Source organism: Croceicoccus sp. (genome assembly GCF_983967925.1).
This window is the reverse complement of the sequence record NZ_CFETID010000001.1, coordinates 113,067-304,629: the sequence shown is the minus strand read 5'-3', so window position 1 is coordinate 304,629 and position 191,563 is coordinate 113,067. Positions and strand designations below refer to the sequence as shown.

Here is a 191,563-nt window from a genome sequence, read left to right as displayed (position 1 = left end):
TTATGCCACTCCCGCCAACCCTTCGTAGCCAACCCCGTGAATAAGACGGGCTAGAATGGCTCCCACCCCCATGAACGACAGCAACCCGCCATAGCCGGTCGGACCAAGCCCCAGCTCTTCGCGCGCGATCAGCGGAAGCAGGGCCCACAGGCTGCTGCTGAAGAGAAAGAAGGCAAAGGCTCGCAAGATGACGGAACGCAATTCCGGCGACCGCAGCGCGTAGCGGAGCCCGGCTCGCATCGCGCCAATGAAGTGCTCGGCAGGCAGGGCGCGGTCCGGCGCCTCCCGCTTCCAGCGATACAGCACGGCGATGACGCCGCAGGTGCTGGCTGCGTTGACCGCAAACACCGCACCCGGACCGGACGATGCGATCACCACACCCGCAAGGGCAGGCCCTATTGATCTGGCAATATTGATGCCCAGCCCGTTCAGCGTAACCGCCTGCTGCAATGCCTCGCGGTCGACAAGTTCGGGAACGATGGCCTGAAACGCGGGTGCCGCAAGCGCGTAGCCGACGGCCATCATCGCCGTCAGCGCCAGCAGCAGCCAAGGGCTTACGGCACCGGCAAGTGTCGCCAGCGCAAGCAGGGCCGCGCCTGTAACCGTCAGCGTCTGAGCGCCAAGCAGCAGCTTGCGCCGGTCCACGAGATCCGCGATCGCGCCCGCCGGAAGGGCGAGCAGGAACATCGGAACCGTCGTTGCCGCCTGCACCAGCGCCACCACCAGCGGATCCGACGAAAGCGATGTCATCAGCCAGCCGGCCGCGACGCCGTTCATCCAAGTCCCGATATTCGACACGATGGTCGCGATCCAGAGCGCGCGGAAAACCGTGCTGGACAGTGGCCCCGCCGGCTTTGGCGGCAGGCTGGCCACCTTTCCGCTCATGTCAGGGATGGCGGCGGTTGGGCAATCATGGACGCGTGCCCAGTCAAACCGCCCAACATCCGCAGCCGAGCGCGCCCCAGAAGCCCTGCTTGTCGGCCACGGGAACCGGGCTGGTGACGGCGGCCGCGTGATCGTGGCCATGCACGGCACATCCAGAGTTGCAGCCGCATGCCATTGCTGCGGGCCTGACGCCCTGAGGAGCCTGCCAGTAGCCGCCGAAGGTCGACACCGGGGACCAGTCGGGCATCGGCGGCGGGAGGGAAGGGGCCAGAGAGGTGAAATCGCCCTCGGCGCTGACGATCCGGCCGCCGAGCACCGTCAGGACGCTGCGGATCCGGGCGATCTCGTCTTCCGGGACGGTCAGGTAGTCGTCGGACAGCACCGCGAGGTCGGCCAGTTGACCTGCAATGATCTGCCCCTTCTTTCCTGCTTCGCCGGAAAACCATCCGTTTTTTTCGGTCCACAGGCGCAGTGCGGTTTCGCGGTCCATTCGGTTGCGGACCGGGTAAAGGCCCATCCCGCCCACCGTCTTGCCCGTGACAAGCCATGAAAGCGACACCCATGGGTTATAGCTGGCCACGCGCGTCGCATCGGTGCCCGCACCGACAGGCACGCCGGCCTTAAGCATGCGCCTGATCGGCGGCGTCGCTTCTGCCGCCTTCGCGCCATAGCGTTCGACGAAATATTCGCCTTGATAGGCCATGCGGTGCTGGACCGCGATCCCGCCGCCCAGAGCCGCGATGCGGTCGATGTTCCGCTCGCTGATCGTCTCGGCATGGTCGAAGAACCAGTTGAGACCGTCGAAGGGTATGTCCGCATTCACCTTCTCGAACACGTCGAGCGCCCGAGAAATGGATTCGTCGTATGTGGCGTGGAGGCGCCATGGCCAGCGTTTCTCGGCCAGAAGGCGGACCACGGGTTCGAGATCGCCTTCCATCCGCGGCGGCAGGTCGGGCCGTTCGACGCGAAAATCCTCGAAATCCGCGGCGGAATATACGAGCATCTCGCCCGCGCCATTATGGCGATAGCTGTCGTCGCCCATTCGCGGCGAAATCCGTGCGGACCAGCCGGCGAAATCCTGCAGTTCCTCGCCCGGTTTCTGGGTGAACAGATTATAGGCGATGCGCACGGTCAGCGCATTGTCGCGGTGCAGTGCCTCTATCACTTGATAGTCATCGGGATAGTTCTGCGATCCGCCACCCGCGTCGATCACGCTGGTCACCCCCAGCGAGTTCAGTTCGCGCATGAGATGCAATGTCGAACTAACCTGGTATTCGAAAGGCAGGGTCGGTCCGCGGGCCAGGGTGCTGTAGAGGATCGTCGCATTGGGCGATGCCAGCAGCAGGCCGGTTGGGTTGCCATTGGAGTCGCGTTCGATCCTGCCGCCCGGAGGTGCGGGTGTATCCCTGTCATAGCCCACCGCGCGCAAGGCCGCCCCGTTCAGCAAGGCCCGGTCGTAGAGATGAAGAATGAACACCGGCGTAGCGGGAGCGACCGCATTGATCTCTGCCAGCGTGGGCAGCCGCTTTTCGGCGAACTGGTGCTCGGTGAAGCCGCCGACGACCCGCACCCATTGCGGCGCGGGCGTGCGGTCCACCTGCCGTTTCAGCATGGCCATGGCGTCCGAAAGGCTGGGCACGCCATCCCAGCGCAGCTCCATGTTATAGTTCAGCCCGCCGCGGATCAGGTGGATGTGGCTGTCGATCAGTCCCGGGATCAGCCGCCTGCCGCCCGCATTGATCACCTGCGCATCGGGCGCGGCTGCGCGCACTTCGGCCTCGCTTCCGACGGACAGGAATACGCCATCGCGCATCGCGACCGCCTCTGCCGAAGGATTGGCGGGGTCGAGAGTCGCGATCCGCGCGTTGCGGATGACAAGATCGGTCGCTGTCACTGGTTCGGAAGCATTCATGGCGTCGAGCCTCGCGGTGCCAAAGGCGGCGCTTGCCATGGATCCGGCAAGCAGGGTGCGGCGGGAAAAGTCGATCACGGCCCGTCCTCTTCATTGGATAGTAGGCGGCCCAACACGTGGCGGGCACAATCCTGCTGGATGAAGCGCGTCGTCTCAACACCCGCGAACAGTCGCTGGGCAATGGGCACAAGCTGTTCGCCCAGCAGCATTCCCGCCAGATCGACAAGCGCGATGATCGGCGGGGCGGGAGAACGCACGCCGATCATTGCATAGATGACACCGACGAGAAGGCCCGCACCCAGCGAAACGGAATAGGGCTTCATGGTGCCTCTCCCGCGAAACGGCCCCGCCGTCAGGCGGCCTGCGCGTGGCCGCCTTCGTGCGCGCCGAACATCGATTTGGCGTAGACGATGCCGATGCCATAGCCCCCCGCGTATTTCTTCGCGATGCCGGTGGTCAGATCGTAGGTCTCGGTCCGCGCCCAGTCGCGCTGCAGTTCCAGCATGTATTGCAGCGAGGTCATGGGAACGGCTCCCGCCTGCACCATGCGCTGGACCGCGCGTTCATGCGCCTCGTCGGACACGTCGCCGCAGATGTCGGTGATGACATAGGCCTCATAGCCTTGGTCGAGCGCGGACAGGACCGGTCCGACGATACAGACGGAAGTCCACAGGCCGCCGAAGACGATCCGGTCCTTTTGCAGCGCGTTCACACGTTCTAGCACCTTTTCGTCCTCCCACGCATTCATCGTGGTGCGATCGATGATTTTGCAATCGGGTAGGGCGGCAAGGATCTCGTCGAATACCGGGCCGGAGAAACTCTCCGCCGCGACGGTGGTGAGGATCGTGCTGACCCCGAAACCGTGGGCGGCCTCTGCCACCATGGCCGAATTGAGCCGCAGGACGGCCACATCGATAGAGCGCACGGGGAAAGACATCTGCGACTGGTGATCGATCAGGATCAGGGTGTGGTTCTCGGAAGAGATCAGCCCCTTCCCGGGCGTGGGCGTGGCGACAAGCGGCATGGTCGTTCCTCAAGGCTTGATGAAGCGAGGATCATGCGCGCGAATGACGCGTGCTTCGATTACGCGTGGGTTTTACATGGCTAAACCTTGGTAGGGGGTGCGCGCGGCCCGCACGCCGCGACGAAGGCCGATGGTGCACGGCGGTTCGCTGCCCACTATCCCAAGGTATAGTCCGACAAGACAGGCGTCCGATTTCCCAAGGGCCCGGCTGCTGCGAAACTGGGCCTGCAAGGAGACAGGACCATGCAAGCCACCATCACCGAAACAAATGCCGCAAACGTGCCGACATCATTCGCCGAAATCGGCGGACGCCAGCTTGCCTATCGCGAGATCGGGCGCGGTCCGCCCCTGATCCTCTGCCTGCGGTTCCGCGGCGTCCTCGATAGCTGGGATCCTGCGTTTCTCGACGCTCTGGCCAGCTCTTTCAGGGTCCTTACTTTCGACTACTCCGGCCTTGGCCAGTCGAGCGGCACTGCGAGCTATCAGGCCGAGGAGATGGCCCGGGACGTGATCGACCTTGCCGATGCGCTGGGTCTTGATCGATTCGCAGTGGGGGGATGGTCGCTCGGGGGAATGGCCGCGCAGCTCGCGGCATTCATGGCCCCTAATCGGATCACGCACGCAGTGTTGATCGGAACGAAGCCGCCGGGAGCGGTGGAGTTCCCCCCCGAACCGGTATTCCTCGAACATGCGCTCAAACCCGATTACGACCTCGACGACGAGATCGTTCTCTTCTTCGAGCCGGTATCCTCGGCAAGTCGCGCCGCTGCCGCGGCTTCGCATGAGCGGATCGCAGGACGGCGCGGAGATCGCAGTCCGCCGATTTCACAGGAAACCTACCTGAACCTGTTGCAGGACCGGGTGGCCGACGACCGTTTCGCGGCGGACGAGGACTGCCGCTCCTTCCTGGCCCGCACCGACATCCCGATCCTTGTCATCTCCGGCGACCACGAGATCGTCTTTCCTGCCGGCAACTGGTTCGCGTGCAGCCGCGAATGGCAAAGCCTGCATCTGCTTGTCCTGCCCCGCATGGGACACGGCCCCCAGCACGAAGCGCCAGAGCTGGTCGCCGACATCATCGCCAGCTTTGTCCGCAACCGTTCGCGCTCGTTCGGCGCGCTCTGACTTTCCCCCCCCAAGGAGAACGACCATGCCCTTTTTCGAAACCAGCGACGGGACCGAGATCTTCTACAAGGACTGGGGTCCCAAGGACGCGCGGCCCATCGTCTTCCATCACGGCTGGCCTTTGTCCGCCGATGACTGGGACAACCAGATGATGTTCTTTCTGGGCAAGGGTTACCGCGTGATCGCGCACGACCGGCGCGGCCATGGCCGTTCGACCCAGACCGACAGCGGGAATGAGATGGATACCTATGCCGCCGACATGATCGCGCTGGCATCCGCGCTGAACCTGCAGGGTGCGGTCCATATCGGCCATTCGACCGGCGGCGGCGAAGTTGCGAGATATGTGGCGCGTTCCGAAGGCGGCCGCGTTTCCAAGGCGGTGCTGATCGGTGCGGTTCCCCCTATCATGCTGAAAACCGACGCCAACCCCGAAGGCCTCGCGCGCGAGGTGTTCGACGGCTTTCGCGAGCAGACCGCGTCCAATCGCGCGCAGTTCTTCCTCGATGTGCCAAGCGGGCCCTTCTACGGCTATAACCGCGATGGCGCGAAAGTGGATGAGGGCGTGATCCGCAACTGGTGGCGGCAAGGTATGATGGGCGGAATCAAGGCCCAGTACGATTGCATCAAGGCCTTCTCCGAAACCGATTTCACGGAAGATCTGAAGGCGATCAGACAGCCGGTGCTGGTGGTGCATGGCGACGACGACCAGATCGTCCCCTACGCCGATTCCGCGCCGAAATCGGTCGAATTACTGTCTGATGGAACCCTGAAGACATACAAGGGGCTGCCGCACGGGCTCTGCACCACCCATCCGGACGTGGTGAACCCGGATCTGCTGGCCTTCGTGGAGGGCTGAGCGGTGAAGGGCTCGATCGTTTTCGTCCACGGAGCGTGGGTCACGCCGGAAAGCTGGGATGCCTTCCGCAAGCCATTCGAGGGGGAGGGCTACGAGACACATGCTCCGGCCTGGCCCTATGTCGGCGAATATTCCGCCCGCGCCTTGAACGAGACACCGCCGAAGGGCTTCGGCTCGCTCACTCTCGGGAAAATAGCGGATTCCTACGAAGGCTTCATCCGGGCCCTGCCCGAGGAGCCGATCATCATCGGGCATTCGTTCGGGGGCCTGCTGGCGCAAATGTTGCTCGACCGCGGGTGCGGCCGGGCGGGCGTGGCGATCGATCCCGCCCCTATCGGAGGGGTGATCCCCGGCCCGAGCGCCTTTGCCGCGATTACGCCGATCATGCTGCGTCCTGCCGGGTGGAAGCGTCCATACAGGCTATCCCGCCGCCGTTTCGGGAAGCTGTTCGCCAATACCGCGCCGCCCGCATTGGTCGACGAGGCCTATGCCTCCTATGTCATACCGGCGCCGGGGATGATCTTCCATCAGGCGGCGCTCTGGCTTGGAAGCTGGGTCCATCCGGCGCAACGCCGACAGCCCCTGATGCTGACCGGGGCGACCGAAGACCGGCTCGTCTCGCCCTATCTTTCCAAGGCGGCATATCAAAAGCAGGCCGCATCCGCCGCCACTACAGCTTACAAGGAGTTCGAGCGCCGCTCGCACTTCCTGTGCGCGGAACCGGGATGGGAGGAGGTTGCTAGCAGTATCATCGGATGGCTGCGCGCCAATGTACAGGATGCCGGGCTCGCAGAGATTGCGACGGATTCCCTGACAGACGGGGAATTCCTTCACGGAGTTCTGGCATGACGGCGCCGCCCATCGACACCGGTCTGGACGAAAATGCCCGAGCGGAAATTGCGGGCGGACTGTCCCGCTTTCTGGCCGACAGCTATTCGCTTTACCTGATGAATCATAATTTTCACTGGAACGTCACGGGGCCCATGTTCAATTCCCTGCATCTCATGTTCATGGAGCAGTACATCGAACAGTGGAATGCCCTCGACCCGATTGCGGAGCGCATCAGGGCGCTGGGGCATCCGGCACCCGGTACCTATCAGCTGTTCGGCGCGTTGACTTCAATCGGCGAGGTCGAGGGCGTACCGTCTTCCACCAACATGATCGAATTGCTGCATTCCGGGCAGCAGTCTGCCGCGCGTACGGCGCGCGATGTGCTGGCCGCCGCGGATCAAATGGGCGACCAGCCTACTGCCGATCTTCTGATTCAGCGACTGAACCTGCACGAGAAGAATGCATGGATGTTGCGTAGCCTTCTGCAATAGGCTGAAGACGATATCATGAAAAAGCAGGCAGTCGCCATCCGGCATATCGAGTTTGAGGATCTCGGCTATCTTGCCACTCCGCTCGCAAGATCCGGCTTCGAAGTGCGCTATCTCGATGCGGGTTGTGACGATTTCCTTTCCATCGATCCCGTGGAGACACCCCTTGTCATCGTTCTTGGCGGACCGATGGGCGTCTATGAACAGGCGGAGAATCCCTTCATCCTTCAGGAACTGGAGTTTCTGCGTGCACGGCTGGCTGCCGATCGTCCGACGCTTGGGATCTGTTTGGGCGCGCAGATGATGGCCAGCGCACTTGGCGCAAGGGTCTATCACGGCAAGGCAAAGGAAATCGGTTTCGCACCCATCAGGCTGACTGCCGCGGGTGAAACTTCTCCGCTGGCGGCGATTGGGCAGGCGCAGCCCGTGCTGCATTGGCATGGCGACACGTTTGACCTTCCGGCAGGTTCGGACTTGCTGGCATCGACCGATCTCTACGAGAACCAGGCGTTCAGCAGGGGGCCGCATATACTGGCGCTGCAATTCCATCTGGAAGCAGGCGGCGACATCGGTCGCTGGCTGACCGGCCATGCGGATGAGCTGCTATTGGCAGGTGTCGATCCTGAACCGATCCGGGCGGATGCTGCACGATATTCGCACCAACTGGAAACTCTCACTGAACAGGTGCTCACCAGCTGGCTCGGGCTGCAACGTTAACGCATCAATCTTGCAGCCCGGCCAGGCCAAGGCTTCGCCGCTCAGTCGAATAGCCTGTTTGCGGTCCGAGCCACGATCTCACCCTGGTGCCGCGCACCGTCGAGGTCGACGTCCGAAGGCCTTCTCGAACCGTCGGTGCCCGCCACTGTCGTTGCGCCGTAGGGCGCGCCGCCGACGATCTCGTCCACGCTCATCTGACCCGCGTGGCTATAGGGCAAGCCAACAATCGTCATGCCGAAATGCAGCAGATTGGTGATAATGGAGAACAGCGTCGTTTCCTGCCCGCCGTGTTGCGTTGCGGTGGATGTGAATGCCGCACCGACCTTGCCGTTCAGCGCGCCCCGAGCCCACAAACCCCCGGCCTGATCGAGAAAGGACGCCATTTGTGAAGACATGCGACCAAATCGGGTGCCTGTGCCGATAATGATCGCATCATAGGCTTCCAACTCTTCCACGGTCGCGATCGGCGCCTCTTGATCGAGTTTGTAACCCGCTCCTTCAGCCATGGCGGCGGGTACCGTCTCGGGCACACGTTTCACGTCGACGTTGGCGGCCGACAGGCGGGCGCCTGCGGCCATCGCATAGGCCATTTCCTCGATATGGCCGTAACTTGAGTAATACAGGACGAGGATCTTGCTCATGATGTGCCTCCCGGCTTACCAGCCGCATAGGGGTTGGATGCGTAACTCTATTTCGGCATGCGGCCCGGCTGGCTAAGATCGCCCGAAGCGACATCGAAGACATCCGATATGCAGAGTAATGGCGCATGCAAATTGGCGTTCACCTTCAACGCGGAGGTCACGCCATCAAAATTGATCGAGTCCGTTGCACCGATCACCGCCGCCGGCACTCTTACTTCGACCATGTCCATTTCTAGGTCGGTCGGGTAGCCCGGGCTATCAATCAGTAGGGGAACCCTGGGCCAAGTGGCGGGGAGGCGGGGCGTCGATCCGGTGGGGATGTCCTTCACCTTCAGTGAGCCCGCACCACAGGCGTCGTCGGGCACGAGTACGACCCAGTGCGGATGCCAGACATGCCGGTTGGCGCTGCCATCGGCGGAATCGTCGAAATCGGGGTGAAAGGTGACGGCAAGCGCCAGTATTCCCTGGCTTGCCTCGAATCCCACGCTCGAGCTGTTCAGAGATGTTGGCCAGACATACGAATAAACAGCGCTCCCGGCGAATTCACCCGTCGCTTTAGGCCGCAGTACGCCAGCCTTTCCTCTGACCAGTACGCGAAAGACAATGTCCGGTCCGTCGCTGCTAACATCGGTTTGCACGATATCGAATGACGCGTCGATTTTTTCGTCGACGGGTGAGACGATCTGTCCAACTTGCCGAGAGGCGGGCTCTTGACCAGATGCGCCCGACGATATCGCGGCAAGCAGTGCGATGGCGGCTACGCCCATTCGTATCATGGCCTTTCCTCCGGTGCTGATCCGGTCGCGGGATCGTCTCCTTGGAATCACTGCGATCGAAGCAGGCCCAGCATGCCGTGGCGGCAGCGGGCGATCGATCCTACGTGTGTTTGGCGAAGCCGATCTCTTGGTATTGCGATGCCATACCGTGAGGTGACGACTAGGCATTGTGAGGATACAAAGCGATCAGTCGCGGACCAGATCCAGCAGCCGTCCAAAGCGTACGAGATCGGCCGCATTGGCCACGCCCATCTTGCGGGTCAGCGCGCCGCGATGGGCCTTGACCGTCGCCAAGCTGAGCGACAGGCGTTCCGCGATCTCCCTGTTCATCAGCCCGTCCATGATACCCTGAAAAACTTCTTGCTCGCGGAGCGTCAACGCCGCGAATTTGGCGTTCAGTTGCTCTTGCTCCACTCGAATACCGATCTGCTTCCGATCGCGGGCAAGGGCCCGCTCCACGGCATCGAGCAGGTCCTGGTCGCGGAACGGCTTGGGAAGAAAATCGACGGCACCCGCCTTCATCGCCCGAACCGACATGGGAATGTCGCCGTATCCCGTCATCATCACGACGGGCAGTGGCAACCCTCGGCGGACAAGGCTGTCCTGCAGGTCAAGACCGCTCATGTCCGGCAAACGCACATCGAGCAGGATGCAACTGGGCACGTTTTCGGGCGGGGCAGCCAGAAAGCCCTGCACCGAGTTATAGGCGCGTCCTTCGAGGCCTACCGAGCGGACCAGCCGGACCAGCGCTTCGCACAAGCCGGTATCGTCGTCGATGATATGGACGAGCGGTCTCGGCGTTTCCGCGTCCAACGCTCACTCTCCCGCCTGGTCCGGTGCAGCTTTCAATTCAATGTGAAATGTGGCGCCTTCGCCCAGGCTGCTCGTGGCCCAAAGCCGGCCGCCATGCGCCAGGATGCAGTTTCGGCAGATCGCGAGCCCCATTCCCATGCCGCCGTCCTTGGTCGAATAGAAGGGTTCGAACATGGATTTCATCGTGTCGGGATCGATCCCCGGGCCTCGGTCTGTTATCTCGATGCGTACACACCCGTCCCTCGCCAAGGCCGATATCAGTATGTCGCGGGGACCTTGCAGCTCGGTCATGGCCTGCGCCGCATTAAGCGCCAGATTGACGATGACTTGCTGCATGTTGACCGGATCTGCCAGAACCTTCGGCATCCCGTCACGAAGGTCGAAATGTACCGACGCGCCAAGCGCCCTCAATTCGCGCTCGATCAGTAAGATCGCCTCCTGGATCAGCGGAACGATGTCGTGCGGATGCGGAGCGACCGAGCTGTTGCTCAAAAAGGCCCGCGTTCGTTCAATCACCGCTTGCGCTCGCGCCGTCGCTGCGACGACGCTTCGAAGGCTCTCCGCAGCCTCGTCCAGTTCGGGTTGGTCCCGCTCAATCCAGCGCAAGCCGGCCGCCGCATGCGACCCGATTGCCGCGAGCGGCGAACTCACCTCATGTGCGATCGAGGCGGACAATGCGCCCATCGTGGTTACCCTTGCCGCCCGCGCGATGTCGAGCTCCGCCTGCGCCAGCCTGCTCTGCGTCGCCTTGTATTCGGTGATGTCGAGATCGCTGACCAATATGTCCTCGAACCCGCGCATGTCCTTCGGCAGTCCCGCCGTGAAGAGCGTATCGACCGGATTGCCGAGAGCGTCGGTCAGATGCGTTTCGGACCGGTAGAGGTCGTCCCCGCGCGCAAACGCCACCAGCCATTGCACGAAGGTCTGGTCGGTGTCCGGCAGGATACGGTCCAGCGACCCGATGAGCGCGTCCTTGCCTGTCGCCCCTGCGCGGGCCACGGCAGAGCTGTTCACGTCCTTGATAATCACCGACTTGCGGATTGCGCGCAGCTCGTGCGGATGGGCGGCAAAATGGGCTTGCATGTCCCGAACGCCTGACCGCAGCAGCCGCAGCACCTCGTCACGGGCGAATGACCAGTCCTCGCGCCACAGGGCTATGCCCGTTCTCTCGAAGATGGTGTCGTTCCAGCGAATGCTTTCGTCAAGCCTGCGTTGCAGGCCCGTTATGGTGCGCCGGTAATACACGATGAACGCCAGAACGGTGGCGACAATGGCCAGTCCAAGGGCGATGCCGAACGCGTCTGCCGGACTGCCGGCCAGCAGCATGGCGCCCGCCAGCAGCGCAATCAGGCAAACGAGTAGGACATCCGCTGCGTGCCAGCTCGCCCGGTCTTGCGAGGGCTCAGGATCGGTCGCCCAGACCGGCATGCCATGCTGGTCGACGCTTCCCCCTTGCTCGACATTCACCTCTGGCCATAGCGTGAAAACTTGTCGCATTTTCAGACCTTCGACAGAGCTTTCCATTGCCCATCCGGATAAGCCGGGTAGCAATCAACCTTCGTATAGTTGTTATTGTGATTACTCCAGATCAAAGTAACGATCTGGTCTGTTGTGTCCCGAACCTAGCTATGGCCTTCAAAGGGAAGGACCGGCCAAGAAAAGGCGGCGAGGCAGAAGAATGAGAATGCCGGCTTTCGTGTATCGACCTGAAGTTGGCGCCGCCTTCGCTTCGACATTGCGCGTGTCACGATGAACCGGCCTCATCGTCCGCTAGCCCTTAGCGCGCGAGCAGTGCTTCCCCATGCTTCAGGCTTGCCGGTCAGTATGCGAAAACGGATCAGGCCTTCAGCCCAGCTATTGCGCATCGGCGTCGCCCTCGCCGCCTTCGCGGCGGCGGTCGTCGTCGCCTTGGCTGACGATGGCAACCCGGAACATCGGGTGGAGATACTGCTCATCGTCGCAACCGCATTTATCGCGGCCGCCTTCTTCTATCAGTTCCTGCGATCGAACCTGGAACTGCAACGGGCCGTCAGCGAGGCGGAGGAGCGTTTCGCCGAATTATATGATCGCGCGGGCATTTCGATCTGGCGCGAGGACTGGTCGGCCGTCGGAGCGGCGATACAGGATCTCCGGGATGCCGGGGTCGCGGACATCCCGGGCTGGTTCGCCGCCCGACCGGAGGAAACCCGCGCGCTGCATGCCACGGTGCGGATCAACAGCGTCAACTGGAAATCCGTGGAACTCATGGGCGCGTCGAGCGAAGCGGAACTGGTCGGCAGCCTGGCCGACATATTGCCCGGCAGCGCGCCGGCCTTTCACCGCTGGATCGCGGCCCTGAGCGCGGGCGACAGCAGCTTTGTAGGCGAGAGCGCGATCCAGCGCCTTAATGGCGAAGTTTTCGACTGCCTCGTCACCGCCGCGCTTCCCCGCGAGGGAGAACCGCTGACCGACGTGATTATCTGCATTGTCGAGATCACAAAGTACAAACGGGACCGGGCGGAGCTGATGCACGTTCGGGACGAAATCGCCCGCACCCAGCGCATCGCAACGGTGGGAGCGCTGACGGCATCGATTGCGCACGAGGTAAACTCGCCGCTCGCCGCCATTGCCTCCAACGCTGCCGCTTGCGTCCGGTGGCTGGAACGCAGCGAGCCGGATCTGGAAGAGGTCAAGACCGCGGTGGCAGCGGTGATCGAGGATACGCACCGGGCGAAGGCTGTCATCGACCGGACCAGATCCTATCTGCAAAAGGCACCCCGCATCACCGAACAGCGCGATATCCGCGGCCTGATCCGGGCCGCCCTGCAAATCGTCGAGAACGAAGCGCATGCGCACGAGGTGAATCTCGGACTGGCGCTGAACGAGGAGCTGGGGTCCATAAATTGCGAACCCGTCCAGTTGCAACAGGCGCTCATCAATCTGATGCTGAACGGCATCCAGGCCATGAGCAAAAGCCGCGTCCGGCAACTGACTGTCCGGGCGACCCGCAAGCCGCCGCACATCCTGATTTCCATCGAGGACACCGGTCCGGGCATTGCACCCCAAGATCTCGGCCGGATCTTCGAACCGTTCTATTCCACGAAGGACGGGGGCATGGGGATGGGATTGTCGATATGCCGGACGATCGTGGAATCGCATTGCGGAACGCTTACCGCGCAGAGCAGCCATGACGCAGGAACACGCTTCCTGATTTCGCTGCCGGATACGTCCGGATGAGCAAGATGCCGGTAATCGCGATAGTCGACGATGACGGGGCGATCCGTACCGGCCTGTCGAGCCTGTTGCGATCGGAGGGATACCAGATCCGGCTATTCGAAAGCGCGGATGCCTTTCTGGATAGCTCTTGCCGGGCCGGGATCGATCTCGTCATTACCGATATCCAGATGGACGGAACGAATGGACTGGATTTGCAGGAGATACTGAAGGATCGCCAGCCCAACCTGCCGATGCTTGTCATGACGGCGTTCCCGCAGCCGGACCTGCGGAGCAGGGCGTTGGCGCAGGGCGCCCGCTGCTTCATGTGCAAGCCGTTCGAAGCCGAGGAATTGCTCGGATGTATCCGCAAGGCGCTGACCGGCTGACCCGATGACACGAAGATAGTCCTAGGCTGACGCGAAGGATGTTCGATAAGGATTGCCATGGTTGAACCAGCCATCGTTCACGTCATAGACGACGACGCGTCGGTCCGGCGTTCGGTGACGGCCTTGCTGCGTTCCGTGGGCAGGGATGCATGCGACTATCCCAGCTGCGTCGAGTTTCTCGATGCGCAACTGCCGGACGTCGCCTCCTGCCTCATCCTCGATGTGCGCTTGCCGGGTACCAGCGGCCTCGACTTTCAGCGCCAGATGTCGGTGAAGGGCCTCGAAATGCCGGTCATCATGATGACGGGGCACGGGGACATCACCATGTCGGTGCAGGCCATGAAGGCGGGAGCCATCGACTTTCTGACAAAACCGTTTCGCGATCAGGACATGCTCGACGCCGTGAATGCCGCATTGGAAAAGGATCACGAGCGACGCCTGAGCCGGTCGATGATGTCAGATCTAGTCAATCGGCACGCCTCGCTTTCGGCGCGGGAAAAAGAGGTGATGGAAATGGTGACGTCGGGCCTTCTCAACAAGCAAGCCGCGTTTGCCCTGGGATTGAGCGAAATCACGGTGAAGCTGTATCGTGCATCGGCAATGAAGAAGATGGGCGCGAGGACACTGGCCGATCTGGTGAAGATAGCCGAGCGGCTGAAAGGGTGAAGGCCGTGTATACCGCTTCGGCGTTCGGGCTGCCATGTCTCGCAATCAGCCGTTCGCGTCCTCTTCGAAGATCCTAGCCGCCTGTCCGCGGGTATAGGCAAAAGACACAAAGAAAGTGACGCGCATGGCAGGTTATCTGATTTTCTACGGTTCTTATCGCCGCGACCGGCTCGGCATTCGCCTTGCCGATTATCTGCTGCGCCGCTTTGCCGAGCGGGGTGAGAACGCCGAGCTCGTCGATGCACAGGAAGTGGGGCTGCCGATCCTCGACCGGATGTACAAGGAATATGCACAGGGCGAAGCGCCGTCCGCCATGGCCGAACTGGCAGAGCGCATCGGGGCTGCCGACGGGTTCGTCTTCGTGACGGGAGAATACAACTGGGGCATCCAGCCGGGTCTGAAGAACCTGACCGATCATTTTCTCGAGGAATGGTTCTGGCGCCCCGCGGCCATCGCCAGCTATTCCGCCGGACGAATGGCGGGCGTCAGGGCTGGCACCGCCTGGCACGGAACGCTATCCGAAATGGGCATGGTCGTCGTGTCGAGCACGATTGCGGTCGGCCAGATACAGAACACGCTCGACGAAAGGGCCATGCCGAAAGGCGACGGTGGACAGGCGCTTGACCGCGCGTTTCCCCGTTTCGCCGATGACCTTGCGTGGTGGAGTGAAGCGGCGCGCCGACAGCGCGCGGATAAAGCGCCGCCCTATTAGGCCAGACGCGCATTCGAAGCCGGGTCTGGCACCTGTTCGACCTCCCTTTCGGTTCGCCCGGCGGCCTCTACATATTCCCAGATGCGGCTGACGACCACCGAACCTTCGCCGACGGCACTCGCCACACGTTTCACGGAGCCTGCACGGACGTCTCCGACGGCATAGATACCCTCCGCGCTCGTCTCGAACAAATGGCTTCGGCCGACTGCCGGACCGGTTTTCACGAAACCGCACTGGTCGGTTTCGACCGTTTCGCCCAGCCAGTCCGTGTTGGGCACCGCGCCGATCATGATGAAAAGGGCGCGCGCAGGTATCTTGAGTTCGTCATCGGGCGACGACACCACGACTGCTTCGAGGTGCACTTCCCCTTCCAGCGCCGAAACCGCCGAACGGTAGTGAATGGTCACTGCCGGATCGGCTTCGAGCCTGCGCCTGAGATAGTCTGACATGGAGGAAGCAAGGCTTTCCCCGCGCACGATGACGTGGACGTGCTTCGCCGTTCGGCAAAGGTACATCGCGGCCTGTCCCGCGGAATTTCCACCACCCACGACAACCGCCTCGGTATTGCGGCAGAAACGCGATTCCATGTCGGTCGCCGCATAGAACACGCCCGCCCCTTCGAATTCGGCGAGCCTGTCCAGAGGCAGGCGGCGGTATCGCACCCCCGTAGCGATCAGCACGGCCAGCGCCGAAACCGTTTCCCCCCCATCCAGCCCGATCTGGTAGACGCCGTCCTCGCGCCTCGAAATCGACTGTGCACGCCGGGGCATCGCGAACCGGGTCCCGAACTTCATCGCCTGCACCTGCCCGCGATAGACCAGATCGGTTCCGGAAATGCCCGTCGGAAAGCCCAGATAGTTCTCGATCCGGCTGCTGGTGCCCGCCTGCCCGCCGATCGCGGTATCTTCGATGGCCAAGGCGCATAGCCCTTCGCTCCCGGCATAGACTGCCGCAGCGACGCCGGAGGGACCGGTGCCAACGATGACGAGATCGTAGATCGTGCGTTCGCAGACATCGAGATCGAGGTGCAGTTCGCGGGCAAGGCTGCGCGGACTGGGATCGTCGAGGCGGTGGTCCTTGCCCAGTATCACGCCGGGAGAATGGCCGGTCAGGCGGCACGATTCGACGGCCAGCTCGCCCTTGTCGTCGAGATCGAAACTCACGAACGGAATGCGATTGCGCGCGAGGAAGCTTTCGCATGCCTGGATACGCGGGTCGCGATCCGCTCCGATCACCTTGATCGCGCTGGCGCGGGCTTCGAACATGCGGCGCCGACGCGCGGCAAAAACGGTCAGTACGTGATCGGAAAGCTCGGGCACATTGGCCATAAGCTCGAGCATGTCCGGCCTCGATAACTCCAGCGTCCGAGTGGGCATGGTCGAACGAAGCGCGGTGGTCACTGCGGCCCCGCTCAGGAAACCGATATCGCCTATGAACTGCGTGGGCCCGAGAACCGCATTGAAGAGCCGTTGTCCCGAGAAGGAATCGACCGGCTCGATCTCACCTTCGATGATGTAGATGAACCGATCCAGCGGTTGCCCGACTTTCAGAACCGTTTCGCCTGCGGAATAGGCTCTTTCGCTGCCGATCGCGCGCATTCGTGCGACATGACCCTCGGCCAGCGGCACTCGCCGAAGAGTCTCTAGATCCTCGCCAAAAGATTCCATAACAGGGTCTTCGCAGGTTCAGTGGTGATCGTACCGGCATTTATCTCACCATGCCGAAACATGCCATATTCGTTTCGCCAGTCAGCCAAGCTTATGGCTTCAGATTTGTAATCTCGCTTCGACGTTTTCAAACCGACAATTTCAGCAATGTTAGATCTTCATTGCCAATCGCTGTCATAAAGTAACGGCCTGTCAGCTGTTGCTGGTGACCGTGTAATTTTCGGCGAGGAGGTTTAGGAACAACGTGTCTCACATATCAATTGTGCCGCGAAGAGGGACACACAGGACGAGACTGAGGCCAGCCCCGAACGTGCGATAGGCGATATCGCGACCATCAACTTCGACGATCTGATCCGGCGCGGTGAGGGCCGCACTTTGGTTAATACGCTGGACATTTTCATTCTCCTTCAGGCTGCAGTTTCCGAAGCCGGAACAAGCGCGGCTACGATTTCATCGGAGGTTGTGATGACGTGCGCGTAGGTCGGCCCATTGACCTCGTGCGCACAAGTCATGGCTGCGGGAGAAGCCGCGGCGGTCGCGTCGCGAACGAGCGTGACATGATACCCGAGCTCGACGGCGAACTTGGCCGTACTCTCGATGCAGGTGTTGGCGATCAGCCCGATCACGATAACATGTGTTATGCCCCTCTGCTTGAGGAGCATGTCGAGGTTGGTGCTAGCGAAGCCGCTGCTGCCCCAATGCTCCGTGCAGATCAGATCGCCGGACTGAGGAGCAAAATCGGGAAACCATTCGGCTCCCCAAGACCCTTCCTCGAGGACTTTCCGCTGATACCCGCTGATCATGTAGGGATTGGGATGGTCCCAGTCGTCGAGATCCCCGTCCTTCCAGCGATGGTGCGGCACGATCACGACTTGCGTTCCCGACTGGCGGACGGCGCCGACCACCTTCTTGAGGTTCGCGTGAAGGCCAACCTCTTCGGCCACGTCCTTGACCATCGGCCAGACCTTGCCGGCATCTGCAAGAAAATCGTTGTACGGGTCGACGAAGAGGAGCGCAGTGCGCCCCAGATCGTAGGTCGAGTTTTCAATGGTGCCTGAAGACATGGTGCACTCCGCGATAGAATGGTCCTAACGGACTGTCTGGGATGCGATGACGATGCGGCTGTTCGCGGGACTGGCCAATTGTCCGGTTGCGTGATCTCGCTACACCTTGGTATAGGCAACCAAGCAAACTAGCCGATTTTTAGGCCAGTCCCTCAAAGTACGGCTTGCACTCGCGATCGAAAAAATCCTCCGCCCTCTTATACAAAGCTCATTTCTCAAAACGAGCGCTGTGGTTGTGAACTTAATTTGATTATTTAAGAACACGGCAAATGTTAAAGTGATCTCGGAAATTCTGTATGAGTTTAGATACTTAAATTGGCTTCTGACACTTGCCGAGGTAGCTTGTTATTGCCGTTCTGACACTGGTTTAGGGCGCCGGAGCGCTCGCGCATTCAACAATCTGTCGCCGGGTTCAGCTAGATCTGCCCGTGAAACGGACGTTTGATCTTATTTCAGGAAAATGGTGCTGGCGGATAAAATTAAATTCCCAGCTTTCTACTGAGATGGATCAAGGCGCGCGGGAACGTCTCTCGGCTCACTTTGCGGGGGCGAAGGGGCGGTCGAACTTAGATGCTAGTATGGAGTGTGACCTTGTGACGGCTTTGTGCCCCGCTTTCGGTCATCAGAGATCAGCTTTCGATTACCCGAAAGCTGACAAGGCTGGCTATCGAAGTCGATTGCCGGATTTGGGAAATTGCTGCCGTTTGACACCAATCTGTCGAATGGCAGGTTTTGCCAAAAGCTGACAATTAGGCTGTGCTGAACCGGCTCAAGAAAGTGGCAAAAGCTGGCCGTTAGCGGACTGGCAGCTTTTGGGCTGCAAACTGTGAAAGCGGACATTGCAACGGGCCACCACGATGGTCACGAGCGGCCGACATAGCAGACATTCGACCGCTCGAAACGACACCCCAAACCCGCCCTTTTCCTCAGGCCGTCGAGACGTAGCGATGGGCTGGCGTTGGACCATTTCTGCCGCGCTCGTGGAAAACGTTGCTGCATCCGGTGTAGTATACGACAGAAAAGGCTTAATGAACGCCTGCGACATGTCAGCACGACTGTCGGACCCCGCCACGGACCAGATGTGTTTCACCAACATACCATAGGTAACGCGGCCGGACTGCTTCAGCACAACGGCCGTTGGACCCACGCCCCACTTCTTGCTGCCAAGCGCGCTGTCGGTGGCTGCGGGTAGCAGGAAGGCCGGACCTACGACCCAGATGATGCCCGACGAACCGACTTCCTTCGGCGAGAAAAACGCGCTCTGCACGACGTCGCCTAGGCCGAACTGATCTTGTCCTCGTCCGGTAACCCCATCCTGATAGATGACCGGTACGATGGTGCGCGAGATGAGGTTCCAATCCTCCGAGATCGAGATGGGAATTACCGGCTGGACATTGGTGGTGGATCGGTCAGCGCTCGAACCGCTCCGCGCACCAGAATCAACTGTCAATCCAGCATCGGTTGCAGGAACAGGCTCTTGTGCGGAAGCCGATACACCACACACACACCACACACACACGCTGCATAGCCCGGCCGCCCCGATAAATGTCCGAGCTGCAATCATTAGAATCCTTCCTCGGCAGGAACCGGAAGTCTTTGCGAAAAAATCTGGACCCGCACTTGCTGCCATGCCTCCTGAATCCGCATTGGACTGAGAAACAATAATCCGATCACTCGATATGCTGCGCGAAGGCGAGATAGCGTTCGTGGAGTTCGTCCTCCTCGCTCTGGCTGAGGTTGCGGGGCGCAAGCTTGATGTCCACGCGCTCGATCCTGCCGGTGAAGGCGAAGGGCGGATCGTAGTCCTTGGATACCGGAGACCCCGTGTCCATGCCCACGTCGAAGGTGTCGATGCCGAAGCGGCCCGCGACGGTCACGTCGATACGGCCCTTGCCGACTTCCTTGTCGTCGATCAGCAGCACGGCCTCGCCGCCCTTGCCAAGACCGTCGCCGTCGTAGGCGAAGGCCAGTTCGACGGTGGACTTGCCCTTCGGAAGCGGCTCGCTCGACACCACGGTCAGGCGCTTCTTGTCGAAGTAGTTATATTCATAGACGACTTTTCCGCCCTTCACATAGAGCGTGTAGCCTGCCGACTGGCCGCCTGCGGCGACCATGACGCCCTCGGACTTGCCGCTGGCGTTATCGACCGCGACCTTGATCGAATGCGACCGGTTCTTGGTGTTGGGCGCCGCCGTTTCGGGCAGGCGCACCGCGCCTTCGTAGAAGGTGAACTCGGTGCGGTTGGGGTCCGCGCCGCCGGGTGAAGGCTTGGGTTCGGCCAGCCGTCCCGCGCCGCGATCGTCCATCGGATAGACGCCGTATTTCTCGGCTTCCTCGTCGAAAATCTTTTTCAGATCTTCAAGCTTTTCTGGGTACTCGGCGGCAAGGTTCTTCGCTTCGGAATAATCCTCGTCGATATTGTAGAGCTCCCACTCGTCCTTTTCCCAATGGCCGGGCGCAAAGTCCTGCCGCCACGGGAAGGTGTGCTGGGCGCAGGCGATCCATCCCTTGTCATAGATCGCACGGTTCGAGAAAATCTCGAAATATTGCCGCTCGCGCACCGCCGGCGCGTTGGCATCGGCGAATGTGGCCGAGATGCTGACTCCGTCGAGAGGCTTCTGTTCGATCCCATCAACATGGGTGGGAGCCGGAATTCCCGCAGCCTCCAGCAATGTGGGGACCACATCGATCAAATGGGTGAACTGTGAACGGATGCCGCCCTTGTCCTCGATCCCCTTGGGCCAGCTGATGACCATGGGATTGCGCGATCCGCCAAAGTGCGAGGCAACCTGCTTCACCCACTGGAACGGCGCATTGCCTGCCCATGCCCAGCCCAGCGGATAATGCGGTTCGGTGTCCGAATCGCCGATCTTGTCGATCAGCGCTAAGTTTTCCTCCAGGCTTGAGGAGACGCCGTTCAGGTTCATCACCTCGTTCACCGTGCCGCTGAAGCCGCCTTCGGAACTGGCCCCATTGTCGCCGACGATATAGATCACGATGGTGTTGTCGCCGCCAGGCATCTCGCGCACCGCGTCAATCACCTTGCCGGTCTCGTGGTCCGCGAAGGAGAGGAAGCCCGCGAAATTCTCCATGAACTTGGCGTAGAGCTTCTTCTCGCCCTCGGAGAGACCGTCCCAGTCCTGCACCCATTCGGGCTTTTCGGTCAGTTCGGTGCCTTCGGGGATGATGCCCATCTCAAGCTGGCGCTTGTAGGTCTCCTCGCGCACCTTTTCCCAGCCGGCGTCGAACTTGCCCTTGAACTTCTCGCGCCATTCGGGCGGCGCGTGGTGAGGGGCATGCGCCGCACCGGGAGCGAAATAGCAGAAGAACGGCTTGTCGGGCGCGACCGACTTCGAATAGCGGATCCAGTTGATCGCACGCTCGGTGATGTCCTTCTGGAAGTGATAACCTTCTTCAGGAGACTTGTCCGGTTCCACCGCAACGGTGTTCTCGAACAGCACCGGATAATACTGGTGCGTTTCCCCGCAGATAAAGCCGTAGAAATAGTCGAAGCCCATTCCGGTCGGCCACCGGTCGAACGGTCCGGCGATGCTGCTTTCCCAGTCGGGCGTGTTGTGGTTTTTCCCGAACCAGCTGGTCGCATAGCCGTTCTCCTTCAGGATGCGGCCCAGCGATGCGGTCGTCTGCGGGATCATGTTGTTATAGCTGGGGAAACCCGTCGCCCATTCCGACAGGAAGCCAGTGCCGCAATTGTGATGATTGCGCCCGGTGATCAGCGCGGCGCGGCTGGGACCGCAGATCGCGGTCGTGTGAAAGCGCGTATAGCGCAGCCCGTCGGCAGCCAGTTTGTCGAGCGATTCCGTCGGCACCGGCCCGCCGAACGTGCTGGCCTGCCCAAAGCCCACGTCGTCCAGCAAAATCAGCAGGATGTTGGGCGCACCTTCGGGCGGCCTGGGCAATTCCGGCCATGCGCTTTCCGAATCCTGATAGGTCGTGCCGATCCTGCCCTTGAAGGGCGGGCGATGAAGCGGAAGTCTGCTGCGGTCGATCTCGGACATGTCGAACTCCGATTGAAGCGTTAGGGCTGGCTAGCTGGCGGCCCCGCCAGCAAAAGCAGGGCCGCCGGTTGCGGTCATTGGCTGTCAGGCAGGCGCGATATCGACCTCGACCTTCTCGACCTTGCCGGTGAACTTGAACGGCAGGGTGTAGGTGAAATCGATGGCAGAACCGGTATCCATGCCAATGTCGATGCCTTCGCCCAGCGAGAACTGGATCGGCACGCTGCGCTCCAGCCGTCCCTGCGCAACTTGCTTGCCGTTGGCGAACAGAGTGATGGTCGCGCCCTTGCCCATGCCGCCGCCGTCATAGGCGAAATCGACGGTCAGCCTCGTCTGTCCGGCAGGCAGCGCCTCCTCGGCGGCGATCGTCGTGCGCTCTACGCTGAGGAAGTTGTAGACGAAGACCGGCTTGCCTTCGCGCATGTAGAGGCCATAGCCGCCTTCCAGACCGCCATGGGTGATGATCATCCCTTCGGCCTTGCCGTCCAGCAGGATGACATCCGCGTCGATCTTCCAGCTTTTGTTCAGCATCGGCAGGCAGGCCTCGCTGGATAGCTGCTTCATGCCTTCGTAATAGGTCGCCTTGGTGCGCTTTCCGACAAGGCTGGGGCGGCCCATCTCCTCGGCATTCATGCGCTGCGTGCCGCGCCAGTCGAGCGGCAGGACATTGTATTTCGACGCTTCCACCCACCACATGTCCTGCAACTCGCGCAGCTTTTCGGGATGCTTGTCGGCAAGATCCTTCGCTTGCGAAAAGTCCTCGTCGATCTTGTAGAGCTCCCAGATCTGATTGTCGGGATCCCAGTCGGGATCGCGGATCGGCACCCACGGCACGAAGGACGGGGCCGAAGCCATCCAGCCGTCATGATAAAGCCCGCGATTGACCGCCAGTTCGAAATATTGCGTCTTGCGCTTTGGCGGTGCCTTGGCGTCCTCGAACGTATGGGCAAAGCTCTTGCCCTCGATCGGCTTCTGCTGGACCCCGTTCAACGTGCGCGGCGGCGTGATACCGCAGGCTTCGTAAAGCGTCGGCACGATGTCGATCACATGCAGGAACTGTTCGCGCAGGCCGCCTTTGTCCTTGATGTGATCGGGCCACGAGACGATCATCGGGTTGCGCGTGCCGCCGAAATGGCTCGCCACCTGTTTCGTCCATTGGAACGGCGTGTTCATCGCATGCGCCCAGGAGGACGGAAAATGGTTGAAGTGCTTCGGCCCGCCCAGCTCGTCCATGGCCTTGATGTTGTCTTCCCACTTTTCGGGGAAGCCGTTGAAGAACATGTTCTCGCACAGCGAACCTTCAAGCCCGCCTTCTGCACTGGAGCCATTGTCGCCGGCGATATAGATGATGATGGTGTTGTCCGCGTCGGGCAGCGCCTTCACCGCATCGATGACCCGCCCCATTGCCTCGTCCACCTGCGCGCCATAGGCGGCGAACACTTCCATCATGCGGGAATAAAGCCGCCTCTGGTCGTCGTTCAGCTCGTCCCATGAGGGTAAGCCCTTGGATCGGACTGTCAGTTCGGTGTCCTTTGGCACGACGCCGCACTTCTTCTGTCGTTCGAGCGTCATCTCGCGATAGGCGTCCCAGCCCATGTCGAACTTGCCCTTGAACTTGTCGATCCAGTGCTGGGGCGCGTGGTGCGGGGCATGGGTGGCGCCCGGCGCGACATAGAGGAAGAACGGCTTGTCGGGAGAGATGCTCTTGGCCTTGCGGACCCAGTTCACCGCCTTGTCGGCAAGGTCCTCGGTCAGGTGATAATCGGGATCTTCCGAAGGAGGAACGAGGTCGCGGTTCTCGTAAAGGATCGGATTCCAATGGTTCGCATCGCCCGCATTGAACCCGTAGAAATAGTCGAAGCCGAGACCATTTGCCCAGCGGTCGAACGGGCCGACAGGGCTGGTTTCCCAAGGCGGCGTGTTGTGGTTCTTGCCGATCCACGCGGTCATGTAGCCGTTCTGGCGGAGCACCTCGCCAATGGTGCCGCAGCTGCGGGGCAGCACGCAGCAATATCCGTCATAGCCCGTCGCAATCTCGGTAATGCCCGCAAAGGAGGCCGAGTGATGGTTGCGTCCCGTAATCAGGGCGGCGCGCGTGGGACTGCACAGCGCGGTAGTGTGGAAATGGTTGTAGCGCAGCCCCTCGGCAGCCAGTCGGTCCATGGTCGGGGAGGGGATGCCGCCGCCGAATGTCTCGAATTGTCCGAAACCCGCATCGTCCAGCAGGATCACCACGACATTGGGTGCGCCTTTGGGCGGCTGCACCGGTTGGGGAAAGGTCGGTGGGTCGGATTCCTGATAGGTACGTCCGACTTCGCCCTCAAAATGGAAATCGGGGCGGGGAAGAACGTCAGGGGTCTTACCTTTACTGTCGGTCATACTGGTCTCCATACGGGGGATCGGATCGCCTGAAATTCAAGTGTATCGACTGCATCTGCCATCGGGTTTTTCCCTGAGATTTGGCCGGTTGATGAGGGTGTTCTCCGATGCGGCCGAAGAATGGTCGGGGTCTTTCGGCCACAGTTCATCACGCCCGAAAGCAAGTGCTTCGGACGTTTACGAAAGTCTTGGTCGGAACCGACGAGATCGCTCGACTAGGTCGTATCACTCTCCGTAAACCTAGCCGCCTTGCTCATTTCCGCCACGCCTCCTGTTGGTGCTATTCGGACCGAAATTTGCGTCACTTCCTGTTTCCCAAGAAGAATATCGCGGATAGGGCGATTCCATTGTGCATAGGTGCGTAATTGGAGAGAAATTGGATGGAAAATTTCAGTCCGCTCGGTTGGCTCAAGTCGATGACGCCCGAATTTCAAGACGAGGTCATAACGCGCGCAAGGCTAGTCAGCTTCGACCGGGGCATGCCAATCTACCTGCAGGGAGAGGATGCCGGCGGTCTATTTGGGCTGATCGAGGGGATACTGGAAGTCAGCATTGTTCAGGCGTCCGGTCAGCCCGCACTGATCTACCTTGCGCGCCGAGGCTGGTGGTTCGGGGCGCTCGAAATTTTCACGCAGGGACCACGACGGTTTCAGATCGAAGCGAGGACGGATTGCAAGCTGATGTTCCTCTCAAGCGGACAGGTCCGACAAATATGCCGAGCAGGCCCAGACAATTGGGAAGCATTCGCGCAGCTGATGTGCGCGAACTACGAATCGATGGCTGCTGCCGTGGCGATGATGCGCCTGCCCTCGCCGGAAGCGCGCATCATCAGGGCGCTCCAGATACTCTATTTCAGGCAGAGTGAAACCGAAGAGACAGTCGAGGCCACCCAGTCGGACATAGCTTCGGTAGCAAACGTCTCCATCCGCGCGGCAGCATCTGCGCTCGCCCAAATCGAACGAGCAGGGCTCATAAGGCGCGGCTATCGTAACGTGACAATCCTTGATCCTGCGCTATTGTCGGAAGCGGCCGGCAGCGACATCAAGTAATTTCACAGAAGAAATGGTGATCTGCTGTCTCCGAAGATTGCAGCGCTGATGTATGCCGCTTTCGAGCCAAAAACTGCCGCCAGGCTCATCGCGTGGCCAATGTCTGCTTTTGGCGAACAGCAACCTGCGGCCTAGTGACCGCAACCGGGCGCAAAGCTGACATCATGAGCGTCTGCCTTTGCAACACCGGAAGGGCGATGCAAGCGCTGGGAACTCACAGGTCAACCAGAATTCTCCAATGACCTGAGTGCCCATCATTGTCCGGTCGGGCGCACCATTCTGCCTGCTTTCGCCTCTTCATCGGGAGTGTGAGATAGGCTCTCATAGGTCCAAGCGCTCCATGGGTGATGCACCGGACATCACCCCATGCGGGCGTGCTGGTTGAACAGGATCCATATCGATCCGCCCACCATCAACGCGATGACCAGCCCCGCGAAAAGCACGAGTTGCAAGTCGTCGCGGTGCGATTTCTTGAGATCGACGTGCAGGAAAAAGCGGAACTGCGCGGCAATCTGGACGAGTGCGAGACCGCCCAGCGCCGCCAGCAGCCAGCCGGTCGCCAGCGGTTTCGCAACCGCCAGAAAAAACGCCAGCGCCGTCAGGACAGAGGCGCTCGCCAGTCCCATCAGTATGTGACGGAATTCGCGGCGGGGATCTTCCCTCTCGCTCTGCGGCAGGTCTTCGTCGTTCATCCGGCGGCTCCGTACAGAAAGACGAAGGTCAGAATGGCGACCCATACGATGTCGAGCATGTGCCAGAACAGCGCCAGCCGCATGAAACGCAGCCGCAACGCGCGTTCGAGGCCTGTGGCCATCAGTTGCAATACCAGCACCGCCATCCACAGCAGGCCTGCCGCGACATGCAGCGCATGACACCCCAGCAAGGTGAAATGGGCAGAAAGGAAACCGCTGCGCTGCGGCACCGCGCCTTCGGCAATCAGACTGGCGAAATCGCGCGCCTCCATGGCCAGAAAGCCGATGCCGAGGACCGCGGTCAGCCCGAGCCATTGCAGCAACCGCCGCCCGTCGTCGTGATATTTATTGGCAAGCGATGCCATGCCGATCGTAAAGCTGGAAAGCAGGAGCAGCGCCGTCTCGATCCCGGCGCTGGCCAGATCGGTCACATCACGCGGTTCCGGGCCGCCCGCAACGCCGTGCACGCTCATCGCCGAATAGGTGGCGAGGAGGAGCGCGAACAGCACCAGATCGCTCATCAGAAAGATCCAGAAACCGAACATCACCGGCTCGGCCTGATGGTGGCCCGCCGGGTCGGAGTGGCCGAGATTAATGCCGGGGTGAAGGTTCTTGCCGGCGCTCATGTCGTTTCCATCGCCCTGCCGCGATTGATGCGCTCCACCTCGGCAAAGCGGGTGACGGGGGCCGTTTGCCGAGCGCAATCCAGCCATGCCTCGTTCTGCCTTTGAACTTCCGCAGCCGGGATCACGCGTTCCGTGTCTCCTTGCAGGCTTCGCAGCACCACGCCCGCCCACATGGCCGCAAGACCCAGTAGGGCGGCCCACCAGATATGCCAGCTGAGCGCGAAGGCGCAGACAAAGCCCGCCGCGCCTATCCCGGCGGGGATCAGCGTGTTTCGCGGAACCTCGATATCCTCATAAGACGGCGGCGCGTGATAGGCGCGGCCATCGCGTTTCGCATTGGTGAAGGCCTCGGTATCTTCGATCCTTGGCCTGCGCGCGAAATTGTATTCGGGCGGCGGAGCGGGGGTCCACCATTCCAGCGAATGCCCGTCCCACGGATCGCCGACCGGAACGGCCAGATCGGACCGGCGGCGCACGCTGACTACCAGCTGGATGCCCAGCGCGACGATCCCGCAAACGATCAGGGCCGCACCGGCCCAGGCGGCATTCAGCCATGGCTGATAGGCCGCTTCAAAGCTGATGGCGGTGCGGCGCATCATGCCCATCAGGCCAAGCCAGTACAACGGCATGAAGGCGGCCAGAAACCCGCCCGACCAGCACGCCCACGCAATCCGCCCCCATCGCTCATCCAGGCGGAATCCGAACGCCTTGGGAAACCAGAACATATAGCCCGCGATCATGCCGAACAGCGTGCCGGGGATCAGCATGTTGTGGAAATGCGCGACGAGAAACAGCGAGTTGTGGACCTGAAAATCGACCGGCGGATTGGCAAGGATGATGCCGGTCAGACCGCCGATGACGAAACACAGCAGGAATGTCATCGCGAACAGCATGGGCGCGGTAAGGCGGATACGCCCGCGATACATCGTCAGCAGCCAGTCATAGACCTTCACGCCCGTAGGAATGCCGATCAGCATGGTCGCGATGCCGAAAACCGCATTCACATTCGTGCTCTGCCCCATGGTGAAGAAATGGTGCAGCCAGACGGTGAAGGACAGGACCGCGATGCACATCACCGCAAAGACCATCGACGCATAGCCGTAGAGCCGCTTGCCTGAAAAGGTCGATATCACTTCGGACCAGACGCCAAAGGCGGGCAGGATCAGAATATAGACCTCGGGGTGGCCGAATAGCCAGAACAGGTTGGCATAATTCATCATATTGCCGCCCGCCCCGTTGGTGAAGAAATGAAAACCCGCATAACGGTCCAGCGCCAGCAGCGCCGTCGCCACGGTCAGGGGCGGCATGGCGAAGATCATCAGGATCGCGGTGCACAGCGACGTCCAGCAGAACAGCGGCATGCGAAACAGATGCATGCCTTCGCAGCGTTCCTTGTAGATGGTCGTCGCGAAATTGATCCCCGTCAGCGTCGTGCCGATGGACGACAGCGTCACCGCCCAGATCCAGTAATCCACGCCTTCACCCGGAGAATAGGCCAGTTCGGTGAAGGGGGGATAGCCGCTCCACCCTCCGGTCGAGAATTCGCCAATGACGAGGCTGGCCATCAGGATCGCTGCACCCGCCGCGCTGAGCCAGAGGCCGACCGCGTTCATGAACGGAAAGGTCAGGTCGCGCGCGCCGATCTGCAGCGGCATGACATAGTTGATCAGCCCCGATATGAAGGGCATCGCGACGAAGAAGATCATGATCGTGCCGTGCGTCGAGAACAGCTGCGCGAAATGATCGGCGCTGACCACGCCCTGCGCATTGACCGACAGCGCCTGCTGGATGCGCATGAGAACGGCCTCGATCACGGCCCGCAGCAGCATGACGAACGCCAGCACCATATACATGATGCCGATCTTCTTATGGTCGAGGCTGGAAAGCCAATTGTCGAACAGCCAGCGCCAGCGCCGCGCAATCGTGAGCGTGGCGACAACGCCGATCGCGCCGGCCACGACGATCAATGCGGCGATGGTCGCGATCATGTCGGCCTTGGGCGGAAAATCGGACCAGCGCAGATCACCGGCAAGCCAGTACAACAGTTCCTCGCTCATCGGTGCGTATCCCCCGCGGACGAAAGCCTGTCTCCGGGCTGACGGTCGGCGGTGTGATAGGCGGCGACGATGCTGCCGAACAGGCCGTCCTCGACCCTGCCGAACCGCAACGGTCGGTCGATCACCGAGGGTTTTGCCAGCGCGGCATAACGCGCCATGTCCAGCGCAGGCCCATTGCGCGACGAACGGACCCACTGGCGGTATTCGTCCGGGCCGACCGCTTTCAGCTCGAACTTTTGCCGCGCAAAATTCTGCCCGTTATATTGCGTGTTGAGGCCGCGATAGGAACCGGGTGCGTCGGCGATCAGGTGCAGTTTCGTGCGCATGCCCGCCATTGCGTAGATCTGGCCGCCAAGCCGCGGCACGATGAAGGACATCATCGGGCCATCGGCGGTGATGTCGAACGCGATCTGCCGCCCGGCAGGGACGACCAGCTCGTTCACGCTGGCGATCCCTTCGCCCGGATAGATGAACAGGAATTTCCAGTCGAGACCGACGACCTGAACATGAAGCGGCGGCTCTGTGCCTGTGCCAAGCGGGCGATAGGGATCGATCCTGTGCAGGGTATGCCACAGTGAAAATCCCAGAAAGCCGACGATAACGACCGGCACGCCCCAGATCACGAATTCGGGCGCCCATGCGAACCGCCATTCCGGTGAATATACGTTCTGCCGTGCCAGTCGATAGCGCCACAGCAGCAAGGGCAGGGCGATGAACACGGGCACGATGACGACCGAAACGATCAGCACGGTTTGTATCAGGTGATCCTGCTGGATCTGGGCGATCAGCCCGGCGGGGGACAGCAGGCCATGACCGGATCCGCTGCAATCGGCATTGGTGCAGGTTTCTATGCTCATCGGTCGGACGGCCACGCCCGGATCTCGTGCGCGGAAGCGTCGCGGTCCGCCGCGCTTCCTGTCCGACCCGTCACCATGCAACGCCCTCCGCACCCTCGATATAAAGCCACAACGATGCAGCGGCCCAAGCTTTCCCGTCGTGCCGGACCGCGTAGGGATCGGTGCTCATACCTGCCGTTAAGATGGGGCTGTCCCCCGCGAATGATGCAAGGACATATCTGCACGTGTCCTTTTTGGGTGTTCAAGTCGAAACCGGACGCCGCTAAATTCGCCTCTGAAGGATGGTTTCTCAAAAAGGCGAAAGTCGAGACGAATAGCCCGTGGCGTAGACCGCATCCCAATTTGTCCGGAACCGACTTTACAAATGGACCAAATGCCGGTGATGGCCATCATCGGTCAGCAGGCGCGCACCGCCACCGGATCGCATTGCCAGCACGATCTTGACATGGCCCGCCCGCCGGGAAAGCACGGCGCTGTCCTTTTCGGACGAAGGCCGGTCGCCGCTCCGTATCGTGCCGATGCGGTCCGATCTGGAGCGCGCCGCCGAATTTCCGAACTTTGGCAGGAAGGTCGCCATGACCGACTGGGCCTTATGCGCTCACCCTTTCGGGCCGCTGCTGCGCGGACGTTTTGCCATCCAGATATCGGGTGCGGGCGAGGTGCTGCCGGGCCGGTTGGACGAATAGAACAATTCCTCTCCATCCCATGAAATGGCCGGCCGCGCATCAAAGCCTGCCGAGTTCAGTTCGCCGAGATGTATGGCGGGCCCGAACGCGGCGTCGGTGCTGGGCCGGGTCGCGTACCACAGATCCGGTCCGCCCAATCCTCCGGGGCGCGTCGAATCGAAGAACAGCGTGCGTCCGTCGTGCGTAATGCTGGGCCGGCTGTTGGAACCTGCGGCATTGGGTCCGCCGGCAACTTCCTGCGGCATTCCGCCTGCCACGCTTTGCAGGATCTTGCCGCCGCTACCATCGACATTGCGCCGCGACCAGAGGACGACTTCGCGGCCTTGCTCATCTTCGAAAACCGTCACGGCCTCGTCCAGAAGCGAACTGTTGAGCGCGGACACGGGGTTGGCGGGCTGCCAGCCCTTGGACGAGCGCGTGGAGACATAGATGTCACCCTCGTCGGTTGCATTGCCGCGCAGGAAATAAAGCCGGTTTCGCCCTACGATCGTGGGACAGGCCTCGTCGGCGGGCGTGTTGAGCGTGGCGGGCAGGCGCTGCGGCGGCCCGAAGGCGCCCGCCACGCTGCTGCGACGGGTGACATAAAGATCGAAATTGCCGGTCCGGTTAGAGGTGAAATAGAGTTCGAGACCATTTCTCGAAAGGCTGACGCAGCCATCGACCGCGCCCGTCGCGATGGCGCCGACCGGACCCGCCGCCGATTGCACGCGCGAAGGCCCGCTCCATTCCCCGAAACCGGGCATGGCGCTGGCTGCGAGAGCCGTGGCGCCGATGGCGATCGCGACCAGCGCAGATCCCATGCGATACTGGATGTGCGGCATGACATTCTCCCTTGATGATCCCCGACAAGACGGGGGTGGCGGATTGCCCATGACCGGACCCTGCCTTCCGTCATCGCTGACGGCCATGAGGGCGCGGCATGGCGCCGCCCATGTTTTGCCGATGGTTTGCCGATGAACGCGCAAATCTCTTGAGACTCCGCGTCCTGAGATCCTATGAATGTTCATGGGGAATGTTTCGTCGATCATGGTGTCCCGGACGGGGCGGATCGCGGGCGAAGCGATGGGGGCCGCCATCCTGATGGCGATGCCTTGCCATGCCCAGGCGCAGCAGGCCGCCGATGAGCCAATAATTGTCACCGGCGAGCGCGCCGACCGTTCCATCGCGCAGACGTCATCGAGTGTTCTGGTCATCATTGATCAAGACCTCGAACGGCAGCCCGACACTGACCGGCTCGATCAGTTGCTGGGCCGGGCGGCGAACGTAACGCTGGGGTCCGGCGGACAGGGACCGACAATAAGGGGGCTCGATACGACGGGCGTTTTGAGGGACTTGCCCGCCTTTCTGGGCGGAACGCGGCCTCGTACGACCCTGATCGTCGATGGCAGGCCAGTGTCGTACAATGAATTCGTGTTCGGCGCCGAGCCTCTCTGGGATGTCGACAAGGTCGAGATCTTCCGCAGCCCGCAGACGACGACCCAGGGACGCAATTCGATTGCGGGCGCGATCTTCGTGGAGACCGCGGCACCCGAAATGGCGTGGCACGCGGGTGCACGGCTTATCGGCGGGAACCTGGGCACGCGTCAGATCTCGGCGATGGCGACCGGACCGGTGCTGTCCGACCAGCTCGCGTTCCGTGTTACGGGCGATTTGCGCCGCGGCAGGACGGCCAGCACGTTGATCAGCCCTATCGAAGCGGTCGACGCCAACAGTGACGATTTCGAGCAGCTGCGCTTCAAGCTGCTGGCGACGCCATCTGCCGTTCCGGACCTGAGGCTCGAGGCAAGCTATCAAGCCAGCCATTCGCGCGCTCCCCAGATCGAAGGGATCAGGCCGCCCTTCAAGGATCGCCGCGATCCGGCGGCGACTTACGGGATCTTCGACATATCAACCCATGCCCTCACACTTCGCGGCAAATGGACAATGGATCCGGCGACCGAGGCGGTCGCGACTATCACCGCCGGTCAGGTCGACGCCCGGCGATACGCACCGCCCGGCCTTGGCGAGGCGCTGAACGACGTAACGGACCGAAACGTCGAATTCGTTCTTCGTCACCAAGGCAAAGAGCTGGACCTGCTGGTCGGTGCGGCTGCAAATCGCGTACGCTTGCAGCAGGCCATCGACCTGTCGGCAATCGGACTTGGCACGGGGACGTTCCGCGATCTTCAGCAGAGCGAGGGAATCTTTGGTGAGCTGAAGTGGCAGGCTTTGGACCGCCTGTCGGTCACCATCGGTGGCCGTTATCAGCACGACAGGCAGCACAGGGCGGGCGGCCTGCTTGCCGCCGCTGGACAATTGCCCGTCAATTTCGAAGAACGCTTCTCGGCGTTTCTGCCAAGACTTTCTGTCGCGTTCGAAGCCGGTGCATTCGCGACCCTTGGTATCAGCGCGCAGCGCGCGGCAAATCCGGGCGGGGCCACGCTTTCGCCAGTCACCGGTATGATCGACGGTTTCGATGCCGAAAGCTTGTGGGCCTACGAGATCTTCGCGCGCGGCGAACTGGACGGGCCAGCGCTGACATATGCGGCGAACCTGTTCCTTTACGACTTGCGCAATGCGCAGCGGTCAGTCCTGCGTGCGATCGAGACGCCGGGGGGCACGTTCTATTTTCAGGAAGCCGGCAATGTTCCGCGGGCGTACAGCCAGGGGGCCGAACTGCAACTCGCGTGGGCGGTGCGCCCGGATCTGTCGCTGAGGTTGTCAGCCGGCCTTTTGGAGACAAGGATTACCCGCACGCCAATTGATCGCGATATCCTGGCGGGCAGCCAATTCCAACGCGCGCCGCATTTTACGGGTTCTGCCGAACTGTCGTGGCGTCCTGCCCCTTCCGTCGAACTCAATTTTTCATACTGGCGCAGGTCCGGCTACTTCAGCGACGACGCCAACACGCCATCGCTTCGCGTGGGATCCGCTGGGGCTCTGGACGCACGGGTGGGCTGGCAGACCGGCGATTTGCGCCTGTTCGCTTTTGCGCGGAACGTGTTCGACAGGTTCTACCTGACTGCGCTGTTCGATAACGGCAGCCTCGCCACCGCGGGAGACCCCCGCGAATATGGCGCAGGCGCCGAGTTTCGCTTTTGATCGCGCGTGCCCGCCGCCGATTGCGGGGTCCCTCGGTTTGGAATAGATTGAGGCAGGGCATGACGGACCTTCCGATCAGGCCCAAGGCGTGGGGAGAACGTCTGAAAATGAACGAGAACCGGGCCTTGTCTGCTTCCACCTTGGCGCGCAGGCCCGACCTCCTGTTCGAGAATTCCGTAATTCGGCCTTCGACTCGTTCGATACAGGGGCCGCTGGCTTCGGGTACGCTCGAACCCAAGGTCATGCTCGTGCTGCTGGCGCTCGTCGATGGGCAGGGGGCTGTCCTGGGACGCGATGAACTGATGAGCGAGTGCTGGCCCGGCGTGATCGTCGGCGATGATGCGATCAATCGCGCGATCGGCGAAATCAGACGGGTTATCCGCGAAACCGGGGCGAGTTTCGAGATCGAGACCATCCCGCGGATCGGCTATCGCTTTGTCGCCAACGAAACATCCGAACCTCCAGCGGGCGTGTCGCAGCAAGGCAATGTCTTGTCGCGGCGAGCTGCCATCGCATCGGGCGTTGTCGCCATTGCCGGTCTGGGCGCTGCTGCCCTGTGGTACAGGAACGACTCCCGCGAACGCCGTGTCAGCGAACTCATCGATGCAGGGCGCCGCGCCTATCTGCTGCATGACCCATCGTCGGGGCGCGAGGCGGAGGACATATTTGCCACCGTCACAAGGATCGCACCCGATCGGCCGGAGGGGTGGGGTTGGCTGGCGGCATCCATACTGGCCAGCAATGACGGCGGACCCGGCACGATGGAAGCCAAGGCTTACGATGCGGCAAGATATTCGGCGAGCCGCGCATTGGCTTTGGATGCGCAGGAGCCAAACGCACTTACGGTCATGAGCAATCTGCGCGAAAGCCTCGGCGACTGGCGCGCCTATCAATCAGAACTGGAGGGCATACTCGAACGTTCGCCCGGCGCGATACCGGCTTGCGAGTATCTGACCGGCTTTCTGCAGGGGCTGGGCTATTGCCGCGCATCGTGGCGCGTGAACGAGCAAGGCATCGCCCATGAACCTTTCGCGCCTGTCTTTCAGCAGAGGCGCGGACTGAAATGCTGGATCTTCGGCCGCATCGGCGAAGCCGACAGGGTTTTCGACCGCGCGCTGCGGTATTGGCCCGACCACCCGCTGGTGTGGCATTCCTACATGGCGACGCTTGCCTTTACCGGCCGGACAGAAGCGGCGCGGCGAATTGTAACCGAGGCGCTGGATCGCGGCGCCATGGCCCCGCAGCCGGCCCAGCTCTGGCGGGTAAGCCTCAACGCGCTGGAAAGCGGCGCTGCCGGCGATGTGGCGGCTGCGCGTGATGTCGCCATTCAGCTTGCGCCGAAAGCGCGCGGCCTTGCCACCAATGCCATCATGATCCTTTCGCATCTGGGCGAGGTCGATGCGGCCTATGCGATTGCCGAAGGCCAGCTTCAGAGCCGCGGCAGGCTGATCGCAACGAGCCCCGATACCGATGCGGCGGGCCGCTTCTATGCGGATGAAAACTGGCGCGAGACGCAGTGGATGTTCACGCCCGCTGCCAGCCGGTTTCGCGATGACGATCGCTTTACGGGATTTTGCGAGGCCATCGGATATCTCGACCACTGGCGCGGGCAGGGCGCATGGCCCGACGATTTCGTGCGCGGTTCGCTGCGCGTATCGTAAAGCCATTCAATAGCGGTTGAGCCAGTCGGACTTGTGCACTTGCGTCCACCAGTCCCATCCATCTTCCTTGACCACACCCTTGATCGCATAGCCGATCGCCTCTGCATTCGGTCCCAGAAAGATACCGGTGATCTCTCCGGTCTTTTCAAAGCCTTCGGGGGCATCGGGCACCTGGAATCTTGCCGAAAAGCTTGTGCCATCCGCCGAGAAGACTGCCTGCTCGATATCATATTGAACGGGCCGTGATCCGTTCATCGGCCCGGTGTAGAACAGGCTGACAACGCCCGAGATGATACCGCGGTCGAAGTCGAATCTCAGCCGGGTTTCCTCGGCGCCAGTGCCTTTCGAATAGGTGACGATGCCGGTCTTCGGCATGTCGTCGCGCGATGTACCGATGCCGAATACGCCATCCGCCATGGGCAGGAAATCGCCCTCGATTTCTCGCGACCAGTGTACCCACGCTGCATGGCGGCCGCGTCTCGTGTCGGAAATCGACATGTGAAGCCCGATGTCCTCGCCTTCGGCATCTGCGACGGTGAAGGCGCTCGGATTATTGCCCGGAAAGGTGAAATATAGCAGGCCGTCCTTGAATTCCCTGGCGCTGGTTACATAAGTCCCCGCCGCCTTGGACCATGACAGGCTGAACTCATCGCCTGATAGCGGCGTGATGATTGCAGGCGGGCGGAACCCGTCTGGCGACGCCGGACCAAATTCATAAGACCAGCCTATTATCCGGAACGCCTGATTTCGGTTAATGCCAAAAGGCGCGTCCGGATAAAGCGGCGGTTCAGGCGACGGGCCGGGTCCGGCAGATGGTGACGGTGTCGGCACCGGCGCCTGTATCGGATCCTTGCCGGACGAACCCCCGTCGCCTCCACCGCAACCTGTCAGTGAGACGACCGCGATCGCAGCCATGGCGCGGTGTGTGATCGTGCGGCGATGCGGCGCAGCGTGTTGCCTCAAGAGTGAAAGCAGCGACATGGCCTTATCCTCGGTTGGGTCCCCAACTGGTATGTCATTGCCAGCAACGCTGATCCTATCGGGCCCGATATGGAATGATGGAAAGCCGATGATTGAATGATGGTTTGCCGCAGGTGGCTGGCATGTCGCCACGTGCTGGTCTATTGATCGCGCATTCGCGCCAGCCATGGAGAGCGGGATGGTCACGCTGCCAGCGAACGCGCGCTTCCTCGGCATCATCGGTGTCTTTCTCGCGCTGACGACCGCTCCGACAGGCGCGGCGGCGCAGGACCAGCAGGATCTGGGCGTTGCCGACGAAGTCGATACGGTGACAGCGGCAGGTATCGATCCCGATCGTCAGGCAGGGCCGGATACCGACAGCATCGTGGTGCCGGTGCCTTTCGTCACGCCGCAGCTGGGGGCTGGCCTCGCGGTGGCGGGCGGCTGGTTCTACAAGCCCGACCCGGCCTCGCGCCCTTGGGCAAGCGGGATCGGCGCGGTCTATACCTCGAACGGCAGCAGGGGGCTGGCCGGCCTGCACAAGATGTCGCTCGACCGCGACCGCATCAGGGTGGACCTGCTCGGCGGCTATGGTGAGATCCACAAGCGATATTACCCGCAGGACGGATCGGCCGGCGGCGATGCCTGGGTGGAGACGAAGGAAAAGACGTTTCTCGCCTCGGCCACGGCCCGGCTGCGGATCGGGCCGGAGCTGTTCGTCGGCGGACGGGCGCGCTTCCTGTCCAAGAATTCGCAGCTTCGCGACGAGTCCGATCCCGCGCCGCTGTTCGATCCCGCCGAATATGAGGGCAGGGTCGATCTCGTGCAGATTGGACCGATCTTCACCTATGACACGACCAGCGATGCGTTTGCGCCGCGCGAGGGGACGATCCTGAACGGTCAGTGGATCTTCGCCATTCCGGCAGGCGGCGAGGCGAGGGCCTATGATAAGAAGCAGGCCTATGCCCGTCACTATATCCCCGGCCAGGGGCGCAGTTCGGCAGCGCTCCAGCTGCGCGGCTGTTCCGCAAGCGGTGACACGCCGTTCTTCGATTTGTGCATGATCGGGCTGCGCGGCTATCCGGGCGACCGGTTCCGCGACCTGTCCAGCTGGGCGGCAGAGGCGGAATGGCGCCAGCCCGTATCGCGCCGGTTCGGTGTCGTCGGTTTTGTCGGCATCGGAGCAACAGGCGGCAGTTTCGGCGATGCGCTGGGCGGCAGGCTGCTTCCCGCCGTCGGTGGCGGCGTTCGCTATCTTGCTGCGGAAAGCTATGGAATCAATCTGCGCATCGACGCGGCGATCGGGCGGGACAGCAGCGCGCTCTACGTCTCGATTGGCGAGGCATTCTAGGTGCGCGCGGCAGGCCTGCGCGGGCGGGCCTGCGGCGGGCGCGGGCGTTAATTTCACTTATTCACCGTATTTGGCGGCGCGCCGGGCGAATATCCGCCGCAAACCGCTTGATTCCACTCGCCGAGTGTGATTCTCCTGACTTATGACGAACAGGGGCGATCAGGCGCGGGGCGAACAGATGGGCGATAGCGGCCTAGTGCGTCGTGGGCGCAAGATCGCCGCCCAGCCGCGCGCCCGTCAGCGCAGCCTTGGCCAGATGGCAGCCGCAATCGGCGTGATCGCCTTTGCCGCCCTGGCGCTCGTCGGTCCAACCGGCGTCAGCGCCTGGGCCGATTCCCGCCAAAAGCTTGAGCATCGCGAGGCGGAGCTTGCCGAATTGCGGGCCGAGCGTGACCGGATTGCCAATCGCGTCGACCTGCTCGATCCCGACAATGCCGATCCCGACCTTGTCGGCGAATTGCTGCGCAACAATCTCAACGTCGCGCATCCCGACGAAATCGTCGTTCCGCGCGACTGATCTTTCCGGCATTCGGTCGCATTTGCGATTTCTGCAATCGGGCGCTCGCCAAGTTCATTTGGAATTGCCGGTCAATCGCTTGCGCCCATCGCCCAAGTGATAATATAGCGTGGCGGCGAAATCAGGGCATCCTCCCCATTAGCCCTGATCCGAAACGAGGATACCCGACTTGGCAGCCGATAGCGTAACGCCCCCGACTGACGATCCCGACTTCAAGCTCCGCAGCCTGCAGGAGGCCTATGACAAGGCCGGTGCCTACAAGGCGACGGACGAAGAGCTGATGGCATTGTACGAGCAGATGCTGCTGATCCGCCGCTTCGAGGAAAAGGCGGGCCAAATGTATGGCCTGGGCCTGATCGGCGGTTTCTGCCACCTGTATATCGGTCAGGAAGCGGTCGCGGTCGGCCTGCAATCGGCCCTTGCCGAGGGCAAGGACAGCGTCATCACCGGCTATCGCGACCATGGCCACATGCTGGCCTATGGCATCGATCCCAAGGTCATCATGGCCGAGCTGACCGGCCGCCAGGCCGGCATCTCGAAGGGCAAGGGCGGCTCGATGCACATGTTCAGCACCGAACATGCGTTCTATGGCGGTCACGGCATCGTCGGCGCGCAGGTTCCGCTGGGCGCGGGCCTGGCGTTCGCGCACAAGTACCGTGAGGATGGCGGCGTGTGCCTTGCCTATTTCGGCGACGGCGCGGCCAATCAAGGCCAGGTGTACGAGACCTTCAACATGGCCTCGCTGTGGCAGCTTCCGATCATCTTCGTGATCGAGAACAACCAGTATGCCATGGGCACCAGCACCGCGCGTTCCTCGGCCGAGACCGAGTTCCACCGCCGCGGCACCGCCTTCCGCATTCCCGGCATGGATGTCGACGGCATGGACGTGCTGGCCGTGCGCGGCGCGATCGAAATTGCGCTCGACCATGTGCGCGGCGGCGGCGGTCCGGTGCTGATGGAATTGAGCACCTATCGCTATCGCGGCCACTCCATGTCGGACCCGGCAAAGTATCGCACGCGCGAAGAAGTTCAGGAAATGCGCGAGAAGCGCGATCCGATCGAGGCTGCAAAGGCCGAATTGCTGAAGCGCGGCGTTGACGAGGAAAAGTTGAAAGAGCTTGAAAAGACCATTCGTTCGCAAGTGAACGAAGCCGCCGATTTCGCGGAAAGCTCGCCCGAGCCGGAGCCGTCCGAACTCTACACCGACGTTCTGGTGGAGAACTACTGATGGCGACCGCGATCAAGATGCCTGCGCTTTCCCCGACGATGGAGGAAGGCACGCTGGCCAAGTGGCTGGTCAAGGAAGGCGACAGCGTTTCGCCGGGCGACATCCTTGCCGAGATCGAGACCGACAAGGCGACGATGGAGTTCGAGTGCATCGATGAAGGCACCGTCGGCGCGATCACCGTTCCCGAGGGCACGGAGAACGTGAAGGTCGGCACGGTGATCGCCGTGCTCGACGGCGACGCCAGCGATGTCGCCGGCGAAGCAGCCGAGCCTGAGGTTAAGGACGTGCCGGGCGAAGGCAAGGATGTCGGCCGCGAGGCTGATACAGACGGTGCGCAGCCGCCCGAGACGAAGCCTGCCAAGAAGGAACGCGCCAACGATCCCGAGATCGCCGAGGGCACCTCGATGACTTCGGTTACCGTGCGCGAGGCTTTACGCGATGCCATGGCCGAGGAAATGCGCGCCGACGAGCGCGTGTTCGTGATGGGCGAGGAAGTCGCCGAGTATCAGGGCGCCTATAAGGTGACCCAGGGCCTGCTGGACGAGTTCGGTCCGAAGCGCGTGATCGACACGCCGATCACCGAATATGGCTTTGCCGGCATCGGTACGGGCGCGGCCATGGGCGGTCTTCGGCCGATTGTCGAGTTCATGACCTTCAACTTCGCCATGCAGGCGATCGACCACATCATCAACTCTGCGGCCAAGACCAACTACATGTCGGGCGGCCAGATGCGCTGTCCGGTCGTGTTCCGCGGCCCCAATGGCGCGGCCAGCCGCGTCGGTGCGCAGCACAGCCAGAATTATGGTCCGTGGTATGCCAGCGTGCCCGGCCTGGTCGTGATCGCGCCCTATGACAGCCGCGATGCGAAGGGACTGCTGAAGGCGGCGATCCGTTCGCCCGATCCGGTCGTGTTTCTTGAAAACGAGCTGATGTACGGCAAGAGCTTCGACGTACCCGAGGTCGACGACTGGGTCCTGCCCATCGGCAAGGCGCGGATCGTTCGCGAAGGTTCCGACGTCACGATCGTGTCCTATTCGATCGGCGTGGGCTTCGCGCTGGAAGCAGCCGAGAAGCTGGCGGGCGAGGGCATCGATGCAGAAGTCATCGACCTGCGCACGCTGCGTCCTCTCGACGCCGACACGGTGCTGGAAAGCCTGAAGAAGACGAACCGGCTGGTTGTCGCGGAAGAGGGCTATCCGATGTGCTCGATCGCCAGCGAAATCAGCGCCATCTGCATGGAGCAGGGCTTCGACTATCTCGACGCCCCGGTCCTGCGCGTCAGCGACGAAGACGTGCCGCTGCCCTATGCGGCCAATCTTGAAAAGCTGGCCTTGATCGATGCGGACCGTATCGTGAAGGCTGCGAAGAAAGTCTGCTACAAGGACTGACCGGTTCCACGGCGAAAACGAAGAGGGCCCGCCATCATGGCGGGCCCTTTTTGTATCAGGCAGATAAATTTGGCTTACGTTACCGTGACGTAGATGGATTTCTTGTAGGTGAGATTCATCGGCCCCATGTTTGCAAAGGCAATGACGCTGGGCACCTGATAGGTCATCGTCAGTTCGATCTCGCGCACATTGGTAATTGCCTGCGTCGCGGAATTCGTGGCGGTCGTCCCGACGCGGGCTCCGTCAAGCAGATAGGGCGCGGATACCGCACGCGTGTAGGCCAGCGCCTCAAGCTGCGTGTTCGTGATTTCATTGTCCTTCTGATATTCGACGGACATGTAGCGGCTCATATCGCCGGCCACCCCGCTCAGCGCGTTCTGCGCCTGCATATAGAGGCCGATCTGCATGACACCCAGCAGCATCATGATCAGGATCGGCGCAAGGATCACGAATTCGATGGCCGCCGCGCCGCGCTGATCACGCGACAGTCGTGCAACCAGACGGATGGATTGACACGTCATTGGATCACCCGATCTGGACCGATTTCTCGACCCGGTATTGCAGCGCCTCGCCCAGACCGAATTCGTTCCAGACCGGCGTGTATTTATCGCGCAGCAGGAAGACCACGAAACGTTCGGCATTGGGCGAATCGGTGCAGCCGGTATCCGCTTTCTTGAAATTCTTTGCATTGCCGCAGCGGAAGCGGGTCATCACATAGCCGACGTCGTTCTTCGTCTCGTCAGGTTCGACATTCGCGCCGATGGCGGTCGTCTTGAGCCCCGTGTCATCCTCGATGGCGGCGGCGAGCTGCTGCATGACAGTGGTCAGCGCCGCCTCGTTCTCGGGGTGGGCGGCCATCATGATCTCTGCCGCCTTGGACGCTGCGTTCTGCAGTTCGTGCTGGCGTTTGACCATATTGGCGACCTCGACGCCGCCCAGGCTCATCAGGATCAGAAACGGCGCGACGAAGGCCGTTTCGATCAATGCAGAGCCGGCGCTGTCGTCGCGCAACTGGCGGAGGAGGGCGCGTAACCTCATCATGCCACCAGCGACACGCTGCCATAGATGATGGTGGTCGGATGGTTCGGCGGATCCTTGCACCACTTGGTCATATTCAGCGTACCGGTCAGATTGACCTTGTTGGCCACCAGCAAGAGGCAGGCATTCGCCACGTCGGCCGTGCCCGAAAGGTCCAGGATATTGTTCTTGGTGTAGAGAGCGCCGTTAAGAAACGTGTTGCTGTTGCCGTTCAGCGTATTGTTCTGCTTCGCATCGTTTCCATCGGTTTCGAAGATCAGCATCGTGTTGATTTTATGCGCTTCCTCGGCGGTATAGCCAAGGTTTTGCAAGTCGGCCTCATCCATGCCAGACAGGTTGATGTCGGCGCCGCCATTGATCTTGAAGTTCGCCCCGTCTTCCAGCACGAACATGACGCCGCTTTCGCTTGTCACACCGTAATTGCCATTGATCGTCAGCGTACCGCCGCGGATGAAATAGACGCCGCCCTTGAAGACCGTGTTGCACCCAAGCGAAAGCCCGCCTTCGTAAACGCCGGGGTAGGCGGTGCCCAGGACCAGCTTGTCAGTGTCGGCCTTGCCTGCATTGAAAGCGTCGATTGTCGCCTGGGTTTTCTTGCCCGTGGCCTTGCAGATATAGGTGCCCGGTCCAACGCCTTCGCTGGACGGCGGTTCGATGCCCTCGAACGGATCGGCCAGATTGGTTGCGTGTTCGATCACCGTATCGCCGTTCGCTTCGGCCTTGGCCGCCAGCGTATCGCTGATGGTTCCCGCCGTGGCGATCGAGCCTGCCTTGATCTCATAGCTGTTGCCATTGTCGTCAATGGCATCCTGGCCGGTCCAGCCAAGGCAGGTCCCGCTGGAATCGTAGCCGCCGGTACAGGTCTTGGACGAGTCGGAGAGCGCCGCGATGCCGCACTGCGCGGTAAACACCGCGTTGCCGCCGATGGTCACGGCGCCGCCGCTGTGCTCGTCAACCGCGATCATGCAGCTTGAGATGGTTGCGCCGCCGGTAAAGGCCGCCTGGCTCGACACGCTGACCGTGGTCGCGCCCTTGGTAAAGAACGAGGTGAACGGCAGGCGCTTGGTCGCGCTGGAGGTCACGATGACCGAATTGCCGACGCCGCCCGCGTAATTGGCGAGCTGGACAACCGGATCGGTGTTGAAGCTGGCAGTGATCTGCTCGTTCACCGCGAACGCGTTCTTGGCGCGGTCAGTCATCTTTGCGCTGCTGCCGCTGTCCAGCACCTCCCACGCTGCCGCGATGGCCGCCTGGTCATTGGCGAACTGCAATTCGCGCTTCCACAGATAGAATTGCGCAAAGTCGATGGCCATGCCGCCGCCGCCGATGACCATCGGCATGGCGAAAGCGACCAGCATGGTGGCGTTGCCGGTCGAATCTCCGACAAGACGGCGGACACCCAGACCCAATGCATGGGGGGCCGAAGCACAGGATTTCAAAGCGCTGGCAAAGCGGCGGAGGCCTTTGCGCCCCGTATCAATGCTCGTCATAAGCGTGCGAACTCCCTGTTTAGATCCGAATCGCTGTGCGTTTCGGAGCGTGACCCCACTGATTTGACAGGAAGAAATACGGTAACTCTGGTAAGCGCGGTGCCAACGAATATGGTCAATGAAAAGTTAACCGCCAATTCCGTGCAATTTCAGGAACTTGCATCCGGAGAAGACGCGGCGCTGCCCCCGCCGGTGATGCTGGCGCTGGCCTATGCGCCGGGCCGTGCCAGACCGTATTGGACAGCGCTGTTGGAACTCGACCGGCGGCTGGCGCGAATCGTGTCGCAGGCCAGCGAACCGATGCTGGCGCAGATACGCCTAGCCTGGTGGCGCGAGATGTTCGGCAGGCCCGCCAGCGACTGGCCTGCCGGCGAGCCGCTGCTGGCTCAGCTCGCCGCCTGGGATGCCGAACGCGCGGGCCTTGCCGCACTCGCCGACGGCTGGGAAGCGATGGTGGGCGATGCGCCTCTGCCTGCGACGTCCTTCGCAGCGCTCTCGGACGGACGCGCGCGGGCGCTGACCGGTCTTGCGAAACTGGCTGGAAGCGCAGCGGACCAGAAGGACATCGAGCGCAGCGCCTATCGCTGGTCGCTGGCCGATATCGCGCTGCACCTGTCCGACGAGCGCGAATATGGTCAGGCGATGTCACTGCTGTCGTCCAGCGAACCGGCGAGGGGGCGACTGGACCGGACGATGCGGCCCCTGTCGGTGCTGAGATCGCTGGCGGAGCGTGCCGCGACGGATCGCCGAGCGAATGGAGGCGCGGGCGATTTTCTCGCCGCGGTTCGTGCAGGGCTGACGGGGCGATAGTTTTCCTTAACGGTGAACGGGTTATGGGCGGCCGCGGAAACGGTCGGAAAGGGTGCAGATGAATCGGATGCTGATTGGCGCTTTCGGCGCGCTGTTGCTGGTCGCCATCGGGGTTTTCTGGTGGCAGGGCAGGGCGGTGGAAAGCCCCGCCGCGCCTCTGCCCACCGCAGAAGAGGCCACCGCCGAGAATGCGGAGCCGGAAGCGCTGCCCGAGGCGGACGTGTCGGGCATGCAGGGACCGGCCTTGCCCAAGGCGCAGGAACTGACGCGCGAGCAGAAGCGCTTCTTCCGCTATGACCGCAATCGCGACCTTGAAATCACGCGGAACGAGATGCTGTCGACCCGGGTCGACGCGTTTCGCAGGCTCGACAAGGATGGCAATAATCTGCTCACGTTCGAGGAATGGGCCGTCACCACCGTCGACCGGTTCGAGAAGATGGACGCCGACGAGAACGACCGCCTGACCCCCACCGAATTCGCGACCAGCGCACCCAAGCGCAGCCCGCAGAAAGCCAAACCCAAATGCGCGTGCTGACGCGTCAGGCGGGTTCGGCGACCTTGGTGTTGCCAAGCCATTCGGCCATGTCGCGCTTTGCACGGTCGGTATAGGCTCGCTTGCGTTCCTTTTTCCTGACCGCTTCGTCGGGCATCGGGAACAGGCCGAAATTGACGTTCATCGGCTGATAGGTCTCTGCCTCTGCATCGCCGGTAATATGCGACAGCAAAGCGCCCATCGCGGTCGTGCGCGGCGGCGATTGCCAGTCGCGGCCCGACAATTCGTTTGCCGCCATCATGCCCGCCATCAGTCCGACTGCCGCGCTTTCGACATAGCCTTCGCAGCCGGTGATCTGCCCGGCAAAGCGGATATGCGGCGCTGATTTCAACCGCAACTGCCGGTCCAGCAGGATCGGCGAGTTCAGGAATGTGTTGCGGTGCAGCCCGCCCAGCCGCGCAAACTCGGCGTTCTCCAGCCCCGGTATGGTGCGAAACAAGGCCTTCTGCGCGCCATGCTTCAGCTTGGTCTGAAAACCGACCATGTTCCACAGCGTGCCCAGACGGTTGTCCTGCCGAAGCTGGACCACGGCATAGGGCCAGCGGCCCTTGGGAAACTCCGGCGTCGCGGCATGCGGATTGTCGAGGCCAACGGGCTTCATCGGCCCGAAGCGCAGCGTATCCTCGCCGCGCGCGGCCATGACCTCGATCGGCATGCAGCCTTCGAAATAGGGCGTGTTCGCTTCCCATTCCTTGAACTCGGTCTTTTCTCCGTCGAGCAGCCCTTGCCGGAAAGCCAGATATTGCTCCCGGTTCATCGGGCAGTTGATGTAATCCTTGGTATCTCCCTTATCCCAGCGGGACGCCATCCAGCAGATGTCCATGTCGACCGTGTCGCGGTGAACGATGGGCGCGATCGCATCGAAGAACGCCAGGCTGTCCGCTCCGGTGGCGGCGCCAATGCTTTGCGCCAGCGTGGCGGCGGTCAGCGGACCGGTCGCGACGATGGTCAGGCCCTCGGCTGGCAGCGTATCGATCCGCTCGCGCACGATGGTGACATTCGGCAGTTCCGCCAATGCCTTCTCGACATGGGCGGAGAAGATATCCCGGTCCACCGCCAGCGCCGAACCGGCAGGCACCTGCGCCTCGGCCGCGGCGCGCATGATCAGGGAATCGCATTGCCGCATCTCGTGATGCAGCAGGCCCACCGCGTTGGACGTGTCGTCGTCGGACCGGAACGAGTTCGAGCAGACCAGTTCGGCCAGCCCATCGGTGTGATGCGCGTCGGTGCTGTCTCCGCCCCCGCGCATTTCCGAAAGCCGGACGCTGAACCCGCGCCGCGCCAGCTGCCACGCCGCCTCGCTGCCTGCAAGCCCGCCGCCGATGATATGGATCTGTTGTGCATTTGTGCTCATGCCCGCCGGTTAGCGATTGCGCCCATGGGTTGGCAAATGCAATCAGGCGGCGCCGGTCCCTTAATTCGCCGAACGGAGCCCCGATGGTAAGACGCGCATTGATCGAACGCCGCCCCTGGCTGCTGCTGTCCATCGTGGCGGCGGTCATATGGTGGCTGGGGATCGAGGGGACGCAGACGCCCGGCATGTATCAATTGCTGCTGAAGGGCGTGCCCGTCGGCCTGCTGGCGATCTATGCGTGGCAGCGCCTGCTGGGCACCGACGGCAGGTTGATCGCCGCGGTCATGCTGATCGCCGCGATCGGGGACTGCCTGACGACGCTGGAATATGGCTGGGGCGGATTGGCCCATGCCCTGTCGCAGCTGATCGCGATCGCGCTGTACTGGCGCAACCATCGGCCGGGGGTAAAGCCCGCAGTGATGGCGGCGGGGCTGGCGGCGGTCGTGATCGCGCCGGTGCTGGCCTGGTTTCTGATGGTCGGCGAAACCGGGCAGGGCGCGGTGGCCGCTTCGGCGGCGCTGCTGGCGGTCACCGCCGCCATGGCATGGCTCAGCCGCTTTCCGCGTCAGCGCGTGGGTCTGGGCGCCTTGCTTTATCTGCTGTCGGAATTGCTGCTGATCACCGTGCGGGCGCGGCTGGTCGATAGCGGGGGCGCATTGGGCCAGTCGGTTCAGGAGCTTGTCTGGCCGCTCTATTACGTCGGCCAGCTGCTGGTCGCGACGGGCGTGGTGACCACGATCCGGCGCGAGAGGGGCGCCGGGCGGCTCTGATCCGCCCGGCTGCCGTCCGGTTTACTCCGCTTCCGGCTCCTGATCGTCGCGATCTTGCGTCGGTTCCGGCTGCGTTTCGGGGGCATCCCGTCCGATCATTTCCTCGACGATGGCTTCCTCGGCCTCGGTCTCGGGCGCTTCTTCCTCGTCGATGCGCGCGACCGAGACGACATGCTCGTTCTTGCCGACATCGAAAAGCCGCACGCCGGCCGTGTTCCGGCCCAGCACCCGCAGCGAGGCGAGGTTGATGCGGATCAGCTTTGCCTTGTCGGTCACCAGCATCAGCTGTTCCCCGACATTGGCGGCAAAGCTGTTCACCACCGGTCCGTTGCGCGCGATATTGTCGATATTGACGATACCCTGACCGCCCCGGCCCGTACGGCGATATTCATAGGCCGAGCTGATCTTGCCATAGCCATTGGCGCAGACCGTGAGGACGAACTCCTCGGCATCGGCCATCGCCTGCTGCTCCTCGGTCCGCTCTGCCGCCTCGTCCTTCCACGGGGCGACGCGCAGATAGGCGTCGCGGGTTTCGGCATCGGCCTCGATCGTCTTGAGGATGGAAAGCGAGACGACCTCGTCCCCGTCCTTCAGCGTCATGCCGCGCACGCCGGTCGAGGTGCGCGACTGGAACTCGCGCACGTCTTCGGCGGCAAAGCGGATCGCCTTGCCGTTGCGGCTGGCGAGCAGCACGTCGTCTGCTGAATCGAGCAGCGCCACGCCGATCAGCCGGTCGCCCGAAGCCTCGTCGAACCGCATCGCGAACTTGCCGTTCGACGGAATATTGGCGAACGAATCCATCGAGTTGCGGCGCACGCTTCCCATCGCGGTCGCAAAGACGACATGCAGCGCGCCCCAGCTGTCCTCATCCTCGGGCAAGGGCAGCACGGTCGCGATCGTCTCGCCCGGATCGAGTGCGGGGAGCAGATTGACGATGGGCCGCCCGCGCGTCGTCGGCCCGCCTTCGGGCAGTTTCCAGACCTTGAGGCGATAGACCTTGCCGCTGGTGGAGAAGAACAGCACCGGATTATGCGTGCTGGTCACGAAGAGCGAGGTAATCGCATCCTCGTCCTTGGTGCTCATACCAGAACGGCCCTTGCCGCCGCGATGCTGCGCGCGGAAGGTGGAAAGCGGGGTGCGCTTGATATAGCCGTCCATGGTGACCGTCACGACCATGTCGTCGCGTTCGATCAGATCCTCGTCGTCGACGCCGTCCCATGCGGGCGCGATCTCGCACAGGCGCGGGGTGGCGAAACGCTCGCGCACCTCCATCAGCTCGTCGCGCATGACGCCGTACAGCTTCACCCGGTCGCCCAGGATCGAGAGATATTCCTTGATGTCGATGGACAGCTTTTCCAGCTCGTCCCCGATCTCGTCGCGGCCCATCGCCGTCAGGCGGTGCAGCCTGAGGTCGAGGATCGCGCGAACCTGCCGCTCGGACAGGCGATAGGCGGATACGTCGCCTGTGTCCTCGTGCTCCTCGATGGCTTCGACAAGGCGGATATAAGGCGCGATGTCGCCCATCTCCCACTCGCGCGCCAACAGCGTCTCACGCGCCAGCTGCGGCGTGGCCGATCCGCGGATGATGCGCACCACCTCGTCCAGATTGGACACCGCGATGACCAGGCCCAGCAAGATATGCGCCCGCTCGCGCGCCTTGTTCAGCTCGAACTTGGTGCGGCGGGTGATGACGTCTTCGCGGAAATGGATGAACGACTGCAATATGTCGCGCAGGTTCAGCGTCTCGGGCCGTCCGCCGCGGATCGCCAGCATGTTCGCCGGAAAGCTCGACTGCGCGGGGGTATAGCGCCAGATCTGGTTGAGCACGACTTCGGGCGAGGCGTCGCGCTTGAGTTCGACCACGACGCGCATGCCGTTGCGGTTCGATTCGTCGCGGATGTCGGAAATGCCCTCGATCCGCTTGTCCTTGGCGGCATCGGCGATCTTTTCGACCAGACCCGCCTTGCCGACCTGATAGGGGATCGACGTCAGTACGATCGAACGGCGGTCGTTGCGCCCCACCTCGATCTCGTGGCGGCAGCGCTGCAGGATCGATCCGCGCCCTTCGCGATAGGCGGCCCGCGCGCCCAACTGGCCAAGGATGATGGGCGCAGTCGGGAAATCGGGACCGGGAATGATCTCGAACAACTCGTCGATGGTGATGGCGGGATTGTCCATCATCGCAAGACAGCCGTCGATCACTTCGCCCAGATTGTGCGGCGGGATATTGGTCGCCATGCCGACCGCGATGCCGCCCGCGCCATTGACCAGCAGGTTCGGGAAGCGCGCGGGAAGGACCGACGGTTCCTTGTCGGAGCCGTCGTAGTTCGGAACGAAGTCGATCGTATCCTTGTCGAGGTCGCTGAGCAGCATGTCCGCCGCCTTGGCCAGGCGGCTTTCGGTATAACGCATGGCCGCCGGGGGGTCCGGGTCCATCGATCCGAAGTTGCCCTGGCCGTCGATGAGCGGCAGCCGCATCGACCAGTCCTGCGTCATGCGGGCCAGCGCGTCATAGATCGCGCTATCACCGTGGGGGTGATAGTTACCCATCACGTCGCCGACGATCTTCGCCGATTTGCGGAACGGCCGGTTCGAATGATAGCCGCCGACCTGCGCGGCATAGAGGATCCGGCGGTGCACCGGCTTCAACCCGTCGCGCACGTCGGGCAGCGCGCGGGCCACGATCACGCTCATCGCGTAATCGAGGTAGCTGGTCTTCATCTCGTCGACGATGTCGATCGGTTCGATGTCGGGACCCGGCTGGGGGGGAAGCTCGGTAATATCGTTCACTGGGGGTTCTGCTCTGTCATGGGACTGTCTTGTCTGGCCCCGCAGCCTAGGCGAGGGCGGCCCGCAAGGCCAGCGAAGCCAGCCTTCGGGCAGGGCGCGACAGCCCGTTTTCCACAGTCGATACGGTTGAATCGCAATCCCCGGCACCAAGCGGGCGCACATGCGTTGCCATTCAAACCGCGTTCAGTCGCAATACGCTATACGATGTGTGTGTTTTAAAGAATTAGCGGCGCGAACCGGTTGCCATGCGGGGCTTTCCCCGCCATCTGGTTCGCGCCTTTTTGTGAGAGACCGGACCCTGACGTGCATCCCTCTGCCATGGGTCCAAAGCCTGTAAGTCAAAGGAGTTTTCGATGAAGCGTTCCGTTTCGCACGTGGCCATGGCGCTGGCACTGACCTTCGGTGTCGCCGGCACTGTTGGCGTCGCAGCCCCGGCCTATGCGCAAAAGCAGCCGAAAATGGAGATTTCCGAGGCGTTTCAGCCTCACGCCGTCGCCATTCAGGAGTCGGTCAATGGCGTTGCCGAAAATCCCGCGGTGAAGACCGCGTCGGATCAGGCGATGACCGCGACGAACGCCGTGCTGAACGCCCGCGACGATGCCGCCCGTGCATCGGCGCAGTCGCAGCTTGACGCCGCGCGCGCGCAGGTCGATCAGCAGATGGGCGGCATTCTGGCCAAGCTCGAAGCTGGCCGTCCGACCCTGACGACTCCGGATGACAAGCTGTTCTTCGGCCAGATGGAATTGAACGTCGGCCAGCAGATGGCCGATTTCGAGATGCAGAACGACGGCATCGACATGATGATCGCATCCGGCAAGATCCCCGCCGAGGAACTGCCGAAGTATCATTATTTCGCCGGTCAGACCGCCTATAACGCGCAGAATTACGGCGATGCTGCTGCATCGCTGCAGCAGGCGATCGACGGCGGATATACCCAGAACGATGCCGAGAAGCTGCTGGTCGATGCCTATCTGCGCAACGAACAGACGGCTGAGGGTCTGGCCAAGCTCAAGTCGATGATCGAGGCGCGGCAGGCTGCCGGTCAGCCCGTTCCCGAAGGCTGGGCATTCGACGGACTGGCCGCCTCGGTCAACCAGGGCCAGCGCGATCAGGCCTTCGACTGGGGCATGATGACCCTGCAGACGGATAGCCGCACGCAGGCACGCCAGCAGGCCTACAAGATCGTCGAGGCTTACTCGCCGACCTATTCCGACGAAGAGCAGCTTGACCTGCTGCGTCTGATGGCACGTGACGGCGGCATTACCGACGATCGTCAGGCACTGACCTATATCGAGCTGATGCAGCCGATGCGCCGTCCGGGCGAGGCAAAGACCTTCACCGACAGCGGCGCCAAGATGCCTGCCGGAAACACGATGGTGACCGAAGCGAAGCGGGTCGGGTCCGAGCGTTACGATTCGACCCTGCGCGAACTGAATGCCGACGCCTCGGGCGCAAGCGGCAATGCAGCGCTGGCGATCGCCGACACCTACCTCGGCTATGGCAAGGCGGCAGAGGCCGAAGCCATGTATCGCAAGGCGCTGGAAACCGGCGCTACGGACAAGGCGAAGGCCCAGATGGGTCTGGGCATTGCGCTCGCCGATCAGGACAAGATGGCGGAGGCCAAGCAGGCCTTCGGCCAGATCTCTGGCGGCAACCGCGCCTCGCTTGCCCAGGCCTGGATCGCCTATACCGACATGAAGTCCAGCTGATTTTCGGACCGGCTGAAAAAGAAAAGGGCGGCCTTGCGGGGCCGCCCTTTTTGTCTGGTTGACGCTTGCCGGATCAGCGCAGCCGCTTGACCACCAGATGGCCGTCCTTTTCCTTGACCTCGAAATGCTCCAGCGAGCGCAGCAGATCGCTGAGCCGCCTGTAGCCATAGTTGCGCACGTCGAAACTGGACCGGTTGCCGGCGATCTGGCCCACTTCGCTCAGCCGCGCGTACCCTTCGGCATCGCGCTTGGCATTGCGCCATGATTTGCCGAGCAGATCGATCATCTCGTCATCGATGCGCGGCTTGGTGTCGGGCTTGCTGCTGCTTGGCGTTTCGCTGCCCGAATCGTCGATTTCCTCGTCCCCAGCGATCAGCGCGTCGATGTCGATAAAGCGCGTGCAGGCGTTCTGGAAGGCATCGGGCGCCTTGGCGCTGCCGAAGCCGTAAACGGTCAGGCCATCCTGACGCAGACGCGTGACCAGCGGCGTAAAATCGCTGTCGCTGCTCATGATGCCGAAACCGTCGACCTTGCCTTGATAGAGCAGATCGATGGCGTCGATGGTCATGGCCATGTCGGTGGCGTTCTTGCCCTTTGTCAGGTCGAACTGCTGCTGGGGGCGAATGCCATAGCGATTGGTCAGGCCCGCCCATTTGGTCAGCGCAGGCTTGGCCCAGTTGCCATAGGCGCGGCGGATGTTCACCTGTCCCAGCTTGGCCAGAGCGGTCAGCACCGGATCGATACCGCGCGGCGTGGTGTTGTCGGCGTCGATCAGCAGGGCGATGTTCTTAAGCGATTCTTCGGTCATGGACCGCGATGTGTGGCGCACGGGCGGCGATTGCAAGCAATTGCGCATCGCCCCGCGCGTTCGCCCCGGCAGATCACCCGCGGCGCCGGCGGCCCCTTGCGCGCGGCTGCATTTCATCGACCAGTTCGCGGAACAGGTCCGGCCGCACGATGCGTTCGAACTGAAACCCGGCGCGGTCGTCCGCGACCCAGATCACATGCGCCTCGATCCTTCCGATGACGGGCAGGCGGATCAGTACGCGTTCGCCGCGGCCCAGCGGACTTCCGCCCTGGATCATGAAGCCATTGGCGGACAGGTTGACGATCTGCAGATGCACGTCGCCAAGGCGGCGATGTTCGGCGAGGACCGGATAATCGACGGGATGACGCGCCGCGCGCCGAAGATCGGTTACCGAAAGTTGGGCGCCGCCAAGCACTGCATATCTCCTTCAAACCCCGGAAGACTCAGGGTAGGAAGGATTGGCGAATATTTCGTTAAAAATGTTGCCCTTGGCCCACTCGGACCGGCGGGTCAGGCCGCCGCCGACAGCAGCCCGTGGCGCTTCTTGCCAAGCGACAGTTTCAGCTGTTCGCCCTGCGCCACCTGCACGATCATCTGCGGATCGCCGACCACATTATCGTCCAGCCTGACAGCGCCCTCGGCCACCTTGCGCTTCGCCTCGCCGTTCGACTTGGTAAAGCCGATCGCGGTAAGGGCCGCGACCAGCGGCATGCCTTCGGCGGGAATGCCAAGCTCGGGCAGATCTTCGCCCAGACCGCCTTTCGCGAACACATCCTCGGCGGTCCGGCGCGCGCTCGCGGCGGCGTCGGGTCCGCGCACCAGCGCCGTCACCTCGTCGGCGAGGCGGATCTTCGCGTCGTTGATCGCGCTGCCTTCCAGCTTCTCCAGCTGCGCGATCTCGTCCATCGGGACATCGGTGAACAGGCGCAGAAACCGGCCCACGTCGCGGTCGTCGCAATTGCGCCAGTATTGCCAGAAATCATAGGCGGGCAGCATGTCGTCGTTGAGCCACACGGCCCCGGCGGCGGTCTTGCCCATCTTCTTGCCATCGGCGGTCGTCAGCAGCGGCGTGGTGACGCCGAACAGTTCGGTGCCGTCGACCCTGCGGCCAAGCTCGATCCCGTTGACGATATTGCCCCATTGGTCGCTGCCGCCCATCTGCAAGCGGCAGCCGTAACGGCGCGACAACTCGCGGAAATCGTACGCCTGCAGGATCATGTAGTTGAATTCGAGGAAAGTGAGCGGCTGCTCGCGGTCCAGCCGCAGCTTGACCGAATCGAAGGTCAGCATGCGGTTGATCGTGAAATGCGGGCCGACATCGCGCAGCAGGTCGATATAGGACAGCGCCGAAAGCCATTCGTCATTATTGACCATGATCGCGCCGTTCGGCCCGTCGAAGTCCAGCAGACGCTCAAACGTCGGGCGGATCGCGGCGATATTGTCCTCGATCACCTGCGGGGTGAGCATCTTTCGGCTCTCGTCCTTGCCCGACGGATCGCCGATCTTGGTCGTGCCGCCGCCCATCACGACGATGGGCCGGTGCCCCGCCTGCTGAAGCCGGCGCAGCAGGAAGATCTGCACCAGATGCCCGACATGCAGCGAGGACGCGGTCGCGTCGAAGCCCGCATAGCCGGGCACGACCTGCTTTTGCGCCAGCGCGTCCAGCGCGGCGGCATCGGTCGTCTGGTGAATATAGCCCCGCTCGTCGAGCAGGCGCAGCAGGTCGGAACTGTACTGGCTCATGATGGCGCGCGGTTAGCACGGCGCATCGCGGGCGGGAAGGGCATCGCGGGCGGAAAGGCGCAGTTTTCACACAGGCTGCATGGCGGCGATTGCGCAGCGGCGAAGGCTTGGGCAGGAAGGGCGGATGTCGCGCCTCCTCTGTCATCCCGAAACGCCCCCGCTTGCCATAGAGCGTGTCGAGGCGCAGCTGATCCGCCTGCCCGCGAACGGCAAGCCGGGAAGCGGCAACCTGCTCGTCCGCTATCGCATCACCGGGATCGGCAGGCTGGTCCTGCCCGATTTCTCGGGCCGGGGGCGCGAGGACGAATTGTGGAAGCGCACCTGCGGCGAATTGTTCCTGGCGCCCGACACGCCCGGCTACCGCGAATACAACTTTGCGCCGACCGGGCGCTGGGCGGCCTATGACTTTCGCGATTATCGCAAGCTGGCGGGTCCGTACGAACCGCTGGAAATGCCCGAAATCTCGGTGCGGACGGGCGACACCATGGCCGTGATCGACGCGGCGCTGAACCCGCGCGAGATCACCGGTTTTACCCGCGCGGCCCTGTCCATGGTGATTGAGGAAGAGGGCGGTCACCTGTCCTACTGGGCGCTGGCGCATCCAGAGGCGCGGCCCGATTTCCACCATCCCGATTCCTTCCTGCACCAGATCGAGCCTGCCTGATGTCCTATCCTTCCGTTCAATTCGGTATCGACCGGCTGCTGGCCGAACCGGCGCTTCGCGAACCGCTGAAGGGCAAGCGGGTGGCGCTGGTCGCGCATCCGGCGTCGGTGACGGCCGATCTCACCCATTCGCTCGACGCGCTGATGGCCTGCGAGGATATCGACATCACCGCCGCCTTTGGCCCCCAGCACGGGCTGAAGGGCGACAAGCAGGACAATATGGTCGAAACGGCGGACGAGACCGATCCGGCCTATGGCATTCCCGTCTTCAGCCTTTACGGCGAGGTACGGCGGCCCAGCGGCCAGATGATGTCGACCGCCGACGTGTTCCTGTTCGATCTGCAGGACCTCGGCTGCCGCATCTATACCTTCGTGACGACGCTGCTCTACATGCTTGAGGCTGCTTCCGAAGCGGGCAAGGAAGTCTGGGTGCTCGACCGGCCCAATCCGGCGGGGCGGCCCGTGGAAGGCACGCTGCTTCTGCCCGGTCAGGAGAGTTTCGTCGGCGCAGGCCCGATGGTGATGCGCCACGGTCTGACCCTGGGTGAAATGGGGCACTGGTTTATCCGCCATTTCGGCCTCGACGTCGGATACCGCGTTATCGAGATGGATGGCTGGCAGCCCGACGCCGCGCAGGGGCATGGCTGGCCCACGGACCGGATCTGGATCAACCCAAGCCCCAACGCCGCGAACCTCAATATGGCTCGCGCCTATGCGGGCACGGTCATGATCGAGGGCGCGACCCTGTCCGAAGGCCGCGGCACCACGCGCCCGCTGGAGGTCCTGTTCGGTGCACCCGACATCGACGCCAAGGCCGTACTGGCCGACATGCAGCAATTCGCGCCCGAATGGCTGGCGGGCTGCGCTCTGCGCGAATGCTGGTTCGAGCCGACGTTCCACAAGCATGCCGGAAAGCTATGCGCGGGCCTGATGATCCATGCAGAGGGCGCATTCTACGACCATTCCGCCTTCCGCCCGTGGCGTTTGCAGGCGCTAGCGTTCAAGGCGATCCGCCGCCTGTATCCGGATTACGAGTTGTGGCGCGATTTTCCCTACGAGTACGAATTCGACCGGCTGGCCATCGATGTCATCAACGGCGGTCCGGCGCTGCGCCAATGGGTCGACGACCCGGCATCGACCCCCGCCGAGCTGGAAAAGATAGCGGGCGCCGACGAAGCGCGCTGGCGCGAAGAGATCGCTCCCTTCCTGCTCTACTAGGGCTTCGCGCTCATCCCTGCTTCCGGCTCAATTGCCGCATCGCCTCCTCGATCCCGCCCAGCGTCAGCGGGTACATGCGGTCGTTCAGCAATTGCCGGATCATGCGGTTCGACTGGCTATAGTCCCAGACGCGCTCCGCCTCGGGGTTGAGCCAGATTGTCGCCGGATAGGTGTTGGCCACGCGCTGCAGCCACACCGCGCCAGCCTCGTCGTTCATATATTCGACCGATCCACCGGGGTGCGAGATCTCGTAGGGACTCATCGCCGCATCGCCGACGAAGATCACCTTGTAGTCGTGCCCGTATTTGTGAAGGATGTCCCATGTCTGGGTGCGGTCCTGCCAGCGGCGCGAATTGTCCTTCCAGACGAAATCGTACAGGCAATTGTGGAAGTAGAAGAACTCCATGTTCTTGAACTCCCCCGTGGCGGCGGAGAACAATTCCTCGACCAGCTTCACATGCGGGTCCATCGAACCGCCGACGTCGAGAAACAGCAGCAGCTTCACCGCATTGTGCCGTTCGGGCCGCATGCGGATATCCAGCCAGCCCTGCCGCGCCGTGCCCGCGATGGTCGCGTCGAGGTCCAGCTCTTCAGCCGCTCCTTCGCGTGCGAACCGGCGCAGGCGGCGCAGCGCCACCTTGATGTTGCGCGTGCCCAGCTCCTTGGTGTTGTCCAGATTGGCGAAGTCGCGCTTTTCCCAGACCTTGAGCGCGCGCTTGTGCTTCGATTGTCCGCCGATCCGCACGCCCGCCGGATTATAGCCCGAATGGCCGAACGGGCTGGTCCCGCCGGTGCCGATCCACTTGTTGCCGCCCTGATGACGGCCTTCCTGTTCCTCCAGACGCTTCTTCAGCGTCTCCATGATCTCGTCCCAGTCGCCCAGCGCCTCGATCTTGGCCATTTCCTCTGGCGTCAGGAATTTCTCAGCCACAGCGCGCAGCCATTCCTCGGGGATGTCGGCCTGCGTCTCGCCCATGTCGGACAGCACACCGTTGAAGACCTTCTGAAACACCTGATCGAACCGGTCGAGCAGCCCTTCGTCCTTCACATAGACCGCGCGCGAGAGATAATAGAAATCCTCGGGCCTGCGCTCGATCACTTCGCGGTCCAGCGCCTCCAGCAGGAGCAGATGCTCCTTCAGGCTGGCGGGAATGCCCGCGCTGCGCAATTCGTCGAGGAAGTTCAGAAACATCGTTTGATCGGCCTCAAGGCTGGGGAACGGCTGTCGGCGGCCATCATAGGCAAAGCCGGCCCGCTTGTGAAAGCCCGTGCCGCGCGCGTTGGCTGCAGGGCGCTTCGGCATATCGGTAATAGGCCCGATGGCCCGCCGCCGCCGCCGTGGCACACTTGGCGCGGATTGAAACGCGCCGCCGCGCGGCCGAAAGGAACATTCGATGAAAAAGCTTCTCCTCGCCGGCCTCTTTCTGCTCGTGCCGCTGGCGGCGCTCGGCATCATTTTCGCCAAGCTTTTCGAATTCGCGCTGCGCGTCACTGGGCCTGCACGGCGCTTTTTGCCGCACGAGACGATCGGGGAGATGGCGGTCGCCAATATCCTCGCGGTGATGGCCATTCTGGCGCTGTTGATCCTTGCCGGCGTTGCCGCCCGCATGACGTCGCTGTCCGGCCGCCTTGACCGGTTCGACCGCTTCGTGGTGGCTGCGATTCCGACCTATGCGGTGGCCAAGGTCGCACTGGGCACGGCGGCCCGCGGCGCGCAGGGCGAACCGGGCATGACGCCCGTGCTGGTCCGTTTCGACGATTACAGCCAAATCGCGTTCGAGATCGAGCGGGACGATACCCATGCCATGCTTTTCCTGCCCGGCTCTCCCACCGTGTTCTCGGGCGCCTCGGTGCGGGTCGATGTAGAGCGGGTGACGATACTGGAAATCCCGTTCAACCGCGCGGTCGGCGTGCTGCAGATGCTGGGGAAGGGGGGCCTTGGAGTGTGTGCCGGCGCAAGAAATCACCAATAAAGAAGCTATCCGTCCACGGCGCCTAGCATGGTTTCGCGCCATTCATATTCGGCACTGCACAGGGCCATGGTCTTCCCGTCCGACCGAACGAGCGAGCCAAGCACTTTCAGGCAGGAGCCATCGCGTTGGATCTCATGCAATCGGTAGGTAATCGACTGGTCCGAACCGCTGTTTGCGAAATAGCTGATGTCCCTTGCCATCGGTGACCAGATCTCGCCATCGGGCAGGTATCGGGCAAGGCAGATGTCGCAAATTGTCGGATAGGCGGCGAAATAAAGCAGGCCGACACCGTTGATGTCATGCTGTGGAACAAGCCGATATTCCGTTTCGAAAAGAATGTCCGGCGGTTCGCTCGCCCGCAAATCGCGGTAACCCTGTACGAATTCCGGTGTCTCGGACAATGCCGGAATCGGAAATCCGGCAGGCAGGTCAGGCTGGCCCCGCTGCAATGTGCGGGCATCTCCGCGTTTGCCGAACTGAGAGAAGCTGGACATGAGCGATGCCTCGATCGACGTTGAGCCGACTTTACCTGCGATAGTGGCAAGGAAAATTCCGGCACCAACTCTTGTCTGACCTCCCTCAAGCTGAAGAACATCATTTTCCTCGACGTTCGCAAGACATGTGCTTGCCCGATACCCGATCCGCGTAAAGGTCGCGTATAATCGGCCTCCATCCTGACCGGTGATCGAACGGCTGTTAACGCCAAGGGCACTTGTCAGACCCGACCAGTGCAGATCGCCGATTTCCTTGAAGAACCAGCTTTCCGACAAGCCGCCCATCGCCATCTGCGGCATTCCGATCGGACATTCTCGCAAAAGCGGCCAATTTCCCGAACTCGAATTTGAAGCAGCCCCTGCTTTCCGTTCGAGCATAGCGAGTATCTCGGACGGCCGCTCGACTTTCGTCCAGTCCGAATCCGCGATTTGTTCGCCTAGGCGTTCCTCCACTTCGGCCCGCAAAGCGATCATTCCAAAGCTGTCGATGCCGAGAGCGTCGAAGTCGGTGTCGAAAGAAGCGCCGTCTGGCAGGCGTGCGGCAAGAAACGACAGGTGGTCATCCTGATCGATACGCATCCTTGGGGGCGGACTGGCTGGGATCGCGGCCAGTTCCTTGGCAGTGGACGCGGATGAAGAGATGTTCTCTTCAGCCAGAAAGACCGGATCACGGATGCACCAGCGGCCGTTGACGATATCGGTTTCGACGACGCGCGCCGGATTCCCGGCGACGACGGTTCTAGGCGGAACATCGGTGTAGACCACGCTCCCCGACGATACGATCGCGTTATCGCCAATGCTGACGCCAGGCATGATGATCGAATGTGCGCCTACGAAGCAGTTATCGCCAATGCGTGTAGAAAGGTGGCGTCCATTGATAAAATCATGGGTTAGAACCGCGAACCTAAAGGAAATGGCGGTGTTGTCGCCAATCGAGATACCCTTGGGGTATGTCAGATCAAGCTTCGCGAAGCGGGATATCTTGCAGTCCTTGCCAATGCGCATACCCATGCGACGGTATCGCCATACCAGATAGGACGATAAGCGGTCGTAGATAGCTGATCGCAGTCGGTGCTTCACCCGATCGGTTCCGCTTTTCGCAGGCCCATTCTGCGACATTCAGCGTTCCCGCCGCGCCATGAAAGCCAGCCTTTCGAACAGCATCACGTCCTGCTCGTTTTTCAGCAATGCACCGTGCAATGGCGGAATCGCCTTGGTCGGATCCTTTTGCTGCAATGTCTCCAGCGGCATGTCTTCCACCAGCAACAGCTTGAGCCAGTCGAGCAGTTCGCTGGTGCTGGGCTTCTTCTTCAGACCCGGCACGTCGCGGATCTCGTAGAACATCTCCAGCGCCTTGGACACCAGCCGCTGCTGGATGCCGGGGAAATGGACCTCGACGATCTCGGTCATCGTCTCGGGATCGGGGAACTTGATGTAGTGGAAGAAGCAGCGGCGCAGGAAGGCGTCAGGCAGATCCTTCTCGTTGTTCGAGGTGATGACCACGATGGGCCGCTCCTTCGCCTCGATCCGCTCGCCGGTTTCGTAGACGTCGAAATTCATCCGGTCGAGTTCCTGCAGCAGGTCGTTCGGAAACTCGATATCGGCCTTGTCGATCTCGTCGATCAGCAGCACGGGCAGTTCGGGCGAGGTGAACGCCTCCCACAGCTTGCCCTTGCGGATGTAGTTCGAGATATCGTGAACGCGCTCGTCGCCAAGCTGGCCGTCGCGCAGACGGGCGACCGCGTCATATTCGTACAGGCCCTGCTGCGCCTTGGTCGTGGATTTCACGCCCCATTCGATCAGCGGCGCGTCGATGGCCTTGGCGATTTCATTTGCCAGCACCGTCTTGCCGGTCCCCGGCTCACCCTTCACCAACAGCGGCCGGCGCAGCGTCACGGCGGCATTGACGGCGACCTTCAGATCGTCCGTTGCGACATAGTTTTCGGTGCCTGTAAAGCGCTGCATCCCAATATCCTGCCTGCCAATATACTGCATGAACGGTTTTGCGGGCCAAGCTAGATATTGCATCGCAGCATGGCAAGCGCCGGGACGATAAGGCTCAGCGTCCGAACAGGCGCGGATAGCGGCGAACGAAGCGCCGCAGCCAGAAATCCGTGCGGTCGCGCCGTGCGCGGAGCATGTATCGCCACCCGGCCAGCGCCATGATGGCAGAGCCCAGCGTATCGACGATCAGGTCCCACATTGTGTCGGTCAGCCCTGACGGATCGCCCAGCATCGGTTTCTGCATGTTCATGCCCAGCAGCCGGTCCGCCGCAAATTCGGCAATCTCCCACAGCGCGCCGATCCCCACGCCGAAAAAGAACGCGAACAGCGCGACGAAGCTGGGTTTCATGGTCACGTCGACCAGTTCGTTTTCATTGACCATATAGACGAACAGAAAACCCAGCAGGCCCAGCAGAACCCCCGAACTGGTGTGCAGGACCAGATCCCACCACCAGAAACGCTCATAATAATCGCGCACCTCGCCAAGGAACAGCGTGGCGAATATGAACAGCACGGCGAAGACCTGGATTTCCGCCGGAATGAACACGGGCAGCTTTTCGGGAAACAGGGCGGGGACGCCGATGACCGCCATCAGCATCAGGACAAGGAAGATCCCCATCCACCGCTGCTCCATCGCCAGCACGGCGAGTTCGCCGGCCATGACGAGTTCCATCACGCCCACGATGATCAGGTGGATCCGCCGGATCAGCGGATCGGGCATGTTCTCGGTAGTTGGAGCGCTTTTGCCGCCCGTCACGCGTCGATCATGTCGCGGTCGAGTTCACCCGCACGGTTCTGGATGAAATTGAACCGATGCTCCGGATTGCGGCCCATCAGCTCGTCCACCAGCCGCGACACGCCCGCGCGCTGTTCGTATTCGGTGGGCAGGGTGATGCGGATCAGGCCCCGGCTTTCGGGGTTCATCGTCGTTTCGCGAAGCTGCTGCGGGTTCATCTCGCCCAGTCCCTTGAAGCGCGAAACCTCGACCTTCCTGCCCTTGAAGACGGTTTCCTCCAGCTCCTTGCGATGCGCGTCGTCGCGGGCATAGCGGCTCTCCTTCCCGGCGGTCAGCCGGTACAGCGGCGGCTGGGCCAGGAACAGATGACCGCGCCGAACAACCTCGGGCATTTCCTGGAAGAAAAACGTCATCAGCAGGGTCGCGATATGCGCGCCGTCGACATCGGCGTCGGTCATGATGATGATGCGGTCATAGCGCAAATCGTCGGGGTTGCAGTCCTTGCGGATGCCGCAGCCCATGGCCAGCGTCAGGTCGGCGATTTCCTGGTTGCCGCGGATCTTGTCGGCGCTGGCGCTGGCGACGTTCAGGATCTTGCCCCGGATCGGCAGGATCGCCTGCGTCTTGCGGTCGCGCGCCTGCTTGGCGCTGCCGCCTGCCGAATCGCCCTCGACGATGAACAACTCGGTCTCCGCCCCGGTTTCGCCGCTGCAATCGGTCAGCTTGCCGGGCAGGCGCAGCTTCTTGGCATTGGTCGCGGTCTTGCGCTTGATTTCGCGCTCCTGCTTCCTGCGCAGGCGCTCGTCCATCCGCTCCATCACCGCGCCCAGCAGCGCCTTGCCGCGGTCCATGTTGTCGGCAAGGAAATGGTCGAAATGGTCGCGGACCGCATTCTCGACCAGCCGCGCCGCTTCGGGCGAGGTCAGGCGGTCCTTGGTCTGCGACTGGAACTGCGGATCGCGGATGAACACCGACAGCATCACCTCGCTGCCCGTGACCACGTCGTCGGGGGTGATGTCCTTGGCCTTCTTCTGGCCCACCAGCTCGGCAAAGCCGCGCAGCCCCTTGGTCAGCGCCGCGCGCAGGCCCTGTTCGTGCGTGCCGCCATCGGGCGTCGGAATGGTGTTGCAGTACCAGCTGTACGACCCGTCGGACCACAGCGGCCATGCGATCGCCCATTCGACGCGGCCCTGCTGATCGCCCGCTTCGTTCGCGGGAAAATCCTGCGAGCCCGAGAAGAACTCGGTCGTCACGCATTCGCGGCTGCCGACCTGTTCCTTCAGATGGTCGGACAGCCCGCCGGGGAACTGGAACACCGCCTCGGCCGGGACATCCTCGCTCGCCACGTCGGGGTCGCATTTCCAGCGGATCTCGACGCCCGCGAACAGATAGGCCTTGGACCGGGCGAGGCGGAACAGCCGCGCGGGCTTGAACTTCTGCGCGCCGAAGATCTCGGTGTCGGGCGTAAAGGTGACCGTCGTACCGCGCCGGTTGGGGGCCGCGCCGACATGTTCGATCGGCCCCTTGGGATGGCCCTTGGAAAATTCCTGCGCATACAGCTTCTTGTCGCGCGCGACTTCCACGCGGGTCAGCGTCGACAGCGCGTTCACCACCGACACGCCCACGCCGTGCAGGCCGCCGCTGGTGGCATAGGCCTTGCCCGAGAACTTGCCGCCCGAATGCAGCGTGGTCAGGATCACTTCCAGCGCCGACTTGCCGGGATATTTGGAGTGCTCGTCGATGGGCATGCCGCGCCCGTTGTCGGATATGGTGATGCGGCCCGCCGTGCCCGGTTCGCCCTTTTCCAGCGTGACCTCGATCCGGTTGGCGTGGCCCGCCACCGCCTCGTCCATCGAGTTGTCGAGAACCTCGGCGGCCAGATGGTGCAGCGCACGCTCGTCCGTACCGCCGATATACATGCCGGGGCGGCGGCGCACCGGTTCCAGCCCTTCGAGCACTTCGATCGAGGAGCTGTCATAGCTTTTCGCGGCGGCGGTCGCCTTGGCGTCGAAAAGGTCTTCTGAATTGTCCTGTGGCATGACGAAAGGCTAGGCCTCCCACGGGGCTGCGATCAAGCTTTGCGCGAAAGTTATGAGCAGTCGCGATCACCCGGTCTGCCATCCGGGTTGATCGCCAGCGTCGATAAGAGTGGCAGCTTTTTTGCGTTTTATCGAATAGCGACGTGCTGGCATAAGAACAGGGCCAGCGCGATTGCGGCCATTGCAACGCGCAGCGGTTCGTCCCTCAGGCTTCCCTGTCCCCCGCTCGGAAGCCGGTAAGGGGGCGCCGCCTCGCTCCTGTCCCCACCCTCAACGCGAGGCGGCGTCCCTGACGAACGCCGCCCCCGATGCGCCTTATTCGAAGCTGGTTGGCGCGGGCGAGACAACCTTCATCCCGTTGACCGTGACCTCACGCACCTCAAACGCGCGCTGAACGACGCCGTCGTCAAAGCGGAACGCGCCGTCGAGGCCGAGGAAGCCGCTGGGATCGTCAAGCTGCGACACGGGGAAGGGATCGCCCGGATTCCAGTCGCGCGCGATCCTGATCGTCAGCAGCACCGCGTCATAGCCCAGCGCTGATACGCGATAGGGCGCCGATCCGAACCGGCTCTTGTAGCTATCCGACAGGCGCTGGAACCGCGCATCCGACACGGCGGAAAACCATGCGCCGCGCAGCGAAGGCGCCTGCGCGATCTGCGCGTCCCCGCTCCACAATTCGGTGCCCAGGATCTTTGCCATCTTGTCGGCGTCGCGGATCAACGGGCCTGCGCGCACGGCAATCCGGGCCCCGTCGGCAATCAGGATCGCCTGATAGTCCCCATTTTCCTGCAACCGCCGCACCGCCGCCGCCAGAGAGGCATTGTCGCGGTCATAGGTCTCCATCGCGGCGACTTGCGTGCCGGTCCGCCGCGCGGTCGCCAGCATCGCGTCCGACGCGCGCTTGCCATATTCGCCGCTGGGGACCAGCGCGCCAAAGCGGGTGATGCCGTTCTGCTGCGCATAGCGCATCGTCCGTTCGATCGACTGCGCGGGCACCTGTCCCATTACATAGACGCCGTCGCCCGCAACCTCGCTGTCGTTCGAAAAGCTGACGATCGGCACACGCGCGGGCTTTGCCACGCCCTTCACGGCATCGACATTGTCGCCCAGCAGCGGGCCCAGGATCAGCCGGTTGCCGTCCGCGACCGCGCGCCGCGCGGCGTCGGCGGCCCCGCGCGCCGTGTCATAGCTGGTGATGCGGATGTTCGACGTATTGGTGTCGAGCAGCGCCATGGTCGCGGCATTGGACACGCTCTGCCCCACGGCCGCGTTGTCGCCCGACATCGGCACCAGCAGCGCGACGCGGTGGCGCGCTTCGTCCACATCGGGCAATTCGCCGGCACTAGGCCCCTCGACCGGCGCGGGACCGGAAGGCGGCGGCGTGCCGCCATCGGGGATGATCCCCTTACAGCCCGCGAGGACCAGAGCGCCAAAGCCGAGCACGCCCAGCCGGATGGCGCGGCGGCGGGCGGCACTGTGACCGGCGGCGGCGCGGTCGTCGATAGGCGCGGAAATGGGTGCGACCCGCGTGTTCATGCTTGCATCTCCCAGAGTATGGCGTGCATCAGCGCGGCCATGGACCAACGCGATGAATCCCTCGAACCGGGTCTCTATATTGTAGCCACGCCGATTGGCAATCTTGGTGACATCACCGTGCGCGCCGCCGCGACATTGCGCGGCGCAGAAGCGGTCGCGTGCGAGGATACGCGGGTGACGGGGAGGCTGATGCAGCATCTCGGCCTGAAGCAGCGTCTGATCCGATACGACGATCACGCGGATGAGCGGGCACGCGGCGGATTGCTGGATCTTGCCGCCAATGCCGCGGTGGCTCTGGTGTCGGATGCCGGAACGCCGCTGATCTCGGACCCTGGCTATCGCCTTGTTCACGAGGCGCGCGAGCGGGGCATCAATGTCGTCGCCGTACCGGGACCGAGCGCGGTGGTCGCAGGCCTTTCCATTGCGGGCCTGCCGACCGACCGTTTTCTGTTCGCCGGTTTCCTGCCGCAAAAGGCCAAGGCACGCGCCGACGTGCTGGCCGAACTGGGCGGCGTTCGCGCTACGCTCGTCTTCTACGAAACCGCGCCCCGGCTGGTGTCGGCGCTGCAGGCGATCGAAGAGGCATTGCCCGGACGCACCCTTGCCGTGGGGCGCGAGATCACCAAGCTGCACGAGGAATGCCGCAGTGGCACGGCCACGGAACTGGTCACGCATTACACCGCGCACCCGCCGCGCGGTGAAATCGTGCTGATGATCGGCCCGCCGGGCGAGGAACAGCCAACCGACATCGACGCCGACGCGCTGCTGGTCGAGGCGCTGAAGACAGACAAGCCCAGCCAAGCGGCCTCACGGCTGGCCAAGGCGCACGGGCTGGACCGCAAGGCGCTCTATGCCCGCGCGCTGGAACTGAAATCGTGAAACCCGAAGCCATCCGCCGCATCCGCGCCGAGAAACAGGGCCGGCGGGGCGAGGATGAGGCGGCGCTGTTCCTGCACGCGTCCGGCTGGGACATTCTGGCGCGCAGGCTGCGCAATGCGGCGGGGGAGGTCGATCTGGTCGCCCGCAAAGGCCGGATCGTCGCCTTCGTCGAAGTGAAATGGCGGCAGACGGCGGCAGGCCTCGACACCGCGATCGATGCGCGCCGCCTTGCACGGGTCTGCGCCGCGGCTGAGGCGGAGGCGCATCGCTTTCTGGGTCCGGAGGACGACATGCGGATCGACGTGCTGCTGCTTGCGCCCGGCCATCCGCCGCGCCATCTGGAGAACGCAGGCCAGTTCTGACGCCTGCCAAATAAGGAATCGCCGTGCCCAACCCCTTGCGTGTCGCCGTCCAGATGGACCCGATGGAATCGATCAATATCGCGGGCGATTCCAGCTTTGCCCTGATGCTTTCGGCGCAGGATCGCGGGCACGAAATATTCCACTACGACGTGCGCTCGCTCAGCTGGCGTTCGGATGGCAGCGGCAGCGGCCGCGTCACCGCATGGGCCGCGCCGGTCACGGTCCGCAAGGTGAAGGGCGACCATTTCGACATGGGCGAACATCGCACCATCGACCTTGGCAGCGATGTCGACGTGGTGCTGATGCGGCAGGACCCGCCCTTCGACATCGGCTACCTCACCGGCACATGGCTGCTTGAGCGGCTGAAGGGCGAGACGTTGGTGGTGAACGATCCCGTCTCGGTCCGCAACGCGCCCGAAAAGGTCTATGTGCTCGACTTCGCGCGCTTCATGCCGCCCACGCTGATCACCCGGCGGATAGAGGAAGTGCGCGGCTTCATCGCCGAACACGGCGCGGTCGTCATCAAGCCGCTGCACGGCAATGGCGGCAAGGCGGTGTTCAAGGTGGAAGCCGACGGCGGCAATCTGTCCGCTCTGGTCGAGATGTTCAACAATACCTGGCCCGAACCCTTTATGGTCCAGCCCTTCCTTCCCGAGGTGAGCGAGGGCGACAAGCGCATCGTCCTGATCGACGGCGTCGTCGCGGGCGCGATTAACCGCAAGCCGGGCGAGGGCGAGTTCCGCTCCAACCTCGCGCAGGGCGGCTATGCCGAAAGCGCCTTGCTGACCGAGCGCGAGCAGGAGATCTGCGACGCGATGGGGCCTCAGCTGAAGAAACTGGGCCTTGTCTTCGTGGGCATCGACGTCATCGGCGGCAAGTGGCTGACCGAGATCAACGTCACCAGCCCCACCGGCATCGTCGCGATCGACAATTTCAACGGCACCGATACGGCGGCGATGATCTGGGACGCGATAGAGGCACGGCTGGCCCAATAGATGCGGAGCCTTCGGCCCGCTCAAGCATTGGTGCAGCAATGACCGACTGGATCATCACCATGATCGAGAGGGGCGGCTATTTCGGCATCGCCTTTCTGATGGCGATCGAAAACATCTTCCCGCCCATCCCCAGCGAGGTGATCATGGGCGTGGGCGGCCTGCTCGTTGCGCGCGGGTCGATGTCGTTCGTCCCGCTGCTGATATGGGGCACGGCCGGATCGGTGGCGGGCAATTTCGTCTGGTACTGGGTCGGCCACAAATACGGCTATCGGCGGCTGGAACCCTTCATCGAAAAGCACGGACGCTGGCTGACGCTGGACTGGCAGCACATCGAGGATACGAGCCGCTTTTTTCAGAAACATGGCCAGTGGGTCGTGTTCTTCCTGCGCTTTTCGCCGCTGATGCGCACCATCGTCTCGCTGCCCGCGGGCCTTGCGCATATGGGCGTCTGGCGCTTCCTGATCTTCACCGCCGCCGGCGCCGCGATCTGGAACGCGCTGCTGATCGCCGGGGCGAGCCTGCTAGCCAAGCTATTTGCCGAATTTGAATATTGGGTCGGCATCGCAACCTGGGTGCTGATCGGCCTGATGCTGGTCGGCTATGTCTTCCGTGTGGCGACCTGGAAGCCGCGGGAGCGAACGGACGAGATGGAAGACCTATCGTGAGTTCGTCCGTCGGTCAGTTCCCCAGCTTGTACGATATGACGGCTGCCCAATAGCTCTTGACCGGATTCCCGCCGGAATCCAGGGCAGGCAGATAGAGACCGTCTCCGAGAACACGCTTGCAGATAAAGGGCTTGAACCGCTGCGTGTCGGTTTCGTTCTGGATATGACAGGCCGTGCCATTACCCTGCGCATCGACATCCACGCGAAACGCGATGATGGCTTCCTGGCCGTCGACGAGTTCGTACCTGGGATAGGTCTGAAGGTTTAAGATGAAATTGCGAAAGTCTCTTGGATCTGCCTTGCGGCTTAGATTCTCATGCGCTGCGTGATCGATATCCCAGTGTGATGTCAGTTCGGTCATGCACTTTGACAGAGCGCGAAACGGTTCGACCAGATTGCCCGTATGGATGTTCCATGTTTCGTTGCGGGCTGTAACCATGGAGATTGTTTCGATACCGGAAAACAGCGCATCGCGCTCTTCATCGGACCATTGACGATCGGGAACGTCGGAAGGAGACACGCCCAAGAGTTCGCTCTGTCTGACGGCGAACATTCCGCCGGGAAGATGAGCCCATGTAATCGGCACGATAGGATCGGAGATATAATCCCCTTCGTCCCCGAAACGGAACTTCAGCGCTTTTCCGCCGGTTCTCCTTCCGGCGGAGAATAAGACGTTGATCGATCCGCTGGGAGAATATTGCCGCATCTGCATGTAAAGCTTTTCACCCTTGGCGGTGTAAGCCCGCGTAAGCGCGCAGCTGTCCTTCGAATAATCGAGGGCCCATGCGACCGACGGTTCGAAATTGATGACATCGCCGTCACCCGCGTGGGCAGGATTGGCCGAAAGTGACATTGCGGCGATGGATGCCAGTAATTTTGAGCGCATATCAACGAGCTATCGAGTGTATCGATCCCGGTCAATCTCGCCCTCACGATCGTCGCAGCAGGCCAGATAAGCCTGTCACCAGGATGGCCGCTTCGGGTAGGCCTAATCCTCCCGCTCCCGCGGATGTGCGTCGCGATAGACGTCCAGCAATGTCGCCGCATCGACCTTGGTATAGATCTGCGTCGATCCCAGGCTGGCATGGCCCAGCAACTCCTGCAGGCTGCGCAGATCGGTGCCGGCCGCGAGCAGATGGGTGGCGAAACTGTGGCGCAGCGCGTGCGGGGTCGCGCTCGGCGGCAGGCCCAGCAGGGCGCGGGCGCGGGCCGTGGCCTTTTGCACCATGCCTTGCGACAGGCGCCCGCCCTTGGCCCCCCGAAACAGCGGATCGCGCGGACCGGTCGGCCATGGCAGGCGGGCAAGGTAATCCTCTATCGCCTGCTTCACCAGCGGCAGGATCGGGGCCACGCGCTGCTTGCGCCCCTTGCCGAGCACGGTGATCGTCTCCCCGATCGGCAGGATTCCGCAATCGAGCGACAGCGCCTCGTCGATGCGCAGCCCCGCACCATAGAGCAGCAGCAGCACCGCCCGATCACGCGCGCCGATCCAGTCGACATCCGCATTCTCCGCCGCGGTCTCGGCAAGATTGACCGCTTCGTCGGGCGTGACCGCTCGGGGCAGGCCCTTGGCGACGCGCGGCCCGCGCAGGCGGGGCGGGGCAAGATCCTCGTTCCCGGACTGGCTCAGCGCGAACTTGATCAGCGATTTCAGCGCCGACAATTCGCGCGCTGCCGAAGCGTTGGACAGTCCGGCACCCCGGCGCGAAGCCAGATAACGCCGCATGTCCGCCGCCTTGCAACCCGCCACCCGCCGCCAGTCCGCATCGTCGCCCAGCCATTCGAGGAACCGCCGCGCCGCATCGCCATAGGCGCGCACCGTATGGGGCGATCGGCGAAGAGCGAACGCGAGGTGATCGTGCCACTGCTCCAGCAGGTCGGCACGCAGATTCATGCCGCATCCAGCAATGCGCCGCCGACCAGCTCGCCCAGCAGCGCATCGAGCACGACCATGCCCGAAGCGGTTACATGCAATCTGGCGTCGGCACGGCGGATAAGGCCAAGATCCTCGAAAAGCCGCGCCTTTTCGGCATCGATCAACGCGTCCGCATCGATTCCGAACCGCCGTGCCATGGCGCCCGGGTCGACGCCTTCCTCCAGCCGCAGGCCCATCATCAGCGCTTCCGCCGCCTGCTCGCTTGCGGGGAGGGTGCGGCTTTCGGACGTGCCATGCCCGTTGCGGTCGGTGGCCGAGAGGAAGTTCTCCGGCTTGCGATGCCGCTGCGTCGCGGTGGAGCGCCGCCGGCCATGCGCGCCGGGACCGATCCCGGCATAATCGCCATAGCGCCAATAGGTGAGGTTATGGCGGCTTTCCTGCCCGGCCCGCGCGTGATTGCTGACTTCATAGGCCGGCAGCCCGGCCTCTGCCGTCATACTGCGGGTAAGGGTGAAGATCTCGGCCGCCACATCGTCCTCGGGCAGGGTGAAGCGGCCTAGTCGGTGATCGGTGGCGAAACGCGTCCCCGGCTCGATCGTCAACTGGTAGAGTGAGAGATGACCGGTCCCGAACGACAAAGCGTGGGAGAGTTCGGCCTGCCACTCGGCGATGGACTGGCCGGGCCGCGCATAGATGAGGTCGAAGCTGACCCGATCGAAGGCGCGCTGCGCGACCTCCAGCGCGGCAACCCCTTCGCGCGCGTCGTGCAACCGGCCCAGGAACCGCAGCGCTTCGTCATCGAGGCTTTGCAGGCCCAGCGACACGCGATTGACACCGGCCTTCGCCAGATCGGCAAACGCCGCCGCCTCCACCGACGAGGGATTGGCCTCGAGCGTGATTTCCAGATCGGGGGCCGCGTCCCATAACCGGGTCGCCTCGCCAATCAGCCGTTCGACCAGCGCGGGCGGCATCAGCGATGGTGTGCCGCCTCCAAAGAAGATCGAGGTCAGCATGTCCGGTCCGGTCGCCGCCCGCTCGAACGCCATGTCGGCCAGCAATGCGGCTTCCCACGCAGCCATATCGACGCCATCGCGGACATGGCTGTTGAAGTCGCAATAGGGGCATTTCTTCAGACAGAACGGCCAGTGGATATAGAGCGCCAGCGCCATGGCCGCGTTTCAGCACCTGTTCAGCGCCCGGAGTCAAGCTTGGCGGCAAGATTGGTGCACATGGACGGATGGATGAAACACAAGGCAGCGACGGCAGTGATGGTCATGGGCGCACTGGCCGCGGCATTGGCGGCGCCCGCAATTGCGCAGCAGCAATGGGGCTATTCCAGCAAATATCCCCGGATCGACAGCGTGCCTTCGGGCAGTTTCGCACAAAGATTGCTCGACCGCCATAACGAGGAGCGCCGGCGCGTCGGCGTGCCGCCCCTTGCGTGGGACGCGCAGCTTGCCGCCGATGCGCAGGACTGGGCCGAGGAGATCGCCCGCCAGCAGCGCATGACCCATGCCGACCACGCCGCACGGCGCGGAGCGGGGGAGAACCTGTGGCGCGGCACCAAGGGCTATTACACCGCGGAGGAGATGATCGGCACTTTCGTCGACGAAAAGCGCCATTTCCGGCGCGGGACCTTTCCCGATGTCTCCACCACCGGACAATGGCGCGATGTCGGGCATTACACGCAGCTGATCTGGCGCGGCACCCAGAAAGTCGGCTGCGCGGTCGCGCCGGGCGGCGGGCAGGACTGGCTGGTCTGCCGGTACTGGCCGGCGGGCAATACGATGGGGCAGAAGGTGCTGTAATCTAGACCGGCCAGGCAAAGGCAAGGCGGCGCTCGCCCACGGGCCGCGCTTGCGGATCGAAGCTGCGTTCCGCGATCATGCCGGTTCCGTCGCGCGCGATGGTGACGACCGTGCTGCAGCGGGTTCCATAGGTCGGATTGGAAATGAAGATCGGCGCATAGCCCGGTTCCGGCGCATGAAGCGGGGCCGGCTCGTCGGCTCGCGGTGTTTCGGAACGCAGCGCGGCAAAGAGCGGTTCGACATCACCGGTTTCGCCCTTCAGCCATGCCCCGAGTGCCGTCCCCAATTGCCGCGTCTTGGGCCAGGGTTTGTCAAAGGCGCCGTTGGACAGGCCGTGGATTCCGCCATCAAGCTTTGCGTATTGCGGGCCGGGGTAATTTGTCAGGAAATACGCGTCGTGCGGTGTCGCATGAAACGCGTTCAGCGGGTTCATTGCCGATAATCCAGCAGGTTCGCGGCCCTTTAGAAGATCGGTGACGACGCTGCCGCGAGACGGCCTGCCTTCCGCAAACCCGTCGGGATCGCGAAAATTGGTAAGAAGTGCGAACTGCCCCTGACGCGATACGCCCAGCCAGGTCCCGCCGCTGCGCAGGTCGCGGCCCGCAAGTACGCCGGGATCGTCGCTCCATTCCTCCAGGGGTACGGCGGGGCGGGCGTGGAACTCGTCACGGTTGGCGACTGCGACCAACAAGAGATCGGGATGGCAATCCCATGCCACTGCGGCAACGCACATCGGATCGACCCGCCTTTACGATCTGTGAAAACCGGCGCGTCCTAACAAATGCAGTCGTGCGGTTCCAGCCGGGCAGGCAATCGAACGGTCAGCAGCAGGCCCGTACGACCGGTTTCGGCTTGGGCAGGCGCACTTCGAAATGGGCCCCGCGCAGGCGCGCGATCACGAAGGTATGAACCGCGGGATAGAGCGGGTTGAGAAAGCGCAGATGTGCCGACTGCCCGCGCTCGATCCATTGCACTTCGGCGTCGATGGCGGACAGGCCGCCGAACGAAATCGTCAGCCTGTCGCGCGGACCAAGTTGGCGGGAAATCCCCTCGATCCGCGCGCCTTCGCGCGTCAGTTCGACGAGATTGGCGGGGAACGACATGCCCGTTCCCATGCGATACCGGCAGCGCGCCTTGATGGCCTGCTGGTCGATGATTGGAGTGATGTTGTGACGACCCACGCAAATCTCCTGAGCACGAGATTTCTGACGGGAATAGTGCGGGTGCGGTTATTGAGATTTCCTTAACGCGCGGGTCCCGGCGAGGATCGGACAGGGCACTTTTGGCTACCAGCGACCGCGATGATCGCTGCCTTCAAAAGTCGCCCGCGATGGCCAAGTACCTGCAAACAGGCGATTCAGACGCCGAACTGTTCGGCGACCAGTTTCCTGAACGCATCGGCACGGTGGCTGATCGCATGTTTTTCGTCCGGGTCGATTTCCGCGAAGGTCTGCTCGCGGCCGGTGGGTACGAACACGGGATCGTAACCGAACCCCAAGGTGCCGCGCGGCGGCCATGTCAGGGAACCGTCGATCCGCCCTTCATAGATGGCATGCCGTCCATCGGGCCACGCAATCGCGAGCGTGCACGAGAAGTGCGCGCTGCGGTCCACATCCGGACCCTGCTGCGCCAGAAGGCCTTCAACCTTGCCCATGGCCATGTACCAGTCGCGGCCCGGATCGCCTTCGAACCATTGCCGCTCGGCCCAGTCGGCGGTGTAGACGCCGGGCCTGCCGCCGAGCGAATCGACCGACAGCCCGCTATCGTCCGCCAGCGCCACGATCTGCGACGCCTCTGCCGCCGCGCGCGCCTTGATCAGCGCGTTTTCGGCAAAGGTCTTCCCCGTCTCGGCCGGTTCGGGCAGGCCCAGCGAACCCGCCGACAGGCAGTTCATCCCATAGGGCGCGAGCAGGGCCGAAATCTCTTTCAGCTTGCCCGCATTATGGGTGGCGATGACCAGTGAACCGGAACCGAGGCGAGGCGTTTCGTTCATGCGCCGGCGACCGCCGCCGCCTGTGCGCGGAAGATCTCGTCGCAGCCGGTGCGGGCGAGGCGCAGAAGGCGAAGCAGCTGTTCCTCGTCATAGGTCGCGCCTTCGGCGGTGGCCTGCACCTCCGCGATGTGTCCGCCCTCGATCAGCACAAAATTGGCATCGGCGTCGGCGCTGGAATCCTCCAGATAGTCGAGGTCGAGCACCGGCGTGCCGTTATAGATGCCGCAGGAAACGGCCGCGACCTTGCGGGTCAGCGGATCGTCCTTGATCGCACCCGATTTCATCAGGCCCTGAACCGCCAGACGCAGCGCGACCCACGCGCCGCTGATCGAAGCCGTGCGCGTGCCGCCATCGGCCTGGATCACGTCGCAATCGAGGGTGATCTGCCGCTCGCCCAGCTTCTTCATATCGGTGACCGAACGCAGCGAGCGGCCGATCAGCCGCTGGATTTCCTGCGTGCGGCCCGACTGCTTGCCCTTGGCCGCCTCGCGGCTGCCGCGGGTGTGGGTGGCGCGGGGCAGCATCGAATATTCGCCCGTCACCCAGCCTTCGCCTTTGCCGCGCAGGAAGGGCGGCACGCGCTCCTCGACGCTGGCGGTGCAAAGGACCTTGGTCTCGCCAAAGCTGACGAGGACCGATCCCTCGGCATGCCTGGTAAAGCCGGTCTCGATCGAGATGGTCCGCATTTGATCGGCGGCGCGGCCGGATGGGCGCATGGGAATACCTTTGCAGTTCGTGTTCAATTCCGGCCGCCCCTGTGAAAGTTTTGCCCGCGCGGTGCAAGATGGATTGCCGCGAATCGACTTGCGGTGCCGAAAACCGGGTTCGGAATCGGGAAAAATTCGACCCGCAGCAATGCGCGCCGTTCAGCGCACGGCCCTGTCAGGCATAGCCCTCGATCACGCGGTCGGGCGGGCTGTGGCCGTCGACCCAGCTGCGGATATTCGCGATGATCTTCACGCCCGCGGCGGTGCGGCCTTCCTCGGTCGCGCTGCCGATATGGGGCTGGGTGATGACATAGGGGTGCGCGATGAGGCGCGGATCGACCACCGGCTCTTCCGGATAGACGTCGAGGCCTGCGCCCCACAGATGCCCGCTTTCCAGCGCGGCGATCATCGCTTCCTGATCGATCAGCTCGCCGCGGCCCGTGTTCACGATCACCGCGCCGTCCTTCATCAGCGCGATGCGGCGCGCGTCGATCAGATGGTGGGTAGAGGCGGTGCTTGGGCAATGCAGGGTCGCGATGTCGCATTTCGCCAGCAAATCGTCGACATCGGCGGCAAATTCCGCGCCCAGCATGCGTTCGACCGATTCGGGAAGGCGGCGGCGATTGTGATAGATGATCTGCATGCCGAAGGCGCGGGCGCGGTGGGCCACCGCCTGTCCGATGCGCCCCATGCCGATGATGCCCAATGTCTTCCCGCCCAGCGAACGGCCAAGCATGCCGGTCGGTCCCCAGCCTTTCCATTCGCCGTGGCGCACGATGCGCGTCCCCTCGCGCATGCGGCGCATAACGCCGATCAGCAGAGCCATCGTCAGATCCGCCGTGTCGTCGGTAAAGACGCTGGGCGTATTGGTGACGATTATGCGGCGCGCGCGGGCGGCGGCAAGGTCGATGTGGTCGGTTCCGGCACCGAAATTGGCGATCAGGCGCAGACGGTCGCCCGCAACGTCGATCAGCGCCTTGTCGATTTCGTCGGTGACGGTGGGAACCAGCACGTCGCATGTCGCCATCGCCTCGGCCAGTTCATCCCGCGACAAAGGATGATCGTCGCCGTTCAGCCGCGCATCGAACAATTCGCCCATGCGCTGTTCGACGACCGGCATCAGGCGGCGGGTGACGAAGACTTGCGGCTTGCCCTCTATTCGCCTCGTGGCTGCAATCGCGGGGTCTGACATCGGATCGGCTGCCTCGGGAATGCTGTCTGCCATGGCTGCGGCGCTACGCCGGGCAGGGGGGCATGGTCAACAGAAGATGCCCGCGCGAACGGATGTTCCGCCGCGATATCCGTTTTCGATGTGGCCGTTTTCGATGTGGGTTGCGAGGGAACGGATCTTGGCGCGAAACCCGCGCGGGTCTATGCGCTGCACATGCATTCTGTCCCGACACCAGCGGCCAATCGTCCGACCGGCATGGCGCGCATCCTCGTCATGGGGATATCGCTCGTCCTGCTGGCGTTCATGGCGATGCCAGCCGCGGCGCAGGATACGGACGAAGTGCCCTATTGGGCATCGCTCACCACCGACAAGGCGAACATGCGCGTGGGTCCCGGCGGCAGCTACCGGATCGTCTGGGTGTATCAGCGCAAGGGCCTGCCGCTGAAAGTGGTCCGCCGCCTGTCGGGCTGGCGGCTGGTCGAGGATCCCGACGGCACGCGCGGATGGCTGGTCTCCCGCTTCCTCAGCCGAGAGCGGACCGCCATCGTTACCGGCGACGACAATGTCATGATGCGCGCCATGCCGGACGATGGTGCCAAGCTGCTCTGGCAGGTCGAGCCCGGCGTCACCGGCTGGCTCGGCGATTGTTCGGATGGATGGTGCCGCTTTGCCGTTGGCGAGCGGGAGGGACCATTGCAGGAAGGCTGGGTGCCCGAAAACCGGCTCTGGGGACCGGGAGAGCCCTGATCGCGGCCCCGGGCTTCGGCTGGCTGCTGCCCGTCCTGCTGGCCCTGATCGGGGCGGTGGTCGGCAGCTTTGCGGGCGCAGCCGCTATACGGATCGGACGAGGGGAGAGCGTGGTGACCGGCCGGTCGCGCTGCGATGGCTGTGGCCGCACGCTGTCGATCATCGATCTGGTGCCGATCCTGTCCTTCACTGCCTTGCGGGGGCGATGCAGGACTTGCGGCTCGCGCATCGACCGGCTTCAGCCCGCAGCCGAAATTCTGGGCGCCGGCATCGGATTGGGGGCATGGCTCGCAATGGCCTCGCCGGCGCAGGCGGTCGTCGCGGCGCTGCTGGGCTGGCAATTGCTGGTGCTTGGCCTGTCCGACTGGCGCGCCTTTCACCTGCTGCCGACGGGAATCGCCCTGCTGGCCGTCAGTGCCGCGATCCTGCCCCTGCTGGCAATTGCGCATGATCTACCTGCGGAGACGCTCGTACTTCGGCAGCTGGCGGGCGGGGGCCTCGGTTATGTCCTGCTCGCCGCGCCCGCGCTGGCCTTTCGCGCGATCCGCGGCCGCGACGGGATGGGAAGCGCCGATCCCCCGCTGATGGGGGCGGCCGGATTATGGGTTGGACCGACCGGCGTTTGTTTTATTCTGTTGCTGGCGGCGGTCCTGGGAATCGGGCTTGCCCTGCTGTCGATGGTCCGCGGCAACGCAGGATCCGGGCCTGACAATTCCCTTCGCAGCGACGATTCCGCAGGGGCGCTGCCGCTTGGCACGATGATTTCGGTTGCAACGATTGCCGTAACATTTGCAGGATTTTCACTTCTGACACCCTGAGCCGACCTGCTACATACATTCAGCCCCCTTGCGCAGCGGCGCGGCCTTGCCTAGGGCGCATTTCGCGGGTGCGATGTATCCGCAAAGCTTGAAGTCCGTTATCGCGGCATGCAGCCAGAGAGGGCCTTTTGGTCGACCTGTCACAATATCTGCCGATCTTCATCTTCCTGGTGATCGCGCTGGGGCTTTCCGCCCTGTTCGTCTTCCTGCCGATGGGTGTGTCGCGCCTGACGGGTTCGCATAATCCCGATGCGGAAAAGCTCTCGGAGTACGAGTGCGGCTTCCCTGCGTTCGAGGATCCGCGCAGCCAGTTCGACGTGCGATTCTATCTGGTGGCGATCCTGTTCATCATCTTCGACCTTGAGGCGGCATTCCTGTTTCCCTGGGCGGTCAGCCTGGACCTGACTGGATGGCCGGGCTGGATCACGATGATGGTGTTCCTGTTCGAACTGATCGTCGGCTTTGCCTATGCCTGGAAGAAGGGAGCTCTCGAATGGGAGTGAACGACACATCCGTATCGCCGGCCGAGGCTGCCCGCGCAGCCGCGACCACGCCGCGAACTCCGAACCCGCCGGGGACAACGGTGTCGGGCGCGGCGCATAATCCGGCTCTGCATCCCGCGGCCCAGCCGGGCGAACTGCGCCAGCCGGATTCCGACTATTTCAATGCGCTCTCGACCGAGGTCAACGACAAGGGCTTCCTGCTGACCAGCACGGAAGAACTGTTCCAGTGGGCGCGGACCGGTTCGCTGTGGTGGATGACCTTCGGCCTCGCATGCTGCGCGGTCGAGATGATCCACGTCAACATGCCGCGCTATGACATGGAGCGTTTCGGCGTCGCGCCGCGCGCTTCGCCGCGCCAGTCCGACGTGATGATCGTGGCGGGTACGCTGTGCAACAAGATGGCTCCGGCACTGCGCAAGGTCTATGACCAGATGTCCGATCCCAAATATGTGATCAGCATGGGATCGTGCGCCAATGGCGGCGGCTATTACCACTATTCCTATTCGGTGGTGCGTGGCTGCGACCGGATCGTGCCCGTCGACATTTACGTCCCTGGCTGTCCCCCGACCGCAGAGGCGCTGCTGTATGGCGTGATGCAGCTTCAGCGCAAGATCCGCCGCGAAGGCACGGTGAGGCGCTGATGGCCGTCGTTCATTCCGCTCCCAAATTCGCGCCCAACACCGGCGTGAAGGACGCGCTCGCTTCCGCGCTCGGCTCCATGCTGGTCAGCGCGCATGAGGAGCACGGCGAAGTGTTCCTGGTGGTCGAGCGTTCGCAGCTCAACGCCGCGCTGCGCGTGCTGCGCGACGATCACGATTACCAGCAGCTGATGGAAATCGCGGGCGTCGACTATCCGTCGCGGCCAGAGCGTTTCGAGGTGTGCTATTGCCTCCTCTCGCTCACGAAGAACCACCGCATCATCGTCAAGACCAGCACCGACGAGGCCAAGCCGGTGCCGACCGTGACCGACATCTGGCCGGTCGCCGGATGGCTGGAGCGCGAGGTCTTCGATATGTACGGGGTGCTGTTCGCGGGCAACACCGATCTGCGCCGCATCCTCACCGACTATGGGTTCGAAGGGCATCCTTTTCGCAAGGACTTCCCGCTGACCGGCCATGTCGAGCTGCGCTATTCCGAGGATGAGAAGCGCGTCGTCTATCAGCCGGTCGAACTGGCGCAGGACTTCCGCAGCTTTGACTTCATGAGCCCGTGGGAAGGCGCGGATTACGTGCTGCCGGGTGACGAGAAGGCGGCAGAGCATCCCGCTCCTCCCAAGGTGGACGAGCCGAAGACGACCGAAAGCCCCAAGGACACGGGCGCGGGTGCGAAGACCGACGCCAAGGCGGCGGAAACGGAAAGCCCCGGTTCGCCCGACCTCGACGAGGGCGGCCCCGCGACCGACGCGCCCGAACCGACCGAAAGCCGGGAAGGGCAGCCGCGCCGTGAAGGCCGCACCGCCGATACCGAGGGCGCGACCGAAGTCGACAAGAACGATCCCGACGCCGACGCAGAGGGCGGGAAGGGCAAGGACCGATGAGCCTGCAACTCGAACAGTCGCCGACCACCGGCGACGACGTCATTTCGAACTACACGATCAATTTCGGGCCGCAGCACCCGGCGGCGCATGGCGTGCTGCGCATGGTGATGGAGCTTGACGGCGAGATCATCGAGCGCGTCGATCCGCATGTCGGCCTGCTGCACCGCGGCACCGAAAAGCTGATCGAGTACAAGACCTATCTGCAGGCGCTGCCCTATTTCGACCGGCTCGACTATTGCTCGCCGCTGTGCATGGAGCACAGCTATGTGCTGGCGATCGAAAAGCTGCTGAACGTCGAGGTGCCGCTGCGCGCGCGATATCTGCGCGTGCTGTTCGCGGAGCTGACGCGCATCTGCAACCACATGCTGAACATCGGCGCGCATGTCATGGATGTCGGCGCGATGACGCCGAACCTGTGGGTGTTCGAACTGCGCGAGGACTGCCTCAATTTCTTCGAACGCGCGTCCGGCGCGCGCATGCACAGCGCGTATTTCCGCCCCGGCGGGGTGCATCAGGACGTGCCGCTCAAGCTGCTGACCGATATCGGCGACTGGGTCGACACGCGCCTGCCCGAGCTGTTCGGCGATGCGATGAGCTTGGTTACAGACAACCGCATCTTCAAGCAGCGCAATGTCGATATCGCCATCGTCAGCAAGGACGACGCGGTGAAGTGGGGCTTCTCCGGTCCGATGATCCGCGGCAGCGGCATCGCCTGGGACCTGCGCAAGTCGCAGCCCTATGACGTTTACGACCGGATGGATTTCGAGATTCCCGTGGGAACCAACGGCGATTGCTACGATCGCTTCATGGTCCGCGTTGAGGAAGTCTATCAGTCGGCGCGCATCATCAAGCAGTGCCTTGCCGAAATGCCGGACGGGCCGATCGCGTCCGACGACCGCAAGGTTTCTCCGCCCAAGCGCGGCGAGATGAAGCAGTCGATGGAAGCGCTGATCCACCACTTCAAGCTTTATACCGAGGGATTCCACGTGCCCGCGGGCGAGGTCTATGTAGCGACCGAGAGCCCCAAGGGCGAATTCGGCGTCTATCTGGTCAGCGACGGCAGCAACAAGCCGTATCGCTGCAAGATCCGCCCGACCGCGTTCAGCCACCTTCAGGCGATGGACTTCATGTGCAAGGGCCACATGCTGCCCGACGCGACTGCCATTCTTGGCGCCATCGACGTGGTGTTCGGGGAGTGCGACCGGTGAGGCTGACGCATTCCGAACAGATGAGCGTGCTGGCATCGGCGACGGGTCTTGCCCTGATCGTCCTGTTCTTCGGCTCGCTGGCGCTGGGCTTTGAAACGAACGAATGGCTGGCCGAAATGGCCGCCTGCGTCGCGGCGTTCGAGTTCTTCTCGTTCGGCCAATCGCAATATCGCAACTGGAAGCGCCGCCGCGGAGGTCCGCGTGGCTGAGACCGGGACTATGACCAGGTTGGATACTGCAAAGCAGATGATCGCGCATTACAATGCGCAGGATGCGGACGCCTATGTCGCGCTGATGACCGAAGACGCATGCGAGGCGGCCTATCGCGGCGCCGTGGTACGCGAAGGCCGCGAAGGCACCCGCGCCGGGCTCAAGGCGATGTTCGCCGAGTTCCCGCAGAACCGCGCCGAGATAATCGACGCGAAGCAGTTCGGCGACATTGTCACTTTGCACGAGCGCGTATGGCGCAGCGCCGATGCCGAGCCGTTCGACGTGCTCGCAGTCTATAGTTTCGAGGGCGACAAATGCTCTCGGGTGGAGTTCATCCGCTGATGGCCGACCGTTACATCGAACCCGATACGCCCGAACTGCGCGCCCGCTGGGGCGGCTTTGCGTTCAAGCCCGAATGGGACGCAAAGGCAAAGGCCGCGATCGCCCGCTATCCCGAGGGCCGGCAGAAATCCGCCGTGATGGCGCTGCTCGATTTCGCGCAGCGGCAGGTGGGCGAGGATACTGGCACGCAGGGCTGGCTGCCGATCCCGGTGATGGAATATGTCGCCGCCTATCTCGACATGCCGGTGATCCGCGTGGTTGAGGTCGCGACCTTCTACACCATGTACAACCTTGTCCCTGTGGGGAAATTCCACGTGCAGGTCTGCGGCACCACGCCGTGCTGGCTGCGCGGCAGCGACGAGATCATGGAACGCTGCAAGGCGCGCGGCATGGCCAAGGGCCATACCACCGACGACGGCCTGTGGACCCTGACCGAGGTGGAATGTATGGGCAATTGCGCCAGCGCGCCGATGGTCCAGATCAACGACGGCAATTACGAGGATCTGACGGGTGAGCGTTTCGATGCGGTGCTCGACGCGCTGGCCCGCGGCGAGACGCCGAAGGAAGGCACGCAGGATCCCGATCGTCACACGGTCGAGCCGGTGGGCGGACCGACCACGCTGACCGCCATGGTGGGCGAGAACCACGATTATCGGGGTGAATGGTGATGGCCTCGCTGCAACAACGCAATTACCGGTTCGCGGGCGCGGGCTTCCTGTTCGCGGCAGCGATCTTCTTCGCCACGCAAAACACTGCGATGGGCGCGACCTTCCTTGCATTAGGCGTGGTTTTTATCGTCCTGTCCGGCAAAAGCGGGAAGCAGGATGGCGAGTGATGGAAGGGTTGATCCCCATCGCGGTCGCCCTGCTTGGGCTGATTATCGCGTGGAAAGTCCTCAAGGGCGTCGTCAAGACGGTCGCGCTGGTCGCGATCCTGATCGCCGCCGCTATTTTCGTATTCGGATTCGGAGTTTGACCGATGCTGGCTGATAAAGACCGCATCTTCACGAACGTCTATGGCTATCAGCCGTGGAACCTGTCCGCTGCGCAAAAGCGCGGAGATTGGGACAACACCAAGGACATCCTCGCCAAGGGGCAGGACGCGATCATTGAGGAGATCAAGGCCTCTGGACTGCGCGGACGCGGCGGGGCGGGTTTTCCCACCGGCCTGAAATGGTCGTTCATGCCCAAGGAAAGCCCGGACGGCCGTCCCAGCTTTCTGGTCATCAATGCCGACGAATCCGAACCGGGCTCGTGCAAGGACCGCGAGATCATCCGCCACGATCCGCACAAGCTGATCGAGGGCGCGCTGGTCGCCGGTTTCGCGATGCGCGCGCGCGCCGCCTATATCTACATTCGCGGCGAATATATCCGCGAGGCCGAGGTGCTGTTCGCCGCCGTGCAGGAGGCGTATGACGCCGGGCTGGTCGGCAAGAACGCCGCCGGTTCGGGCTATGATTTCGACGTCTTCGTCCACCGCGGCGCTGGCGCCTATATCTGCGGCGAAGAAACCGCGATGATCGAAAGCCTTGAGGGCAAGAAGGGCCAGCCCCGGCTCAAGCCGCCGTTCCCGGCGGGCGCGGGCCTGTATGGCTGCCCGACCACCGTGAACAACGTCGAATCGATCGCGGTCGCGCCCACCATCATGCGGCGCGGCGCGGCGTGGTTCTCAAGCTTCGGGCGAGAGAACAACAAGGGCACCAAGCTGTTCCAGATCAGCGGGCACGTGAACAAGCCCTGCGTGGTAGAGGAAGCGATGTCGATCCCGTTCGGCGAGATGATCGAGCGGCATTGCGGCGGCATTCGCGGCGGCAAGGACAATCTGCTGGCGGTGATCCCCGGCGGTTCGTCGGTGCCGCTGGTGCCCGCGGCCGAGATCTGGGACGCGCCGATGGATTTCGACGGGCTGAAGGCCGTGGGTTCGGGCCTTGGCACGGCGGCAGTGATCGTCATGGACAAGTCCACCGACATCGTGAAGGCGATCAGCCGCATCAGCTATTTCTACAAGCATGAAAGCTGCGGCCAGTGCACGCCCTGCCGCGAAGGCACCGGCTGGATGTGGCGCGTGATGGAACGGCTGCGCACCGGCGAGGCGGCGGTCGAGGAGATCGACATGCTGTTCCAGGTGACGAAGCAGGTGGAAGGCCACACGATCTGCGCGCTTGGCGACGCGGCCGCATGGCCGATCCAGGGCCTGATCAAACACTTCCGCCCCGAGCTTGAGCGCCGCATCGCGGCAGCAGGAAACATGGCAGAGGCCGCCGAATAATGCCCAAGGTTACCGTAGACGGACAGGAAATCGAGGTCCCGCAGGGCGCGACCGTGCTGCAGGCGTGCGAGCTTGCGGGCAAGGAAATCCCGCGTTTCTGCTATCACGAGCGGCTGTCGATCGCCGGCAATTGCCGCATGTGCCTTGTCGAGGTGAAGCCCGGCCCGCCCAAGCCGCAGGCAAGCTGCGCGCTGCCCGCGACCGATGGTCAGGAAATCCGCACCGACAGCGAAATGGTCAAGAAGGCGCGCGAAGGGGTGATGGAGTTCCTCCTCATCAACCACCCGCTCGATTGCCCGATCTGCGACCAGGGCGGCGAATGCGACCTGCAGGACCAGGCGATGGCCTATGGCCGCGGTGCCACGCGCTATCACGAGAACAAGCGCGCGGTGACCGAGAAATACATGGGCCCGCTGATCAAGACGATCATGACCCGCTGCATCCACTGCACCCGCTGCGTCCGTTTCAGCGAGGAAATCGCAGGCGTGGACGAGATCGGCGCGCTGTATCGCGGCGAGAACATGCAGATCACGACCTATCTGGAAAAGGCCGCCAAGCACGAGCTTTCGGCCAATGTGATCGATCTGTGCCCGGTGGGTGCTCTCACCAGCCGCCCCTATGCGTATGAAGCGCGTCCGTGGGAGCTGAAGAAGACGCTTGGCATCGACGTGATGGATGCGGTCGGCGCGAATATCCGCATCGACAGCCGCGGGCGCGAGGTGCTGCGCATCCAGCCGCGCATCAACGATGACGTCAACGAGGAATGGATCGCCGACAAGTCGCGCTATGCGGTCGATGGCCTGACCCGCCGCCGTCTGGACAAGGTCTGGATCCGCAAGGCGGGCAAGCTGGAACAGGCGAGCTGGGACGAGGCGTTCAAAAAGATCAAGGCCGCCAAGCCGGGCGGTAGCCTCGCCGCCGTCTACGGCGATCTGGTCGATTGCGAGACGATGTTCGCGGCCAAGGCGCTGCTGAAGGCCTGCGGCTCCACCCTGATCGAGGGGCGCCAGACCGGTCTGGTGTACGACACCTCGAACCTCGCGGCGGTGAATTTTAACACCACTCTGGCAGAGATCGAGAATTCCGATGCCGTGCTGGTGATCGGCAGCCAGATCCGGCACGAGGCGCCGCTGCTCAATGTGCGCCTGCGCAAGGCGGCCAAGGGCGGCGCGAAGATCTTCCACGTCGGTCCCGAATACGACACGACCTATGCGGCGACGTTCCTTGGCAATGATCTGTCTGTGCTGAACGCGCTGGGCAGCGATGTCGTCGACGCGATGAAGGGGGCCGAGCGGCCTGCGATCATCGTCGGCGGTGCGGCGCTAGGCCGCGGCGCGCTGGGCAAGGCGCTGGCGCTGGCGGCCGAGTTCAACGTCGTCAAGGACGGCTGGAACGGCTTCAACGCGTTGCATTTCTCGCCCTCGCGCATGGGTGGGTTGCTGCTCGGCCTTGCGCAGAAGGGCGGCATGGCGGACATCGCGGCGGCAAAGCCCAAGGTCCTGCTGTCGCTGGGCGCGGACGAGATGGATTATGCGCCGTTCGGCGATGCCCTGAAGGTCTATATCGGCCATCACGGCGACAAGGGCGCGCATGCCGCCGACATTATCCTGCCCGCGGCCGCCTATACCGAGAAGGCTGGCACTTACGTCAATATTGAGGGACGCGTACAACGGTCCGAGAAGGCTGTGTTTGCCCCGGGTGACGCTCGCGAGGACTGGACGATACTGCGCGCGCTGGCGGATGCGCTGGGCGTTTCGGTCGGCTTCGACGGCTTCGACCAGCTTCGCGCGGCGATGTTCGCGGATACGCCTGCGCTGGCGCACGAAGGGCTTGCCGATCTGCGCGTGTCGGTTCCGGCGGGCGGCGGTGATGCTTCGGGCGTGATCGAGAATTATCCGATCGCCGACCCCTATCTCACCAACCCGATCCTGCGCGCCAGCCCGACGATGCAGCGCTGCTCGTCCGAGTTGTGGCACGGCGAAACCGTTGCGGAGGCCGCGGCATGACCGACTTCTTCGTATCCCTCGGCATGCAATATGGATGGGCGTGGTTCCTCGCCACGATCGCAGGCGTGCTGCTGATCGCCCTACCGCTGATGCTGGGCGTGGCCATGATCATCTATGCCGACCGTAAGATCTGGGCGGCCATGGCGCTGCGCAAGGGTCCCAACGTGGTCGGCCCGTTCGGCCTGCTGCAAAGCTTTGCCGACGGTCTGAAGGTGTTCCTGCAGGAAACGATCATTCCGTCGGCCGCGAACAAGGGCCTGTTCCTGATCGCGCCGATCATCACCTTTACCGTGGCGCTACTGGCATGGGCGGTGGTGCCGTTCGGTCCCGGCATGGTGCTGGCGGACATCAATATCGGTCTGCTCTACATCCTCGCGATCAGTTCGCTGGGCGTGTACGGCGTGGTGATCGCGGGCTGGGCGTCGAACTCGAAATATCCGTTTTTCAGTGCGATGCGTGCTGCCGCTCAGATGATTTCCTATGAGGTCTCGATTGGCTTCATCCTGATCTGCGTCATCCTGTTCGCCAATACCAACAATCTGACCGAAATGATCGAGGCGCAGCGCGGCTTTGGCCTCGGCTTCGTCAACGGGTTCGTGTTCCACCTCCTGCTGTTCCCGATGTGGGTGCTGTTCCTGATCTCGGGCATGGCGGAAACCGCGCGCGCGCCGTTCGACCTGACCGAGGCGGAGAGCGAGCTGGTCGCCGGTTACCAGACCGAATATTCGTCGATGAGCTTCGCGCTGTTCTGGCTGGGCGAATATGCCAACGTGCTGCTGATGTGCGCGCTGAACGCGATCCTGTTCTTCGGTGGCTGGCTGCCGCCGTTCGACTGGGAGCCGCTGTATCTGATCCCCGGCATCGTCTGGTTCCTGCTGAAGATCCTGTTTTTCTTCTTCATTTTCAGCTGGGTAAAGGCCACCGTGCCCCGCTTCCGCTATGACCAGCTGATGCGTCTTGGCTGGAAGATCTTCCTGCCGATGAGCCTGCTGTTCGTCGTGCTCGTTTCCGGCTGGCTTATGCTGACGAGGTATTCATGAGCGTCGCTCATCTCATAAAATCGTTCACCCTGTGGGAATTCCTGAAGGCGCACACGCTGACGCTGAAGTATTTCTTCAAGCCCAAGGCGACGATCAACTATCCGTTCGAGAAGAACCCGCTGAGCCCGCGCTTTCGCGGCGAACATGCGCTGCGCCGCTATCCCAACGGGGAAGAGCGCTGCATCGCGTGCAAGCTTTGCGAAGCGGTCTGCCCCGCGCAGGCGATCACCATCGAGTCCGAACCGCGCGCTGACGGCAGCCGCCGCACCACGCGCTATGACATCGACATGACGAAGTGCATCTATTGCGGTTTCTGCCAGGAAGCCTGCCCGGTCGATGCCATCGTTGAGGGGCCGAATTTCGAATATGCCACCGAAACGCGTGAAGAACTGCTTTACGACAAGGCGAAACTGCTGGCCAACGGGGACAAGTGGGAGCGGGCGATTGCCGCGAACCTTGAAGCCGATGCGCCGTATCGCTAGGGGCGCGCTCGCGGGACATCAAAACCCATGATCCAGACCATCACCTTCTATCTCTTCGCGGCCCTCGTGATTGCATCGGCCTGCTTCGTCATTCTGGCGAGGAATCCCGTGCATTCGGTCCTGTGGCTGATCCTTGCCTTCTTCAACGCCGCGGCGCTGATGGTGCTGGTGGGGGCAGAGTTCATCGCGATGCTGCTCGTCATCGTCTATGTCGGCGCGGTGGCCGTGCTGTTCCTGTTCGTGGTCATGATGCTCGACATCGACTTTTCGGAATTGCGCGCCGGCTTCGTGAAGAACGCGCCGCTGGGCGTGGCCATCGCTATCGTGCTGTTCGTCGAACTGTTCGTCGGCCTCGTCGCCTATAACGCGGGCGGGCTGGAACTGGGGACGCCCGACGGCATGAACGCGCCGGTGCTGGACCGCAGCAATATCGCTTCCATCGGGGCGCTGCTTTATTCGCGCTATCTCTTCCTGTTCGAGGCGGCGGGCGTGATCCTTCTGGTCGCCATGGTCGGCGCCATCGTGCTGACCCTGCGTCATCGCCCCGAAGTGCGCGGCCAGGACATCTCGAAGCAGGTGAAGCGCCGTCCGGAAGAAGCCATCGTCAAGACCCGTCCCGAAGTGGGCGCGGGCGTGAAACTGTAAGGAGGGCGCCGTGATCGGAATCGAACATTACGTCGTCGTCAGCTCGATCCTGTTCGTGCTGGGCGTGCTGGGCATCTTCCTCAACCGCAAGAACGTGATCGTCATCCTGATGGCGATCGAGCTGATCCTGCTGGCGGTGAACATCAATTTCGTCGCCTTCAGCGCCTTCCTCAGCGACCTGACCGGCCAGATCTTCGCCATGTTCGTCCTGACCGTCGCGGCGGGCGAGGCGGCGATCGGGCTTGCGATCCTGGTCATCTATTTCCGTGGCCGCGGCACGATCGCGGTGGACGACATCCACCGGATGAAGGGATAAGGCCGCCCGCCATGATCCAGATACTCGTCTTTGCGCCGCTGCTGGCGGCGATCGTTGCCGGTTTGGGCAATCGTTCGATCGGGTCCTTTCCGGCGAAAGTGATCACCACCGGCGCGCTGTTCCTGTCCTGCGCGCTGGCATGGATGATCTTCGTGCCCTTCATGACGGGCGGCGCCAGCGCCTATGTCGCGCCGGTGCTGAAATGGGTCCAGTCGGGCGACATGAGCTTTGACTGGGCGCTACGCGTCGATACGCTCACTGCCGTGATGCTGGTGGTGATCACCAGCGTGTCTGCGCTCGTGCACCTCTATTCGTGGGGGTACATGGACGAGGATCCGGACCAGCCGCGCTTCTTCGCCTATCTGTCGCTGTTCACCTTCGCCATGCTGATGCTGGTGACGGCGGACAATCTCGTCCAGATGTTCTTCGGCTGGGAAGGGGTGGGTCTTGCGTCCTATCTGCTGATCGGTTTCTGGTTCAAGAAGCCCAGCGCCAATGCCGCCGCGATCAAGGCCTTCGTGGTCAACCGTGTGGGCGATCTTGGCTTCATGCTGGGCATCTTCGGCACGTTCCTGGTCTTCAACACCACATCGATTTCCGAAATTCTGGCCGCCGCGCCGGGCATGCAGGGTTCGACGATCACCTTCCTTGGTATGCGCCTCTACACGATGGACATCCTCTGCCTGCTGCTGTTCGTCGGCGCGATGGGCAAGTCTGCGCAGCTTGGCCTGCACACCTGGCTGCCCGACGCGATGGAAGGCCCGACCCCCGTGTCGGCGCTGATCCACGCGGCGACCATGGTGACAGCCGGCGTGTTCATGGTGTGCCGCCTTTCCCCAATGTTCGAGGTGGCACCGGTCGCTTCCGGCTTCGTGATCGCGATCGGCGCGCTGACTTGCTTCTTCGCCGCCACCGTCGGCACGACTCAGACCGACATCAAGCGCGTGATCGCCTATTCGACCTGCTCGCAGCTCGGCTACATGTTCTTCGCGGCAGGCGTCGGCGCCTATAACGCAGCGATGTTCCACCTGTTCACCCACGCCTTCTTCAAGGCGCTGCTGTTCCTCGGTGCGGGCTCGGTCATCCATGCGATGCACCATGAGCAGGACATGCGCTATTACGGCGGGCTGCGTAAGCAGATCCCGATCACCTTCTGGGCGATGATGGCCGGCACGCTGGCGATCACCGGTGTGGGCCTATGGTTCGCGCATGTCGGTTTCGCGGGCTTCTATTCCAAGGACGCGATCCTCGAATCCGCGTTCGCGCGCGGGACCGAGCTGTCGCAGGTTGCCTTCTTCCTCGGCATTTTCGCGGCGCTGCTGACCAGCTTCTACAGCTGGCGCCTGATGTTCCTCACCTTCTGGGGCAAGCCGCGCTGGATCGAGAGCGAGCACATCCAGCACGCCGTCCACCATGGCCATGACGAGCCGGACGAGCACAATCCCGCGCATCAGGAAGATGCAGGCCACGACCCGCATCATCCGGCGAACCCGGCGCATGCGCATGACGGCACCGGCGGCTATCACCCGCACGAAAGCCCGGCGGTCATGCTGCTGCCGCTCATCGTGCTGTCGATCGGCGCGGTGTTCGCGGGCGCGGTGTTCAGCCACGCTTTCCTCGACAGTGCGGAGTTCTGGGGCGGCTCGCTCTATTACAACGAGCATCTGGTCCATGCGATGCATGCGGTTCCGGCCTGGGTGAAGATCGCGCCGGGACTGGTCATGCTGATCGGGCTGGCCATCGCGTGGAACAATTATATCCGCGACACCTCGGCACCGGCGCGTTTCGTGGGCCAGTTCGGCTTCCTGTACCAGTTCCTCAAGAACAAGTGGTATTTCGACGAGCTGTATCACGCGATCTTCGTGAAGCCCGCCTTCTGGCTGGGACGCAAGTTCTGGACCATCGGCGATATCGGGATCATCGATCGCTTCGGACCCAATGGTGCGGCGTCGCTCGTCGCGGCCAGCTCGCGCTTCGCGAGCAAGGTGCAGACGGGTTATCTTTATTCCTATGCTCTGATCATGCTGCTGGGCCTTGTCGCCGCGGTCAGCTGGGTCATTGCAACGATGGCGGGGCAGTAAGTTCGTGGACGGCTTTCCGATCCTTTCGCTCATGCTTCTGGTGCCGCTCGTCGGCGCCATCGCATGCTTCTTCGTATCGGCACCGACGGCGCGGGTGATCGCACTGGCGGCAACGCTGGTCGATCTGGCCTTCGGCATCGTCCTGTGGGGCGCGTTCGACGTGGGCGGCGCGCAGTGGCAATTTACCGAGCGAGCCGAGCTTTTCGCGGGCTTCAGCTGGGCGCTGGGCATCGACGGCATCGCGCTGCTGCTGATCCTGCTGACCGTGTTCCTGATGCCGATCTGCATCGGGGCCAGCTGGAATTCGATCCAGAAGCGCGTGGGCGAATACATGGCCGCATTCCTGATCATGGAAACGCTGATGATCGGCGTGTTCGCGGCGCAGGACCTGTTCCTGTTCTACATCATGTTCGAAGCCGGGCTGATCCCGATGTATCTGATCATAGGCATCTGGGGCGGCGACAACCGGATCTACGCGGCGTACAAGTTCTTCCTGTACACGCTGATCGGCTCGGTGCTGATGCTGATCGCGATGTTCTGGATGGTCCGCGAGGCCGGCACCACCGACATCCCGACATTGATGGCCTATGACTTCCCGGCCGGGGCGCAGACTTGGCTGTGGCTTGCCTTCTTCGCCAGCTTCGCGGTGAAAATGCCGATGTGGCCGGTGCACACCTGGCTGCCCGACGCGCACGTGCAGGCGCCGACCGCGGGCTCGGTGATCCTGGCGGGCGTGCTGCTGAAAATGGGCGGTTATGGCTTCATCCGCTTCGCCATCCCGATGTTCCCCGAGGCGAGCGTCCAGTTCGCCTGGCTGGTCTTCGCGCTGTCGATGATCGCGGTCGTGGTCACCAGCCTGATCGCGCTTGTCCAACACGACATGAAGAAGCTGATCGCCTATTCCTCGGTCGCCCACATGGCGATCGTGACGGCGGCGCTGTTCGCGTTCAACGTGCAGGGCTTCGAAGGCGCAATGATGGTGATGCTGGGCCACGGCCTTGTATCGGGCGCGCTGTTCCTGTGTGTCGGCGTGATCTACGACCGTCTGCATACGCGTGAGATTTCGCGTTACGGCGGTCTTGCGATCAACATGCCGAAATACGCGATCTTTTTCCTGCTGTTCACCATGGCCTCGATCGGCCTGCCGGGCACCAGCAATTTCATCGGCGAATTCCTAGGCCTTGCTGGCATCTATCAGGCATCCAGCTGGGTCGCGCTGGTCTGCACCACCGGCATCATCCTCGGTGCGGGTTACATGCTCTATCTCTATCGGCGTGTGGCATTCGGAGACCAGAAGAACGCCGATGCCGCCGCCATGCCCGACATGGACGGGCGCGAATGGATGATGATGGTGCCGCTTGCCGCCGCGACTTTGTGGATGGGCATCTATCCCGAAAGCTTCCTCGCTCCGATGCGCGGCGATATCGAATGGCTGGACCAGCGGCTTGAAAGCGTGGCGCCCGCCGGCGACGCACATCTCGCCATGCCAAGCGCCGAACAGCAGGCGGCCGCCGCGGCTGCTGCCGAAGAACACCATGACGCGGGTGAGGGTGCCCACTGATGACCGATTTCTCGCAATCCCTCGCGCTTATCGTCGCAGAGGAAATCCTCACCGTTGCAGGCCTTGTCCTGCTGCTTGCCGCCGCATGGCTTGGCGACAAGGGCAGCCGGGTCATCTCGATCGCTGCCGTCGCCACGCTGGTGGCCTGCGCCGCGGTCGCGATCCCGACGCTGGCGGGCGGCATGGCAGGCCCCGACCGGATCGCGTTCCTTGGGCAGTATAATGCCGACGCCTTTTCGGCCTTTGCCAAGCTGCTGATCTATCTCTCCGCCGCGGTGACGCTGATGGTGGCCCCGCGCTTCCTCGACGGCTATGGCGCGATGCGGGCTGAGTTCCCGGTGCTGGTGTTGTTCGCGGTGCTTGGCATGAACCTGATGGTGTCGGCGGGCGATTTCCTGACGCTATATATCGGGCTCGAACTGAATTCGCTGTCGGCCTATGTGTTGGCGGCTTTTCTGCGCACGGATGAGCGTTCGGCCGAAGCCGGCCTCAAGTATTTCGTGCTGGGCGCGCTTGCCAGCGGCATCATCCTGTTCGGGATGAGCCTAACCTACGGCTTCACCGGCAGCACCGATTTTGCCGCCGTCCGGCTTGCGATGACGGGCGAGATCGGCATTGGCGCGGTCTTCGGCCTTGTCTTCGTTCTGGCGGGTCTTGCGTTTAAGATCAGCGCGGTGCCGTTCCACATGTGGACGCCCGACGTCTACGAAGGTGCGCCGACGCCGGTCACCACCTTCTTTGCCACGGCGCCCAAGGTGGCGGCGCTGGCGCTGACCATGCGCGTGGCGCTGGGCGCATTCGGCGCGCAGGTCGGGGCATGGCAGCAGATCGTGATCTTCGTCGCGCTCGCGTCCATCGTGGTCGGCGCCTTGGGCGCGATCGGGCAAGCCAATATCAAGCGGCTGCTCGCATTCTCGTCGATCAACAATATCGGCTTCCTGCTGATCGGCCTCGCCGCCGCGACGCCTGAGGGCGCTTCGGCCATGCTGGTCTATCTCGCGATTTACGTGGCGATGAGCATTGCCGGCTTCACCGTCGTGCTGATGCTGCGCGACGTCGATGGCCGCCCGGTAGAGGCGATTGCCGATCTGTCGGGCCTGTCGTCGGTCCGTCCGGCGATGGCCTGGGCGCTGCTGGCCGTGATGTTCAGCCTTGCCGGCATTCCGCCCCTGTTCGGCTTCTGGGGCAAGTTCGTCGTGTTCCAGGCGGCGGTCGATGCCAATATGATCGCGCTTGCCGCCATCGGCATCGCGGCCAGCGTGATCGGCGCGTTCTATTATATCAAGGTGGTCAAGATCGCGTTCTTCGACGAACCCAGCGGCCGTGTCGCAAAGGAAAGCGGGCCGCTGTCGCACCAGATCATCCTGCTCGTATCCTGCCTGCTGATCTCGCCGCTGGGCTATGTGCTGACGCCGTGGCTGGGCGCGATGGCGAACAAGGCGGCGGCGGCACTGTTCTTCATCGGGTGACCGCATGACGGTGCCCCCGCAATCCGGGCGCCGGTTCGAGCATGTCGACCGGATCGGATCGACCAATGCGGAACTGCTGTCGCGGCTTTCCAGGGGGGAGCAGCTGCGAGAGGGCGACTGGCTGATCGCCGAGCGTCAGGAAGCGGGCCGCGGGCGGCTCGGCCGGGTGTGGCAGGACGGTGCGGGCAATTTCATGGGATCGACCTGCGTAGCAATCCGCGCGGGCGATCCGCCGCCCCATACGCTGGCGCTGGTCACGGGCGTGGCCGTATATGAAGCGGTCGCGGGGCTCACAGGCGCCGGGGCCGATCTTGCCCTCAAATGGCCGAACGACCTGCTGGCGAAGGGCGCGAAACTGGCGGGTATCTTGCTCGAAAGACAGCGCGACCATGTCGTCATCGGCATCGGCATCAATCTCGCCAGTGCGCCGGACCTGCCGGACCGTCCCTCCATCGCCCTTTCGGCTCTTGGTCATGAGGTGCCGCGCGCGGATTTCGAACGCGCTCTCGCGGCATCGCTCGAAGCCGAGATCGCGCTTTGGCGCTCGGCCGGATTGGCGCAAACGGTCGCCCGCTGGGTCGCGCGCGGTCCCGCACCCGGCACGAAGATCGCGGTTAACCCGGCCAGCGAGGACCGGTTGACGGGCGAATATCGCGGTCTCGATCCGGACGGTGCGCTGCTGCTGCGCTTGGCGGGCGGCACCGTTCGTGCCATTCACGCGGGCGAGGTCGAACTCCTGCGCAACGGGGAAAACTGAATGCTGCTCGCCTGCGACGTCGGCAATACGAATATCGTTTTCGCCCTGATGGAGGGGCGCAAGGCCGTCACGCGCTGGCGCATCGCGACCGACGCAAGGCGCACTGCGGACGAATATGCCGTCTGGCTGATGCAGCTTTTCGCGCTCGAAGGCCTCGACTTCAAGGCGGTCGACCGGGTGATCGTCTCGACCGTGGTTCCGCGCGCCCGCCACAATCTTACCGTTCTGGGTGAGAAATATTTCGGCGGCACGCCCCTGTTCACCGGGGAGCCGCCCGTCGGCTATGGCATCAGGGCCGACGTGGACGAACCGGATTCGCTGGGCGCGGACCGGGCGGTCAACATGGTCGCCGCGCATGACATGTGGCAGGGCGACCAGATCATCATCGATTTCGGCACCGCCACGACCTTCGACGTCATCGACTTCGCGGGCACCTACAAGGGCGGCATCATCGCGCCGGGCATCAATCTGTCGCTCGATGCCTTGGTCAGCGCGGCGGCGAAACTGCCCCGCATCGCCATCGAATCGCCGGGCAGCGATCGCAGCGTGATCGGCCGCAATACCGAAAGCCAGATGCAGATCGGCGTGTTCTGGGGCTATGTCTCGATGATCGAGGGGCTGGTCGAAAGGCTGCGCAAAGAGATCGGCAGGCCCGCAAAGGTGATCGCGACGGGCGGTCTTGCCGTGCTGTTCGACGAGTGCACCGACATTTTCGACCATATCGACGTGGATTTGACTCTGCAGGGCCTCGCAATTCTGGCCGAGCGTACCGATATGCCTAATCGATGACTCCTAAAAACGAACTGATATTTCTCGCGCTCGGCGGGTCGGGCGAGATTGGCATGAACGTCAATCTCTACGGCTGCGACGGCAAATGGCTGATGGTCGACCTAGGCATGAGCTTTGCCGACCCCGGCTATCCCGGCGTCGACCTCGTCTTCGCCGACCTCGACTTCATCGAGGAGCGCGCCGAGGACCTCGTCGGCATCGTGCTGACCCACGCGCATGAGGATCACATCGGCGCGGTGCCTTACTTTGCCGCCGATCTCGGCGTGCCGCTGTATGCGACGCCTTTCACCGCGTCGCTGGTCCACGAAAAGCTGCTGGAAGCCGGAATCGAGAAAGAGGTGGAGATGCATGTCATCGACCACCTCGACAATTTCCGCCCCGGCGGCTCGATCTCGCCGTTCCAGGTCCGCTATGTCCCGCTGGCCCATTCGATTGCGGAGGGTAATGCGGTGCTGATCGAGACGCCCTTCGGCCGCGTCTTCCACACCGGCGACTGGAAGCTCGACGAGGATCCGCAGATTGGCGAACCCTCGACGCCCGAGGAACTGACCGAGATCGGAGATCAGGGCGTACTCGCGCTGGTGTGCGATTCGACCAATGTGTTCAATTCCAGCGCCTCGGGCAGCGAAGGCGCCGTGCGCGCCGGGCTGGACGCCGAGGTCGCCCGCCACAAGGGCAAGCGCGTTCTGGTCACGACTTTCGCGTCCAACGTCGCGCGTCTGCACACGCTGGGGCAGGTGGCGAAGGATACCGGGCGGCAGCTATGCGTCGCCGGGCGCTCGCTCGACCGGATCATTCGTGCTGCGCAGTCCAATGGCTATCTGCAGGACTTTCCCGATACGGTCGATTTCGACACGGCCATGTCGCTGCCGCGCGGCGAGGTTCTTGTCATCGCGACCGGCGGGCAGGGCGAACCGCGCGCGGCGCTGGCCCGGATCGCGTCGGAACAGCATCCGATCGATCTGGACGAAGGCGACGTCGTGCTGTTCTCCAGCCGCCAGATCCCCGGCAACGAGCTGGCGATCGGACGGATCATGAACCAGCTTGCCGGCCGCGGGATCGAGATGGTGACCGATCGGCAGGAACTGATCCACGTGTCGGGCCATCCCGGCAGGCCGGAACTCGAGGCGCTCTACGGCTGGATCCGGCCCGAAATCCTCGTCCCCGTGCATGGCGAGATGCGCCACATGGCCGAGCAAGCGCGTGTCGGCGCAGCAGCCGGGATTCCCAGGCAGGTGGTTCAGAAGAACGGCGACATCATCCGTCTCGCGCCCGGCAAACCCGGCAAGATCGGCGAGAGCAGGGCAGGGCGGCTCGTCCTCGACGGCGATATCATCGTGCCTGCTGACGGCGATTCCATCGTGGAGCGCCGCCGCCTCGCGCAGAACGGCCATGTCACCGTGGTCCTGCCGCCCGCCGGTTCGCGCACGGGGGTCATGGTCAACGCCATCGGTCTGCCGCTGGTCGAGGACATGGACGAGTTTCTCGAGGAAGCGAAAGGCGATGTCGAAACGGCGATCGCACGGCTGAAAGGCCGCGCCCGCGATCCCGAAGCCGTGTTCGAGGCGGCCCGCCTTGCGGCGCGCCGTGCCGCCCGCCGCTGGTCGGGAAAGAACCCGCAGGTCGCGGTGCTTGCGATGGACGCGGCCTGAGCCTAACGCCGCTTCCATGCAGTGGACTTCCGCGATCGCGATCTACTTCCTGTTGTGGATCTTCAGCGCTTTCATGGTGATGCCTTTTGGAATCCGCACCCATCATGATGTGGGTTCGGTGCCTGAAACCGGCCATGCCGACAGCGCGCCGATCAATTTCAGGCCATGGCGGATCGTGTGGCGCACGACGCTGGTGGCGGCGGTGCTGTTCGTCCTGTTCTACATCAATTACGAACAGGGCTGGATCACGGCAGAGGACATCGACTTCTTCCCCGCTCCCCCGGACATCAGCGCCGAACAGACGCTCACCACCGGAGGGAACTGAGGCGGCAGGGCCGTGTCGCCCTATCTGGCAGCGCACCAATCCTGCCAATAACCTAGGCTTGCCGGGCCTTAGCGACGCAGCCTTTCGATGGACTGGGCAAGCGCGACATAGAGCTTGCCCATATCGCTCGACAGCACGGTCACGGCCAGCGAATTGCCTTCGCGCGTGGACAGCAGGTTGCGCAGCATCGCCTCGAAGTCGTGGATGTAGCGATTGACGTGTTCGCGGAACTCGCTGTCGGCCTCGAAATGCTCGACGATCAGGCGGGCATCCGCGCCGTCGATCAGGCGCACCGCGCGGCGGGTAAAGATGCCGCGTTCGCCCTTCAGATAGGCCTGCCATGCGCTGTCGCTGACATCGGTCGACAGCACCTTGTCGATGTCGATTGCGGTCGAGTTCAGCGATTCGGTGATCTGGGACACACGCCGCGCGAAATGGTCGTCGATGTCCTCCTCGGCCCGTCGGCGCGCTTCGGCGACCCGGTATTCGAGGTGGCCTGTGATCTCGTTAACGCGGTTGAGATGCTCTTCCAGTTCGCCAGCGGCATCGCGCGCCGCACCCGTTGCCCGCGACACGGCGGCGTCCAGCGATTCCAGCGTTTCGCGCGTGCTGGCCTCGACGGCCTCGCGCACGACAATGCCGCTTTCATGCGCCAGCTTTTCGGCGATGGCGCGGACGGCGTCTGACGACGTGCCCTCGATATTGGCGACGGCTTCGCGGCTTGCCTCGGCCAGGCGGCTGATCGCGCCGCCCAGCGTCGCCTCGGCGGCTTCGGCCATGGCCTCGCTGTCGCTGCGCGCAAGGGCGAGCGTATCGCGCAGCTCGGCGATCTGCGCGGCATGCTCGCTGCCGCGTTCACTCAGGCGGTCATGCAGCGTCTCAAGCTCGGCAATGGCGGCGCGGGTCTTGTCGCGCGCCGTCTCGACCGCGGTGTCGAGCGCCTTGCTGTTCTCACCCGCTTCGCCCAGCGAAGAACGCAGGCCTTCCATCCGCTCCGCGACCGAAGTGAGGCGCGTTTCCGCCTCGCCCAGCGATTCAGGCAGAGCCTCGCGGGTGTGCCGCGAACTCGCCTCGATCAGTTCGAGCAGGCGCACGGAATTGTCGGTGAGGGCAAGGACCGCCTTGTCGGTGCCCGACAGCGCATCGCGGCTTTCGGCCAGCTTGGCTGCCAGCTCGGCAAGGCTCGCGCCGACGATCGATTCGGCCTCGCGCCCGGTGTCTGCGACCTGTTCCATGCGCTTGCCGAAATCGGCGATGCGTCCGGCAATGATCTCGGCATGCCGGGCCAGCGCTTCGCTGGTCGCCTGATGCCGGCGGCGGCGTTCGTCCAGCTCGCCATCGATCTCGGCCAGCTGCGCGTCCAGCGTCTGCAGCACTTCCTGACCGGCGGCGATCCGCGCCTCGCGGCGCTCTTCAAAGCTGCGGTCGATCGCGTCGAGCTGTTCGGCGGCGGCCTCGTTCATCTCGCGGCCCGCGGCAAGCTGGCGCAGGCGGCGTTCTTCGAAGCCCTGCTCGATGGCGGCGAACTGCTGCGCGATCGCTTCGCCGAATTCGCGCTGAACGTCGTGATAGGCCTGACGGCGCTTTTCGATCTGGTCGTCGAAATCGGCAAGCTGGCCGGTGACCGCATCGCCGAATTCGCGCTGCGCGGTGAGATAGGTGAGGCGGCGTTCCTCGATCCGCCCGTCGACGTCGTCCAGCTGAGTCGCCAGCGCTTCGGTCAGCGCACGGCCCGCGGCCTCGCCCTTCTGACGGCGCTGCTCGATTTCGCCATCCAGTGCCTCAAGACCGGCGCGCAGGCGATCGGCAAGCGTGCGCGTCGCCGCTTCGCTGCGTTCGATCCGGCCCGCGATCTCGGTCTCCAGCGTTTCGCCATGCTGGAGCAATTCGCCATGCAGCCGCCCGATTTCCAGCGACAGCAGCGAGACGCGCGATCCCACGGTCTCCAGCGTTTCCTCGCTCTTGCGGTCGAGGCCGGAGAACATGGTGGCGGCCTCGCGCCCGCCTTCGGCCATGCGTTCGCGCCATGCGGCGACCGCTTCGGACCCGACTTCGGCAAAGCGATGCATCAGCGCGTCCGCCTCGTCGTTGACTGCACCCAGACGATTGCGCCAGCCCTCGATCGCGCTCTCGCCCGAACGGTCGAATCCGCCGAACAGGCGCTCGGCCTCCTCGCCCAGCGTGGCCAACTGGTCGCGCAGCCGCTCAAGCGCCTCCGCCTCGCCGCGGGCAACGCGTGCCGCGATGTCGCCGCTTTCGCTATCGAGGCTTGCCAGGCGTTCGCGCAGTGCATCCACTGCCTCTATCTCGGCCTCGGCCAGCCGGTTGCGCGCCTGGTCGATGATGCGCTCCATCGAATCCGCACGCTCGCGCACCTTCGCCAGCGCGTTGATTTCCTGCTGGTCCAGCCGTTCGCGCAGAACCGTTCCCTCGGCATCGAGCGCGGCGAAACGGTCCGCGGCAATCGTGCCAAGCTGATCGGCGCAGCGCTCGAACTCGGCCAGCGCCTCGTTCACACGGGCGCGCATCTCGTCCACCTTCAGCGTCGAGGCTTCGCCCGCCTGACCCAGCCGTCCGAACCCGTCGGTTAGCCGCTGGATCTGCCCATGCGCGCCTTCGCCTGCCTGTCCGACGGAATTGACGAGGTCGCGCGCCGCATTGGTCAGCACCGGCAGCTGCCCGCGCAGCTTCTCCATATTGTCGAGCGCCGCGCCGGACACACCATGCAGCCGGTCGACCTGCTCTCCATTATGTACGATAAGTTCCTGCAGACGCCCGGCATTTTCCGACAGGCGCTCGCTGGCGATGCGGCCGAGCGATTCAAGGTCGCGGCCCTGCGAGGTCAGGAATTCGCGCGCGATCGACAATTCGGCGTTCACCTTGCCCAGTCTGCGCTCCAGCGCGATGGATTCGTTACGCAGCGACGCGGCGGCATCGGCGAAACGTCCGGCTTCGGCGCGGCTGTGGCGCAGTGCCAGCATCCACAGGGCGACGATCAGGGCGACCGGCATCGACCATTGCGCGATCAGCGCCGACCAGTCCGCAAAGCCGGTCGGCATCGCGCCGCCGATAAATTGCGCATAGGCGAAGAATCCGGTCCACGCGGCAATCGCCGCAACGGCAAGCGCGGGAACGATCCAGCCGGCGCGGCGCGGCTCTTCCGCATCGAACGCGGGGTCGGCATAGGCCATGTCTTCGGTCAGATCGTACTGGCCGCCGTCGCTGCGGACCGATTCACCATAGGTGTCGGCAGTGCTGTCGCGATCTTCCGCCGCATCGACGCTGTCGGCCATATCCGATTGATCTTCCTGTCCAAAGCGGATGATATTGCGCCGTCTGTTCATGGTCTCTGCCCGTCCCGATCCTGAACCTTGCGGTCTAGCACAGAATGCCGCGCGATACAGGCCTGACGCGCGGTTTTGTGGCTGTCCGGCGGCGGCGATGGGGAAGGATCGGTGGATAATCGTTCACCATCGCATGCAGCCACGCAGCGGGGCCGCGGTCGCCCCGGCACGGAACCCGTCTCCCTATGCACAGATGACGCGCACCATCTTGCGCAAGACCGGCCTTACGCCGCATGAGAGGCTCTGCCCGCCGCGCCGGACGGGCATGGGGAAGTGTCGGTCTTGCGCATAGCGGTCATTCCAATGCTGGAGCTGGTGGAGGGGGGCGATCGCCCTTCCGCCGCGCTGCGCGTCGCGGGTGAGCCGGTGGCGCGGCACCAGCTCGAAATCGCCGCCGCCGCCGGGGCCAGGCGCATACTCGTGCTGGGCGATCCGGGCGACGACCGTGTCGAGATGATGCTGGGCGCTGCGCGCGTGGCGGGCCTTCCGGCCAAGATCATACAGGACGCGCCCGCCCTCTGCGCCGAGGTGACGGCCGCGGACGAGCTGCTGGTGTTCGGCGATTCGCTGATGGCCGACGCGACGCTGGCGCTCGACCTATGCAGCGGGCGCGGAGTCGCGACATTGCCGGTCGAACAGGGCCTCGCCGCCGGATTCGAGCGGATCGACGCCGAATATGCGTGGGCGGGCATCATGATCGTTCCCGGCTCGCTGGCCGAACGGCTGCGCGAATTGCCGCGCGACTGCGATATCGCGTCCTCGCTGCTGCGCATTGCGTTGATGACGCGGCTGCAGGCGCATCCCGTCGATGTCGCCGCGCTGTCCGATGGACGCTGGAACCTCATCCGCAGCGAGGGCGATGCGCAGGCCGCCGAAAAGCGCCGCCTCGACAGCACCATCGCCGAGGCGAGCGGCCAGACCGTCGGCACGCGTATCGCGGGCCATGCCGCCCAGCAATTCGGCAGCCGCCTCCTGGAGCAGGATCACGGTGACATGCTGGTGGGTGCCGTCGGGCTCTTGCTGGCCGGATGCGCGCTGGCGGCGACCGGTTTTCAGCTGGGCTGGCTGGCGTTCCTGTTCATGGGGCTCAGCTGGATGGTGCTGCGCGGGCACCGGGTGCTGCAGGCGGTGCGCCGCCAGTCGCGCATGCGCCCGCGCGGACGCGACATGGGGCCGGTGCTGTTCCTGGCCTTCGATTGCCTGCTGGTCGCCGTCATCGCGGTGAACGGCGGGCCGGGACTGGCAAGGCCGCCCGCGTGGTTCGCGGCCTTGATGGCGGTCGCGCTGCTAAGGCTGGCGACGCACGAATTTCCCTATGCACCGATTCGGCCATGGCTGGACGACCGGTTCCTGCTGTGTTTGGCGCTGGCGATATCGGCCATCTGGGCAGCGCCGGTAACGCTTTCGATGCTGCTCGCAGGAGCCATTGCGCTGGGTTGGATTGTGCTTACGTTCCAAACGGGCACGGGGCGCACGAAACTAACGCGCCTTTAACCACACGGTGATAAGCCAAGCCCATGGGCGAACTGGAAAAGACCGGCGGAATCGCTTCCGCCATGCGCTCCGAACTGAAGCGCGGAGATCGGGTGCTGGGCGCGCGCGGCGTTGTGCTGCGCCATATCATCGGGTGCGAGGATCGCGCCATGTTCTCGGACGCGATCGTCGCGCGGGTGCGCGGCCTTGCAAACGACATCGCGGCCCAGCTGGCGATCAGGCTGGCCGAGGCCGCGGGCGAGAAGAATCCCGAGCAATGGGTCGAACATCTGTCCGAACCGCTGGCGGGCGCCCTGATCGACGAGCCGATGCTGCTCGAACATCTCCATGCCGTGGCGATGGAATGGCAACTGACCGAAAGCCTTGAGCGGCGGGCGGGCATGGATCCGGCCCTGTCGCCGCTGCTGCAGACTTTGATCAGCGCGGACGATCCCAATGCCAGCTCGATCGCGATGGATCTGCTGACCGGGCAGGCCGGGTTCGTCCGTCACATGCAGCGCATGACGCTGCCCGTGGTCGAGCTGCCTGCCGACGTCCTGTTCGCGGTGATCAACACATTGCGCGGCGTGGTCGCGGGGGATTTGAACTTCGAACAGCATGCGCGCACCGCCGAACATGCGATCCGTTCGGAATATGACGAATCGCTGACGCGAATCGCCGTCGCCAACCGGCTAGTCCGCGCGCTGGGGGCAGGGGCCTTCGCCGCGCTGTCGGTCAGCCATGCGGGCGTGGCGGTGTTCCTGTCGGCGCTGGCCGCGACGACAGGCGAATCGCGCGACGACGTCGCATCGTCGACCGGGGAGAGCCAGTTGGCCCGGCTGGCCCTGTCGCTGCGCGCGGCAGGACTGGGCGACAAGGAGATCGAGCGCGAATTCTTTGCGATCCATCCCGACATCACCCTGCCCGACAATTTCGCGGCGCTTCGCGGCAACGATGCGCAGGCGCTGCTGACCGGCGGGCCGACCGGTTCCGGCGACGATCCGGAGGGATAGGGGTGGCCGAAAGCACTCTGGCGGCGACCGGCGCGACCGTTCCCCTGACCGCGCGCAGCGATGCGCAGGACCGGCTGGTGGGCGCGGATGGCCGGCTGGCCTCGCTGCAGCGGGCCAGCGGCGGCGATCTGCCTGGCGTCATCGCGATATCGGCGCTGCTGAAACTGGTGCGCAAGGCGCGCAGCTATGGAATGAAGATCGCGCAGCCGCTGACCATCGCGTACAGCGGCGGTACGCTATCGGGCTGGGCAGAGATCGAACCGGACGCGGATGGCTGTTCGATCCGCCTGTCGGACTGGCACGCCGTCGACACCGCCTCGCCATCCGAAGGCAGGGCGGCACCGGCCGAAAGCGACGAGGCGGCCGAAACGCGGTTGGCGATCGAGCAATTGCTTGCCGAGGCAGTGCTGTGGCTGGACGCGCAGCAGAACATTGTCGCGCTTGAGACGGAAAGCGTCGAATTGTCACCTCTGGTGGCGCAGGCGCGGCGTCAGCGCGGCCAGAACTGGTCGACATTGTTCCTGACCGATGGCGCATTGCAGTCGCAATGGGGCATTCGCAGCGGCATCATCGCGGGGATCGAGGGTTCGGATCGCCGCTGGCACCTTATGCTGAGCGGCGGGTCCAGTGGCAGTGCAGGGCAGCAGATCCTGATCCGCCGGCACGAGGAAATCGTATCCGACGGCCCCGCCAGCGAGGAAGATCTGCTTCCCGAAACTTTATTGTCAGAACAGCTGGCACCCGCGCTGGATGCGCCGGTCAGGCGAATTATCCGGATGGGCGAGATCATGCGTGACCGGCTGGCGGGTCCGCTGGCACGCGAATATGTGAATTACGCCGGCGATATCGTGAATGCGGGAACGCATCTGCGCAGCCTTGCCCATTCGCTGGCCGATGGGGCCGACGATCCCGAACCGGAAATGGAGCCCATCGTTTTGGGCGAAGTGGCCGAAAGCGCCTGCCGTCTGCAGACGACGCGCGCGGCGCGCAGGCAGGCGCGTTTCACAATAACCTACGACGCTCTGCCCGCCATGGGCGATCGCCGCTGGTGCATGCAGGTGCTGCTCAACCTGCTGGGCAATGCCGTCGATTATGGCCCGCGCGGAGGAGAGATCATCGTCGATTCGACCGTCTCGGGCAAATGGGCGACCATCAGCGTGACCGACGAGGGCAAGCCTCTTTCAGAGCGCGAAAGGGAAGCGATCTTCGGCAAATACGAAAGGCTGGGCCGCGAGGATGACGGCGGAAGCGGTCTTGGCCTGCATATTTCGCGCCGCCTTGCGGAGGCGATGGGCGGAAGCCTGACGGTCGCACACGGCACAAATGGCGGCAATTGCTTTATGCTGCGCCTGAAGGCTGCGGAGCTGAAGGCTGCGGAACTGAAAGATGCGAACGGGGCCGACGACGCCGACTGATCGCTATCGCCCGCGTCCGTTGCGGCGCTTTTGCAGAATCCAGACCAGAATGACACCGGCGGCCATGGCCAGCACGCCGATATAGGCCCACTGGCGTTTTCCGATCATGAAGCTGTCGGGCGGCCATGCCACAAAGCCCAGACCCTGAAGGGTCCACAACGCGCCCAAAAGAAAAATGACGATGCCGAGGATGGTGAAAGCCAGTCTCCGCATCGTCATTTCCTTCATTGCCGAATCAGCGCCAATTTAGCGTTGAGTGATAGGCACATAATCGCGTTCCGTCGGCCCGGTGTAAAGCTGGCGCGGACGGCCGATGCGCTGGCCGGGATCGGAGATCATCTCGTTCCACTGAGCGACCCAGCCGACCGTGCGGGCAAGGGCGAACAGCGCAGTGAACATCTCGGTCGGGAAACCGATGGCCGAGAGGATCACGCCCGAATAGAAATCGACGTTGGGGAACAGCTTCTTCTCGATGAAATAATCATCGTTCAGCGCCATTTCCTCAAGCTGCAGCGCCACTTCGAAGACCGGATCGTTGACCTTCAGCGCGTCGAACACCTCGCGCACGGTCTTTTGCATCACGGTCGCGCGCGGATCGTAGTTCTTGTACACGCGGTGGCCAAAGCCCATCAGGCGGAACGGATCGTCCTTGTTCTTGGCGCGCGCGATATATTCCGGGATCTTGTCCGGGGTGCCGATCTCGTGAAGCATGTTGAGCGCGGCCTCGTTCGCGCCGCCGTGCGCCGGACCCCAGAGACAGGCGATGCCCGCCGCGATGCAGGCGAACGGATTGGCACCCGACGAACCCGCAAGACGCACGGTCGAGGTCGATGCGTTCTGCTCGTGATCGGCATGCAGGATGAAGATGCGGTCCAGCGCCTTTTCGACAGCCGGCACGACTTCATATTCCTCGGCCGGAACGCCAAACGTCATGCGCAGGAAATTGCCGGTGTAGCTCAGCCGGTTGTCCGGCTGCATCATCGGCTGGCCGATCGAATATTTGTACGCCATGGCCGCGATGGTCGGCATCTTGGCGATCAGACGGTGCGAACTGATCTTGCGGTGCTCGGGGTCCGAAATGTCGGTGCTGTCGTGATAGAAGGCCGACAAGGCACCGACCACGCCGCACATGATTGCCATTGGGTGCGCATCGCGGCGGAAACCCTGATAGAACTGGCGAAGCTGGTCGTGCAGCATGGTGTGCCGCGTGATCGTATAGGTGAAAAGATCCAGCTCGTCCTGCGACGGCAGTTCGCCGTTCAGCATCAGATAGGACACTTCCATGAAGCTGGAATGTTCAGCCAGCTGCCCGATCGGATAGCCGCGGTGCAGCAGGACGCCTTCTTCGCCGTCGATGAACGTCAGCCCGGAATCGCAGCTGGCGGTCGAGGTGAAGCCGGGGTCATAGGTGAACATGCCCGTCTTGCCGTACATCTTGCCGATATCGACGACATCCGGCCCAAGCGTGCCGCTCTTTACCGGGAATTCGTAATCGCCGCCCCCTGCGGTCAGTTTCGCCGTATCGCCCACTTACTCACTCCTCTTGCTCTAAGTTCTTAGTTTCCTGCAGCGGCGCTTTCGTCAAGCGCTGCCCGCGCGGCGCCTTCGCGAATGCGCGCAAGGCTCTCCGCGCGGCCCAGCAGCACCAATACGTCGAAGATGCCGGGCGAAGTCGATTGCCCGGTCAACGCCGCGCGCAATGGCTGCGCGATCTTGCCAAGGCCAAGTTCGCGTTCCTCGGCCATGGATTTCAGTTCGGCTTCAAGCGGTTCGATCGCCCATTCGCTGCATGCGTCCAGTCGCTCGGCGACGTCGGACAGCAATTCACCTGCGCCTTCGCCCTGCAGCAGTGCGCCCGCCTTCTCGTCCATCGGCAATGGCCTCTGGCGGAACAGGAACAAGGCTCCGGCGGCCAGCTCGTCAAGGTTCTTGGCGCGGGCCTTGAGGGCGGGCATGGCCTCGATCAACAAGCCGCGATGGCTTGCCGGATCGAACGACGGCTCAAGCGCCGCAATCCGCGGCGCGGCCAGATCGGCGAGGCGCGCATCATCGGCCTCGCGCATGTACTGGCCGTTCATGTTCGCCAGCTTCTTGAAGTCGAAGCGCGAGGGACTCTTGCCGACCGCCGGCAGGTCGAACAGCGCAATCGCCTCTTCGCGGGTGAAATTTTCTTGGTCGCCATGACCCCAGCCAAGCCGCAGCAGATAGTTCGCCACGGCCTCGGGCAGCAGGCCCAGCTCGTCCCGATAGGCATCGACGCCCATCGCGCCGTGACGCTTGGACAGCTTGGCCCCATCCGCGCCGTGGATCAGCGGGATATGCGCATAGACCGGATCGTCCCAGCCGCCCTCAATCTCCTGCATGGCGCGATAGATCGGCAGCTGGCGGAAGGCATTGTTCAGATGGTCGTCGCCGCGGATCACATGGGTCACGCCCATGTCGTGATCGTCCACCACGACTGCCAGCATATAGGTCGGCGACCCGTCCGAACGCAGCAGGATGTAATCGTCGATCTCGGCGTTCTTGACCTCGACCCGGCCCTGAACCTTGTCCTCGATCACCATCGATCCGCCTGTGGGCGTCTTCAGACGCACGACAAAGGGCGCGCCTTCGGGCGCTTCGGAAGGATCGCGGTCGCGCCAGCGCCCGTCGTAGCGCAGCGGCTTCTTGGCGGCGCGCTGCTCGGCGCGCATCTGCTCAAGCTCTTCCGATGTCGCATAGCAGCGATAGGCATGGCCTGCGTCCAGCAGGCGGTTCGCAACCTCGGCATGGCGCGCGGCGCGTTCGGACTGGAACACCGGTGCCTCGTCGTAATCGAGCCCTAGCCAGTCGAGCCCGTCGAGGATTGCGTCGATCGCTTCGGTCGTGGAGCGGGCCTTGTCGGTATCCTCGATCCTCAGCAGCGCCTTGCCGCCGTGATGGCGCGCGAACAGCCAGTTGAACAGCGCGGTGCGTGCGCCGCCGATATGAAGGAAACCCGTGGGCGAGGGCGCGAAACGCGTGACGACGGTCTCTTTCGCGGGCGCTGCTGCGTTGCCGCTGTCGGTTCCATCTGCCTGGCCGCTTGCCATCTGCGCGTGCTTCCTCTTTCTATGCATGCCATGAGCGATCCGCCGGGACCGGAGAAGACGTTGTATGAATGACTTGCGCGGCGCCATGGGGAAGGCCCGTGCCAGTACCGTCGTTCCGATAGCGGGCGAAGAGGCTGCCGATTCACGGCTCCCTTCGCGGTTGCGGAAATGGGGGACGCAGGCGCATTTGTCCAGTGCCGCGGCGCGAATTGACGCGTTCCTGGCCGAGCGGGGCTTTCAGCGCATGCCGTGGCTGGCCGTGGCGATGATCGCCGGGATCGGGCTGTGGTTCCTGCTTCCGGGACCATCGGACTGGCTGATCGCGATCGGGCTTTGCGGCATGCCCGCGGGGCTGGCCATGGTACTCTTGCCGGATGACGACGCGGCGGGCGGCGGGCACGGGCTGCTGCGCAGCGCGGTCATTGCGCTTTCGATCGTGATGGTGGCCGGCATCGCACTGATCTGGGCGCGGTCGACCCTTGTCGGTACGCCGCCCATCGCCGGGCCGCGCGTGGCCACGGTCGAAGCACGGGTTCTGAAGCGCGAGGAGCAACCGGCGCGCCAGCGCGCGCGGCTCATCGTGGCGACGCGCGATCCGCTCGACGGGCAGCCCATTCGCGCGCGGCTCAATATTTCGGAAGAACTGGACAAGGACCGGCTCCAACCGGGCACACAGTTCACGGCGAAAGTCCGGCTTGTTCCGCCGCAGCGGGCCGCGGTTCCCGGCGGCTATGACTTTGCGCGGGAAGCATGGTTCGACGGGTTCGCGGCGTCGGGATCGGTTCTGGATCCGCCGCAAATGACGGCGGGCGGCGCAGGTGCTGCCGGATGGCGCAGTGGAATCGCATCGCATGTGCGCGAAGCCGTGGGCCGGTCCGGCAGCGCCGGCTCAGCAGCCATTGCCGCCACGCTGATCACGGGCGATCGCGGTGCGATTGCCGAGGATGACGCGCAGGCGATGCGCGATTCGGGTCTTGCGCATATGCTGTCCATCAGCGGTCTGCACGTGGCTTCGATCGTGGCGATGGCATGGCTGATCGTGGTGCGGGTGGGTGCTTTGTGGCCTTGGCTCGCCCTTCGCGTGCCCCTGCCGCTGGTCGCGGCGGGGGCGGGCGCACTGTCGGGTATCGCCTATACGCTCCTGACGGGAGCAGCGCTGCCGACCATACGCGCATGTCTCGCGGCCCTGCTGGTGACCGCCGCGCTTGCGCTGGGCAGGCAGGCACTGTCCCTGCGGCTGATCGCGCTGGCCGCCATGGCCGTCATGCTGTTCTGGCCCGAGGCGGTAATCGGTCCGTCTTTCCAGCTCAGTTTTGCGGCAGTGGTCGCCATCGTCGCGTTTCATAACAGCCGTTTCGTGGCATGGCTGCGTGCAAATCGCGGCGAAGGCTGGGTCGAACGCTGGCTGCATGCCGCCGTTCTGCTGTTCCTCACCGGGCTCGTGGTCGAGATGGCATTGATGCCGATCGTTCTGTTCCATTTCCAGCGGTCGGGACTCTACGGGTCTATCGCCAATCTCATGGCGATTCCCTTGATGACGGCGGTCACGCTTCCCGCGCTGATCGGCGGGCTGGTGTTCGATCTGATCGGGCTGGGCGCGCCCTTGTGGTGGCTGTCGGCCAAGTCGCTGGATATCATCATCGCCATCGCGCATCGGGCGTCGAGCCTTCCCGGTGCGGTCGTGCAGATGCCGCAACTGTCGCTGACCGCCTTGCTTGTATGCGCGGCCGGAGGTTTCTGGATCGCGCTATGGGAAGGTCGCCTCAGACTCTTGGGACTGCTCCCCATCGCAATCGGCCTGCCGGCCTTCCTCTTGGCGCGTCCGGCCGATCTGATTGTCGAGCAAACGGGACGAAATGCCGCACTGGTCGCCAATGATGGAGAGGTTCTCCTGCTGCGCAACAGCTCAAGCTTTGGAGCCGAGGCCATGGTCGAGGCGATGGGCCAGGACAATGCCGCCGAAGCCGGCTTTCGCGAGTTTTCCGAGTGGCCCGGCGCGCGCTGCAATGGCGACTTCTGCCAGCTTGATGCGAAGGGTCGGACCCTGCTCGTCGCACAGCGCCCTGCCGATGTTGCCTATGGTCCGATCGTCAAGGCCTGTGCACGCGCCGACATCGTCATTTCAAGCAGGCGGCTTCCCGCCGACTGCCGGCCCGCGCTGCTGAAGGCCGACGGCAGTTTCCTCGCACGGCGCGGGGGCATCGCAGTCGATCTGGACGACGGCACGATTGCAGCGGTCAGACCCGAGGGCGACCGCCACGGCTGGTAGGCGTCACACCTCTAATGATAGCGCCGGAGCAAGCCGGCCAGCCGACCCTGAACCTGCACCTCGGAGGGATCGTAGATCTGCGGTTCATACGCGGAATTGGCGGGATCGAGCTGCACCATACCGTTGATGCGGCGCAGATATTTAAGCGTCGCTTCCTCACCCCTGACCAGCGCGACCACGATCTCGCCATCGCGGGCGGTGTCTGTGCGGCGAACCAGCGCATAATCGCCGTCGAAAATCCCGGCCTCGACCATCGAGTCGCCCGAGACTTCGAGCGCGTAATGCTCACCGCTGCCCAGAAGAGCGGCGGGAACCGGCAGGACCTGGCTATCTTCCAGCGCCTCGATCGGAACGCCGGCTGCGATCCGGCCGTGCAGCGGAATTTCGATCACGTCGCCCGATGCCGAAGCGGTGCGGATGGGGCGTTTGAATTCGACCACGTTGTCGGCCTTGGGCTCAGGCGCTGACTTGGCCGTGCCGGTCACGTCGTCGGGTTGCCTGATAATCTCCAGCGCGCGCGCCCTATTGGGCAGGCGCCGGATGAAACCCCGTTCTTCCAGCGCCGAAATCAGCCGGTGCACGCCCGACTTCGACTTCAGGTCGAGCGCTTCCTTCATCTCCTCGAAAGACGGGGAGATGCCGGATTCTTCCAGCCGCTGTTGAATGAAGAGCAGCAACTCATGCTGTTTGCGTGTAAGCATCGGGCGTGTCCTGTTCCGCTTTGCGCCCGTTGGCGCGAACGAATGCGGAACAATTAAGCAACATCTGCCCCAGCGTCAAGCCGTTTGCCGCTTATCCCGGTTAACTTCGATAGCGGGGTGCGAACGGCATGGTCTGCACGACATCGCCCTTGGCCACCGCGGCAGCGCCTGCGGGCCGCAAGAGCAGCGCATCCGCACCAGCCAGTGCGCCGAGGGCCGAACTGTCCTGTACAGTGACCGGAATCACGCCTGCGTCCGTAAATCGGCATCGCAGGAATTCGGTCCTGCGCCCGGTCGCGGGTAGATCGGCCTCGCAAAACATGGGCTGCAGGGCGGGCAAGGGTGCGGCGGCCCCCATCAAGGCGCGGGCAAAGGGCAGCGCGAAAAGATGCGCCGTTACAAAGCTGGATACGGGATTGCCGGGCAGGCCGATGACCATGCGGCCATCCAGACTGGCGACGAGGATGGGCTTCCCCGGCTTGATCGCGACGCGCCAGAAGTCGATCCGAGCGCCCATCTCTTCAAGGACCGGCAGGACCAGATCGTGGTCGCCCACCGATGCGCCGCCACTGGTCACGATCAGATCGGCATCGTCGGCGGCTTCGAAAGCCGACCGCAAGGCCTCGCGCCGGTCGGGCACCGGTCCGGTCTGCATGACTTTGCAGCCGAGATCGGCGAACAGCGAACCCAGCATCGTGCCATTGCTGGCGGGAATGGCGCCGGGGGGCAGATCCTGTCCGGCGGCCCGTAATTCGTCGCCGCTTTCGATAATCGCGACATTTGCCCGTACGTGCACTGGCAATTGGCCGTGTCCCGCGCAGATCGCGAGCGCAAGCCGGGCGGGCGTCAGACGCTCGCCGGCACCGCAAACGATGTCGCCTTCCATGAAATCCAGTCCACGCGGCCGGATGTGGCGCCCCAGCGGTTCGGGAGCTTCGCCTTTGAAGAACAGACTGTCGCTCTCGCGCCGGCAATCTTCCTGCACCGCCACCATGTCGGCGCCAGCGGGAAGGACGGCGCCCGTCGCGATCCTGACGGCTTCACCCGGTCCCACCTTGCCCTGAAACGGATGACCGGCGGCGCTTTCGCCGATGACCTGCCACGGTCCGGGCATATCCGCCTGCCGCACCGCGTATCCGTCCATCGCCGACATGGGATCAGGGGGCTGCGATCGCAGCGCGGTGACGTCGCCGGCCAGCCAGCGTCCCGATGCCTCGGCAACCGGAAGATCAGTTGCCGGGAGAGGATGCGCGAGCGCGAGAAGCCTGCTTTGCGCATCCTCAAGCGACAACAGCGGGCCGGGGGTCAAAGCGTCAGGTCCTCATGACCCTCGGCGCGCCAGCGTCCGGACTTGCCGCCATCCTTGGCAATCAGGCGGATCCCGCCGATGACCATGCCCTTGTCCAGTGCCTTGGCCATGTCATAGATCGTGATGAGCGCGACGGAAACGGCTGTAATCGCTTCCATTTCCACGCCCGTCTTGGCTTCGATGGAAGCCGTTGCCGTCGCGGTTATGGCCGCGTTCTCAAACGCGAATTCGACATTCACCGCATCGATTGGCAGCGGATGACACAGAGGAACGAGTTCACCGGTTTTCTTGGCGGCCATGATCCCGGCTATGCGGGCGGTGGCCAGCACGTCGCCCTTTTTGACGCTGCCTTCGCGGATGGCCTGCAAGGCGCGGTCGGACATGGCGATCGTGCCGCTGGCCACCGCGACGCGCCGGGCCGGAACCTTGCCCCCGACATCGACCATGCGCGCATTACCAGCCTCGTCGATATGGGTCAGCCTGTCCGCCATCAGGAGCCGCTGGCCTGCAATCCGCCCGGCTGACGCGACAGTCGCGGAAGGCCCAGCAGGTCGCGCGTTGCGCCCGCGACATCGGTTTTCCGCATCAGGCTCTCGCCCACCAGGAAACAGCGCACGCCCGAAGATCGGCAGATGGCCTCCACGTCCTGATGGCTGGCGATGCCGCTTTCGCTCACCAACAGCGCATCCCTCGGGGCAAGCGGCGCCAGCCGGGCGGTTGCATCGATGTCGGTGACGAAACTGCGCAGGTCGCGATTATTAACGCCGATCAGCCGCGATTTCAGCAGATGCGCGCGCGCCATTTCCGCTTCGTCATGCACCTCGACCAGAACGTCCATATGCGCGTCGATGGCCGCGGCCTCGATCTCTGCCGCGAGTGTATCGTCCAAAGCGGCAAGAATGATCAGGATCGCATCGGCGCCGATCGCGCGCGCTTCGGTCACTTGCCATGGATCGACCATGAAATCCTTGCGCAGAACCGGAAGCGTGCAGGCGGCGCGGGCGGCGACGAGATAATCCTCATGCCCCTGGAAATGCGGCGCATCGGTCAGGACCGACAGGCAGCTGGCGCCGCCGGCCGCATATTGACGTGCATGCTCCGGCGGATCGAAATCCTCTCGAATCAGACCCTTGGATGGCGAAGCTTTCTTGATTTCTGCAATCAGCCCAAAGCCGCGCCGCGAAGCCTGTTCGAGGCGATTGGCAAAGCCGCGCGGACCTTCCTGCGCGCGCGCCAGCACTTCGAGATCGCGCAGCGAACGCTGTTTCTTGCGCGCCGCGACCTCGTCCCGCTTCACCTCGCAGATTTCGAGCAGCCTGTTGCTCATGACGACCTGCTCGCTTCGGAATTCACCATGTCGATCCAGCAATCCAGTAATGCCTTGGCAAGTCCCTTGTCGATGGCTTCGGCCGCTTCTTCCGCGCCGGTGCGCAGGTCAGCCGCTTCGCCAGCCACGATCAGCGCCGCCGCCGCGTTAAAGACGACGGTGTCGCGGTAAGCGCCCGTCGCACCCGTCAACAAGTCGCGCAAGGCGGCTGCATTATAGGCCGCGTCGCCGCCCTTGATCGCGTCGAGCGGATGCGTGGGAAGCCCTGCATCGGACGGATGGACTTCGCCCGGAAAGTCGAAACCGATCGCTTCCACCCTGCTTCGCCCGGCGATCGACAATTCGTCCAGCCCTTCCATGCCCGATACCACCAGGGCGCGTTCGGCCCCAAGGTCGCGCATGGCCCGCGCATAGAGCGGCACGAGCGCAGGGTCGGCCACGCCCACCAGCTGACGGGTGACGCCCGCCGGGTTGGCGAGCGGTCCGGTCAGGTTGAAGATGGTCCGGCGCCCCAAAGCCTTGCGGATCGGCGCAATGCGGGCAAGCGCGGGGTGATGCGACTGGGCGAACAGGAATGCGATGGACAGGTCCGGCAGCGTCTGCGCCGCCATGGCGCCCGCCCGGTCGAGATCGAGGCCGAGCCCTTCCAGCGTATCGGCGCCGCCAGCCTTGCTGCTGGCCGCGCGATTGCCGTGTTTTGCCACCGGCACGCCGCATGCCGCCACCACCACCGCCACGGCGGTCGAGACATTGAGCGAATGCTGCCCGTCGCCCCCAGTGCCGCACACGTCGATGGAGAGCGCGGGGGCAGGCACCGGTTTCATCCTTGCCCGCATGGCGCGCACCGCGCCTGCGATTTCCTCTGCCGTTTCGCCGCGGTCCGCCATGTCGACCAGCGCTTCGGCGATAGCGTTATCGGCCATGCCCCCGTCGAGCATCTGGCCGAAAAGCGCTTCCGCTTCGTCCATCGTGAGGCCGGAGGACGCCATCATGCGACGATGGCCGTTTCGGCGGGCAGCTTCGCCTCGATCCCGCAAATCGCGAGGAAATTGGCCAGCATCGCATGGCCGTGCTGCGTGGCGATGCTTTCGGGATGGAACTGCACGCCGTGGATCGGCAGGCTTTCATGGCGAAAGCCCATCGCATGGGTGCCATCGGCTTCGGGGCGGGGCGTTGTGGCGTTGATCACCAGACAATCAGGCACATCCTCGACCACCAGAGAATGATAGCGCGTGGCCGTGAACGGCGAGGGCAGGCCCTTGAATATGCCCGTTCCGTCATGATCGACGGGCGAGGTCTTGCCATGCATCAGCCCGCCGCGAACGACCCGGCCGCCGAAATATTGCCCGATGGACTGATGGCCCAGACACACGCCCAGCAGCGGCATCCCGGCTTCTGCGCAGGCGCCGACCAGATCGAGGCTGACGCCCGCATCGTCGGGCGTGCAGGGGCCGGGCGAGATCAGGAAACCCTTCGCCCCGCTGCGCAATGCCTCTGCCGCCGTAATCGCATCGTTGCGAACGACGTCCACGGGTGCCCCCATCTCCATCAGATAATGGACGAGGTTCCAGGTGAAGCTGTCGTAATTGTCGATGACAAGGATCATGATGCCCGCCTTTGCGCGCCTCTGCCGGTCAGATCAAGGCGGCGAATGGGGTAGGGGGCGTCATTGCCCATAGCCGGGCTCATCCGCCAGTTTCAGCGCTTCCTTGGCGGCGGCCAGCAAGGCACTGGCCTTGGCCTCGCATTCGCGCTGTTCATAGGCCGGGTCGGAATCGGCGACGATGCCGGCACCGGCCTGCACATGCATGACCCCGTCCTTGACCACCGCTGTTCGCAGCACGATGCAACTGTCCACCGATCCGTCTGGCGCGAAATAGCCCACGCCGCCCGCATAGGCGCCCCGCGTTTCCGGCTCCAGCTCTGCGATGATCTGGCAGGCGCGCACCTTGGGCGCACCGCTGACCGTGCCCGCCGGAAAGCCCGCGAACATCGCGTCGATCGCATCGGCCCCATCGGCCAGTTCGCCCACCACGTTCGACACGATGTGCATGACATGGCTGTAATTCTCGACCGTATAGCTTTCCGTCACCTTCACCGATCCGGGACGCGCCACGCGCCCCACGTCGTTGCGGCCAAGGTCGAGCAGCATCAAATGCTCGGCGCGTTCCTTGGGGTCGGCGAGCAGGCTTTCGCGATTGGCGCGGTCCTCGTCGGCATCCTTGCCGCGCGGACGGGTGCCGGCGATCGGGCGGATCGTGACCTCCGGACGGTCTGCCGATCCGCCGCGAACGCGCACCAGAATCTCGGGGCTGGACCCGATCAGCGCAAAGCCCGGCAGGTCGAGGAAATAGAGAAACGGCGAGGGGTTCACGCGCCGCAGCGAGCGATAGAGCGCCAATGGCGGCAGCGGGAACGGGCAGGTGAAGCGCTGCGCCAGCACGACCTGGAAGATGTCGCCCGCGGTGATGTATTCCTTGGCCGCCAGCACCATCTCGCGGTAGCGCCCGTCAGGCAATTGCGGCGTCAGCGCCGCCTCGGCATCCCCGGGCAATTGCGGGGGCGGGGACAGCCGCGCGCCCTGCAGCTTGGCGAGGCATGCGTCAATACGGTCCTGGGCCGCCGCGACGGCGTCCTGCGGATCGGTTTCCGACGGCCAGACCGGCGCGACGCAGAACAGCATGTCCTTCAGCCGGTCAAAGACGAGGATCAGCGTCGGCCGCGCGAAGATCATGTCGGGCAGGTCGAGCGGGTTGGGCTCGGGACGGGCGACATTCTCGACCAGGCTGATCGTCTCGTAGCCGAAATAGCCGACGAGACATGACAGTGCGGGGGGCAGTTCCTTTGGCACTTCGAACCGGCAATCGGCGGCCAGCTTGCGCAGTGCGGTCAGCGGCTCGTCATCCAGCGGCGCAAAGGCATCGCGGTCGCTGGCCCAGATGCGATTGATCTCCGCCTTGCGGCCCCTTGCGCGGAACACGAGGTCCGGATCCAGCCCGACAAGCGAGTAGCGCCCGCGCGTCTCGCCGCCTTCGACCGATTCCAGCAGGAAGTCGCCGCGGCCCGGCTCGATCAGCTTGACCGCCGCCGCGACCGGCGTCTCGCAATCCGCGATGACCTTGCGCCACACGACGCCCGCGCGTCGGGCGCGCAGTTGGCTGGCGGCGTGGGCGTCACGATCGGTGTCGGCGGTGTCGAAAGTGCTGGCGTGATTCATCAGTTCGACTGCGGGGCAAGCTGCGTGCGCACCGCCGAGATCGCGTTGTCGTTCCGCTTGACCGGCACTTCCTTGCCGATGGCAAGCCGAAGCTGGTCGATCAGCTCCTGCTGGCGAAGGCGCGACAATTCGCCCTGCGTCTGCGCGATGATCGGATCGTCGGCGGCAATTTCGGGCACGTCGATACGGTCGAGCGAGACGATGAACCAGCCGAGACCGTTGGGCGCCTCCAGCCTCTTGGCGGTCTTGGGGGCCATGGTGAACATGAGCGCAAGCGGCGGCGCGATCCCGCGCTGCTGGCGCTGGGCCATGAGCTGGCGGCGGGTGAGATCGATCGAATCGACGGGCGGCGTACGAATGTCGAGCGCCGCCAGCGCCTCGTTCAGCGACTTTCCGCCCTTGATCGCGGCCAGCACCTTGTCGGCAGCGGCCTTCGCTTCCTTCGACCCCTGCTCAAGCTTGTAGTCGCGGGTCAGGATCGGCTTCAGTTCGTCGAACGGCGGGGGCGCGGCGCGGGTCACTTCACCGGGGGCGAAGATCACATAGCTCTGGCCGTCCATGCCGGCCGCGATCTGCGCGTCGCCATCGGCCTGCATCGCAAACACGGTCTGCGCCAGCCGCGCCTCCGCCGGTTCGACTTCGCCTTCGCCGAATACGGTGCCGTCTTCCAGCAGCGGCGGGGTGACGGAAATATCGGCGTTCACCGACTTCGCCACATCGGCGAGACTTGCGCCCGACTGAAGGCGTTCCTCGATCTGCGAGGCGCGGTCGGCCAGCAGCTGACGGGTTTTCTCTTCGGTAATTTCCTCCGCCAGCTCGCCGCGCACATCGGCAAGGCTGCGCGCCGGGACCGAGCTGACATTGCCGACACGGATGAGATAGAAGCCGAGCGGCCCGCGAACGGGACCGACAATGCTGCCGGGCGCGGCGTCATAGACGGCGGCGGCGACCTGCGGGGTCGTACTCGACGCCAGTTGCTGGCGGCTGGTCGCGGTCACGGCGTTGGTTTCAAGCCCCTGCTGCTCCGCCACGGCGCGAAGCTGCGAAGGAGAGCTGATCTGCGCCTTCAGCGCATTCGCGGCCGCTTCGGTCGGTACGACAAGCTGCTCAATCTCGCGCTCCTCGCGCGCCGCATAGCGGCTTGCATTGGCGTTGAAGCGTTCGGCGATCTCGGCATCCGTCGCCGCTGCCGACGCGCCCAGCGCATCGGCGCCAAAGGTCGCATAGCGAATCGTCCGGCGTTCCGGCAGCATGTAGCGTTCGCGATTGGAGGCGAGATAGCTTTTCAGCGTGGCGTCCGCGACCGGCGTATCCTCGATAAAGGCGGGGCTGGGGATCAGTGCGACGCCGCCATGACGCGTCTCGTTGAGCAGCCCCGCATAGCGCCGGGCGACTCCTGCTGGCGCCCTGTCGCCGACGGTCGTGGGAACCAGCAGCATGCGCGAGACGAGGCCCATGCCGATATCCTCGCGCACCATCTGGTCGGACAGGCCGCGGCGAGAGATTGCCTGATTATAGAGATCCTGGCTGAACTTCCCGTCGGGCCCCTGGAACGCGGGCAATTGCGCCAGTTCGCTGCCGATCAGCGATTCGCCGATCCTGATCCCGTTCGACAGACCGAAGTCATACAGCGAGGACCTGTCGATCATCTGGTCCAGAATATTGTCGATCGCTCCGGCCTCGAGGAAATCCTCCATCGTGGCGGATGGATTGCCCTCGCGCGCCTGTTCGAACGCGCTGCCGACCGTGGTGCGCAGCTGCGAGGTCGTGATCTTCTGGTCGCCCACGGTCGCCACGCGCTCGCTTCCCGCGATTCCGCCAAAGCCCGAACCCGTGATGTCGGCACTGGCAAAGGCCAGCGCGATCAGCACCACGAAGCCCAGCGTCAGCACAAGGCCGAGCGGCGATTGGAAAAGCTTGCGAAAACCCTGAATCATGGCGACTGGCAATCCGTGACTTGGCCCCACCGGGCCGACATTCCTGACACGCGCTCGCGCCCGTGCAGGCCGGACACGCGTCGTCGTGGCGGACGGCTTTAGGCGGGTGTTCGCCCCGCTGCAACACCGTCCCCGCAAAGGGGGCACGACCGGTCCCCAACCGTTTTGACACACGCCCCTCCTTGGGCTAGCCGCCGCCGACTGGCTCGGCTATCGCCCCTTCCTTCGAACAGGCGATGTCATAAAGCTGACGATGTCATAAAGCTGGGTCATAAAGCTGGCGAATGCGATTCACGATGAGGGGCGAACGGTAATCGATGGCACAACGTTGCTATGTGGTCGGAAACTGGAAGATGCACGGCATGCGCGCGGACCTCAACGAGGCGCGTGCGATTGACCGGGCGGCTGCCCGCCTGCCCAAGGTAGAGGTGGCGATTGCGCCGCCTGCCACGCTGATCGGGGCCTTGCGCGAAACCGTGAAGCAGATCGGCGTCGGTGCGCAGAACTGTCACCGGACCGACAAGGGTGCACACACGGGCGACATCTCCGCGCCCATGCTGCGCGAGGCCGGGGCGGATTTCGTCATCGTCGGCCATTCCGAGCGCCGTGCCGATCACGGCGAGACCAATGCCGATGTCAGGGCCAAGGCCGAAGCGGCGCAGGCCATCGATCTGGGCGTGATCCTGTGCGTCGGCGAAAGCGCCGAACAGCGCGATTCGGGTGAGGCTGAGAAGATCGTCGCGCGCCAGCTGGCCGATTGCCTTCCCGATTCGCCGCAGCGCCTGTCGATCGCCTATGAACCGATCTGGGCCATCGGCACCGGGCGCGTGCCTGCGGTGCAGGAGGTTGGCACCATGCACAAATGGCTGCGCGCCGTCCTGATGGACCGCTACGGCGACGAGGGGCAGGACATCCGCATCCTCTATGGCGGTTCGGTAAAGGGCGAGAACGCCGCCGAGTTGCTGTCCGCTTCGGAAGTGGGCGGCGCGCTGGTGGGCGGGGCCAGCCTGACTGCGGACGGTTTCGTGCCGATCATCGCGGCGGCGGCTTCGCTGGACGAGCAATAGGGCTGGACGAGCAATAGGGCACCGAACTTGCCAGATCGCGCCCCGGCCGGTAAAGGCCGCGGCTTCGGAGCGCGGCACCCTTGCATGGGCACCTGCTGCTCCCGATCTCGCACCCTTGTTTTCTGACTGAGTATCCGGATCAAACGATGTCGCTTTTCCTGTTTCTTACCATCGTTCAGGCGCTTGTCGCGGCGGCGCTGGTCGGCGCCATCCTGATGCAGCAGTCGGAAGGCGGCGGTCTTGGCGTAGGCGGCAGCCCGTCCGGCCTGATGAGCGCACGCGGCGCGGCCAATTTCATGACCCGCGCGACCGGCATCCTTGCCGTGCTGTTCGTGGTGCTGTCGATCGTGCTTGCTGCGCTGGCCGTGGAAACGACGCAGGGCAGCGAAATCGACACGTCGCTCGATCGCACGATACCGGCCGCAGCGCCCGATCCGCTGGCACCGGCGGCACCCGCTGCGGTTCCGCCGGCCGATACCGCACCTGCGGCTGCGCCCGCCGACGCGGATCCGCTGGCTGGCTCCGCCGAATAGGCGCGTTCGCAGCGTAGAGTTCGATTGCGGACCGTCATTCGGTCAGCTTCTTTTTTCCCAAATGTCGAAAAGCGGTCGCAGGCTTCACTCGAAGCTTGCCCCTTTTCGATTCTTTCGACTAAGGCCCAACTCCCATGGCGCGGTACATTTTCATCACCGGCGGCGTGGTCTCCTCGCTCGGCAAAGGTCTCATGGCGGCATCGCTCGCCGCCCTTCTGCAGGCGCGTGGCTACAAGGTCCGGATTCGCAAGTTCGATCCCTATCTCAACGTCGATCCGGGGACGATGAGCCCCTATCAGCACGGCGAGGTCTTCGTGACCGACGACGGCGCGGAAACCGACCTCGACCTCGGCCATTACGAGCGCTTTACCGGCGTTTCGGCGCATCAGGGCGACAATATCACCTCAGGCCGGATCTATCAGTCGATCATCGCCAAGGAGCGCCGCGGCGATTACCTGGGTGCGACCGTGCAGGTGATCCCGCATGTGACCGATGCGATCAAGGAATTCGCCCTCGCCGATACCGAGGGGCTGGATTTCGTCCTCTGCGAATTCGGCGGGACCGTCGGCGATATCGAGGGGCTGCCCTTTATCGAGGCGATTCGCCAGCTGCGCAACGAACTGCCGCGAGAGCAGACCGCCGCGATCCATGTGACGCTGGTGCCCTATATCAGGGCCGCGGGCGAGCTGAAGACCAAGCCGACCCAGCACTCGGTACGCGAACTGACCAGCCTGGGCGTTCAGCCCGACCTGCTGCTGTGCCGCTGCGAACATCCGCTGCCTGACAGCGAGCGCCGCAAGATCGCCCAGTTCTGCAACGTGCGCACCGAAGCGGTCATTCCCGCGCTGGATGCCAGCAGCATCTATGCCGTGCCGCTGCAATATCATGCCGAGGGTCTGGACGCGGAAGTCCTGCGCCATTTCCGCATGGATGCGCCCGCGCCGGAACTGTCGACGTGGCACGACATCGTCGACCGGTTCGAGCACCCCGAGGGCGAGGTGACGATCGGCGTGGTCGGCAAATATGTCGGCCTGCCCGACGCATACAAATCTCTGAACGAGGCGCTGGTCCACGGCGGCATGGCCAACCGGATCAAGGTCAATGTCAAGTGGATCGACGCCGAGCTATTCGAGCAGGACGAGGACGACATCGTCTCGCAGCTTGAGCCGATGCACGGTATCCTCGTCCCCGGCGGTTTCGGCGAGCGCGGCAGCGAGGGCAAGATATCGTCGGTGCGCTTTGCGCGCGAACGCAACGTGCCGTTCCTGGGCATCTGCCTTGGCATGCAGATGGCCTGTATCGAGGGTGCGCGGAACACGGCCGGGATCGCCGCCGCAAGCTCTACCGAGTTTGGCGAGACGACCGAACCGGTCGTGGGCATCATCACCGAATGGATGACGGCCGAAGGGCTGGAAAAGCGCGCCGAGGGCGGTGACCTTGGCGGCACGATGCGGCTTGGCGCCTATGATGCGAAACTGGCGGGCAACAGCCGGGCGGCCAATCTTTACGGCGGCACCGAAATCTCGGAACGCCATCGGCACCGCTATGAGGTGAACGTCGCCTATCGCGATCCACTTGAGAAGGGCGGACTGCTGTTTTCCGGCATGTCGCCCGATGGCCTGCTGCCGGAAATCGTCGAGCGGCCCGACCATCCCTGGTTCATCGGCGTGCAGTTCCACCCCGAATACAAAAGCCGCCCGTTCGCCCCGCATCCTCTGTTCGCCGGTTTCATTCAGGCGGCGCTGGAACAATCTCGCCTCGTCTGAGCGATTTTGCCGATCGCGCAATATTAGGCCTCAAACGGTCCCGTCATGGCGCAAAAGGTTAGGATTTTAAGAAAGATCTTGCCTTTCTGTGCGATGAACGGTTAGCGAGTCTTAACAGTGCATGATATGTTCAGGCTTCACCCGATGTTACGGGTGGTCGCATCCGGCGGACCTGAAGGGTAGGGGGGTCCGTCTGCGAGTTGGCAACAGCACTGCGCGACGGCTCTTGGCGCGGATAAGCCGCATTGATGGGGGCCGCCGAATACCGACTGGTTTCCCACCCCGGTCAGCGACGCGGAAATATCGTCCTGGCTGTTTAGGCTTGCCGATGGGTGTGACTGTCTTTCTGCGACCCGGATAGTCATCCCTGATGGTAAGGCGGCGGTAACGTCGCGGGGGTGGGCAGTTTCCGATGTCCGCCCCCAAAATTTGCCAGAATTCAGATCAGACCCTTGGAACGCAGCGACACGTGGCCGCTGCGCCCGACGATGATATGGTCATGCACCGTCACCCCCAGCAGGCGGCCGGCTTCGGCAATACGATTGGTGATCTGGATATCGGCACGGCTGGGTTCCGGATTGCCGCTGGGATGGTTGTGCACAAGGATCAGGGCGGCGGCGCCCAGATCCATCGCCCGCTTGATGACTTCGCGCGGATGGATCGCGGCTTCGTCCAGCGACCCGTCACCGACATGGTCGTCGCGAATGAGGCGGTTCTGCGCATTCAGATAGAGGACCCGCACACGTTCGACCGTCAGATGCGCCATGTCGATCGTCAGATAATCGATCAGCGCCTGCCAGCTTCCCAGTATCGGCTGTTCCTGCACCTGGCTGCGGGCAAGGCGGCGCGCGGCGATGCCGACGATCTTCAGCGACGCCGCGCTCGTCTCTCCCATGCCGGGGTGGTCGGCCAGCGCCTTGCGATCGGCATTGAACACGCCCGCCAGACTGCCGAATCGCTGCAGCAGGCTGCGCGCGATGGGTTTCACGTCTTTGCGCGGAATTGCTGTCATCAGCAGATACTCGACGATCTCGTGATCGCCCAGCGCGTCCACGCCGCCCGACATCAGCCGTTCGCGCAGGCGCGCGCGATGGCCGCGCGGATCGGTTCCATCGCCCGCTTTCGCCGCAGATGGCGCAGCGGGCGCGTCGATCGGCAGTGTGCCCTGTCCCTGGCCCTGCCCGTCGGCCATGTCTGACGTCCCTCTTTTCCGGAGATGAAATAAGGCGCATCCCCGCACGGTCATTGCCTTTTGGCGATGGAATGCGCAAGTTCGCGGCGACATTCGGCCAGCTGCGACAGCGCCGATCGACAGTTGCGCGGGCGGCATGAGCGAGAGTGACGAGACACAGCGGGCAGACCACGCGCCGCGCGGAGAGCCGGGGACGGCGCCGCGCCGGTTCGCGCGGCTGCGCGCCGTGCGCAAGCGCCGCCTGTTTGCCGATATCGCGCTGGTCGCGTTCGCCATCGCGCTCGGCATCTTTGCGGGGTTGTATATCACGCGTGAGAAAGTGGCAGGCGGGCTGATCGATTCCACGCTGGCCCAATATGATATTCCCGCCACCTATGACGTCGTCTCTGTCGGCCCCAGCGACCAGGTGATCGAGAACATCGTCATCGGCGATCCGAACTCTCCCGATATGACGGTCGAGCGTGCGGTGGTGTCGCTGCTCTATCGCTTCGGCACGCCATCCATCGGAACCGTCCGGCTTGAAAACCCGCGGCTCTACGGGCGCTGGGACGGGAACAGGATCAGCTTCGGTTCGCTCGACCGCGCCATCTATGAAGGCGAAAGCGACGCGCCTTTTACTCTGCCCGACATCGATCTTGCCATCGTGGACGGACGGGCGCTGATCCGCAGCCCGTGGGGCGCCGTCGGCGCGAAACTGGAAGGCAGCGGATTGTTGTCGGGCGGCTTCGACGGGGTTCTCGGCGCGGTCGCTCCGAGAATGTCGGCCGGGGATTGCCGCGCGGATGGTGCCAGCCTCTATGGTAACGTCGAGACGCGCGGGGGGCGGGTGTCTTTCGATGGCCCCTTGCGACTGGCTGCGCTCGATTGCGAATCCGGCGCTTCGCTGGGGCCCAGCAATCTGCAACTCAGCGCGTCGACGAAGGATTTCGCGTCCTTCGACATGCGCGGAAGGCTGGAAGCCTCCCGCCTCTCGCAACCGTCGTTTCAGGCCGCCACGCTTGCCGGGGACGTGGCCCTCACGCGTCAGGACCAGGGCGCGCTCGTGTCGAATTTCGACTTGCAGGCGGGGTCGGTGCAGGCCGCCGGGGTCGCGGCCAGCTCGCTTCGGCTTGAGGGACGCATCCGGTCGCGGCAGGATCTTTCGCATGTCGCGTTCGACGGGAGCATGGAGGGGGAAGGGATAAGGCCGGGGCAGGGTCCGGACAACCAGCTTGCGGAATGGCAGCGCGCAGCCGGCGACACCATAGCAGAGCCGCTGCTGGCTCGGCTGAGGCAGGGGCTGCGCGCGGAAGGTGCGCAAAGCGAGTTTTCGGCGGAGATACAGGCTCGCCGCAGCGACGGGCGCACCACGATCATTATCCCGCAGGCGCGCTGGCGCGGAACCAGCGGTCAGACGATCCTCGCCCTGTCGCGCGGGCAATATGCGTTCGGCGGCCCCGAACCGGCCTCGATCGCGGGCAATTTTTCGACCGGCGGCAACGGCATTCCCCGCATCACCGGCCGGATGGAGGGGCAAAACGGCGCGGCGCGGACCATGCGGTTGACGATGGCCGATTATGCGGCAGGCGATGCGCGACTGGCGGTGCCCGACATGCGCATCTCGCAGACGGCGGGCGGCGCAATCGCGCTTTCGGGACGCGTGCTGGCCAGCGGCGCGTTTCCCGGCGGAACGGTGCGCGGGCTCGATCTGCCGGTCTCCGGCCGGTGGAACGCGAAAAGCGGGCTTGCGCTTGGCAACCGCTGCATCACGCCCCGATTTGAACGCATGACCATCGCCAGTCTGACGCTTGCCGGACAGGCCATCACGCTCTGCCCGCCGCGTGGCGGGGCCATCGTGCAGAACGGCGCTGGCGGGCTGAAGATTGCAGCGGGCGTGCCGGAACTGGAACTGACGGGGGAACTGGGACAAACGCCGATCCGCATCGATGGCGGGCCGGTCGGCGTCGCCTTTCCCGGCGTGCTGGTTGCGCGCGACATGGCTGTCGAGCTGGGCGAGGGCGGATCATCGACCCGCTTTCTGCTGTCGGGCCTGAAGGCCGAACTGGGCCCGGATATCCGCGGCAGTTTCGACGATCTGGAAATGCGCATGGCGGCGGTTCCTCTGGATATCACCCGCGCGTCGGGCGACTGGGCCTATCGCGATGGCGCCCTGACACTGAGCGATGCGTCGATCCGCGTAACCGACCGCGAGGCTTCGGCGCGTTTCAATCCGATGGTCGCCGAAGGAGCATCGCTAAGGCTGGCCGACAATCGTATCGAGGCAGACGCCGTCCTGCGTGAAGAGCAAAGCGGGCGTCATGTCGTCGATGCCGCGATCATCCACAACCTTGGCACGGGGACCGGCCATGCCGACCTGTCGGTTCCCGGGCTGACATTCGACAAGGGATTGCAGCCCACCGATGTCACGCCCCTCGCTCTGGGCGTGGTCGCAAATGCAGCGGGCATTGTTGAAGGGACGGGGCGTATTGACTGGTCGGGGCAGGGCGTGACCTCGACTGGCCAATTCACGACCGATGCACTGGATTTCGCTGCCGCGTTCGGCCCGGTCAGGGGTCTTGCGGGAACCGTCCGCTTTACCGACCTTCTAGGCCTTGTCACTGCGCCGAATCAGCAGATCACGGTGGCGGAGGTCAATCCCGGCATTCCGGTCGAAAGCGGCGTGATCCGTTATGCGCTGGAGCCGGGGAAGGTGTTCGCTTTCCAGTCGGGCAAATGGCCGTTTCTCGGCGGGACGCTGGAACTGCGGCCCGTCCGCATGACCCTGGGTGTGGAGGAAACGCGGCGCTATGTCTTCGTGATCGAGGGGCTGGACGCTGCCCGTTTTCTGGCGCGGATGGATCTGGCAAATCTGTCGGCGACGGGCACCTTCGACGGCACGCTGCCGGTGGTGTTCGACAAGTCGGGCGGCCGGATCGAGGACGGCTTTCTGCGCTCACGCCCGCCGGGGGGCAATCTCTCCTATGTCGGGGCGCTCAGCTATGAGGACATGCCTGCGATCGCCAATTTCGCGTTCGATGCGCTGAAATCGCTGGATTACAAGGATATGACCATCGGCATGGACGGCGCGCTTGAGGGCGAGATCGTGACGCGCGTGCGCATCGACGGCGTTAGTCAGGGAGAGGCGGCGTCAAAGAACATCATCACACGTCGCCTCGCCAGCCTGCCGATCCGCTTCAACGTCAATATCAGGGCGCCGTTCTACCAGCTGCTGTCCAGCCTGAAGTCCCTCTACGACCCGTCGGCAGTGCGCGACCCGCGTGAGCTTGGTCTGCTGATGCAGGAGGACGGCGCGCTGGTGCCCGATCCCGAAGCGCCAGCGGTCCCTCCCGATCCTGCAGCCGATTCGCCGGCCGTCGTGCCGCGCAATGACGAAGACATTAATCCACAAGCCATTCAGAGTGCCGAAAGCGAGACCATGCCATGAACCGTGCCAGACCAGAGTTGAATGGATTGGCTTTGCCCCGGGCCGCCCTCGGGAGCAGGGGTGCCATGTTCGGAGCAAAGGATGACGATGGAGGTTCATGGCCCGAATTGCGCAATATCGCGCTGGCCATGCTATGCGCCGGTCCGCTGATGGCCTGTGTCAATGTGAACGCGCCCAACGATGCGATCGTCATCGAGCTCAATATCAATATAAAGCAGGAAGTGCTTTACCGGCTGGTGGACTCTGCCGAACAGAACATAGAAGATAATCCGGAGATTTTCTGATGGCCTTTTCAAAGCTTCAATCCGTCGCCGGAACCGCGATGGTCGCGATTGCCGCCGCAGCGATGACCGTCATGCCCGCCCAGGCCGTGCAGCGCGATCCCGCCTATGCTTCCGCGCGCGCCAATGGTGCGATTGGCGAGAAGATAGACGGCTATCTCGGCATCGTCGGCTCTCCCGACCCGTCGCTGCGCAAGCTGGTCGACGACCTCAACATACGCCGCAAGGCCAGCTATGCCGACAAGGCGCGCGCCGAAGGGGTGACGATCGAGGAATTCGCGTTCGCGCAAGGCTGCATCCTCATCGCGCGCACCGCTCCGGGCGAGAAATACCAGGCGCCCGATGGCAGCTGGCAGACCCGCGGATCGGGTCCGGCCCGGCTCGATCCGCGCTGTCCCTCGGTAGGCTGATCACGACAGAAGAGGCTTGTCCGCGGTTCGGTCAACCGGACCTTTATCGCCTGGGCGACAAGGATACGACAAAAGGCCGCCACCGCCGTGTTGACTTGGCCAGACCCCTTTCCTAAAGGGGCCGCGCCCTTGACGGGCAGCTTTGCCACGCATGTCGGGGCCTTCACGGGAGCCTGACATGAATGACGAGCGGTCCGGACGAGAGCCACTTGGCGAAGACAGGCGTATCGAAACGCTCGACGAACGGCTGAAAGCCGCGCGAGAGCGGGAAACGGCGCGGAACAAGCCGCAGGTGCAGGGAACCGACGAGAATTATCGTATGGGCTCGCGCGTGCTGGCGGATTTGCTGGGTGGTCTTGTCGGCGGTGCGCTGATCGGTCTGGTTATCGACCGATTCGCGGATACGTCGCCCTGGGGTCTGTTGGTGATGCTCGCACTAGGGATTGTCGTCGCCTTCAGGAACATTATCCGGCTCGCAAACCGGCGCTCTGACTGAATCTTCCCATGCGGGCGAATGCCCGACGGGGGTTCACGGAAGGGCGTCTTTCTGCAAAAGGGCCATGGGTCTTCGGGACCGGGGAGCGGTTTCGTTTCCTTGGGGCAATAGGGATTATCAGCAAGTGGCAAGCGAAGCCAAGGTCGATCCGATGCACCAGTTCACGATCGAGCCGATGTTCGGCTCGGACGCGTGGGCTATCGGCGGCTATAACATTGCTTTCACCAATAGCGCGCTGTGGATGGCGATTTCGGTCATCGTGCTCTGGGCGTTCGTCGCCGGCGGCATGAAGCGCCAATTGGTGCCGGGCCGCTGGCAGATGATGGTCGAAAGCTTCACCGGCTTCATCGACGACATGCTGGAAGCGAACATCGGCACGGCCGGGCGCAAATACGTGCCCTATATCTTCTCGCTGTTCATGTTCATCCTGTTCGCCAATATCCTCGGCCTGTTGCCGCTGGGCGTCATCGGGCTGCATCCCTTTACCTTCACCAGCCATTTCACCGTCACCGGCGTGCTGGCGATCATCTCCTTCGCGATCGTGCTGATTGTCGGCTTTGCCAAGCACGGGCTGCACTTCTTCTCGCTGTTCGTGCCGCATGGCACGCCGGTTCCCATGATCCCCGTGATCTTCGTGGTCGAACTGATCAGCTTCATGGTACGTCCCTTCAGCCTCGGCCTGCGTCTGTTCGTGGCCATGATGGCGGGGCACGTGCTGCTGGAAGTGCTTTCCAGCTTCGTAATCGGTTCGGGTAACTACAGCGCGGGCATCTTCGCGCTGGCCGGTATTCCCAGCTTCATTCTCATGGTGGGCATCTGCGCGCTGGAAATCCTGGTTGCCGGGATCCAGGCCTATGTGTTCGCCCTGCTGACCAGCGTCTATCTGAACGACGCCGAAAATCTTCACTGATCCTTCCATCATCCAATACAGTTTTCCAAAGGAGTTTTTGAAATGGACGCAGAAGCCGCAAAGCTGCTCGGTGCCGGTCTCGCCGCTCTGGGTGCGGGCCTCGCCTCGATCGGCGTGGGTAACGTTTTCGCCAAGTTCCTCGAAGGTGCGCTGCGCAATCCGGGTGCCGCCGACGGCCAGCAGGGCCGCCTCTTCATCGGCTTCGCCGGTGCCGAGCTTCTGGGCCTGCTTTCGTTCGTCGTCGCGATGATCCTGATCTTCGTCGCCTGATCGAACGAACTGAATATTCGCCCGGTCGCATGACGCGGCCGGGCGAACAGAATTTGATCCGTCTTTAGGGCCCTGCCATGCCACAGATATCCCAGCTAGCCGCAACCTATGCGAGCCAGGTCTTCTGGTTGCTGATCTTTTTCGGCCTGACCTATTTCGTCATCGGCCGTGGCATGGTGCCCAAGGTGATGGATACCGTCGCGATGCGCGACAAGCAGATCGCCGACGATCTTTCCGCTGCCGAAGCCGCCCGCAAGGCCGCCGACGAGCAGGAAGAAGCCTGGCGCGTGCGCGAGAATGAAAATCGCGCAAAGGCGCAGGAACTGATTGCCGAGGCCAAGGCCAAGGCTGCAGCCGAGACCGAAGCAAAGCTGGCAACTGCCCAGAAGGGCTTCGATGCCAAGCTTGAAACCGCCGAGGCCCGTATCGCCGAAGCGCGCGAAAAGGCCGCCGCCGAGATCGAGACCATTGCCGCCGAGGCGACCCAGTCGATCGTGGCGCGCGTCGCCGGTCTGACGGTCGATGATACCGCCGCCCGCACGGCGGTCAGGAAGGAGCTCGCCTGATGGCTGCCGAGACCGCTCTCCCGCCCGCCTCGCAGGCTGTCGAGGAGCAACTGGATCATGCCGCCTCAGCCGAGGGCATGACCGAGGAACATCACGTCGAACCCGCGCTGCTGGGCATTGCCCCGCCGGCCGCGGTCGTCAGTTCTGCCATGATCGTGCTGCTGGCGATCGCATTCTTCTATGCCAAGGCGCACAAGAAGATCGCGGGCGGGCTGGATGCGCGCATCGCCGAGATCAAGAACCAGCTCGAGGAAGCCAAGCGGCTCCGCTCCGAGGCCGAGGCGCTGCGCAAGGAATATGCGGACAAGATCGCCAATGCCGAAAAGGACGCGGCCGCGATGCTCGATCACGCGCGGACCGAGGCGGGCGCCATCGTCGCGAAGGCGGAAACCGACGCGACCGCCATGGTCGCTCGCCGCGAGAAGATGGCCGAAGAAAAGATCGCCGCTGCCGAACGCGGGGTGATGGAAGAACTTCGCATTCGCGCCGCGCAGGCTTCGGCTGCGGCGTCTGCGGATCTTATCGCCAAGAACTATGGCGCGGATGCCGACAAGACCCTTGTCGACCAAGCGATCGGGTCGATCTGATCACAGCACGCACATCGATACGAAAAGCCCCGCTTCGTGCGGGGTTTTTTGTGCGTGGGCACGCCGATCAGTAACGCAGCGTTCGGATGATGAACCGGTCCTTGGCGCTGCGATAGGCGTCCATTGGCTCACCGTCGTGCTGGCGTTTCAGCGCATTATATTCGCGCAGCAGGGCAGGGCTGGCGTTCAGCCGGTCCCGGAACCGCTCGAACACGTCCAAGGCGCCGCCTTTTGCAACAAGCTGGATGCCTAGCGGGGGAACGGCTGTCCTGTCTTCGAAGCTGGCGAAATCCTCCGTCCGGTCCGACGGGCCGCGTGCGAACGGGCTGGCAAGCGCCAGCTCCGCTTCGCTGAACTCTTCCGCGTCGACGCGGACCATGACGTCGAGGTCGCCCTTCGTAAGGCAATCGGCAATGGCAGTCGCGCCGACATGCATGATCTCGCTTCCTGTCGGGAGCAGGCGGATCAGGCGCTGCGATACGCTGCGATAGAGCTGTTCGGCATCGGCGCGCGCCCGGTCATGGTCCGGAGCCAGGCGAAAGATGGCGTCATCCGCGTCCACGGACGATAGACCTCAGAAATTGTCCTTGGCGGTGCGCAGGGCCGCGAATGTCGCAACCGCATCCCCGCCGCCCCAGCGCGCCTGCATGTCGGGATCGTCGGCGCGCAGAAAGGGATTGGCCGCCAGCTCACGCTCCAGCCGTGTGGGGACGGTAGGTAGGTCCCGATCGCGACGTTCCGCAACCTCGTCGGCATATTGTGCCAATGCCTCGTTTTCCGGATCCGCGTGAAGCGCGAAGCGGGCATTGGCCGCGGTATATTCGTGTGCGCAGTACAGCAGCGTGTCATCGGGCAGCGCCTTGATCCTTTTCAGGCTTGCCCAGAACTGGTCTGCGGTGCCTTCGAACATGCGGCCGCAGCCGAGCGCGAAGACGCTGTCCCCGACGAAGGCAATACCGGCATCGGGCAGGTGATAGGTGATGTGGCCTTTCGTATGACCGCCTACGTCGATCACGCTGGCCTGATGCGAGCCGATCGATACCGAATCGCCCCCCGCCACGGTGCGATCGATGGCATCGATTTGCGGGGCCTCCGCCTTGGGGGCGACGATGACGCAGCCGGTCGCGGCCTTGATGTCCTTGTTCCCGCCCGCATGATCGGGGTGCCAGTGCGTGTTCCAGATCTGGGTGATCCGCCACCCCTTGTGGTCGGCTTCGCGCAGATAGGCGTCTGCATCGGGCGTATCGATGCAGACCGTTTCGCCGCTTTCCGTGTCATGCAGCAGATAGCCGTAATTGTCGGATAGGCAGGGAAACTGGTGAACTTCGATCATGGCAGGCTCCTTCGCTGCCTGATGTAGTGGCCTATTAACCAAAGCAAAAGGCCCGCCGCGGATGTCCGGGCGGGCCTTTCATGTGTTTGATGGCAGGTTTGGACGTCACGGGAGTAAATCCCGTGACGTCGAACGGTGGCCAAGGCCACCGCCGGCCGGCCTTGGGGCAGGACGGCGCAAGCGTACTTGCGCCGCCGCCCCTTCGGCTCAGTTCTTCTGCTTCAGCGCTTCGCCGAGGATGTCGCCCAGCGACGCACCCGAATCGGACGAACCGTACTGCTCGACAGCCTGCTTCTCTTCGGCGATCTGGCGCGCCTTGATCGAGAAGTTCGGCTTCTTGGTGCGGTCGAAACCGGTGACCATCGCGTCGATCTTCTGACCGGTCTGGAAGCGGTCGGGACGCTGTTCGTCGCGGTCGCGGCCAAGATCCGAACGCTTGATGAAGCCGGTCGCGCCGTCTTCGCCAACCTGCACTTCGAGGCCGCCATCGCGGACTTCGAGGACGGTGACGGTGACGACTTCGCCGCGGCGCAGGCCAGCGCCGCCAGTGGCGGTACCGCCAACGGCCGGAGCGCCCTTTTCAAGCTGCTTCATGCCGAGCGAGATGCGCTCCTTCTCGATGTCGACGTCCAGAACGACGGCTTCGACTTCCTCGCCCTTGCGGTGCAGGGCCAGGGCGTCCTCGCCCGAGATGCCCCATGCGATGTCCGACATGTGGACCATGCCGTCGACGTCGCCCGGAAGGCCGATGAACAGACCGAACTCGGTCGCGTTCTTGACTTCGCCGGTGACGGTCGAGCCGACCGGGAACTTCTCTGCGAAATCGTCCCAGGGATTCGACTGCGCCTGCTTGAGGCCCAGCGAGATGCGGCGCTTCTCGGCGTCGACTTCCAGCACCATGACTTCGACTTCCTGCGAGGTCGAGACGATCTTGCCAGGGTGGACGTTCTTCTTGGTCCAGCTCATTTCCGACACGTGGACCAGGCCTTCGATGCCCGGCTCCAGCTCGACGAAGGCGCCGTATTCGGTGATGTTGGTGACGGTACCCGTCAGCTTCGCACCGACCGGATACTTCACGGCAACGCCATCCCACGGATCGCTTTCCAGCTGCTTCATGCCAAGGCTGATGCGCTGCGTGTCCTGGTTGATGCGGACGATCTGCACCGTGACGGTCTGGCCGATCTCGACCACTTCGCTGGGGTGGTTGACGCGCTTGTAGCTCATGTCGGTGACATGCAGCAGGCCGTCGATACCGCCCAGGTCCACGAAGGCGCCGTAATCGGTGATGTTCTTGACCACGCCGTCGATGACCTGGCCTTCGCTGAGTTCGCCGATCAGTTCCTGGCGCTGTTCCGCGCGGGTTTCTTCCAGAACGGCGCGGCGCGACACGACGATATTGCCGCGGCGGCGATCCATCTTGAGGATCTGGAACGGCTGCGGAATGCCCATCAGCGGGGTGATGTCACGCACGGGGCGGATATCGACCTGCGAACCGGGCAGGAAGGCCACGGCACCGTCGAGGTCGACGGTGAAGCCGCCCTTGACGCGGCCAAAGATCTGACCCTCGACGCGCTTGCCTTCGCCGAACTCGCTCTCAAGGCGGTCCCAGGCGGCTTCGCGGCGGGCGCGGTCGCGCGACAGCATGGCTTCGCCGTCGGCATTCTCGACGCGGTCGACGAAAACTTCCACTTCGTCACCGACCTTCAGGCCGTGCTCGTCCGAATTGCGGGCGAATTCGGAAAGGCGCACGCGGCCCTCGCTCTTCAGGCCGACGTCGATGACGGCCTTGTCGTTCTCGATGGCGGTGACGGTGCCCTTGACGACGCGGCCTTCAAAGCCGCCATCGGCTTCCGAGCCGAGCATGTCGTCGAGCATTTTCGCGAAATCGTCGCGAGTGGGGTTAGGCGAAGTTGCCATTAGGATTGTATTCCCGTTCAATCGTTTTTTCCGGCCGGGCGGTTTTTCCGCCGGTCTTTCTTCCGCCATCCGCACCATTGCATAGGCGGGCCAAAAAGGGCCGAACCATCCGCAGGGCCGAATGCGCCTGCGAATATCCGAAGAGCCAAACCGTGTGGAGGATGGTGGAAACGGTCAGTACCGCGTCTGCCACCGACCGGGCGGTCAAACCCGTCGGACGGGCGCGCGGTTAAGCCAGATCGGCGGGAAAAGCAAGTTGAAACGGGTCGTGGAAACCGAAAGCCCGCTGCCGACCCGGACCTGATTCGTCCGGGGCGGCAGCGGTTTCATTTAAACGATCAGTCGGTGGTGTCGGTGGTCGTCATGTCCGTGCTGGCATTGCCGCCGGTCGACATCTCGTCGGTGCGCCAGATCTTCATCGCGTCGATGGAGACATCCGCCATCAGACCCTCTGCGTTGAAGACATAGGCCTGCGATTCCTCGCTGTCGCCCTGTGCGCTGGCGTCTGCGGTGGCGATGGTCAGGCCTGCGCCCGCGCCAATGCTCCATTCGCCGCTGTCGGTGTACTGCTGCAGGGTCGCCGGGTCATTGACCTTGAAGACATAGGAGGCGGCCTCGATACCGGCCTGCAGGCCGATGCTGCCTTCGCCCATGCGCCAATAGCTCACGATCTCGCCGTTCTGGACGAGGGCGCCATCGCCGCCCGCACCGCCAACGCCCAGCGCGACTTCCGTCACGTCGGGGAAGACGAGATAGCCGGCCGGCGTGCCCATGCCGCAACTGGGTTCGACCGCCATGCATTGATCGAGCGCCGCCATGACCTTGGCATCCATGTCGGCTGCGACCGGGTTCTGCATGCCGTCGGCGCTTGCGGTCGCATCGACATCGGCTTCGGCTTCCGGTTCCTGCGAACAGGCGGACAGGGCAAGCGCGAGTGCGCCCGCGGCGAGGGTAAGGCTACGACGATTCATATGGATGATTCCCTTTTGCTTCGGTGAACCCGAGCGGTTCTCTGAACAGAAGAACGGAATCGATGACCCGATTGTTCCGACAAAGTCTGGCACTGCCGGGCGTGTGCATCCGGCAAAAATGGTCAGCCTTTCTGCTGCCTGGCCTTTTCGACGATGGAGATCGCATGCTCCAGCGCCTCCGACACGCTCATGTCGCTATTGTCGATCAGGAAGGCATCCTCCGCCTGCAGAAGCGGGGCTTCGGCGCGATTGCGGTCACGCTCGTCGCGCTTGGCAAGATCGTCCATGACCTGTTCGAGCGTAAGGGTTTCGCCGCGGTCCCGGCTCTCAGCATGACGGCGGCGGGCCCGCGCCTCGATGCTGGCGGTCACGAACAGCTTTACGTCCGCGTGGGGCGCGATCACCGTTCCAATGTCGCGTCCGTCCAGTACCGCGCCGCCGGGCCGCGCGGCGAACTGGCGCTGCCGTTCCAGCAGAGCCGCACGCACCCGCTTGTGCACCGACACGCGCGAGGCCAGCGCACCGCATGCGACCGAGCGAAGATCCGGTTCCTGCAGCAGCGAATCGGGAAAGCTGGCCGCCCGCGCGGCGTCGATCGGATCGTCGGGGTCAAGGCCCATGACGCGGGTCTGCAAGCCGACCGCACGGTAAAGCAGACCGGTATCGAGCACCGGCAGCCCGAAATGCCGGCCAAGCCCCTTGGCGATGGTGCCCTTTCCGCTGGCGGTCGGACCGTCGACGGCGATGATCATGCGTGCTTCCCCTTCCTGAAGGCTTTCCAAAGTCCCCAGATCGCGATGCTGGCCCAGAAACCCTCGAGCACTAGGGAGGCGAGGTTGAGATGATACAGCAGCGAGATCGTCAGCAAGGCCGCGCCTGCAAGGTTCACGCCGTGCTGGACGAAGGGATTGGGCTGGTCATTGGCGGTGATATACCAATAGGCCCAGATGATGCAGCCCATCCCCCCAAACCCGACCATGGTGGGCCAGTCGATCGGAATCATGCCGGGGCCGTTTCCTGCGCCTGGCTGAGCAAGGCCGTGAAATTCGGAAAGCTCGTCGCGATCGGGGCGGTGTCATCAACCTCGACGCCGTACCGGCTGGCGAGCCCCGCGACCGCCATGCTCATGGCGATGCGGTGATCGAGATGGGTGGTGACGGGCGCGCCCTGCGTACCGTTCAGCGGATCGCCGCCCGTTCCTTCGATCACCAGACCGTCCTCGCGTTCCTCGACGCGGGCACCGGCGGCGGTCAGTGCCGTCGCCATCGCCGCCAGCCGGTCGGATTCCTTCACGCGCAATTCGTCGAGGCCGCTGGTCACCGTACGCCCCGCCGCCAGCGAGGCGGCGACGAACAGCACCGGAAACTCGTCGATCATGGCCGGGGCGAGGGCGGGATCGACGTCCACGCCGGTCAAGGCGGAATGGCGCACGCGCAGATCGGCCACCGGCTCGCCGCCTACCTCGCGGCGGTCCAGTTCCTCGATGTGTCCGCCCATCTGGCGCAGCACGGTGAACAGCGCCGCGCGCGTCGGGTTGAGGCCCACGTTCTCGATCACCAGATCCGACCCCGGCACGATCAACGCGGCGACCGCAAAGAAGGCGGCGCTGGAAGGATCGCCCGGTACGACGATGTCCTGCGGGCGCAGTTCGGCCTGGCCATGCAGCTCGATGATCCGCTCGCCCCCGTTCTCGTCCACGGTCAGCTGCGCCCCGAAGCCTGTCAGCATACGCTCGGTATGGTCGCGTGTCGGCACGGGTTCGATCACCCGCGTGATACCCGGCGAGTTCAGGCCCGCTAGCAGAACGGCGCTCTTTACCTGGGCCGATGCGACCGGCAGGCGATATTCGATCGGCACGGCGGGCGAGGCGCCGCGCATGGTGAGCGGCAGGCGGCCGCCGGGGCTGGCGGTGAAATCGGCGCCCATCTGCGAGAGCGGATCGATGACCCGGCCCATCGGGCGGCGCGACAGGCTGGCGTCGCCGGTAAACGTCGCGGTGACCGGATGGCTGGCGACCAGACCCATCAGCAGCCGCGTCGAGGTCCCGGAATTGCCCATGTCGAGCGCTGTCTCTGGCTGAAGCAGCGCGCCGACACCTACGCCGTCGATGTTCCATGTGCCGTCGTCCTGCCGCTTTATGGCCGCGCCCATCGCGCGCAGCGCCGCGGCGGTGGCCAGCACGTCCTCGCCCTCAAGCAAGCCGCGCGCGGTGGTGCGTCCGACGGCCAGTGCCCCGAACATCAGGGAGCGATGGCTGATCGACTTGTCGCCCGGAACGCGAAGTCTTCCCGTCAGCGGGGCGCCCGGCATGAAACGGCGGGGGGAAGGCGGATTGTGATGGCTCAACGAAAGGGCCCTTTTCCAGATGTTCTGCCGCCGAGGTCGCTAAGCGCCGGGCGGCGGCAACCGGGAAATGACGGGTCGGATCGGCGCAGGCTTTTGACAGCGCGCAAGGCCTATGGCAAGGCGCGCGGCTCGTGCCGGGGGCGGGAAGGACCAAGCTGTCCGATTCTCGCCGCCGGCAGCCGAATTTCACGAATAGCGCATGCGCCATCCCGGCGCCAAGTTCACGAGGTTTTCATGGTCAAGCCCGAATGGGGTGCCAAGCACAGCTGCCCGAAATGCGGCACCCGCTTCTACGATCTCGGCAAGGACGATCCGGTTACCTGCATCGAATGCGGTAACGAATGGACGCCCGAGCCGGTGCTGAAGTCCAAGCAGCCGATTCCCTACGAGGAAGAGAAGACCCAGAAGCCCGAGAATGACGAGGATCTGGGCGACGACGATCTGGACATCGACGTTGACGACGACGAGGATTCGCCGGACAACGACGTCGATCTCGGCGGCGACGACGACCTTGGCGTGGCCAAGGCCAGCGACGACGACGACGACGACAACTGATCGTCCGAAGCTGTTTTTCCGCCGGTTGAATTTTGCTCTTGCAACCGGCGGAATCACTGCCTAGAGAGCCGCTCTCCGCACCGGACGCCCCGTTACGAACCGGGCTGCAAGGGGCGGAGAGCAGGGCCCCTCCCAGGGTGCCCCGCCAGAGGACAGGCCAGCGGGAAACCGGGCGCAGCGTCCTTTTGGTAATGCGATGAAGATTGGGGCCGTAGCTCAGCTGGGAGAGCGCTACAATGGCATTGTAGAGGTCAGGGGTTCGATCCCCCTCGGCTCCACCATCGCACTGTATCAGCTATTGAGATGAGACGCCGGGCACTGGACCCGGCTTTTTTATGCGCGCGCGGTAGAGGCAACGCCTGTTCGCGTCGCAATTGTCAGGTCCGCCAGCAGCAGCCCAATAAAAAAGGACCGGGCGCTGAGGGGAGCGCCCGGTCCTGCAGGTATGGACCGTTATGTCAGGAAAAACGGTCCACAAGGTGGTTGGGTCCGGTCAGTTCGACCCGGTGCCCCATCTTGCGGCGCCGGCTGACCCATTCCTTGAATTGCTCCGCCGAGGTGTGGTCGAAGCCTTGAACGTGGTTCAGGTTGACGCGAACCGGACGGTCCCCCGGGATGCTCTCCAGCCGGCGGGTCAGGCCCGTCAGGCTGATGAAAGTCGCGCTGCCCGACAGGTGTACGTCACGCTCTTCGCCCTCGTCGTTTTCCTCGACCTTCAGCTTGAGCGAACGGCGATGCGGGATCAGTTCCAGCAGCGTCAGGGCAAGACCGACCAGCACGCCGGTCAGCAGGTCGACCGTGACGACCAGCACGAAGGTCGCCGTCCAGATGACCGCCGGAAGCGCGCCATAGCTGGAATAGAGGTGGCGCACATGCTTGAGGCTCACCAGCTTCCAGCCGGTCACCACCAGCACGCCGCCCAGAGCCGCCATCGGAATCTCGCTGAGCACGAACGGCAGCAGCGACACGAAGCCAAGGATCCAGATACCGTGGATGATGGTCGACAGGCGGGTCTTGGCGCCTGCCTGCACATTGGCCGACGAACGCACGATCACACCCGTCATCGGCAGTGCACCGGCAAGGCCGCACAGGAAGTTGCCGACGCCCTGCGCGCTCAATTCCTTGTCGTAATTGGTGCGCACACCGTCATGCATCCGGTCGACCGCAGCCGCCGACAGCAGCGTTTCCGCGCTGGCGATGAAAGCCACGGCTATGGCCGCGATGATGATCGTCGGGCTGAGCAGCATCGCAAGAAAGCCGTCGCCCGGCGTCGCGACCGCGCCTACGATCGAATCGGGCACATTGACGCGCGTGATGTCGAGACCCAGAGCCATGGCGACCAAGGTCGCGCCGACGACGCCCAGCAATGCGCCGGGAAGCAGGCCCATCTTGGCGGGCTTGAACTTTTCCCAGCCCACCATGATGCCGATGGTCAGAAGACCGATGCCGAGCGCCATCTCGGCCTGCTGAAGGTTGAACGGCGACAGGCCAAGAAGGCGAGCAGGCATGGCCGCCAAGTTCGCGACACCGTTCGAAAGCGGGCTGGCATCGAACAGGATGTGGAACTGGCTGATGACGATCAGCGCGCCGATGCCGGCCAGCATGCCGTGCACCACGGCAGGGCTGATGGACCGGAAAAACGCGCCAAGCTTCATATAGCCGGCAATGAACTGGATCACGCCCGCAAGAACGAGCATGGGGCCAAGCGCGGTGAGGCCGTTGTTCGCGACGAAGTCGAACACGATGACGGCAAGGCCCGCGGCCGGACCGCTGACCTGCAGCGGCGAGCCGGCGAACATGCCGACCACAATGCCGCCGATGATGCCAGTGATCAGGCCCTTTTCGGCCGGAACGCCCGAAGCGATTGCGATACCCATGCACAACGGCATGGCGACGAGAAAGACGACGATGGAAGCCGTGAAGTCACGCCCGAAATGGGCGAACATCCCGGTCTTTTCTTCCATCGCCGCAGGGGTTGCGGCTGCTGTGGTCATTCGGCGGCCTCCGCAAGGCTATAGCGTGCCTGAGCCGGAACGGCGACTGGCAGGGGCTGATTGTCGCGCAGGGGCACGAACTGGCCGGTGTGTCCATCGAGGCCGAGAACCTGGCCTTCGTGAATGTCCACGACCCAGCCGTGCAGGCTCATCTCGCCAGCGGCCATTGCGCGCGCGACCGAAGGATGGGTGCGCAGGTTCGCAAGCTGGGCAATCACGTTCTCGTTAATCATCGCACGGATGCGGTCTTCACCTTGGAGGTGACCCTGACAGCTGTTGACGACCGTCTGGGCAGCGCCGCCGTGCTTCAGCCACGCGGCCACGTTTGGCATGGCTTCAAGCCCGTCGGGATAAGCGAGCGCCTTCATTGCGCCGCAGTCGGTATGACCGCACACGATGATGTCGCGCACGCCAAGGGCAGCGACAGCATATTCGACGGTGGCCGAGACACCGCCCAGCATCGAGGCGTAGGGCGGGACGATATTGCCGGCGTTACGGCAGACAAACAGGTCGCCGGGGCGGGCCTGCATGATTTCCTCGGGCACGATGCGCGAATCGGCGCATGAAATCATCAGCGCCTTCGGGCTCTGCCCGTCGCGGGCCAGCGTGCCGTAAAGCTCGCTGCTGTTCGGGAAGATGGTCTTTTCGAAATTGAAAACGCGACCGATAAGTTCGTTCATCGGGAAAGTCCTTCTGACTGCATCCGGGAAAATGGATCTGCCTCGCAAGAGTGCGGATGTGCCAGAGAACTAGAGCCCGTGTGTTTCCTGAACCGTTCCTGTTTGTAAGAATTTGTTGCTGCGCGGCAAACTGCGCCGGGGCGTTGCGCCGGCGGGTTATTCGGGGCCGTCGAGGGGAAGGCGGATCGTCGCGCAAAGCCCCCCCGAAGTACGATTGGCGATTGAGAAGCTGCCGCCCTGCGCCCGCACGATGCGGTTCACGATCGCGAGGCCGAGACCCATGCCCGGCGTGTTGCGCGCGCGCGCGTGATCGAGTCGAACGAAGGGTTTAAGGACCTCATCTATCTGGGATTCCGCGATTCCCGGCCCGTCGTCCATGACCATGACGATGACCTCCTTGCCCTCTTGCGCAAGCCGGACATGGACATTGCCCGCATAATGCAGCGCGTTCTCGATCAGGTTCGACATCACCCTGCGCAAGGCCAGCGCGCGCCCCTGCATTTCAAGATGGCCCGGCCCATCGTAATCCGCGTCGAGGCCGCGGTCGCAGGCGTCGTCGACCAATGTCTGTGCGGTTGCAGCAATGTCGATACGCTCCACAGGGCCGCGGTGGTCGTGCCCTTCGTTGAAGGTCTGCAGCGACTGGAGCAGCATGCGCATCTCCGCCACGTCGGCGGCCATGGAATCGCGATCCGGGCGCTGCTGGTCCAGCCGCATCTGCAGGCGCGCAAGCGGAGTCCTGAGATCGTGGGCAATCGCCGAGATGGTGAGCTGGCGATTGCTGATCAGCTGGTGGATGCGGTCCTGCATCTCGTTGAAGGCATTGATAAGGTCGCGCGCCTCCTGCGGTCCGGCCAGCGGCACGGGCTCGGGGTCCTCCAGTTCGCCCACCTTGCGGGATGCGGCGACCAGCTTGCGCAAGGGGCGAAGCGCGGCGCCGACCAGCAGCCCGCCGACCAGCATCAGCAATGCCGTCGGCAGCAGCAGCATGACCACGCGCTGCGCGTTCAGCTTGAACGTCTCGTGCACCTCGGCAGAAAAGCGCATGACGGTCCGGTCCGACAGGATCATGCTGCCCGCGACATTGCCGCCGCCGCTCAGCGGTTCGAGATGAAGGCGAAGGCCCGCGCGCCCCAGTTCCTCTTCCTGCGCGACGATCTGGCTGCGCAAGGTGTCAAGTTCGAGGCTAGCGGCGCGGCGCGCCGTTTCCCGCGACCAGCGGATGCGGAAATGATTGGTCGAAAGTTCCTGCGCGACCGACTGCCGCGTTTCGACCGGTGCATGGTCGATCAGCCGATAGGCCACGACCAGCCGGTCGGAGATGCTGGCGGCGTCCTCTTCCTGAAGCGAAAACTCGTTCGCACGCTCGAACACAAAGGCGTTGAGCGCGAATTCGAGGGCTACGACAAGCAGGAGGATGCCCAGCAGCCGGCCCAGCAGACCGGTCCTGAAAAAGCCTGCATTCTCGCGGCCAGGCCATTTCACGCGGGCGAGACTTCCGCCGTGAACATATATCCGACGCCGCGGACTGTGGCGATCGGCGCCTCGTTTCCTTCGGTCGTCAGCTTGCGGCGCAGGCGGCTGACCAGCACGTCGACGCTGCGGTCGGAGGAATCGCCGATGCGCGTGCGCGACAGTTCGATCAGGCGCTCGCGGCTGATGACCCTTTGGGGGGACTGGACGAAAGCGCTCAGCAGGTCGAATTCGGCTGTGGTCAGCTCGACCAAAGCCTTGGTCGGCGACCGCAATTCGCGGCGCGACAGCGAGAGGGTCCAGCCGTCGAACACGACTTCGTCCTGGCGCTGGCGCTGGCTGGACGTGCCCGCACCATTGGAATGACGGCGCAGCACCGCGGTGATCCGCGCAAGCAATTCGCGCGTGCCGAAGGGCTTGGCCAGATAATCGTCCGCGCCCAGTTCCAGCCCGACGACCCGGTCCGCCTCGCCGCCGCGCGCGCTGACGAAAATGACGGGAATGTCGCTGGTGGCGCGAAGGCGGCGGAGGAGTTCGATCCCGTTGGTACCGGGAAGCATGATGTCGAGCACGATAAGCGCGGGCTCTCCATCATCGAGCTGGACCTGCATTTCCGCCCCGGTCGACGCGGTCCGCACGTCATAGCCATGTTCTTTCAGCGCGCGCGCGATCAGAACGCGAAGCTGCGGATCGTCTTCGACGACGAGGATAGTCTGGCTTGCCATCAGTAGGTCAGGATCCGGCGCGGGACTGCACGGCTGCAGCCATGTTGTTGGTGTGCCGGAAAGACTAGTCGTCATGCTGTCAGTCTTCAAGTTGGGGCGTTCCCTTCCAGAGCCATCACGAGCCCGGCGAGAAGGCGATCTTGGCACCGGGGGGGCGGCCGCCGGAGACACGGGGTGGAGGAGGAACTCCGGCGGCCTAGTCGATGACAGGGCGGGGGATCGGTCGGCCGCCCTGCCACCGAGACAGGAAGCGATCGGAGACCGACCGTTCGTGCCGCTGGTTACGGTCACCGGATCGCCGTCTCTCGATCTGAATTCGGTCTATCACCGGTGATGTTTCGGATCTGCGGCATGCTTGTAAGATTTTGTTGCCGGATGCGATCCTTGGTCCGGCGGCGGCTGGCACATCCGTTTGCGCGTACTTGCACCCTGCCGGTTCCTCTCTCTATGGGAAGCGCCGGCAGCTTTGGCCGCGGCGAACGGGCGGCGAAGATGCGCGTCAATGGATGAAGGAGCACGACGGCATGGGTAAACGGTTCTGGCTGATGAAATCGGAACCCGATGTCTATTCGTGGGATGACCTCGTGTCGGAAGGCGAGGGGACCTGGGACGGGGTCCGCAACCACCGCGCCAAGAACAACCTCGCCGCGATGAAAAAGGGCGAGAAGGCGTTCTTCTATCATTCCAATATCGGGCTGGAGATCGTGGGGATCTGCGAGATCAGCGAGGCAGGCATCGCCGATCCCACCGATGAAACCGGCAAATGGGCCGCCGTGAAGGTCAAGCCGGTCGAGAAACTGCCCGCCCCGGTCACGCTAAAGCAGGTCAAGGCAGAGGAATCGCTGTCGGAAATGGAACTGGTCAAGCTGATGCGCCTGTCGGTCAGCGAAGTCCTGCCCGACGAGTGGAAAAAAATTCTGGCGATGTCGAAGGCGAATGCGAAGCAGGAAGGTTGAGGCGCGCAAGAAGACGCGGCTTGCGGCCCGACTTTCGATACGATGGTTAACGACGGCCCTCTGACACCTGTCCCGTAACGGAGCGGGTGCGGCGTCGCGCTTTCGTTCGTGGTGTTTACAAGCTTGGTTAAGAAACCGTTACCGCGATCGCTCGTTTCGGTGGCGGAAGCCCGTGGGGACGGTCAGCAACGGGCCGGTCAGGAACCCCGTTGGCCAAGCGAGGAAAGCACGTCGATGATCTACGCCGCCACTCCAGCCATGCGCGTTCCGATCCGCTTTGCCGTTATCCAGCCGGTGGCCCGCCGCCGCGCTGCGGTAAAGGGATGGTTCGGGCGGCGGATAAACCCGCTGATGCAGCAGGTCGCGCAGGACGAACCCGAAGCGCTGTTCTGGGGCCTCACCACGCGCGACGCCAAGGAATTCCTGATGGCCTATTGTGCCTGCTTCATGGCAGTCGTCGGCTTCATCGCCTGATCAGCCAGTACCTGATCAGCCAGTACCTGATCAGCCAGCACCTGATCAGGCAGCGGGGGCAAGACGGCATTCGGCGCGGTACAGGATAAATCCCAGGCAGGCCGAAATCACGCTCATCGCCGCGGCCAGCAGCAACTGGTCTACGATCGATACGCCAATCGCGCTGAGCCCCATGGCCAGCGCCGATCCGCCCACCATCGCGAAACTGTTGACCAGATTGTTTGCCGCGACCGTGCGCGCCGTCTGCGACTTGTCGACCACCGTCGTGAGAAACGCGTAGAGCGGCACCACGAACATGCCGCCCGCGATCGCGATGCCCATCAGGCACAGCAGCAGGGGTGCGGCGAGCGGCAGTGCGATGAATTCCATCACCGAATAAAGCCCCTCCGCCTCGGGCTGCCACATCCGGCACACGAAATGGAACGCCAGTACGAACAGCCCCATCACGATGACCGAGATGGGCGAATAGCGCGCCGACACCTCGCCCTTCAGCAGCAGGTTGATCGAGACCGAGCCGATCGCCACCCCGATCGAAAAGACGACGAGGAACAGGCTGGCGACTTCCTTGCTGGCGGTCAGCACATTCTTGGCGAGCGGGGGAAACTCGATGAAAAGCACCGCGCCGATCGTCCAGAAAAAGCTGATCGCGAGGATGGCATAGAACACGCGCGCATCCTGCATCGAACCCTTCACCACATTGATCGAGGAGCGCCAGACATTGTAGTCGATGGGTTCCACCACGCCCTGCGCCGGCGCGCTGGGAACCTGCTTGCCTGCGAACCAGCCGAGCAGCGCAAGGCCGATCACCATTCCCGCGGCAATCTCGACCGAAATCCAGCCCGCGAGAATCGTACCGGCAAGGATCGCCATATAGGTCCCCGCCTCGACCAGGCCCGTGCCCGCCAGCACCTCGTTCTTTTCAAGATGTTGCGGCAGGATCGCGTATTTGATCGGGCCAAAAAAGGTGGAGTGGACCCCCATCGCGAACAGCGCGAGCAGCAGAAGCGGTATCGCCGCCGCGTGGACCGCAATGTCCATCGCCGCCAGCATCAATCCCGCCGCGCCGACCAGCATGATCCCGATTTCCGCAAGCTTCACCCGGCGGATAATCATCGCCTTGTCGCGCATGTCCGCAAGCTGTCCCGAAAGCGCCGAGAACAGCACGAAGGGCAGGGTAAACAGCCCCTGCGCCACGGCTGAGAACATCGCTTCCTCTGCCGCGCTGGAATAGACCGCATAGACGACGAACAGCACCATCGCGTTCTTGTACAGATTGTCGTTGAACGCCCCCAGCACCTGGGTAACGAACAACGGCAGAAAGCGCCGCTTGGTGAGAAGATCGGTGGAGGTCATCATGATGGGTCGGCGCCCGTCCTTACCGACCATCCCGAACCGTACAAGCCCGCGCGTTGCGTTCGGACGATTAAAACGGGTCAAGACGCGTGGTGCGCGCTTTGGCTGGTTGGCCGTTTCGGGCTACAGCATGGCCGAATCTATGTTGACACTTCCCAATCTTCTGACGCTTTCGCGCATTTTCGCGGTTCCGCTTCTGGTCGGCCTGCTGTGGTGGCCCGGATGGGCGCTGGGGCACGGCATTGCCTTCGTGCTGTATTCGCTGGCCGGGATCACCGATTATTTCGACGGCTATCTCGCGCGCTCCAGCGGGCGGGTCAGCAGGCTGGGCGTATTCCTCGACCCCATTGCCGACAAGCTAATGATCGGCGCGGTCATTCTGGTGCTGGCCGCGAAGGGCGGCTTGTCCGGGCCTTATGCGGGCGATCTGCATGTGCTGGCGGGTCTTGTCATATTGCTGCGGGAAATCGCGGTGTCTGGTTTGCGCGAATTCCTGGCCGGGGTGCAGGTGTCGGTGCCGGTGTCCAAGCTGGCGAAATGGAAGACGACCGCGCAGATCATCGCGCTGGGCGCGCTGATCCTTGCAGGCGCCTTGCCCGCGATGGAATGGATCCGGATCACGGGCCTCGTATGCCTGTGGGCGGCGGCGGTGCTGACGGTCGTGACCGGCTGGGATTACCTACGCGTCGGCCTGAAGCACATGGACTGACCGACGGATGGACAGGCCGGGGCAGGATGACGATCTGCGGCTCTGGCAATCGCTGTCATCCTATCAGGTCGGGCCTGCCGACGCGGAATTCGGCTTTATCGACCGGCTGGCCCGCGAAAATGGCTGGGACCGGACCTATGCCGACAGGGTGGTGGAGGAATATCGCCGCTTCTGCTTTCTGGCGATGCGCGCGGGCCATCCGGTTACGCCATCCGATGCGGTCGATCAGGCATGGCATCTGCACCTGACCTACAGCCGCGACTATTGGGAACGCTTTTGCCCCGAGATACTGGGCGGCCCGCTGCATCACGGTCCGACCGCGGGCGGACAGGCGGAACGCGATCGCTATTTCCGGCAATATGCCGACACGCTTGCCAGCTATGAGCGGATCTTCGGCCCGTCTCCTGCGGATATCTGGCCGGCGGCGCAAAAGCGGCTCTATCGCGATCCGCAGGCCCGCAGGGTCCGCACGCGCGACTATCTCCTTGTTCCGAAACGGGCGGCATTGATCGTAACCGTTTTGGCAATCTGTGCTGCTATGCTTGTCTTCATCCTGTGGTGATGCGCCGAATCTGGAGGGTGTACGCGCGATGCACGGTTGGAATCCGCTCGACTGGAGCGCAGGGGCCTATCTGGCATTTCACGCCGCTGCCTTCGTGGCGGCGCTGGTACTGGGCAAGGCCCTGCAGAGCGCATTCATACCCGATGGCCGACCGGGCGGGCTGAACGACGAGGAGCATATCGCCGTGCTCGCCGGCGGGCGCGTGCAGCTGGCGCAGGCGGTCGGAGCGCGGCTGGCGGCGGAGGGAAGGCTGGCGGTGGACGGACTGAACGCCTTGTCGATCCCGCGCGCGGGCGGCGGATCGACCGAGGCGCAGCGGGCCTTGCTGTCGACAAGCCGCAAGTTCACCGCTGCGCAACTGGTCCGCGCGGTGTCCGGTGCGGCGCAGACGATCCACGCCCGTTTGCGCGCCCTGGGGCTGGCGATGGAAGAGGGCGGCGAAATCCGCGTACGCATCGTGCAGACCCTCCCCATACTGGCGCTGCTGCTGATCGGGATCATGCGCTGGCGGCTGGGCGTGCTGCGCGAGGAAAGCGTCGGTTTTTTGATCGTGTTCGTCCTCGTGACCCTGCTGGCGGTTATCGCGCGTTTCCAGATCCTCGACACCGCGACCAAGGCGGGACGGGCAGAGCTGGCCTCGCTTCGCGCGCGGGAGGAAAGGCTGCAGCGCGCCCCGCGCGAGACGGAATTCGGCATGGCGGTCGCATTGTTCGGTCCCGCCGTGCTGGCCGGCACGACGCTTGACCCGTTTCATCGGATGTATGCCAGCTCTTCCGGCGGATGCGGCAGCGATGGCGGCGGAGACGGCGGCGGGGGCGGTTGCGGCGGTTGCGGCGATTGAAGGATCGGCTCGCTACCGCTAACGGAGCGCGATGAGCTTTGCCGCGACAATACTGACTCTTTACCCAGAGATGTTTCCCGGACCGCTGGGCATCAGCCTTGCCGGCCGCGCGCTGGAATCGGGGGCATGGTCGCTAAGCACCGTTCAGATCCGTGATTTTGCCGCCGACAAGCATCGCACGGTCGACGACACGCCCGCGGGCGGCGGCGCGGGCATGGTGCTGAAAGTCGATGTGCTGGCCGCTGCGATCGACCATGCGCGCGGGCTGAACCCCGGCGCGCCGGTGCTGGCGATGACGCCGCGCGGACGACCGCTGACACAGGCTCGCGTGCGCGAACTGGCCGCCGGGCCGGGCGCGATCGTGCTGTGCGGCCGGTTCGAGGGTTTCGACGAGCGTATCTTCGAAGGTCGCGATGTCGAGGAAGTGTCGGTCGGCGACATCGTGCTGTCGGGCGGAGAGCCTGCCGCGATCATGCTGCTCGACGCTTGCATTCGGCTGCTTCCCGGCGTAATGGGCGCGGCTTCCAGCGGAGTCGAGGAATCGTTCGAGAACGGTCTGCTCGAATATCCGCATTTTACCCGACCTGTCGAATGGGAAGGGCGCACGATCCCTGAAGTGCTGCGATCGGGGGATCATGCGAAGATCGCGGCGTGGCGAAAGCAGCGCGGCGAGGACGATACACGGTTACGCAGGCCGGACCTTTGGGAACGTCATGGTGACGTTCGGGGACAGCCTGCCTCTGGCGCGCGGCACGATGATGAAGGCACAGGCACATGAACCTGATCCAGCAGCTTGAAGCGGAGGCCATTGCAGGCCTCGGCAAGGATATTCCGGAATTCCGCGCGGGCGACACCGTGCGCGTCGGCGTGCGCGTCGTGGAAGGCACGCGTGAGCGTGTGCAGAACTACGAAGGCGTCGTGATCGCGCGTTCGAACCGCGGCATGGGTTCGAACTTCACCGTTCGCAAGATGAGCTTCGGCGAAGGCGTGGAGCGTGTTTTCCCGCTCTACTCGCCCAACATCGACAGCATCACCGTGGTCCGCCGCGGCGTCGTGCGTCGTGCAAAGCTGTATTACCTGCGCGGCCGTACCGGCAAGAGCGCGCGTATTGCGGAGCGCAAGACGGTTCGCGAGAACGCGTAAGCCTTCGCGCACAAGCGAGACACGAAAGGGCGGTTCCTGTGGGGGCCGCCCTTTTTGCATCTGCGTATAGGGGCGCGGATGGAGCGCGGGTCGGAGCAACGGTTGCATTTGTAATCGCTTTGTCCAATGAAGCGGCGCGTTCTCAAACATGCCGGACCATGCCATGCCCCGTTCGACTTCCCGATTTCTGCGTCTTGCCGCGTCCGCCATCGTTCTGGGCGCCATGATCGGAGGAACTGCCATGGCGAAACAGGCCTATGATCTGCCCGGCACCGCATCGACGCCGATGCCGGTTCCCGATGTCCCGCAAAAGGACCTGACCCTCGAACGCATCGCGGGCAGCCCGTCGCTGAACGGTGCATCGCCGCGCGCGATGAAGCTGTCGCCCGACGGCCGCTGGCTCACCCTGCTGCGCCCGCGCGACGACGACCGCTATCGCTATGATCTGTGGGCCTATGACCGGCAGAGCGGCGAATGGTCGATGCTGGTCGATTCCGAAGCGTTCGGACCGGGCCGCGAATTGTCCGAGGCAGAGAAGATGCAGCGCGAACGTGCGCGCATCGCCAGCCTGAAAGGCATCGTGTCCTATGAATGGTCCGAGGATTCGCAGTCGATCCTGGTGCCGCTGGACGGCGATTTGTTCCTTGCCCGGCTGGATGGCAGCATCACCCGCCTGACCGACAGCGAGGAAGGCGAGCTCAATCCTGCGATCTCACCCGACAATACGAAAGTGTCCTTCGTGCGCGAGGGGCGGCTTTATGTCGCACCGGTCGGCGGGACGCCGGTCGCCATCACGCCCGAGGAAGACAGCGACACAGTCCACTGGGGCGAGGCAGAATTCGTCGCGCAGGAGGAAATGGACCGCGACTATGGCTATAAATGGGGCCCCGCCGGCAAGCGTATCGCTGTCCTGCGCTATGACGAGGCACCCGTCGCAGTCGTCACGCGCACCGCGATCGGTGCGGGCAGCACCAGCACCTATGAACAGCACTATCCGCTGGCAGGCACGGCGAATGTCGAGATCGACCTCTATGTCATGGATGCCGACGGCGGAAACCTGACCAAGGCCGACCTCGGGTCCGAGCGGGACATCTATGTCACCCGCGTCGACTGGGCGCCCGACGGGTCGCTCTATGTCCAGCGCCAGAACCGTGCGCAAAGCCGACTCGACATGCTGAGGGTCGATCCCGCGACGGGCGCAAGTACGCTGGTGTTCAGCGAAACCGCGGCGGAAGGCCACTGGATCAACCAGTTCTCCGATTATCGCTTCCTCAAGGACGGCTCGCTGATCTGGAAGTCGGAACGCAGCGGGTTCGCGCATCTGTGGCGGTTTGCAGGCGGACAATGGACCCAGCTGACCAGCGGCGACTGGGTCGTGACCGGCCTGCTCGGCGTGGACGAGGCGGCAGGGCAGTTGTGGTTCAAGGGACGCAAGGATAGCCCGCTGGAGAACCATATCTACCGCCTCGACTATGCAAACGGCGGCGTGCCCGAACGGCTGACCCAGCCGGGATGGTTCCATGGCGGTTCGATGGACGGGGCAGGGCGCACCATGATCGTGAACCGGTCGAACCCGGCGCAGCCCACGCAATATTACCTTGCCGACAATGCCGGGCAGCGGCTAACCTGGCTGATGGAAAACGCGCTGGATGCCGATCATCCCTATGCGCCGTTTGCCGCCAGCCATGCGGTCACGCGTTTCGGCACGCTGAAGGCCGAGGACGGCAGCACGCTTTACTGGAAGATGCTGGTTCCGGCGATGGAGAAGGGCAAGCGCTATCCGGTGATGTTCTATCACTATGGCGGGCCGCATGCGCAGCAGGTCGACAGCGCCTGGGGTTCGACCATCGCGCAATATTTCGTCGACCTCGGCTATATCTGGTTCGAGATTGACAATCGCGGTTCCGACTATCGCGGCGTCGAATTCGAAAAGCAGATCCGCAAGGCGATGGGCAGCGTAGAGGTCGCCGACCAGAAGACCGGCGGCGCATGGCTGAAGACCCTGCCTTTCGTCGATCCCGACCGCATCGCGATCTATGGCGGCAGCTATGGCGGATACATGACGCTCAAGATGCTGGAAGCTGATCCCGGTTTCTATGCGGCGGGCGTCGCGGCATCCTCGGTGACGAAGTGGGAACTCTACGACACGTTCTACACCGAACGCTACATGGGCGACCCGCGCGAGGTGCCCGAAGCCTACGAGGCATCCAACACGATCGCGGATGCCGCGAAAATCGCCGACCCGCTGCTCATCATCCACGGGATGAGCGACGACAATGTCGTGATGGACAATTCCACCGCCATGGTCGCCGCGATGCAGGAAGCGAATGTGCCGTTCGAGATGATGCTCTATCCCGGTTTCGGCCATGTCGTGTCGGGCCCGGTAATCACGCAGCATTATTACGGGAATATCGTCCACTTCCTCGAAAGGAACGGCGTGCCGCCCGGCGGGCGGTAGAGGCTTGTTGCGGGGCCTTGCTCCCTCTTGCAACGATGGGCGCGTGCGCCTAACCGCGATCCTTCGATAATTGCCGCTGAAGTGAGAGACTGATCCATGGCGACGACCGCCGCTGCGCCGACCGAATTTATCACCCTGGCGCATCCCGCGCCCGTGCCCGATGAAACGCGCGTGCAGTTGCTGGAAAACCCGGGGTTCGGCACGCTGTTCAGCGATCACATGATCATGGTCGACTGGGCCGAGGGCGAGGGCTGGCACAATGCGACGCTGGGCCCGCGCGGACCGATCGCGCTCGATCCTGCGGCGGCGGTGCTGCATTACGCGCAGGAAATTTTCGAAGGGATGAAAGCCTATCGCCATCCCGACGGCAGCACCGCGCTGTTCCGGCCGGAGGCGAATGCGAAACGCTTCAACGTCTCGGCGCGGCGCATGGCCATGCCTGACCTGCCCGAGGAGCTGTTCCTGGAATCGGTCCGCCTGCTGGTCGAAAAGGACGCCGCGTGGATTCCCGATCTCGAAGGCGCCTCGCTTTATCTGCGGCCTTTCATGTTCGCGTCCGAAGTGTTCCTGGGCGTGCGCCCGGCCAAGCGCTACAAGTTCATGGTGATCGCCAGCCCGGCCGGCAATTACTTCAAGTCGGGCGCGCCTGCCGTGTCGATCTGGGTGTCCAGCGACTACACCCGCGCGGCCCCCGGCGGCACCGGTGCGGCCAAATGCGGCGGCAATTACGCGGCGAGCCTTGTCCCGCAGGCCGAAGCGATCGAGCGCGGGCACGACCAGGTCGTCTTCCTCGATGCGGCAGAACGCAAGTGGATCGAGGAACTGGGCGGCATGAACCTGTTCTTCGTGTTCGACGACGGCACGGTGCTGACGCCCGCGCTGACCGGCACGATCCTGCCCGGCATCACGCGCGACAGCCTGATTACCCTGCTGCGCGAGGAAGGGCTGACCGTCGAGGAAGGCCGCTACAGCCTTGAACAATGGCGCGAGGATGCGACGACGGGGCGGCTGGTCGAATGCTTCGCCTGCGGCACCGCGGCGGTCGTGACGGCCGTCGGCAGGGTTGCGGGCCATGACGGCGAATTCACCATCGGCAGCGGCGGCCCCGGGCAGTTGACGCAAAAGATGAAGAACCGGCTGACGGGCATCCAGCGCGGGCTGGAACCCGATACGCATGGCTGGGTCGCCCGGTTGGACTAAGGCTGCCTTCGCGGCGACTGAATGCGGATTTCGCGTCACGTCCTGACCGCACCTGGGCTCTGCCGTTGACAGATCGCAGCGGACAGGGGACGTTCCCGGCAAGCGGACACCTGCGTTTTCGGGGATATCCCCTGCTATTGGCGGCTGTCTCTTGGGGAAGGAGCACGATGCGCGGGGGCGGGGCACATAGCAGGCTGAATGCCCGATCCATCGGCTTCCTGCTGATCGCCATCCTCCTTTGGTTATCGCCTCTTTCGGGATTGGCGAACGCCTTTGCGCAGGACGATAGTGCCGCCTCCGATGTTGCCGCTGTGCAAAGCGAGGCCGATGCCGCAGCCCAGACCGCCGATCTCGGCGAAGCGGCCGCCCTCCAGCGTGCAGAGGCGGAGGAGTTGCGCGCCGCTGCGGAAGCCGAGCGGCGGAGTCTTCTTTCGGCCACGCGGGCGCAGTTGCGTGTCGCGCGCGAGGCAGTCGATGCCGAAGCCGCCCGGATCGAGAATGAAACCGCCGCGATCGAACTGATAGAAACGCAGGCTCTAACATGGCCGCGCAAGGTCGCTGCCGTGGCTGCCGCCCCCGGCGCCGAAGCCAGCGCCGACGCGCTGTACGGCGAACTGATCGCGGCGCTGCGCACGACCAGAAGCGAATTGTCCGATGCGCTGTCGGGCAGCGGGCCCGGCGAACGCATCGCGATACCCGTCCCCCCCGTCGATCCCGCGCTGATGTCGGATGATGCCGGAGAGCGCCTGGCCGAGTATCAGCAGGCGCTGTTACGCCGGGTCGGCCAGTTGGACCGGATCGAATCCACGCTGGTCGCGAAGCGCCGCGATGCACTCTACCGGTCGATGCAGACCATGAACCAGGCAAGGCTGGCCCTGCTGCCCTCGCTCTCGTCGGGCTTGCGATCGCGGGTAACCGGCTTTGGCGAGGAAGGGCTGGATCAGGTCAAGCGCGAGGTGAAGCAGATTGCCCTGACCCTGCGCTATAATCTGGCCACCGGATTTGCCGATCTGAAGGCTTTTGCCCGCGACCTGATGGAATTTCGCGCCGGGCACCTGCTGCTGATCTTTCAGATCTTGCTGATTGTCGTAGTCTTTCGGTTCTGGCGCGGTGTCGGACGCAGTGTGCTGGCCGACATGGAGCGCACGCAAAGGGCGCATAAGCCGCAGACCTTCCTGTCGTCGTTACTTGCCTATCTTTTCGGTCTGATCCGCCACGCACTCAGGCCGCTCGACTGGCTCGCGCTGCTGCTGGTCCTCAACTGGTTCTTCCCAGCCTTCTTCGCGCCCGCGCCGATCCGGCTGTTGTGGCTGATCGCCTGCTGGATCTTTGCAGGCGCAGCGCTGGTGCAGGTCATCGACGCGATGGCGAGGGCGGGTCAGGAAGAGGATCCGCGCGCTGCCCTGCGCAAAAGATCGCTGCGTCTGGTGGCATCGGTGATCATCGGAGTCGGCCTGATCCTGACGGTTACCGCCAGCCTTGTCGGCAAGGGCGCGATCTACAGCTGGTTGCTGACATTCTGCTGGCTGCTCGCGATCCCGGTCCTCTTCATCATCACGACTTGGTGGGGCGACCGGATCGAGACGTTGGCAAGGCTGGGCGCGCCGCGCAATGCGGTGCTGGCGTGGGTTTCGCGCAATCCCGACGGTATCGGCGGCGCCCTTGGCCGTGTCGCCGCCGGCTTCGTCCTGATGGCACAGGGCGCGCGCGTGGTGATCGCGCGGCGGATTCGCCAGCTGTCGCTGATCCGCGAAATCTTGGGCCAGCGCGCACGGGAGAAGGCGAGCGAACGCGTCACCGCGGATGAGGAAAGCGGTCGCTATGTCGCGCTTTCCGAAGACGAGCTGGCTTTGCTGGCGCCGCATGGCAGGCCGGTGGCCGAAGGTCTGGTCGTCGCGGGGGAGGCGGCCGAGGCGGCCCCGCTGCCCGGCCACGTCATGGCCGTGGTGGGCGATCGCGGTCACGGCAAGACGACAGTCCTGAAGCGGCTTGCCGCCAAGTCCGACCTGCCGTGCCTCCATCTGGAAGCGGACGGCGGGGATGATGATCTGCTGGCCGCGCTCTCGCAAGGGCTGGGCTGTGCCGGAGAGGCGCGCTCGATCATCGACGCGCTGCAGGCAAGGCCGCATTGCATCGCCATCGACGATGTTCAGCGCATGATCGTCCCGTCGATCGGCGGGCTGGGCCGGTTCGACGCGATCCTGGAAATTGCGCGCAACACGAGAGGATCCACTTGCTGGATCTTTGCGGTGGGCGGGGCAGCCTGGCCGTTCCTGGAAAGGGCGCGCGGCGACCGGCCGCTGTTCGACGACGAGATCCGCTTGCACGCATGGCCGGTCGAACGCATCCGCGCCCTTATCGAACGCCGCAGCGCGAGCGCGGGCATCGATCCCGAATTCGAATATGCCGCCGACGATACCGGCACCCTGCTGTTCGAAGAGGAAATCGCACCCGAGGAGCGTGCACGCCGCGCCTTTTACGCCGCTCTGACCGAGGAATCCGGCGGCAATCCGGCCGTCGCGCTGGAACGCTGGCGGCGCAGCCTGTTTCGCGACCGGGAAACGGGCCGGGTCTGCGTGCGTACGTTCAAGGCCCCGGCCATCGCGCGTCTGGCCGCCATGCCGCCGATCACGATGTTTGTGCTGCGTACCATCCTGCAGATGGATATCGCCCGCTTCGAAGACATAGCGCGCGCGACCGACCTGCCGCCCGCGCGCGTACGCGAAACGCTGCGCAGCTGCGAATTGCTGGGCGTGGTCGAACCGCATGGTGAGGGCTATCGTATTCGCCTGTACTGGTTCAACGAAGTCCGGCGCATGCTGCTGGCGCAGAACCTGATCGTGGGAGTTTTGCCATGATTCCTCACTTGCGGCATTTCGCCCTGATGGCCGCGCTGCTGCTGTCGGCGGCGCCTGCCGCCGCGCAGGATGCAGAGATCGACGTGGCGCAGCTTGGCGATTTTATCCGGTGGAGCGGCGTCGTCACCTCGCTGTTCGTGCTGGCAGGCGCCTGGTTCCTGCTCAAGTTGCTGACAGGCTTCGTCAATCGCTTCAGTTCGCAATATGCGGCCCGCAGGCTGACGATGCAGAAGGTCGCGACCTTCGCCAAGTTCTTCATCTTCATCGCCACGGGCGTCATCGTCATTGCCCTGTCGTTCCGGGTCGACAGCACGCTGCTGGCCCTGATCGGCGGCACGGTGGCCGTCGCCGTCGGCTTTGCGCTGAAAGACCTGGTTGCGTCCTTTGTCGCGGGCATCATGATCATCATGGACCGCCCGTTCCAGGTCGGCGACCGGGTCAGCTTCGACGGGTTCTACGGCGACATAACCGCCATCGGGCTGCGTTCGGTGCGCATGCAGACGCTGGACGACAACACGATCACGATCCCGAACAACAAGTTCCTCAGCGATATCACGTCGTCCGGGAATTACGGCGCGCTCGACATGCAGGTGATCGTCGATTTCCTGATCGGCGCGAATGAAGATGTGGACCGCGCGCGAGAGATCCTGAACGAGGCGGCGCTGTCCAGCCGGTTCATCTATCTGCCCAAGCCCATCGTCGTGCTGGTGACGCAGGTGCCGATGCAGAATTTCGTGGCGGTGCGCCTGAGATTGAAAGCCTATGTGCTCGACACCAAGCACGAGAAAGCGTTCGAGACCGATATCACCGTGCGCACCCTGCGCGCCTTTCGCGAACACGGCATATCGCCGCCAGTGAGCGGCGCGGACTGACGTCACTTAATCGGCCGAGGCGTCGATCTGCTCTTCCAGCCACGCCGCAGCCTGTTCGGGCGATGCCTTGTCGTCGCTGCGGTCGACCATCAGATTGGCCTGCCGCATGACCTCGATCGGAATGGCCTCCTCAAGTCCGGTCAGCGCCGCGACGATGTCCTCGTTTTCCTTAGCCCGCGGCGACAGGAGCATCACCGCATCATAGCGGGCCAAGGCCCCTCGCGGATCGTCCAGAATGCGAAGATCCAGCGCGGCGATGCGCCCATCCGATGAAAAGGCGGTGATCGCATCGACCGTACCATCCGCGATTGCGCGATACATGAATGTGGGGCTGTACTGCGTGATCGATGCGAAATTCACCGGATAGCGGCGTTGCACCGACTCCCACTCGGGCCGGTCCGTAAACTCGAGATCGGTGCCAAGCTTCAGTCCGGACGACCTGTCTGCCATGTCCTGCAACGTCCGCATGTCGGTGCCGCGGACGGCAAAGCCATAGGCGTTTTCGAAACCCAGCGGCGCAAGGAGGGATACCCCGTCGCGGAGATCAAGCTCCCTGCGAAGGGTCGGCAGCATTGAGGATCGATTGGGATTGTCTTTCCGTTCCAGTATATTGGACCACAAAGTTCCCGAGTAATCGACATAGACATCGATATCGCCCGACGCCAGCGCCTGATAAGCGATGGTCGAGCCGAGATTGTCGCGCCGCGCTGTCGCGAAACCCTGCTCCTGCAAGCGCCGCTCGATCAGGCTGGCGAGGATATATTGCTCGGAAAAATTCTTGGCGCCTACAGTTACGACCGGTTTGTCCGTCGAAGGCCCGGCGGGTACGATCGCGGTCAGGGCAAGCAGCAGCAGGCCTGCGACGCCCGTCCAGATCCGAAACCCTTTCCTCTTTGCCACGCCGCTGGCCAGCAGGGCGAGCAGCCCATCGACCAGAAGCGCAACCGCCGCCGCCGCGATGCAGCCGACCAGCACGCGGGTCCAGTCCTGCGTCTGCAGGCCAGCGAAAATCAAGTTGCCGAGGCTGGGCTGACCCACCGTCGTCGCCAGCGTCGCGGTGCCGAACGTCCACACCGCCGCCGTGCGAATGCCTGCCAGTATGACGGGCGCGGCCAGAGGAAGCTCTACGAAGCGCAGTCTTTGCCGACTGGTCATGCCAAGGCTGTCCGCCACGTCCAGCGCGACCGGATCGATTTGCTCGATCCCGGCGACGCCGTTCCGGAGGATCGGCAGCAGAGCATAGAGAAACAGCGCCAGCAGCGCAGGCAGAAAACCCAGCGCCGGTATGTCGAGGCCGGTTGTGCGGCCCAGCAGCAGCAGCGCCGGATAGAACAGCGCCAGCAGGGCAAGCCCCGGCACGGTCTGCACCACCGCGGTCGCGGACAGAATGAATTGCCCGGTCCGCGGATGGCGCGCGGCCAGCACGATCAGCGGAAAGCCCACCAGTAGCGCAAGAGCCAGCGCCGACAGGCTGAGCGCGACGTGATCCTGCAGCAGCGCGGGAAGGTCGCCGAGCGCGCTTTCAAGCGGGCTCATGCGCCGCTCTTCAACGCGATGAGGCGGCGGGCCTGAAGAACGGGAGGATCGACCAGCGCACGAACCGACGGATCATCGCTGTCCACCAATTCGGCTGGCGCCGCAAAGGCCGCGACCGCCCCGTCTTCCAGAACGAGGACGCGATCCGACAATGCCAGCGCTTCGCCGACGTCGTGCGTGACCATGATAGTCGTCAGTTCCGCGTCTTCATGGCTGCGGCGATAGGCTTCGCCCAGCGAGGTGCGCGTGGCCGGGTCCAACGCTCCGAAAGGCTCGTCCATCAGCATAAGGGCAGGGCGCAGATACAGCGCCCGCGCGATCGCCACGCGCTGCGCCTGTCCGCCCGAGAGGCTGGAGGGATAGCGCTGTGACAGCGCCTGCGGCAGCTCCATCATCGAAAGCAGTTCGGCCACACGCGCCGGATCGTGCTGCCGCTCGCCCCCGATCCGCGCGGGAAGGCCGATATTCTCCGCGACCGTCATGTGCGGAAACAGGCCGATGTTCTGAAGCACATAGCCGATGCCGCGGCGCAATCGCTCTGGCGACAACGTCCGCACATCGGTGCCGTCGAGCATTATCGTGCCGCCGAAGTCCGGCACCAGCGTATTGATACAGCGCAGCAGGCTGGTCTTGCCCGCGCCGGATGGCCCGATGATCGCGACGAACTCGCCCTTGGCGATCGACAGGTCGATAGGCTGCAGGATCCGCGTGTCGCCCCGCCGCAGCGAGAGGCCGCGCATCTCGACGAAGGGCGCCATCAGTCCCAGCTCAGCGGACGAGCGACATGTTCAAGCGGCTTGCGCTCTGCTGCGATGCCGAACCGCATGGTCGCAAGGGCCGCCAGCAGCATCAGCGCCGCGCCCAGCAGATAGCCCATCAATACCTGCGTGCGCGAACCGCTTTCGATCAGCAGGCCGAACACGAAGGGCGCTGCGGCCCCGAACAGCGTGCCCAGCGCGTAGAACACGGCAATCGCAAGCGCGCGCATTTCCAGCGGAAAGCTCTCTGCCGCGGTCAGATAGGCTGCGCTGGCGGCGGCCGATGCGAAGAAGAAGGTGACGCTCCAGCACAAGGTCTGCGTGGTCGCGGTCAGCAGTTCGGCCTGAAATGCAAAGCCCGTCGCCGCCAGCAGAACGCCCGACATGGCATAGGTCAGCATGATCATCGGCCGCCGCCCCCAGCTGTCGAACAGACGCCCCAGCAGCAGCGGACCCAGCACATTGCCCGCCGCGAAGGGCAGGATGTAATAGCCCACATGCGCGGATCGGACGCCATAGAAATCGGTCAGCATCATCGCATAGGTGAAGAAGATCGCATTATAGAAGAACGCCTGCGCGGCCATAAGGGTCACGCAATAAAAGGTGCGGCGCGGATAAGTGCGGAACAGAGTGTGCACGACCTCGGCCAGCGGCGTGGCGCGGCGGGGGCGAAGGACGGCTTCGGAAACGGGTGCTTCCGGAAGGGTGTGGCCTTCGGCGATCACTCTCTGCTCGATCCCCTCGATGATGATCTCGGCATCCTCTGCGCGTCCATGCGTTGCCAGCCAGCGCGGGCTTTCGGGCAGGAAGCGGCGCAGCCACAGGATGATCAGGCCGATCGCCGCGCCGCCAAAAAAGGCGATGCGCCAGCCCAGTTCGGGATCGATTATGTCAGGATTCAGCAGGATGAGCGAAGCCCCGCTCGCCAGCGCCGCGCCGATCCAGAAACTGCCATTGATGACCAGATCGGTCCAGCCGCGCCGCCGTGCGGGTATCAATTCCTGTATCGCCGAATTGATGGCGGAATATTCACCGCCGATCCCCGCACCGGTCAGGAAACGCATCAGCGCAAAACTCGGCAGGTCCCACGTGAATGCCGTGGCTGCCGTCGCGACCAGATATAGCCCTAAAGTGATCGAGAACAGCTTCTTCCGGCCCCATCGATCGGTCAGCCAGCCGAAGAACAGCGCCCCCGTCACGGCTCCGACCAGATAGGCGGAATTGGCAAGGCCGACATCGGATGCGCTGAATTGCAGCACCGGGCTTTCGCGCAAGGCGCCGGCTACCGATCCGGCAATGGTCACTTCCAGACCGTCGAGGATCCACGTTATGCCAAGCGCGATCACCACCAGCCAGTGAAACCGGCTCCATGGCAAGCGGTCCAGCCGTTGATGGATGGCAGGCGATGCTGTCGTCGGGGACGGGATGGCTTGTCCTCAGGAATGGCGCGTTGAAGAGCAGACTATCGGGTGGCGGCGCGCATGACCAGCCCGTGTTTGTTCCCCGCAAAACGGACGTATCGGGCAAATTCGGCCAAGGGAGATGGTTTCGATTGTGATTATCTATCACGCCCGCTATCCCCTGATGCGGGTAAGGGACGCTTCTTCATGATCCTATGGCCATGGGCACACGGCGCGATGGGCGCGGCAATGGCATTTGCATGCCAGACGGCGGCTGCCGCGCAAACGATAGAGGTGCCTGCCGCCCAATCCGAAACCACTTCGCCCGAAACCACTTCGCCCGATACGGCACTGACCGGCGAAGGCCCGTCGCTTCCAACCGTGGCTGACCGTCCGCTCGAACAGGACGGCAACGATCCACTTCTTGCTCTGGCCGAAACGCAGGGCGATGGCGGCGCGTTTCTGGATGCCGTGTCGCTGGCGGTTTCGCGTCATGGCAATGTTCGATCCGCTTCTGCGATGGTCGACGCCGCCGACGCGCGGCGGGACGAGGCGGGGATGGGCCTGATCCCCGATGTCCAGCTTGGCCTGCAATCGCGTGAGAGCATCGCCAGCAGCTTTTCGGGACAGCCCGGCACCCAGTTCGAACGAACGCGGGCGCGAAGCCGTGTCGATGCGACGTTTCAGGTGCGTCAGACGCTTCTCGACTTCGGAACGATTGGCAGCACCATCAGCGCCGCGGGAGAACGACTGCGGGCAGCAAGAGAGGATCTCGACGCCGCGCGCGAACAGGTCGCGCTATCGGCCATCGCCGCATGGTATGATGTCTTTGCCGCGCGGGCGCTGCTTTCGCTCAGCAACAGCTTCGTCGAGGAACAGGAAGGCCTTGTCGCCGATCTGGAGCAGCGGATTCAGAGCGGGTTTTCGGCCGAAGGCGACATGGCGCGGCTGCGCTCCTCGCTCGCGCTCGCGCGGACGGACAGGGCGCGCTACAGGCGCATGCTGGCCGGTGCGGTCGCATCCTACGAGGAATTCATCGGCACGCCGCCACCCCCGGATCTGGAGCGGGCTCCGGCACCGGCCGTCCCTGCGGTAACCGCGGAAATGGCGGCATTCCTCGCGCGCCAGTCGCCTGCGGTCCTGTCGGCGGAAGCACAGGCTCGCGCGGCAGCCGACGACGCCCGCGCCACCAGTGCCGAGCGGCTGCCGGTGATCGACGGATCGATCGAGGGTGGGCGCTATGGCCTGGTCCGGGATCAATATGACGGCGATTACGACATTCGCGCCGTGCTGACCTTGCGGCAGAACTTCTTCACCGGCGCCATCCCGCGCGCTCGCGGAGCCAAGGCGCAGGCGCGGGCGGCCGATGCGCGGGCCGATGCCATCGCGGACGAAGCGGCGCGCGCCGCCGCGATCGCATGGGCCGATGTCGACAGCCTCGACGTCGAATTGCAGGCGCTGGCCGACAATTACGTCGCCAGCCGGCAGACGCGCGACGTGCTGGCCCTGCGCTTCCTCGCATCGCGCGGAGAGCTGTTCGACGTCATGCAGGCGCAGGACAGCTTCTTCGCGATTGCCGCGCGCTACATCCAGGTTCTGACCGAACGCGATGCGGCGCGCTATGTGCTTCTGGCCCGCACAGGGCGGCTGCTTGGCGCGCTGGGCCTGCCAAACGAAGGCGAATATTCCCCGTCATGAATGCCGATCCCAACGAAATGGACATCGCCGCCCGTCCGCCGCGCATAGCCGACTGGCTGTCGGGTCCGATGCGCGAGAACCGGCCGATCTATTGGCGCGTGGCACTGGCGGCGCTGTTCACCAATCTGTTCGCGCTGGCGAGCAGCATTTTCACCATGGTCGTCTATGACCGCGTCCTGCCGAACGACGCAGTGGATTCGCTGATCGCGCTGTCGATCGGCATGGCTTTCGTCATCCTGTTCGACATCGTGCTGAAACTGCTGCGCGGTTATTTCACCGATTTCGCGGGCGCGCGTGTCGACCGCTCCATCGGCACTTCGGTGTTCCGCCGTCTCGTCGCGGTTCGTTTCGGCAGCCGCCGCGGATCGACGGGCGCGCAGGCAGGGCTGATGCGCGAGCTGGAAACATTGCGCGATTTCTTCGCCAGCGCGACGATCACGGCGCTGGTCGATGTGCCGTTTGCGCTGATTACGCTGATCCTCATTTTCGTCATCGGCGGGCCGCTCGTCATCGTGCCGCTTGTCATCATTCCGTTGGTGATCCTAGCAGGCTGGCTGCTGCAACCGGTGCTGAACCGCCTCAGCGCGGCCGCGATGAAGGATGGCCTCGGCAAGCAGACCGTACTGGTCGAAACCATCGGCGGGCTGGAAACGGTCAAGGCCAGCGGCGCGGCCCCCATGCTGGAAGAGCGGTGGGACAGGGCGCTTCAGGACCATGCGTCGGTCTCGCTGCGCCAGCGGCTGGTCTCGAACCTTGCGGTGACGCTGGCGCAGGCGGGCCAGATGATGAGCTATGTCGGCGTGGTGATCGTCGGCGTCGGACTCGTCGGCGACGGCGAGCTGTCGCTGGGCGGGCTGCTGGCCTGTTCGATCCTTGCCGGGCGCGCCGTCGCGCCCTTGACGCAGCTGACCCAGTTGCTGTCGCGGCTGACATCGGCCCGCGTTGCCTATGCGCAGATCGACAGGCTGATGCAGCAGGAGAGCGAGCAGGGCGGCGCCCGGCGGCTGTCTCCGCCCGAACTTCGCGGCGAGCTGGAATTGCGCGACGTCACCTTTTCCTATCCGGGCGGCGGCAAGGCGCTGGACGACGTCTCGCTGCGGATCGCACCGGGCGAAAAGGTCGCGATCATCGGACGGGTCGGATCGGGCAAGTCGACCATCGCGCGCCTGCTCCTCGGCCTGTACGAGCCGGACGAGGGCGCGGTGCTGGTCGACGGTTCGGAAGTGCGGCAATTCGAACCCGACGCCCTTCGCAGCCGCATCGGATCGACCATGCAGGACACGGTGCTGTTCTCGGGCACGGTGCGCGACAATATCACGCTGGGCCGACGCGACATCGACGACGAGGAGATGCTGCGCGCCGCCCGCCTGTCGGGAACGCATGAGTTCATGGCCGCGGTGCCAAACGGTTATGAAAAGCGCCTTGCAGACCGCGGCGAGGGCCTGTCGGGCGGGCAACGCCAGTCGATCGCCATGGCGCGTGCGTTGGCGGGACGGCCCAAGGTGCTGCTGTTCGACGAACCGTCGAGCCATCTGGACACGCAGGGCGAGGCAATGATGCTGGACAGGTTGCGGCAGGAAGTCGCGGACAGGACTTTGGTCGTGATCACCCACCGTACGCCGTTTCTTCAGCTGGTGGACCGGCTGATCGTGGTCGACCGCGGGCGCATTGTCGGTGATGGGCCGCGGGACGAGGTGCTTTCGCGCATGCGCGGCCAGCCGGTGGGCCATGTTACGACCGATGCCATCGGTGACAGGAGCGGGCGATGACCGCGTTGCTGGAAGACCGCATGGCCGATGTCGCGCCCGCCCGCGCGGCGAACTGGTTGCTGTTCGCCGTCACCGGTTTCGTCGCGGTGTTCCTCTTGTGGGCCGCATTCGCAAAGCTGGACGTGACGGTGCGCGGGCAGGGACGCGTGGTGCCATCATCGCAATTGCAGGTGCTGTCCAATCTGGAAGGCGGCGTGGTCGAGGAGATCCTGGTCGACGCCGGGGCCGAGGTTCGCAAGGGCGATCCGCTGATCAGGCTCGATCCCACCGAAACCGGTTCCAGCCTTTCCGCCAGCGAAGCGAGTTCGGCCGCGCTTGCCGCGCGCATCGCCCGGCTCGAGGCCGAGGTCGAGGGGAGGGCTCCGCGCTTTCCGGCGGGCTCGCCGATGCTGGCCGAGCAGGTTGCGATCGAGCGTTCGCTCTATGCCAGCCGCCAGTCCGATCTTGCCAGCCTGACCAATGCGGCGCGCGCCCGCGTCTCACAGGCCGAGCGTTCGGTTGCCGAAGCGCAGGCCGCAGCCGACGCGCGGCGCGAAAACGCGCGTGCGGCACGGGAGGAACTGGAACTCGTCCGTCCGCTGGTCGAACGCGGGATCGAGCCGCGCCTGTCGCTGATACAGGCCGAAAGCCGCGCGTCGGTCGCGCAGTCGGAGGTCGCGGCTGCGGCGGCGGGCGTCACGCGGGCGCAATCCGCGGTTGCCGAGGCGCGCGCCAGCCTTTCTCAGCAGGTGCAGGAATGGCGTTCGCGCGCATCCGCCGATCTTGCCGAAGCGCGGGGCGAACTTGCCGCGAAGCGAGAGGCCCAGCCCGCGCTGCGAGGCCGGGTCGACCGCACCGTGCTGCGCGCGCCGCTGTCGGGACGGGTCAATCGCGTGCTGACCAGCACCATCGGCGGAACGGTCGCGCCGGGCGAGCCTCTGGTCGAGATCGTTCCGTCGGACGAGACGCTGATGGTCGAGGCGAAGATAAGGCCGCAGGACATCGGCTGGGTGGCGATCGGGCAGGACGCGCGGGTCAATATCACCGCCTATGACCCGACCGTGTATGGCGGGCTTGAGGGCGAGGTCGTGACGATCAGCCCCGATTCCCAGATCGACGAGCGAACTGGCGAGAGTTTCTACAACGTGCAAGTCCGCACGCGCGCCGAAGCGATCACCGACGATGCCGGACGCCAGCTTCCCATCGGGCCGGGCATGACGGCCGAAGTGTCGCTCATCGGTGAGAAGCGCTCGGTCCTCAGCTATATCCTGCGGCCGTTCACCCGGTTGCAGCAGCGCGCCTTCACAGAATAGGCGCCTGTTTTTCGGCGCAATAAAAAAAGGGGCCGCGGGATCATCTCCCGCGGCCCCTTTCCGTTCAGCTTTAAGGCGTATCAGCCGAGATACACATCCGCCGCGGTCAGTTCCGCGCCATTGTCGAACGTCACGGTCAGATCGACCACGCCGTCGCCGTCGAAATCGGCCTCGAGAAAACCGGCTCCGAAGTCGAGCGCGGTATCCTCACCCGCAAGGGCGGAGAGGTCGATCAGATCGTCGCCGACGAGGAAGTCGGTGATCGTGTCGTTGCCGCCGTCCTGGAAAACGAAGACGTCGGCACCGCCGTTACCGGTCAACGTGTTGTCGAGTTCGTTCGCGATGATGACGTCGCGATATTCCGAGCCGACCGCATTCTCGATCATGGTGCCATAGGCGATCGAGATATTCTCGTAGTTTACCGCAAACACACCGGTATAGCCGGTATCGGACGCGATCGACTGCTGATTGAGCGACAGGTAGCGCGACGCCACCGAATCGATGGTTGCCTGCGACGGTGCGCCGACGAATTCACCCGATTCGTAAAAGAGTTCCACAGCGTTGTCGTAGATCTCTTCCGACGTCGGGATCGCAGAACCGCCCGACGAGAATTCGCCGTCGTTCAGGTTCAGCACCGTGCCGCCAAAGAAGCCCGAGAAGTCGAGCGTGTCTTCCCCGCCCGCGTCATAGATCGACAGATAGGGGAAGGGATTGGCGTCGAAATCATAGACTTCGCGGTCGGCGGTCGAATTGAAGCCGTAGGTGGTGTCACCAGTCCGCGTCGTTTCGTCGGCGCCGTACTTCTGCTGGATGACATAGATGTCGTGCAGCAGTGGCGTCTGGGGGTTGTTGAAGAACAACAGGTCCCAGTTAACGATCCGCGCGCCGGTTTCCTGTGCCGACCAATAGGACATGATCGTGTATTGCTCGGAATCCTGCGCGTATTCGGCGTAGTTCTCGTAGGTGAGATCGAGATCCGGATCGTAGTTGTAGGCACCCGGATGGCTCAGCCCCAAGGCATGACCAAGCTCGTGCGTGAGGGTGGTGGCGCCATAGCCCCCATAGCCGAGCCACGCATTGGTCCAGTTGACGGCCGGATCTGCCACGAACACGTCGCCCAGATATTTCTGGCCGCCCTTTTCGCTGGGATAATAGGCATAGGCCTGCGCCGGATCGGTCGAATTGGCGAACTGGATATCCGCGCCCCGGCCGTTGGTTTCCACGAACTCGGGCGCGATCAGATCGTCCCACAAGTCGATGGAATCACGCGCTTCGGCTTCCTGCGCAGCGGTGAAGGCCGCAAGACCTTCGCCAGCGGTAAAGCCATAGTTCTTGTTGTTGTAGATGCCGATAAGATCGTCACCCTCATCAAGGAAGGTGTAGGTGATCTTGTTGTTGGCAGTAATCTTCTGCGCACGACCTGAATCGATCTGGTCCTCGACCCCGTCGAGATCGAAGATCGGCTTGTCGCGGAACGTGCCGCCGGCGTAATTGTCGAGATTGAACTGGAGTGGATTTTCGATCGAAAGAATATCGCCGACGCGACCCAACTCGTCGATATCATGTTTCAGTTTCAATGAAGCCTCCTGCAATTCGGACAGCACCTGAGCGGGGTGGAAGGATTCCCCGTATGTAGCGCAACCGTGTCTCGCGCAGCGACACTGCCCAGTCCCATGGATCGGAAGACTAGCTTGCAAGAAGCCTTTGGCAAGCTCGTTTCATCGCAAACTATCTCAATTGAACCTTTTTTACGAAAGAGCATCCGGATTCGGTATCCGATTGCGCGATTGACTATCGCGCTTCATGCGCGGAACCTTGGCGACGCAAGGACGCACGAGGGGCATGAAACATTCCGCCGACTATCCGCTGGCCAGCAGGCCGATCATGGGGTTCGCCGACGAGTATCCGGCCGGCATGGTCGATCCGCCGCACAGCCATCCGCGTTCGCAACTGACCTATTGCAGTTCGGGGGTCATGATGGTCGTCGCGGCCGAGGCGGTGTTCATGCTTCCGCCCCGCCGCGCGATCTGGATTCCCGCACATCTGGTGCACGAGGTGCAATGCCGCGGCCCCGTATCGGCCTATACGCTCTATATCGACCCGGCGCTCGATCCCAATCCGCAGGCGGCGCGCGTGATCGAGGTGAGCGACCTGGTACGCGCGCTGGTGTTCGAGGTGGGGGCATTTTCACCCCGCCTATGACATGGAAGGGCGCGAAGGCGCGATCGCCAGCCTGCTCTTGTCGGAAATCAGGCGGATGGCGGTAACGCCCAGCGATCTTCCCATGCCCCGCGATCCGCGCCTGTTGCGCGTGTGTCATGCGCTGATGGACGACCCTGCCGACCAGCGCGACCTTGACGAGTGGGCGTCGCTTGCCGCGATGGGGCGGCGCACCTTTACCCGCGCGTTCCGGCGCGAAACGGGGGCTGGGCTGGCGACCTGGCGCCAGCAGGTGCGCCTGATGGCCGCGATCCCGATGATCGAGGCAGGCAAGCCCGTTGCCATCGTCGCCTATGAGGTGGGTTACGAGAGCCCCAGCGCATTTACGGCCACTTTCCACCGCGTGTTCGGCATGCCGCCCAGCGTCTTTATCAATCAGCCGCGGGACGAACAGGACTGAACCAGAACGCCGGAGCAGGTACCTTGTCCGGCCAGATCTGCGCCAGCGTATCGGCGTCGTAAAGCCGGCCGCCCTTCATCACATGTTCGATTGCAAGCGTATTGGCGATGTCGATGCGCGGATCGCGCGACAGGATCACCAGATCGGCCAGCTTGCCCGTTTCGATCGAGCCGAGGTCCGCTTCGCGGCCAATCGCTTTCGCACCGTTGATGGTCGCCGCCGTCAGGATTTCCTCGGGCGTCCATCCCCCCATCTGATGCGCCTGCATTTCCCAATGGGTGCCAAGCCCCGGCACCTCGCCATGCGCGCCGATGGCAACGAGGCCGCCCGACCGAAAGACCTCTGCCGCGCTGGCGGCGGTGCGGGTGAAGACATAGCCTTCGGGGTCGGTCCATTCGCGCTGCCAGAATTTCTGGTCGCGGAACCATGACGGGGCAAAGCGGGCATATTTCGGATCGCCATGCGGCGCATCGCGGGCGATGAAGAAATCCTGCGCCGGATAGCCGCCATGGGTGATCTGCAAGGTCAGGTCATAGCTGGTGCCGCTGCGCGCCAGCAACTGCGTCACATCGTCGTAAAGCACCGGAGGCGGGATCGCATGCTCGTTCCCCGAATAGCCGTCGAGGATGTGGGTCAGGTCCAGCTTCATCGCCAGCGCACCTTCGGCGGTGGGCTGAAGCCCCAGATCGGCCGCTTCCTCGGCGATCCATTGCCGCACAATGCGATTGCCGCTGCGATACATCTTGATGTTCGAAAGCCGGTAGAAATCGCTGTATCGGCGCAGGACATTGCGGACGTCTTCGCGCGAACGAAAGTCGTTGAACGAGAAGATGGCCGTCCCGGTCGAGAATATGCGTGAGCCAAGCACCAGTCCGGCATCGAGCGCATCCTGATAGGCCAGCATGTCGACCGTAAGCGTCGAGGGATCGAACGCGGTCGTCACCCCATAAGCGAGATTGGCGGCGGGGCCCCACGGTTCGAAATCGAGAACATCCCGGCGAATGTCGGCGACATGATCGTGCACGTCGATGAAGCCGGGCATGACGAACCGGCCCGTCATGTCGCGGCGCGTTGTACCTTGCGGAACGTCGATCGTTCCAGCCGGGCCAACCTGCGCGATCCGGTCGTTCTCGATCAATAGGTCCGCGTTCTCGATCGTGCCTTGCGAACCCTGCGTGATGGCTGTCGCGCCCGTCAGCAGCAATTGCCCCTGCGGAACATCGCGCGGCAAGACGACCTCTGCCGTGACCGAGGCGGTGTCCGGACTGCCCAGGGTCCTGCTGAACACGGTCGACCCAACCGACCAGTAAGGCGTTCCCGCCGCGCTCCATCCGAAGAAATCGGCGCCGACATCGCTGAGCTGGCGATGGCTGCCGGTATCGGATAATGCCACGATGCGGTCCTCGCCGGTGGGCACGTTCACCAGATGCAATTGCTGCGCGATCTGGGCGAGCGCTTGGCGGCCGTCGGGACTGACGCGGATGTCGTCGGCCTGGGCAGGTCCTTGCGCGAAATACCAGTTGGGGCCGGTAACCCCGATCATTTTCTCACCCGTGTCGACGCGATAAACCCCGTCGGGCCGGTTGAGCAGCAAGGTTCCATCGGCAAGGAAATGGGGCGCGCCGCCCATGTCGCCCTCGGCCAGAACCTCGTTCCCCGCGCCGCCCAGCCTCAGCCGCACCAGTTGCGCCTGCCTGAACTGGCCGAACTCGACATAGCCGGCGAGGCGGTCGGCGGTGGGCGACTGGATCGCCAGAACGCTGCCGTCGGGTGCCTCGACCGGATGCGTATAGAACGCGTCCTTTTCGGTCTGGCGCGTCGGCGTCCCGCTCGCCAGATCGACCCGCCAGACGTGACCGCCTTCGGCCGCGGTCCATGTCACGAACAGCAGAGCCTTGCCATCGCGCGTCCACGAGGGATGGAATTGCGGAGGCAATCCCACGGCGACGGGTGCCGCATCGCCGCCCGATGCGGGCATGGTATAGACCGCGCCCAATGCGGAGAAGGCGAGGGTAGATCCGTCGGGTGACAGCGCGGGGTGCTGGATGATTCGGGCGCGCAACGGCCCCGTTTCCACGCGAACGGGCTGGCGTGTCAGCGGCCCCAGGCCGGCCTTCACTTCTGCGCGAAATGGGATCGTCTCGACAGATCCGCTCTCAAGCGTCACCCGCTGAAGCTTGCCGTCCTTGCTGAAGATGATCGCGGCATCGTCGGGCGTAAATGCCACGCGGGGCGCGATGTCGCTCCAGAAAGACGCCTGCAGCGCGTCAGGGTCGAGCTGTACGAGATCGCGTTCGCGCCCCGTCGTCAGGTCGTGCAGCCGAAGCCATGTCTCGCCGGTACGGCGCTGGACATAGGCCAGCGTGTTCCCGTCATGCGACAGGGCAGGGCGAAAGGCGCTGGACTGCACCTTGCCCAGCCGGATGTCGCCCACGGCCTTGACCAGCACCTCCTCGCGCCCGCTGGCGAGATCGCGGCGAGTGATGCGCCATTCTACGGGCGAGGCCAGGTCCAGATCGCCTTCGCGCGCGGCATAGATCAGCGCCGTGTCATCCGCTGTCGGGACGGCCCCCAGCGCATGATGCGTGCCGCCCTCCTGCCCGGTGGATATGATGACATCGCCGATGCCGTTCCCGTCCAGCGGAATGCGCCACAATTCATAGGCATTCCGGTCCGACCAGAAGCGCGAGACATAGATCGACCGCCCATCGGCGCTCCACGCGGGAGAGGTGAACACCGGATCGCCGCCATGGAACGAGATCTGCCGCGCCTCGCTGCCGTCGCTGCGCATGATCCATATGTTTTCGGGGCCGGAGCGATCCGAGAGGAACGCGATCCAATTGCCGTCGGGCGAGAACACCGGCTGCGTGTCCATCGCCATGCCGCGCGTCATGGCGCGTGCCCCGCCGCCGGTGCTCGGCAGGCTGTAGATATCGCCCAGCATCGCGAAGACGATCGTGCGCCCGTCAGGCGACAGCGCGGGCTGGAGCGCGGTGCCTTCCTCTACGGTGAAGACGATCTCCCGCTCCGGCGCGAGCGGGAGCGTCGCACCGGGCTCGGCGCGCGCTATGGGCGGCAGGCCGGATGGCGTGGGGGGCAGGACATCCGCCGCCCCATCTGCTTCTGTGCTCGCCGACCCGTTGGCAAAAGACGTCGCCGGCCACACCATAAGGAGGCTGGCGATTACGCCTGCCAGCCGCCTTGCATCCATTATGCCGCCTCCATTGCGTTCAGAACTTCCCCGTTCAGAACTTATAGGTCGCCGTACCGATCACCTGCCGCCCCGCGCCAAAGTTGCAATTGTTCGGATCGGCACAGCGCGCGACATAGCGCTTGTCGAAGATGTTCGATCCGTTGATCGCAAGCCGCCAGTTCGGCAAGTCATAGTGAAGCATGGCATCGAACAGGGTCGCTTCGCCCGTTTCGAAGATCACCGGGTTGAACGGACCCGGCAGGCTGCCCGCTCCATCGCTGGTATAGCGAACGCCCGCCCCAAAGCCAAAACCTGCAAGCGAACCGCGCTGGAACGTATAGTCGGCCAGCAGCGACGCCTTGTGCTTGGGCGTGACCGGAAGGGCTGCACCGACTTCCTGCGGCGTCTCGCTCGCCACCACTTCGGTATCGGTATAGGAATAGGACCCGTTGATCGCGAGCTGGTTGCGGATGCGGGCCACGAACTCAAGCTCGCCGCCCTGAACCTTGACCTCGCCCGATTGGGTCGAACCGATCGGTGCCGATACCGGCGAATAGACCGCGCTGGTGACGTTCTTTTGCCGGATGTCGAACAGCGCCGCCGTCAGGAGCAGGTCGATTCCTTCGCCCAGGCCGCGCGCATCATATTTGACGCCGCCTTCCCATTGTTCGCCCGTTGTCGGCTTCAGCGGATCGCCCGCAATGTCGACGCCCAGCACCGGCTCGAACGATGTGCCATAGCTGACATAGGGCACCACGCCCGCGTCGGTCACATAGGACACGCCCGCGCGCCAGGTGAATTCGTCCTGCTTGCCATCGGTGCCAAAGCTGGTGCGATCGACCCAGTCGTTGCGGCCCGACAGCAGCACCCGCAGCCCGCCGATCGAAATCTGGTTCTGAGCATAGACACCGGTCTGCTTCAATTCCTGATCGGTGAATACCGTGTCGAAGGGCGGCGTCTCGAAGCCCCTCGGCAGACCGTATTGCGGGTCGTAGATATTGATCGGATCGGGCACGCTCGCGCCGCTGGGGCAGAAGAACGGGCTGCAGAATCCATAGGACGCGAAATTGTCGACATCGCGGTAATCGACGCCGACAAGGACATTATGTTCGATCCCGCCGGTGTCGAACTTGCCGTGAAAGCGTCCGTCGACTGTCCGCGAGGTCACGTCTTCCTGATAGGGATAGCTGTTGCGATAGACCGTATCCATGTCCGCATCGGTGAAACCGGCGGCATAGATCACGCGCTGTTCCTCGGCATATTTGGCATAGCGGCCATTGACCGTCAGGCCCATGTCCGGCCCCAGTTCCTGTTCGAACTCGAAACCGGCGCCCCATTGCTTGCGCTGGTACCGGTTATAGTCCGGCTCGCCCAGGTTGACGCTGCGCGGCAACTTGCCATTCGGATTGTCGAGCAGCGTTCCCGCTGCCGGCAGAAAGCCGTTGGTGTCGCCGTTCACCTCGTCATACTGGTAATAGGCAAGGCCGGTCAGTCGCGTGTCGGGACCGACATGCCATGTCGCGGCGGGGGCGGCATAGATGCGCTGCGCATCGACGAAGTCGCGCTCCGCCCCGCGGTCGCGGATCATCAGCGTGCCACGCACGTCCAGCGAATCCGTTGCCGGGCCGGTGACGGTCATGCCAAGCTGCTTGTAGTCCTCGGTGCCGTACATGGCGGAAATCTCGCCATCGAGCTCGCTCTTGGGGCGGCGGCTGGTCTGGTTGTAGATGCCGCCCGGAGGGGCCGAGCCGTAGAGCACCGATGCGGGGCCCTTCAGGATCTCGAGGCTTTCGAACGCATAGAGGTCGATGCCGTTGGAAAAGATCGTGCTGGTCACCGGCGTGGCGAGGCCGTCGACGAACTGCTTGGGCGGAAAGCCGCGGATCTGGATGAAGTCAAACCGCAGGTCGGGTCCGTAATTCTCTCCCGTGGCGCCCGCGACATAGCGGACGGCCTGCTGTGCATCGATAAAGTTCAGAAGGTCGATCTGGTCGCGGCTGACGACGCTGATCGACTGCGGGGTTTCGACCAGCGGAATATCGCTTTTCGTCGCGGTCAGGCTGCCTTCCGGAACATAGCTTTCCGAGGTGACGATGATGACCCGCTCGCCATCCTCGGTCGTCTCGATGGTCTCCACGCCGCTGTCCTGCGCGAAGGAAGAATGGGCCGGACACAACATGGCAAGGGCCAGCGCCGTTCCCGAGAAGAGACGTGAAGCATGCGACATCGAAGTGATCCCCTTTGGCAAAATTGCGCGCCCCGCGACCCCGACGGACGCAAAATGATATTGCAGGTGCAGCATAGGCATCGTTTCGATCGGGCCGGTTTCGTGGATGGGCCATCCATCATCGCGAATTGGCCATCAAGGCGCATTTACTGCAGAACTGTGACGCCCGCGCCATAGCTAATAATGCGAGACGTTTGCAATACATCTCTGTATGACCCATGCGCGATAAAGAGCGGCCCGCCCGGATGTCGCGCCTGCACGATTTCGGCCATAGGATCGAAACAGCCTGCCGGACGGGTGCCGTAAAATGGGGCGGTGCCGCGAATGATAGGGGATGGACGAGACATGCGCGCCTTCTTGCTGCTGCTGCATCGCTATTGCGGGCTGGTCAGCCTTGCGTTTCTGGCCGTGGCGGGATTGACGGGCAGCCTGCTGGTGTTTCGGGCACCGCTCGACCATGCGCTCAATTCGGACCTGTTCTCCGCGTCGAACCCGGTCGCATCGACGCCCTATGACAATGTGGCCGCGGTCGACGCGTTTCAGTCGGTCAATCCCCGATTGCAGGTTACGGGTTTTCCCCTTCGCAGCGAGGCCAACCGATCCATAGCGGCCGAGCTATCGGCCAGACCGGGCTACAGCGCTCCGGCCTTCGACGAGGTTTTTCTCGATCCCACGGATGGATCGCTTATCGGCGGCAGGCAAACCGGACCGGGAATTGGTCCCCGCAATTTCGTGGCCGGGGTGGCGGATCTGCATTTCGAATTGCTCGCAGGCACGCCGGGTCGATTGTTTCTGGGAGCCATCGCCGTGCTCTGGCTGCTGTCGATCTTCGCGGGTCTGGTGTTGACCACGCCCGAGAAGGGACCGTTCTGGAAAAAATGGCGGCGCAACTGGCAGTTTCGCCGATCCAGTTCGATCCCGCGTCTCCTGCTCGATCTCCACAGGGCAAGCGGATTGTGGCTCCTGCCGTTTCTGGCGCTGCTCGCCGCAACCTCGATCGCGTTCAATTTCTGGAGCGAGGCCTACGAACCCGCCGTGACGGCCATTTCTCCGCTTCAGCATGACCTGTTCGACGAGGAGGCGCCTTTTCCGCAGGGCACCGTTCCCCGCCTTTCGTTCTCGGATGTGCTTCCGCGCGCAGAGGCCCATGCCGAAGCGGCAGGTTTGCAATGGCAGCCGGCGCGAATGCTCTATCTGCCGCAATGGAACCTCTATGGGGTCAAGTTTTCGCCCCAGGGCGAGCTCAGCTATCGCCAGCTGGGGCCGGTCGATCATTATTTCGATGGCGACACGGGCGAATGGCGGCATCAGGTCGATCCCTATTCCGACAGCATGGGCCTTGCGATGATCCGCGTCGTCTATCCGCTCCACAGCGGCGAGATCTTCGGCTTCGCCTCCCTCGCGCTGGTGTTCGTATTGGGCATCGTGACCTTTGGGCAGTCGGTCACGGGGCTTTACATCTGGTGGAAGAAACGGTCTTCCCGCGTCGCGCGGCGCAAGGCTGCAAGGAAGCACCCAGAAGACAGCCCGCTGAGTTTTGCGGATGCCGGGAAAGGCGTATGACAGAAAGCCAGATCATGATGCCGGGCGATGACATCGATCCCGATATCCGCCGCTTCGTGCGCGAGGTGAATGCGGAATACGACCGGCTGACCAATGGCGGGGAGACCATCGCCGAGCGCCGGGCCATCGCCGAACTGGTCAGGCAGCCATGGCGCAGCGGCGGTCCGCAGATGGCCGAAACGATCGAGATTCCGGCGGAGGACGCGGGCGCAGGGCTGCGGATTTATCGCCCGGTGAAGGATCGGCCGCTCAATGCGCTCATCTATCTGCATGGGGGCGGGTGGACCAGCTTCAGCCTCGACACGCATGACCGGCTGATGCGCGAATATGCGGCGCAGAGCGGCGCAGCGGTGATCGGTGTCGATTACAGCCTGTCGCCGGAAGTGCGCTTCCCGCTCGCACTGGAGGAGATCGGGGGAGCGGTCGGATGGCTCGAAGCCCATGGCGAGCGATACGGGATAGCAATGGCCAATGCCATGATCGGCGGCGACAGCGCGGGCGCGAATTTGGCGCTGGCAGCGGCCATGCGGATGCGCGATGCGGGTAGGGCACCTTTTGGCGGATTGATCCTCAACTATGGCGCATTCGACGAACGGCTGCGCGATAGCCACAGCCGTTACGGCGGCCCGGAATATATGCTGACCGCGGACGAGATGGACTGGTTCTGGCGCAACTACCGGGGCGACGACCGCGCGCCTCATCCGATCGCCACGCCCCTGAACGGCAATTTCGCGGACCTGCCGCCGGCGTTCTTCTGCGTCGCGCAGTGCGACATTCTGGCCGACGAGAACCGCGAAACCGCCTCGCGGATGATGCAGGCTGGCGCCAAAGTCGAACTGCAAATCTACGAAGGCGCGACGCACAGCTTTCTTGAGGCGATGAGCATATCGGCACTGGCCCGCAAGGCCATCGAGGATGCCGCCCGCTGGATGCAGTCGATCTGGCAGAGACGATGAGCACGATCTTCTTTCCCGACGAGGATGCCATTCTTGGCTTCGTCGAACAGGTCCCGCTATGCTGGATCGTGCCCCATGCAGAGCCCGCAGCTGCCTTGCTGATGCCCGTCGTGGCGCAGGGAAATGGAGGGGAGGGGCCGATGACCCTGGTGGGCCATCTTCCCTTGCGCAGCCCGGCGGCGGAAATTCTTGCACGTGAACCCCTTGCCTCGTTCCTCTTTCTCGGCCCGAATGCCTATGTCTCGCCCGAAGTCGTAGGCCGCGATGACTGGGCCCCGACGTGGAACTTTGCATCGGCGCGGCTGACGGGCACGGTGACAATGGATGCGGGGCTGACGAAACCGTCGGTCGAGGCCGTCACGACGCTGATGGAGGGCGAGGACGGCTGGACGATGGATCGGATGGGGTCGCGGGCCGAAGTCCTGCTGGCCAAGATCATCGGCTTCCGCGCTGAAATCGCGCTAAGCGCGCCGCGCTTCAAGCTTGGGCAGGACGAGACACCGTCCGATTACAACCGCATCAGGCGCCATTTCGGCAATGGCGCCCTGGGCCGATGGATGGACCGGATCGCCCGAAAGAAGGGCGGCTAACGTTCTGCGAGCGAAACGGGACAGCATTTGGCCCGTTAAAGCAAACGGCGGGCCGCAATTTCGGATAGCCTGCCCGGCATCATGCCCATCCTTCGTGAAAAGCTATGCCAATTGATGGTTCGAAAGCGGAGCGCTGTGTCCACGGCCGCGATGCTGCTCGTCGCAATCGGCGTTGGAGAAGCGAGGGCGCAGGACCCGCAATACGATGGTCCGTCCGATAACGCATTCGAGCTCTCCGCTGCCTATACGGCGGAAGTCTGGCGCAACGAAGGCGGGGTGAAGGACGGCTGGCGCTATCTCGACAATCTGGATGTCGTGCTGGAGGCGGATCTCGAACGCGCCGTCGGCTGGGAAGGCGCAACCGGTCTGGTCTATTTTCTCTACAACAATGGCGCATCGCTCAGCGAGCTGACCGGCGACATCCACATCGTCAGCAATATAGAAACCGGCGTGCGCGCCGCCCGCCTGTACGAGGCATGGATCGAGCAGCAGATCGGCGACACCGCCAGCATCAAGGTCGGCCTCTATGACCTGAACTCGGAATTCGACGCGCTGGAAACTTCCGCGCTTTTTATCGGGAGCGCGCATGGCATCGGGCAGGACATCGCGCAATCGGGGCAGAACGGACCGTCGATCTTTCCCGTGACGAGCCTGTCGGCCCGTGCCCAGCTGCAGATTAACGAAGGGCTGGTGGTCAGGGCCGCGATCCTAGATGCGGTGCCGGGCAACCCCGATCGTCCCAGCAGGACCGCCATCGATCTGGGCGACGGCGTGCTCGCCATAGCCGAAGCGGACTGGCGTTCGGGGGGGCTGCGCCTGCTGGCAGGCGGCTGGCGCTATTCGGAAAAGCAGGACCGCGTCGACGGCCAGGGCGCGGCGTCGAGCGGTGGTGCCTATCTGCGCGGCGAAGCATGCCTGCACGGCACGGAACACTGCACAATCGCGGTCTTCGGCCGTGCGGGCATCGCCTCTGGCGCCAGCAATCCCTATGACGCTTTCCTGTCCGGCGGGCTGGTCTACACGCCTTCGGAAGGCGAGCAGATGGGCCTCGCGGTGGCTCGCGCGATAGCCTCGAACGTACCCGCCATCGACGAGGGTAGGGCGAATACGGAAACGGTGATTGAGGCCACCTATGCGCGTGCGCTTACGCCCTGGATCTCGGTTCAGCCTGACCTGCAATATGTGATCAACCCGGGCGCCGGTCCGGAAACGCGTAATGCACTTGTGATGGGTCTGAGGGTGTCGATCGGATTCTGATCCTTCCGAAACCTTGTGACAGCCACACGACGCACTTTCTTAATGTGAGCGTTATCATATGTTGGAGCCCCGCCATGGCGATGCGCGGTTATGCTTGTGTGTCTTTTTGACAATGGCCCTGCAGCAACTATCCAAAAATACAGGTCGCTTCGTTGACAGCCCCCCGATCTGCGTCATATGCAAGCGAAATCCACCAGTATGCAGTGGAATGATCGGCCTAATAGGCCGACGTTGAGGAGAGGGAAATGAAGGGATCAAGAGTTCGCTCGTCACTGGCGCGCACCACTTCGTGGCTTGTTTTTGCAAGCGTTTTTGGTAGCGCTACCATGGCTCACGCACAGGATCAGGTGCTCACCGAGCCGGCCGATACGTCCGAATCGGCTGCGGACGATACGATCGTCGTGACCGGTATTCGCGCATCACTTGATCGCTCAATCGACCTCAAGCGCAACAATGCGGGCGTCGTCGATGGCATTTCTGCCGAGGAAATCGGCAAGTTCCCCGACACGAACCTCGCCGAATCGCTGCAGCGGATCACCGGTGTGTCGATCGACCGGGTCAACGGCGAGGGCTCGCGCGTGACCGTTCGCGGCTTCGGCCCCGGCTTCAACCTCGTCACGCTGAACGGACGCACCCTGCCGACGGCCAGCATCGCTTCGGTCGGTCAGGACCAGAACGGCGACTTCGTGGCGGGCACGACCCGTTCGTTCGACTTCGCAAACCTCGCCAGTGAAGGCGTGAGCCGACTGGAGGTCTACAAGACCGGCCGGGCCTCCATTCCCGGCGGCGGCATCGGCGCCGCGATCAACATCGTGACGCGCCGCCCGCTCGACGGTGCAGCGGGCCTTACCGGCTCGATCGGCGCCAAGGCGGTGTATGACGCGTCCGACACCTTCGATTACGAGCGTGTGACCCCTGAAGTTTCGGGCATCGTCAACTGGTCGAACGACGCCGGTACGTTCGGCATCGGCCTGTTCGGCAGCTATCAGCTTCGCAACAACTCCGCGGTGTCGGAATCGGCGAACGACTGGAATATCCTGCCCTATTCGCAGTTCCTGGGCAGCACGACCTTCCGCCGCGCCGACGGCACGACCATCGTCAACAATGCGCCTACGTCGCCCGACACGCTGATCGCCATTCCGAACGACACGCGCTATCACTACTCGGAATTCCAGCGCGAGCGTATCAATGGCCAGCTGACCGCGCAGTTCGCGCCGACCGATCGCTTCACCGCGACCGCCGACGTGACCTATTACCGCAATGCTGCCGAGGAAAAGCGCGCCGACCAGACCACCTGGTACAACCGCCCGTTCGACGAGATTACCTTCGACGGCAATTACCGGGTCGCGACCGCCATCTATATCGACGATGTGATCACCGCGCCCAAGGACGGCGGTTTCGAGCAGCAATATCGTGCGACCGAGGACGAGCTGATGTCCTACGGCCTCAACCTCGAATATGAAGTCACCGACAGGCTGACCACCATTCTGGACGGCCATTACTCCAAGGCCGAGGCGCAGCCGAACAACCCGCTTGGCCATACCTCGACCCTGTTCGCGCTGGCGCAGAAGGGGATTGTCGATCAGGGCCTGAACACGGTTGACGGTTTCCCGCGCCAGTTCATCACTTTCGACGATGCCAATGGCAACAACAACGGTGTGCTCGATATCGCCGATCTTGGCTCGCAGGTTGCGCGCAGCCAGACCGCGTTTCAGGAGCAGGACGTCAAGGAAATCCGCCTCGACAACATCTGGGACATGGGTGACGACGACCGCGTGATGTTCGGCGCCTCCTATCGCGAGGCCGAGATGAACAGCCAGACGACCAGCACCTATAATGCGCTGGGCGACTGGGGCGTTGGCAATATCGGCGACATTCAGGAGGTCGCCGGCGATCTGGTCCAGACATTCTGCCTGGTCTGCGAATTCAAGGACTACGATACCGGCATTGCCGAGGGCGATCCGCTTGCAACCGCGTTCCGCGCGGATGCGACCGAACTCTTCACGGCATTCGTGAACGATCCGACGATCAACGGCAGCACGGACAATACGGTCGAGGAAAAGATCTGGGCCCTGTACGGTCAGCTCGACCTGAACGCCGAACTGCTGGACCGTCCGGTCAACATCCTTGCCGGCGTCCGCTACGAGCATACCGACTCCCGCTCGGTCACGCTGCAGGGCATTCCGGGGCGTATCGACTGGACCGCGGACAACGACTTCGTCACGATCCTTTCTTCCGGTCTGGCACCGGTCGAGGGCGAAAACAGCTATGACCACATCCTGCCGTCGATCGACATCTCGGTCGATATCACCGACAACTTCAAGAGCAGGGTCTCGCTCAGCCGGACGATTTCGCGTCCGGACTTCGGTTCGCTGTTCGCATCCTCCAACCCGGGCGCTCCTAACCGCCCGACCGCCCTTTCGGGCGTTCCCGGCGGTACGCAGGGCAACCCGCAGCTGATCCCGCTCGAATCCGACAACTTCGACGTCAGTCTGGAATGGTATTTCGCGCCGTCGAGCTATCTGTCGGCCGGCTTCTTCGACAAGCGGGTTCGCAATTTCGTCGGCACGGGCCAGACCACGCAGAGCCTCTTCGACCTGCGCGATCCCAGCTCGGGTGCGCCGGGAACCCGTTCGGGACAGGCTCTCGACTATCTGCAGACCAACAATCTCGATATTTCGGACGTGAACCTGTTCACTCTGACGGCGCTGATCGACCAGTTCGGTTATGACGCTGCCGTAAACCAGTTCGAAGCCAATCTGGGTCCGAACGGTCTAAGCCAGACCTATATCGACCAGATCCTGGCCAGCTATGACGTCGTGGCGGATGGCAGCGATCCGCTGTACGAATTCCAGACGCAGCAGCCGGTCAACAGCGAAGACGCACACATCTACGGCTTCGAACTGGCGGGTCAGTATTTCTTCGGACAGTCGGGCTTTGGCGTTGCCGCTGCCTATACGCTGGTCCGCGGCGATATCGGTTACGACATTCAGGCGCCGACCAATGCGGACCAGTTCGCATTGCTGGGCCTGTCGGACACGGCCAACCTGTCGGCGATCTATGAAAACTACGGCATCTCGGCGCGTCTGACCTATAACTGGCGCGATACGTTCCTGTCGAACAACAGCCGCGGTGCATCGCGCAACCCGGTGTTCGTGAACGCCTACGAACAGATCGACCTCAACGTCAGCTACGACATCACGGACGCTCTGTCGGTCTCGTTCGAGGCGATCAACCTGACCGGTTCGAATGTCGAGACCTTCGCCCGCACGACCAACCAGCCATGGTTTATCGTGGACGGCCGGCCCCGCTATTACGCAGGCGCCCGGTTCCGCTTCTAATCCCTCTGCTCTCCGAGGGACTGGGGAAAAGACCACCAACACGCTCAGGTGGTCTTTTCCCCTACTTTTCTTGCCAGTAGCATGATGCGATGACCGTAGTTCCCCTAGACAATGTCGCCCATTCGGACGTCCGCCTGAAATCGTCGCGCGGCGCCGAAAGCGGCGATCCGGGCGGGCAGATCGGCGTTTTCGTCGGCGAATTCGCCGTTCTGCAACGCGAATATCCGATCCTGTTCACCACCGACGAACAGGGGCACTATCAGCCTGTCGCGATCCTCGGCCTTGTGCAGGACGAAAACCTGTTCGTCCGCGATGAAGAGTGGAAGGCCCGCTACATCCCCGCGCTGGCCCGCCGCGGGCCGTTGATGATCGGGCGAGGGCAGGCGGATGATCCGCTCGTCTATCTCGACCTCGCTCATCCGCGGATTGCGCAGGACGGCGATGAGGGTCTGGCCCTGTTCCGCGAACATGGCGGTCACGCCCCGGCCTTGCTGGATGCCATCGAAGCGCTTCAGTCTGTCCACCGCGGCATGTCGGCCAGTGCGTCCATGTCGGACATGTTCAAGAAGCACGGTCTTGTCGACGCTTTGCCGATCTCGATCGACATCGACGGCACGACCACCATCAATTTCGAAAATTTCAGCGCGATCCTGCCCGAGAAGATCGCCGGCCTTTCGGCCGAAGCGCTTGGCGAGCTGAACGAGGCGGGATTGCTCGTCCCCGCGGTGATGGCCGCGCATTCGCTCGGCAATATCAATGCGCTGGCCGACATGAAGCGCGGCCCGGCGCGATGACCGCCGCGTCGCCCCCTTTGTCGGGGCCGCGACCCATCCGCGAGATGGACGGCCCCATGCCGGCGGGCGACGCGCTTAACGCATTTGTCGAGGCTACGCTGGAGCCGGTCGTCTTTCGCAAGGCGGGCGTCCGGCTTCCGATCGTGCAGGCGGCGCTGCAATCGCCGCGTGATGCCGCCCAGTATCTGCTGAGGCATCACGCGAATATCCCGGTCACGATCTATCGCGCCGATCGTTCGACGCGCGGCCATTTCCATTACACGCCCGCCATCGACGGTTTCAATTTCACCGGCTCGCGCGGGGACCTGAAACAGGTTCTGGACGAGTTACTCGGCGGGGTAGATGACGCGCTTTATGTCGGATCGACCGATCTGGGCATTTTCTTTCCCGAAATGGGCCCTGCCAACGACCCGGGCGTGGAAGGCGTGCAGGGTGAAGACGGCGCGCCCGTCACCGCAAGCCTGTGGATGGGCAATCGCACCGTCACTGCCGCGCATTACGACCATTCGAACAATTGCGCCCTGTGCGCGGCAGGCAGGCGGCGCTTCACCCTGTTTCCGCCTGACCAGATCGCCAATCTCTATCCCGGCCCGCTCGAACCCACGCCGGGCGGGCAGGTCGTCAGCATGGTCGATCTCGCCGATCCTGACCTTGATCGCTATCCCGGCTATGCGACCGCGCTGGAACATGCGGTTTCCGCCGTGCTGGAGCCTGGCGACGTCATCGTCTATCCCGCCATGTGGTGGCATGAGGTGGAGGCGCTGGAGGATTTCAACATCCTGCTCAACTGGTGGTGGAATGCCGTGCCCGATCATGTCGACACGCCGCAGACGACATTGCTGCACGCGCTGATGTCGCTTCGCCAGCGCCCGGCGCATGAGCGTGAGGCTTGGGCGGCGATCTTCGACTATTACGTCTTTTCCGATCCGGACAGGGCCGCCGCGCATCTGCCCGAACACGTTCTTGGCCCGCTCGATCTTGGCGATCCTTCCGCTGCGCGCCGATTGCGTGCGCAGGTCTTGCGGAGGATCCAGCGGTGAACGGGCGGGGCCCGACACGCGTTGTCATCGCCGGCGGCGGCACGGCTGGCTGGATCGCGGCCATGGCCCTTGCGCGCCAGCTGGGCAGACTAGTCGATGTCACGCTGGTCGAGAGCGATGAGATCGCCACGGTCGGCGTGGGCGAGGCGACGATCCCGACTGCGCGGACGTTTCACGAATTCCTGCGCGTCGACGAGCGCGCCTTCGTCGAAGCGACCGGCGCGACCTTCAAGCTGGGCATACAATTCGAGGGTTGGGCCCGCCCGGACGACAGCTATTTCCACTCTTTCGGCACTTTTCCGCTGCGCAACTGGGTCGCGGATTTCCAGCATTTCTGGCTTGAGGGGCAAGAGGAGGGGATCGACGCGCCCATCGGCTCCTATTGCCTTGAGCATGAGGCGGCGCTGGCAGGGCGATTTGCCACCGGTGGCGCGCCGCCGCTCAGCTATGCCTATCACCTCGACGCCGGTCGTTATGCCGCCTTCCTGCGCGCCGTGGCGGAGCGGGACGGCGCGCGGCGTATCGAGGGGAAGATCGCACAGGTGCGCCGCGACCCGCAGACGGGCGACATCACGGCCTTGCAACTGGAAGACGGGCGCAGCGTCGAGGGCGATCTGTTCATCGATTGCACCGGGTTTCGCGCGCTGCTGATCGGGCAGGCGCTGGAAAGCGGATATGACGACTGGAGCGAATGGCTGCCCACCGACGGGGCATGGGCCGTGCAGACCGACTTGCAGGACCCGCCGCCGCCCTTCACGCGTGCGATCGCGCATGAGGCAGGCTGGCAATGGCGCATCCCGCTGCAACATCGGGGCGGCAACGGAATCGTGTTCGCCGGCGATTTCCTTGACCCCGACAACGCGCGCGAGACGCTGGAGGCGACCATCACCGGCACGCCGCGCGGCGAACCGCGCCTGATCCGATACAAGACGGGAAAGAGGCGCGAGATGTGGCGCGCCAATTGCATCGCGCTGGGCCTGTCTTCGGGCTTTGTCGAGCCGCTTGAATCGACCAGCATCCACCTCATCATGATCGGCGTTACGCGGCTGATCCAGATGTTCCCCTTCGCCGGATCCACGCCCGCCTTGCGCGACCGCTGGAACGAGATGGCCGATGACGAGCTTGAGCGCGTGCGCGACTTCATCATCCTGCATTACAAGCTGACCGAACGGACCGATTCCGCGTTTTGGCGTCACTGCCGCGACATGGCGATACCGGACAGCCTGCAGCACCGGATCGACAGTTTCGCCGCCGACGCACAGGCATGGCAGGCACCCGGCGATCTGTTCCGCGCCGAAAGCTGGCTGCAGGTCATGCTGGGGCAAAGGCTTATGCCGTCCAGCTGGCACCGCATCGGCGCCCTGATGAGCCACGAGCGCCTGAAAGACGAACTCGCACGCCAGCGCGAGGCCATTGCGGCCAGGGTCGCCAGCCTGCCGAGCCATGGCCGCTTTCTGGACCGGTTGCTGGCGCGGCAGGATACGGGCGCGGGCGCATGATCGGAGGAACCGGCGCGCGGGATCGTGGCTGACATCATTGCGACCGCCGCAGCTGAATTGCCTTTTCAGGTGTGGATTGACGGCTTGCTTTCGCGCACATTTCCGTCATAGGTAGCGCTAACATAACCGCGGACGGCCAACATATGACCGTTCGCAAGGGGAGAGAACATGGGAAGCACCACAAGGAGTGATGGAGGCGTCAATCTGGGCCTCGTTTCGGCGATCGTCGCGGTGGCGACGATCGGCGGGCTGCTGTTCGGCTATGACAGCGGCGCCGTGAACGGCACGCAGCCGGGTCTGAAGTCGGCCTTCGAACTGACGGAGGGCGGGCTTGGCTTTACCGTCGGTTCGCTGCTGATCGGCTGCATCGTGGGCGCCTTCGCGGCGGGCACGCTTGCCGATGCGATCGGCCGCCGCAATGTCATGCGCATTGCCGCCCTGTTGTTCCTTGTCGCTGCGTTGGTGCAGGGCTTCGCCGAATCGCACACAATCTTCGTCATCGCGCGCATCGCGGGCGGCGTAGCGGTCGGTGCGGCCTCGGTCCTGTCTCCTGCCTATATCTCCGAAGTCGCCCCGGCGAATATTCGCGGGCGGATGACCACGGTCCAGCAGATCATGATCATCACCGGCCTGACGGCGGCCTTTCTGGTCAATTACGTGCTGGCCGCGGCTGCGGGCGAATCGACCAATATCTTCTGGGGCGGCCTGCAGGCATGGCGCTGGATGTATCTGATGCAGGCCATTCCCGCGGGCGTGTTCCTGCTGGCGCTTTTCTTCATTCCGGAAAGCCCCCGCTTCCTCGTCGCCAAGAAGCGCGACGCAGAAGCGGCGACCGTGCTCACGCGCCTGTTCGGCGAAGTGGTTGCAAAGGCGAAGGTCGAGGAAATTCGCAACAGCTTCGCAGGCGACCATCGTCCCCGCCTGCGCGACGTTCTTGCCCCCGCCGGCGCGAAGAGCTTCCTCGGCATCCGTCCCATCGTCTGGGTGGGCGTCATGCTGGCGGTGTTCCAGCAGCTCGTCGGCATCAACGTGATCTTCTATTATGGCGCCACCCTGTGGCAGCTGGCCGGTTTCAACGAGAGTGACAGCCTGCTGATCAATATCGTGTCCGGCGCGGTGTCGATCGGTGCCTGCTTCGTGACGATCGCCGTGATCGACCGCATCGGCCGCAAGCCGCTGCTGCTCATCGGCTCGGCCGGCATGGCGGTCACGCTGTTCGTCATGGTCTATGCCTTCAGCCAGGGCACGCTCGATGCCGAGGGCAGCCTTCAGCTGTCACAGGAAATGGGCATTCTCGCGGTGATCGCGGCGAACCTCTACGTGATCTTCTTCAACGTCAGCTGGGGTCCGGTCATGTGGGTCATGCTGGGCGAGATGTTCCCGAACCAGATCCGGGGCAGCGCGCTGGCGGTGGCCGGGTTCTTCCAATGGTTCGCCAACTATCTGATCGCGCAGTTCTTCCCCGTGATGGCCGCCGGCATCGGCCTTGCCGCAAGCTACAGCTTCTACGCGATTTGTGCGGTGATCAGCTTCTTCCTCGTCCAGCGTTTCATCACCGAGACCAAGGGCAAGGAACTTGAGGAAATGGAAGGCTGAGGTCTGGCCTGCGCCGGATCGCTCGGTCAAAGTCGATGACATGAGCAATAGTTCCCTCCGACCCGTGCGTGTCGTCGTCCTTGGCGGCGGCACCGCGGGCTGGATGGCCGCGGCGGCGCTTGCAAGATTGCTGCCGGGCCGTGCGAGTGTGGACCTCGTCGAAAGCGAGGATATCGGCATCGTCGGCGTGGGAGAGGCGACCCTGCCGCATATCAGGGGCTTCGTCGAAAGGCTGGGCATCGACGAGGCGGCCTTCATCAAGGCGACCCACGCGACCTATAAGCTGGGCATCGACTTCCGCGATTTCGGGCAGATCGGCGAAAGCTATATCCACCCCTTCGGCAGCTTTGGCGAGCCGGCCGCCGATGTCGGCTTCCACCACTGGTGGCTCGAACTTCAGCGGCAGGGGCTTGCGGGCGAGCTCGGCGATTATTCGCTCGCGGTGCGCGCCGCGCAGGCCAATCGCTTCCGCCCGCCCAGCCACGACGATTCGCTCTCCTCGACCTATGGCTATGCCTATCAGTTCGACGCGACGCTTTTCGGGCCGTTCATGCGCGACTTCGCGGTGGGGCTTGGCGTCACGCGGCACGAAGGCCTCGTCACCTCGGTCGAGCGCGATGGTGAAAGCGGAGATGTGAGGGCCCTGGTCCTCAAGGACGGTCGCCGTATCGAAGGTGATCTTTTCATCGATTGCTCGGGGTTCCGCTCGCTGCTTCTGGGCGGCGAACTGGGCGCCGAATGGGAAGACTGGACGCATTGGCTTCCCTGCGACCGGGCCGCCGCGATGCCGTGCACCCATGAAACGACGCAATTGCGCCCCTATACGACGGCGACCGCCATGCCCGCAGGCTGGCGCTGGGCCATCCCGCTGCAGCACCGCATGGGCAATGGCTATGTGTTCTCCAGCGCGCATCTCAGCGAGGATGAGGCGTGCGAAGCCATTCGCGCCGCCGCCGATGGCAAGCCGCTGGACGATCCGCGCATATTGCGCTTCCGGCCGGGACGGCGCCGTCAATCCTGGTCGCATAATGTCGTGGCGATCGGTCTTGCCAGCGGATTCCTCGAACCGTTGGAATCGACCTCGATCTATCTGGCGCAGATGGCCATTACCAATCTGGTCGAGCTGTTTCCGCAGGGCGGGCAGATCGATCCCCGCGACCGCAGCGAATTCAACAGGCAGGTCGATATTGAGTATGACCGGATACGGGACTTCCTGATCCTGCATTACAACGCGACGCGGCGCGACGATTCCGAATTCTGGAACCATGTGCGCACCATGACCGTGCCCGACAGCCTTGCAGGCAAGATGGAACTGTGGCGCCGCACAGGCCAGGTCGAGAGCTATGCCGACGGGCTTTTCTTCGACCAGAGCTGGATCGCGGTCTATCTGGGGCAAGGCTATTTCCCGGAGAAGCACGATACGCGCGTGGCGCAGGTCGATCCTGCGAAAGTGAAAATGGCGCTCGATCGCTTGCGACAGGCGATCGATGCGGAAGTCGCGACAATGCCCGCGCATGACGAATATCTGAGGCGCGAGAGTGCAAGACTGGCGGACGCCGCATGAGCGAGGCGCGCGAGCCGCTGCGCCGTGTGGTGGTGGCCGGAGACGGGCAGGTAGGGCTGCTGGCGGCAATCGCCATTCGCCGTGCCCTTCCGCGATGCGAAGTGCTGATCCTGCCGGTGCCTGCGGATAGCGCCGCCTTTTCCAATCTTGCCGCCACATCGCTTCCCTTCACTGTTGAACTGCATGAACGGCTCGGCATTTCGGAGGAAGCCATCGTCCGGCAGGCCGGGGGCAGCCATCGTCTGCTGACCCGGCTGCTGGGCTTTGGGGATGGGGACCGGCCCACGACCATGACCTATGGGGCGGCCGTCGATGCTGCGGCCAATACAAGGTTCGCGCGCGACTGGGGCGGAGGCAGGCCGCCGCCGTTTTCGCAAGGTACCGCCGATCCGCTAGCCGAGGCGCTTGTCGACACCGGCCGCTTTGCCGTCGCGCCGCCGGACACGCCCACGCCGATTTCGGGCGTCGATTATGCCATGCGCTGGAACCCCGCCGCCTATCGCGGACTGCTGATAGAGATCGCGCGGCAGATGCGGATAGGCTCGGTCGGCGGCAGGGTCGCCGGATTTGAGAAAGGCGGCGAGAACGAGCTTGCCGCCATCATTATCGAGGAGCAGGGCCGCCTGCAGGCCGATCTGTTCGTCGATTGCAGCGGTCCCGGCTCGTTCCTGCTCAGCGCTCTCTCCGGCTGCATGGACGATGACTGGAGTGCGGTTCTCCCACCGGTTCACATCCATATGTCCGCGCCGGGTCAGCCGATGCTGGCGCTGGAGGACCGCCTGTCGTTGCTGCCCGAAGGCTGGTTTTCGGAATTGGCGGGCCGCGACGGGCTGCAATGCGCTCTGGGGACCTCCTCGGATCTTTCGCCTGCGCAAGTGTCCTCCATCCTTGGCGGACAGGTGCACAGCAGCGTGTCCGTGAAGCCGGGTCGCCGCCGCAATGCTTGGGTCGGCAATGTCGTCGCCATCGGCGACGCGGCGGCGCGGTTCGGTCCGCTGCTGGGTCTGCCGCTGGATCTGGCGCATCGCCAGCTTGGGTTGCTGCTGGACATGCTGCCGGGCAGCACGATCGAACCGGCGGAGCGCGCGGAGTTCAACCGGCGATCGGGCCTGATGGCCGATGCGGTGCGCGACACGCTGGGCCTGATCTATGCGTCCCCGCGCGCCGCCGGGCGCTTCGCGCCTGCGACACCGTCCGACCGCGTCGCACAGACGATCGACCAGTTCCGCAGGCGCGGCCGTGTAATCTCGTGGGAAGAACCGCCGTTTCTGAAACAGGAGCTTGCGATGCTGATCGAGGCGCTGGTTTTCGAAAAGGGCGAGGGTCTGCCGGACGACGTCGATGCCGGTCAGGCGCAGGCGATGGGGCGCGATCTTGAACAAAGGCTGCGCTCTGCGATTGCCTATGCGCCGCCCTATGCGCAGTGGATGGCCGGTGTCATGGCGGGGTCTAGCGAAAGACATCCCGCATGATTTCGCGCATCTGCGCGAATATTGCCGGCGAATGCTGGCCCAGCATGCCGCGCGCATTGGCGGGCAGATGCGCGACCGGGTCGCCGCTTTCCTCGAACACATAATAATCCATCATCGCCTTCCAGACCGCACGCCGCTCCGGCGGCAGGTGGCGCAATGCGTACAGGCCGTGAAGCAGCGCCTCGTAAGGGGAGCCGATGCCTTCGGGCTCTCCCTCGTTCCACCAATAGTTGATCAATATGCTCAGCGGTTCGAGCGATTCGACCCCGTGCCACCAGCAATAGGGGATGTAGATTGCATCCCCCGGCTCCAGCGCCGCCTGCATCGCGTGCTCCCATGCCTTGGCAAAGCGCGGATAAAGCGAGAGGTCGGGATCGTGGATATCGACCATGCTGACCGGCGTTCCCGCCGGGGTCAGTTCGAACGGACCCGGATACAGATTCGCGATCTGGTCGGGGGGGAACAGCGTGAAGCGCCGGCGACCCGCAACGCAGCAGGCGATATTCTCCTTGACGTCGTAGTGTGGCGCAACGCGGATGCGGTTGCCGATCCAGATGCGCGGGCGCACGTCCGGCAATAGCGACAGCCGGTTCTCCTCGGCCACCAGCGGCAGCAATTCCGCCAGATCCTGCGACTGAACAGCCAGCGCCGGGGCGTCGGCCATGTCGCGCGCGGTTAGCAGATCGGACAGGAACGTCTCCAGCCGGCCCTGGCCGGTGGAGAAGTTCAGGCGCTGCATGTCCGGCGTATAGAAAAAGCGTCCCTCTGCCCGCGGCGGCGCCGCGATGGCCGTCACCGGGCGCCTGCTTCCGCCGCGCGACAGATGGGCGACCACGGCCTCGTCGCTGTCGAGCGCCGCCTGCACGACCGGCCAGTCGGCGACAAGCCCGCGGATGACGACAGGTTCTGCCGCATGTCGAAGCGCGGCGAAACCATCAGGCGTCAGGTCGGCGCCGATCTCGGCAACCGCTTTCGGCGGGGGAAGGGTACTCATGCAGGCTGACGTAACGAATTCTCGATCGCTGCGCCATGCATGGCCAGATATTCGTCCTGTGGAGGCAATTGCTGCGCGGTGTCGATCACGACCTGCCTGATATGGCGCAGCCTGCGCAACGTTTCCTCTTGGCTCAGCAAACCGGCGGCAGGGTGATAGGCCTCGGGCTCGATCCCCTGTCCGACCATCACGGCAAGCCAGCTTGCCTCGGTAAACAGTTCCTGGTTCTCGCGGAAGATCCGCCCGGAACTGTGAAACATCTCCAGCTTGTCGGCAAGGGCGGGCGGCGGCGCGATATTGCGGCAATAGCGCCAGAACTCGCTGTCGTCGCGTTCGCTGGCACGGTAGTGGAGAACGAGGAAGTCGCGGATCTCGACATAGTCGGCGACGGTCTCGCGGTTGTATCGCTCGATCTCCGCGGGGGAGAAGGCCTTGGTCGGAAACAGCGCCATCAGCCTTGCGATGCCCGACTGAACTAGATGGATCGCGGTCGATTCCAGCGGTTCGAGAAATCCTCCGGCAAGTCCGAGCGCAACGACGTTGCGATCCCAGATGCGTTCCCGGTGGCCCGCCGTGAACCGCAGCCTGTTGGGCTGTGCAAGAGGTTCGCCGTCGAGGCTCGACAGCAGCAGATCCTCGGCATCGCCGTCGCTCATATACGATGAGGAATAGACGTGGCCGTTGCCGATCCGGTGCTGCAACGGAATGCGCCACTGCCAGCCCGCCGGGCGCGCCGTCGAGCGGGTAAGCGGCTTGTCCGGCCCGGCCAGCGCGCATGGTGCCGCCACCGCGCGGTCGCAGGGCAGCCATTTGCTCCAGTCCATGAAGGGCACACCGAGGGTCTGCCCCAGCAGCAGAGAGCGGAAGCCCGAGCAATCCACGAACAGATCGCCTTCGACGATTGCGCCGTCTTCCAGCTTTACACCCGTGACGAAGCCGCTTTCGCCATTCTGCAGGACCTCGACGATGCGCCCTTCTACGCGTTCGACGCCTTGCGCTTCGGCTCGCTTGCGCAGGAACCGGCCATAAAGCGCCGCGTCGAACTGAAACGCATAGGCCATGCGCGACAGCGGCGAATTGGGCTGGTCCTTGCGCGGGTGGGCGAACCGGCCAGCCTCACCCGCCATGGCAGAGATGGAAAAATCGTCGAGCCTGGCTGTATGTCCCAAGGCCTGCCCGCGCAGCCAGAATTGATGGAACTCGATCCCCAGCATGTCGACGCCATAGGTGCCGAATGGATGGATATAGCTGTGTCCCTTGCGCAGCCAGTCGACGAATTCGATACCCAGCTTGTAGGTCGCATTCGTCTCGCGCATGAATTCGAACTCGTTGATGCCGAGCAAATTGTTGAAAGAAATGATCTGCGGGATCGTCGCCTCGCCGACGCCGACCGTGCCGATCGCCTCGCTTTCGACTAGCCGGATCGACAGTCCGGGAAAATCGCCGAGGATCTTCGAGATCGCCGCCGCGGCCATCCATCCGGCCGTTCCGCCGCCGACGATCACGATCTTCTGGATAGGGTCGCCCTTCATCGCATCGCTCCGGCCGTGGCCATCGGCGCATGATCCGCTGCCCATGCACCTGCCTGCCGCAGGAATTGCTCCTGCGTCGGCAATTGCTGCGCGGTCTGGCGATAGGCTTCGCGCATCTGCTCCATGGCCTGCGCCACGCGCTGCTCGTCCAGCGTATCGGCGATGGGGTCATAGCGTTCGGGCCACATGTTCTGTCCCAGCATCACGGCGACCCAGCTCGGCACGGTAAACAGTTCGGCGTTTTCGCGGAACACGCGGCCATGCAGGCGCCAGAGTTCCATCTTGCGCGCAAGGCTTTCGGGCACCTCCATGTCCCTGACATAGCGCCAGAACTCGGTGTCATCCCGCTGCGTCGCCTTGTAGTGCAGGATGATGAAATCGCGGATGTCGCAATATATCTCGCGCATGCCGCGATTATATTCGTCCCGCTCCAGGGGGCTGATCTCCTTTTCGGGAAACAGGCTGAACAGGCGCGCAATGCCGTTTTGTATCAGATGGATGCTTGTCGATTCGAGCGGCTCGATAAAGCCGGAGGCCAAGCCCAGAGACACGACATTATGGTTCCACGCCTTGCGGCGCATGCCGGTCTGGAACCGTATCAGCCGGGGTTCGGCGATGGGCTCGCCCTCCACGTGGCGGCGCAGGATCCGTTCGGCCTCGTCATCCTCCATGAAGGCGCCGCAGAAGACATGGCCATTGCCCGTGCGATGCTGCAGCGGAATGCGCCATTGCCATCCCGCACCATGGGCCGTCGCGCGCGTAAAGGGGGCGGGGGAGGCGATATTCGATGTCGGCATGGCCAGCGCGCGATCGACCGGCAGCCAGTGGCTCCAGTCCTCGTACCCGGTCTCCAGCGCGTCTTCGATCAGCAGGCCGCGAAAGCCCGAACAATCGATGAAAAGATCGCCTTCGATATGGATGCCGCCCTCAAGCTCGACGGATGTGATGTAGCCGCTTTCGCCGTCGCGGTGCGCCTTGACGATACGGCCCTCGCGTCGGATCGTGCCCTGCCGCTCCGCTAGCTGGCGCAGATAGGCCGCATAGAGGCTGGCGTCGAAATGAAACGCATAGAACATCTCGGACACGGGGGAGCGCGCGTCGGGCGAGGGGCGCCCAAAGCGGCCCATCAAGGCCGCTACCGAACTCATTGAATAATCGCTAATATCTGCTCCGCCGCCACGCGCATTCTCGCGCAGCCAGAGCTGGTGAAACGGAATGCCGTGAAGATCGCGCCCAAAATTGCCGAAAGGGTGGATATAGCGGTCGCCTTTCCGCCCCCAGTCGACGAATTCTATCCCCAGCTTGAACGTGCCATGCGTCGCGCGCAGGAACTCGTTCTCGGGAATGTCGAGCATGCCGTTGAAGTTGCGGATCGGCGGAATGGTCGCCTCTCCGACACCGACGGTTCCGATGGCGTCGGATTCGACCAGCGTGATCTTGCGCCGCCCATTGTCGAAAAAGCGCGACATGGCCGCGGCGGTCATCCAGCCCGCAGTGCCGCCGCCGACGATCACGACGCGGTCGACCGCATTGATGGTAACGATATCTTTCCGTGCGGTCATGACCTGCCGGATACCCCCTAGAACCTTCTCCCGTGTATAAGGATGACACGGTCTAAAAATGTTGCAAGCCCGCACTTGCCAAAGAAAGATCATCGATATAAGCCAGAAGACCGGGATAAATCCAAGCGACTGCCCAGATCAGATGGTAGCGCTAACATGGGGGAGAATATCGTGGTGAAGAACGATATGCAGTGCGCACGGGGTGCGTCTGCGAACGAAGCCATTTTTCGAACATTTCTAAAGGGTGGCGCTTCCGCGCTGGCACTGGGCTGCATGCTCGGTTCGCCGATCGCCTATGCGCAAGACGCCGACAGCGCTGAGGAGCCGGAGCAGGCCGCGCCTGCCGACGAAGGTCTCATCATCGTCAGTGGCATTCGCCAGTCGCTGGCAAACTCGCAGGACATCAAGCGCGATTCCGATACCGTCGTCGATGCCATCACGGCAGCCGACATCGGTGCGCTTCCCGACCGTTCGGTGACCGAAGCGCTGCAGCGTGTCCCGGGCGTCGCGATCAACCGCTTTGCCGGTTCGAACGATCCCGATCACTTCTCGGTCGAAGGTTCGGGCGTCGTTGTCCGCGGCCTCAATTTCGTTCGTTCGGAATTCAACGGCCGCACCGCCTTTTCGGCAGGTGTCGGCGGGCAGGCGCTGAACTTTGCCGACGTTCCGGCAGAGCTTCTCGGCTCGGTCATCATCAGCAAGAACGCCACTGCCGACATGATCGAGGGCGGTCTCGCCGGTACGGTGAACCTGAACACTCGCAAACCGTTCGACAATGACGGTTTCAAGATCGGCTTCAGCCTCGAGGCGAACTACGGCGACTTCCAGAAGGACTGGACGCCCAACATCTCCGGTCTGGTCAGCAACGTCTGGGACACCGACGCGGGCCGTTTCGGCGTGCTGATCAGCGGCGCGTTCTCGCAGATCAAGAGCCGGGCCGACGGTCTTCAGGTGGCGAACTACCAGATCCGCGACGGGCAGACGGTTCCGATCGCGAACACCGCCAATCGCTTCATCTGCCGCAACCCGCTTCCCGCCGACGTCGACAACACGACGCTGCCGCCGCCCAACGCGGTTTGCGGCGCCGAGGGCACCAACGGGCCGGACGGCTTCGCAGACTATGCCGACTTCCGCGTCGCGCCTGTCGGCGGCCAGTTCCGTACGCAGGATTTCAACCGCAAGCGCGACGGTTTCGCGGCTTCGGCACAGTGGGAAAGCGTCGACGAGCGTACGCTGTTCACGGCGGAATTCATCCGTTCGCACACCACCAATTCGTGGGGTGAGCGCACCTATGAAACCGCGCCCGACCTCGCCGAATATTCGACCTATCCGCTCGGCTGTCAGCAGAATGCCGACGGTCCGAACGTGGTCGACAGCAATGGCGTGATCGATCCCAACGATGAAACGCCGCCGCGCGCGCAATGTCCGATCGGCGAGTTCCAGAACTACGTCTACGACGAGGATAATCTGTTCCAGTCGGGCTATATCGTCGATGCCAGCAATGGCTGGCGCGGCGATCCGGGTGCATCGCCCTTCGTGCCGATCGGCGGTTCGCAGTTCTCGCTCGCGCGCCGTCAGGTCATGGATGAGGTTACCAACAGCGACTACAGCCTGAACCTCCGTCATGAGCTGACCGAGCGTGCGACGCTGCGCCTTGATGCCCAGTATGCGACGTCCAAGAAGGACAATCTCGACTTCAGCGTGTTTGGTTCGAACTTCGCGGATCAGGAACTCGATATCTCGGGCAAGTATCCGAACATCATTCCGCACAAGCCGCAGTTCCTCGGCTACAACTGGTCCACGCCGGGCGAGGCGCTGGCCAATGCGAGCGATGCCGAATATTTCGGCGATCCCCGCTTCCAGTTCTGGCGCGCCGCTATGGACCATGCCGAGGACAGCGATGGCGAGCAGTTCGCTTTCCAGGCCGATCTCGACTATGAATTCGACGATTACGCGTTCATTCGCCGCGCCAAGGTCGGGGCCCGCTTCCAGGGCCGCCAGCAGGACGTGCGTTACAGCACGTATAACTGGGGCATGCTCTCCGAAGTCTGGTCGGGTTCGCG

Annotated in this window: 171 protein-coding genes and 1 tRNA gene (1 of these 172 running past the window's edge); 97 read left to right on the top strand and 75 right to left on the bottom strand. The window is 63.6% G+C overall.

The genetic code is table 11. From position 1 onward, the window contains the following. From AC4FIJ_RS01380 to AC4FIJ_RS01365, 4 genes are all read right to left on the bottom strand, one after another. Positions 1-873 (bottom strand): MFS transporter, encoded by an 873-nt coding sequence (locus tag AC4FIJ_RS01380; protein ID WP_490334927.1) that lies wholly within the window; start codon positions 871-873, stop codon positions 1-3. 55 nt (positions 874-928) lie between these two features. After that, positions 929-2,797, bottom strand: a complete 1,869-nt coding sequence (locus AC4FIJ_RS01375) for an amidohydrolase (RefSeq protein ID WP_490334941.1) — start codon at positions 2,795-2,797, stop codon at positions 929-931. A 74-nt stretch (positions 2,798-2,871) separates the two neighbouring features. Next, the gene (locus tag AC4FIJ_RS01370) at positions 2,872-3,120 is read right to left on the bottom strand and encodes a DUF1427 family protein (RefSeq protein ID WP_490334926.1); all 249 of its coding nucleotides are present in this window, start codon (positions 3,118-3,120) and stop codon (positions 2,872-2,874) included. A gap of 29 nt (positions 3,121-3,149) precedes the next feature. Then, complete coding sequence (locus AC4FIJ_RS01365) at positions 3,150-3,821, bottom strand: hydrolase (RefSeq protein ID WP_490334925.1); 672 nt, start codon at positions 3,819-3,821, stop codon at positions 3,150-3,152. Positions 3,822-4,064: 243 nt separating this feature from the next. Between AC4FIJ_RS01365 and AC4FIJ_RS01360 the strand changes: the two genes are divergently transcribed. From AC4FIJ_RS01360 to AC4FIJ_RS01340, 5 genes are read left to right on the top strand one after another with little or no spacing between them, the layout of a single operon-like run. Continuing rightward, entirely contained in the window at positions 4,065-4,946 is an 882-nt protein-coding gene (locus AC4FIJ_RS01360; RefSeq protein WP_490334924.1) for an alpha/beta fold hydrolase, read from the top strand. A 25-nt stretch (positions 4,947-4,971) separates the two neighbouring features. Further along, positions 4,972-5,802: an alpha/beta fold hydrolase gene (locus tag AC4FIJ_RS01355; protein ID WP_490334923.1), complete on the top strand. Its 831-nt coding sequence runs from the start codon at positions 4,972-4,974 to the stop codon at positions 5,800-5,802. Between the two features lie 3 nt (positions 5,803-5,805). Then, on the top strand, positions 5,806-6,651 hold the full coding sequence (locus tag AC4FIJ_RS01350; protein ID WP_490334922.1) for an alpha/beta hydrolase: 846 nt from the start codon (positions 5,806-5,808) through the stop codon (positions 6,649-6,651). Beyond that, positions 6,648-7,124, top strand: a complete 477-nt coding sequence (locus AC4FIJ_RS01345) for a Dps family protein (RefSeq protein ID WP_490334921.1) — start codon at positions 6,648-6,650, stop codon at positions 7,122-7,124. The genes AC4FIJ_RS01350 and AC4FIJ_RS01345 overlap by 4 nt, the downstream gene beginning before the upstream one ends. A 15-nt stretch (positions 7,125-7,139) precedes the next feature. After that, a complete protein-coding gene (locus AC4FIJ_RS01340) occupies positions 7,140-7,838 on the top strand; it encodes a glutamine amidotransferase (RefSeq protein WP_490334920.1) in 699 nt (232 codons plus the stop codon). Positions 7,839-7,879: 41 nt separating this feature from the next. Here AC4FIJ_RS01340 and wrbA read toward each other — a convergent pair whose 3' ends face one another. The 4 genes from wrbA to AC4FIJ_RS01320 all read right to left on the bottom strand — a co-directional run bounded on the left by wrbA (position 7,880) and on the right by AC4FIJ_RS01320 (position 11,394). Then, positions 7,880-8,479, bottom strand: coding sequence for an NAD(P)H:quinone oxidoreductase (gene wrbA, locus AC4FIJ_RS01335; RefSeq protein WP_490334919.1), 600 nt, complete (start codon positions 8,477-8,479; stop codon positions 7,880-7,882). Between the two features lie 47 nt (positions 8,480-8,526). Further along, positions 8,527-9,246, bottom strand: coding sequence for a hypothetical protein (locus AC4FIJ_RS01330; protein WP_490334918.1), 720 nt, complete (start codon positions 9,244-9,246; stop codon positions 8,527-8,529). A gap of 195 nt (positions 9,247-9,441) precedes the next feature. Continuing rightward, positions 9,442-10,068, bottom strand: coding sequence for a response regulator transcription factor (locus AC4FIJ_RS01325; protein ID WP_490334917.1), 627 nt, complete (start codon positions 10,066-10,068; stop codon positions 9,442-9,444). A 3-nt stretch (positions 10,069-10,071) separates the two neighbouring features. Further along, on the bottom strand, positions 10,072-11,394 hold the full coding sequence (locus tag AC4FIJ_RS01320) for a sensor histidine kinase (protein WP_490334916.1): 1,323 nt from the start codon (positions 11,392-11,394) through the stop codon (positions 10,072-10,074). Between the two features lie 486 nt (positions 11,395-11,880). Between AC4FIJ_RS01320 and AC4FIJ_RS01315 the strand changes: the two genes are divergently transcribed. The 4 genes from AC4FIJ_RS01315 to AC4FIJ_RS01300 all read left to right on the top strand — a co-directional run bounded on the left by AC4FIJ_RS01315 (position 11,881) and on the right by AC4FIJ_RS01300 (position 15,027). Then, on the top strand, positions 11,881-13,284 hold the full coding sequence (locus AC4FIJ_RS01315) for an ATP-binding protein (RefSeq protein WP_490334915.1): 1,404 nt from the start codon (positions 11,881-11,883) through the stop codon (positions 13,282-13,284). Next, positions 13,281-13,649 carry a response regulator transcription factor gene (locus AC4FIJ_RS01310; RefSeq protein ID WP_490334914.1) on the top strand — a complete coding sequence of 123 codons (369 nt, stop codon included), beginning with the start codon at positions 13,281-13,283 and terminating at the stop codon, positions 13,647-13,649. Before AC4FIJ_RS01315 ends, AC4FIJ_RS01310 begins: the two co-directional genes overlap by 4 nt. A 57-nt stretch (positions 13,650-13,706) precedes the next feature. Beyond that, positions 13,707-14,315 (top strand): response regulator transcription factor, encoded by a 609-nt coding sequence (locus AC4FIJ_RS01305; protein ID WP_490334913.1) that lies wholly within the window; start codon positions 13,707-13,709, stop codon positions 14,313-14,315. Positions 14,316-14,439: 124 nt separating this feature from the next. Continuing rightward, positions 14,440-15,027: an NADPH-dependent FMN reductase gene (locus AC4FIJ_RS01300; protein ID WP_490334912.1), complete on the top strand. Its 588-nt coding sequence runs from the start codon at positions 14,440-14,442 to the stop codon at positions 15,025-15,027. On the opposite strand, the gene AC4FIJ_RS01295 is transcribed toward AC4FIJ_RS01300, so the two are convergent. The 5 genes from AC4FIJ_RS01295 to AC4FIJ_RS01275 all read right to left on the bottom strand — a co-directional run bounded on the left by AC4FIJ_RS01295 (position 15,024) and on the right by AC4FIJ_RS01275 (position 24,156). Next, positions 15,024-16,694 (bottom strand): FAD-dependent oxidoreductase, encoded by a 1,671-nt coding sequence (locus AC4FIJ_RS01295; RefSeq protein ID WP_490334911.1) that lies wholly within the window; start codon positions 16,692-16,694, stop codon positions 15,024-15,026. The genes AC4FIJ_RS01300 and AC4FIJ_RS01295 overlap by 4 nt on opposite strands. Positions 16,695-17,101: 407 nt before the next feature. Next, a complete protein-coding gene (locus tag AC4FIJ_RS01290) occupies positions 17,102-17,758 on the bottom strand; it encodes a cysteine hydrolase family protein (protein WP_490334910.1) in 657 nt (218 codons plus the stop codon). A gap of 769 nt (positions 17,759-18,527) precedes the next feature. After that, a complete protein-coding gene (locus AC4FIJ_RS01285; protein WP_490334909.1) occupies positions 18,528-19,208 on the bottom strand; it encodes a hypothetical protein in 681 nt (226 codons plus the stop codon). 220 nt (positions 19,209-19,428) lie between these two features. Then, complete coding sequence (locus tag AC4FIJ_RS01280) at positions 19,429-21,777, bottom strand: arylsulfatase (RefSeq protein WP_490334908.1); 2,349 nt, start codon at positions 21,775-21,777, stop codon at positions 19,429-19,431. 84 nt (positions 21,778-21,861) lie between these two features. Then, positions 21,862-24,156, bottom strand: coding sequence for an arylsulfatase (locus AC4FIJ_RS01275; protein ID WP_490334907.1), 2,295 nt, complete (start codon positions 24,154-24,156; stop codon positions 21,862-21,864). 380 nt (positions 24,157-24,536) lie between these two features. Between AC4FIJ_RS01275 and AC4FIJ_RS01270 the strand changes: the two genes are divergently transcribed. Further along, positions 24,537-25,205, top strand: a complete 669-nt coding sequence (locus AC4FIJ_RS01270) for a Crp/Fnr family transcriptional regulator (protein WP_490334906.1) — start codon at positions 24,537-24,539, stop codon at positions 25,203-25,205. 359 nt (positions 25,206-25,564) lie between these two features. Here AC4FIJ_RS01270 and AC4FIJ_RS01265 read toward each other — a convergent pair whose 3' ends face one another. From AC4FIJ_RS01265 to AC4FIJ_RS01245, 5 genes are all read right to left on the bottom strand, one after another. After that, on the bottom strand, positions 25,565-25,897 hold the full coding sequence (locus AC4FIJ_RS01265; RefSeq protein ID WP_490334905.1) for a cytochrome o ubiquinol oxidase subunit IV: 333 nt from the start codon (positions 25,895-25,897) through the stop codon (positions 25,565-25,567). After that, positions 25,894-26,523, bottom strand: a complete 630-nt coding sequence (locus AC4FIJ_RS01260) for a cytochrome c oxidase subunit 3 (protein WP_490334904.1) — start codon at positions 26,521-26,523, stop codon at positions 25,894-25,896. The genes AC4FIJ_RS01265 and AC4FIJ_RS01260 overlap by 4 nt, the downstream gene beginning before the upstream one ends. Further along, positions 26,520-28,580: a cbb3-type cytochrome c oxidase subunit I gene (locus tag AC4FIJ_RS01255; protein ID WP_490334903.1), complete on the bottom strand. Its 2,061-nt coding sequence runs from the start codon at positions 28,578-28,580 to the stop codon at positions 26,520-26,522. Before AC4FIJ_RS01255 ends, AC4FIJ_RS01260 begins: the two co-directional genes overlap by 4 nt. After that, on the bottom strand, positions 28,577-29,437 hold the full coding sequence (locus AC4FIJ_RS01250) for a COX aromatic rich motif-containing protein (protein ID WP_490334902.1): 861 nt from the start codon (positions 29,435-29,437) through the stop codon (positions 28,577-28,579). The genes AC4FIJ_RS01255 and AC4FIJ_RS01250 overlap by 4 nt, the downstream gene beginning before the upstream one ends. Before the next feature lie 598 nt (positions 29,438-30,035). Continuing rightward, positions 30,036-30,944, bottom strand: a complete 909-nt coding sequence (locus AC4FIJ_RS01245) for a TolB-like translocation protein (RefSeq protein WP_490334901.1) — start codon at positions 30,942-30,944, stop codon at positions 30,036-30,038. Between the two features lie 241 nt (positions 30,945-31,185). On the opposite strand from AC4FIJ_RS01245, the gene AC4FIJ_RS01240 reads away from it, so the two are divergent. Both AC4FIJ_RS01240 and AC4FIJ_RS01235 read left to right on the top strand, forming a co-directional pair. Further along, entirely contained in the window at positions 31,186-33,204 is a 2,019-nt protein-coding gene (locus tag AC4FIJ_RS01240; RefSeq protein ID WP_490334900.1) for a TonB-dependent receptor, read from the top strand. Between the two features lie 59 nt (positions 33,205-33,263). Further along, on the top strand, positions 33,264-34,865 hold the full coding sequence (locus AC4FIJ_RS01235; protein WP_490334899.1) for a winged helix-turn-helix domain-containing protein: 1,602 nt from the start codon (positions 33,264-33,266) through the stop codon (positions 34,863-34,865). A gap of 6 nt (positions 34,866-34,871) precedes the next feature. On the opposite strand, the gene AC4FIJ_RS01230 is transcribed toward AC4FIJ_RS01235, so the two are convergent. After that, entirely contained in the window at positions 34,872-36,032 is a 1,161-nt protein-coding gene (locus tag AC4FIJ_RS01230) for a HupA family protein (RefSeq protein WP_490334898.1), read from the bottom strand. Here AC4FIJ_RS01230 and AC4FIJ_RS01225 point away from each other — a divergent pair. From AC4FIJ_RS01225 to AC4FIJ_RS01210, 4 genes are all read left to right on the top strand, one after another. Continuing rightward, positions 36,025-37,176, top strand: coding sequence for a BamA/TamA family outer membrane protein (locus tag AC4FIJ_RS01225; RefSeq protein WP_490334897.1), 1,152 nt, complete (start codon positions 36,025-36,027; stop codon positions 37,174-37,176). The genes AC4FIJ_RS01230 and AC4FIJ_RS01225 overlap by 8 nt on opposite strands. 142 nt (positions 37,177-37,318) lie before the next feature. Then, on the top strand, positions 37,319-37,693 hold the full coding sequence (locus AC4FIJ_RS01220) for an FtsB family cell division protein (RefSeq protein ID WP_490334896.1): 375 nt from the start codon (positions 37,319-37,321) through the stop codon (positions 37,691-37,693). Between the two features lie 169 nt (positions 37,694-37,862). Beyond that, on the top strand, positions 37,863-38,921 hold the full coding sequence (gene pdhA / locus AC4FIJ_RS01215) for a pyruvate dehydrogenase (acetyl-transferring) E1 component subunit alpha (RefSeq protein WP_490334895.1): 1,059 nt from the start codon (positions 37,863-37,865) through the stop codon (positions 38,919-38,921). Then, entirely contained in the window at positions 38,921-40,309 is a 1,389-nt protein-coding gene (locus AC4FIJ_RS01210) for a pyruvate dehydrogenase complex E1 component subunit beta (RefSeq protein ID WP_490334894.1), read from the top strand. Before pdhA ends, AC4FIJ_RS01210 begins: the two co-directional genes overlap by 1 nt. A 74-nt stretch (positions 40,310-40,383) precedes the next feature. Here AC4FIJ_RS01210 and AC4FIJ_RS01205 read toward each other — a convergent pair whose 3' ends face one another. From AC4FIJ_RS01205 to AC4FIJ_RS01195, 3 genes are read right to left on the bottom strand one after another with little or no spacing between them, the layout of a single operon-like run. After that, the gene (locus tag AC4FIJ_RS01205; RefSeq protein ID WP_490334893.1) at positions 40,384-40,830 is read right to left on the bottom strand and encodes a TadE/TadG family type IV pilus assembly protein; all 447 of its coding nucleotides are present in this window, start codon (positions 40,828-40,830) and stop codon (positions 40,384-40,386) included. Positions 40,831-40,834: 4 nt separating this feature from the next. Beyond that, on the bottom strand, positions 40,835-41,347 hold the full coding sequence (locus AC4FIJ_RS01200; protein ID WP_490334892.1) for a TadE/TadG family type IV pilus assembly protein: 513 nt from the start codon (positions 41,345-41,347) through the stop codon (positions 40,835-40,837). Further along, positions 41,347-42,837: a pilus assembly protein TadG-related protein gene (locus tag AC4FIJ_RS01195; protein WP_490334891.1), complete on the bottom strand. Its 1,491-nt coding sequence runs from the start codon at positions 42,835-42,837 to the stop codon at positions 41,347-41,349. The genes AC4FIJ_RS01200 and AC4FIJ_RS01195 overlap by 1 nt, the downstream gene beginning before the upstream one ends. 141 nt (positions 42,838-42,978) lie before the next feature. Between AC4FIJ_RS01195 and AC4FIJ_RS01190 the strand changes: the two genes are divergently transcribed. Beyond that, on the top strand, positions 42,979-43,647 hold the full coding sequence (locus AC4FIJ_RS01190) for a squalene/phytoene synthase family protein (RefSeq protein ID WP_490334890.1): 669 nt from the start codon (positions 42,979-42,981) through the stop codon (positions 43,645-43,647). Between the two features lie 58 nt (positions 43,648-43,705). Continuing rightward, the gene (locus AC4FIJ_RS01185; RefSeq protein ID WP_490334889.1) at positions 43,706-44,182 is read left to right on the top strand and encodes an EF-hand domain-containing protein; all 477 of its coding nucleotides are present in this window, start codon (positions 43,706-43,708) and stop codon (positions 44,180-44,182) included. A 4-nt stretch (positions 44,183-44,186) separates the two neighbouring features. Here the strand turns inward: AC4FIJ_RS01185 and trmFO are convergent, their stop codons facing one another. Next, positions 44,187-45,554 carry a methylenetetrahydrofolate--tRNA-(uracil(54)-C(5))-methyltransferase (FADH(2)-oxidizing) TrmFO gene (trmFO, locus tag AC4FIJ_RS01180; RefSeq protein WP_490334888.1) on the bottom strand — a complete coding sequence of 456 codons (1,368 nt, stop codon included), beginning with the start codon at positions 45,552-45,554 and terminating at the stop codon, positions 44,187-44,189. Between the two features lie 83 nt (positions 45,555-45,637). Between trmFO and AC4FIJ_RS01175 the strand changes: the two genes are divergently transcribed. Continuing rightward, positions 45,638-46,324, top strand: coding sequence for a lysoplasmalogenase family protein (locus AC4FIJ_RS01175; protein ID WP_490334887.1), 687 nt, complete (start codon positions 45,638-45,640; stop codon positions 46,322-46,324). Between the two features lie 21 nt (positions 46,325-46,345). Here AC4FIJ_RS01175 and gyrA read toward each other — a convergent pair whose 3' ends face one another. Beyond that, a complete protein-coding gene (gyrA, locus tag AC4FIJ_RS01170; RefSeq protein WP_490334940.1) occupies positions 46,346-49,045 on the bottom strand; it encodes a DNA gyrase subunit A in 2,700 nt (899 codons plus the stop codon). A gap of 422 nt (positions 49,046-49,467) precedes the next feature. Here gyrA and AC4FIJ_RS01165 point away from each other — a divergent pair, with 422 nt between their 5' ends. Next, a complete protein-coding gene (locus tag AC4FIJ_RS01165; RefSeq protein WP_490334886.1) occupies positions 49,468-50,823 on the top strand; it encodes a hypothetical protein in 1,356 nt (451 codons plus the stop codon). Positions 50,824-50,896: 73 nt separating this feature from the next. Here AC4FIJ_RS01165 and AC4FIJ_RS01160 read toward each other — a convergent pair whose 3' ends face one another. From AC4FIJ_RS01160 to tyrS, 3 genes are all read right to left on the bottom strand, one after another. Beyond that, positions 50,897-51,631: an NYN domain-containing protein gene (locus AC4FIJ_RS01160; RefSeq protein ID WP_490334885.1), complete on the bottom strand. Its 735-nt coding sequence runs from the start codon at positions 51,629-51,631 to the stop codon at positions 50,897-50,899. 73 nt (positions 51,632-51,704) lie between these two features. Then, on the bottom strand, positions 51,705-52,046 hold the full coding sequence (locus AC4FIJ_RS01155) for a PilZ domain-containing protein (RefSeq protein WP_490334884.1): 342 nt from the start codon (positions 52,044-52,046) through the stop codon (positions 51,705-51,707). Between the two features lie 95 nt (positions 52,047-52,141). Beyond that, positions 52,142-53,374, bottom strand: coding sequence for a tyrosine--tRNA ligase (tyrS, locus tag AC4FIJ_RS01150; protein WP_490334883.1), 1,233 nt, complete (start codon positions 53,372-53,374; stop codon positions 52,142-52,144). A gap of 124 nt (positions 53,375-53,498) precedes the next feature. Between tyrS and AC4FIJ_RS01145 the strand changes: the two genes are divergently transcribed. Together AC4FIJ_RS01145 and AC4FIJ_RS01140 are read left to right on the top strand one after the other, a co-directional pair. Further along, positions 53,499-54,038 (top strand): DOMON-like domain-containing protein, encoded by a 540-nt coding sequence (locus AC4FIJ_RS01145; protein WP_490334882.1) that lies wholly within the window; start codon positions 53,499-53,501, stop codon positions 54,036-54,038. Further along, positions 54,038-55,255: an exo-beta-N-acetylmuramidase NamZ family protein gene (locus tag AC4FIJ_RS01140; RefSeq protein ID WP_490334881.1), complete on the top strand. Its 1,218-nt coding sequence runs from the start codon at positions 54,038-54,040 to the stop codon at positions 55,253-55,255. The genes AC4FIJ_RS01145 and AC4FIJ_RS01140 overlap by 1 nt, the downstream gene beginning before the upstream one ends. Positions 55,256-55,265: 10 nt before the next feature. Here the strand turns inward: AC4FIJ_RS01140 and AC4FIJ_RS01135 are convergent, their stop codons facing one another. Beyond that, positions 55,266-56,447 carry a vWA domain-containing protein gene (locus tag AC4FIJ_RS01135; RefSeq protein WP_490334939.1) on the bottom strand — a complete coding sequence of 394 codons (1,182 nt, stop codon included), beginning with the start codon at positions 56,445-56,447 and terminating at the stop codon, positions 55,266-55,268. 202 nt (positions 56,448-56,649) lie between these two features. Between AC4FIJ_RS01135 and AC4FIJ_RS01130 the strand changes: the two genes are divergently transcribed. Then, positions 56,650-57,228, top strand: a complete 579-nt coding sequence (locus tag AC4FIJ_RS01130; protein WP_490334880.1) for a DUF502 domain-containing protein — start codon at positions 56,650-56,652, stop codon at positions 57,226-57,228. A gap of 5 nt (positions 57,229-57,233) precedes the next feature. Here the strand turns inward: AC4FIJ_RS01130 and AC4FIJ_RS01125 are convergent, their stop codons facing one another. From AC4FIJ_RS01125 to AC4FIJ_RS01105, 5 genes are all read right to left on the bottom strand, one after another. Further along, positions 57,234-58,733: an LnmK family bifunctional acyltransferase/decarboxylase gene (locus tag AC4FIJ_RS01125; protein ID WP_490334879.1), complete on the bottom strand. Its 1,500-nt coding sequence runs from the start codon at positions 58,731-58,733 to the stop codon at positions 57,234-57,236. Positions 58,734-58,841: 108 nt separating this feature from the next. Next, positions 58,842-59,687 carry an AAA family ATPase gene (locus AC4FIJ_RS01120; protein WP_490334878.1) on the bottom strand — a complete coding sequence of 282 codons (846 nt, stop codon included), beginning with the start codon at positions 59,685-59,687 and terminating at the stop codon, positions 58,842-58,844. 94 nt (positions 59,688-59,781) lie between these two features. Beyond that, positions 59,782-60,483 carry a DUF2238 domain-containing protein gene (locus AC4FIJ_RS01115; protein WP_490334877.1) on the bottom strand — a complete coding sequence of 234 codons (702 nt, stop codon included), beginning with the start codon at positions 60,481-60,483 and terminating at the stop codon, positions 59,782-59,784. Further along, a complete protein-coding gene (parE, locus tag AC4FIJ_RS01110) occupies positions 60,480-62,501 on the bottom strand; it encodes a DNA topoisomerase IV subunit B (protein ID WP_490334876.1) in 2,022 nt (673 codons plus the stop codon). Before parE ends, AC4FIJ_RS01115 begins: the two co-directional genes overlap by 4 nt. Before the next feature lie 315 nt (positions 62,502-62,816). After that, positions 62,817-64,037, bottom strand: a complete 1,221-nt coding sequence (locus AC4FIJ_RS01105; protein ID WP_490334875.1) for a penicillin-binding protein activator — start codon at positions 64,035-64,037, stop codon at positions 62,817-62,819. A 39-nt stretch (positions 64,038-64,076) separates the two neighbouring features. Between AC4FIJ_RS01105 and rsmI the strand changes: the two genes are divergently transcribed. Genes rsmI through AC4FIJ_RS01085 form a run of 4 tightly spaced genes read left to right on the top strand, consistent with a single transcriptional unit; the run spans position 64,077 to position 66,938 of the window. Continuing rightward, positions 64,077-64,916, top strand: coding sequence for a 16S rRNA (cytidine(1402)-2'-O)-methyltransferase (rsmI, locus tag AC4FIJ_RS01100; protein WP_490334874.1), 840 nt, complete (start codon positions 64,077-64,079; stop codon positions 64,914-64,916). Positions 64,917-64,927: 11 nt separating this feature from the next. Continuing rightward, positions 64,928-65,278 (top strand): YraN family protein, encoded by a 351-nt coding sequence (locus tag AC4FIJ_RS01095; RefSeq protein WP_490334938.1) that lies wholly within the window; start codon positions 64,928-64,930, stop codon positions 65,276-65,278. A gap of 23 nt (positions 65,279-65,301) precedes the next feature. After that, positions 65,302-66,273 carry a glutathione synthase gene (gene gshB / locus AC4FIJ_RS01090; RefSeq protein ID WP_490334873.1) on the top strand — a complete coding sequence of 324 codons (972 nt, stop codon included), beginning with the start codon at positions 65,302-65,304 and terminating at the stop codon, positions 66,271-66,273. Between the two features lie 38 nt (positions 66,274-66,311). After that, positions 66,312-66,938 carry a DedA family protein gene (locus AC4FIJ_RS01085; RefSeq protein WP_490334872.1) on the top strand — a complete coding sequence of 209 codons (627 nt, stop codon included), beginning with the start codon at positions 66,312-66,314 and terminating at the stop codon, positions 66,936-66,938. Between the two features lie 13 nt (positions 66,939-66,951). Here the strand turns inward: AC4FIJ_RS01085 and AC4FIJ_RS01080 are convergent, their stop codons facing one another. The 3 genes from AC4FIJ_RS01080 to hemW form a co-directional block, all read right to left on the bottom strand. Further along, complete coding sequence (locus AC4FIJ_RS01080) at positions 66,952-67,650, bottom strand: hypothetical protein (RefSeq protein WP_490334871.1); 699 nt, start codon at positions 67,648-67,650, stop codon at positions 66,952-66,954. Positions 67,651-67,926: 276 nt separating this feature from the next. After that, complete coding sequence (locus AC4FIJ_RS01075; RefSeq protein ID WP_490334870.1) at positions 67,927-68,832, bottom strand: tyrosine recombinase XerC; 906 nt, start codon at positions 68,830-68,832, stop codon at positions 67,927-67,929. Continuing rightward, entirely contained in the window at positions 68,829-69,983 is a 1,155-nt protein-coding gene (gene hemW, locus AC4FIJ_RS01070) for a radical SAM family heme chaperone HemW (protein ID WP_490334869.1), read from the bottom strand. The genes AC4FIJ_RS01075 and hemW overlap by 4 nt, the downstream gene beginning before the upstream one ends. Positions 69,984-70,055: 72 nt before the next feature. On the opposite strand from hemW, the gene AC4FIJ_RS01065 reads away from it, so the two are divergent. Beyond that, a complete protein-coding gene (locus AC4FIJ_RS01065; RefSeq protein ID WP_490334868.1) occupies positions 70,056-70,622 on the top strand; it encodes a CAP family protein in 567 nt (188 codons plus the stop codon). 1 nt (position 70,623) lies between these two features. Here AC4FIJ_RS01065 and AC4FIJ_RS01060 read toward each other — a convergent pair whose 3' ends face one another. The 5 genes from AC4FIJ_RS01060 to AC4FIJ_RS01040 all read right to left on the bottom strand — a co-directional run bounded on the left by AC4FIJ_RS01060 (position 70,624) and on the right by AC4FIJ_RS01040 (position 74,514). After that, positions 70,624-71,355 carry an NRDE family protein gene (locus tag AC4FIJ_RS01060; RefSeq protein ID WP_490334867.1) on the bottom strand — a complete coding sequence of 244 codons (732 nt, stop codon included), beginning with the start codon at positions 71,353-71,355 and terminating at the stop codon, positions 70,624-70,626. Positions 71,356-71,443: 88 nt separating this feature from the next. Continuing rightward, on the bottom strand, positions 71,444-71,803 hold the full coding sequence (locus AC4FIJ_RS01055; RefSeq protein ID WP_490334866.1) for a hypothetical protein: 360 nt from the start codon (positions 71,801-71,803) through the stop codon (positions 71,444-71,446). A gap of 176 nt (positions 71,804-71,979) precedes the next feature. Further along, positions 71,980-72,615 carry an RdgB/HAM1 family non-canonical purine NTP pyrophosphatase gene (rdgB, locus tag AC4FIJ_RS01050; RefSeq protein ID WP_490334865.1) on the bottom strand — a complete coding sequence of 212 codons (636 nt, stop codon included), beginning with the start codon at positions 72,613-72,615 and terminating at the stop codon, positions 71,980-71,982. Beyond that, positions 72,612-73,331: a ribonuclease PH gene (gene rph / locus AC4FIJ_RS01045; RefSeq protein WP_490334864.1), complete on the bottom strand. Its 720-nt coding sequence runs from the start codon at positions 73,329-73,331 to the stop codon at positions 72,612-72,614. Before rph ends, rdgB begins: the two co-directional genes overlap by 4 nt. A gap of 166 nt (positions 73,332-73,497) precedes the next feature. Then, positions 73,498-74,514 (bottom strand): 2-hydroxyacid dehydrogenase, encoded by a 1,017-nt coding sequence (locus AC4FIJ_RS01040; RefSeq protein ID WP_490334937.1) that lies wholly within the window; start codon positions 74,512-74,514, stop codon positions 73,498-73,500. A gap of 120 nt (positions 74,515-74,634) precedes the next feature. On the opposite strand from AC4FIJ_RS01040, the gene AC4FIJ_RS01035 reads away from it, so the two are divergent. The 24 genes from AC4FIJ_RS01035 (at position 74,635) to AC4FIJ_RS00920 (ending at position 95,249) form a co-directional block, all read left to right on the top strand. Next, complete coding sequence (locus AC4FIJ_RS01035) at positions 74,635-75,240, top strand: SH3 domain-containing protein (RefSeq protein WP_490334863.1); 606 nt, start codon at positions 74,635-74,637, stop codon at positions 75,238-75,240. Continuing rightward, on the top strand, positions 75,150-76,058 hold the full coding sequence (locus AC4FIJ_RS01030) for a prepilin peptidase (protein ID WP_490334862.1): 909 nt from the start codon (positions 75,150-75,152) through the stop codon (positions 76,056-76,058). Before AC4FIJ_RS01035 ends, AC4FIJ_RS01030 begins: the two co-directional genes overlap by 91 nt. 128 nt (positions 76,059-76,186) lie before the next feature. Then, positions 76,187-76,561 carry an NADH-quinone oxidoreductase subunit A gene (locus AC4FIJ_RS01025; RefSeq protein ID WP_066843622.1) on the top strand — a complete coding sequence of 125 codons (375 nt, stop codon included), beginning with the start codon at positions 76,187-76,189 and terminating at the stop codon, positions 76,559-76,561. 80 nt (positions 76,562-76,641) lie between these two features. Continuing rightward, the gene (locus tag AC4FIJ_RS01020) at positions 76,642-77,202 is read left to right on the top strand and encodes a NuoB/complex I 20 kDa subunit family protein (RefSeq protein WP_490334936.1); all 561 of its coding nucleotides are present in this window, start codon (positions 76,642-76,644) and stop codon (positions 77,200-77,202) included. Beyond that, entirely contained in the window at positions 77,202-78,098 is an 897-nt protein-coding gene (locus tag AC4FIJ_RS01015; protein WP_490334861.1) for an NADH-quinone oxidoreductase subunit C, read from the top strand. Before AC4FIJ_RS01020 ends, AC4FIJ_RS01015 begins: the two co-directional genes overlap by 1 nt. Next, positions 78,095-79,306, top strand: coding sequence for an NADH-quinone oxidoreductase subunit D (locus AC4FIJ_RS01010; RefSeq protein WP_490334860.1), 1,212 nt, complete (start codon positions 78,095-78,097; stop codon positions 79,304-79,306). The genes AC4FIJ_RS01015 and AC4FIJ_RS01010 overlap by 4 nt, the downstream gene beginning before the upstream one ends. Beyond that, complete coding sequence (locus AC4FIJ_RS01005) at positions 79,303-79,515, top strand: hypothetical protein (RefSeq protein ID WP_490334859.1); 213 nt, start codon at positions 79,303-79,305, stop codon at positions 79,513-79,515. Before AC4FIJ_RS01010 ends, AC4FIJ_RS01005 begins: the two co-directional genes overlap by 4 nt. 10 nt (positions 79,516-79,525) lie before the next feature. After that, positions 79,526-79,858: a nuclear transport factor 2 family protein gene (locus AC4FIJ_RS01000; RefSeq protein WP_490334858.1), complete on the top strand. Its 333-nt coding sequence runs from the start codon at positions 79,526-79,528 to the stop codon at positions 79,856-79,858. Next, positions 79,858-80,526, top strand: coding sequence for a complex I 24 kDa subunit family protein (locus tag AC4FIJ_RS00995; RefSeq protein ID WP_490334857.1), 669 nt, complete (start codon positions 79,858-79,860; stop codon positions 80,524-80,526). The genes AC4FIJ_RS01000 and AC4FIJ_RS00995 overlap by 1 nt, the downstream gene beginning before the upstream one ends. Continuing rightward, positions 80,526-80,693, top strand: a complete 168-nt coding sequence (locus AC4FIJ_RS00990) for a DUF8582 domain-containing membrane protein (RefSeq protein ID WP_490334856.1) — start codon at positions 80,526-80,528, stop codon at positions 80,691-80,693. The genes AC4FIJ_RS00995 and AC4FIJ_RS00990 overlap by 1 nt, the downstream gene beginning before the upstream one ends. Next, positions 80,693-80,833: a hypothetical protein gene (locus tag AC4FIJ_RS00985; protein ID WP_490334855.1), complete on the top strand. Its 141-nt coding sequence runs from the start codon at positions 80,693-80,695 to the stop codon at positions 80,831-80,833. Before AC4FIJ_RS00990 ends, AC4FIJ_RS00985 begins: the two co-directional genes overlap by 1 nt. A gap of 3 nt (positions 80,834-80,836) precedes the next feature. Next, entirely contained in the window at positions 80,837-82,126 is a 1,290-nt protein-coding gene (gene nuoF / locus AC4FIJ_RS00980) for an NADH-quinone oxidoreductase subunit NuoF (RefSeq protein WP_490334854.1), read from the top strand. Next, on the top strand, positions 82,126-84,132 hold the full coding sequence (gene nuoG, locus AC4FIJ_RS00975; protein ID WP_490334853.1) for an NADH-quinone oxidoreductase subunit NuoG: 2,007 nt from the start codon (positions 82,126-82,128) through the stop codon (positions 84,130-84,132). Before nuoF ends, nuoG begins: the two co-directional genes overlap by 1 nt. After that, a complete protein-coding gene (gene nuoH, locus AC4FIJ_RS00970) occupies positions 84,129-85,172 on the top strand; it encodes an NADH-quinone oxidoreductase subunit NuoH (RefSeq protein WP_490334852.1) in 1,044 nt (347 codons plus the stop codon). The genes nuoG and nuoH overlap by 4 nt, the downstream gene beginning before the upstream one ends. Next, positions 85,169-85,654, top strand: coding sequence for an NADH-quinone oxidoreductase subunit NuoI (nuoI, locus tag AC4FIJ_RS00965; RefSeq protein ID WP_490334851.1), 486 nt, complete (start codon positions 85,169-85,171; stop codon positions 85,652-85,654). The genes nuoH and nuoI overlap by 4 nt, the downstream gene beginning before the upstream one ends. A gap of 27 nt (positions 85,655-85,681) precedes the next feature. Next, complete coding sequence (locus AC4FIJ_RS00960) at positions 85,682-86,299, top strand: NADH-quinone oxidoreductase subunit J (RefSeq protein ID WP_490334850.1); 618 nt, start codon at positions 85,682-85,684, stop codon at positions 86,297-86,299. A 10-nt stretch (positions 86,300-86,309) separates the two neighbouring features. Next, the gene (gene nuoK, locus AC4FIJ_RS00955; protein WP_066843658.1) at positions 86,310-86,615 is read left to right on the top strand and encodes an NADH-quinone oxidoreductase subunit NuoK; all 306 of its coding nucleotides are present in this window, start codon (positions 86,310-86,312) and stop codon (positions 86,613-86,615) included. An 11-nt stretch (positions 86,616-86,626) separates the two neighbouring features. Then, positions 86,627-88,696 carry an NADH-quinone oxidoreductase subunit L gene (gene nuoL, locus AC4FIJ_RS00950; protein WP_490334849.1) on the top strand — a complete coding sequence of 690 codons (2,070 nt, stop codon included), beginning with the start codon at positions 86,627-86,629 and terminating at the stop codon, positions 88,694-88,696. Positions 88,697-88,700: 4 nt separating this feature from the next. After that, a complete protein-coding gene (locus tag AC4FIJ_RS00945) occupies positions 88,701-90,257 on the top strand; it encodes an NADH-quinone oxidoreductase subunit M (protein WP_490334848.1) in 1,557 nt (518 codons plus the stop codon). Then, complete coding sequence (nuoN, locus tag AC4FIJ_RS00940; protein ID WP_490334847.1) at positions 90,257-91,726, top strand: NADH-quinone oxidoreductase subunit NuoN; 1,470 nt, start codon at positions 90,257-90,259, stop codon at positions 91,724-91,726. The genes AC4FIJ_RS00945 and nuoN overlap by 1 nt, the downstream gene beginning before the upstream one ends. Before the next feature lie 4 nt (positions 91,727-91,730). Continuing rightward, complete coding sequence (locus AC4FIJ_RS00935) at positions 91,731-92,483, top strand: biotin--[acetyl-CoA-carboxylase] ligase (protein WP_490334846.1); 753 nt, start codon at positions 91,731-91,733, stop codon at positions 92,481-92,483. Beyond that, positions 92,484-93,272 carry a type III pantothenate kinase gene (locus AC4FIJ_RS00930; RefSeq protein WP_490334845.1) on the top strand — a complete coding sequence of 263 codons (789 nt, stop codon included), beginning with the start codon at positions 92,484-92,486 and terminating at the stop codon, positions 93,270-93,272. It abuts the gene before it with no gap. After that, positions 93,269-94,924 carry a ribonuclease J gene (locus AC4FIJ_RS00925; protein ID WP_490334844.1) on the top strand — a complete coding sequence of 552 codons (1,656 nt, stop codon included), beginning with the start codon at positions 93,269-93,271 and terminating at the stop codon, positions 94,922-94,924. The genes AC4FIJ_RS00930 and AC4FIJ_RS00925 overlap by 4 nt, the downstream gene beginning before the upstream one ends. Before the next feature lie 16 nt (positions 94,925-94,940). After that, positions 94,941-95,249, top strand: a complete 309-nt coding sequence (locus AC4FIJ_RS00920; protein ID WP_490334843.1) for a DUF1467 family protein — start codon at positions 94,941-94,943, stop codon at positions 95,247-95,249. Between the two features lie 68 nt (positions 95,250-95,317). On the opposite strand, the gene AC4FIJ_RS00915 is transcribed toward AC4FIJ_RS00920, so the two are convergent. Next, positions 95,318-98,593 carry a coiled-coil domain-containing protein gene (locus AC4FIJ_RS00915; RefSeq protein ID WP_490334842.1) on the bottom strand — a complete coding sequence of 1,092 codons (3,276 nt, stop codon included), beginning with the start codon at positions 98,591-98,593 and terminating at the stop codon, positions 95,318-95,320. A 303-nt stretch (positions 98,594-98,896) separates the two neighbouring features. Between AC4FIJ_RS00915 and AC4FIJ_RS00910 the strand changes: the two genes are divergently transcribed. The 3 genes from AC4FIJ_RS00910 to AC4FIJ_RS00900 are packed head-to-tail and all read left to right on the top strand — an operon-like array spanning position 98,897 to position 102,494. Further along, positions 98,897-100,087, top strand: coding sequence for a hypothetical protein (locus AC4FIJ_RS00910; RefSeq protein ID WP_490334841.1), 1,191 nt, complete (start codon positions 98,897-98,899; stop codon positions 100,085-100,087). 23 nt (positions 100,088-100,110) lie between these two features. After that, entirely contained in the window at positions 100,111-101,079 is a 969-nt protein-coding gene (locus tag AC4FIJ_RS00905) for a hypothetical protein (RefSeq protein ID WP_490334840.1), read from the top strand. A gap of 2 nt (positions 101,080-101,081) precedes the next feature. After that, positions 101,082-102,494 (top strand): sensor histidine kinase, encoded by a 1,413-nt coding sequence (locus AC4FIJ_RS00900; RefSeq protein WP_490334839.1) that lies wholly within the window; start codon positions 101,082-101,084, stop codon positions 102,492-102,494. Between the two features lie 3 nt (positions 102,495-102,497). On the opposite strand, the gene AC4FIJ_RS00895 is transcribed toward AC4FIJ_RS00900, so the two are convergent. From AC4FIJ_RS00895 to gltX, 3 genes are read right to left on the bottom strand one after another with little or no spacing between them, the layout of a single operon-like run. Continuing rightward, positions 102,498-102,707, bottom strand: a complete 210-nt coding sequence (locus tag AC4FIJ_RS00895; RefSeq protein ID WP_490334838.1) for a hypothetical protein — start codon at positions 102,705-102,707, stop codon at positions 102,498-102,500. A gap of 33 nt (positions 102,708-102,740) precedes the next feature. Next, entirely contained in the window at positions 102,741-104,024 is a 1,284-nt protein-coding gene (locus AC4FIJ_RS00890; RefSeq protein WP_490334837.1) for a citrate synthase, read from the bottom strand. A 26-nt stretch (positions 104,025-104,050) separates the two neighbouring features. Next, on the bottom strand, positions 104,051-105,565 hold the full coding sequence (gltX, locus tag AC4FIJ_RS00885; RefSeq protein WP_490334836.1) for a glutamate--tRNA ligase: 1,515 nt from the start codon (positions 105,563-105,565) through the stop codon (positions 104,051-104,053). Between the two features lie 187 nt (positions 105,566-105,752). Here gltX and AC4FIJ_RS00880 point away from each other — a divergent pair, with 187 nt between their 5' ends. After that, a complete protein-coding gene (locus tag AC4FIJ_RS00880; protein WP_490334835.1) occupies positions 105,753-107,834 on the top strand; it encodes a ComEC/Rec2 family competence protein in 2,082 nt (693 codons plus the stop codon). Positions 107,835-107,845: 11 nt separating this feature from the next. Here the strand turns inward: AC4FIJ_RS00880 and lexA are convergent, their stop codons facing one another. The 8 genes from lexA to AC4FIJ_RS00840 all read right to left on the bottom strand — a co-directional run bounded on the left by lexA (position 107,846) and on the right by AC4FIJ_RS00840 (position 116,325). Then, the gene (lexA, locus tag AC4FIJ_RS00875) at positions 107,846-108,535 is read right to left on the bottom strand and encodes a transcriptional repressor LexA (protein ID WP_490334834.1); all 690 of its coding nucleotides are present in this window, start codon (positions 108,533-108,535) and stop codon (positions 107,846-107,848) included. 100 nt (positions 108,536-108,635) lie between these two features. Then, the gene (locus tag AC4FIJ_RS00870) at positions 108,636-109,844 is read right to left on the bottom strand and encodes a molybdopterin molybdotransferase MoeA (protein WP_490334833.1); all 1,209 of its coding nucleotides are present in this window, start codon (positions 109,842-109,844) and stop codon (positions 108,636-108,638) included. After that, complete coding sequence (moaC, locus tag AC4FIJ_RS00865; protein ID WP_490334832.1) at positions 109,841-110,335, bottom strand: cyclic pyranopterin monophosphate synthase MoaC; 495 nt, start codon at positions 110,333-110,335, stop codon at positions 109,841-109,843. Before moaC ends, AC4FIJ_RS00870 begins: the two co-directional genes overlap by 4 nt. Next, the gene (gene trpC, locus AC4FIJ_RS00860; RefSeq protein WP_490334831.1) at positions 110,335-111,171 is read right to left on the bottom strand and encodes an indole-3-glycerol phosphate synthase TrpC; all 837 of its coding nucleotides are present in this window, start codon (positions 111,169-111,171) and stop codon (positions 110,335-110,337) included. Before trpC ends, moaC begins: the two co-directional genes overlap by 1 nt. Then, entirely contained in the window at positions 111,168-112,163 is a 996-nt protein-coding gene (gene trpD, locus AC4FIJ_RS00855) for an anthranilate phosphoribosyltransferase (protein ID WP_490334830.1), read from the bottom strand. Before trpD ends, trpC begins: the two co-directional genes overlap by 4 nt. After that, complete coding sequence (locus tag AC4FIJ_RS00850) at positions 112,160-112,777, bottom strand: anthranilate synthase component II (protein ID WP_490334829.1); 618 nt, start codon at positions 112,775-112,777, stop codon at positions 112,160-112,162. Before AC4FIJ_RS00850 ends, trpD begins: the two co-directional genes overlap by 4 nt. A 60-nt stretch (positions 112,778-112,837) precedes the next feature. After that, positions 112,838-114,388, bottom strand: coding sequence for an anthranilate synthase component I (gene trpE / locus AC4FIJ_RS00845; protein WP_490334828.1), 1,551 nt, complete (start codon positions 114,386-114,388; stop codon positions 112,838-112,840). Next, a complete protein-coding gene (locus tag AC4FIJ_RS00840; protein ID WP_490334827.1) occupies positions 114,388-116,325 on the bottom strand; it encodes a SurA N-terminal domain-containing protein in 1,938 nt (645 codons plus the stop codon). Before AC4FIJ_RS00840 ends, trpE begins: the two co-directional genes overlap by 1 nt. 317 nt (positions 116,326-116,642) lie before the next feature. Between AC4FIJ_RS00840 and tpiA the strand changes: the two genes are divergently transcribed. The 3 genes from tpiA (at position 116,643) to pyrG (ending at position 119,691) form a co-directional block, all read left to right on the top strand. Then, on the top strand, positions 116,643-117,392 hold the full coding sequence (gene tpiA / locus AC4FIJ_RS00835) for a triose-phosphate isomerase (protein ID WP_490334826.1): 750 nt from the start codon (positions 116,643-116,645) through the stop codon (positions 117,390-117,392). 146 nt (positions 117,393-117,538) lie between these two features. Next, complete coding sequence (gene secG, locus AC4FIJ_RS00830) at positions 117,539-117,925, top strand: preprotein translocase subunit SecG (protein WP_490334825.1); 387 nt, start codon at positions 117,539-117,541, stop codon at positions 117,923-117,925. A 134-nt stretch (positions 117,926-118,059) separates the two neighbouring features. Then, positions 118,060-119,691 carry a CTP synthase gene (gene pyrG / locus AC4FIJ_RS00825; RefSeq protein WP_490334824.1) on the top strand — a complete coding sequence of 544 codons (1,632 nt, stop codon included), beginning with the start codon at positions 118,060-118,062 and terminating at the stop codon, positions 119,689-119,691. A 439-nt stretch (positions 119,692-120,130) separates the two neighbouring features. On the opposite strand, the gene radC is transcribed toward pyrG, so the two are convergent. After that, positions 120,131-120,883, bottom strand: a complete 753-nt coding sequence (gene radC / locus AC4FIJ_RS00820) for a RadC family protein (protein WP_490334823.1) — start codon at positions 120,881-120,883, stop codon at positions 120,131-120,133. A 136-nt stretch (positions 120,884-121,019) separates the two neighbouring features. Here radC and AC4FIJ_RS00815 point away from each other — a divergent pair, with 136 nt between their 5' ends. The 8 genes from AC4FIJ_RS00815 to AC4FIJ_RS00780 all read left to right on the top strand — a co-directional run bounded on the left by AC4FIJ_RS00815 (position 121,020) and on the right by AC4FIJ_RS00780 (position 127,827). Further along, positions 121,020-124,307, top strand: coding sequence for an intermembrane phospholipid transport YdbH family protein (locus tag AC4FIJ_RS00815; protein ID WP_490334822.1), 3,288 nt, complete (start codon positions 121,020-121,022; stop codon positions 124,305-124,307). Between the two features lie 65 nt (positions 124,308-124,372). Then, positions 124,373-124,591 (top strand): YnbE family lipoprotein, encoded by a 219-nt coding sequence (locus AC4FIJ_RS00810; RefSeq protein WP_490334821.1) that lies wholly within the window; start codon positions 124,373-124,375, stop codon positions 124,589-124,591. Beyond that, positions 124,591-124,998: a YdbL family probable chaperone protein gene (locus AC4FIJ_RS00805; RefSeq protein WP_490334820.1), complete on the top strand. Its 408-nt coding sequence runs from the start codon at positions 124,591-124,593 to the stop codon at positions 124,996-124,998. Before AC4FIJ_RS00810 ends, AC4FIJ_RS00805 begins: the two co-directional genes overlap by 1 nt. Before the next feature lie 178 nt (positions 124,999-125,176). Continuing rightward, positions 125,177-125,494, top strand: a complete 318-nt coding sequence (locus tag AC4FIJ_RS00800; RefSeq protein WP_490334819.1) for an AtpZ/AtpI family protein — start codon at positions 125,177-125,179, stop codon at positions 125,492-125,494. Positions 125,495-125,618: 124 nt separating this feature from the next. After that, positions 125,619-126,404 (top strand): F0F1 ATP synthase subunit A, encoded by a 786-nt coding sequence (locus AC4FIJ_RS00795; RefSeq protein ID WP_490334818.1) that lies wholly within the window; start codon positions 125,619-125,621, stop codon positions 126,402-126,404. Between the two features lie 42 nt (positions 126,405-126,446). After that, positions 126,447-126,674 (top strand): F0F1 ATP synthase subunit C, encoded by a 228-nt coding sequence (locus AC4FIJ_RS00790; protein WP_066770184.1) that lies wholly within the window; start codon positions 126,447-126,449, stop codon positions 126,672-126,674. Positions 126,675-126,751: 77 nt separating this feature from the next. Continuing rightward, a complete protein-coding gene (locus tag AC4FIJ_RS00785; RefSeq protein ID WP_490334817.1) occupies positions 126,752-127,240 on the top strand; it encodes a F0F1 ATP synthase subunit B family protein in 489 nt (162 codons plus the stop codon). After that, a complete protein-coding gene (locus AC4FIJ_RS00780; RefSeq protein WP_490334816.1) occupies positions 127,240-127,827 on the top strand; it encodes a F0F1 ATP synthase subunit B family protein in 588 nt (195 codons plus the stop codon). Before AC4FIJ_RS00785 ends, AC4FIJ_RS00780 begins: the two co-directional genes overlap by 1 nt. Before the next feature lie 67 nt (positions 127,828-127,894). Here AC4FIJ_RS00780 and AC4FIJ_RS00775 read toward each other — a convergent pair whose 3' ends face one another. From AC4FIJ_RS00775 to aroA, 7 genes are all read right to left on the bottom strand, one after another. Next, on the bottom strand, positions 127,895-128,389 hold the full coding sequence (locus tag AC4FIJ_RS00775; RefSeq protein WP_490334815.1) for a GrpB family protein: 495 nt from the start codon (positions 128,387-128,389) through the stop codon (positions 127,895-127,897). Between the two features lie 12 nt (positions 128,390-128,401). After that, the gene (gloB, locus tag AC4FIJ_RS00770) at positions 128,402-129,160 is read right to left on the bottom strand and encodes a hydroxyacylglutathione hydrolase (protein WP_490334814.1); all 759 of its coding nucleotides are present in this window, start codon (positions 129,158-129,160) and stop codon (positions 128,402-128,404) included. A gap of 207 nt (positions 129,161-129,367) precedes the next feature. Then, complete coding sequence (rpsA, locus tag AC4FIJ_RS00765) at positions 129,368-131,077, bottom strand: 30S ribosomal protein S1 (RefSeq protein ID WP_490334813.1); 1,710 nt, start codon at positions 131,075-131,077, stop codon at positions 129,368-129,370. Between the two features lie 338 nt (positions 131,078-131,415). Continuing rightward, positions 131,416-132,048 (bottom strand): YSC84-related protein, encoded by a 633-nt coding sequence (locus AC4FIJ_RS00760; protein WP_490334812.1) that lies wholly within the window; start codon positions 132,046-132,048, stop codon positions 131,416-131,418. Between the two features lie 122 nt (positions 132,049-132,170). Beyond that, entirely contained in the window at positions 132,171-132,800 is a 630-nt protein-coding gene (gene cmk / locus AC4FIJ_RS00755) for a (d)CMP kinase (RefSeq protein ID WP_490334811.1), read from the bottom strand. Beyond that, positions 132,797-133,051, bottom strand: coding sequence for a CBU_0592 family membrane protein (locus tag AC4FIJ_RS00750; protein WP_490334810.1), 255 nt, complete (start codon positions 133,049-133,051; stop codon positions 132,797-132,799). The genes cmk and AC4FIJ_RS00750 overlap by 4 nt, the downstream gene beginning before the upstream one ends. Next, a complete protein-coding gene (gene aroA / locus AC4FIJ_RS00745) occupies positions 133,048-134,358 on the bottom strand; it encodes a 3-phosphoshikimate 1-carboxyvinyltransferase (protein WP_490334935.1) in 1,311 nt (436 codons plus the stop codon). Before aroA ends, AC4FIJ_RS00750 begins: the two co-directional genes overlap by 4 nt. A gap of 270 nt (positions 134,359-134,628) precedes the next feature. Between aroA and AC4FIJ_RS00740 the strand changes: the two genes are divergently transcribed. Further along, on the top strand, positions 134,629-134,949 hold the full coding sequence (locus tag AC4FIJ_RS00740; RefSeq protein WP_490334809.1) for a TIGR02300 family protein: 321 nt from the start codon (positions 134,629-134,631) through the stop codon (positions 134,947-134,949). Positions 134,950-135,154: 205 nt separating this feature from the next. Beyond that, a tRNA-Ala gene (locus AC4FIJ_RS00735) sits at positions 135,155-135,230 on the top strand. A gap of 177 nt (positions 135,231-135,407) precedes the next feature. On the opposite strand, the gene AC4FIJ_RS00730 is transcribed toward AC4FIJ_RS00735, so the two are convergent. The 4 genes from AC4FIJ_RS00730 to AC4FIJ_RS00715 all read right to left on the bottom strand — a co-directional run bounded on the left by AC4FIJ_RS00730 (position 135,408) and on the right by AC4FIJ_RS00715 (position 139,821). After that, the gene (locus AC4FIJ_RS00730; RefSeq protein ID WP_490334808.1) at positions 135,408-136,943 is read right to left on the bottom strand and encodes a SulP family inorganic anion transporter; all 1,536 of its coding nucleotides are present in this window, start codon (positions 136,941-136,943) and stop codon (positions 135,408-135,410) included. Further along, positions 136,940-137,623, bottom strand: coding sequence for a carbonic anhydrase (locus tag AC4FIJ_RS00725; protein ID WP_490334807.1), 684 nt, complete (start codon positions 137,621-137,623; stop codon positions 136,940-136,942). The genes AC4FIJ_RS00730 and AC4FIJ_RS00725 overlap by 4 nt, the downstream gene beginning before the upstream one ends. 156 nt (positions 137,624-137,779) lie before the next feature. Further along, entirely contained in the window at positions 137,780-139,108 is a 1,329-nt protein-coding gene (locus tag AC4FIJ_RS00720) for an ATP-binding protein (RefSeq protein WP_490334806.1), read from the bottom strand. Further along, complete coding sequence (locus AC4FIJ_RS00715) at positions 139,105-139,821, bottom strand: response regulator (RefSeq protein ID WP_490334805.1); 717 nt, start codon at positions 139,819-139,821, stop codon at positions 139,105-139,107. Before AC4FIJ_RS00715 ends, AC4FIJ_RS00720 begins: the two co-directional genes overlap by 4 nt. A gap of 524 nt (positions 139,822-140,345) precedes the next feature. Between AC4FIJ_RS00715 and AC4FIJ_RS00710 the strand changes: the two genes are divergently transcribed. Both AC4FIJ_RS00710 and AC4FIJ_RS00705 read left to right on the top strand, forming a co-directional pair. After that, a complete protein-coding gene (locus tag AC4FIJ_RS00710; RefSeq protein ID WP_490334804.1) occupies positions 140,346-140,777 on the top strand; it encodes an EVE domain-containing protein in 432 nt (143 codons plus the stop codon). Between the two features lie 234 nt (positions 140,778-141,011). Continuing rightward, positions 141,012-141,251 carry a hypothetical protein gene (locus AC4FIJ_RS00705; RefSeq protein WP_490334803.1) on the top strand — a complete coding sequence of 80 codons (240 nt, stop codon included), beginning with the start codon at positions 141,012-141,014 and terminating at the stop codon, positions 141,249-141,251. A gap of 45 nt (positions 141,252-141,296) precedes the next feature. Here AC4FIJ_RS00705 and AC4FIJ_RS00700 read toward each other — a convergent pair whose 3' ends face one another. Beyond that, positions 141,297-142,607 carry an MFS transporter gene (locus tag AC4FIJ_RS00700; protein WP_490334802.1) on the bottom strand — a complete coding sequence of 437 codons (1,311 nt, stop codon included), beginning with the start codon at positions 142,605-142,607 and terminating at the stop codon, positions 141,297-141,299. A 139-nt stretch (positions 142,608-142,746) separates the two neighbouring features. On the opposite strand from AC4FIJ_RS00700, the gene pgsA reads away from it, so the two are divergent. From pgsA to AC4FIJ_RS00655, 9 genes are all read left to right on the top strand, one after another. Continuing rightward, on the top strand, positions 142,747-143,313 hold the full coding sequence (gene pgsA / locus AC4FIJ_RS00695; protein ID WP_490334801.1) for a CDP-diacylglycerol--glycerol-3-phosphate 3-phosphatidyltransferase: 567 nt from the start codon (positions 142,747-142,749) through the stop codon (positions 143,311-143,313). A 7-nt stretch (positions 143,314-143,320) separates the two neighbouring features. Next, positions 143,321-143,875, top strand: a complete 555-nt coding sequence (locus AC4FIJ_RS00690; protein ID WP_490334800.1) for a glycine-rich domain-containing protein — start codon at positions 143,321-143,323, stop codon at positions 143,873-143,875. 28 nt (positions 143,876-143,903) lie between these two features. Then, positions 143,904-144,716: a TIGR04222 domain-containing membrane protein gene (locus AC4FIJ_RS00685; RefSeq protein WP_490334799.1), complete on the top strand. Its 813-nt coding sequence runs from the start codon at positions 143,904-143,906 to the stop codon at positions 144,714-144,716. 31 nt (positions 144,717-144,747) lie between these two features. Next, positions 144,748-145,494 carry a tRNA (guanosine(37)-N1)-methyltransferase TrmD gene (gene trmD / locus AC4FIJ_RS00680; RefSeq protein WP_490334798.1) on the top strand — a complete coding sequence of 249 codons (747 nt, stop codon included), beginning with the start codon at positions 144,748-144,750 and terminating at the stop codon, positions 145,492-145,494. Then, entirely contained in the window at positions 145,491-145,859 is a 369-nt protein-coding gene (rplS, locus tag AC4FIJ_RS00675; protein WP_066843804.1) for a 50S ribosomal protein L19, read from the top strand. Before trmD ends, rplS begins: the two co-directional genes overlap by 4 nt. A gap of 163 nt (positions 145,860-146,022) precedes the next feature. Continuing rightward, positions 146,023-148,317, top strand: a complete 2,295-nt coding sequence (locus AC4FIJ_RS00670; protein WP_490334797.1) for a S9 family peptidase — start codon at positions 146,023-146,025, stop codon at positions 148,315-148,317. Between the two features lie 96 nt (positions 148,318-148,413). Beyond that, a complete protein-coding gene (locus tag AC4FIJ_RS00665; RefSeq protein WP_490334796.1) occupies positions 148,414-149,517 on the top strand; it encodes a branched-chain amino acid aminotransferase in 1,104 nt (367 codons plus the stop codon). Positions 149,518-149,684: 167 nt separating this feature from the next. Then, positions 149,685-152,375, top strand: coding sequence for a hypothetical protein (locus AC4FIJ_RS00660; RefSeq protein WP_490334795.1), 2,691 nt, complete (start codon positions 149,685-149,687; stop codon positions 152,373-152,375). Then, positions 152,372-153,247 carry a mechanosensitive ion channel family protein gene (locus AC4FIJ_RS00655; RefSeq protein ID WP_490334794.1) on the top strand — a complete coding sequence of 292 codons (876 nt, stop codon included), beginning with the start codon at positions 152,372-152,374 and terminating at the stop codon, positions 153,245-153,247. The genes AC4FIJ_RS00660 and AC4FIJ_RS00655 overlap by 4 nt, the downstream gene beginning before the upstream one ends. Before the next feature lie 6 nt (positions 153,248-153,253). On the opposite strand, the gene AC4FIJ_RS00650 is transcribed toward AC4FIJ_RS00655, so the two are convergent. Genes AC4FIJ_RS00650 through AC4FIJ_RS00640 form a run of 3 tightly spaced genes read right to left on the bottom strand, consistent with a single transcriptional unit; the run spans position 153,254 to position 156,917 of the window. Continuing rightward, positions 153,254-154,783 carry an ABC transporter permease/substrate-binding protein gene (locus AC4FIJ_RS00650; RefSeq protein WP_490334793.1) on the bottom strand — a complete coding sequence of 510 codons (1,530 nt, stop codon included), beginning with the start codon at positions 154,781-154,783 and terminating at the stop codon, positions 153,254-153,256. Further along, positions 154,780-155,541 carry an ABC transporter ATP-binding protein gene (locus AC4FIJ_RS00645; protein WP_490334792.1) on the bottom strand — a complete coding sequence of 254 codons (762 nt, stop codon included), beginning with the start codon at positions 155,539-155,541 and terminating at the stop codon, positions 154,780-154,782. The genes AC4FIJ_RS00650 and AC4FIJ_RS00645 overlap by 4 nt, the downstream gene beginning before the upstream one ends. Next, positions 155,541-156,917, bottom strand: coding sequence for an MFS transporter (locus AC4FIJ_RS00640; protein WP_490334791.1), 1,377 nt, complete (start codon positions 156,915-156,917; stop codon positions 155,541-155,543). Before AC4FIJ_RS00640 ends, AC4FIJ_RS00645 begins: the two co-directional genes overlap by 1 nt. 273 nt (positions 156,918-157,190) lie before the next feature. Here AC4FIJ_RS00640 and AC4FIJ_RS00635 point away from each other — a divergent pair, with 273 nt between their 5' ends. Genes AC4FIJ_RS00635 through AC4FIJ_RS00625 form a run of 3 tightly spaced genes read left to right on the top strand, consistent with a single transcriptional unit; the run spans position 157,191 to position 161,700 of the window. Then, the gene (locus AC4FIJ_RS00635; protein ID WP_490334790.1) at positions 157,191-158,639 is read left to right on the top strand and encodes a TolC family protein; all 1,449 of its coding nucleotides are present in this window, start codon (positions 157,191-157,193) and stop codon (positions 158,637-158,639) included. Then, a complete protein-coding gene (locus AC4FIJ_RS00630) occupies positions 158,636-160,408 on the top strand; it encodes a type I secretion system permease/ATPase (protein ID WP_490334789.1) in 1,773 nt (590 codons plus the stop codon). The genes AC4FIJ_RS00635 and AC4FIJ_RS00630 overlap by 4 nt, the downstream gene beginning before the upstream one ends. Further along, positions 160,405-161,700, top strand: a complete 1,296-nt coding sequence (locus AC4FIJ_RS00625) for an HlyD family type I secretion periplasmic adaptor subunit (RefSeq protein ID WP_490334788.1) — start codon at positions 160,405-160,407, stop codon at positions 161,698-161,700. Before AC4FIJ_RS00630 ends, AC4FIJ_RS00625 begins: the two co-directional genes overlap by 4 nt. Positions 161,701-161,780: 80 nt before the next feature. Here the strand turns inward: AC4FIJ_RS00625 and AC4FIJ_RS00620 are convergent, their stop codons facing one another. Next, positions 161,781-163,277 (bottom strand): M10 family metallopeptidase C-terminal domain-containing protein, encoded by a 1,497-nt coding sequence (locus tag AC4FIJ_RS00620; RefSeq protein WP_490334787.1) that lies wholly within the window; start codon positions 163,275-163,277, stop codon positions 161,781-161,783. A gap of 265 nt (positions 163,278-163,542) precedes the next feature. Between AC4FIJ_RS00620 and AC4FIJ_RS00615 the strand changes: the two genes are divergently transcribed. Both AC4FIJ_RS00615 and AC4FIJ_RS00610 read left to right on the top strand, forming a co-directional pair. Further along, positions 163,543-163,902: an AraC family ligand binding domain-containing protein gene (locus AC4FIJ_RS00615; protein ID WP_490334786.1), complete on the top strand. Its 360-nt coding sequence runs from the start codon at positions 163,543-163,545 to the stop codon at positions 163,900-163,902. A 1-nt stretch (position 163,903) separates the two neighbouring features. After that, positions 163,904-164,320, top strand: a complete 417-nt coding sequence (locus AC4FIJ_RS00610; protein WP_490334785.1) for a helix-turn-helix domain-containing protein — start codon at positions 163,904-163,906, stop codon at positions 164,318-164,320. On the opposite strand, the gene AC4FIJ_RS00605 is transcribed toward AC4FIJ_RS00610, so the two are convergent. Next, positions 164,292-167,531, bottom strand: a complete 3,240-nt coding sequence (locus AC4FIJ_RS00605; protein WP_490334784.1) for an amidohydrolase family protein — start codon at positions 167,529-167,531, stop codon at positions 164,292-164,294. The genes AC4FIJ_RS00610 and AC4FIJ_RS00605 overlap by 29 nt on opposite strands. Positions 167,532-167,565: 34 nt before the next feature. Beyond that, entirely contained in the window at positions 167,566-169,740 is a 2,175-nt protein-coding gene (locus AC4FIJ_RS00600; protein WP_490334783.1) for a TonB-dependent siderophore receptor, read from the bottom strand. Between the two features lie 345 nt (positions 169,741-170,085). Between AC4FIJ_RS00600 and AC4FIJ_RS00595 the strand changes: the two genes are divergently transcribed. The 11 genes from AC4FIJ_RS00595 to AC4FIJ_RS00545 all read left to right on the top strand — a co-directional run bounded on the left by AC4FIJ_RS00595 (position 170,086) and on the right by AC4FIJ_RS00545 (position 185,412). Then, complete coding sequence (locus AC4FIJ_RS00595; protein WP_490334782.1) at positions 170,086-171,303, top strand: PepSY-associated TM helix domain-containing protein; 1,218 nt, start codon at positions 170,086-170,088, stop codon at positions 171,301-171,303. Beyond that, complete coding sequence (locus AC4FIJ_RS00590; RefSeq protein WP_490334781.1) at positions 171,300-172,259, top strand: alpha/beta hydrolase fold domain-containing protein; 960 nt, start codon at positions 171,300-171,302, stop codon at positions 172,257-172,259. The genes AC4FIJ_RS00595 and AC4FIJ_RS00590 overlap by 4 nt, the downstream gene beginning before the upstream one ends. Next, entirely contained in the window at positions 172,256-172,849 is a 594-nt protein-coding gene (locus tag AC4FIJ_RS00585) for an FMN-binding negative transcriptional regulator (protein WP_490334780.1), read from the top strand. Before AC4FIJ_RS00590 ends, AC4FIJ_RS00585 begins: the two co-directional genes overlap by 4 nt. Positions 172,850-172,984: 135 nt before the next feature. Beyond that, complete coding sequence (locus AC4FIJ_RS00580; RefSeq protein WP_490334779.1) at positions 172,985-174,106, top strand: carbohydrate porin; 1,122 nt, start codon at positions 172,985-172,987, stop codon at positions 174,104-174,106. 326 nt (positions 174,107-174,432) lie between these two features. Then, the gene (locus tag AC4FIJ_RS00575; RefSeq protein ID WP_490334778.1) at positions 174,433-177,447 is read left to right on the top strand and encodes a TonB-dependent receptor; all 3,015 of its coding nucleotides are present in this window, start codon (positions 174,433-174,435) and stop codon (positions 177,445-177,447) included. Positions 177,448-177,536: 89 nt separating this feature from the next. Beyond that, complete coding sequence (locus AC4FIJ_RS00570; protein ID WP_490334777.1) at positions 177,537-178,241, top strand: SapC family protein; 705 nt, start codon at positions 177,537-177,539, stop codon at positions 178,239-178,241. A gap of 56 nt (positions 178,242-178,297) precedes the next feature. Beyond that, a complete protein-coding gene (locus AC4FIJ_RS00565) occupies positions 178,298-179,281 on the top strand; it encodes a cupin-like domain-containing protein (protein WP_490334776.1) in 984 nt (327 codons plus the stop codon). After that, on the top strand, positions 179,278-180,780 hold the full coding sequence (locus AC4FIJ_RS00560) for a tryptophan halogenase family protein (RefSeq protein WP_490334775.1): 1,503 nt from the start codon (positions 179,278-179,280) through the stop codon (positions 180,778-180,780). The genes AC4FIJ_RS00565 and AC4FIJ_RS00560 overlap by 4 nt, the downstream gene beginning before the upstream one ends. A 168-nt stretch (positions 180,781-180,948) precedes the next feature. Then, positions 180,949-182,376 carry a sugar porter family MFS transporter gene (locus AC4FIJ_RS00555; protein ID WP_490334774.1) on the top strand — a complete coding sequence of 476 codons (1,428 nt, stop codon included), beginning with the start codon at positions 180,949-180,951 and terminating at the stop codon, positions 182,374-182,376. Between the two features lie 40 nt (positions 182,377-182,416). Next, positions 182,417-183,940, top strand: coding sequence for a tryptophan halogenase family protein (locus AC4FIJ_RS00550; RefSeq protein ID WP_490334773.1), 1,524 nt, complete (start codon positions 182,417-182,419; stop codon positions 183,938-183,940). Further along, positions 183,937-185,412, top strand: coding sequence for a tryptophan 7-halogenase (locus tag AC4FIJ_RS00545; RefSeq protein WP_490334772.1), 1,476 nt, complete (start codon positions 183,937-183,939; stop codon positions 185,410-185,412). The genes AC4FIJ_RS00550 and AC4FIJ_RS00545 overlap by 4 nt, the downstream gene beginning before the upstream one ends. Here AC4FIJ_RS00545 and AC4FIJ_RS00540 read toward each other — a convergent pair. The 3 genes from AC4FIJ_RS00540 to AC4FIJ_RS00530 are packed head-to-tail and all read right to left on the bottom strand — an operon-like array spanning position 185,390 to position 189,500. Then, positions 185,390-186,406, bottom strand: coding sequence for a cupin-like domain-containing protein (locus AC4FIJ_RS00540; protein ID WP_490334771.1), 1,017 nt, complete (start codon positions 186,404-186,406; stop codon positions 185,390-185,392). The two genes, AC4FIJ_RS00545 and AC4FIJ_RS00540, sit on opposite strands and share 23 nt — an antisense overlap. Further along, complete coding sequence (locus tag AC4FIJ_RS00535) at positions 186,403-187,938, bottom strand: tryptophan halogenase family protein (protein ID WP_490334770.1); 1,536 nt, start codon at positions 187,936-187,938, stop codon at positions 186,403-186,405. The genes AC4FIJ_RS00540 and AC4FIJ_RS00535 overlap by 4 nt, the downstream gene beginning before the upstream one ends. Further along, positions 187,935-189,500 (bottom strand): tryptophan halogenase family protein, encoded by a 1,566-nt coding sequence (locus AC4FIJ_RS00530; protein WP_490334769.1) that lies wholly within the window; start codon positions 189,498-189,500, stop codon positions 187,935-187,937. Before AC4FIJ_RS00530 ends, AC4FIJ_RS00535 begins: the two co-directional genes overlap by 4 nt. 273 nt (positions 189,501-189,773) lie before the next feature. Here AC4FIJ_RS00530 and AC4FIJ_RS00525 point away from each other — a divergent pair, with 273 nt between their 5' ends. Then, positions 189,774-191,563: the 5' portion of a TonB-dependent receptor gene (locus AC4FIJ_RS00525; protein WP_490334768.1), read on the top strand. 1,480 nt of this gene lie beyond the right edge of the window; only the first 1,790 of its 3,270 coding nucleotides appear in the window; its start codon is at positions 189,774-189,776; its stop codon lies beyond the right edge, outside the window.

Coding starts and splice junctions, on each gene's coding strand:
- AC4FIJ_RS01340 (WP_490334920.1), top strand. CDS start 7,140: ATGAAAAAGCAGGCAGTCGCCATCCGGCATATCGAGTTTGAGGATCTC.
- AC4FIJ_RS01030 (WP_490334862.1), top strand. CDS start 75,150: ATGGTGCCGCTTTGCCGTTGGCGAGCGGGAGGGACCATTGCAGGAAGG.
- AC4FIJ_RS00605 (WP_490334784.1), bottom strand. CDS start 167,531: ATGGATGCAAGGCGGCTGGCAGGCGTAATCGCCAGCCTCCTTATGGTG.
- AC4FIJ_RS01260 (WP_490334904.1), bottom strand. CDS start 26,523: ATGAGCGCCGGCAAGAACCTTCACCCCGGCATTAATCTCGGCCACTCC.
- AC4FIJ_RS01345 (WP_490334921.1), top strand. CDS start 6,648: ATGACGGCGCCGCCCATCGACACCGGTCTGGACGAAAATGCCCGAGCG.
- nuoH (WP_490334852.1), top strand. CDS start 84,129: ATGACCGACTTCTTCGTATCCCTCGGCATGCAATATGGATGGGCGTGG.
- AC4FIJ_RS00555 (WP_490334774.1), top strand. CDS start 180,949: ATGGGAAGCACCACAAGGAGTGATGGAGGCGTCAATCTGGGCCTCGTT.
- gltX (WP_490334836.1), bottom strand. CDS start 105,565: ATGGCAAGCGGCCAGGCAGATGGAACCGACAGCGGCAACGCAGCAGCG.
- AC4FIJ_RS00805 (WP_490334820.1), top strand. CDS start 124,591: ATGGCCTTTTCAAAGCTTCAATCCGTCGCCGGAACCGCGATGGTCGCG.
- AC4FIJ_RS00575 (WP_490334778.1), top strand. CDS start 174,433: ATGGCTCACGCACAGGATCAGGTGCTCACCGAGCCGGCCGATACGTCC.
- AC4FIJ_RS01235 (WP_490334899.1), top strand. CDS start 33,264: ATGACGGACCTTCCGATCAGGCCCAAGGCGTGGGGAGAACGTCTGAAA.
- gyrA (WP_490334940.1), bottom strand. CDS start 49,045: ATGAAGACCAGCTACCTCGATTACGCGATGAGCGTGATCGTGGCCCGC.
- pgsA (WP_490334801.1), top strand. CDS start 142,747: ATGTTGACACTTCCCAATCTTCTGACGCTTTCGCGCATTTTCGCGGTT.
- AC4FIJ_RS00590 (WP_490334781.1), top strand. CDS start 171,300: ATGACAGAAAGCCAGATCATGATGCCGGGCGATGACATCGATCCCGAT.
- AC4FIJ_RS00785 (WP_490334817.1), top strand. CDS start 126,752: ATGCCACAGATATCCCAGCTAGCCGCAACCTATGCGAGCCAGGTCTTC.
- AC4FIJ_RS01220 (WP_490334896.1), top strand. CDS start 37,319: ATGACGAACAGGGGCGATCAGGCGCGGGGCGAACAGATGGGCGATAGC.
- wrbA (WP_490334919.1), bottom strand. CDS start 8,479: ATGAGCAAGATCCTCGTCCTGTATTACTCAAGTTACGGCCATATCGAG.
- AC4FIJ_RS00790 (WP_066770184.1), top strand. CDS start 126,447: ATGGACGCAGAAGCCGCAAAGCTGCTCGGTGCCGGTCTCGCCGCTCTG.
- AC4FIJ_RS00960 (WP_490334850.1), top strand. CDS start 85,682: ATGATCCAGACCATCACCTTCTATCTCTTCGCGGCCCTCGTGATTGCA.
- AC4FIJ_RS01275 (WP_490334907.1), bottom strand. CDS start 24,156: ATGACCGACAGTAAAGGTAAGACCCCTGACGTTCTTCCCCGCCCCGAT.
- AC4FIJ_RS00935 (WP_490334846.1), top strand. CDS start 91,731: ATGACGGTGCCCCCGCAATCCGGGCGCCGGTTCGAGCATGTCGACCGG.
- AC4FIJ_RS00545 (WP_490334772.1), top strand. CDS start 183,937: ATGAGCGAGGCGCGCGAGCCGCTGCGCCGTGTGGTGGTGGCCGGAGAC.
- AC4FIJ_RS01205 (WP_490334893.1), bottom strand. CDS start 40,830: ATGACGTGTCAATCCATCCGTCTGGTTGCACGACTGTCGCGTGATCAG.
- AC4FIJ_RS01120 (WP_490334878.1), bottom strand. CDS start 59,687: ATGCAGCGCTTTACAGGCACCGAAAACTATGTCGCAACGGACGATCTG.
- AC4FIJ_RS01065 (WP_490334868.1), top strand. CDS start 70,056: ATGAAACACAAGGCAGCGACGGCAGTGATGGTCATGGGCGCACTGGCC.
- rplS (WP_066843804.1), top strand. CDS start 145,491: ATGAACCTGATCCAGCAGCTTGAAGCGGAGGCCATTGCAGGCCTCGGC.
- AC4FIJ_RS01160 (WP_490334885.1), bottom strand. CDS start 51,631: ATGACCGAAGAATCGCTTAAGAACATCGCCCTGCTGATCGACGCCGAC.
- AC4FIJ_RS00730 (WP_490334808.1), bottom strand. CDS start 136,943: ATGACCACAGCAGCCGCAACCCCTGCGGCGATGGAAGAAAAGACCGGG.
- hemW (WP_490334869.1), bottom strand. CDS start 69,983: ATGGCGCTGGCGCTCTATATCCACTGGCCGTTCTGTCTGAAGAAATGC.
- tpiA (WP_490334826.1), top strand. CDS start 116,643: ATGGCACAACGTTGCTATGTGGTCGGAAACTGGAAGATGCACGGCATG.
- AC4FIJ_RS00840 (WP_490334827.1), bottom strand. CDS start 116,325: ATGATTCAGGGTTTTCGCAAGCTTTTCCAATCGCCGCTCGGCCTTGTG.
- AC4FIJ_RS01125 (WP_490334879.1), bottom strand. CDS start 58,733: ATGGGTATGCGCATTGGCAAGGACTGCAAGATATCCCGCTTCGCGAAG.
- nuoN (WP_490334847.1), top strand. CDS start 90,257: ATGACCGATTTCTCGCAATCCCTCGCGCTTATCGTCGCAGAGGAAATC.
- AC4FIJ_RS00550 (WP_490334773.1), top strand. CDS start 182,417: ATGAGCAATAGTTCCCTCCGACCCGTGCGTGTCGTCGTCCTTGGCGGC.
- AC4FIJ_RS00635 (WP_490334790.1), top strand. CDS start 157,191: ATGGCATTTGCATGCCAGACGGCGGCTGCCGCGCAAACGATAGAGGTG.
- AC4FIJ_RS01165 (WP_490334886.1), top strand. CDS start 49,468: ATGAAGCGTTCCGTTTCGCACGTGGCCATGGCGCTGGCACTGACCTTC.
- AC4FIJ_RS01290 (WP_490334910.1), bottom strand. CDS start 17,758: ATGTCTTCAGGCACCATTGAAAACTCGACCTACGATCTGGGGCGCACT.
- AC4FIJ_RS00600 (WP_490334783.1), bottom strand. CDS start 169,740: ATGTCGCATGCTTCACGTCTCTTCTCGGGAACGGCGCTGGCCCTTGCC.
- AC4FIJ_RS00930 (WP_490334845.1), top strand. CDS start 92,484: ATGCTGCTCGCCTGCGACGTCGGCAATACGAATATCGTTTTCGCCCTG.
- AC4FIJ_RS01000 (WP_490334858.1), top strand. CDS start 79,526: ATGACCAGGTTGGATACTGCAAAGCAGATGATCGCGCATTACAATGCG.
- nuoL (WP_490334849.1), top strand. CDS start 86,627: ATGATCCAGATACTCGTCTTTGCGCCGCTGCTGGCGGCGATCGTTGCC.
- radC (WP_490334823.1), bottom strand. CDS start 120,883: ATGGCCGACGGGCAGGGCCAGGGACAGGGCACACTGCCGATCGACGCG.
- nuoF (WP_490334854.1), top strand. CDS start 80,837: ATGCTGGCTGATAAAGACCGCATCTTCACGAACGTCTATGGCTATCAG.
- AC4FIJ_RS01300 (WP_490334912.1), top strand. CDS start 14,440: ATGGCAGGTTATCTGATTTTCTACGGTTCTTATCGCCGCGACCGGCTC.
- AC4FIJ_RS00910 (WP_490334841.1), top strand. CDS start 98,897: ATGCTGGAGCTGGTGGAGGGGGGCGATCGCCCTTCCGCCGCGCTGCGC.
- AC4FIJ_RS00990 (WP_490334856.1), top strand. CDS start 80,526: ATGGCCTCGCTGCAACAACGCAATTACCGGTTCGCGGGCGCGGGCTTC.
- AC4FIJ_RS01330 (WP_490334918.1), bottom strand. CDS start 9,246: ATGGGCGTAGCCGCCATCGCACTGCTTGCCGCGATATCGTCGGGCGCA.
- AC4FIJ_RS01145 (WP_490334882.1), top strand. CDS start 53,499: ATGTCGCGCCTCCTCTGTCATCCCGAAACGCCCCCGCTTGCCATAGAG.
- parE (WP_490334876.1), bottom strand. CDS start 62,501: ATGCCACAGGACAATTCAGAAGACCTTTTCGACGCCAAGGCGACCGCC.
- AC4FIJ_RS01225 (WP_490334897.1), top strand. CDS start 36,025: ATGGTCACGCTGCCAGCGAACGCGCGCTTCCTCGGCATCATCGGTGTC.
- AC4FIJ_RS00670 (WP_490334797.1), top strand. CDS start 146,023: ATGCCCCGTTCGACTTCCCGATTTCTGCGTCTTGCCGCGTCCGCCATC.
- AC4FIJ_RS00850 (WP_490334829.1), bottom strand. CDS start 112,777: ATGATCCTTGTCATCGACAATTACGACAGCTTCACCTGGAACCTCGTC.
- AC4FIJ_RS01295 (WP_490334911.1), bottom strand. CDS start 16,694: ATGGAATCTTTTGGCGAGGATCTAGAGACTCTTCGGCGAGTGCCGCTG.
- trpD (WP_490334830.1), bottom strand. CDS start 112,163: ATGATGGCGTCCTCCGGCCTCACGATGGACGAAGCGGAAGCGCTTTTC.
- AC4FIJ_RS01270 (WP_490334906.1), top strand. CDS start 24,537: ATGGAAAATTTCAGTCCGCTCGGTTGGCTCAAGTCGATGACGCCCGAA.
- AC4FIJ_RS00810 (WP_490334821.1), top strand. CDS start 124,373: ATGTTCGGAGCAAAGGATGACGATGGAGGTTCATGGCCCGAATTGCGC.
- AC4FIJ_RS00925 (WP_490334844.1), top strand. CDS start 93,269: ATGACTCCTAAAAACGAACTGATATTTCTCGCGCTCGGCGGGTCGGGC.
- AC4FIJ_RS00685 (WP_490334799.1), top strand. CDS start 143,904: ATGCACGGTTGGAATCCGCTCGACTGGAGCGCAGGGGCCTATCTGGCA.
- AC4FIJ_RS01250 (WP_490334902.1), bottom strand. CDS start 29,437: ATGAGCATAGAAACCTGCACCAATGCCGATTGCAGCGGATCCGGTCAT.
- tyrS (WP_490334883.1), bottom strand. CDS start 53,374: ATGAGCCAGTACAGTTCCGACCTGCTGCGCCTGCTCGACGAGCGGGGC.
- AC4FIJ_RS01130 (WP_490334880.1), top strand. CDS start 56,650: ATGAAAAAGCTTCTCCTCGCCGGCCTCTTTCTGCTCGTGCCGCTGGCG.
- AC4FIJ_RS01320 (WP_490334916.1), bottom strand. CDS start 11,394: ATGCTGCTGGCCGGCAGTCCGGCAGACGCGTTCGGCATCGCCCTTGGA.
- trpE (WP_490334828.1), bottom strand. CDS start 114,388: ATGAATCACGCCAGCACTTTCGACACCGCCGACACCGATCGTGACGCC.
- AC4FIJ_RS00700 (WP_490334802.1), bottom strand. CDS start 142,607: ATGATGACCTCCACCGATCTTCTCACCAAGCGGCGCTTTCTGCCGTTG.
- cmk (WP_490334811.1), bottom strand. CDS start 132,800: ATGATCATCGCCGTCGACGGTCCGACCGCCAGCGGAAAGGGCACCATC.
- AC4FIJ_RS00895 (WP_490334838.1), bottom strand. CDS start 102,707: ATGCGGAGACTGGCTTTCACCATCCTCGGCATCGTCATTTTTCTTTTG.
- AC4FIJ_RS00905 (WP_490334840.1), top strand. CDS start 100,111: ATGGGCGAACTGGAAAAGACCGGCGGAATCGCTTCCGCCATGCGCTCC.
- AC4FIJ_RS00595 (WP_490334782.1), top strand. CDS start 170,086: ATGCGCGCCTTCTTGCTGCTGCTGCATCGCTATTGCGGGCTGGTCAGC.
- trpC (WP_490334831.1), bottom strand. CDS start 111,171: ATGAGCAACAGGCTGCTCGAAATCTGCGAGGTGAAGCGGGACGAGGTC.
- AC4FIJ_RS00760 (WP_490334812.1), bottom strand. CDS start 132,048: ATGAATCGTCGTAGCCTTACCCTCGCCGCGGGCGCACTCGCGCTTGCC.
- AC4FIJ_RS01280 (WP_490334908.1), bottom strand. CDS start 21,777: ATGTCCGAGATCGACCGCAGCAGACTTCCGCTTCATCGCCCGCCCTTC.
- AC4FIJ_RS00920 (WP_490334843.1), top strand. CDS start 94,941: ATGCAGTGGACTTCCGCGATCGCGATCTACTTCCTGTTGTGGATCTTC.
- AC4FIJ_RS00650 (WP_490334793.1), bottom strand. CDS start 154,783: ATGAGCCCGCTTGAAAGCGCGCTCGGCGACCTTCCCGCGCTGCTGCAG.
- trmFO (WP_490334888.1), bottom strand. CDS start 45,554: ATGAGCACAAATGCACAACAGATCCATATCATCGGCGGCGGGCTTGCA.
- AC4FIJ_RS01075 (WP_490334870.1), bottom strand. CDS start 68,832: ATGAATCTGCGTGCCGACCTGCTGGAGCAGTGGCACGATCACCTCGCG.
- AC4FIJ_RS01305 (WP_490334913.1), top strand. CDS start 13,707: ATGGTTGAACCAGCCATCGTTCACGTCATAGACGACGACGCGTCGGTC.
- rph (WP_490334864.1), bottom strand. CDS start 73,331: ATGCGCCCATCCGGCCGCGCCGCCGATCAAATGCGGACCATCTCGATC.
- AC4FIJ_RS00815 (WP_490334822.1), top strand. CDS start 121,020: ATGAGCGAGAGTGACGAGACACAGCGGGCAGACCACGCGCCGCGCGGA.
- AC4FIJ_RS00655 (WP_490334794.1), top strand. CDS start 152,372: ATGATTCCTCACTTGCGGCATTTCGCCCTGATGGCCGCGCTGCTGCTG.
- AC4FIJ_RS01185 (WP_490334889.1), top strand. CDS start 43,706: ATGAATCGGATGCTGATTGGCGCTTTCGGCGCGCTGTTGCTGGTCGCC.
- AC4FIJ_RS01015 (WP_490334861.1), top strand. CDS start 77,202: ATGGCCGTCGTTCATTCCGCTCCCAAATTCGCGCCCAACACCGGCGTG.
- AC4FIJ_RS00540 (WP_490334771.1), bottom strand. CDS start 186,406: ATGAGTACCCTTCCCCCGCCGAAAGCGGTTGCCGAGATCGGCGCCGAC.
- AC4FIJ_RS01365 (WP_490334925.1), bottom strand. CDS start 3,821: ATGCCGCTTGTCGCCACGCCCACGCCCGGGAAGGGGCTGATCTCTTCC.
- AC4FIJ_RS01245 (WP_490334901.1), bottom strand. CDS start 30,944: ATGCCGCACATCCAGTATCGCATGGGATCTGCGCTGGTCGCGATCGCC.
- nuoI (WP_490334851.1), top strand. CDS start 85,169: ATGAGCGTCGCTCATCTCATAAAATCGTTCACCCTGTGGGAATTCCTG.
- AC4FIJ_RS01370 (WP_490334926.1), bottom strand. CDS start 3,120: ATGAAGCCCTATTCCGTTTCGCTGGGTGCGGGCCTTCTCGTCGGTGTC.
- AC4FIJ_RS01310 (WP_490334914.1), top strand. CDS start 13,281: ATGAGCAAGATGCCGGTAATCGCGATAGTCGACGATGACGGGGCGATC.
- AC4FIJ_RS00660 (WP_490334795.1), top strand. CDS start 149,685: ATGCGCGGGGGCGGGGCACATAGCAGGCTGAATGCCCGATCCATCGGC.
- rsmI (WP_490334874.1), top strand. CDS start 64,077: ATGGACCAACGCGATGAATCCCTCGAACCGGGTCTCTATATTGTAGCC.
- AC4FIJ_RS00710 (WP_490334804.1), top strand. CDS start 140,346: ATGGGTAAACGGTTCTGGCTGATGAAATCGGAACCCGATGTCTATTCG.
- AC4FIJ_RS00800 (WP_490334819.1), top strand. CDS start 125,177: ATGAATGACGAGCGGTCCGGACGAGAGCCACTTGGCGAAGACAGGCGT.
- AC4FIJ_RS01210 (WP_490334894.1), top strand. CDS start 38,921: ATGGCGACCGCGATCAAGATGCCTGCGCTTTCCCCGACGATGGAGGAA.
- secG (WP_490334825.1), top strand. CDS start 117,539: ATGTCGCTTTTCCTGTTTCTTACCATCGTTCAGGCGCTTGTCGCGGCG.
- AC4FIJ_RS00995 (WP_490334857.1), top strand. CDS start 79,858: ATGGCCGACCGTTACATCGAACCCGATACGCCCGAACTGCGCGCCCGC.
- AC4FIJ_RS00630 (WP_490334789.1), top strand. CDS start 158,636: ATGAATGCCGATCCCAACGAAATGGACATCGCCGCCCGTCCGCCGCGC.
- AC4FIJ_RS01360 (WP_490334924.1), top strand. CDS start 4,065: ATGCAAGCCACCATCACCGAAACAAATGCCGCAAACGTGCCGACATCA.
- AC4FIJ_RS00985 (WP_490334855.1), top strand. CDS start 80,693: ATGGAAGGGTTGATCCCCATCGCGGTCGCCCTGCTTGGGCTGATTATC.
- AC4FIJ_RS00705 (WP_490334803.1), top strand. CDS start 141,012: ATGATCTACGCCGCCACTCCAGCCATGCGCGTTCCGATCCGCTTTGCC.
- AC4FIJ_RS00570 (WP_490334777.1), top strand. CDS start 177,537: ATGACCGTAGTTCCCCTAGACAATGTCGCCCATTCGGACGTCCGCCTG.
- AC4FIJ_RS00715 (WP_490334805.1), bottom strand. CDS start 139,821: ATGGCAAGCCAGACTATCCTCGTCGTCGAAGACGATCCGCAGCTTCGC.
- AC4FIJ_RS00625 (WP_490334788.1), top strand. CDS start 160,405: ATGACCGCGTTGCTGGAAGACCGCATGGCCGATGTCGCGCCCGCCCGC.
- AC4FIJ_RS00740 (WP_490334809.1), top strand. CDS start 134,629: ATGGTCAAGCCCGAATGGGGTGCCAAGCACAGCTGCCCGAAATGCGGC.
- AC4FIJ_RS00585 (WP_490334780.1), top strand. CDS start 172,256: ATGAGCACGATCTTCTTTCCCGACGAGGATGCCATTCTTGGCTTCGTC.
- AC4FIJ_RS00530 (WP_490334769.1), bottom strand. CDS start 189,500: ATGACCGCACGGAAAGATATCGTTACCATCAATGCGGTCGACCGCGTC.
- AC4FIJ_RS01255 (WP_490334903.1), bottom strand. CDS start 28,580: ATGAGCGAGGAACTGTTGTACTGGCTTGCCGGTGATCTGCGCTGGTCC.
- AC4FIJ_RS01105 (WP_490334875.1), bottom strand. CDS start 64,037: ATGAACACGCGGGTCGCACCCATTTCCGCGCCTATCGACGACCGCGCC.
- AC4FIJ_RS00690 (WP_490334800.1), top strand. CDS start 143,321: ATGGACAGGCCGGGGCAGGATGACGATCTGCGGCTCTGGCAATCGCTG.
- AC4FIJ_RS00645 (WP_490334792.1), bottom strand. CDS start 155,541: ATGGCGCCCTTCGTCGAGATGCGCGGCCTCTCGCTGCGGCGGGGCGAC.
- AC4FIJ_RS01140 (WP_490334881.1), top strand. CDS start 54,038: ATGTCCTATCCTTCCGTTCAATTCGGTATCGACCGGCTGCTGGCCGAA.
- AC4FIJ_RS01200 (WP_490334892.1), bottom strand. CDS start 41,347: ATGAGGTTACGCGCCCTCCTCCGCCAGTTGCGCGACGACAGCGCCGGC.
- AC4FIJ_RS00535 (WP_490334770.1), bottom strand. CDS start 187,938: ATGAAGGGCGACCCTATCCAGAAGATCGTGATCGTCGGCGGCGGAACG.
- AC4FIJ_RS01085 (WP_490334872.1), top strand. CDS start 66,312: ATGACCGACTGGATCATCACCATGATCGAGAGGGGCGGCTATTTCGGC.
- AC4FIJ_RS00750 (WP_490334810.1), bottom strand. CDS start 133,051: ATGATTCCGATCGACTGGCCCACCATGGTCGGGTTTGGGGGGATGGGC.
- AC4FIJ_RS00665 (WP_490334796.1), top strand. CDS start 148,414: ATGGCGACGACCGCCGCTGCGCCGACCGAATTTATCACCCTGGCGCAT.
- AC4FIJ_RS01080 (WP_490334871.1), bottom strand. CDS start 67,650: ATGCAGATGCGGCAATATTCTCCCAGCGGATCGATCAACGTCTTATTC.
- AC4FIJ_RS00725 (WP_490334807.1), bottom strand. CDS start 137,623: ATGAACGAACTTATCGGTCGCGTTTTCAATTTCGAAAAGACCATCTTC.
- AC4FIJ_RS01060 (WP_490334867.1), bottom strand. CDS start 71,355: ATGTGCGTTGCCGCAGTGGCATGGGATTGCCATCCCGATCTCTTGTTG.
- gloB (WP_490334814.1), bottom strand. CDS start 129,160: ATGATCGAAGTTCACCAGTTTCCCTGCCTATCCGACAATTACGGCTAT.
- nuoG (WP_490334853.1), top strand. CDS start 82,126: ATGCCCAAGGTTACCGTAGACGGACAGGAAATCGAGGTCCCGCAGGGC.
- AC4FIJ_RS01355 (WP_490334923.1), top strand. CDS start 4,972: ATGCCCTTTTTCGAAACCAGCGACGGGACCGAGATCTTCTACAAGGAC.
- AC4FIJ_RS01195 (WP_490334891.1), bottom strand. CDS start 42,837: ATGACGAGCATTGATACGGGGCGCAAAGGCCTCCGCCGCTTTGCCAGC.
- aroA (WP_490334935.1), bottom strand. CDS start 134,358: ATGCCGGGCGCCCCGCTGACGGGAAGACTTCGCGTTCCGGGCGACAAG.
- AC4FIJ_RS01010 (WP_490334860.1), top strand. CDS start 78,095: ATGAGCCTGCAACTCGAACAGTCGCCGACCACCGGCGACGACGTCATT.
- AC4FIJ_RS01135 (WP_490334939.1), bottom strand. CDS start 56,447: ATGTTTCTGAACTTCCTCGACGAATTGCGCAGCGCGGGCATTCCCGCC.
- rdgB (WP_490334865.1), bottom strand. CDS start 72,615: ATGAACGAAACGCCTCGCCTCGGTTCCGGTTCACTGGTCATCGCCACC.
- AC4FIJ_RS00610 (WP_490334785.1), top strand. CDS start 163,904: ATGGAAGGGCGCGAAGGCGCGATCGCCAGCCTGCTCTTGTCGGAAATC.
- rpsA (WP_490334813.1), bottom strand. CDS start 131,077: ATGGCAACTTCGCCTAACCCCACTCGCGACGATTTCGCGAAAATGCTC.
- AC4FIJ_RS01240 (WP_490334900.1), top strand. CDS start 31,186: ATGGGGGCCGCCATCCTGATGGCGATGCCTTGCCATGCCCAGGCGCAG.
- AC4FIJ_RS01175 (WP_490334887.1), top strand. CDS start 45,638: ATGGTAAGACGCGCATTGATCGAACGCCGCCCCTGGCTGCTGCTGTCC.
- AC4FIJ_RS01375 (WP_490334941.1), bottom strand. CDS start 2,797: ATGAATGCTTCCGAACCAGTGACAGCGACCGATCTTGTCATCCGCAAC.
- AC4FIJ_RS00615 (WP_490334786.1), top strand. CDS start 163,543: ATGAAACATTCCGCCGACTATCCGCTGGCCAGCAGGCCGATCATGGGG.
- pyrG (WP_490334824.1), top strand. CDS start 118,060: ATGGCGCGGTACATTTTCATCACCGGCGGCGTGGTCTCCTCGCTCGGC.
- trmD (WP_490334798.1), top strand. CDS start 144,748: ATGAGCTTTGCCGCGACAATACTGACTCTTTACCCAGAGATGTTTCCC.
- AC4FIJ_RS00780 (WP_490334816.1), top strand. CDS start 127,240: ATGGCTGCCGAGACCGCTCTCCCGCCCGCCTCGCAGGCTGTCGAGGAG.
- AC4FIJ_RS01265 (WP_490334905.1), bottom strand. CDS start 25,897: ATGAACGACGAAGACCTGCCGCAGAGCGAGAGGGAAGATCCCCGCCGC.
- lexA (WP_490334834.1), bottom strand. CDS start 108,535: ATGCTTACACGCAAACAGCATGAGTTGCTGCTCTTCATTCAACAGCGG.
- moaC (WP_490334832.1), bottom strand. CDS start 110,335: ATGGCGGACAGGCTGACCCATATCGACGAGGCTGGTAATGCGCGCATG.
- AC4FIJ_RS00915 (WP_490334842.1), bottom strand. CDS start 98,593: ATGAACAGACGGCGCAATATCATCCGCTTTGGACAGGAAGATCAATCG.
- AC4FIJ_RS01040 (WP_490334937.1), bottom strand. CDS start 74,514: ATGTCAGACCCCGCGATTGCAGCCACGAGGCGAATAGAGGGCAAGCCG.
- AC4FIJ_RS00565 (WP_490334776.1), top strand. CDS start 178,298: ATGCCGGCGGGCGACGCGCTTAACGCATTTGTCGAGGCTACGCTGGAG.